General features: G+C 61.7%; 185 protein-coding genes, 4 tRNA genes, 1 other RNA gene and 12 pseudogenes (2 of these 202 running past the window's edge). 71 read left to right on the top strand and 131 right to left on the bottom strand.

Annotated elements, in window-relative coordinates; genetic code table 11:
* The 10 genes from bamA to B0B13_RS06070 all read right to left on the bottom strand — a co-directional run.
* Positions 1-907 carry the 5' portion of an outer membrane protein assembly factor BamA gene (gene bamA / locus B0B13_RS06115; protein ID WP_076797184.1) on the bottom strand. 1,397 nt of this gene lie to the left of the window's left edge, so 907 of the gene's 2,304 nt are visible here — the first part of the coding sequence; the start codon lies at positions 905-907; the stop codon falls past the left edge of the window.
* A gap of 66 nt (positions 908-973) precedes the next feature.
* Positions 974-2,338 carry an RIP metalloprotease RseP gene (rseP, locus tag B0B13_RS06110; protein WP_076795039.1) on the bottom strand — a complete coding sequence of 455 codons (1,365 nt, stop codon included), beginning with the start codon at positions 2,336-2,338 and terminating at the stop codon, positions 974-976.
* Between the two features lie 54 nt (positions 2,339-2,392).
* A complete protein-coding gene (locus tag B0B13_RS06105; protein ID WP_076795037.1) occupies positions 2,393-3,616 on the bottom strand; it encodes a 1-deoxy-D-xylulose-5-phosphate reductoisomerase in 1,224 nt (407 codons plus the stop codon).
* 11 nt (positions 3,617-3,627) lie between these two features.
* Positions 3,628-4,443 (bottom strand): phosphatidate cytidylyltransferase, encoded by an 816-nt coding sequence (locus B0B13_RS06100; RefSeq protein WP_076795034.1) that lies wholly within the window; start codon positions 4,441-4,443, stop codon positions 3,628-3,630.
* The gene (gene uppS, locus B0B13_RS06095) at positions 4,437-5,219 is read right to left on the bottom strand and encodes an undecaprenyl pyrophosphate synthase (RefSeq protein ID WP_076784928.1); all 783 of its coding nucleotides are present in this window, start codon (positions 5,217-5,219) and stop codon (positions 4,437-4,439) included. The genes B0B13_RS06100 and uppS overlap by 7 nt, the downstream gene beginning before the upstream one ends.
* Before the next feature lie 70 nt (positions 5,220-5,289).
* Entirely contained in the window at positions 5,290-5,850 is a 561-nt protein-coding gene (gene frr, locus B0B13_RS06090; RefSeq protein WP_076784929.1) for a ribosome recycling factor, read from the bottom strand.
* 83 nt (positions 5,851-5,933) lie between these two features.
* Complete coding sequence (gene pyrH / locus B0B13_RS06085; protein WP_076784930.1) at positions 5,934-6,647, bottom strand: UMP kinase; 714 nt, start codon at positions 6,645-6,647, stop codon at positions 5,934-5,936.
* 241 nt (positions 6,648-6,888) lie between these two features.
* Positions 6,889-7,770, bottom strand: coding sequence for a translation elongation factor Ts (gene tsf, locus B0B13_RS06080; RefSeq protein WP_076784931.1), 882 nt, complete (start codon positions 7,768-7,770; stop codon positions 6,889-6,891).
* 196 nt (positions 7,771-7,966) lie between these two features.
* Complete coding sequence (gene rpsB, locus B0B13_RS06075) at positions 7,967-8,713, bottom strand: 30S ribosomal protein S2 (RefSeq protein WP_076784932.1); 747 nt, start codon at positions 8,711-8,713, stop codon at positions 7,967-7,969.
* Between the two features lie 233 nt (positions 8,714-8,946).
* A complete protein-coding gene (locus B0B13_RS06070; RefSeq protein ID WP_170872387.1) occupies positions 8,947-9,966 on the bottom strand; it encodes a hypothetical protein in 1,020 nt (339 codons plus the stop codon).
* Positions 9,967-10,629: 663 nt separating this feature from the next.
* Here B0B13_RS06070 and map point away from each other — a divergent pair.
* The 3 genes from map (at position 10,630) to B0B13_RS06055 (ending at position 15,642) form a co-directional block, all read left to right on the top strand.
* Positions 10,630-11,436, top strand: coding sequence for a type I methionyl aminopeptidase (map, locus tag B0B13_RS06065; RefSeq protein WP_076795029.1), 807 nt, complete (start codon positions 10,630-10,632; stop codon positions 11,434-11,436).
* A gap of 163 nt (positions 11,437-11,599) precedes the next feature.
* Positions 11,600-14,173: a [protein-PII] uridylyltransferase gene (locus B0B13_RS06060; RefSeq protein WP_076797183.1), complete on the top strand. Its 2,574-nt coding sequence runs from the start codon at positions 11,600-11,602 to the stop codon at positions 14,171-14,173.
* Between the two features lie 104 nt (positions 14,174-14,277).
* Positions 14,278-15,642, top strand: coding sequence for a pseudouridine synthase (locus B0B13_RS06055; protein ID WP_338909945.1), 1,365 nt, complete (start codon positions 14,278-14,280; stop codon positions 15,640-15,642).
* Between the two features lie 33 nt (positions 15,643-15,675).
* Here B0B13_RS06055 and def read toward each other — a convergent pair whose 3' ends face one another.
* The 4 genes from def to smc all read right to left on the bottom strand — a co-directional run bounded on the left by def (position 15,676) and on the right by smc (position 23,223).
* Positions 15,676-16,209, bottom strand: a complete 534-nt coding sequence (gene def, locus B0B13_RS06050) for a peptide deformylase (RefSeq protein WP_076784936.1) — start codon at positions 16,207-16,209, stop codon at positions 15,676-15,678.
* Complete coding sequence (ligA, locus tag B0B13_RS06045; RefSeq protein ID WP_076795024.1) at positions 16,206-18,251, bottom strand: NAD-dependent DNA ligase LigA; 2,046 nt, start codon at positions 18,249-18,251, stop codon at positions 16,206-16,208. Before ligA ends, def begins: the two co-directional genes overlap by 4 nt.
* Before the next feature lie 190 nt (positions 18,252-18,441).
* Positions 18,442-19,665, bottom strand: a complete 1,224-nt coding sequence (locus B0B13_RS06040; protein ID WP_076795022.1) for a cell division protein ZipA C-terminal FtsZ-binding domain-containing protein — start codon at positions 19,663-19,665, stop codon at positions 18,442-18,444.
* A 39-nt stretch (positions 19,666-19,704) separates the two neighbouring features.
* Positions 19,705-23,223 (bottom strand): chromosome segregation protein SMC, encoded by a 3,519-nt coding sequence (smc, locus tag B0B13_RS06035; protein WP_076795020.1) that lies wholly within the window; start codon positions 23,221-23,223, stop codon positions 19,705-19,707.
* Between the two features lie 254 nt (positions 23,224-23,477).
* On the opposite strand from smc, the gene dapC reads away from it, so the two are divergent.
* From dapC to B0B13_RS05995, 7 genes are all read left to right on the top strand, one after another.
* On the top strand, positions 23,478-24,737 hold the full coding sequence (gene dapC, locus B0B13_RS06030) for a succinyldiaminopimelate transaminase (protein ID WP_076797182.1): 1,260 nt from the start codon (positions 23,478-23,480) through the stop codon (positions 24,735-24,737).
* Between the two features lie 73 nt (positions 24,738-24,810).
* On the top strand, positions 24,811-25,638 hold the full coding sequence (gene dapD / locus B0B13_RS06025; RefSeq protein ID WP_076795018.1) for a 2,3,4,5-tetrahydropyridine-2,6-dicarboxylate N-succinyltransferase: 828 nt from the start codon (positions 24,811-24,813) through the stop codon (positions 25,636-25,638).
* Positions 25,639-26,013: an ArsC family reductase gene (locus B0B13_RS06020; RefSeq protein WP_076784941.1), complete on the top strand. Its 375-nt coding sequence runs from the start codon at positions 25,639-25,641 to the stop codon at positions 26,011-26,013. It begins immediately after the preceding gene.
* Between the two features lie 12 nt (positions 26,014-26,025).
* Entirely contained in the window at positions 26,026-27,165 is a 1,140-nt protein-coding gene (gene dapE, locus B0B13_RS06015) for a succinyl-diaminopimelate desuccinylase (RefSeq protein ID WP_076784942.1), read from the top strand.
* A 112-nt stretch (positions 27,166-27,277) separates the two neighbouring features.
* Positions 27,278-28,171, top strand: coding sequence for a 50S ribosomal protein L3 N(5)-glutamine methyltransferase (gene prmB / locus B0B13_RS06010; protein WP_076797181.1), 894 nt, complete (start codon positions 27,278-27,280; stop codon positions 28,169-28,171).
* Between the two features lie 190 nt (positions 28,172-28,361).
* Positions 28,362-29,807 (top strand): cardiolipin synthase, encoded by a 1,446-nt coding sequence (cls, locus tag B0B13_RS06005; RefSeq protein WP_076795016.1) that lies wholly within the window; start codon positions 28,362-28,364, stop codon positions 29,805-29,807.
* Positions 29,808-30,717: 910 nt separating this feature from the next.
* Positions 30,718-31,929 (top strand): porin, encoded by a 1,212-nt coding sequence (locus B0B13_RS05995; protein ID WP_076795011.1) that lies wholly within the window; start codon positions 30,718-30,720, stop codon positions 31,927-31,929.
* A gap of 264 nt (positions 31,930-32,193) precedes the next feature.
* Here the strand turns inward: B0B13_RS05995 and B0B13_RS05990 are convergent, their stop codons facing one another.
* On the bottom strand, positions 32,194-32,673 hold the full coding sequence (locus B0B13_RS05990) for a glutathione peroxidase (RefSeq protein ID WP_076795008.1): 480 nt from the start codon (positions 32,671-32,673) through the stop codon (positions 32,194-32,196).
* Between the two features lie 142 nt (positions 32,674-32,815).
* On the opposite strand from B0B13_RS05990, the gene B0B13_RS05985 reads away from it, so the two are divergent.
* Positions 32,816-34,804 (top strand): ATP-binding cassette domain-containing protein, encoded by a 1,989-nt coding sequence (locus B0B13_RS05985; RefSeq protein WP_076795006.1) that lies wholly within the window; start codon positions 32,816-32,818, stop codon positions 34,802-34,804.
* A 110-nt stretch (positions 34,805-34,914) separates the two neighbouring features.
* On the opposite strand, the gene rpiA is transcribed toward B0B13_RS05985, so the two are convergent.
* The 6 genes from rpiA to B0B13_RS05955 all read right to left on the bottom strand — a co-directional run bounded on the left by rpiA (position 34,915) and on the right by B0B13_RS05955 (position 41,052).
* Positions 34,915-35,613 (bottom strand): ribose-5-phosphate isomerase RpiA, encoded by a 699-nt coding sequence (gene rpiA, locus B0B13_RS05980; protein ID WP_076795004.1) that lies wholly within the window; start codon positions 35,611-35,613, stop codon positions 34,915-34,917.
* A gap of 63 nt (positions 35,614-35,676) precedes the next feature.
* Positions 35,677-35,952 (bottom strand): hypothetical protein, encoded by a 276-nt coding sequence (locus B0B13_RS05975; RefSeq protein ID WP_139337343.1) that lies wholly within the window; start codon positions 35,950-35,952, stop codon positions 35,677-35,679.
* Positions 35,953-36,008: 56 nt separating this feature from the next.
* Entirely contained in the window at positions 36,009-36,794 is a 786-nt protein-coding gene (locus B0B13_RS05970) for a hypothetical protein (RefSeq protein WP_139337342.1), read from the bottom strand.
* Between the two features lie 505 nt (positions 36,795-37,299).
* Positions 37,300-38,049, bottom strand: coding sequence for a 23S rRNA (guanosine(2251)-2'-O)-methyltransferase RlmB (rlmB, locus tag B0B13_RS05965; protein WP_076794998.1), 750 nt, complete (start codon positions 38,047-38,049; stop codon positions 37,300-37,302).
* A 142-nt stretch (positions 38,050-38,191) separates the two neighbouring features.
* Entirely contained in the window at positions 38,192-40,666 is a 2,475-nt protein-coding gene (gene rnr, locus B0B13_RS05960) for a ribonuclease R (RefSeq protein ID WP_076794996.1), read from the bottom strand.
* Between the two features lie 301 nt (positions 40,667-40,967).
* Positions 40,968-41,052: transfer RNA gene (locus B0B13_RS05955), tRNA-Leu, on the bottom strand.
* A gap of 258 nt (positions 41,053-41,310) precedes the next feature.
* Here B0B13_RS05955 and B0B13_RS19975 point away from each other — a divergent pair.
* Positions 41,311-41,619, top strand: coding sequence for a hypothetical protein (locus tag B0B13_RS19975; RefSeq protein ID WP_139337340.1), 309 nt, complete (start codon positions 41,311-41,313; stop codon positions 41,617-41,619).
* A gap of 70 nt (positions 41,620-41,689) precedes the next feature.
* Here the strand turns inward: B0B13_RS19975 and B0B13_RS05940 are convergent, their stop codons facing one another.
* Positions 41,690-43,132, bottom strand: coding sequence for an oxygen-independent coproporphyrinogen III oxidase (locus B0B13_RS05940; protein WP_076794992.1), 1,443 nt, complete (start codon positions 43,130-43,132; stop codon positions 41,690-41,692).
* Between the two features lie 566 nt (positions 43,133-43,698).
* Between B0B13_RS05940 and B0B13_RS05935 the strand changes: the two genes are divergently transcribed.
* Complete coding sequence (locus tag B0B13_RS05935) at positions 43,699-43,857, top strand: CBS domain-containing protein (RefSeq protein WP_083703654.1); 159 nt, start codon at positions 43,699-43,701, stop codon at positions 43,855-43,857.
* 175 nt (positions 43,858-44,032) lie between these two features.
* On the opposite strand, the gene B0B13_RS05930 is transcribed toward B0B13_RS05935, so the two are convergent.
* Together B0B13_RS05930 and B0B13_RS05925 are read right to left on the bottom strand one after the other, a co-directional pair.
* The gene (locus tag B0B13_RS05930) at positions 44,033-44,290 is read right to left on the bottom strand and encodes a hypothetical protein (protein ID WP_076794990.1); all 258 of its coding nucleotides are present in this window, start codon (positions 44,288-44,290) and stop codon (positions 44,033-44,035) included.
* A gap of 31 nt (positions 44,291-44,321) precedes the next feature.
* Positions 44,322-44,831: a ferritin-like domain-containing protein gene (locus B0B13_RS05925; protein WP_076787150.1), complete on the bottom strand. Its 510-nt coding sequence runs from the start codon at positions 44,829-44,831 to the stop codon at positions 44,322-44,324.
* A 447-nt stretch (positions 44,832-45,278) separates the two neighbouring features.
* On the opposite strand from B0B13_RS05925, the gene B0B13_RS05915 reads away from it, so the two are divergent.
* Positions 45,279-46,145, top strand: a complete 867-nt coding sequence (locus B0B13_RS05915) for a MipA/OmpV family protein (RefSeq protein WP_076794986.1) — start codon at positions 45,279-45,281, stop codon at positions 46,143-46,145.
* A gap of 179 nt (positions 46,146-46,324) precedes the next feature.
* Here B0B13_RS05915 and B0B13_RS05910 read toward each other — a convergent pair whose 3' ends face one another.
* From B0B13_RS05910 to B0B13_RS19145, 3 genes and pseudogenes are all read right to left on the bottom strand, one after another.
* Entirely contained in the window at positions 46,325-46,861 is a 537-nt protein-coding gene (locus B0B13_RS05910; RefSeq protein WP_076784957.1) for a DUF4142 domain-containing protein, read from the bottom strand.
* A gap of 183 nt (positions 46,862-47,044) precedes the next feature.
* The gene (locus B0B13_RS05905; RefSeq protein ID WP_076797180.1) at positions 47,045-47,401 is read right to left on the bottom strand and encodes a chemotaxis protein; all 357 of its coding nucleotides are present in this window, start codon (positions 47,399-47,401) and stop codon (positions 47,045-47,047) included.
* 175 nt (positions 47,402-47,576) lie between these two features.
* Positions 47,577-47,746 (bottom strand): annotated as a pseudogene (locus B0B13_RS19145) (MFS transporter); the annotation flags it as partial.
* A gap of 229 nt (positions 47,747-47,975) precedes the next feature.
* Between B0B13_RS19145 and B0B13_RS05895 the strand changes: the two are divergent.
* Positions 47,976-49,130, top strand: coding sequence for an AI-2E family transporter (locus tag B0B13_RS05895; protein WP_237573865.1), 1,155 nt, complete (start codon positions 47,976-47,978; stop codon positions 49,128-49,130).
* A 111-nt stretch (positions 49,131-49,241) separates the two neighbouring features.
* Here the strand turns inward: B0B13_RS05895 and B0B13_RS05890 are convergent, their stop codons facing one another.
* Both B0B13_RS05890 and B0B13_RS19140 read right to left on the bottom strand, forming a co-directional pair.
* A complete protein-coding gene (locus tag B0B13_RS05890) occupies positions 49,242-49,961 on the bottom strand; it encodes a DUF2968 domain-containing protein (protein WP_076784959.1) in 720 nt (239 codons plus the stop codon).
* 76 nt (positions 49,962-50,037) lie between these two features.
* Positions 50,038-50,215: pseudogene (locus B0B13_RS19140) on the bottom strand (helix-turn-helix domain-containing protein); the annotation flags it as partial.
* 228 nt (positions 50,216-50,443) lie between these two features.
* Between B0B13_RS19140 and B0B13_RS05885 the strand changes: the two are divergent.
* Positions 50,444-50,917: a DUF2147 domain-containing protein gene (locus tag B0B13_RS05885; RefSeq protein WP_076797179.1), complete on the top strand. Its 474-nt coding sequence runs from the start codon at positions 50,444-50,446 to the stop codon at positions 50,915-50,917.
* Positions 50,918-51,038: 121 nt separating this feature from the next.
* Here the strand turns inward: B0B13_RS05885 and zapE are convergent, their stop codons facing one another.
* From zapE to typA, 5 genes are all read right to left on the bottom strand, one after another.
* Positions 51,039-52,136, bottom strand: coding sequence for a cell division protein ZapE (gene zapE / locus B0B13_RS05880; protein WP_076794980.1), 1,098 nt, complete (start codon positions 52,134-52,136; stop codon positions 51,039-51,041).
* Positions 52,137-52,258: 122 nt separating this feature from the next.
* A complete protein-coding gene (lpdA, locus tag B0B13_RS05875; protein WP_076794978.1) occupies positions 52,259-53,689 on the bottom strand; it encodes a dihydrolipoyl dehydrogenase in 1,431 nt (476 codons plus the stop codon).
* Between the two features lie 15 nt (positions 53,690-53,704).
* Positions 53,705-55,009 (bottom strand): 2-oxoglutarate dehydrogenase complex dihydrolipoyllysine-residue succinyltransferase, encoded by a 1,305-nt coding sequence (odhB, locus tag B0B13_RS05870; protein WP_076787154.1) that lies wholly within the window; start codon positions 55,007-55,009, stop codon positions 53,705-53,707.
* Positions 55,010-55,123: 114 nt separating this feature from the next.
* Complete coding sequence (locus B0B13_RS05865; RefSeq protein ID WP_076784962.1) at positions 55,124-57,979, bottom strand: 2-oxoglutarate dehydrogenase E1 component; 2,856 nt, start codon at positions 57,977-57,979, stop codon at positions 55,124-55,126.
* A gap of 336 nt (positions 57,980-58,315) precedes the next feature.
* Complete coding sequence (typA, locus tag B0B13_RS05860) at positions 58,316-60,142, bottom strand: translational GTPase TypA (protein ID WP_076784963.1); 1,827 nt, start codon at positions 60,140-60,142, stop codon at positions 58,316-58,318.
* Positions 60,143-60,586: 444 nt separating this feature from the next.
* Here typA and B0B13_RS05855 point away from each other — a divergent pair, with 444 nt between their 5' ends.
* The 6 genes from B0B13_RS05855 to B0B13_RS05830 all read left to right on the top strand — a co-directional run bounded on the left by B0B13_RS05855 (position 60,587) and on the right by B0B13_RS05830 (position 68,920).
* Positions 60,587-60,898 carry a MarR family winged helix-turn-helix transcriptional regulator gene (locus B0B13_RS05855; protein ID WP_370643207.1) on the top strand — a complete coding sequence of 104 codons (312 nt, stop codon included), beginning with the start codon at positions 60,587-60,589 and terminating at the stop codon, positions 60,896-60,898.
* A 171-nt stretch (positions 60,899-61,069) separates the two neighbouring features.
* The gene (locus B0B13_RS05850) at positions 61,070-62,548 is read left to right on the top strand and encodes an efflux transporter outer membrane subunit (RefSeq protein WP_076797178.1); all 1,479 of its coding nucleotides are present in this window, start codon (positions 61,070-61,072) and stop codon (positions 62,546-62,548) included.
* A 68-nt stretch (positions 62,549-62,616) separates the two neighbouring features.
* Positions 62,617-63,879 carry an HlyD family secretion protein gene (locus B0B13_RS05845; protein ID WP_076784965.1) on the top strand — a complete coding sequence of 421 codons (1,263 nt, stop codon included), beginning with the start codon at positions 62,617-62,619 and terminating at the stop codon, positions 63,877-63,879.
* A 9-nt stretch (positions 63,880-63,888) separates the two neighbouring features.
* Entirely contained in the window at positions 63,889-65,445 is a 1,557-nt protein-coding gene (locus B0B13_RS05840; protein WP_076784966.1) for a DHA2 family efflux MFS transporter permease subunit, read from the top strand.
* Positions 65,446-66,020: 575 nt separating this feature from the next.
* On the top strand, positions 66,021-67,388 hold the full coding sequence (locus B0B13_RS05835) for a hypothetical protein (protein ID WP_212667353.1): 1,368 nt from the start codon (positions 66,021-66,023) through the stop codon (positions 67,386-67,388).
* 338 nt (positions 67,389-67,726) lie between these two features.
* Entirely contained in the window at positions 67,727-68,920 is a 1,194-nt protein-coding gene (locus B0B13_RS05830) for a hypothetical protein (RefSeq protein WP_139337338.1), read from the top strand.
* Positions 68,921-68,930: 10 nt separating this feature from the next.
* Here the strand turns inward: B0B13_RS05830 and truB are convergent, their stop codons facing one another.
* The 8 genes and pseudogenes from truB to B0B13_RS05790 all read right to left on the bottom strand — a co-directional run bounded on the left by truB (position 68,931) and on the right by B0B13_RS05790 (position 79,395).
* Positions 68,931-69,875, bottom strand: a complete 945-nt coding sequence (truB, locus tag B0B13_RS05825) for a tRNA pseudouridine(55) synthase TruB (protein WP_076794970.1) — start codon at positions 69,873-69,875, stop codon at positions 68,931-68,933.
* A 21-nt stretch (positions 69,876-69,896) separates the two neighbouring features.
* A complete protein-coding gene (gene rbfA / locus B0B13_RS05820; RefSeq protein WP_076784971.1) occupies positions 69,897-70,265 on the bottom strand; it encodes a 30S ribosome-binding factor RbfA in 369 nt (122 codons plus the stop codon).
* Positions 70,266-70,330: 65 nt separating this feature from the next.
* On the bottom strand, positions 70,331-73,246 hold the full coding sequence (gene infB, locus B0B13_RS05815) for a translation initiation factor IF-2 (RefSeq protein ID WP_076794968.1): 2,916 nt from the start codon (positions 73,244-73,246) through the stop codon (positions 70,331-70,333).
* A 105-nt stretch (positions 73,247-73,351) separates the two neighbouring features.
* A complete protein-coding gene (gene nusA, locus B0B13_RS05810; RefSeq protein ID WP_076794966.1) occupies positions 73,352-74,827 on the bottom strand; it encodes a transcription termination factor NusA in 1,476 nt (491 codons plus the stop codon).
* Positions 74,824-75,282: a ribosome maturation factor RimP gene (rimP, locus tag B0B13_RS05805; protein ID WP_076787158.1), complete on the bottom strand. Its 459-nt coding sequence runs from the start codon at positions 75,280-75,282 to the stop codon at positions 74,824-74,826. Before rimP ends, nusA begins: the two co-directional genes overlap by 4 nt.
* 394 nt (positions 75,283-75,676) lie before the next feature.
* A complete protein-coding gene (gene rluB / locus B0B13_RS05800) occupies positions 75,677-77,377 on the bottom strand; it encodes a 23S rRNA pseudouridine(2605) synthase RluB (protein ID WP_076794964.1) in 1,701 nt (566 codons plus the stop codon).
* Positions 77,378-77,629: 252 nt separating this feature from the next.
* Positions 77,630-78,203, bottom strand: a pseudogene (scpB, locus tag B0B13_RS05795) (SMC-Scp complex subunit ScpB); the annotation flags it as partial.
* A 289-nt stretch (positions 78,204-78,492) separates the two neighbouring features.
* Positions 78,493-79,395, bottom strand: a complete 903-nt coding sequence (locus B0B13_RS05790; protein ID WP_076794962.1) for a LysR family transcriptional regulator — start codon at positions 79,393-79,395, stop codon at positions 78,493-78,495.
* 461 nt (positions 79,396-79,856) lie between these two features.
* On the opposite strand from B0B13_RS05790, the gene B0B13_RS05785 reads away from it, so the two are divergent.
* Positions 79,857-80,261: an IS5/IS1182 family transposase gene (locus B0B13_RS05785; RefSeq protein ID WP_076797177.1), complete on the top strand. Its 405-nt coding sequence runs from the start codon at positions 79,857-79,859 to the stop codon at positions 80,259-80,261.
* 318 nt (positions 80,262-80,579) lie between these two features.
* A complete protein-coding gene (locus tag B0B13_RS05780; protein ID WP_076794960.1) occupies positions 80,580-80,852 on the top strand; it encodes a hypothetical protein in 273 nt (90 codons plus the stop codon).
* 94 nt (positions 80,853-80,946) lie between these two features.
* Here B0B13_RS05780 and B0B13_RS05775 read toward each other — a convergent pair whose 3' ends face one another.
* Entirely contained in the window at positions 80,947-81,309 is a 363-nt protein-coding gene (locus tag B0B13_RS05775) for a hypothetical protein (RefSeq protein WP_370642937.1), read from the bottom strand.
* 151 nt (positions 81,310-81,460) lie between these two features.
* Between B0B13_RS05775 and B0B13_RS05770 the strand changes: the two genes are divergently transcribed.
* The 3 genes from B0B13_RS05770 (at position 81,461) to B0B13_RS05760 (ending at position 83,061) form a co-directional block, all read left to right on the top strand.
* Entirely contained in the window at positions 81,461-82,180 is a 720-nt protein-coding gene (locus B0B13_RS05770; RefSeq protein ID WP_083703652.1) for a YdcF family protein, read from the top strand.
* 202 nt (positions 82,181-82,382) lie between these two features.
* Positions 82,383-82,655: a hypothetical protein gene (locus B0B13_RS05765; protein ID WP_076784978.1), complete on the top strand. Its 273-nt coding sequence runs from the start codon at positions 82,383-82,385 to the stop codon at positions 82,653-82,655.
* Between the two features lie 145 nt (positions 82,656-82,800).
* The gene (locus B0B13_RS05760; RefSeq protein WP_076787164.1) at positions 82,801-83,061 is read left to right on the top strand and encodes a DNA-binding protein; all 261 of its coding nucleotides are present in this window, start codon (positions 82,801-82,803) and stop codon (positions 83,059-83,061) included.
* 282 nt (positions 83,062-83,343) lie between these two features.
* Here B0B13_RS05760 and bamC read toward each other — a convergent pair whose 3' ends face one another.
* Entirely contained in the window at positions 83,344-84,513 is a 1,170-nt protein-coding gene (gene bamC / locus B0B13_RS05755; RefSeq protein ID WP_139337456.1) for an NlpB/DapX family lipoprotein, read from the bottom strand.
* Between the two features lie 158 nt (positions 84,514-84,671).
* Complete coding sequence (locus B0B13_RS05750; RefSeq protein ID WP_083703651.1) at positions 84,672-85,553, bottom strand: cytochrome c oxidase assembly protein; 882 nt, start codon at positions 85,551-85,553, stop codon at positions 84,672-84,674.
* A gap of 234 nt (positions 85,554-85,787) precedes the next feature.
* Here B0B13_RS05750 and B0B13_RS05745 point away from each other — a divergent pair, with 234 nt between their 5' ends.
* Positions 85,788-88,091 carry a hybrid sensor histidine kinase/response regulator family protein gene (locus B0B13_RS05745; protein WP_170872384.1) on the top strand — a complete coding sequence of 768 codons (2,304 nt, stop codon included), beginning with the start codon at positions 85,788-85,790 and terminating at the stop codon, positions 88,089-88,091.
* A 25-nt stretch (positions 88,092-88,116) separates the two neighbouring features.
* On the opposite strand, the gene pcaD is transcribed toward B0B13_RS05745, so the two are convergent.
* Positions 88,117-88,908 (bottom strand): 3-oxoadipate enol-lactonase, encoded by a 792-nt coding sequence (gene pcaD / locus B0B13_RS05740; protein WP_076794952.1) that lies wholly within the window; start codon positions 88,906-88,908, stop codon positions 88,117-88,119.
* A 287-nt stretch (positions 88,909-89,195) separates the two neighbouring features.
* Here pcaD and zwf point away from each other — a divergent pair, with 287 nt between their 5' ends.
* On the top strand, positions 89,196-90,680 hold the full coding sequence (gene zwf / locus B0B13_RS05735) for a glucose-6-phosphate dehydrogenase (RefSeq protein WP_076797175.1): 1,485 nt from the start codon (positions 89,196-89,198) through the stop codon (positions 90,678-90,680).
* 131 nt (positions 90,681-90,811) lie between these two features.
* On the opposite strand, the gene B0B13_RS05730 is transcribed toward zwf, so the two are convergent.
* From B0B13_RS05730 to B0B13_RS05705, 5 genes and pseudogenes are all read right to left on the bottom strand, one after another.
* Positions 90,812-93,196, bottom strand: a complete 2,385-nt coding sequence (locus B0B13_RS05730; protein WP_076797174.1) for an ATP-dependent DNA helicase — start codon at positions 93,194-93,196, stop codon at positions 90,812-90,814.
* Positions 93,196-95,076: a VRR-NUC domain-containing protein gene (locus B0B13_RS05725; RefSeq protein ID WP_076794950.1), complete on the bottom strand. Its 1,881-nt coding sequence runs from the start codon at positions 95,074-95,076 to the stop codon at positions 93,196-93,198. The genes B0B13_RS05730 and B0B13_RS05725 overlap by 1 nt, the downstream gene beginning before the upstream one ends.
* A 369-nt stretch (positions 95,077-95,445) precedes the next feature.
* Positions 95,446-95,676, bottom strand: a complete 231-nt coding sequence (locus B0B13_RS05720; protein ID WP_076794948.1) for a hypothetical protein — start codon at positions 95,674-95,676, stop codon at positions 95,446-95,448.
* Positions 95,677-96,033: 357 nt separating this feature from the next.
* Positions 96,034-98,628, bottom strand: a complete 2,595-nt coding sequence (clpB, locus tag B0B13_RS05710; protein WP_076794943.1) for an ATP-dependent chaperone ClpB — start codon at positions 98,626-98,628, stop codon at positions 96,034-96,036.
* A 52-nt stretch (positions 98,629-98,680) separates the two neighbouring features.
* Positions 98,681-99,136: pseudogene (locus tag B0B13_RS05705) on the bottom strand (Rrf2 family transcriptional regulator).
* Positions 99,137-99,345: 209 nt separating this feature from the next.
* Here B0B13_RS05705 and B0B13_RS05700 point away from each other — a divergent pair.
* Positions 99,346-99,819, top strand: coding sequence for a group III truncated hemoglobin (locus B0B13_RS05700; RefSeq protein WP_076794941.1), 474 nt, complete (start codon positions 99,346-99,348; stop codon positions 99,817-99,819).
* Here the strand turns inward: B0B13_RS05700 and B0B13_RS05695 are convergent.
* The 6 genes from B0B13_RS05695 to B0B13_RS05670 all read right to left on the bottom strand — a co-directional run bounded on the left by B0B13_RS05695 (position 99,813) and on the right by B0B13_RS05670 (position 106,186).
* Positions 99,813-100,307 carry a molybdenum cofactor biosynthesis protein MoaE gene (locus B0B13_RS05695; RefSeq protein ID WP_076787172.1) on the bottom strand — a complete coding sequence of 165 codons (495 nt, stop codon included), beginning with the start codon at positions 100,305-100,307 and terminating at the stop codon, positions 99,813-99,815. The two genes, B0B13_RS05700 and B0B13_RS05695, sit on opposite strands and share 7 nt — an antisense overlap.
* A 37-nt stretch (positions 100,308-100,344) precedes the next feature.
* Positions 100,345-100,602, bottom strand: a complete 258-nt coding sequence (gene moaD / locus B0B13_RS05690) for a molybdopterin converting factor subunit 1 (protein WP_076794939.1) — start codon at positions 100,600-100,602, stop codon at positions 100,345-100,347.
* 64 nt (positions 100,603-100,666) lie between these two features.
* A complete protein-coding gene (locus B0B13_RS05685; RefSeq protein WP_076797173.1) occupies positions 100,667-101,917 on the bottom strand; it encodes a molybdopterin molybdotransferase MoeA in 1,251 nt (416 codons plus the stop codon).
* A gap of 153 nt (positions 101,918-102,070) precedes the next feature.
* Entirely contained in the window at positions 102,071-103,522 is a 1,452-nt protein-coding gene (gene thrC / locus B0B13_RS05680; protein ID WP_076794937.1) for a threonine synthase, read from the bottom strand.
* Positions 103,523-103,574: 52 nt separating this feature from the next.
* Positions 103,575-104,906, bottom strand: coding sequence for a homoserine dehydrogenase (locus B0B13_RS05675; RefSeq protein ID WP_076797172.1), 1,332 nt, complete (start codon positions 104,904-104,906; stop codon positions 103,575-103,577).
* Between the two features lie 53 nt (positions 104,907-104,959).
* On the bottom strand, positions 104,960-106,186 hold the full coding sequence (locus B0B13_RS05670; protein ID WP_170872383.1) for a pyridoxal phosphate-dependent aminotransferase: 1,227 nt from the start codon (positions 106,184-106,186) through the stop codon (positions 104,960-104,962).
* 325 nt (positions 106,187-106,511) lie between these two features.
* Between B0B13_RS05670 and B0B13_RS05665 the strand changes: the two genes are divergently transcribed.
* The 11 genes from B0B13_RS05665 (at position 106,512) to B0B13_RS05615 (ending at position 118,395) form a co-directional block, all read left to right on the top strand.
* Entirely contained in the window at positions 106,512-106,901 is a 390-nt protein-coding gene (locus B0B13_RS05665; protein WP_076784990.1) for an Mth938-like domain-containing protein, read from the top strand.
* Positions 106,902-107,012: 111 nt separating this feature from the next.
* Positions 107,013-108,794, top strand: a complete 1,782-nt coding sequence (locus B0B13_RS05660) for a glycosyltransferase family 39 protein (protein WP_083703650.1) — start codon at positions 107,013-107,015, stop codon at positions 108,792-108,794.
* 11 nt (positions 108,795-108,805) lie between these two features.
* Entirely contained in the window at positions 108,806-109,177 is a 372-nt protein-coding gene (locus tag B0B13_RS05655) for an SMR family transporter (protein WP_076794933.1), read from the top strand.
* Positions 109,178-109,216: 39 nt separating this feature from the next.
* On the top strand, positions 109,217-110,365 hold the full coding sequence (locus B0B13_RS05650) for a DegT/DnrJ/EryC1/StrS family aminotransferase (protein WP_076784992.1): 1,149 nt from the start codon (positions 109,217-109,219) through the stop codon (positions 110,363-110,365).
* Positions 110,362-111,417: a glycosyltransferase gene (locus B0B13_RS05645; protein ID WP_076794931.1), complete on the top strand. Its 1,056-nt coding sequence runs from the start codon at positions 110,362-110,364 to the stop codon at positions 111,415-111,417. The genes B0B13_RS05650 and B0B13_RS05645 overlap by 4 nt, the downstream gene beginning before the upstream one ends.
* The gene (locus B0B13_RS05640) at positions 111,414-112,367 is read left to right on the top strand and encodes a formyltransferase (protein ID WP_076794928.1); all 954 of its coding nucleotides are present in this window, start codon (positions 111,414-111,416) and stop codon (positions 112,365-112,367) included. Before B0B13_RS05645 ends, B0B13_RS05640 begins: the two co-directional genes overlap by 4 nt.
* Positions 112,364-113,404 carry a bifunctional UDP-4-keto-pentose/UDP-xylose synthase gene (locus tag B0B13_RS05635; protein WP_076784995.1) on the top strand — a complete coding sequence of 347 codons (1,041 nt, stop codon included), beginning with the start codon at positions 112,364-112,366 and terminating at the stop codon, positions 113,402-113,404. Before B0B13_RS05640 ends, B0B13_RS05635 begins: the two co-directional genes overlap by 4 nt.
* A gap of 18 nt (positions 113,405-113,422) precedes the next feature.
* Entirely contained in the window at positions 113,423-114,319 is an 897-nt protein-coding gene (locus B0B13_RS05630) for a polysaccharide deacetylase family protein (RefSeq protein WP_076794925.1), read from the top strand.
* 76 nt (positions 114,320-114,395) lie between these two features.
* Positions 114,396-114,860, top strand: a complete 465-nt coding sequence (locus B0B13_RS05625) for a peroxiredoxin (protein ID WP_076784997.1) — start codon at positions 114,396-114,398, stop codon at positions 114,858-114,860.
* 261 nt (positions 114,861-115,121) lie between these two features.
* The gene (locus B0B13_RS05620) at positions 115,122-117,002 is read left to right on the top strand and encodes a PhoH family protein (protein ID WP_076794923.1); all 1,881 of its coding nucleotides are present in this window, start codon (positions 115,122-115,124) and stop codon (positions 117,000-117,002) included.
* A gap of 331 nt (positions 117,003-117,333) precedes the next feature.
* Positions 117,334-118,395: a C40 family peptidase gene (locus tag B0B13_RS05615; RefSeq protein ID WP_237573863.1), complete on the top strand. Its 1,062-nt coding sequence runs from the start codon at positions 117,334-117,336 to the stop codon at positions 118,393-118,395.
* Between the two features lie 180 nt (positions 118,396-118,575).
* On the opposite strand, the gene B0B13_RS05610 is transcribed toward B0B13_RS05615, so the two are convergent.
* The 8 genes from B0B13_RS05610 to B0B13_RS05575 form a co-directional block, all read right to left on the bottom strand.
* On the bottom strand, positions 118,576-119,586 hold the full coding sequence (locus B0B13_RS05610; protein ID WP_076785000.1) for an inorganic phosphate transporter: 1,011 nt from the start codon (positions 119,584-119,586) through the stop codon (positions 118,576-118,578).
* Between the two features lie 12 nt (positions 119,587-119,598).
* Positions 119,599-120,225, bottom strand: coding sequence for a DUF47 domain-containing protein (locus B0B13_RS05605; RefSeq protein WP_076787181.1), 627 nt, complete (start codon positions 120,223-120,225; stop codon positions 119,599-119,601).
* A 166-nt stretch (positions 120,226-120,391) separates the two neighbouring features.
* On the bottom strand, positions 120,392-121,780 hold the full coding sequence (locus tag B0B13_RS05600; RefSeq protein WP_076785001.1) for a replicative DNA helicase: 1,389 nt from the start codon (positions 121,778-121,780) through the stop codon (positions 120,392-120,394).
* A 113-nt stretch (positions 121,781-121,893) separates the two neighbouring features.
* On the bottom strand, positions 121,894-122,346 hold the full coding sequence (gene rplI, locus B0B13_RS05595) for a 50S ribosomal protein L9 (protein WP_076785002.1): 453 nt from the start codon (positions 122,344-122,346) through the stop codon (positions 121,894-121,896).
* A 26-nt stretch (positions 122,347-122,372) separates the two neighbouring features.
* On the bottom strand, positions 122,373-122,648 hold the full coding sequence (gene rpsR, locus B0B13_RS05590; protein ID WP_076785003.1) for a 30S ribosomal protein S18: 276 nt from the start codon (positions 122,646-122,648) through the stop codon (positions 122,373-122,375).
* A 2-nt stretch (positions 122,649-122,650) separates the two neighbouring features.
* Entirely contained in the window at positions 122,651-122,953 is a 303-nt protein-coding gene (priB, locus tag B0B13_RS05585; protein ID WP_076797170.1) for a primosomal replication protein N, read from the bottom strand.
* A 45-nt stretch (positions 122,954-122,998) separates the two neighbouring features.
* On the bottom strand, positions 122,999-123,376 hold the full coding sequence (gene rpsF, locus B0B13_RS05580; RefSeq protein ID WP_076794918.1) for a 30S ribosomal protein S6: 378 nt from the start codon (positions 123,374-123,376) through the stop codon (positions 122,999-123,001).
* A 364-nt stretch (positions 123,377-123,740) separates the two neighbouring features.
* A complete protein-coding gene (locus B0B13_RS05575; protein WP_237573862.1) occupies positions 123,741-125,012 on the bottom strand; it encodes a leucine-rich repeat domain-containing protein in 1,272 nt (423 codons plus the stop codon).
* Positions 125,013-125,226: 214 nt separating this feature from the next.
* Between B0B13_RS05575 and B0B13_RS18325 the strand changes: the two genes are divergently transcribed.
* Positions 125,227-125,553 carry a hypothetical protein gene (locus tag B0B13_RS18325; protein ID WP_170872381.1) on the top strand — a complete coding sequence of 109 codons (327 nt, stop codon included), beginning with the start codon at positions 125,227-125,229 and terminating at the stop codon, positions 125,551-125,553.
* Positions 125,554-125,925: 372 nt separating this feature from the next.
* On the opposite strand, the gene B0B13_RS05570 is transcribed toward B0B13_RS18325, so the two are convergent.
* From B0B13_RS05570 to B0B13_RS19970, 3 genes are all read right to left on the bottom strand, one after another.
* Positions 125,926-126,954 (bottom strand): asparaginase, encoded by a 1,029-nt coding sequence (locus tag B0B13_RS05570; RefSeq protein ID WP_076794913.1) that lies wholly within the window; start codon positions 126,952-126,954, stop codon positions 125,926-125,928.
* Positions 126,951-128,543, bottom strand: a complete 1,593-nt coding sequence (locus B0B13_RS05565) for an ABC-F family ATPase (protein ID WP_076794911.1) — start codon at positions 128,541-128,543, stop codon at positions 126,951-126,953. Before B0B13_RS05565 ends, B0B13_RS05570 begins: the two co-directional genes overlap by 4 nt.
* Before the next feature lie 161 nt (positions 128,544-128,704).
* Positions 128,705-128,902 carry a hypothetical protein gene (locus B0B13_RS19970; RefSeq protein ID WP_076794908.1) on the bottom strand — a complete coding sequence of 66 codons (198 nt, stop codon included), beginning with the start codon at positions 128,900-128,902 and terminating at the stop codon, positions 128,705-128,707.
* Between the two features lie 11 nt (positions 128,903-128,913).
* Between B0B13_RS19970 and B0B13_RS17770 the strand changes: the two genes are divergently transcribed.
* Complete coding sequence (locus tag B0B13_RS17770; protein WP_139337336.1) at positions 128,914-129,048, top strand: ABC transporter permease; 135 nt, start codon at positions 128,914-128,916, stop codon at positions 129,046-129,048.
* On the opposite strand, the gene B0B13_RS05555 is transcribed toward B0B13_RS17770, so the two are convergent.
* Positions 129,045-129,617, bottom strand: coding sequence for a DUF6013 family protein (locus B0B13_RS05555; protein WP_139337335.1), 573 nt, complete (start codon positions 129,615-129,617; stop codon positions 129,045-129,047). The two genes, B0B13_RS17770 and B0B13_RS05555, sit on opposite strands and share 4 nt — an antisense overlap.
* 359 nt (positions 129,618-129,976) lie before the next feature.
* Between B0B13_RS05555 and B0B13_RS19965 the strand changes: the two genes are divergently transcribed.
* Together B0B13_RS19965 and serB are read left to right on the top strand one after the other, a co-directional pair.
* Entirely contained in the window at positions 129,977-130,984 is a 1,008-nt protein-coding gene (locus B0B13_RS19965; protein ID WP_170872380.1) for a hypothetical protein, read from the top strand.
* Positions 130,985-131,067: 83 nt separating this feature from the next.
* A complete protein-coding gene (serB, locus tag B0B13_RS05540; protein WP_076794901.1) occupies positions 131,068-131,907 on the top strand; it encodes a phosphoserine phosphatase SerB in 840 nt (279 codons plus the stop codon).
* Between the two features lie 46 nt (positions 131,908-131,953).
* On the opposite strand, the gene B0B13_RS05535 is transcribed toward serB, so the two are convergent.
* Both B0B13_RS05535 and B0B13_RS05530 read right to left on the bottom strand, forming a co-directional pair.
* The gene (locus B0B13_RS05535; RefSeq protein WP_235090322.1) at positions 131,954-133,174 is read right to left on the bottom strand and encodes a cystathionine beta-lyase; all 1,221 of its coding nucleotides are present in this window, start codon (positions 133,172-133,174) and stop codon (positions 131,954-131,956) included.
* A gap of 17 nt (positions 133,175-133,191) precedes the next feature.
* Positions 133,192-133,767 carry a hypothetical protein gene (locus tag B0B13_RS05530; RefSeq protein WP_076787190.1) on the bottom strand — a complete coding sequence of 192 codons (576 nt, stop codon included), beginning with the start codon at positions 133,765-133,767 and terminating at the stop codon, positions 133,192-133,194.
* A gap of 108 nt (positions 133,768-133,875) precedes the next feature.
* On the opposite strand from B0B13_RS05530, the gene B0B13_RS05525 reads away from it, so the two are divergent.
* The gene (locus B0B13_RS05525) at positions 133,876-134,274 is read left to right on the top strand and encodes a hypothetical protein (RefSeq protein WP_076794898.1); all 399 of its coding nucleotides are present in this window, start codon (positions 133,876-133,878) and stop codon (positions 134,272-134,274) included.
* A 3-nt stretch (positions 134,275-134,277) separates the two neighbouring features.
* Here B0B13_RS05525 and rimO read toward each other — a convergent pair whose 3' ends face one another.
* Complete coding sequence (rimO, locus tag B0B13_RS05520; protein WP_212667372.1) at positions 134,278-135,615, bottom strand: 30S ribosomal protein S12 methylthiotransferase RimO; 1,338 nt, start codon at positions 135,613-135,615, stop codon at positions 134,278-134,280.
* A 226-nt stretch (positions 135,616-135,841) separates the two neighbouring features.
* Between rimO and B0B13_RS05515 the strand changes: the two are divergent.
* Positions 135,842-136,033, top strand: a pseudogene (locus B0B13_RS05515) (IS3 family transposase); the annotation flags it as partial.
* Positions 136,034-136,284: 251 nt separating this feature from the next.
* Here B0B13_RS05515 and B0B13_RS18320 read toward each other — a convergent pair.
* Genes B0B13_RS18320 through B0B13_RS19130 form a run of 4 tightly spaced genes read right to left on the bottom strand, consistent with a single transcriptional unit; the run spans position 136,285 to position 144,052 of the window.
* On the bottom strand, positions 136,285-136,857 hold the full coding sequence (locus tag B0B13_RS18320) for a hypothetical protein (protein ID WP_170872379.1): 573 nt from the start codon (positions 136,855-136,857) through the stop codon (positions 136,285-136,287).
* Between the two features lie 60 nt (positions 136,858-136,917).
* Positions 136,918-141,669 (bottom strand): non-ribosomal peptide synthetase, encoded by a 4,752-nt coding sequence (locus B0B13_RS05500; protein WP_076794887.1) that lies wholly within the window; start codon positions 141,667-141,669, stop codon positions 136,918-136,920.
* Positions 141,606-142,127 carry an AMP-binding protein gene (locus B0B13_RS19135; RefSeq protein WP_076794885.1) on the bottom strand — a complete coding sequence of 174 codons (522 nt, stop codon included), beginning with the start codon at positions 142,125-142,127 and terminating at the stop codon, positions 141,606-141,608. The genes B0B13_RS05500 and B0B13_RS19135 overlap by 64 nt, the downstream gene beginning before the upstream one ends.
* A 2-nt stretch (positions 142,128-142,129) precedes the next feature.
* Positions 142,130-144,052: a condensation domain-containing protein gene (locus B0B13_RS19130; RefSeq protein ID WP_076794882.1), complete on the bottom strand. Its 1,923-nt coding sequence runs from the start codon at positions 144,050-144,052 to the stop codon at positions 142,130-142,132.
* A 669-nt stretch (positions 144,053-144,721) separates the two neighbouring features.
* On the opposite strand from B0B13_RS19130, the gene B0B13_RS17755 reads away from it, so the two are divergent.
* From B0B13_RS17755 to B0B13_RS05440, 10 genes and pseudogenes are all read left to right on the top strand, one after another.
* A complete protein-coding gene (locus B0B13_RS17755) occupies positions 144,722-145,012 on the top strand; it encodes a hypothetical protein (RefSeq protein ID WP_139337332.1) in 291 nt (96 codons plus the stop codon).
* Positions 145,013-145,482: 470 nt separating this feature from the next.
* Positions 145,483-145,737, top strand: a complete 255-nt coding sequence (locus tag B0B13_RS05485; protein WP_076785016.1) for an acyl carrier protein — start codon at positions 145,483-145,485, stop codon at positions 145,735-145,737.
* Complete coding sequence (locus B0B13_RS05480; protein ID WP_076794879.1) at positions 145,734-147,338, top strand: amino acid adenylation domain-containing protein; 1,605 nt, start codon at positions 145,734-145,736, stop codon at positions 147,336-147,338. Before B0B13_RS05485 ends, B0B13_RS05480 begins: the two co-directional genes overlap by 4 nt.
* Positions 147,322-148,467: an acyl-CoA dehydrogenase family protein gene (locus B0B13_RS05475; protein ID WP_076793960.1), complete on the top strand. Its 1,146-nt coding sequence runs from the start codon at positions 147,322-147,324 to the stop codon at positions 148,465-148,467. Before B0B13_RS05480 ends, B0B13_RS05475 begins: the two co-directional genes overlap by 17 nt.
* Positions 148,468-148,807: 340 nt before the next feature.
* Positions 148,808-149,032: a type II toxin-antitoxin system RelB family antitoxin gene (relB, locus tag B0B13_RS05470; RefSeq protein WP_076787194.1), complete on the top strand. Its 225-nt coding sequence runs from the start codon at positions 148,808-148,810 to the stop codon at positions 149,030-149,032.
* Positions 149,016-149,285, top strand: coding sequence for a type II toxin-antitoxin system RelE family toxin (locus tag B0B13_RS05465; protein ID WP_076794876.1), 270 nt, complete (start codon positions 149,016-149,018; stop codon positions 149,283-149,285). Before relB ends, B0B13_RS05465 begins: the two co-directional genes overlap by 17 nt.
* A 314-nt stretch (positions 149,286-149,599) precedes the next feature.
* Positions 149,600-149,920, top strand: a pseudogene (locus B0B13_RS05460) (IS21 family transposase); the annotation flags it as partial.
* 66 nt (positions 149,921-149,986) lie between these two features.
* Positions 149,987-150,250, top strand: a pseudogene (locus B0B13_RS05455) (transposase); the annotation flags it as partial.
* Between the two features lie 290 nt (positions 150,251-150,540).
* The gene (locus B0B13_RS05445; protein ID WP_076794873.1) at positions 150,541-150,795 is read left to right on the top strand and encodes a type II toxin-antitoxin system Phd/YefM family antitoxin; all 255 of its coding nucleotides are present in this window, start codon (positions 150,541-150,543) and stop codon (positions 150,793-150,795) included.
* Positions 150,796-150,833: 38 nt separating this feature from the next.
* Positions 150,834-151,193: a type II toxin-antitoxin system VapC family toxin gene (locus B0B13_RS05440; protein WP_237573854.1), complete on the top strand. Its 360-nt coding sequence runs from the start codon at positions 150,834-150,836 to the stop codon at positions 151,191-151,193.
* 27 nt (positions 151,194-151,220) lie between these two features.
* On the opposite strand, the pseudogene B0B13_RS17750 reads toward B0B13_RS05440, so the two are convergent.
* From B0B13_RS17750 to B0B13_RS05410, 7 genes and pseudogenes are all read right to left on the bottom strand, one after another.
* Positions 151,221-151,346: pseudogene (locus B0B13_RS17750) on the bottom strand (IS481 family transposase); the annotation flags it as partial.
* A gap of 288 nt (positions 151,347-151,634) precedes the next feature.
* Positions 151,635-152,210 carry a polyhydroxyalkanoate synthesis repressor PhaR gene (gene phaR / locus B0B13_RS05435; RefSeq protein ID WP_076794867.1) on the bottom strand — a complete coding sequence of 192 codons (576 nt, stop codon included), beginning with the start codon at positions 152,208-152,210 and terminating at the stop codon, positions 151,635-151,637.
* Positions 152,211-152,316: 106 nt separating this feature from the next.
* Positions 152,317-153,057: a 3-ketoacyl-ACP reductase gene (locus B0B13_RS05430; protein WP_076785023.1), complete on the bottom strand. Its 741-nt coding sequence runs from the start codon at positions 153,055-153,057 to the stop codon at positions 152,317-152,319.
* 46 nt (positions 153,058-153,103) lie between these two features.
* Entirely contained in the window at positions 153,104-154,285 is a 1,182-nt protein-coding gene (locus tag B0B13_RS05425) for an acetyl-CoA C-acetyltransferase (RefSeq protein WP_076794864.1), read from the bottom strand.
* A 47-nt stretch (positions 154,286-154,332) separates the two neighbouring features.
* Complete coding sequence (gene phaC / locus B0B13_RS05420; RefSeq protein WP_370643200.1) at positions 154,333-156,315, bottom strand: class I poly(R)-hydroxyalkanoic acid synthase; 1,983 nt, start codon at positions 156,313-156,315, stop codon at positions 154,333-154,335.
* A gap of 332 nt (positions 156,316-156,647) precedes the next feature.
* Positions 156,648-157,574, bottom strand: a complete 927-nt coding sequence (pgeF, locus tag B0B13_RS05415) for a peptidoglycan editing factor PgeF (RefSeq protein ID WP_076794862.1) — start codon at positions 157,572-157,574, stop codon at positions 156,648-156,650.
* Positions 157,571-158,683 (bottom strand): RluA family pseudouridine synthase, encoded by a 1,113-nt coding sequence (locus B0B13_RS05410; RefSeq protein ID WP_076797164.1) that lies wholly within the window; start codon positions 158,681-158,683, stop codon positions 157,571-157,573. The genes pgeF and B0B13_RS05410 overlap by 4 nt, the downstream gene beginning before the upstream one ends.
* 16 nt (positions 158,684-158,699) lie before the next feature.
* On the opposite strand from B0B13_RS05410, the gene B0B13_RS05405 reads away from it, so the two are divergent.
* Positions 158,700-159,515, top strand: coding sequence for an outer membrane protein assembly factor BamD (locus B0B13_RS05405; RefSeq protein ID WP_076785026.1), 816 nt, complete (start codon positions 158,700-158,702; stop codon positions 159,513-159,515).
* Positions 159,516-159,637: 122 nt separating this feature from the next.
* On the opposite strand, the gene yoaA is transcribed toward B0B13_RS05405, so the two are convergent.
* The 3 genes from yoaA to B0B13_RS05390 all read right to left on the bottom strand — a co-directional run bounded on the left by yoaA (position 159,638) and on the right by B0B13_RS05390 (position 163,486).
* Entirely contained in the window at positions 159,638-161,863 is a 2,226-nt protein-coding gene (gene yoaA, locus B0B13_RS05400; RefSeq protein ID WP_370643199.1) for a DNA repair helicase YoaA, read from the bottom strand.
* 240 nt (positions 161,864-162,103) lie between these two features.
* A complete protein-coding gene (locus B0B13_RS05395; protein ID WP_076785027.1) occupies positions 162,104-162,319 on the bottom strand; it encodes a DUF465 domain-containing protein in 216 nt (71 codons plus the stop codon).
* Positions 162,320-162,454: 135 nt separating this feature from the next.
* Complete coding sequence (locus B0B13_RS05390; protein ID WP_237573853.1) at positions 162,455-163,486, bottom strand: hypothetical protein; 1,032 nt, start codon at positions 163,484-163,486, stop codon at positions 162,455-162,457.
* A 92-nt stretch (positions 163,487-163,578) separates the two neighbouring features.
* Here B0B13_RS05390 and B0B13_RS05385 point away from each other — a divergent pair, with 92 nt between their 5' ends.
* Positions 163,579-165,915: a Tex family protein gene (locus tag B0B13_RS05385; RefSeq protein ID WP_076794859.1), complete on the top strand. Its 2,337-nt coding sequence runs from the start codon at positions 163,579-163,581 to the stop codon at positions 165,913-165,915.
* 88 nt (positions 165,916-166,003) lie between these two features.
* On the opposite strand, the gene B0B13_RS05380 is transcribed toward B0B13_RS05385, so the two are convergent.
* The 17 genes from B0B13_RS05380 to ndk form a co-directional block, all read right to left on the bottom strand.
* Positions 166,004-167,899 (bottom strand): potassium transporter Kup, encoded by a 1,896-nt coding sequence (locus tag B0B13_RS05380; protein ID WP_076794857.1) that lies wholly within the window; start codon positions 167,897-167,899, stop codon positions 166,004-166,006.
* 226 nt (positions 167,900-168,125) lie between these two features.
* A complete protein-coding gene (locus B0B13_RS05375; RefSeq protein ID WP_076797161.1) occupies positions 168,126-168,698 on the bottom strand; it encodes a phosphoribosyltransferase in 573 nt (190 codons plus the stop codon).
* Positions 168,699-168,724: 26 nt separating this feature from the next.
* The gene (locus B0B13_RS05370; protein WP_076785030.1) at positions 168,725-170,086 is read right to left on the bottom strand and encodes an adenylosuccinate synthase; all 1,362 of its coding nucleotides are present in this window, start codon (positions 170,084-170,086) and stop codon (positions 168,725-168,727) included.
* 89 nt (positions 170,087-170,175) lie between these two features.
* A complete protein-coding gene (locus tag B0B13_RS05365; RefSeq protein ID WP_076785031.1) occupies positions 170,176-171,324 on the bottom strand; it encodes an ATP phosphoribosyltransferase regulatory subunit in 1,149 nt (382 codons plus the stop codon).
* 37 nt (positions 171,325-171,361) lie between these two features.
* Positions 171,362-171,547, bottom strand: a complete 186-nt coding sequence (locus B0B13_RS05360) for a DUF2065 domain-containing protein (RefSeq protein ID WP_076785032.1) — start codon at positions 171,545-171,547, stop codon at positions 171,362-171,364.
* Between the two features lie 61 nt (positions 171,548-171,608).
* Positions 171,609-172,526: a protease modulator HflC gene (gene hflC, locus B0B13_RS05355; RefSeq protein WP_076785033.1), complete on the bottom strand. Its 918-nt coding sequence runs from the start codon at positions 172,524-172,526 to the stop codon at positions 171,609-171,611.
* Between the two features lie 12 nt (positions 172,527-172,538).
* Positions 172,539-173,903, bottom strand: coding sequence for an FtsH protease activity modulator HflK (gene hflK / locus B0B13_RS05350; RefSeq protein ID WP_083703646.1), 1,365 nt, complete (start codon positions 173,901-173,903; stop codon positions 172,539-172,541).
* Positions 173,904-173,933: 30 nt separating this feature from the next.
* Positions 173,934-175,181 carry a GTPase HflX gene (hflX, locus tag B0B13_RS05345; RefSeq protein WP_076785034.1) on the bottom strand — a complete coding sequence of 416 codons (1,248 nt, stop codon included), beginning with the start codon at positions 175,179-175,181 and terminating at the stop codon, positions 173,934-173,936.
* Positions 175,182-175,248: 67 nt separating this feature from the next.
* Positions 175,249-175,485, bottom strand: coding sequence for an RNA chaperone Hfq (gene hfq, locus B0B13_RS05340; protein ID WP_076785035.1), 237 nt, complete (start codon positions 175,483-175,485; stop codon positions 175,249-175,251).
* Positions 175,486-175,611: 126 nt separating this feature from the next.
* Complete coding sequence (gene der / locus B0B13_RS05335; protein WP_076794855.1) at positions 175,612-176,946, bottom strand: ribosome biogenesis GTPase Der; 1,335 nt, start codon at positions 176,944-176,946, stop codon at positions 175,612-175,614.
* Between the two features lie 76 nt (positions 176,947-177,022).
* Positions 177,023-178,165 (bottom strand): outer membrane protein assembly factor BamB, encoded by a 1,143-nt coding sequence (gene bamB / locus B0B13_RS05330; protein WP_076794851.1) that lies wholly within the window; start codon positions 178,163-178,165, stop codon positions 177,023-177,025.
* Between the two features lie 50 nt (positions 178,166-178,215).
* Entirely contained in the window at positions 178,216-178,845 is a 630-nt protein-coding gene (locus tag B0B13_RS05325; protein WP_076785038.1) for a tetratricopeptide repeat protein, read from the bottom strand.
* Positions 178,846-178,864: 19 nt separating this feature from the next.
* Positions 178,865-180,205, bottom strand: a complete 1,341-nt coding sequence (gene hisS / locus B0B13_RS05320) for a histidine--tRNA ligase (RefSeq protein ID WP_076785039.1) — start codon at positions 180,203-180,205, stop codon at positions 178,865-178,867.
* The gene (ispG, locus tag B0B13_RS05315; protein ID WP_076797159.1) at positions 180,202-181,569 is read right to left on the bottom strand and encodes a flavodoxin-dependent (E)-4-hydroxy-3-methylbut-2-enyl-diphosphate synthase; all 1,368 of its coding nucleotides are present in this window, start codon (positions 181,567-181,569) and stop codon (positions 180,202-180,204) included. Before ispG ends, hisS begins: the two co-directional genes overlap by 4 nt.
* Before the next feature lie 126 nt (positions 181,570-181,695).
* Positions 181,696-182,718 (bottom strand): helix-turn-helix domain-containing protein, encoded by a 1,023-nt coding sequence (locus B0B13_RS05310; RefSeq protein WP_076794849.1) that lies wholly within the window; start codon positions 182,716-182,718, stop codon positions 181,696-181,698.
* Between the two features lie 251 nt (positions 182,719-182,969).
* Positions 182,970-184,109 carry a dual-specificity RNA methyltransferase RlmN gene (gene rlmN / locus B0B13_RS05305; protein ID WP_076785041.1) on the bottom strand — a complete coding sequence of 380 codons (1,140 nt, stop codon included), beginning with the start codon at positions 184,107-184,109 and terminating at the stop codon, positions 182,970-182,972.
* 104 nt (positions 184,110-184,213) lie between these two features.
* On the bottom strand, positions 184,214-184,639 hold the full coding sequence (ndk, locus tag B0B13_RS05300) for a nucleoside-diphosphate kinase (RefSeq protein ID WP_076785042.1): 426 nt from the start codon (positions 184,637-184,639) through the stop codon (positions 184,214-184,216).
* Positions 184,640-184,840: 201 nt separating this feature from the next.
* Here ndk and B0B13_RS05295 point away from each other — a divergent pair, with 201 nt between their 5' ends.
* Complete coding sequence (locus tag B0B13_RS05295) at positions 184,841-185,542, top strand: Bax inhibitor-1 family protein (protein WP_076794847.1); 702 nt, start codon at positions 184,841-184,843, stop codon at positions 185,540-185,542.
* 207 nt (positions 185,543-185,749) lie between these two features.
* Here B0B13_RS05295 and rlmD read toward each other — a convergent pair whose 3' ends face one another.
* From rlmD to surE, 6 genes are all read right to left on the bottom strand, one after another.
* On the bottom strand, positions 185,750-187,150 hold the full coding sequence (gene rlmD, locus B0B13_RS05290; RefSeq protein ID WP_370643198.1) for a 23S rRNA (uracil(1939)-C(5))-methyltransferase RlmD: 1,401 nt from the start codon (positions 187,148-187,150) through the stop codon (positions 185,750-185,752).
* A gap of 257 nt (positions 187,151-187,407) precedes the next feature.
* Positions 187,408-188,184, bottom strand: a complete 777-nt coding sequence (locus tag B0B13_RS05285) for a 3'-5' exonuclease (RefSeq protein WP_076794844.1) — start codon at positions 188,182-188,184, stop codon at positions 187,408-187,410.
* Positions 188,181-189,257, bottom strand: coding sequence for an RNA polymerase sigma factor RpoS (gene rpoS / locus B0B13_RS05280; RefSeq protein WP_076785045.1), 1,077 nt, complete (start codon positions 189,255-189,257; stop codon positions 188,181-188,183). Before rpoS ends, B0B13_RS05285 begins: the two co-directional genes overlap by 4 nt.
* An 11-nt stretch (positions 189,258-189,268) precedes the next feature.
* Positions 189,269-190,159 carry a peptidoglycan DD-metalloendopeptidase family protein gene (locus B0B13_RS05275; RefSeq protein WP_139337329.1) on the bottom strand — a complete coding sequence of 297 codons (891 nt, stop codon included), beginning with the start codon at positions 190,157-190,159 and terminating at the stop codon, positions 189,269-189,271.
* An 11-nt stretch (positions 190,160-190,170) separates the two neighbouring features.
* Entirely contained in the window at positions 190,171-191,046 is an 876-nt protein-coding gene (locus tag B0B13_RS05270) for a protein-L-isoaspartate(D-aspartate) O-methyltransferase (RefSeq protein ID WP_076787218.1), read from the bottom strand.
* A complete protein-coding gene (surE, locus tag B0B13_RS05265) occupies positions 191,043-191,810 on the bottom strand; it encodes a 5'/3'-nucleotidase SurE (protein ID WP_076797157.1) in 768 nt (255 codons plus the stop codon). The genes B0B13_RS05270 and surE overlap by 4 nt, the downstream gene beginning before the upstream one ends.
* A 60-nt stretch (positions 191,811-191,870) precedes the next feature.
* Between surE and B0B13_RS19960 the strand changes: the two genes are divergently transcribed.
* Positions 191,871-192,212 (top strand): MDR/zinc-dependent alcohol dehydrogenase-like family protein, encoded by a 342-nt coding sequence (locus B0B13_RS19960; RefSeq protein ID WP_076794839.1) that lies wholly within the window; start codon positions 191,871-191,873, stop codon positions 192,210-192,212.
* Positions 192,213-192,226: 14 nt separating this feature from the next.
* Here the strand turns inward: B0B13_RS19960 and recR are convergent, their stop codons facing one another.
* The 4 genes from recR to ffs form a co-directional block, all read right to left on the bottom strand.
* A complete protein-coding gene (gene recR, locus B0B13_RS05255; protein WP_139336959.1) occupies positions 192,227-192,829 on the bottom strand; it encodes a recombination mediator RecR in 603 nt (200 codons plus the stop codon).
* 69 nt (positions 192,830-192,898) lie between these two features.
* Positions 192,899-193,225 (bottom strand): YbaB/EbfC family nucleoid-associated protein, encoded by a 327-nt coding sequence (locus tag B0B13_RS05250; protein WP_076787222.1) that lies wholly within the window; start codon positions 193,223-193,225, stop codon positions 192,899-192,901.
* Between the two features lie 43 nt (positions 193,226-193,268).
* Positions 193,269-195,815, bottom strand: coding sequence for a DNA polymerase III subunit gamma/tau (gene dnaX, locus B0B13_RS05245; protein WP_076794836.1), 2,547 nt, complete (start codon positions 195,813-195,815; stop codon positions 193,269-193,271).
* Positions 195,816-195,966: 151 nt separating this feature from the next.
* Positions 195,967-196,065: signal recognition particle sRNA small type (gene ffs, locus B0B13_RS05240), an RNA gene on the bottom strand.
* Between the two features lie 232 nt (positions 196,066-196,297).
* Here ffs and trxA point away from each other — a divergent pair.
* The 8 genes and pseudogenes from trxA (at position 196,298) to B0B13_RS05200 (ending at position 205,084) form a co-directional block, all read left to right on the top strand.
* On the top strand, positions 196,298-196,624 hold the full coding sequence (gene trxA / locus B0B13_RS05235; protein WP_076785049.1) for a thioredoxin TrxA: 327 nt from the start codon (positions 196,298-196,300) through the stop codon (positions 196,622-196,624).
* A gap of 213 nt (positions 196,625-196,837) precedes the next feature.
* Positions 196,838-198,100, top strand: a complete 1,263-nt coding sequence (rho, locus tag B0B13_RS05230) for a transcription termination factor Rho (protein ID WP_013435079.1) — start codon at positions 196,838-196,840, stop codon at positions 198,098-198,100.
* 166 nt (positions 198,101-198,266) lie between these two features.
* Positions 198,267-198,764: pseudogene (locus tag B0B13_RS05225) on the top strand (MerR family transcriptional regulator); the annotation flags it as partial.
* A gap of 143 nt (positions 198,765-198,907) precedes the next feature.
* On the top strand, positions 198,908-200,467 hold the full coding sequence (locus B0B13_RS05220) for an MFS transporter (protein ID WP_076794830.1): 1,560 nt from the start codon (positions 198,908-198,910) through the stop codon (positions 200,465-200,467).
* 17 nt (positions 200,468-200,484) lie between these two features.
* Positions 200,485-201,324 (top strand): annotated as a pseudogene (locus B0B13_RS05215) (M90 family metallopeptidase).
* A gap of 115 nt (positions 201,325-201,439) precedes the next feature.
* The gene (locus B0B13_RS05210; RefSeq protein ID WP_076787226.1) at positions 201,440-201,706 is read left to right on the top strand and encodes a type B 50S ribosomal protein L31; all 267 of its coding nucleotides are present in this window, start codon (positions 201,440-201,442) and stop codon (positions 201,704-201,706) included.
* A gap of 188 nt (positions 201,707-201,894) precedes the next feature.
* Entirely contained in the window at positions 201,895-203,652 is a 1,758-nt protein-coding gene (locus B0B13_RS05205) for an ArnT family glycosyltransferase (protein ID WP_076794828.1), read from the top strand.
* Positions 203,653-203,737: 85 nt separating this feature from the next.
* A complete protein-coding gene (locus B0B13_RS05200; protein WP_076794826.1) occupies positions 203,738-205,084 on the top strand; it encodes an MATE family efflux transporter in 1,347 nt (448 codons plus the stop codon).
* 133 nt (positions 205,085-205,217) lie between these two features.
* On the opposite strand, the gene B0B13_RS05195 is transcribed toward B0B13_RS05200, so the two are convergent.
* The 16 genes and pseudogenes from B0B13_RS05195 to B0B13_RS05115 all read right to left on the bottom strand — a co-directional run bounded on the left by B0B13_RS05195 (position 205,218) and on the right by B0B13_RS05115 (position 226,447).
* Positions 205,218-205,294: transfer RNA gene (locus B0B13_RS05195), tRNA-Asp, on the bottom strand.
* Positions 205,295-205,366: 72 nt separating this feature from the next.
* Positions 205,367-205,442: transfer RNA gene (locus B0B13_RS05190), tRNA-Glu, on the bottom strand.
* A gap of 348 nt (positions 205,443-205,790) precedes the next feature.
* On the bottom strand, positions 205,791-206,828 hold the full coding sequence (locus tag B0B13_RS05185; RefSeq protein WP_139337328.1) for a hemagglutinin repeat-containing protein: 1,038 nt from the start codon (positions 206,826-206,828) through the stop codon (positions 205,791-205,793).
* 232 nt (positions 206,829-207,060) lie between these two features.
* The gene (locus B0B13_RS05175; RefSeq protein WP_076794822.1) at positions 207,061-207,321 is read right to left on the bottom strand and encodes a hypothetical protein; all 261 of its coding nucleotides are present in this window, start codon (positions 207,319-207,321) and stop codon (positions 207,061-207,063) included.
* 8 nt (positions 207,322-207,329) lie between these two features.
* Positions 207,330-209,210: a hypothetical protein gene (locus B0B13_RS05170; RefSeq protein WP_076794819.1), complete on the bottom strand. Its 1,881-nt coding sequence runs from the start codon at positions 209,208-209,210 to the stop codon at positions 207,330-207,332.
* Between the two features lie 176 nt (positions 209,211-209,386).
* Positions 209,387-209,638 carry a hypothetical protein gene (locus B0B13_RS05165; protein ID WP_076794817.1) on the bottom strand — a complete coding sequence of 84 codons (252 nt, stop codon included), beginning with the start codon at positions 209,636-209,638 and terminating at the stop codon, positions 209,387-209,389.
* A complete protein-coding gene (locus B0B13_RS05160) occupies positions 209,635-211,011 on the bottom strand; it encodes a hypothetical protein (protein WP_076794814.1) in 1,377 nt (458 codons plus the stop codon). Before B0B13_RS05160 ends, B0B13_RS05165 begins: the two co-directional genes overlap by 4 nt.
* A gap of 205 nt (positions 211,012-211,216) precedes the next feature.
* Entirely contained in the window at positions 211,217-211,432 is a 216-nt protein-coding gene (locus B0B13_RS05155) for a hypothetical protein (protein ID WP_076794811.1), read from the bottom strand.
* Positions 211,433-211,556: 124 nt separating this feature from the next.
* Positions 211,557-212,615 (bottom strand): annotated as a pseudogene (locus B0B13_RS05150) (IS5 family transposase); the annotation flags it as partial.
* 57 nt (positions 212,616-212,672) lie between these two features.
* On the bottom strand, positions 212,673-214,166 hold the full coding sequence (gene ltrA / locus B0B13_RS05145) for a group II intron reverse transcriptase/maturase (protein ID WP_083703643.1): 1,494 nt from the start codon (positions 214,164-214,166) through the stop codon (positions 212,673-212,675).
* 362 nt (positions 214,167-214,528) lie between these two features.
* A pseudogene (locus B0B13_RS05135) lies at positions 214,529-214,792 on the bottom strand (transposase); the annotation flags it as partial.
* A gap of 121 nt (positions 214,793-214,913) precedes the next feature.
* Positions 214,914-215,381, bottom strand: a complete 468-nt coding sequence (locus tag B0B13_RS19120) for a hypothetical protein (RefSeq protein WP_237573803.1) — start codon at positions 215,379-215,381, stop codon at positions 214,914-214,916.
* A 355-nt stretch (positions 215,382-215,736) separates the two neighbouring features.
* On the bottom strand, positions 215,737-216,009 hold the full coding sequence (locus tag B0B13_RS17745) for a hypothetical protein (protein ID WP_139337327.1): 273 nt from the start codon (positions 216,007-216,009) through the stop codon (positions 215,737-215,739).
* 659 nt (positions 216,010-216,668) lie between these two features.
* The gene (locus B0B13_RS19115; protein ID WP_237573802.1) at positions 216,669-216,866 is read right to left on the bottom strand and encodes a hypothetical protein; all 198 of its coding nucleotides are present in this window, start codon (positions 216,864-216,866) and stop codon (positions 216,669-216,671) included.
* 96 nt (positions 216,867-216,962) lie between these two features.
* Positions 216,963-217,223, bottom strand: coding sequence for a hypothetical protein (locus B0B13_RS05120; protein WP_076794805.1), 261 nt, complete (start codon positions 217,221-217,223; stop codon positions 216,963-216,965).
* A gap of 8 nt (positions 217,224-217,231) precedes the next feature.
* The gene (locus B0B13_RS05115; protein WP_076794802.1) at positions 217,232-226,447 is read right to left on the bottom strand and encodes a two-partner secretion domain-containing protein; all 9,216 of its coding nucleotides are present in this window, start codon (positions 226,445-226,447) and stop codon (positions 217,232-217,234) included.
* Positions 226,448-226,753: 306 nt separating this feature from the next.
* On the opposite strand from B0B13_RS05115, the gene B0B13_RS05110 reads away from it, so the two are divergent.
* The gene (locus B0B13_RS05110; RefSeq protein ID WP_237573799.1) at positions 226,754-228,430 is read left to right on the top strand and encodes a ShlB/FhaC/HecB family hemolysin secretion/activation protein; all 1,677 of its coding nucleotides are present in this window, start codon (positions 226,754-226,756) and stop codon (positions 228,428-228,430) included.
* Between the two features lie 160 nt (positions 228,431-228,590).
* On the opposite strand, the gene B0B13_RS05105 is transcribed toward B0B13_RS05110, so the two are convergent.
* Together B0B13_RS05105 and gltX are read right to left on the bottom strand one after the other, a co-directional pair.
* Positions 228,591-228,666, bottom strand: a tRNA-Ala gene (locus tag B0B13_RS05105).
* Between the two features lie 73 nt (positions 228,667-228,739).
* Complete coding sequence (gene gltX / locus B0B13_RS05100) at positions 228,740-230,140, bottom strand: glutamate--tRNA ligase (protein ID WP_076794797.1); 1,401 nt, start codon at positions 230,138-230,140, stop codon at positions 228,740-228,742.
* 214 nt (positions 230,141-230,354) lie between these two features.
* Here gltX and B0B13_RS05095 point away from each other — a divergent pair, with 214 nt between their 5' ends.
* On the top strand, positions 230,355-230,686 hold the 5' portion of the coding sequence (locus tag B0B13_RS05095; protein ID WP_076797155.1) for a patatin-like phospholipase family protein. Its footprint extends 592 nt past the window's final position; only the first 332 of its 924 coding nucleotides appear in the window; it begins with the start codon at positions 230,355-230,357; its stop codon lies beyond the right edge, outside the window.

Here is a 230,686-nt window from a genome sequence, read left to right as displayed (position 1 = left end):
AGAATCGCTCGCCCGGCTTCAACTGCACAAGCTTCGCGAGTTCGGCCTCCTTGTCGAGCAAGTTGCCAGCGAGCTTGATGCTCGATACCTTGTACGGCTCGCCCTCATGCAGCGTGACCGTCAGATACATATCTTTTTTGTCCGGCGAGATCGATACCTGCGTCGAGTCGATATTGAACTCGAGATAACCGCGGTTCAGGTAGTACGAGCGGATGTTCTCCAGGTCACCGGTCAACTTTTCTTTCGAATACAAGTTGGCCTTCGTGTACCACGAAAACCAGTTCGGTGTGGACAACTGCATCTCGTCACGCAATGTGCTGGTCGAGAACGCCTTGTTGCCGATGAAATTGATCTGGCGGATCTTCGCGCTTGGCCCCTCGACAACCGAGAGCAGGATCGACACACGATTGCGGTCGATCGGCGTGACCGTCGTCTTCACCTCCGCTGCGTAGTAGCCGCGCGTCAGGTATTGCCGTTTCAGTTCCTGCTCGGCTTTGTCAACCAGCGCCTTGTCGTAGTAGCGCCCATTGGACAGGCCGACCGCGCGCAGCGCCTTAGTCAGGTTTTCCTTGTCAAACTCGTGGATGCCGGCGAAGTCGACCGAGCCGATGGCCGGACGCTCCTGCACGTTGACCACCACGACGTCGTTTTGCGCCAAAACCTTGACGTCACTGAAGAAGCCGGTCGCATACAATGCACGGATGGCTTCCGAACCCTTGTCGTCGGTGAACGTATCGCCTTGCTTGACCGGCAAGTAGGCAAACACGGTGCCCGGCTCTACCCGCTGCAGTCCTTCGAGGCGGATGTCCTTGACGACAAACGGCACCGTAGCATGCGCAACTATCCCGTATGCCGCGAACAACGCAGCTGCAACCGTCTTAGGAACAAAGCGGTGATGTTTGAACAACTTGCTTCCCCAATGTTTTTGCTGTTGCAATGCATACCGCGCCACCCGCGCGTACATGGCATCGACTTAGAAATGAATCAGACGTGACAAATCGTTAAACAGCGCGATCGCAGACAATGCAACGATGCACACGAGACCTGCCCTTTGTAAAATGAGTTGCCAGCGCTCCGAAACAGCCTTGCCCGTCACGGCTTCAACCGAATAATATAACAGATGCCCCCCGTCCAATACCGGAATTGGCAACAGATTCAGCACGCCGAGGCTGATGCTGACCAGTGCCAGAAACGACGCAAACGAGGCCGCGCCCAGTTGCGCGCTCTTGCTCGCGTAATCAGCGATCGTGACCGGTCCGGATAAGTTCTTCAGCGAAGCTTGGCCACTAAGCATTCGCCAGAACATGCGCACTGAATAGGTCGAGATATCCCACGTGCGCCGTGCCCCCAGCTGCAGGCTTTCCGTTAAGCCGTATTCCACGTCCACGGTCTGCACCTGCGTGGCCATCGCCGCACCGATGCGGCCGACCGTATTGCCGCCCGCCGCATCGAGCCGTTCGTCGGGCACAATGTCGATGTCGCGGCGCGCGCCGTCGCGCTCGACCGTGATCGTCAAATGCTTGAGCGCGTGGGCCTGGATCGTCGCAATGAACGCATGGGCGCCCTGCACAGCTTTACCGTCGAGCGCGACGACCACATCGCCCGTAGCCAGCCCCGCGCGCTGCGCCGCACTGCCCGGCTCCACACTAGCCACCCGCAATTTACCGCCCGGCTCGAAGCCTAGGCGCTCGATAACATCCTCGTCCTGCTCCGGGCGCGCTGCCCGCGATAAATCGACTGAGTAATCGAGCGTATCGTTACCCACCTTAGCCAATAGCACGATGTTGCGCTGGTCGAACTGCGCATCGAGCAGCTTCCAGCGTAAATCGCTCCAGGAGCGCACCGGCTCGGTGGTCCCGTCCGGCGCCCGCACCGCCACCACAGTCTCGCCGCCAACGAAGCCGGCGCGTTGCGCGACCGAACCGGCAGTGGGTGCCGCCAGCATGGCCACCGGCTCATCGACGCCACCCGCGTAGACGCCCGCCAGCAGTACGATAGCCAGCAGGAAATTGGCGAGCGGTCCGCCGGCGACGATGGCAAAGCGCCAGCCGACGGGCTTGCGGTTGAATGCGTGTGGCAGACCCTGCGCAGCGATGGGCGTATCGGTATCGCGCTCGTCGAGCATCTTCACATAGCCACCGAGCGGCAGCGCACAAAGCGTCCACTCGGTGCCGGTGACCGGGCTGGTCCGGCGCAGCAGCGGCCGGCCGAAGCCGACGGAAAAGCGCAACACTTTGACGCCGGCGGCGCGCGCGATCAGGTAATGGCCAAATTCATGTACGACGACCAGAATGCCGATCGCCACCATGAACGAAACCAGTTGAATCAGCAAACTCATGCGATCCTCGCTGCAATATGCCACACGTCACGGCCTACCGAATGAACGCGCGTGTCAGCCAAGCTGGCTGGCCACCGCAACGCCGCGCACGCCAGCCTGGCCATGCGTACGGTAGCGAGCCAGCGCCTTTTGCGCCGCACGGCGCGCCTGCGCATCGACGTCAAGCACTGCGTCCAGCGTCGTGGCGACATCGGCCTGGACTTGTTCGAGCACGTCGCCAACGACTGCCGCGATCGCGGTAAATCCGATGTGTCGCGCAAGAAACGCTTCGACCGCGACCTCGTTCGCCGCGTTCAATACCGTGCTCGCCGAGCCGCCGTCGCGCAATGCCTGCATCGCGAGCGCCAGACACGGAAAGCGCTTATAGTCAGGCGGCTCGAATGTCAGCGTCGCCACCTGCGCCAGATCAAGCTGCTCAACGCCTGACACGATTCGCGTCGGAAACGCCAGCGCATGAGCGATCGGCGTGCGCATATCGGGATTGCCCAGTTGCGCGAGTGTCGAGCCGTCCGCATATGACACCAGCGAATGGATCACGCTTTGCGGATGGATCAACACGTCAATCTGCTCGGGCCGCAGATCGAACAGCCAGCGCGCCTCAATCACCTCGAGGCCCTTGTTCATCATCGTGGCTGAATCGACCGAGATCTTGCGCCCCATGACCCAGTTCGGATGCTTGCACGCCTGCTCCGGCGTTACGTCGACCAGCGTAGCCGGTTCTCGCAGCCGGAATGGACCGCCGGACGCGGTGAGCTGGATGCGGGTCACGGCGCCGTGCAAACTAGGCTCGCGCGGAAAGCACTGGAAAACTGCATTATGCTCACTGTCAACGGGCAGCAGCGCGGCGCCACTGGCATAGACCGCATCCATGAACAATGCGCCGGACATCACCAGCGCCTCCTTGTTCGCGAGCAAGATCCGCTTGCCGGCACGCGCCGCCGCCAGCGTCGGCTCCAGTCCAGCCGCACCGACAATGGCAGCAACCACCGTATTGCAAGCGGCGTCCGACGCGGCGGCGGCCAGCGCGTCGCGGCCGTAGTCCACGCGCGTCGCACAGCCCGCCTCGCGCAGCCTCGCCTGCAACTGCGTGGCTGTTTGCGCATCGCCGACCACCGCGACGTGTGGCGCGAAGCGCAAGCATTGCTCAGCGAGTTTTTCCCAGTTGCGGTACGCGGTCAACGCGTGGATCGAAAATCGATCCGGATGCCGGGCGATCACGTCCAGCGTGCTATCACCGATCGAGCCCGTCGAGCCCAGCAGGGTCACACAATGTTGCATCATCAATGATTTCAGCTCAAAAGCAGCATCGCCAGCGGCAGCACGGGCAGCAGCGCGTCAATCCGGTCCAGCACACCGCCATGGCCGGGCAGCAACTGACTCGAATCCTTCACGCCGGCCTGGCGCTTCAACAGCGACTCGAACAGGTCGCCGACGACGCTGAAGGCGACCAGCACGCTCAGCGCGAACACCGCGACCACAACGCCGAGACGCTCGACCAGCGCGCCGGCCACGCTCAGCACGCCCGGATGCGCGGCAAGCGCAAGCGCCGCGACCACGACGACCGATAGCCATCCGCCGATCACCCCTTCCCACGTCTTACCCGGACTGATCGCCGGCGCCAGCTTGTGCCGGCCAAAGCGCCTGCCCGCAAAGTATGCGCCGATATCGGCAAGCCAGACGATCAACAACAGTGATAGTACGAATATGACGCCAGTCGCGCGCGCAGCCACCAACGCATGCCAGCACGCGACGAACAACACCAGGCCGGCCACCAGCAGGAAACCACGCCACGCGCCAACGGCCAACGTCGGCTTGCGCAGCAGCGCGAATGGCGCCGCGGCAATCCAGAACACCACGGCCGCCCGCGATACCGCGTCACCGCGCGGCGCGCCCGCGAACACGTAGGCGACCAGCACCACGCCGGCTAGCGCCGCATAGACGAACGGCCAGACGCCCGGCAGCTTCAATAACTTGGCCCATTCCCACGCGGCAAACACCAGCACAAAGCCGATCAGCGCACCAAAACCACCCAACGGGGCAAACAGCGTAACTGGCAGTAAAACGGCCAGCAGGGCAATCGCCGTAACGACACGGGTTCTTAGCATGAAAGCGAATCGACGTTTTGCGACTGCCGGATGAGTTGCGCGCTGGTGCGCCCGAAGCGCCGTTCGCGCTCGCGGTACGAAGCGATCGCCTTACTCAATTGCGCATCATTAAAGTCCGGCCAGAACACGTCGGTGAAATAAAATTCGGTATAAGCCAGCTGCCACAGCAGAAAATTGCTGACGCGCTGCTCCCCGCCAGTGCGAATGAACAAGTCCGGCTCCGGCGCATACGCCATCGCCAAGTGTTGCGCGAAGCTCGCCTCATCCACATTCTGCATCGCGCCGGCATCCACGCATTGCTGCGCAATCTTGCGCGTGGCCTGCAAAATATCCCAACGGCCGCCATAATTCGCCGCGATGGTCAGCGTCAATCTGGTATTGGCTGCCGTCTTAGCTTGCGCGCGGCGCACAAGCTCCTGGATCCGGGGCTCGAACATCGACAAGTCGCCGACCACGCGCAGCCGGATGCCATTCGTATGTAGGCGCGCGATTTCACGCTCGAGCGCGCTGATGAACAGCCGCATCAAGAACGAGACCTCGTCAACCGGCCGCCGCCAGTTCTCGGAACTGAACGCAAACAGCGTCAGGAATTCGACGCCACGCGCCACGCACGCCTCGACGATTGTGCGCACCGCATCGAGCCCCTTCGTATGACCCGCAACACGCGGCAGCCGCCTGCGCTGCGCCCAGCGGCCATTGCCATCCATGATGATCGCGATGTGCCGCGGCACGTCCGTGACGGTCGGGGTGCACACAGTGGAACTGGTATAGGTCATTGTCTCGTCGTTCCGCCTCGGCCAGCGACGATGCAAAGCAAGCGGCGGCGCCCAAGGCGCCGCCGTTGCGTCACACCGTCATGATTTCCGTTTCCTTAGTCTGAACCAACTTCTCGATCTCGGAGACGAACTTGTCGGTCAGCTTCTGAACTTCGTCTTGTGCCCGGCGTTCATCATCCTCAGAGATGTCCTTGTCCTTCAGCAACTTTTTCAACTGCTCGTTCGCGTCGCGGCGCAGGTTGCGCACTGCCACCTTCGCGCTTTCGCCTTCCGACTTCACGACCTTGCTCAACTCGCGGCGACGCTCTTCGGTCAGCGCTGGCATCGGCACGCGGATCAAGTCACCTTGCGTCGCTGGGTTCAGACCGAGATCCGACTCACGAATCGCTTTCTCAACGACCGCGACCATCTTCTTTTCCCACGGCTGCACGCCAATCGTGCGAGCGTCGACCAGCGTCAGGTTCGCGACCTGCGAGATCGGTACGTTTGAGCCGTAGTAGTCGACCTGGATATGGTCGAGCAAGCCTGTATGGGCGCGCCCCGTGCGGATCTTCGCCAGATCGCTCTTAAACGCTTCCAACGAGCGCTGCATCTTCTGCTCCGCGCCCTTCTTGATGTCTGCGACAGTCATTCAAACCTCCGAAACGATGTAGTCGGATGCCGGCCGGCCGCGTGAGAATGGGCCACGCCAGGCATTCGTCCCATCCTGCGAGTTTACACGTGTACCAGCGTACCCTCGTCATCGCCTTGCACGATGCGCTTTAGGGCGCCGGGCTTATTAATCGAGAATACCCGGATCGGCAACTTCTGGTCGCGGCACAACGCGAACGCCGTCGCATCCATGACCTGCAGATTGCGGCTGATCGCCTCATCGAAGCTGATCGTCGCATAACGCGTGGCCGTCGGGTCCTTCTTCGGGTCGGCGGAGTAGACGCCATCGACCTTGGTGGCTTTGAGCACGACTTCCGCGCCGATCTCCGAGCCGCGCAGCGCAGCGGCGGTGTCCGTGGTGAAAAACGGATTGCCGGTGCCGGCCGCGAAAATGACGACGCGCCCTTCCTCTAGCTGCCGGATTGCGCGCGGCCGAATATAGGGCTCGACCACTTGGTCCATCCGCAACGCAGACTGCACGCGCGCCTCGATGCCTGCATGGCGCATCGCATCCTGCAGCGCCAAGGCATTCATCATCGTCGCGAGCATCCCCATGTAGTCCGCCGTCGCGCGATCCATGCCCGCCGCGCCGCCCGCTACGCCACGAAAGATATTGCCGCCGCCAATCACGATGGCAAGCTGCGCGCCCAGGTTCACCACGTCGACGATATCCGCGACGATTCGCTCGATCATCGTGCGATTGATGCCGAATGCATCGTCGCCCATCAGGGCTTCGCCGGAGAGTTTGAGCAACAGGCGTTTATAGACAGTTGACATGGAAGATATCCGTTCGCGCCGAAAAGGACTTCAGAACTGTAGGGGGGAAATGCGTTGCGGATCAAGCACTGCAAAAACGCATCGCGCTGCCCGACGCTCACCCAGACGCATGCGACGTGCCGGCGCGGCAGCGGATCGTCTAGCCAGCCGGAGGACGTCCACGTGGGCGGGGCCCCGGCAACACGGCCTCGCTGCGAGAGCGGCGCCACGCCTGGATGGGCGCTGCCGCTGCCGCAACGGCCTACTGCTTCTGCGCTGCAGCGACCTGCGCAGCCACTTCGGCCGCGAAATCGTCCTGGCGCTTCTCGATGCCCTCGCCGACGACGAACAGCACAAAGCGTTGCACCGTCGTATTCGCAGCCTTGAGCATCTGCTCGACGGTCTGCTTATCGTTCTTCACGAACGGCTGGTTCAGCAGCGACACCTCCTTCAGGTACTTTTGCACGCTGCCTTCGACCATCTTCGCGACGATCTCGGCCGGCTTGCCCGACTCGGCCGCCTTCTGCTCAGCGATGCTGCGCTCTTGGGCGATCAGCTCAGCCGGCACATCGGCCGACGACAGCGACACCGGCTTCATCGCGGCGATGTGCATTGCAACGTCCTTGCCGACCTGCTCATCGGCGCCGTCGTATTCGACCAGCACACCGATGCGCGTGCCGTGCAGGTACGACGCCAGCTTGCGCGTGGTTTCAAAGCGCGAAAAGCGGCGAATCGTCATGTTCTCACCGATTTTGCCGACCAGCGCAGCCCGCACTGCATCTACCGTCGAGCCGTCCAGCGACAGCGTGGACAGCGCGGCGACGTCGGCCGGATTCTGCGTGGCAACCAGTTCCGCGACCTTTTTTGAGAAAGCGATAAAATCCTCGTTCTTTGCGACGAAGTCCGTTTCGCAGTTCAATTCGACCAACGCGCCGGCGCCGCCGCCGATGAATGACACGATCACGCCTTCCGCGGTCACGCGCGCTGCCGCCTTGCTCGCCTTGTTGCCGAGCTTCACACGCAGCAGCTCCTCGGCGCGGGCCATGTCGCCATCGGCCTCGGTCAACGCCTTCTTGCATTCCATCATCGGCGCATCGGTCTTCGCGCGCAGTTCTGCCACCATGCTTGCGGTAATTGCCGCCATTGTTCGCTCCTGTCAATCTGTCGGACTATTCCGGTTGTCCACACGCCGCGCGGACACCGCGCGCGGCCACAATCTGTTGTCCCGCTAGTCGCCCACGCACGCCGCGCGCCGCGACGGCACCTGGGCTGGGAGCCGCGCCAGCTAAAAAAAAGGGGCTCAGTGAAGCCCCATTGTCTGGCCGGACGCTGGCGCAGGGTTACGCCTGCTCGTTGACCTCGACGAACTCATCGTCGCCGCGGGCTGCCTGCACGACGTCGTTCAACGCGTTTGCGCGACCTTCGAGAATCGCGTCCGCGACACCTTGCGCATACAGTGCAACGGCTTTGCTCGCATCGTCGTTGCCCGGAATCACGTAGTCGACGCCCTCTGGCGAGTGATTCGTGTCGACGACCGCAATGATCGGCACACCGAGCTTCTTTGCTTCAGTGACGGCGATCTTGTGGTAGCCGACGTCAATCACGAAGATCGCGTCCGGGATGCCCCCCATGTCCTTCACGCCGCCAATCGATTTTTGCAGCTTTGCCATCTCGCGCTCGAACATCAGCGCTTCCTTCTTGCTCATCTTCTCGACTTCGCCGGATTCGATCGCCGCTTCCATGTCTTTGAGCTTCTTGATCGACGTTTTCAGCGTCTTGAAATTCGTCAGCATCCCGCCGAGCCAGCGGTTGTTTACGTACGGCATGCCAGCGCGCGTCGCTTCCTCTGCGATCGTGTCGCGCGACTGACGCTTCGTGCCGACGAATAGAATCGTGCCCCGGTTAGCTGCGAGTTGACGCGCGTACTTCAGCGCGTCGTTATACATCGGCAGCGTCTTTTCGAGGTTGATGATGTGAATCTTGTTGCGGTGACCGAAGATGAATGGCGCCATCTTCGGGTTCCAGAAGCGAGTCTGGTGACCGAAGTGCACACCCGCTTCCAGCATCTGACGCATCGTAACTGCCATGAAATTCTCCACGAAGGGTTGAGTCTGAAACCGGTTGCCGCATCCGCGCCTGTATGGCACGAACACCCTTGGACGCACCGGTTCGTGATTAATCGGTTACAAGCCGACTAGCCCAATATTGTAGCACGTGTACACGACGCCCCTCAAGCGCGCCAGTTGCACGAGCACGGTAATCAGCGCATTCGGATCAATTCATGTGCGGGCTTTGCCGTAGCCCGCTCCGCATACCGATGTCATTCCTCCAGATATTCCAGCAACTCGGCGCGCGCGTCCTCGCTGAGCGGATTGCGTTCAACGAATGCCCGGATCTCGTTTTTTGCGTTTTCCCATTGCTGCGCCGGCAAGAACGGGATAAACCGATCATCCATTTCCTCGAGTACAAGCAGCACGTCCGTTTCATCACCGTCGTCAAGCAGACGCAGTGCACGCTGCCATAACTGACTTGACAGCGCTTCATTCAGCTTCGTCGTACTCTCAAGCAACCCGAGCGCCACCCAGATGCGATGCTCGGGCAACGCGCGTCGAATCGCAGGCTCGAGTAGCAATAATTCATGCTCGTGTTGTTCTATCGGCAATACCGCCAGCGCAGTCGGCAGGTAGCGTAGTGCCTCGCCCAATTGATGATCCGGCAACAATAGCGTTAATTGCCGCAGATCGGCATAGTGCATGACTCTGTGCTCAGCGGGCAACACCCATATCATGTTGGCCAGCATGCCGATCACTGCACCTTGGTGTGACGCGGGTAAGCGTTGCACCCATTGCTGCAATATCCGGTAATACTCGATGGTTTTCGTCTCCGCCTGTGCTTCGCGGCGGAGACCAGGCAGTAGCTTTGTCAATTCCACGAGCAGATCGGCCTGACCAGCCGCGTCCAACGCGGGAAGCCGGCCCAGAAAAGCTTGATATTCATTTTCGTACCGCGACCCACTAATTGACCGACATCTGAGCAGCGATGCCACAGCGGCCCAGGTGCTTCCTTGTTCACGGCTGCGTCGTTCGGCGTCTGCATACGCAAATTCATATAAAGGACGCTGCAGCCGATCAGAAAAGTTAAGTATGGACTGGACCATATCTTTTTGTATTTGCAAGCCTTGCCGCGGCACACGGCCTGCGGCCTCGAAAAATCGTTGGAACGCCGCTAGCTGCTGCTCTTCGGGCAGATCCGATAACCGCGGCCACAGTGCGTCAAGCGGCTCAGCGCGCAACGTCGGCTCCGCGTGAATACGCTCGATTTCGGCAAACAATTGTTGCATTGACGCCAGATCCATGTCACGAGCAGAATTAGCCCGTCGACAGCAAAGCCAACTCAGCCGTCTTTCTTGCAATGCGCGATATGTCCGTCTGTCCACAGTCGACAGGTTGCCAATATTGTCGAAAGGCACGTGGTCAGCCAGCTGCTGAATGATTTCGAGCGGCAGGTCGTGGTACGTCGTCGGACGGCTTGTCCGGTTCGTCGCCCAATGCATCATCGGACGGCTTGCCGAGCCAGCCGCTGCACCTGTCATCGAGCTTGGCCGCTCGCCTGCGCTCGCAGGTACCGTCAGGCCAGGAGGACGAGGCGGCGCGGCAGCGGCGGGACGACCGGCTTGCTGGCTTTCCGTTGCATATAAAGCAGTTTGAACGCTGTTAATCGTGGAGTTTGAATCGTAATCCATTGGCAAGCTCATTCGGTTATGCATCGAGGACGGGCGTGGGCGGGGCTATCAAGACGCTGTAGGCCCACGCCCTAGTCATCACCAAGACATCACGCATACGCTAGCCCATCCATTGGCCGGTCTTAGCGCTGCAGCATGGCTCGACATCCCGCCCCACTTTGCCGATGTCCACGCTCCCCCGTGCGTGCAAGCACCTGTCTGCGTACAGCGAAGATGCGATAATGTGACACAATTTTATGCCTTTTACCCAGCGTGTCCTCTATGACCGTCACGATTAAAACCGAACACGACATCGCAAAGATGCGCGTCGCCTGCCGCCTTGCGAGCGAGGTGCTGGACTACATCACACCTTTCATCAAACCTGGCATCACCACCGGCGAGCTAGACCGGCTCTGCCACGAGTACATGGTCGATGAACAGCACACAGTGCCCGCGCCGCTGAATTACCAGCCGCCCGGCTATCCGCCGTATCCGAAAGCAACCTGCATCTCCGTCAACGATGTGATTTGCCACGGTATCCCCGGCGACAAGCAATTAAAGAACGGCGACACGCTGAACATCGACATCACGGTGATCAAGGACGGTTACTTTGGCGACACGAGCCGAATGTTCATTGTCGGCGAAGGATCGATCCTGGCCAAGCGGCTCGTGCAGGTCACGTACGAATGCATGTGGCTCGGCATCGAGCAGGTGCAGCCCGGCGCGCATCTGGGCAACATCGGGCACGCGATCCAGCGTCACGCCGAAGCACACGGCTACAGTGTCGTGCGCGAATATTGCGGCCATGGCATCGGCACTGTGTTCCACGAGGACCCGCAAATCCTGCACTACGGTCGCCCCGGCACGGGCGTGCAAATCCAGCCGGGCATGATCTTTACGGTCGAGCCGATGATCAACGCGGGGCGCCGCGACATTCGCACGATGCCGGACAAGTGGACCGTCAAGACACGCGATCGTAGCTTGTCCGCGCAATGGGAACACACGGTGCTAGTAACGCAAACCGGCTACGAAGTGCTAACCGTGTCGGCCGGCACGCCAGCCAAGCCGACGATTGCCGGCACCGCGTAAGTTTAGCGTGCCGACCTGCACCGGCTGCCGCACCGATGCACCGTCACACGCCACCTGCCTCACGTCATCATATGGCGTTGGCACGCTCATGTGGCGTTGGCACGCCGGCCACGCGCAGAGCCACCCGCACGCCGTGCCCGTATTCGATAAAACAGGCTTGCCCATGAGCACCGCCGCTATGGCCACCGTGCCCCCCTCGTCGCTGAAAACCGCATTTAAGGCAGCCAAGGCCCAATTGCTTAAACGGTTCGCGCATGCCGGCAAGGTCGACACGCTAATGCGCTCGCTCGCGCGGCTGGTCGATGGCACGCTCGTCGATGCGTGGCAGGCGTGCGCAATGCCGCCAGCATTGACGCTGCTTGCTGTGGGCGGCTACGGGCGCGGCGAGCTCGCGCCGCATTCCGACATCGACATTCTGGTACTGCTCAACGACGAGCCCGACGAAAACTTGCGGGCCAGTATCGAGCGCTTTATTGGACTGGCGTGGGACCTGGGGCTTGAACTAGGCAGCAGCGTGCGCACCGTCGAGCAGTGCATCGACGACGCGCGTCAGGACGTCAGCGTGCAGACGTCGCTGCTCGAAGCTCGTCGGATCGTTGGCAACATCACGCTGCAGCAGGTGTTCCTCGCGCGCTTTGACGACACGCTCGATCCACGTGCGTTCTTTACCGCAAAGATACTCGAGATGCGCCAGCGGCACGCGAAATTCCAAGATTCACCCTACAGCCTCGAGCCGAACTGCAAGGAAAGTCCCGGGGGATTGCGTGATTTGCAGTTGATCCTATGGATTACGTGCGCCGCTGGCTTTGGTAACAGCTGGCAGGAGCTCGAGGCGCGCGGGCTAATCACCGTGCGCGAAAGTCGCGAGCTGCGGCGCAACGAGCAATTTCTGAAAATGCTGCGCGCCCGGCTACATGTGCTCGCCGGACGACGCCAGGACCTTCTCGTATTCGACTTGCAGACCGCGCTGGCCGAGGCATTCGGCTACCGGTGCACGCGCGAGAAGCGCGCCAGCGAGCAATTGATGCGGCGCTACTACTGGGCCGCCAAGGCGGTCACGCAGCTGGCCACGGTCCTGATTCAGAACATCGAGGCGCAGCTTTTCCCGCGTACCAGTGGCGTCACACGCCAGTTGTCCGAGCACTTTGTCGAGAAACAGGGCATGCTGGAAATCGTCGACGATGAGGTGTTCCAGCGCGCGCCCAACGCGATTTTGGAGGCATTCCTACTGTACGAGCAGGTGCGAGGCATCAAAGGTCTGTCTGCCCGGACACTGCGCGCGCTGTACAACGCGCGGGAGATCATGGACCGGAACTGGCGTCGTGACCCGCAAAACCGCCGCTTGTTCATGGAGATCCTAAAGCAGCCGGAAGGTATCACGCACGCATTGCGGCTGATGAACCAGACGAGCGTGCTGGGGTGCTACCTGCTCAATTTCCGCCGCATTGTCGGCCAGATGCAGCATGATCTGTACCATGTGTACACGGTCGACCAGCATATCCTAATGGTGCTGCGCAATCTCCGGCGCTTTGCGATCGCAGAGCATGCGCACGAGTACCCGTTCTGTAGCCAGCTGTTCGCCAACTTCGACCGACCGTGGGTGCTGTATATTGCCGCGCTGTTCCATGACATCGCGAAAGGTCGCGGCGGCGATCATTCGAAGCTGGGCATGGCCGACGCCCAACGCTTTTGCCGCGAGCACGGCGTCAACCCTCAGGATGCCGCGCTGGTCGTGTGGCTCGTCGAACATCACCTGACAATGAGCCAGGTCGCCCAAAAGCAGGACACGTCTGACCCGGCCGTGATCGGCCGTTTCGCCGCCCTCGTGCGTGACGAACGCCGGCTCACCGCACTCTACTTGCTGACCGTGGCAGACATCCGCGGCACCAGTCCGAAGGTCTGGAACGCATGGAAAGGCAAGCTGCTCGAAGACTTGTACCGGATCACGCTAAACGTGCTGGGGGGGGCCCAGCCGGACCAGCACGCCGAGCTGCGCACGCGCAAGGACGAAGCGCGCGCGCTGCTGCGGCTGCAAACGGTCCGGGACGACGCGCCCCAAGCGCTGTGGGACCAACTCGACGTCGGCTACTTTCTGCGCCATGACGCGGCCGACATTGCATGGCAGACCCGCGTGCTTTACCAGTACGTCCACTGCGCTAACCCGATTGTGCGGGCGCGCCCATCGCCGATCGGCGACGGATTACAGGTACTCGTCTACTTGCATGACCGGCCCGACCTGTTCGCCGGCATCTGCGCGTATTTCGAGCGCAGCGGCCTGTCCGTGCTCGATGCGCGGGTGAGCACCACGCGGCATGGCTACGCGCTGGACAACTTCCTGGTGGTCAGCACTGACCAAGGCGTGCACTACCGCGACATCGCCAACCTTGTCGAGCAACAACTTGCAGCACGGCTCACCTCGCCCGACCTGTTGCCCGAGCCGGCCAAGGGCCGCCTGTCACGCCTGTCGCGCACTTTCCCGATCACGCCGCGCGTCGATCTTCGCGCCGACGAACGGGATCAGTACTATTTGTTATCGATCTCTGCCAACGACCGACTCGGGCTGCTGTATGGGATCGCGCGCGTGCTGGCCGACCATCGCGTCGGCGTGCGGGCCGCCCGGATCAACACGCTCGGCGAGCGGGTCGAGGACGTTTTCCTGCTTGATGGCAATGACTTGGCTGACAGCCGCAAGCAGATCCAACTTGAAACCGAACTACTGCGCGCGATCGCAGTTTAAATCTTATGCGCGTAAAACTTACCGCGAAACATCCGCGACCGGACTCGCCATCGCGACAGCCGGTACGACCCGGCGCGAAGCGCGACGCAACTCGGCGCACCGCTGTGCAGGCATCGTTAGAAGGCCGCGACACTGACCCACGTGCGCCGGCTGGACGTCGCCCCGCCGCGCGCCCGGCCACGCCCGTCGGCGGTAACACCCCTACAGCCGGCAAGCGGCACGGGAGCGTGCACGCCGACCAGCCGGGCAACGCCGCCGCGCCGCGCCGAACGGCGGCCGGGGCGCCTGCCCGCGCGGACTCGGGACAACGCACATCGGCGCGCCGTCTTGACACCGCGCCGACGAAAGCGCCTCACGGCGCCAAGCGGCAACGCGAGGTGGCCATCGGTGAGCAGTCCCACGGCACAGATCACGGTGGCCGCGCGCGTGGCGCGGGAGCCGGCAAGCGTACGCGCACGCAAGTGCTGGCATGCCGCGACAAGCCCGGCCATCTTGGTCACAAACCGCACCAGTCACCGGCCCAGGTGCTAGCCGAGCGCATCGGCGCGCGGGACACTGCCGAGCAAGGCCCTGCACGCGGTGTCCGCGAGCAAGGCGGCGGTGCACGACAGGCCGAGCGCGCGCCAACGGACCAAACGCGTCCGTCGCGTCCGCGCGCCGACACGGGCGTACCGCGCCGCGACCTCCGCCGCGGAATCGAGGCCGATGTGTCCGGCCAGATGCGGTTGTCAAAGCGGATGTCTGAACTAGGCCTATGCTCGCGCCGTGAAGCCGACGAATGGATCGAGAAGGGCTGGGTCCGCGTCGACGGACAGATTGTCGACACGCTCGGCGCAAAGGTCACCGCCACGCAGCGCATTGACGTGCTACCCAACGCACGCGCGGCCCAAGCCCGGCAAGTCACGATCGTGCTGCACAAACCGGTCGGATACGTCTCCAGCCAGCCAGAAGACGACTATCTTCCCGCCGTCGCGCTCGTCACACCGGCAAATCGCTGGAGCGAGGATCCCGCACCCACGCGCTTTTCCGCCACCCATCTGCGCTCACTCGCGCCTGCCGGCCGGCTCGACATCGATTCAACCGGCTTACTGGTGCTGACGCAGGACGGCCGTATCGCCAAGCAGTTGATTGGCGAACAGTCCGAGGTTGAAAAGGAATACTTGGTGCGCGTGCGCTACGGCACGCACACGCAACAGGTGGATCGCTATTTCCCCACCGATAAGCTGGCGCAGCTGCGCGAAGGGTTGTCGCTGGACGGCGTGCGGCTCAAGCCGGCGCAGGTCGATTGGCAGAACGGCGAACAGTTACGCTTCGTGCTGCACGAGGGCCGCAAACGCCAGATCCGCCGTATGTGCGACTTAGTCGGCCTGGAGGTCGTCGGTCTGAAACGCGTCAGAATAGGCCAATTGGTGCTTGGCGCGCTGCCGCCCGGTAAATGGCGCTACTTGCGCGCGGACGAGCACTTCTGAGGCAGCTGGTGCCGTCGGCGATGTGGGCCTGTGTCAATCGTCGGACAAAGGATCCAAGTCCGGGAACAGTACTTTGGTAAAACCAAAGTTCGAAAAATCGGTAATCCGCATCGGATACAGCTTGCCGATCAGATGATCGCATTCATGTTGGACTACCCGCGCATGAAACCCCTCGGCGACACGGTCGATCGGCTGGCCGTACTGGTCATGACCTTCATACCGGATCATCGACAGGCGGCTGACAATGCCCCGCAGCCCCGGCACCGACAGGCAGCCTTCCCATCCCTCTTCCATGTCTAGCGAAACGGGGGTGATCATCGGGTTGATCAGCACGGTCTCCGGTACAGCCGGCGCATCCGGATAGCGCGCGTTCTGCCTGAAGCCAAAGATTACGACCTGCAGATCCGCGCCGATCTGCGGCGCGGCCAATCCCGCGCCGTTGGCCGCGCGCATCGTTTCGAACATGTCTTGAATCAGTTGATGCAATTGCGGCGTATCGAACTTGTCCACCGGTTTCGCAATGCGCAACAGACGCGGGTCGCCCATTTTGAGAATTTCGCGGATCATTGCTGTTCACCCCCTAAAAGCCTACGCATCCCTTCTTCGTCCACGATCGAAATGCCCAACTCTTCGGCCTTCGTCAGCTTGTTGCCCGCGTCGGTTCCGGCCACCACGTAATTCGTCTTCTTCGACACCGATCCCGCGACCTTCGCGCCGGCGGCCTCCAGCATCTCCTTCGCTGCCTCGCGAGACAGGGTCGGCAACGTGCCGGTCAGCACCACCGTCATGCCGGCGAGCGGCCCGGCCGGTTTGCGGGGAGCCGGCGGCCCCTCGGACCACTGCACGCCGGCTGCACGCAGTTGCTCGATCACCATCCGGTTATGCGGCTCTGAGAAGAAATGGCGGATCGCCTCCGCGACCACGGGGCCGACGTCGTTGACCTCGAGCAACGCCTCCTCGCTAGCGTCCATCAACGCATCGAGTGAGCCGAAATGCCGGGCCAGGTCCTTTGCGGTTGCCTCGCCCACGTGTCGAATGCCCAGCGCATAGATGAACCGCGGCAACGTCGTATGTCGCGCGCGCTCCAACGAGTCGATCAGGTTCTGCGCGGACTTGTCCGCGAAACGGTCCAGTTGCGCCACCGTCGCAAAGCCGAGGTTAAACAGGTCCGCGGGCGTACGGGTCAGGCCTTGCTCGACCAACTGATCAATGATCTTCTCGCCGAGCCCATCGATATCGAGTGCGCGCCGCTGTGCGAAATGCCACAACGCCTGCTTGCGCTGCGCAGCGCAGACCAATCCGCCCGCACATCGCGCGATTGCCTCATCCGGCAACCGCTCAATTGCGGAGCCACAAACCGGGCAGTGGGTTGGCATCGCGAAAGGCCGCGCATCGGCCGGCCGGCGCTCCTTGATGGCGCCCACCACTTCCGGAATCACGTCACCGGCGCGGCGCACGATGACAGTGTCTCCGATCAGGATATCCTTGCGACGTATCTCGTCCTCATTGTGCAGCGTCGCATTGGTCACCGTAGCGCCGCCGACGAAAACCGGCTCGAGCCGTGCAACGGGCGTGATCGCGCCGGTACGGCCGACCTGTACCTCGATTGCCAGCAATCGGGTCAACGCTTCCTCTGCCGGAAATTTATGCGCCAGCGCAAAGCGCGGCGCACGGGAGACGAAACCGAGCCGGTCCTGCTCATCACGCCGGTTGACCTTGTAGACGACGCCGTCGATGTCATACGGCAGCGACGCGCGGCGAGCGCCCACATCGCGGAAAAACGCGAGCAGGCCCGCCGCGCCACGAACCACCGCTCGCTCTTGATTCACCGGCAAACCCATGCTGACGTACCAATCGAGCAGCGCCGAATGCGTGTCCGGCATCGGCACGCCGTCGAGCACGCCGATACCGTACGCGAAAAACGACAATGGACGCTTCGCGGTGATCCTCGAATCAAGCTGCCGGAGACTGCCAGCCGCCGCATTGCGCGGGTTCGCGAATTCACGCTGGCCCGCCTCGCGCTGCCGCTTGTTGAGTCGCTCAAAATCGCGCTTGAACATCAGCACTTCGCCGCGCACATCGATGACTTTCGGCACTGCGTCGCCGTTGAGCGTCAATGGCAGTGACCGAATGGTCCGCACGTTCGCGGTCACGTCCTCGCCGGTCGTGCCATCGCCACGCGTGGACGCCTGCACGAAACGGCCGTTCTCGTAACGCAGCGAGATCGCTAAGCCATCGAACTTTAGCTCGCACGCGTATTCGACGTCACCGTGCTGCAACCCATCACTGACGCGCTTGTCGAACGCGTCAACGTCGCTGTCCTCGAACCCATTGTTCAGCGACAGCATCGGCACGTCGTGAACGATAGGCGCAAAACCTTCGGCGACCGCGCCACCGACACGTTGCGTAGGCGAGTCGGGCGTGATCAGATCCGGATGGTCCGCCTCGATCTGCTCGAGCTCCTTGAACAATTTGTCATACTCGGCATCCGGGATCTCCGGTCGGTCGAGCACGTAATACGCGTGATTGGCGCGATCAATCTCTGTGCGCAGCCAGGCAGCGCGCTCGGCCGGACGGTCGGCGGATGGCGGAAACATCATGCGTGACATCAAAATCGGTTATTCATGGTGAAATTATCGCAGGAAGCCACACGCGGCGGCATCCGCCGGAAGCGCTATTACAGGAACACGACGGCACCAATAAAAAACCCGGCGCTATGCACCGGGCTCGCGCAAGTGCCACGCCGAGCATCTCCTCACCGACTGGCGGACGCCCACCGCCGCCGGCGCGCCGAGCGGGTCAATTACTGAACAGCCGTCGGGTCGCCGGCGAGCCGGCGGGAATACCCGCCTGCTCCAGCTTCGCGTACAGCGTCATCAGTTGCGTATCGATCGCCGCCAGTGCCGTCTCGGGCAGCGGCCGGCGCTGGTCGTCGACGACCCGAGCGCCGATGCGCTGCGCGAGCGACTTCGCGTAGTCGCACATCAACCGGAACGGCAAGATGTCTTCGTCGGCCACCGGCACGTCCAACAGCAGCGTGATCATCGTGCCGCCCTTGTATGTCAGGTCGTCACGCAGGAAATTGGTGTCGCCGAACTGCAACATGAATACCGGATTTTGCTTGGCATCGAGCTTGACGAACCGCGTGCCGTCACGCGACAGCAACAATCCGTCCTGCGATGCGACGGCCTGCACATAGTTGGCCGACCACGGCGCGCCGTCAGACAGCACGTTGACCGACAGTTGAGCATCGCATTGCGCGGCGAACCCGTCCAGTTCGCGTGCCATCGACACCGTTTCCATCATATCCGGAAACTCGGGCGCGCCATCCAGCGCATCGGCGAAAGCCTGCACGCCGGACACGAACTCCGAAAATTCCAACTCGTTCAGCGGCCCGTTGCGGTTGGCCAGTTGCACCGCCGCACGCAATTCGTGGTATCGACCGCCCGGCTGCAGCAACGCCCAGTGCTCGCCGCCTTCGGCCTTGCCCTCGATGAACACCGGCTTGCCACCGGCACGCCGCAACCGTTGCGCGAGCGGCAGCACCTTCTCTGCGGCGACCGGCGCTGCGATGCGGATCGGCACGACGCAGTCGATACGCCGATCCACGAGCGCCGGCGGTGCGGCGCTGATCGTCGTCGCAGCCGGTATGATCGGTTCCGGCTGCCCATCGTCCGCTGCGCACGGCTTGGCCTGCGCAGCGCCAACCCCATCGCCGCCACCTTCCGCCTGCAGATCGACCGGCGTATCGGGCGCCGCCGACGGTCCGAAACTCGGTTCGCGGCGTGCCTCGGCCTGATCCGCGCCAAAACCGGGCTCGCGGCGCGCGCCCGGGGCCGCTGGCTCGATGAACGGCCGCTCCTCGTTTGCGTCGGGTGCGCGCGCTAGCTCCGCCGCCGCATCGTCTGGCATCGGCCGGGGCATTCTGCGCCGTACCTTGGCTGCCTGCCACGCGTTGTACGCGACCACGCCGGTCACCACCACTGCGCCCGCACCTATCAATCCGAGCGTCAATTCATCCATGCAGACTCCATCAGCAATGCTTGTTCGTGTTGCTGCCCATTACCCGGCGTTCTGCGCGAAGCCCGCGGCCGTTTCCATATCGACCGCGACGATCCGCGACACGCCTTGTTCCTGCATCGTCACGCCGATCAACTGCTGGGCCATTTCCATCGCGATCTTATTGTGCGAGATAAACAGGAACTGCGTCTTGTCCGACATCGCCCGCACCAAATTTGCGAAGCGTTCGGTATTGGCGTCGTCCAGCGGCGCATCGACCTCATCCAGCAAGCAAAACGGCGCTGGATTGAGCTGGAACATCGCAAACACCAACGCCGTCGCGGTCAGCGCCTTCTCGCCGCCGGACAGCAGGTGGATTGTCGAATTCTTTTTGCCCGGCGGCTGCGCCATCACCTGTACGCCGGCATCGAGGATCTCCGCGCCCGTCATGATCAGTTTGGCCTGCCCACCGCCGAACAACCGCGGAAACAGTTCGCCAAAATGCCGGTTAACCTCGTCGAAGGTGCCCTGCAACAGCGCCCGCGTCTCCTCATCGATCTTGCGGATAGCGTCCTCGAGCGTCTCGATCGCGTGCTGCAGGTCGGCCGACTGTGCATCCAGGAACTGCTTGCGTTCGCGGGCTGCGCTCAGTTCGTCCAACGCCGCCATGTTCACCGGGCCAAGCGCGGTGATGGCGTTATTGATCCGCGTCACCTCACCCTGTAAGTACGATGGCTTCATGTCCGCGCCAAGCTTAGCTTGCAGCGCCGTCTCGTCGACGCCGGCTGCCTCCAGTTGCTCGACGAACTGCTCGCGATTGAGTCGTGCGGCCTGCTCCTTGAGTTGCAACTCGGTAATCTTGTCGCGCAGCGGCTGCAGCGAGCGCTCCGCGGCCAGGCGCTGCTCGTCGGCCTGCCGCAATTGGCCGCTCAGCGCATCGAGTTCGGCACGCGCGGCCTGCAGCGCGTGTTCACGCTCGCTGCGCAAAGCCAGCGCTTGTTGCAGCCCGGTATGGGCCGTTTGTTCGTTGATCGTTTCTAGTTCCGCGCGCGCCTCTTGCAGCGCACCAGCGACGCGCTCGTTCTGCTCCAGCGCGACTTGGATACTGCGCGTGAGCGCCTCAATGCGGGCCGCGACATCGCGCTGTGCATAGACCGCCTCTTGAGCTGCGCGCTCCAATTCCCGCGCCCTCTGGCGTGCGTCTGCCAGGGTTTCGTCGAGCGCCTCGAACGCCAACTGCTCTTCTTCGAAGCGCGCCTGCAGTTCAGCCAGCTCGGTGTCGAAACGCTCGAAATTGCTCTCAGACTCGCTGCGCAAGGCCTGCTGCTCGTCGATCTGCGCGGCAATCTCATCGAGTTCCTCGCCGATCTGCACGCTGCGTTGCGTGTAGCGCTCGTGCGCCTGGGTCAGCTTGAGCACGTCCAATTGCAATGCATGCACCCGCTGCGTCGCACGTTCGACCTGTGCCCGTGCGTCGGCCAGCGCCTGCGTCGCCTGCGTATGCGCAGCCTCAGCGCGCACCGCGGCGCCGCGCGCTTCATCCGCCAATAGCGCCTGAGCGCGGACCTCGCGTCCGAGGTTGTCGATTTCTTGTTGCCGTGCAAGCATGCCGGCCTGCTCAGAATCAGCTGCATACAGTTGCACGCCAACACGGGTAACCAGATGGCCGGCCTGGACGACGAAGCATCCGCCCTCTGGCAGCTGGGCGCGCACGGCCAGTGCCTGGCTGAGATCGTCAGCCACAAACGCATTGGCGAGCCAGTCGCCAAGCACCGCGCGCAGTCCCGGGTCATCGATGCGCAGTAGCGCCAGCAACGGCCGCAGTCCAGCCGGCGTCTGCAGCGGCTTGCCGGCCGGCGGGGGCGCATAGAACGCGAGTTTGGCCGGCGGCGCGTCGGTTGCGAACGCGTTGACCCAGTCCAGATTCGAAATCTCGAGCGCGGCCAGTCGCTCGCGCAAGACCGATTCCAGCGCCATTTCCCAGCCAGGCTCGATGTGCAACTTCTTCCACAGGCGCGGCAGCGCGGCCAGTTCGTGCTTATCCAGCCACGGCTGAAGCTTGCCCTGCGTCTGCACGTTTTGCTGCAACTGCTTGAGCGCGGCCAAGCGTGCATCGAGCTGGTGGATCCGTGCGTTTTCCTGCTGCACGCGCTCCTGTGCGGCGCGGCGCGCCTCGTCTAGCTGCGGCGCCTGCTGTTGCGCGTCGGCGAGCCGTTGCTGCGCATCATCCAGAATCTGCTCGTGCTCAGCCAACTGCATGCGCAGTTCTTCGAGTTGCGCCTCGTCCGGCGCACCTAGCCCCTGCCGCTCGCTCCTCAGGCGCTCCAACCGCACCTGCAACTGCTGCAGCTGCTGGTCAGCGTTGCGCTGATGCGCCGCCTCCAGCTTCAACGCTTGTTCCGCTTGCGCGATCGCGCCCCGCTCGTCATTGAGCTTGGCCTGCGCATCGCGCCACCGCGCTTCCAACGCCGGCAGTGCATCGTTTTGCGCAGCTGCGTCGTCCTGCGTGCGCGCCGCTCGCTCCTCGGCTTCGGCTAGCAACGCGTGTGCATCGGCCAGTTCGTCGCGTGCCTTCTCGGCCTGCCGCTGCCACTGATCCCGCTGCGCGGTGAGCGCCGCGATCTGGTTCTGCGCACGATTACGCGACTCGACGATGAATTTGATTTCCGCTTCCAGCCGGCTGACCTCAGCATTGGCCTCGTACAGCGCCCCTTGCGTGCCCTGCATCGCATCGCTGGCCGCGTAGTGCGCGACGCGCATCGTCTCCAGTTGCGCCTCGACTTCGCGCAGCCTCGCCATCTGTGCCTCGAGCTCGACCTGCGCGGCGCCGATCGCCCGCTGCTGGCGCTCCTGCTCAGCCTGCGCCTCGTTCTTGCGCAGCAGCCACAGCAGGCGCTGCTTTTCTTCGCCCTCGGCCTGCAACGCTTTGAACTGCTGCGCGATCATGGCCTGTCCTTCGAGCTTGTCCAGGTTCGTGCCAAGTTCGCGCACGATATCCTCGACGCGAGTCAGGTTTTCGCGCGTGTCATTGAGGCGATTCGCCGTCTCTCGGCGCCGCTCCTTATACTTAGACACGCCGGCCGCCTCTTCCAGGAAGACGCGCAACTCCTCGGGCTTAGCCTCGATAATCCGCGCGATCATCCCTTGACCGATGATCGCGTACGCGCGCGGACCCAGGCCTGTGCCCAGAAAGATGTCCTGGATGTCGCGCCGACGCGCCGGCAGGTTATTGATGTAGTAGCTGGACGTGCCGTCACGCGTGAGCACGCGCTTGACCGCGATTTCCGCGTATTGGCTCCATTGGCCCGCCGCCCGCCCGTCGCCATTGTCGAACACCAACTCGACGCTGGCGCGACTGGCCGGCTTGCGCGCGGTCGAACCGTTGAAGATCACGTCCTGCATCGATTCGCCGCGCAACTCGGACGCGCGTGATTCGCCGAGCACCCAGCGCACCGCGTCGATGATGTTCGACTTGCCACAGCCATTGGGGCCGACGACGCCAACGAGCTGGCCGGGCACCTGGAAATGAGTCAGATCGACAAAGGACTTGAAGCCAGCGAGCTTGATCGAGGTCAGACGCACGGCGATATTCGCTGTTCTAGAGAGATTGCATGGAGTCCGCGCGGCACCTATATGCGGCGCCCGGACGTTCGGAGCCAATCATACCATCGCCGCTTGGCGGCCCAAACCGGCTCGGGCCGTTCGTCACGCGGCATGTCGTGCCGACGGCACGTCCGCGCGCGCAGGCACGTTATAATGATACGTTTGCGAATCAACCCGCGTTCAATGCGGCGGCCGCGTGCACCGACGCGGCGGCACCTGTCCCTTCTGCCGACATGGCAGCTCGACGCCGTGCTCGACGCCGCCACAAAGGCCTGCTAGTGAATCCGCGTCTCGACCTGCTGCAACCGTATCCATTTGAAAAGCTGCGCGCGCTGTTCGACGGCGTAACCCCTTCGCCAGCCCATGCGCCGATTCGTTTTGGCATCGGTGAGCCGAAGCATCCGACGCCGGCGCTGATTCACGAGGCCGTCCGCGCGTCGCTCGATGGATTGGCTTCGTACCCCGCGACCGCCGGCACGCCGCCGTTGCGGCACGCGATCGCGGCGTGGCTGCAACGCCGCTATGGATTGCCGGCGGTGGACCCCGCCACCGACGTGCTGCCAGTGGTCGGCTCACGCGAGGCGCTGTTCGCGTTCGCACAAACGGTCATCGACTCTAGTCGTACAAGCGATGCGGGCCAGCCGCCAGTCGTGCTGTGCCCGAATCCGTTCTATCAGATTTACGAAGGGGCAGCGCTGCTCGCCGGTGCGCAACCCTACTACGTGAACAGCGATCCGGCCCGCCGCTACGCATGCGATTATGGCACGGTGCCGCATGATGTGTGGGCACGCACGCAGCTGCTGTACGTGTGCTCGCCAAGTAATCCGACCGGGGCCGTGTTGGGCCTGGACGACTGGCGGGAGATTTTCGCCCTGTCCGAGCGCTTCGGCTTCACCATCGCGTCCGACGAGTGCTACTCCGAAATCTACTTCGACGAATGCAACCCACCACTCGGCGCGCTACAGGCTGCCCACGCACTGGGTCGAGGCTTCGAGCGCATCGTGATGTTCTCCAGCCTGTCTAAGCGCTCGAACGTGCCGGGAATGCGCTCTGGATTCGTGGCAGGCGACGCCTCGATCCTGAAGCGCTTCCTATTGTTTCGCACTTATCACGGTTCGGCATTGAGCCCTGTCTACCAAGCCGCAAGCATTGCCGCGTGGGGCGACGAGCAGCACGTGCGCGACAACCGCCGAGAGTACGTCAAGAAATTCGGCACCGTCACCCCAATGCTGGCCGACGTGCTGGATGTCGCGATGCCCGACGCGGGATTTTACCTGTGGGCGCGGGTTTCGCGCACCGGATTGGACGATTGCACATTCGCGCGGCGCTTGTACGCCGACTATAATGTCACCGTCCTGCCGGGTTCCTATCTCGCGCGCACCGCGCACGGCGCTAACCCGGGACGCGATTACGTGCGCATTGCGCTGGTCGCAGACACCGCCGAATGCGTCGAAGGCGCGCGGCGCATCGTCCAATTCTGCCAAAGCCTGTAGCGCGTCGCGCCGACGCCCGCCGCGCGGCGCGCACGCATTGCACCGATATCAACCACACTCGAGTTATCAAGCCATGTCGCAACCCTTGCAGCAGATCATCGACACCGCGTGGGAAAACCGCGCTGAGCTGTCACCGAAGTCCGCCCCCACCGATATCCGCGAGGCTGTCGCGCACGTGATCGGCGAGCTGGACCGCGGCACGCTTCGCGTGGCCGAGAAGAAAGACGGCGACTGGGTCGTCAACCAATGGCTGAAAAAGGCGGTACTGCTATCGTTTCGACTTGAGGATAACGTGCCGATGGCTGCCGGCGGCTACTCGCAGTTCTACGACAAAGTGCCGTCCAAGTTCGCAAACTACACGCCCGAGGACTTCGCCGCCGGCGGCTTTCGTGTCGTGCCGCCAGCGATCGCGCGCCGCGGCTCGTATATCGCGAAGAACGTCGTGCTGATGCCGTCGTACACTAACATCGGTGCCTACGTCGATGAGGGCACGATGGTCGACACGTGGGCCACCGTTGGCTCGTGCGCGCAGATCGGCAAAAACGTTCACCTGTCCGGAGGGGTCGGCATTGGCGGCGTGCTCGAGCCGCTGCAGGCCAATCCGGTGATCATCGAGGACAACTGCTTCATTGGCGCGCGCTCCGAAGTCGTCGAGGGCGTGATCGTCGGGGAGAACTCGGTTATCTCGATGGGCGTCTATCTCGGCCAGAGCACGAAGATCTATGATCGCGAGACCGGCGAAGTCATGTACGGCCGCGTGCCGCCGGGCTCCGTCGTCGTGGCCGGCAACCTGCCGTCAGCTGACGGCAAATACAGCCTGTACTGCGCGGTGATCGTCAAGAAAGTCGATGCCAAAACCCGTTCAAAGGTCGGCATCAACGAACTGCTGCGGGGCGATTAAATGGCTACCAGCAAGTCGCGCGGCAACGCGCTGACCGTCTACGGGATCCCGAACTGCGACACCGTGAAGAAGGCGCGTGACTGGCTCGACACGCACGGTGTCGCGTACGCGTTCCACGACGTCAAGAAGGCCGGCGTCAACGCCGCATTGTTGCGCGGCTGGCTCGCCCAAGTGCCACTGGACACACTCGTGAACCGGCGCGGCACGACATGGCGCGCGCTCAGCGACGAGCAAAAGGCGGCGGCCGGCACAACCGACGGCGCCATCGCATTGATGATCGACAAGCCGTCGGTCATCAAGCGTCCCGTGCTCGTGGCCGACGACGGCATCAAGGCGGTCGGCTTCTCGGCCGACCAGTATCAAACGCTGTTCTGACCTTTCCTGCCCATGAGCCGCACGCTTGCCCTGACCGAGGCCCTAATCGGCCGAGCGTCCGTCACGCCTGAGGATGAAGGCTGCCAGGCATTGATGGCCGAGCGCCTCGTGGCGCTCGGCTTCACCTGCGAAACCATCGCCCAGGGCGATGTCACCAACCTGTGGGCGCTCAAGCGCGGCGCTGACGGCCCGGCGGGCAAGCTGCTGGCGTTCGCCGGCCACACCGACGTAGTGCCGACCGGGCCGCTCGAGCAATGGAGCAGCGATCCATTCGTTCCGGTGCAACGCGACGGCCGACTATACGGACGCGGCGCGGCGGACATGAAGGCGTCGCTGGCCGCCTTTGTCGTCGCGGCTGAGGAATTTGTCGCCGCCCATCCACAGCACCGCGGCTCGATCGGCCTGCTGATCACCAGCGATGAGGAAGGACCGGCACGCTATGGCACGGTCAAAGTAGTCGAGCGGCTTGAAGCGCGCGGCGAACGCCTGGACTACTGCGTGGTCGGCGAGCCGACCTCCAGCGAGCGCTTCGGCGACACGGTGAAGAACGGGCGACGCGGCTCACTGTCCGGCAAGTTAACCGTGCGTGGCATACAGGGGCATATCGCGTACCCGCACCTTGCCAAGAATCCGGTGCATCTGCTCGCGCCCGCGCTGGCTGACCTTGTGCGCGTGGCATGGGACCAGGGCAACGAATACTTCCCACCGACCACGTGGCAGATATCGAACCTGCATGCCGGAACGGGTGCGACCAATATCATCCCGGGCAGCGCGAACGTCGACTTCAACTTCCGCTTCTCGACCGCGACGACGCCCGACGAGTTGAAAGCGCGCGTGCACGCGATCCTCGACGGCCACGGGCTGGACTACGAATTAACGTGGAACCTGAGCGGCATGCCGTTCCTGACACCGCGCGGCGAGCTGTCCAACGCGCTCGAGCAGGCGATCGAGGCCGAGACCGGCATACGCCCCGTGCTCTCAACCACCGGTGGTACCTCCGATGGCCGCTTCATTGCACGGATTTGCAAGCAAGTCATCGAGTTTGGCCCGTGTAACGCGTCGATTCACAAAGTCGATGAACATATCGAGTTGGCCCACATTGAGCCGCTGAAAAACGTGTATCGGGGTGTATTGGAGCGTCTCGTCGCATGACGTACGGGGCGGTTGGCGCTGCCGTGGCGGCGCCAGCCCCAACCCGGCCCGACGCCGCCGCGCCCCTTCCTACCCGCCAACGCCCAACCCGGCGCTCATGCCGTCGCTTACCATGAATCATTCATTTTTGACCGTCCGCGACTTGCTGCGCTACGCGGTCACCCGCTTCAACCAGGCTCAATTGGCCTTCGGCCACGGCAACGCAAACGCTTATGATGAAGCCGCGTATCTGGTGCTCCATACGCTGCACCTGCCGCTCGACACGCTGGACCCATTTCTTGATGCACGTCTGCTGGACGACGAAATCGGCGTGGTACTCGACATCATCGAGCGGCGCGTCACGCAGCGGTTACCAGCCGCCTATCTGACACACGAAGCTTGGCTGCACGGCTATCGCTTCCATGTCGACGAGCGCGTGATCGTGCCGCGTTCGCTCATCGGTGAATTGCTACTCGAGCGGCTGTCGCCGTGGATCGACACGCCTGACGAACTAGGCGCGGTGCTCGAGTTGTGCACCGGCTCTGGCTGCCTTGCGATCATGGCGGCCGACGCGTTCCCCTACGCCGAGATCGACGCGGTCGACCTGTCAGCACACGCGCTGCAGGTCGCGCAGCGCAACGTCGATGACTACGACTTGAATGAGCGGATCACGCTATTCGAAGGCGACCTGTTCGCGCCGCTGCCGCCACGCCGATACGATTTAATTTTAGCCAACCCACCTTATGTCAACGAGAGGTCGATGCAAGCATTGCCCGCCGAATATCGCCATGAACCGGCCATGGCGCTGGCGGGAGGCTCCGATGGCATGGACATCGTGCGCCGGATCATCGGCGCTGCGCGCGACTGGCTGACCGACGACGGCCTGTTGGTCGTCGAGATCGGCAACGAGCGGCACCACGTCGAAGCCGCGTTCGGCAGCCTGCCGCTGACGTGGCTGCCGACCCACGCCGGCGACGACAGCGTCTTCTTGCTGCGTGCGGCAGACCTGCCGCATCGCAAATCATGATGCAAGACAGCCCTGTCATGATACAGCACCGCTGAACAAAAGACGCAACCGCACGCTGCGGCGCCACATCGCCCCGAGACACGCGCCGTTGCGGCATGCACACCACATCGGCACTGCCGAAAAAAAGCCATGACAGGTAAGATGCAACGCATGCCGCACTGCGCGAGCCGTCAGCGGCTCGCTTTCCCGCATGCAATTAGATTGGCTCCATCTCGGTACATGGGTCGCTTGTGCGCATATGCTCGGCGTCATCGCCGCCTGCCATGCGATTCTCCACACGCGTACGTCGCAAGGTGCGATCGCATGGGCGGTTTCGCTCATCGCGGTGCCCTACCTGACGCTGGTTCCGTACCTTTTCCTGGGGCGTAGCCGTTTCGAGGGTTATGTCGACGCGCGACGCGTCGAGTACGAAGCGATCCGGGAGCGACGTTCGGACCTGGTCGGCGACATCGGCACGCAATCCGACGCGCTGGACAGCGCGCCGGTCGATCGGCTGGGCGTACAGACGATCACCGCACTGTCGTCGCTCGCGCGCATGCCGTTTTTGGCCGGCAACCACGTGCGCACGCTGGTCAACGGCAAGGCGACGTTTGCGGCGATCCTCGACGCAATCGACGCAGCACGTCACTACGTGCTTGTCCAGTTCTTCATCATTCGGGCCGATACAGTCGGCGACATGCTGCGCGATGCGCTGCTGGCTAAGGCGGCGCAAGGGGTGCAGGTGCATTTGCTGTATGACAGCATCGGCAGTATCGACCTGCCGGTGGCCTACGTCAGCGCGCTGCGTGCCGGTGGCGTGCAGGTGCATGCGTTCGCCACCAACCGCCGCTTCGTCAACCGCTTCCAGCTCAATTTCCGCAATCACCGCAAAATCGTCGTCGTCGATGGCGAACGCGCCTTCGTTGGCGGTCACAACGTCGGTATCGAATACCTGGGCGGCAAACCACCGTTATCGCCGTGGCGTGATACGCACATTGAAGTGCGCGGGCCCGTGGTGAAGCAAATCGAATTCGTGTTCGTCGAGGATTGGTTCTGGGCCACGCAGCGACTGCCCCATACCATGCCACCCGTTCGCCCATGCGGTGGCAACATGCATTGTCAAGTCATCGCCAGCGGTCCGGCCGACCACCAGGAAACCTGCTCGCTGTTCTTCGTCGCAGCGATCCATGCGGCACGTGAGCGCATCTGGATCACCAGCCCTTACTTGATACCCGATGAGGCCGTATTCGCCGCCCTCAGGCTCGCCGTGATGCGCGGCGTCGACGTGCGCGTGCTGATTCCGTCGCGTCGCGATCATATCGTCGTTTTCGAAGCCTCCCGGCTTTACGCCCATGACATGGTGCAGGCGGGCATCCAGGTCTTCCGCTATCGCCCCGGCTTCCTTCACCAAAAGGTCGTGCTAATCGATTGTGTCGCCGCCGCGATCGGCAGCGCAAACCTCGATAATCGGTCATTTCGCCTGAACTTCGAGATCATGCTATTGACTGTCGATTCCACGTTTGCCGCCGAGGTCGCGGCCATGCTCGAGGCCGATTTCGCGTTGTCTGATCCGGTCCAAGCCAGCGAACACGCGCGCACGCCGGCGTGGCGGCGCATGGCGATGCACGTCGCGCGGCTGTTCGCGCCGATTCTATAGCGGCGCGGGCTCGATGCGATGACCGGGTAACCGGTACGCAATCGAAGCCAGCCACCACACGATCGCTCACGGCGGAACCATCGTGTGCTGATTTGAACGCCTCCAGGCCTTTATGGTGACCCTGACCCATCGTCGCATGCGCAGCCGTGAACCGCTTGATCATCGCGCGCATCGCCATCCGGCAAAGTGCGCAACGACGCCGTACATTGCTCGGCGACGACATGTCCCGCTGCTTCAAACACGCACTAGTGCCGGCCCAATGCCTAAAGAGTCTTGCTGCACTGCAACGCATCCTTTTATTTCGGCACCTGGACCTTTATATAAAATAAGTGTTCGACACCTCTCGCTCGTTGAGCACATCGCGCTCCAACACCGTGTCATGTGCATGGATCGACTGGTTCAACGAGCCGATCCATGCACGGCGCTGCTGAACATCAACAGTAGAAACGTGGCGGCCAAGGGCAATTTCAATGCTAGCTTCGTCATGCTCACTGCTCCAAATTAATGGTAACGCCTACGGATTTGATCGCATTGCTCGTACAAATCGACCCATCGGATCTATCTTCGAAATGCCGACGTTACCGTCCTTTGACGGCGTGGTCCCGGATGACTTTAGTGTCAGGCCACAAAGTGTTTGCCAAACCGCAATCTTTTCCTAATAGCTGTACACTGTCCGCCAGATTCCGCTTTGTACAAGCCATCCACGCGAAACACCGTACTTTTTGCCACTTACCATTAAGGTTGCCCGGTCCGTCGAATGACCGGACATAGAGTAGCGTGCAGCCCTGCCGGGTGATCGGGTCCGGAACAGGCTGCCGCCGAGCTTGCGTTTTGACGGCTTTGATCCGTCCAAACCGAACCGCCACACACAGCGCGCCACCAGCGTCAGCTGCACAGGAAAGGAGAACCAATGAAAAAGCGAGCGATGACCATTGTGGCCTTTAGTGGCCTTGCCGCGAATGCCGCTTGGGCACAGAGCAACGTCACGTTATATGGGGCCGTGGACAACGGAATTGGCTATCAAACTAGCCAGACAGCGCCGGGCTCTGTCAATGGCGGACGGTCGGCCATCAAAATGGCCCACGGCGTCTGGTTAGGCAACCGCATTGGCTTTAAGGGCGACGAAGATCTTGGCGGCGGGCTGAAGGCCTTATTCACGCTGGAAGCCGGTTTCAACGGCGCAAACGGTGACGCCCTATTCGAAAAAAACGCTCAGTTCGGTCGGCAAGCATTCGTGGGTATGGCACATCCTGAGTTCGGGACCGTGACAGCGGGCCGCCAGTACACGGCCTATTACACCTTGCTCGCGCCATATAGCCCAACGACGTGGCTCACAGCGTACGGCTCGCACCCGGGTGACATCAGCTCCCTTAATCTAGCGTACCGCACGAACAGTTCGATTGTCTATATGTCCCCCAACCTCAATGGACTGAAGTTCGGAGGATCGTATGCATTCGCGGGCGTGCCCGGCAGTGCGTACCGTGGTTCGACGTGGAGTGCGGGCGTGCAATATATCAACGGACCGTTCGGTATCGCTGCGGGATTCCAACGCGTCAATAACGCCGCTGTCGGCGGCGGCGAGTGGGATGCGCAATCGGCAACCAACTCCAACGGCAAGCCCCCCGTGTCGGCGATCAACTATGGGTATCAAACCGCGCAGGCACAACAACGCGTCGGCGTGACAGGCGGGTGGAAATTTACGCCTGACTTTGATGTTTCGCTATCTTATGCGAACACACAGTACGTGCCCGGTATTCTGTCGCATTTCCGTAACCAGGCCACATTCAATGCGGCGGGTGTAGTGCTGCACTGGAAGCCGAGCCCGATGTGGGATCTCGCTGCCGGCTACAACCATGCGCGCGCAAGTAAGGCCAACGGAATCGAGCACGCAGCACGGTATAATCAGTTCAATTTGTCACAGTACTATAGCCTGTCAAAGCGTACCGGTATCTACATGGTGCAGGCTTACCAACGCGCAAGCGGCAATACGTTTAGCGTTGCACCGGACGGCACCACGGGCGTAGTCAAGGCCACCGCGTCGATCGGCGATGCGATGAACGCTGCGCCCTCGTCATCGCAGAGTCAGTTTGCCGCCGCCGCGGGGATCGTGCACCGGTTCTAAGTTGTCACGGTCTTCATCAAAGCGCTGACAGCTTTTTCGAAGCGCTGATAGCTGTTCGTTAATGGCAGCAGCGGCGCCCACATGGCTGCGTGTCCGCGCGGACACGCAGCCGCGCAGAAAGCTGCGTTACGCGGTCAACCGATGGTCTCGCCATCCGCTAGTCAGTGGGCAGAAGCCTTCGGTCGTCGTCACCCTCCCATCACGTGCGTCGGCCGACAAATGCAAGAAGGCGCACCAACACGTAGGCTGACAAGTTCAGCCGCGTCAAAGCAACTTCTCGATATCCGGCTCGATCGCGTCAGGTTTAGTGACAGGCGCATAGCGCTTGATTAGCCTGCCTTCGCGATCGATTAAGAACTTGGTGAAGTTCCACTTGATCGCCTCGGTCCCGAGCACGCCGGGCGCTTCCTCGGTCAGATAGCGATACAGCGGATGCGCATGGGCGCCGTTCACATCGATCTTGTCAAACATCGGGAACTTGACCTGGTAGTTTTTCTCGCAAAATGCGCCGATCTGCTGCGCGTCGCCCGGCTCCTGCTTGCCAAACTGGTTACACGGAAAGCCCAGTATCTCCAGGCCGCGCGCCGCATATCGCTCATATAAGGCCTGTAACCCCGCGTATTGGGGCGTGAACCCGCATTCGCTGGCGGTGTTGACGATCAGCAGAACCTTGCCGCGGTAGCGCTCCAGGGAAATGTCGTCGCCCTGCAGCGAGCGCGCGGAAAATGAATAGAGCTGGCTCATCTGGATTCCTTGTACGAACACGAGATAACACTCGCAGTGTAGAGCAACTTCGGACTGCCCGGCATCGGCCGGATGCACGACTGTCCGATGCCGGGCCGATCTACAATAATGACTTTCCACGCATTCCCATAATAGTCCTGCCGTGATCCGCTTCAACCAACTCAGTCTGTCGCGCGGCACGAAGTCGCTTTTCGAAGGAGCAACCTTCACGCTGAATCCGGGCGAAAAAGCCGGCCTGATCGGCGCAAATGGCGCGGGCAAGTCAACGCTGTTCGCCCTTTTACGCGGTCAACTGCAGCCGGATGCCGGCGAACTCGCGCTGCCGCCTTCATGGCGCATCGCGCATGTGGCACAGGAAACGCCCGCGGTCGAGCGCAGCGCGCTCGACTACACGTTGGACGGTGACACGCAATTGCGCGACATCGAGGCACGTATCGCCGCAGCGTGCGCCGACGACAATGGCGCCGAGCAAGCGCTCGCGCATGCGGCACTGGCGGATGTCGACGGCTATTCGGCCCCAGCGCGCGCACAAGCGCTATTGCTCGGCTTAGGCTTCACGCTCGAACAGACGCTGGCGTCGGTCGCCAGTTTCTCCGGCGGCTGGCGCATGCGGCTGAACCTCGCGCAGGCGCTGATGTCGCGCTCCGACCTGCTGCTGCTGGACGAGCCCACGAACCACCTGGACCTGGACGCCATCGTATGGCTTGAAGACTGGCTACATCGCTATGCGGGCACGCTGATCGTCATTTCGCACGACCGGGAATTTCTCGACTCGGTATGCAATGTCACGCTGCACCTGGAACAACGCCAGATCAAGCGTTACGGGGGGAACTATAGTCAATTCGAAGTCCAGCGGGCACAACAGCTCGCGTTACAACAAAGCGCATACGAAAAGCAGCAGCGCACGATCACGCATCTGCATAGCTTCATCGACCGATTCAAAGCCAAGGCCACGAAAGCTCGGCAAGCACAAAGCCGGATGAAGGCACTCGAAAAAATGGAGCGCATCGCGCCGGCGCACGCGTCGTCACCGCTCACGTTCGAGTTTCGCGAGCCCGCATCCGCACCGAACCCGATGCTCGTGATGGAGCAGGTTCGCTGCGGTTATCCGTCGGACAGCGGCGGCACGCCGGCTGTGATCGTCGACGACGTCAACATATCGATTCAGAGTGGCCAGCGCATTGGTTTGCTCGGTGCAAACGGCCAAGGCAAGTCGACATTGATCAAAACGCTGGCTGGCACCCTAGCGCCGATCGGGGGTGTCGTACGCAACGCAAAAGGATTGACGATCGGGTACTTCGCACAGCACCAGCTCGAGACGTTGCGAGAGGACGACACCCCCCTGCAGCATCTGGCACGGCTTGCCCCGGACACGCGCGAGCAGGAGTTGCGCGACTTTTTGGGCAGCTTCAACTTCGGCGGTGAAATGGCCACCACGTCGATCCGCCCGTTCTCGGGCGGCGAAAAAGCCCGTCTTGCCCTTGCGTTGATTGTCTGGCAACGCCCGAATCTGCTGTTGCTGGACGAGCCCACCAACCATCTGGACCTTGAGACACGCCATGCGTTGACGATGGCGCTGGCCCAATTCGAAGGTACGCTGATCCTAGTATCACACGACCGGCACCTGCTGCGAGCAACCACCGACCAGTTCATGCTGGTCGCCCAGCATCGAATCCAATCCTTCGACGGCGACCTTGACGACTATCGTGACTGGCTGCTGCAGCACGCGGCCGAGCAGCGCGAAGCGGTCAAGCGGGCCGGCTCGCAGGCCAATGCGCGAACAGCCGACCCCAGCACGGCGCGGCGCGGCGACACGGCCGGCCTCGCCGGTGCCGACACGTTGATCAATCGCAAGGAGCAACGCCGGGCCGATGCCCAAGCCCGCCAAAAGAGCGCACAGCTACGCAAACCGCTGCAGAACCAGATCGGCAAGATCGAGCACCGGATGGACGCGTTAAACGCCGAGAAGGCGTCGCTCGACGCACTCATCGCGGCGCCGACCAGCTACGAGCCGTCGCAAAAGGCGAAGCTGACCGACGCATTGAAACGCCAGGCCGAAGTCGCGGACCAGATTGCCACGCTCGAGGCCGAATGGCTTGAATTGAACGAGGCGCTGGAGCAAATCGGCTGAACGCGACATTGTGCAATCGGCGCGTTGTCGCCTGTCGTGCGCCGCGTGCCCGCTCTCGCATCGCGTTACCGCCCTGCATGGCGCACCGCGTCACTGGTGCGCAACCCAGCTCAACGCCGCGCGTAGTCGATGCGCTGCACCCCCCGCTCGGTGCCAATCAGACATAGGTCGGCGCCGCGCGCGGCAAACAGCCCAACGGTCACGACGCCGGGCCATTGGTTCACGTCGCGCTCAAGTGCCACCGGGCCGTCGATGGCGAGCCCCTTGACGTCAATGATCTCATTGCCATTGTCGGTGATATACGGCGTGCCGTCTTGTTTCACCCGCAACACCGGCACGCCGCCGGTCGCCTGCGCGATCCGGCGGCCGATCGCCACACGCGCCATCGGCACCACTTCGATCGGCAGCGGGAACGCCCCGAGCGTGGGCACCAGCTTGCTGCCGTCCGCGATGCAGACGAATACGTCGGCGACCGACGCGACGATCTTTTCGCGTGTCAACGCACCGCCGCCGCCCTTGATCATCGCGCCATGCGGGTCGATTTCGTCTGCACCGTCGACGTACACCGGCAGCGATTCGACCTCGCCCAGCTCGAATACACGAAACCCGTGCGATAGCAGCCGGTTCGTCGTGGCAACGGAACTCGATACTGCGCCGCGATACCGTTCGCGACTGCCAGCCAATGCATCGATGAAGCAATTCGCGGTCGAGCCGGTCCCGACGCCAATCACCGCGCCCTCGGGCACTTGCTCGTTCACATAGTCAGCGGCCGCCTGGCCGACGAGCCGTTTGAGTTCGTCTTGAGTCATCTAGAAAATACGGCAGAAAAATACAAGGAACGCAACAGTGTAACCGAGCGGCCGCGGCGCGATTCAATGCATATCGTCGCCGGCCGCCGGCAGCGTCATGGCCGGGATCATCACGCGATAGTTATCGAGCGGTGCGCACACAGTCGCCTCGCTTTGCGCATCGGCATCACCGCAGCATAGTTCGATGGCCCGAAGCGCGTTTAGCACCCGCACAGTACACGGTGCGTCGGCAGCACCGAACTGGCCGCTGGGTCGTTTCCGCGAACGTGAACTATCCGCGTTATGCAGCGCCAATAGAAGACGCGCCCAATCAGCGGGATCCGCTGTCATCGGCCGCATGATGTAGTCGGGCGGCAAGTGTGACGCCGCCCGTCGGTTAAGTCCGATTTCGAGTTTTAGCTTCGGACGCTGCTAGGTGCTTTTCCCTCAAACAGCAGCGGATGTGACGTATCCGCTGCACGAGCGACTATGAGTATCCCCTCGTTGACTATCCCCTCGTCATCCGGCGCCGCAACAGCAATACCTGTTAGCGTTTGACTAGAGTATGAGCAAGACGGAGACTCGTCAAACTTCAATGTCAGAGAATACACGTCCCCAAAAGTACGAGGCGCGATCGTTCCTTTCGCCCTGCACGCGCCGCTATTAAACGCTATAGAACCGTCAGTCTCAACGGAAACCTCAGTAGCACTACTCGTATGTAACCCTTGGGTCGTGCCTGTGTAAGCGCCTGCTATCGTGGTAAGTGTGGGCGTCCGCTCATAGTCCGCATTATATCGGGTAGTAAAGGTAAAGCTTGCGTCGCACGCATCCGGATAGACCGATGTACCATTCAACCAATCCTTTGGCGCGTAGGTTGCAGAAATAGCAACTTTCTGTGTTTTCGAACGCGTCAGGTCATAGTCGATCACATCCGACGATGACAACGTGCCGCCCGAGGCTTTCACATTGCCCATGAGTAGCCCGCCGGGCTCCAAGTCGCCCTCGCTCCAGTAAAATGCATAAAATGAACCATCATCAAGAATCAAAGCGGATAGTTTCTGATCCTTGTCGGTTACACCCTCGTATAACCCCTGCACGTCCGTTACAGGACTGGATATATTGCCACTCCCCCCTCCACAACCGTATTGCGTAAAAGCCACAATTAAAGCAGCAATAGCAAGTAATTTATTGCACTTGGTCAATGATTATCTCCGTTGTCCATACTGCGTAAATCCCCTTTCATAGCACACTTCATAGCCTGATTGAAAGGAAAGGTACCAACTTACACCCGGCCCTCAATAAGCTTAACATCGTTCGCAGTTTGCCCAAATGGCTACATCCGTCTTTACATTGTGGTAATCGGCAGAAGCAGTCGGATTGACGTAAAATAGGAGATCTTTAGAAAAAGAAGGATAGGGAACTCGACATAAGCGACACAGCGCAGAAATACTTTGCCCTTCGGCCCCTAGTGTCCGCCGTTATGACTGGCCCCGTCTCTTTTGCTTCACTCGCGCCAGGCGTGCGGCACGCAGACGCGGCTTGCAACACTGTCAGCGAGCCTCCCAGCCGCGAGCGAAGAATGGGGTTGTGTCAACTAGGAACTCGACATTACCTGATAGCGTACACAAGCATAAAACGGCAAACAGATAGTGCACCTATGCGCACGCATTCGCAGCCTCAAAACAAAGCCGCAATACACACTGCAAATCATCGATTTTTAATGGGATTGCGCTGCCTGACCGCCTCAAACAAGCCAATGCCGCTGGCAACCGATACATTTAGGCTGTCGACACTACCCATCATCGGGATGTACACCAAGTCGTCACACGTCTCGCGCGTTAACCTGCGCATGCCCTCCCCTTCGGCGCCCATGACCAGTGCGACTGGACCATCAAGCGCGGTCTCGTACAGGCTGCGCGGAGCGTCGCCAGCCGTGCCGATCACCCAGACGCCGGCGTCCTTCAACTCGCGCAGCGTACGGGCAAGGTTGGTTACCGTGATGTACGGCACGGTCTCGGCCGCGCCGCTGGCTACCTTCGCAGCGGTCGAATTCAGTCCGACCGCGCGATCACGCGGCGCGATCACCGCATGCGCGCCGGCCGCATCGGCCACACGCAAGCATGCGCCGAGATTATGCGGGTCGGTGACCCCGTCGAGCACCAGCAACAGCGCGGGCCCGGGCAGCGCGTCGAGCAGCTCGGCCAAGTTTTGCGCAAGCGGTAGATCCGTCGCGCGCGCGACGACACCCTGGTGCCGATGCGTACCGGCCAAGCCATGCAACCGTGCATCCTCGGCGGCAATCAATCGAACCCCAGATGATTGCACCAGTTGCAGGAAATCCTGCATGCGGCGATCGCGCCGCGTCGGATCGTACAAGATCTCTTCGATACTGGACGAATCATGACGCAAGCGCGCCGTAACCGCATGGAATCCGTATAGAACCTTTAAACGTGCCATAAACGCTGCTTTCAAAAAAAAGTGCGGCGCACGCGATGCCAGTCCACAGCATCGCGCCTCGGAGCCGAGCGCGTAGCCAATGCGCCGACTACGGTGCCTTCATCGATTCGCCGTATTGTGACGGCCTTGCGTCCCGATCTATCTATCGCTTCTTGCTGCGCGTGCGGCCATTGGCGGCCGTGCCGGCCGATGAACGTTTCTTCGCCGCGGCGCGGGCGGCGCGCGCCTCTTTGACGTGGGGACTTGGCGCAGACGCCGCCTGCTTCACATGCGAACCGCCATCGGATGCCACGAGCGAGCGCACGCGCGGCTCCTGCCCGTTAGCGTTGACCGCAGCGCCACCGGTCGCCGGTATGCCGCGTACGCCGGCACGCGCCCCCGGCTTGGCCGACACCTCCCGCACCAGCCGAAAGTGGATCTTGCGCGCGTCCAGATCGACACGGCTCACTTGCACACGCACACGCTCGGACAGACGGAAGCGGATCCCGGTGCGCTCGCCACGCAACTCATTCTTGATTTCGTCGTATTGGAAGTAGTCAGCGCCCAGTTCGGTGACATGGACCAAACCTTCGATGAACAGCGAATCCAATTGCACGAAAATACCAAACGGCGTCACGCTGCTGATCATCCCGCCGTATTCCTCGCCCAGCTTGTCTCGCATGAAATAGCACTTGAGCCACGCTTCGACATCGCGCGAGGCCTCATCCGCGCGCCGCTCGTTGGCCGAACAATGCAGGCTGAGTTCCTCCCAGATAGCATCGTGCGAACGGTCCCCTGTATGCATGCGCTCGCCCTCTCGCTGCAACGCACGTGCTTGAGGCGCCAGCGAAGTGCTGAGCACGACGTCGCCGCAAAGTTGCGGCTGATATTTCTTGCCGGCCAGGATCGCACGAATCGCCCGGTGCGTAAGTAGATCCGGATAGCGACGGATCGGACTGGTGAAATGCGCATAAGCGTCATAGGCGAGGCCGAAGTGCCCGATATTGTCGGGACTGTAGACCGCCTGTTGCATCGAGCGCAACAGCATCGTTTGCAGCATCGATGCGTCCGGACGCTCCCGCACCTGCTTCATCAAGGCCGCGTAGTCACTTGCATGCGGCTTGTCGCCGCCGCCCAACGTCAGCCCGAAACCGCGCAGGAAGGTCCGAAGGTTCGCCAGCTTCTCCTCGGTCGGCCCCGCATGGATCCGATACAGCCCCGGATGCTTGTTGCGCTTGAGAAAATCGGCCGCGCACACATTGGCGGCCAGCATGCACTCTTCAATCAGCTTGTGCGCGTCGTTGCGCTGCCGCGGCAGGATCTGCTCGATCTTGCCCTGGGCGTTGCACACAATATAGGTCTCGGTTGTATCGAACTCGATCGCGCCGCGCTTCTCGCGCGCCTGCAGTAACGTCTTGAACACGCCGTGCAAGTGCTGCAGGTGCGGCAGCAACGCGCCGCGCTGCGCCGCCTCGGGCCCCTTCGTGTTCGATAAGATGGCCGCCACCTCAGTGTACGTGAGCCGTGCGGCCGAATGCATCACAGCCGGATAGAACTGGTATGCCTTGATGTCGCCACGCGAATTGATCACCATGTCGCAGACAAGCGTGCAACGGTCCACGTCCGGGTTCAGCGAACACAGCCCATTTGACAGTTTCTCGGGCAGCATCGGGATCACGCGGCGCGGGAAATACACCGACGTGCTACGCTCAAGCGCGTCATGATCGAGGCCATCGCCATCGGTGACGTAGTGGGACACATCGGCGATCGCGACCAGCAAGCGAAAGCCGTTCTGCCGGCCAATCCGGATTGGCTCGCAATAGACCGCGTCGTCGAAATCGCGCGCGTCCTCGCCGTCGATCGTCACGAGCGGCACATCACGCAAGTCCACGCGCTGGCGCAGATCCGCTGTGCGCACCTCGTCGGGCAGCTTGGCCGCCTGCGCGAGCGCCGCGTCCGAGAACTGGTGGGGCACGCCATACTTGCGCACGGCGATCTCGATTTCCATGCCAGGATCGTCGATGTCGCCCAGCACCTCGACGATCTTGCCGACCGGCTGCGAATGACGGCTCGGGAAGTCTGTTAACTCGATCGAGACGACCTGGCCGGACTTGGGCTTGACCTTGCCCGTCTGCGTCACAAGGATGTCATGGCCGATCCGCTTGTCCTCCGGCGCAACGATCCATGCACCGTTCTCGTTCAGCAACCGGCCGATGATTCGCTTGTTCGCCCGCTCGGTGACTTCAACAATGTGGGCCTCCGGACGGCCGCGCCGGTCATAACCCGTCACGCGCGCAAGCACCCGGTCGTTGTGCATGACCTTCTGCATCTCTGCATTGGACAGGAATAGGTCGACACCGGCGTCATCGCGAATCAGGAAGCCGTAGCCGTCGCGATGGCCCTGAACGCGACCGGCGACAAAGTTCGACGGATGCGTGAGCTGGTAATAGCCACGCTTGTCGAGCTTGATCTGGCCATCGCGCTCCATCGCGCCGAGGCGCTTGAAAAACCCTTCGCGCTCCTGGCGCTTGATCGCGAGTGCTTCGGCAATGTCATTGCCGGCAAGCGGCTGTTCGGTCGTGCGCAATACGCCGAGAATTTCTTCGCGGCTAGGAATCGGATACGGGTATTTGCTCAAAGCCTTGTCGATGAATGGTTATCGTGAATGCGCGCGACGCACGGATTGGCGTGTCACGCATCGTCACTGCCCGACCGATGCACAGTGGCGCCGGCCAACTCACTGGAGAATGATTCTAACACCGGGTTTGGCCGATGCAGGGCTGATGCGCTTGGTGCGCCGGCGCGGCGGACAGCGCGCACGTTGACACGGGTGAACCACCGGCTTACCGCTGGCCGGCTGAAAAGACAAAAAACCCCGTAAAATCTTTATTTTACGGGGTTTTTCGTACCACTTCGTCGTATCACGACAGCGCAACCGTTGGTGCCCAGGAGAGGACTCGAACCTCCACGGAGTTACCCGCTAGTACCTGAAACTAGTGCGTCTACCAATTCCGCCACCTGGGCGGCTTTGCTGCGTAATCAGCGAAGAACGCTATTATGCTGATCTGTCTCCATAGTGTCAACAATTACATAAAAAATTGTCGTGAGCGCATGAATTGTCCGAGTCTATAGCACGTAGTGTGTCCGGTTTTTGGGTGTTGTATGGAGCCACTCGTCAGTGATCGGGTCATTCGCGTGGACGCCGAGCGAAACGGGTGACGCGGGCCGCTCGGCCCGCGCCGGCCACAGCCATCTCTCGGCCAATGGCCGCAGCAAGATAGGATTGCCGTTGATCGCACGTACGCCCGCTCCGGGCTGTGGGCGTATCGGGCATGTCCAGCGGCATACGGGCCACTGCAAGTCAGCCTCGATCTGCGGGCTGCCCATGCGATCGACCTATTCATCTATCAGATCGTGCGAGAGACCGGCTCACTGTACGCAGCGCTAGGCGGACTCGACGCATTGGTCTTCACTGCTGGCATCGACGAACGCGCGCAGCCAGTGTGCGCCCGCGACGCATTTCGCTGGCTCAGCGTCGAAGTGGATGCGCCGACGCCAACCGAGCGGATAGCCCGTGCATCTCCGCACTGAAACCAGCCACCGGCACTGAAACCAGCGCGCGTCGCGTCCAGCCCCCCCTCCCCGACATGAGATGCTGCACTCAACGCACTGCAAGCAATGGCTCAAGCGTGCGGGCCGTGCCGGCCAGTGAACGCAGCCACGTATGGTGCAGGTGTTGATAACGGTCAAAAATGCCGCATAAATTGCCCAAACGCAAGCGCCCTGCCTCGGTCGTCTCGATGAAATTGTCCTCTAATGACAGCAGGCCGGCATTCGCGCAGCGGCACAGCACGCGGATCTCGTTAGCGAAATAGTCGGAAAACTCAATGTTGTGCGCCAGTTCGATCGCCTGCCGGTCAATGAAAAAATTGGTGGCCAGCGACTGGATGACCGTGCGACGGATCGCGTCGTCGGCCGACAAGCGCCATCCGCGCAAGCCGGGCGCGTAGACTTTGCGCCCTGCGATAGAACGCACGGGGACGGACGGGACTTCCTCCAGGTGCTGAAAATAGGCGTCGGCGGTGGCGCCGATCGCCCCCGGCCCGAGCGGCACGACACATTGCGTCGCACGCGAGGACAAACCGAACGGCTTGCACACGAGACGGCCAAACCGCTGCGCCGACACCAACGGATCGTCGCGCTGCGCGTAATCGTCGATACCCAATTGCACGTAGCCGCACGCATGCAGCCGCTCGACCAGCGCCACTCGCTCGGCGAGCACATCGGCGCGTGTGCAACGCGTTTGCAGACGGATCCGCGTGGCACGCGCGGCGATCAATGCATCGAGCGTCTGGAGCGTGCCCGGCGATTGCGGCGCGCCCGGCGCGATGCCGCGCGGGCCGCATGGACCTGCACCGTACTCGAGCACCGCTCCTACGGATGCAAAACCGTGTGTGCGGGCCAGCGCGACGAGCTCGGGCAAACGCCACTGCTCGGCGTCCATTGGCCCCTGCTCGCCCACGTTCGGGGATAGCGCCGACGACCGCATGCCCCCACCAATGCCGTCAAGCCGCTGCATCGGCGCTGCGCCGCCGCGCAGTTCGAGATGCGCGAAGCCGCTCAATATCAACGTGTCGAGTAACGTCTCGTCGTGTGCGGCACGCCAATCGAGCGAGACCGACCAGCGGGCATCGCGCGCGAACGTGAACCGCTGCCGCAGCAACGCAACGAGCCGCGCGGTGCCGCTTGCCCCGAGCAAGCCGAGTTCGCCGCTCCAGTGCAACTCCGCGACGCCGGATCGCGCCGGGTCCCATTGCCGGTGAAACGCGATGTCGTCGTCGATGCGGCGCGCAAACGCCAGATAGGCGGCATTACCGGGGGCAAGCGCCGGTATGACAACCGACAGCGCGATATGCGCCTTGTCCGTCCCCGCCCCGTCGATCAAGCCGGTGCCGCTGATGGGCGACACACTGGCGTAGCAAGCCGCCAGCGCCGCTTCGTCGAACGCGCCGACGAACCACCCGCGCTCCGGATAGGTCGCGTAACGGCGTAGCGTGTGCGGGTCCGCCTCACCAAGCATCGCGTCGCTCGTGCGCCCCTTCAAGATCCTGTTCTCCTTTTCGACTCCTCCGTCGGCGCAATTCGCCCGGGACAGGGGGTGCGCATCGAACCCCGATTCGTCTCGAACCACATCGCACTGGCAAAGCCCGCGCACAGCGCCGCACCCACACCGATCATCCACGTCAAATAACTCATTTTTCCCTCTGGCATACGCCTCGTGAACTGGTTCGCCGCCCGGCAGGCTGGCTCGCCGGATGCCCATCGCACAAAGCCGCAACCTCGACAAGCGCAGCACCGCGTATCGCGTGCCGGTGCGCCATGATGCAAATCAATAAGCATTGCGGTAACCAGCCATCCAAGCACACGACGCAAACACAAGTATTCGTTCCGCGTATCAATGATCGCCTCAATCCGCGCCCGGGCCCTTGACTGAAATCAATCACACGTCGCACACCGACGCGCCGCCTCAAGGCGAGGCTTGATTTCGATCAACTCAACCGCCCGCGCCAGCTGACAAGCTATCCGTGGCAATCTGATTCTTTTGCAATTTGGTTCTTTTTTGAGAGGACACGACCTTTGAGAGGACACGACCTTTGAGAGAACACGACCATGAAAGCCATCGACATGATGACTACGGGCGTCATTACCGTGACGCCTGCCATGACGGTGCGCGATGCCGCCAAGATGTTAGTTGAGCACCCTATCGGCGGCGCGCCGGTGGTTGACGACGCGAGCGTGCTGGTCGGCATACTCAGCGAGGCGGAGTAATGGCATCGCAGCGAACTACGCCCGGATGAACAGCATCGAAAGATACGTCGCCACCGGGCGCATCGGCAAGCGACGCGAAATTGCGCGCGAGGTTGAGGGGTGAGTTGGCGGACCGCAAGTGGACGTTTGCAAAGCACAATACCCTCGTGTGCAACGGGATCGTTCACCTGTGGGGCTAGCAAGGGCGCGATGACGAAATCAGGGCGATGCGCGTCGCCGCGCAGAACATCCCCGGCGTCAACGCCGTCGAGGACCACTGCGTACCGTACCCGCTAGTGCCCGTGGTGCAACACAGCACGCCGCCGTGTTGCGGCGCTGCGCCGAGCGTGCGGCCCGCCGCTGTCGCCAGCGCGCCGGCGGCGGCTGGTGCGCCATAGGAGGCGAGCATCCGGATGAAGCCGCGCCGGCTCGGCGAGCTGCTGGCCCTGTCCATGAGTGGGTTCCTTGGGTGCCCGTAGCAAGCGTCAACGCTTGGCGTCGTCGCGCTCGCCCGCGGAACGAGCCAGGTAGGCGGTCACGACGTCCGGTAAGTTGTCATGCAGCCAGCGTGCCATCTCGACCTCCTGCGGCAGGATTTGCTCGCAGCAACGTTGCGTCTCCGCGTCTCCGGCCACGCGGGCGGCCGCAATCAATGCCGTGTACGCGGCAATTTCAATGTGCTCGAACACATAACTGGCCATGCTGCCCTTGACTACCTCATCGGTGACGGTCATCCCACCGAGCGCCTGCCCAAACGCGGCAGCCCGGGCGGCAAGGTTCTTGATCGTCGATGGGCTGCTGCCCAGCCGGTCCAAGCACTGTTCGAGCAGCTTTTGCTGGGACAGCGTCTCGTCAATGTGCTGCTCGATGCGCTGTTTGAGCTTGGGATAATGTTCTAGCCTCGACGCTTGCGCCTTGAGCATCGACTCCGCATGCTGCTCCATCGCATAGGCATCCTTCAACCAATCAATCATATGTTCGCGTGGGCTCGTCATCATGTTTTCCTCGCCGGTACCGCACCGTATAGCGCGCCGCGCGACATGCGCGGCACATCGGTGTGCGCAACCGTCATACCCGGCAGGACGCAGTGGCCTCTGCGTGGCATCCGATACAGGCCGCCCATCGCGATCGACTCGTTCTGGCAATAATACGGTGCGCAATCAACCAGTGCCGGCCCGAGAAGCCAGGTAAGCGCGCATGTGGCCTGGCGCGAGACAACGCCCCATGACGGCAAATTTTTCACTACACTGCGCTGTCGTTGCCGCATCCAGTCTTCGCCGCAAACTGCACATGGCGGTACCCCAGCGAGGCTGCAACGCAATACAGGGACGGGACGGCCCTGCGTCCAACTGGCACAGTATGTGCTTACCTCGCTCGTCCGCTTAACAATCGGAGATTCAATGGCGCTTGACATCTGCAATGCGAAGCAACAACCCTGCTCAATGCGTTGCGTTCGCGGCTCACTGCGACGGGATGCCATCCTGTTTGCCGCAGCCGCAATGGCCTTGACGATTTACACTGCGCCGACGCAGGCGCAAACCCCGTCGCCGCTGGGCGAATGGCAGTATTCGGCTGGTGTTCCACTACAAAAACTGTACATGTCCTCCATTCCAGAGTGGCAAGCGAGGATCGGCATTGGCTCGACATTTGCGCCGCGCTATGAGGGTGAAAATCGGTATCGCCCGTTAGTCGGCCCCAGCGTGGACGTGCGCTACCGCGACCTTGCGTTCTTATCGACCGGCGAAGGCATCGGCGTCAATGTGCTGCGCGGTCCGAATTGGCGCGTGAGCGTCGCGGCAGCATACGATCTTGGCCGGCGCGCGCACGACGACCCATCGCGGCTGGCTGGTCTGGATAACATCAACCCGGCACCAGACATGAAAATCGCCGCCGAGTACGTGGTCTCAAAAGCGTTTCCGCTGACGCTCCGGGGCGTAGCCACACGCAGCTTTGGCGGCTCGAACGGTTGGACGTTCGATCTGGGCACCTACATGCCCCTACCGGGGAGTTCAGAAAAGTTCTATTGGTTCGCGGGTCCGTCCGCGACGTTTGCAGACTCGAAGTACATGAATAGCTGGTTCGGCGTCACTGCCGATCAGGCCGTGCGCTCCGGATATCGCCGCTATGACGCAAGCGCCGGACTGAAGTCGGCGGGCTTCGGCATCACGATGGTTTACTTCGTAAATAAACATTGGTTCGTCAGCGCCGATGGCGCCTTCAAGCGTATGCTGGGAAGCACAGTGGACAGTCCGCTCACACGATCTCGGCTTAACGGCGTCTGCGACGTGTCGATTAACTACCAGTTCTAACGACGCGGTCTCCTAACGCCTCGATCTCGCCAGATAAGCCGATGCGCGCTTGCAGCGGCGCGCAATAACCATGCAATAACCGACGGTAACGGCTCAGCAGCCGCCGCTACACACACCGAGTCTGTCGCGCCGGGCCTGCGCCCGTTACCGTACGGGCACAGGCTGGCCTGCGTCGCAGCTTACTCGGCAACCCCCAACTTTTGTGCAAGCTTCTGCGACATCAAGTAATGCTCTCTGAGGGTGGGCAGAGCTTTTAGCGCTGCTTCTTTCAACGACGGATTTTCCCCCTCCTTGGCCTCTTTCTCAAATGCGGCGATGGCTTGGCGGTGCGCCTCCAGACCCACTTTACGCACGTACGCATGGTCGAAGTCCGAGCCCGTCAACGGCTTAAGTGACTCGAGTAGCGCAATGTCGGAGTTGTCCTTAGGCACTTCCACACCATGAGGTGCCACCGCTTTCAGCTGCACCGTCAACCTCATATGATCGGCGATCATGTGGCGCGCAAAGGATCTAACGTCTGGGTTACTCGTATTCTTATGCGCCATCTTCCCCGCATCGATCTCGGTTGACGATGACATCGTGGCCGCCTGTATGAAGTCACGGTCCGCGCTTGACAGCGGGTTCGCGGCCGTCGTTGACGCAGCCTGCGTTTGAGCATGAACCACCGGAGTAAGCACCAGCGCACCAATACAAGCGAGTGTAGTTAACTTCATTATGGATTCTCCAATTAAAGTGGCATGAGTGAGCCTGGCCGTAGCCCCACCACGGCTCGGCTACGACAGTAGCAAGTGCCGTGCCGCAACAACGCCTAAAGCCACTGCAACAGCACGCGCCTCATTTGAGACGCTCACGGGTTATTGCGCAGCGTGGCAGCCACCCGCGGCCTCGCGGCCGCCATGTCAACGAACGCGTACACCGACATCTGCAGATTTGTTCACTTCAACGTCAGCCGAATCCTTTGAAGGCACGTGCTCAATACGATCCGGCAGCACGTCTGCATCCGGCTCTATCGTCTCATCGCCATCGGCAGCGGCGCGCTCGCCTGTGCCAGCCCGATCCGTATCGCTGCGTTGCTCCACCATGCCCATTTCAAGCGCATGGTTATCCAACTCCGTGTCGCGATCGAAGTCGTACCGCTTTGCGCCAACCGTGTCGCTGCCGGTGTCCGAAGAATCGCCCGGGCCGAGCGCCTCGATATCATGGCCGGGCACGTGGGGTTGCCGCAAATGGTTGTCGGGATCTAATGTGCTGTTCATCATGCTCTCCGTGCAATGTGTGCATACAACGGTAGCAGACGCCGTGCCCCATTCCATGCCGCGCATCCGAAGTTTGGGCACGTTCAGTACGTGGTTCTAAACGTCCTATAACGGCGGCTCAGGAGCCAATTGCACGGAGCGCCGAACGCCATTAGGCCGCATGTGCCGATCAACATAGCGGCGCGACAAGCGCCGCGTTGAGGAATGTCGCGCCGTAGGCGACGCCGGACCACTGCACGATGGCGGCATGGCCGTGGACCCCGACGCCTCAACATACAATGATGGTAGAAATGGCAGCAACAGCGTCATCGCGACGATCGTCGTGAATGAGCCGAAAACACACACGCATAAGTTACGTTGCCAGTGAGGCGCACCGGCGTCGGGCGCGGGCGGTGGGACGGCGGCACCCGTATCACCGCTACCCGTCGATGGCGTTTACCGCGCTGGTCTTCGCGTCCGCGTCGCGCAATCGCATGACGCGCCGCACGCACCATGTCAAGATTGCGCTGCACAAGCGCTTGACAAGCGTCATTACTCTCTACGCGCGGCCCGTCTGGTACGGCCGATCAGGATGATGAACAAAGACACACGGAATCAAAGAGGCTTTCAAATCCTACTGTTCGCGGTATCGTTCGCGCTCATCTGGATCCTGCTGCCGTTCTTCGGCGCAATTTTTTGGGGCACGATTTTGGCCATCCTATTCCAGCCGTTACAGCGCACGCTGACGATGCGGCTGGGCAACCGCCCAAATCTCGCAGCCCTGGCGACGTTAAGCCTGTGCGTGCTGGTCGTGATCCTGCCTGTGAGCCTGATGATTGGCACGCTCGTGCAGGAAGTCTCATTCGCCTACGAGCAAATTAAAACCGGCCAGTGGAACATCACGCTGTATTTCCAAAAGGCGGTCGGCGCGCTGCCCGCGTTTGCGCAGCACTGGCTGAACGACGTCGGCTTGGCCGACATGCAAAGCCTGCAAGCCAGGCTGACCGAAGGGGCCGCCCGCATCAGTCAATTCGTGGCCGCGCAGGCGGTCGAAATCGGCCAAAATACGCTGCAGTTCGCCGTTGGCTTTGGCATCATGCTGTATATGGTGTTTTTCCTGCTACGCGACGGCGGCGCCATCTCGTTGCGTATCCGTGAAGCGGTGCCGCTGGCCGACTCGCACAAGCAAAAGCTGCTCAGCAAGTTCACTACCGTGGTGCGCGCGACGGTCAAGGGCAATATCGCGGTGGCCGCGGTGCAGGGCCTGCTCGGCGGCCTGATTTTCTTCATCCTCGGCATCAGCGGCTCGCTACTGTGGGGCACGTTGATGGCGTTCCTGTCACTGCTGCCGGCGATCGGCTCGGCGCTGGTCTGGGGACCGGCTGCGATCTATTTCCTGCTGGCCGGTCCGTTGTGGAAGGCGATCGTGCTCGTTTTGTTCTGCTCACTGGTGATCGGTGGCGTGGACAACCTCCTGCGCCCCATCCTGGTGGGCAAGGACACCAAGCTGCCTGACTGGGTCGTGCTGATCTCCACGGTCGGTGGCATGGCCACGTTCGGCATCAACGGCTTTGTCATCGGCCCATTGATTGCCGCGCTGTTCATCGCGTGTTGGGACATTTCAGTGCTCATTGCGCGCGACGAGACCCATCCGCCCTCCGCTGTCGATGGCGCGATGCCGCCGCCGCGCAACGGCGCGCGGCGGCGGCGTCGGACACCGCGGCACAAGGACTTGTCCAGCGATGCGTGAACGACCCAGCGATGCGTATACGCGGCGTTCAACTGCCGCTGCCCGCGGTGTCGAGCGCCGTGCGCTCGATCGCCTGCGCGAAGCTCAGTCACGTAGCGGCAGGCACGCCGCTCAGCGGGGCTTCGAGCGCGGCAAGCCGGCTTCGGTCTGACGTTGCAAGTCACGGATATGCCGCTGCAACTCGCGCAGCTGCGTTTGCGCAGCAGCTTTCTGCTCGCCCAGTGCCTGCGCCTGCGCCGCGGTCTGTTTCTGGCGAGTCGTGACTTCCGCCTCCTGCGCGCGTGCCACGTTCAGGTCTGCCTGCAGCCGCACAGCTCGATCACGCGACAGCGCGATCATGCGGTCGGTGAATGCCTTCTGCGCCTCCAGCCGCGCACGACGAATTTCGATATCGGACAGTTGCACGGTCTGCCGTACTAAATCCGCATAGATGGCTTCGGCTCGGACCGAGTCTTGCGTCTTGATCACACGCCAAAAGTTTTTTTGTTGGAACAATGCAATGTAATAGGTCATCTCCTTGCCGTAGAACAGCAGGCTCGCACCGTAGCTGCCGTTATAGGCCGTGCGGAATTCGGTCAACGCCGAAGCGTGGATCAACCGTTGCAATTCCGCGACATTGCCGCCGGTTGAATTGTGCGCCTCGTCAGCCGTTGGGGCGCTGGGCGCCACCGCGCCGGGCAACACAACGTTGGCAGCCGGTTCCTGCGTGATAGCGACGTTACTGGCCGTCTCCTGTGACGGCGCACCGGCCCACGCGGTCGCTGCTTGACTGACGATGGCCGCGGCAACCGCCGTCAGCACCCTACCCCTTGCTCGTGGTAATTGATTCATTTGTTTTCCGAGTGTGCGCTTTTTCGTGGGGTCAATATTACTTAAATTCGTGGGTTTCGGGTTCCTCGTCCAAGATCTAGTATTGATGCATCTTTTCCCATAGTACCGCGCGGCTAAAGCCCAGATGCTGCGCGGTGTCGTGCCACTTCCAGCTTTGATGACAACGCCGCAATAATTCGCGAGCATTCCGCCATATTCCACTGACTACGATCGACCAACACTTCGGGGATGCTATCGGCCGGCACGGGTTGGGCGCGACGAGCCAATGTCAGCGATCGCATGTGTGCTTAGAAGTCGTTCTACCAAACGGCAGCGCCGCTTTGCCGTATGCTTTTCGTGATCGATGGCACCGTCAACGCCGTGCCATACCGCACTGTCAGTATGTGCCGGTTCGCGCGCCTGCATCATGCGACGCGGCACACCGCCATCGCACCGGGTCCACCATGGCCCGTGACGATAACGCCCCGTATCAGGAGGAAGACGTGATACAAGCGTTGCTCAATCTCCGCGCGGTCTGCGGCGTGCTAGTCGCGATTACGTTGCCCATATCGGATGCCAGCGCCCTCGCCGCCGACAACGCATCGCCGATTGGCGTTTGGCAAACAATCGACGACCACACAGGACAACCGAAGGCATTGGTCCAGATCGCGCAGGAAGCCGACAGCACGCTGGCAGGCAAAATCGTCAAGGGGCTGGCCACAAACGACCAACCCGATTGCCGCTGCACCGCATGCACGGACGCGCGCAAAGACCAGTTGATGCTCGGCATGACGATCATCGACGGCATGAAGCAGGACGGAGACAGCTGGAAGGGTGGACATATCCTTGATCCGGAAAACGGCAAGGTCTACAAGTGCAAGATGCACGTCGAGGACAACGGCCAGAAGCTGGTCGTGCGCGGTTATATCGGCGTGTCGCTGATCGGCCGTTCACAGACATGGAACCGTCAGCAGTAACGCGTTGCACGCCTCGTCAATCAGCATATGTCCCCGCCAGCCAGCAGTCACGCGTGGTACGCGCCCATCGAACTGCGGCACGCCGACGGCGCGCCACGCACGGCCACGGGGCCGCGCACTGTCACGTCAATGACGTATCGACGATGCGCCGCGGCGCTTCGAGATATTCCTTCGATTGCATCTCGACAATGCGCGACACGGTCCGCGCGAATTCATTGGCCATCGGCCCTTCCACGTACAGCTGCTCGGCCGGCACGGCGGCCGACATCAACAGCTTGACCTTATGATCGTAGAGTACGTCGATCAACCACGTGTAGCGACGCGCCTCAGACGCCATACGCGGCGCCATCTGCGGCACGTCCGACAAAATGATCGTGTGAAAGCGTGTCGCCAACTCCAGGTAGTCGTTTTGCGACCGTGGTCCACCGCATAGCGTCGCAAAATCGAACCAGACGACACCATCGGCGCGGCGCAGCGCCTTGATCTCGCGTTTTTCGATATGCAGCACCGGGTTCTCGTCTGGTACCCCAGCCAACCGCGCGAACGCCTCACGCAATGCCCTGTCGGCATGGGCGCCCAGCGGCGTATGGTAAGTCTGCACCTGTGCCAGCGTGCGCTGGCGGTAGTCAGTGCCCGCATCCACGTTCAACACGTCGAGCCTTTCGTTGATTAAGTCGATCGCAGGCAGCAGCCGGTCGCGATGCAACCCCTCGGGGTATAGCGTACTGGGTTCGTAATTGGACGTCATCACGAACTGCACGCCGTTGTCGAACAACTTCAACAACAACCGATAAAGGATCATCGCATCAGCGATGTCCGAAACATGGAACTCGTCGAAGCAAATCAATCGATAACGCTTCGCGACCAATCGTGCCAGTTCGTCCAGCGGATCGGCGCGACCCTTAAGCACCTCAAGCTCACGGTGCACCTCGCGCATGAATTCGTGAAAATGCAGCCGCGTCTTGCGTTGCACCGGCACGACAGCATAGAAACTATCCATCAGGAAGCTCTTGCCGCGCCCAACGCCGCCCCACATGTAGACTCCGCATGGCGGCTCCGGTCGAATGATCCACCTCCTAAGCGCATTGGAACGCCGCGCCTTATAGGCTACCCAGTCGTCATAGCAGCGTTGCAGTCGGCTGATCGCGCGTTGTTGCGCCACATCGGCCTGATAGCCGCGTTCAGCCAGTTCCTTCTCGTAGTATTCGGTGACGTTCATCGGTGCAAGAAAATGGGCGGGTGTTACCCGCCCCATTTCGCCGCCTGTCGCATGGCGGGCTCACGCCAGCCCGGCCGGCAGCCCCGGCATCCACCTCGGCGCGAGGCGGACCCGGCTTCGCGTTACATGTTCAACGCGCGCTTGTCGACGGCGAGCGCCGCCTCTCGCATCACTTCGGAAAGCGACGGATGCGGATGGCAAATCCGCCCGATGTCCTCCGATGCAGCTTTGAACTCCATCGCGACGACCGCCTCGGCGATCAAATCGGACGCATTCGCCGCGATGATATGCACGCCGAGCAGTTCATCGGTATTCGCGTCGGCAATCATCTTCACGAAACCATCGGCGCGATTGAGGCCCAACGCACGTCCGTTGGCCATGAACGGGAACTGTCCGGTCTTGACCTGTCGGCCTTCCGCCTTCAATTGCTCTTCGGTCTTGCCGACCCACGCAATCTCCGGCTCCGTGTAGATGACCCACGGGATGCAGTTGTAATCGATGTGCGGCTTTTGCCCGTCAATCACCTCGGCGACCAGTACACCTTCGTCCTCGGCCTTGTGCGCGAGCATCGGACCGCGCACCACATCGCCGATCGCATAGACACCGGGCAGTTTGGTACGGCAATGGTCGTCAACGTCGATGAATCCGCGCTCGTTGACCGTCAGCCCAATCGCCTCGAGACCGAGGTCGTCGGTATTCGGCACGCGGCCCACGGACACAATCAAGCGGTCAGCCTCGAGCTTCTGCGCGTGACCGTCCTTGTCCGCGTACGAGATCGTTACGCCGTTATCGGTCGCATTCACCTCGCTGATCTGCACGCCCAGGTGAATTTTCAATCCCTGCTTCGCGAACTGCTTCGCGGCTTCCTTCGCCAATCCCTGATCGGCGGCGCCGAGGAACGACGGCAACGCCTCGAGTACTGTCACCTCGGCACCGAGGCGCCGCCACACCGAACCCAGTTCGAGCCCGATGACGCCCGCGCCAATCACCGCCAGCTTCTTAGGCACCGAATCGAATGCCAGCGCCCCTTCGTTGTCCGCGACAATCCGGTTATCTACTTTCGCAAACGGCAGGTGGCGCGCCTTCGAACCGGTTGCAATGATCACGTTGCGCGCGATCACCGACTCCGTGCTGCCTTCACCGACGACATCGATCTGATAACCGGCGTCGGTCTTGCCAGTGAACTTGCCGTGTCCCTTGAGCCACGTAATCTTGTTCTTGCGGAATAGAAACTCGATGCCCTTGGTCATCTTGTTGACGATCGCGTCCTTGCGCGCATGCATCCTCGCGATATCGATCTTCACGTCCGATACCGAAATGCCATGATCGTCGAGGTGATGCGAGGCATTCTCGAACGCCTCGGACGAGGCCAGCAGCGCCTTCGACGGGATGCAGCCGACATTCAGGCAGGTGCCGCCGAGCTTGAGTTCGCCGGCCGGGTTCTTCCACTTCTCGATACAAGCAACGCTCTTGCCGAGCTGCGCGGCGCGGATTGCCGCAATGTAGCCACCGGGGCCCGCACCGATCACGACGACATCAAATTCTTTTGCCATGAAGACATTCCTCGCTTAAAGGTCGAGCAGCAAGCGTGCCGGATCTTCCAGCGCTTCTTTCATCGCGACGAGCGACAGCACCGCCTCACGACCGTCGATGATCCGGTGATCGTACGACAGGGCAAGATAGTTGATCGGACGGATCACGATCTGGCCGTTCTCAACGACCGGCCGCTCCTTCGTCGCATGCACGCCGAGGATCGCCGATTGCGGCGGATTGATGATCGGCGTCGATAGCATCGAGCCAAACACGCCGCCGTTCGAGATAGAGAACGTGCCGCCGGTCATTTCTTCGATCGACAGCTTGCCGTCCCGGGCTTTCGCACCAAACTCGGCAATCTTCTTCTCGATGTCCGCAAGACTCATCTGATCTGCGTTGCGCAAGATCGGCACAACCAGGCCGCGCGGCGAGCCGACCGCGATGCCGATGTCAAAATAGCCGTGGTAGACGATGTCGTTGCCATCGATCGACGCGTTCACGAGCGGGAACTTCTTCAGCGCATGCACGGCCGCCTTCACAAAGAACGACATGAAGCCGAGCTTCACGCCGTGTTCCTTCTCAAAGCGATCCTTGTACTTGCTGCGCAGATCCATGACCGGCGCCATGTTCACTTCGTTGAACGTGGTCAGGATCGCGTTAGTCTGTTGCGACTCGAGCAGGCGCTCGGCGATCCGCGCGCGCAGCCGTGACATGGGCACGCGCTGCTCCGGGCGGTCCGTCAGCCAGGTGTCCGCACCCGGCGCAGCGACCTGCGGCAACGCGGCACGCGACGGCGCCGCCTTCGCGGCGACACTGGCCGGCGCGGCCGGCTTGGCGGCCGGCGACGCGCCAGCTGCTAGCACGTCACCCTTGGTCACCCGACCGTCGCGGCCGGTGCCGCTCAGCTGGCCGGCGCTCAGGTTCTTCTCCGCGAGCAGCTTCGAGGCGGCCGGCGACGCGATTGCGCTGCTGGCGCCGCCGGCCGCGGCCGGTTGCGCTGCGGGAGTCGGCGAGGTTTGCGGCGCCGGCTTCACTTCGGCGCCTGCGGCGGCGGCAGCTGTTTCTGTCGCCGTCGCGCCCGCCGCGGTGCCAGCCTTCGCTTCGGTATCAATCTTGGCGATCACCTCATCGGCAACAACTGTGTCGCCATCGTGCTTGATCACTTGAGCGAGCACGCCCGCAGCCGGCGCCGGCACTTCGAGCACGACCTTATCGGTCTCGATCTCAATCAGTATTTCATCTTGCGCAACCGCTTCCCCCGGTTGCTTCTTCCACTGGAGCATCGTAGCTTCGGACACCGACTCCGAAAGCTGCGGAACTTTAACTTCAACAATAGCCATCGTCATTATCCTGAATACGTATCGTGCCGTATCGGGCGACCAGGCGCTGGAGACGCGGCGCACGGTCCCCCGGGGGGACGAGCATTCGCCCCCCTCGGCTTCATCGTTGCGTAATTACTTGATCAGCGTCGCGCTCTTGAGCCGGCCGAACGCACCCTCGACCAGCGCCTTCTGCTGCTCGTAGTGCTTCGCGTAGTAGCCGACCGCCGGCGACGCGGACGCCGGACGCCCGCTGTACGCGAGTTTCATACCGTCCCGCATCCCTTCGGCGAGGTGGTGCTCGATGTAGAACCAGGGTCCTTGATTCTGTGGTTCATCCTGCACCCAGACGACCTCAGTCGCGTTATCGTACTTCTTCAGCTCGGCTTCGAACTGCTTGTGCGCGAACGGATAAAGTTGCTCGATACGCAAGATCGCGACGTCGGCGTTCTTTGCCTCGCGGCGATGGGCGATCAGATCGTAGTAGACACGCCCTGAGCAAACGAGCACACGCTTGACCTTTTTCGGATCGATCGACGCATCGGTCTCGCTGAGCACCGGATGGAACGCGCCGCTCGCCAACTCGGACAGGTCCGACACCGCTTCCTTGTGGCGCAACAATGACTTCGGCGTCAACACGATCAGCGGCTTTCGGAACAGCCGGATCATCTGGCGGCGCAGCAGGTGGAACATTTGTGCCGGCGTCGTCGGCTGCACGACCTGCATGTTGTGCTCCGCGCACAATTGCAAGTACCGCTCGATGCGCGCCGACGAGTGTTCCGGACCCTGCCCTTCGTAGCCGTGCGGCAGCAGCATCGTCAGCCCGGACACGCGGCCCCACTTAACTTCGCCGGACGAGATGAACTGGTCAACGACGACTTGTGCGCCATTGGCGAAGTCACCGAACTGGGCCTCCCATGCCACCAGCGTATTGGGTTCGGCCGTCGAATATCCATACTCGAAGCCGAGCACCGCTTCCTCGGACAACACCGAATCGATGACAGTGAAGCTCGCCTGCCCGTCCGCGACATTCTGCAGCGGAATATACGTGCCATCATCCCAGCGCTCGCGATTTTGGTCATGCAGCACCGCATGGCGGTGCGTGAACGTGCCACGGCCCGAGTCCTGTCCGGTCAAGCGCACCGCGTAGCCGGAGGCGACCAGCGATGCAAACGCGAGGTGCTCACCCATGCCCCAGTCGAGCGGTTGTTCACCGGCGCCCATCTTGCGACGGTCGTTGACCACGCGCTCAACCAGCGGGTGCAGCTTGAAATTCTCCGGGATCGTCGTGATCCGCTCGGCCAGGCGCTTGAGCTCGGCCAGCGGCACTGCAGTATCTGCCGCATCGGTCCACTTGCGGTTCAGGAACGGCACCCAGTCGACCGCATACTTGCTCTTGTAGTTCGACAGCACCGGGTCGACCGTGTGATGCCCCTCGTCCATCGCCTTACGGTATGTCTTCACATACTGATCGGCTTCGTCGGCACCGATCACGCCCTGCGTTAGCAGTTTCTCCGCATACAGCGCGCGCGTGCCGGGATGCTGCGCGATCTTCTTATACATCAGCGGCTGCGTGACCGCCGGCGTATCCTGTTCGTTGTGACCGAGCTTACGGAAACAGACGATGTCGATCACGACATCCTTGTGAAACTGCATCCGAAAATCGATCGCCAGTTGCGTGGCGAACACGACGGCCTCTGGGTCATCGCCGTTCACATGCAACACCGGCGCCTCGATCATCTTCACGACGTCGGTGCAATACAGCGTCGAGCGCGCATCGCGCGGATCGGACGTGGTAAAGCCGATCTGGTTGTTGATCACGATGTGCAGCGTGCCGTACGTGCCATAGCCACGCGTTTGCGCCAGATTCAGCGTCTCCATCACGACACCCTGGCCGGCAAAGGCCGCATCGCCATGAATCTGCACCGGCAGCACCTGCAGACCGTCCAGGTCGCCACGACGGTCCATGCGCGCTTTCGCGGAGCCTTCCACCACCGGGTTGACGATTTCCAGGTGCGATGGATTGAACGCCAGCGACAGGTGCACCGGGCCGCCAGCCGTCGAGACATCGGACGAAAAGCCCTTGTGGTACTTCACGTCGCCAGCCGGCAGATCGTCGACGTGCTTGCCTTCGAATTCGGCGAACAGGTCCGCCGGCATCTTGCCGAGCGTGTTGACGAGCACGTTCAGGCGCCCACGGTGGGCCATGCCGATCACGATTTCCTGCACGCCTTTGCTGCCTGCATGGTGCACGACCTCATCCATCGCCGCGATGAAGCTCTCGCCGCCTTCGAGCGAGAAACGCTTCTGACCGACGTACTTCGTGTGCAGGTAGCGCTCCAGGCCTTCGGCCGCGGTCAACCGCTGGAGAATGTGCTTCTTTTTGTCGGTGGAGAAATTCGGCGTTGAGCGCGTGGACTCCAGCCGCTCCTTCCACCAGCGCTTCTGCTCTGGATCGCTGATGTACATGAATTCCGCACCGATCGTGCCGCAATACGTGTCGCGCAGCGCCTTCACGATGTCGCGCAACGATGCTTGCTCAAAACCGAAGTACAGGTTCGTCGCATGGAACGTCTGGTCCATGTCGGCTTCGGTGAAATCGTAAAACGCAGGTTCGAGTTCGGGAATATGCGGACGTTCGCGGCGCTTTAGAGGATCGATGTTGGCCCATTGCGAGCCGAGGAAGCGATAGGCGCCGATCAGCGATTGAACGTAGACTTGCTTTCGCGCAGTGGACAGGTCGTTGTTGCCGCCACGTGGAATGAATGCGTTCGCTTTGGCTCGTTGGGCGAAGGACTCGACGATCGGCGCGTGGGCCACGTCATTCACATTCGAGCCGTCCGACGCAGGTACGTTTTGCAAGGCATCGAAGTAGCTGCGCCAGTTCTCGGGCACGGACGCCGGATTATCGAGATATGCTTCGTACAATTCTTCGACGTACGGAGCATTGCCGCCGAACAAATACGAGTTCAGCTGGAATTGCTTCATCATTTTGACGCTCACCTTTCTTCGAGTTTCTCGAGAAATAGCGGGTTACGAAACCTTCCGCGCGACGGCCTGACCGTGTAGCGGATTGCGCGAATCAAGTCTGCTGGGAAGGACCTAAAACATGCATCGGCGAAGCTTATCACGTTTAGCCTATTGCGGCTATTTGCCTCATTTGCAAGCGGGCCGATGCCGGACCTGAACGGAGCGGATCGAGGACGGATCGCCCGCACCACACCACCACCACACCGATACAAAAACGCCACACCGGCTCATGCGGGCATGACGCCGATGCGGCACAATGGACTTCGCCCGCCGGCGGCATCGCTACAGCGACGCACGTCAGTCGGCCGCAGCCTCGCGGCTCGCGCGCCGGCGCTCGTGCTCCTTTAGGTGTCGCTTGCGCAGTCGGATCGACTGCGGCGTGACCTCGACAAGCTCGTCATCGTCGATGAACTCGACCGCGTACTCGAGCGTCAACTGGATCGGCGGAACAAGGCGCACCGCCTCGTCGGTCCCCGATGCGCGCACGTTCGTCAGCTGCTTGCCGCGGATCGGATTGACCACCAGGTCATTGTCGCGGCTGTGAATGCCGATGATCATCCCTTCGTACAGCGCGTCGCCCGGCGACACGAACATGCGACCACGATCCTGCAGCTTCCACAGCGCGTACGCGACCGCGGCGCCGTCATCTTGCGAGATCAACACGCCGTTGCGCCGCTCGCCGATCGTGCCATCTCGCATCGGCTGGTATGCATCGAAGATGTGACTCATCAGGCCCGTGCCGCGCGTCAGCGTGAGAAACTCGCTCTGGAAGCCGATCAGTCCACGCGCCGGAATCCGATATTCCAGCCGTGTACGCCCGCGGCCGTCAGACGCCATGTCAAGCAGCTCGCCCTTGCGGCGACCCAGCTCCTCCATCACGGCGCCCTGATGACCGTCCTCGAGATCCACGGTCAGCAACTCGTACGGCTCGTGCTTAACACCATCGATCTCGCGCACCACCACACGCGGACGCGATACCGCGAGTTCGTAGCCTTCGCGACGCATATTCTCGATCAAGATAGTCAAATGCAGCTCGCCGCGACCGGACACTTCGAACACCGTCTCATCGCCGGTATCCTTGACCCGCAACGCGACATTATGATTCAGCTCCCGGTTCAGTCGCTCGCGGATCTGGCGGCTGGTAATGAACTTGCCTTCCTTGCCCGCCAACGGCGACGTGTTCACACAGAAGTTCATCGTCAGTGTCGGCTCATCGACGGTAATCATCGGTAGCGCGTCCGGCACGTCCGGCGCGCAGATCGTCGCGCCGATGCCGACATCGTCGATGCCGTTGATCAGCACGATGTCGCCAGCCTCGGCACTGTCCACCTGCACGCGCTCCAGCCCCTTGAAGACCTGCACCTGATTAATCTTGCGGTTCAACGGCTCGCCCTGCGGGCCGAAACGCATCACGACTGGCTGGCCGGCCTTGATGCGCCCGCGCGTGATGCGGCCCACGCCGATGCGACCGACATAGGTTGAATAGTCTAGCGACGTGATCTGCAACTGCAGCGGCGCGTCCGGATCGGCCGCGCGCACCGGCACGTATTGCAGTACCGCTTCGAACAACGGGCGCATGTCGCCTTCGCGCACCTGCGCGTCCAAGCTGGCATAGCCGTTCAGCGCCGATGCATAAACCACCGGGAAATCGAGCTGTTCGTCGTTTGCGCCAAGCTTGTCGAACAGATCGAACGTCTGGTTGATCACCCAGTCCGGCCGCGCGCCCGGACGGTCGATCTTGTTGACGACCACGATCGGCTTGAGCCCGAGCGCCAGCGCCTTCTTCGTGACAAAGCGCGTCTGTGGCATCGGCCCTTCGACCGCGTCGACCAACAGCAGCACCGAGTCCACCATTGACAGCACGCGCTCGACTTCGCCGCCGAAGTCAGCGTGCCCCGGCGTGTCAACGATATTGATGTGCGTGCCTTCGTATTCAACAGCACAGTTCTTCGCGAGGATCGTGATGCCACGCTCCTTCTCGATGTCGTTCGAGTCCATCACGCGCTCGGCGACTTGCTGGTTTTCACGGAACGTGCCGGACTGCCGGAGCAGCTGGTCCACGAGCGTGGTCTTGCCATGGTCGACGTGCGCGATGATGGCGATATTGCGGAGCGGGCGTGTCATAGAGGAGTCGTTCTAACGCGGTGCGTGGCGAAGCGGGCCGACGCAAGGCAAAGCGGCTGCACGCAGCCCGAGGATCACGCCACAGCAGCGGGCGATGTAGCACGGGCGCCAAATTGGAAACCAAAGATTCTACCACGCTGTGGCGTCCGCGCCATGCGCACGCGGTGCGCATGGTGAACTGCCCTACGATTTTAAGCAGTTTTGCGGAAAATCCCGTTGCGATGCCTCACGGCGGCTCCTATAATTCATGTCAAGTCAACTATTGCCGGTACACCTTTTATGTCGAGTCCGAACGCCGGATTGCCGCCCGAAATCGCCAATTACCCTTTCGACGAGAGCGTCGGCTATCTGCTCGCGCGGGTCCGCTCGAACATCTGGAACATGGTGTCGCAGCAAACGATGGCCGAACTAGGCATTACCAGTACGCAGGCAAGCATCCTATTCATGCTCGGCAGTGGTCGGTGCCTTGCCGCGGCCGAACTCGCACGCGAATATGGCATCGACGCGAGCGCGGTGACGCGGCTCATCGACCGGCTGGAGAAACGCGGCCTGCTCTGCCGGGTGCGCAGTGAAGAAGATCGTCGTGTCGTGCGCCTCAAGCTGACGGACAAAGGGACCGCGCTGGCCGCGCGGATGCCAGCGATATACAACCGAGTACTGGACAAGCTGCTGACCGGCTTCACCCCCGAGGAAGTTGGTTTCCTCAAAAGCATGCTACGCCGCATCCTGATCAACTGCGACGAAACGCCCAGCTAAACGTCAGGCGACCCCGCTGCCCGAGTCGGCGGCCAGATCGCGCTGACGAATCCGGTTATGCCGTGTGCAATCAGTTGTATTGGCAAGCTTTTTAGTTGACTTTTTGTTGGCTGATAGTAAGGATTTAGTTGCAATGTCCACCAATATATGGGCTATCCGAAGGACCGATCGATGAAAGTCGTTTCATTCTCCGCCCCGCCGGCACGGCTGGCCCGGTGCGCCGCCGCGCTGGTGGCGACCACCCTGGTGCTCGGCGGCTGCGCCAACTCTATCGGGCTGCGCAGCGACAAGCAGCCGGCACGGGCCGACAGCTTCGACAGCGCGCAAAGCCTGCCCACTGAAGGTGGTATCTGGCCCGCGCTGGATTGGGCTGCTCAGTTCGGCGATCCACAATTGCCGCAACTGATCGACGAGGCGCTAGCCGACAGTCCGACCATTGCCCAAGCGCAGGCGCGGTTAGCCAAGGCCGCCTCATATGTGCAGGGCGCCAACGCCAGTACGCTGCCCAAGGCGGACGCGAAATACACGTGGACGCGCGAACTTTACTCGGGCAATGCGCTCTTCCCGCCGCCATATGGCGGCGCGTGGTACAGCGAGAACAATGTGCTAGCAAGCGCGACGTACGAACTGGACCTGTGGGGCAAAAATCGGGAAGCGCTGCGCTCGGCGATTTCCCAGGAAAAAGTCGCCGCGGCCGAGGCGCAGCAGGCGCGGCTGACATTGGCGACGTCGGTGGCACGCGCCTACAACCAGCTCGCGCAACAGTACGCGCTGCGTGAGGTCGCGCAGCGTGAGATCTCGAACCGCGCCAATGTAGGCGCCATCACGCGAGGGCGCCTTGCCGCAGGCTTGGATACCGAGGTTGAGCGTCGCACCGCTGAGGGCAACCTTGCAACAAGCCAGACCGCATTGACTGACCTGGATGGACAAATCACCACGACGCGATACCAACTCGGCGCACTGCTCGGCAAGGGTCCGGACCGCGGGCTGTGTATTGCGATGCCGCGGCTGGGCGGGGGTGGCAGCGTCGCGCTGCCGGCGAACCTGCCAGCGGACCTGCTGGCTCGCCGCCCGGACATTGTCGCCGCACGTTGGCAAGTGGAGGCCGCTACGCACGACATCAAGGTGGCCAAGGCCGAGTTTTTCCCGGACATCAATCTGAGCGCCGGGTTCGGTTTCGATGCTTTCGGCTGGGGCCGATTCCTGCAGTCTGGCAGCCGCCAGATCCAGGCCGGGCCAGCGCTCCACTTGCCGATCTTCGACGGTGGCACGCTGCGCGCAAACCTGAAAGGCAAGCTTGCCGACTACGACAGCGCGGTGGCGAACTACAACCAGACGCTGATCGGCGCACTGAACGATGTCGCGACCCAGGTGGCCGCGATCCGCTCGGTCGACCAGCAACTCGTTGACACGCAAGCCGCATACGACGCGAGCAAACGCGCGTACGAGTTGGCAGTGATCCGCTACAAGGCTGGCTTGGCGCCGCAGTTGCAAGTGCTCTCCGCCGACAGCCTGCAGTTGGCGCAGCAACAGACCCTAGTCAATTTGACCATGCGTCGACGCGACCTGCAACTGGCCCTGATCAAGGCGCTAGGCGGCGGTTTCGACGCGAACGGCACCGTGCTCGGCGCCACCGAGCCGGCCCAATGATGAGCCACCCCCGCACATCCGGCCGCCCGGCCATGCAATGAATCAGACTTGAAGACACGGAGCGATTGATGAGCAGCCCCCAACAACAAGGCGCCACGCCCGACGCAAACGCAAGCAACGGCCAACGCCGGCGCCTGATGACGCTGGTGACGATCGTGATTGTGCTTGCCGCGATCGCCTATGGCGCGTACTACCTACTGATCGCGCGGTTTCACGAAGAAACCGACGACGCGTACGTCAACGGCAATGTAGTGCAGATCACGCCGCAGGTCACCGGCACCGTGATCGCAGTGAAGGCGGACGACACTCAGGTCGTGCAGAAGGGCCAGCCACTGGTGCTGCTTGATCCGGCGGATTCACGCGTCGCGCTACAGCAGGCCGAAGCGGACTTGGCGCAGACCGTGCGCCAGGTCCGTACGCTGTACGTGAACAACAACCAGTACCAGGCCGCGGTCGCGCAGCGCCAATCCGACCTATCGCGCGCGCAAGATGACCTGCGCCGCCGTCTGACGGTTGCCCAGACCGGCGCGGTATCGCAGGAGGAAATCTCTCATGCGCGTGATGCGGTCAAGGCTGCGCAGGCCGCTCTCGACATCGCGCGTCAACAGTTGGCGTCCAACCGCGCGTTAACTGCCAACGTCGCGATTGCACAGCATCCGAACGTACTGGCGGCCGCAGCCAAGGTCAGAGATGCCTACCTGAACTACGCGCGCAACACACTACCTGCACCGGTGACCGGTTACGTCGCCAAGCGCAGCGTGCAGGTGGGCCAGCGCGTCTCGCCCGGCACGCCGCTGATGGCGATCGTGCCGCTGAACGAAGTCTGGGTCGATGCAAACTTCAAGGAAGTCCAACTCAAGCACATGCGCATCGGCCAACCGGTCGAGGTCGTCTCCGACGTCTACGGCTCATCGGTCGTGTACCACGGCAAGATCCAGGGCTTTTCAGCCGGTACCGGCTCGGCCTTTTCGCTGTTGCCCGCGCAAAACGCCACCGGCAACTGGATTAAGGTCGTGCAGCGCCTGCCGGTGCGCGTGCAGCTCGATCCCGAGGAGTTGAGAAAGCATCCGCTGCGCATCGGCCTGTCGATGACCGCCAACGTGTCGATCAAGGACGAGCAAGGCGGCGAACTCGGCAACGCACCGACCACGGTGTATCAGACCGACGTATTCGATGAGTACGGTAAGCAGGCCGACGCTGAAATCCAACGCATCATCAGCCAGAACGACGGCAGCGTTGGCACTGCCGTCGCTGCGGCGGACACGGCTAGGCCGGCGGCGAACACGGCGGCTAGGCTGGCCCCGGTCGCAGCCCGGCACGCCACACGATAGGGCTATACCATGAGCCAGACACAAGCGTCTCACCCGCCGCTGTCGGGCATGCAACTGGTGGTCGGGACCATCGCGGTCTCGCTCGCCGTGTTCATGAATGTACTGGATACGTCGATCGCCAATGTCGCGATCCCGACTATCTCGGGTGACCTTGGCGTGTCGTCGGATCAGGGCACGTGGGTCATCACCTCGTTTGCCGTCGCCAACGCAATCTCCGTGCCTCTGACCGGCTGGCTGACCGAGCGGATTGGCCAGGTCCGGCTATTTCTCACGTCGATCGTGCTGTTCGTGATCTCGTCGTGGTTGTGTGGGCTGGCGCCGTCGCTGCCATTCCTGCTGGCATCGCGCGTGCTGCAGGGCGCGGTGGCCGGTCCGATGATTCCGCTGTCGCAAACGCTGCTGCTGGCGAGCTACCCGCGCTCCAAGTCCGCGATGGCGCTCGCGCTATGGGGCATGACCACGCTCGTCGCACCCGTGCTTGGCCCAATCCTGGGCGGGTGGATCTCCGATAACTATTCGTGGCCGTGGATCTTCTACGTGAACATCCCGGTTGGGATCGGCGCCGCGATCGCGACGTGGGTGATCTTCCGCAAGCGCGACTCCGAGGTCAAGCGCGCGCCAATCGACGGCGTCGGGCTGGTGCTACTCGTGCTGTGGGTCGGCTCATTACAAATCATGCTCGACAAGGGCAAGGACCTCGATTGGTTCAACTCAACAACGATCATCGTGCTGGCACTGATTGCGATCATCACCTTCGCGTTCTTTGTCGTATGGGAGTTGACCGACAAGCATCCGGTCGTCGATCTGTCGTTGTTTCAGCGGCGCAATTTCACCGGCGGCACGGTGGCGCTGTCGGTCGGCTACGGATTGTACTTCGGTAACCTGGTGCTGCTGCCTTTGTGGCTGCAGACGCACATCGGCTATACCGCGACGCAGGCGGGCCTGGTCATGGCGCCGGTCGGCATTTTCGCGATTCTGTTGTCGCCGCTAACCGGCAAATACATGCCCAAGACGGATCCACGCTACATCGCGACCGCAGCGTTCACCGTGTTCGCATTGTGTTTCTACCTGCGCTCGCGGTACACGACCGGCGTCGATACGTTTGCGCTGATGGTGCCCACGTTTATCCAGGGCATCGGCATGGCTGGATTCTTCATCCCGCTGGTGTCGATCACGCTGTCCGGCTTGCCGCCGCATCGGATCGCCGCGGCCTCGGGTCTGTCCAACTTCGTGCGAATCATGTGCGGCGGCATCGGCACCTCGATCTTTCAGACCGCATGGGACCATCGCACGATCCTGCATCATGCGCAATTGGCCGAACAAACCAGTCAATTCAGCCCGGCATTCGGGCAATCGGTCGCGCAGATGCGGGCGCTCGGCATGAGCGAAGCGCAGTCATATGGGTTCGTCAACAACTTGATGACGCAACAGGCTGCGCAACTGGGCGTCAACGACCTGTTCTACCTGTCCGCCGCGATCTTCATCGCGTTGATTACGTTGATTTGGATCACCAAGCCTGAGCGCGGCGGCGGCGATGCGGGGGCCGCGGCATCAGCCGCACATTGAACGCCGAGCGGGGTGCGACGGGTGGCCCGCCTGCAGGCCGCCCGCCGCGCCCCGCTCCAGCACATTGGCAACTTCGCCCTCTGATTAAGCCGAGTCGTGGTTCCCGCAAACGCGCTTGTTGCGGGCAGCCCGTGGCAAATGTCCGTTTTAATAACACTCTCGTCGTCCCAATACTGGCCGCACATAAGCCGTTCGTAATTCAAATGCCCAGTTCGATAATTTGCATAACAAATTAATGGCGACGATTTAACATTTGCGTCCAAAATCGATCTACGGGGGGCAACGTGCCAAACGCATGGTTTAAAAACTGTTCTCGTTACTTGGCGGCCTGCGTCAAACCCGACGTCATGGACCGCAAACCGCAACACTCGTCACCATCGGTCGGTTCCGCATCGAATCAAGCCAACGCATTGGCAAAACTCAAGGCACTCCGGCGACCGCCGTGGCATAAGGGCAACGCGTCGCGCGCTTCTCGCGCCAGTACGCCTAAAACGGATGTCACGGGTGCGAGTACGTTAAAAACGGACGTCACAACCTCGCCACCGCACTTGCTGAAGTTGCCCAAAGAAATTCACATGACCATCGCGAAGATGATCACCGAACCGGATCGGACGGGCCCATACAGATCCCACTTCAACAGTCTGCAACGGTATTCGTCGGTCATACCCGGTTCGTCCAACTGGCTAGCGCCTGAATTTGAGGTCGCCCAGCTAGCGCAGCAGGCCAGTGACCTAAAGCGACTCAAGGAGTCGGAGCGAGTTGGCAAGTTCAACGAAATTTTCGCGAGCGCGACGGCACTGCGACCTCGGCGCCCTCGGGTGGAAGCCTATATCATCAGCCAGATGCGATGCCTGCCGACATACGACGCGTATCGTGCGGCACAAGACGTCGCCGCCAAACTCAAGCAGTCCGATCGTAACCCGTGCCACGCACAATATATTGCGTTATTTGACGAAATACCGCGCATCGTCGGCGACTGGCGGCCCAACGTGGACACTCATGCCAACCTGCACACGTTGCTGCTCCAACTAGTGGACGCCGCATCCCAGCTTCCGCCGCACTCGAATAGTGTCGACGAGAAAATCGCCAAGAAGACAGCGACTGGGGCTATGCTAGCGGCCGTACTGCCCCAGCTGGATGCGCCGGACTTGGCGCCTCGTTTCGATGCGCTAGTGAACACAGCGCGTGTCATTAATTCGAAGTTGGTGGAAACGCTTGCGTCAGTCCTTTCAAAGCTTCCAGCAGAAGAGCGTGCTGCGAAGTTCGATAACTTACTGTCCGTTGTACAGAAGCATGACGGTGCGTCGGCACCAACGCTCGCGACTCACCTCGATGTCCTTTCCAATAACGACAGGCCTGCACGCTGGCACGCGCTGCTGCAAGTGGCAATGCAACACCGCATCGCAGGCATGATCAAGCCTTTACTGAATGCCGCGGTCAACCTTCCCGGCGAAGATGTTGGCGCGGCGTGCGTAGCCGTTCGCCGCCTTGCAGACCAATCGTTGGACCCATCTAGAGACCGGAGCGCAAACACGATATTAGCCGCCGTTGCTAGTCAGCTAAGTGCCATTCCCCAGACAGAGCAACAGCCGATGTACGAGTGGCTACTTCGTAAAGTTAGCGAGTTTCCGACACAAAGTCAGATACTGAAACGATCGCAATTGCGCTCGAGAGTCGAACTCCTTTCCTGCCTCGTTGCACAGATACACCGTTCGCCAGATGAACAAAAGCGCGAAGTTTTCGACATGCTGGCCCGTATGCTAGATTGCGCCACGCCACACAATAGTCGCGACGCGCAGGCAGCGCTTGAAGACCCATTTGGACTCCGAGGCAGCTCCGTCAACTTTTCGCCCTCCTCGCAACCTTGGATAGACCAATGGCGCAAGCGGTGCACGGATCCTACCCAGTCGCGTCTGGCACGCATCGCATTCCCCTTCGCATAGCAGCCGCTGACCCCACCCGCACGGCACTGGCACAACGTAGGCTGCGTCGCGCACGGGTAAATTTCGTTTCCCTGTCGATTACGTCTACCTTACCAGCTCCGGCGCTGGCGTAATGACTATGCTGTGCATCACATGGCAATCCGCCACGATTAGCGGACATTGGCCAATGCGATACAACCCCATCGCATTGGGCGGCATGATCAACGCAGCGTGCGCCGCCAGCCCCTGGATTAAACGGCTTAAAATGAAAATACGCGATGTCAATAAACTTGTTCACCTATTTGCCTTGCATGACGGGCGCATGTTGCGCTCCTGAGGTCCCGGACGCCGAGACCGCATTGGTTGCATCCGATCAGATGCCGACGTCACGCCAGATGCCGGCGACGTTACGCGACTATCGATTGGACACATTGGCGTCACTGCCGCGCAGCGCGGCCTCGGAGGTTCCGCCGACGTGCAATCGCGCGAGCAGAGTGCTAGAGCACACGCCGACGCTGACGAAGCTGCCGCTAGAGGTGCTTGAAATCATCGCCTGTCGAGTCGCTGAACCCACGACGGACATCGAACAAACAACCACTTATCGTCACCTGTGGTCGTTCGCGACCGCGTCGCCCCACACGTGGCAAGCGTCGTGGTTGCCAATCCGTGCAGCGCGGCTCCACGCGCGTGCGATGGACCTGGGCAGCGATGAGCAGCAAGCGCCGCTGCAGGAATTCAAAGACATCTTCGACGCCGCTTGCCGGTTGCCTATGGATAAGACGAAGCTTCAAGCACACGTAATCGAGCAAATCCCATGGATGCAGGACGGGCACCTGGACGCAATTCATTGGACGCTATCCAAGCTCGAGCGGCAACCGGCACAGGCAAGTGCCGCCCCGTACCGGGCATTGATCGACGTGCTGCCCAGGTGCTTTAATCACATGTGTTACAGTCCCGACGGCCCCCACAACGCAATCGTACCAGAGCACTCTGCGCGGCGAGCGGCATTCAATGTAGGACTCGACGCGATTAGGAAGTTGCACGGACCGGACAAAGTGGACGCCATTGAGGTCATGGCATCACTGTTGAACCGTTTGCCCGATGACGAACGCGCAGCCAGTTTCGATGCATTGGTGCATGTCGCGATAGCAGAACCACCCACTCCGATCGCGAAACTCGTGCCATACCTGCAATGGCTGGAAAGCACTGAACAGCAAGGCCGTTTGGATAACTTAATATTGATTGCTACTCAGCATGGCGACGCGGACGCAGTCGAGCCGCTGATCGCCGCCACCGCGGCGGTGCACCACGACGTTGCCAATGCCGACACAGCATGGTCCAATGAGGCCGCGCCGCCATCGGCGGCAGCGCAGCAGAATCGATGGGATCGGGTACAAGCGCTAAGCCACACGCTGTGGCGCTCAGGCAAAATGACGCTCGAACAGTTTAGCGCCGCACTTTCGCTGCTCGAATCGATATCGGAAACGCTGCTCGCCGAACAGCGGCAAAGGACGACGGCGTGGCTCGAGAGTCAATTCAACGAAATCGCGTAACGAACCGGCGTTAACTGCGGGGGGCAATCAGGCGTTCTGGCAACAGCACACCACGCTGCCACCGGCCGAGTCCAAGCAGCCGACGCCCGTCAGCATCATATACCCTGACCCTGACGTCGTCACCCACGTTCGGTTCACTCCCCAACCGCAACCGCTGGCCGTGCGTGAAGCGCCGGGCCATTTCGGCATCCAGCTCGACGGGTGCAAACGTTGATAATAACGCGTCGATCGGTTGCAAACAGGCCAAACGTCGCGGCTCGTCCGCATCGGACAGTTCGTCCAACGTTACAGCGTCGTTTAGCGTTAATGCTCCCACACCGGTGCGGCGCAGCATCGTCAAATGCGCGCCGCAACCCAGCACTTCGCCAATGTCCTCGGCCAGTACGCGAATATAGGTGCCTTTGCTGCACGTAACGCGGATCGTCACGGACGCTGCACCGTCCAATGCGCACGTGATGCATTCCAATGCGTGAATCGTCACCGCACGCGCTTCGCGCTCGAGCGTATGGCCTGCCCGCGCATATGCATAGAGCGGTTTGCCGTCGCGCTTGAGCGCCGAGTACATTGGCGGCACCTGCATGATTGGACCACGGAACGCGATAAGCGCCGCGTCGAGCGCCGCCCGGTCGCACATAACAGGCCGTGTCTGCAGCACGTCACCCTCCGCGTCACCGGTCGTCGTGCGCACGCCAAGTTTCAGTGTCGCGTCATAGGTCTTGTCCGCATCAAGCAGATCCTGCGAAAACTTGGTCGCCTCGCCGAAACACAGCGGCAACAGACCGGACGCAAGCGGGTCCAGCGTTCCGGTGTGCCCGGCCTTTTTCGCGTTGAACAGGCGCTTGGCGCGCATCAGCGCATCATTGCTGGACAGCCCGACCGGCTTGTCCAGCAGTAACACACCGTCCACGGGGCGCCGGACAAGGCGCGGCCGTGCCGGATCACGTCGTTGCGTCATATCGATATCGCGCTCCAGGGGTCAGTCGTCCTTGGCGCGCGTCGCGTTCGCCTCGTCGATCAACCGCGACATGTGTACGGCCTTCTCGATCGACTCATCGAACACAAAGTGCAACGTCGGCACCGTATGGATGTGCAGGCGTTTGAACAACAAGTTATGCAAGTGGCCGGCCGCGTGGTTGAGCGCTTCTTGCGTCTGCCGGGGGTCTCCAGTCAGTGTCGTGAAGAATATCTTTGCATGCGCGTAATCCGGGGTCAGCTCGACCGCCTGGATCGTCACCAGGCCAATTCGCGGATCCTTGACTTCGCGCGCGATCAACTCCGACAAATCGCGCTGAATCTGATCAGCGATCCGCACGTTGCGATCGCCACTGCTGCGTTTTTTCGGCATAGTTCACTCCTGCCAACAAAAAAGGCGGAGCCTGACGGCCCCGCCCCTAGCGCCGGCGCATTAAATTACAGCGTGCGCGCCACCTCGGTAACTTCGAACACCTCGAATTGGTCACCTTCCTGGATGTCGTTGAAGTTCTTCAGCGACAAGCCGCACTCGAAGCCCTGCTTCACTTCCTTCACGTCGTCCTTGAAGCGCTTGAGCGAATCAAGCTCGCCGGTATGGATCACCACGTTATCGCGCAGCACCCGGACCGACGCCGCGCGTTTGACGATGCCGTCGGTCACCATACAGCCGGCAACCACACCGACCTTCGGTACCTTGAACACTTGCCGCACCTCGACCGTGCCGATCACCGCCTCACGTTTTTCCGGCGCCAGCATGCCAGACATCGCAGCCTTCACCTCGTCTACCGCATCATAAATGATGTTGTAGTATCGGAGATCGACGCCGTTCGCCTCGGCCAGCCGGCGCGCCTGGGCGTCGGCACGCGTGTTGAAACCAATGATGACGGCCTTGGACGCGGTCGCCAGGTTGACGTCCGTTTCGCTGATGCTGCCCACCGCGCTGTGCACAATCTGCACGCGCACCTCGTCGGTCGACAGCTTCTGCAGCGCATGCACCAACGCTTCCTGCGAGCCCTGTACATCGGCCTTCACGATCAGCGGCAGGTTCTGCACTTCGCCAGCACCCATCTGCTCCAGCATGCTTTCAAGCTTCGCAGCCTGCTGCTTCGCAAGCTTCACGTCGCGGAACTTGCCTTGCCGGAACAGCGCGATTTCACGCGCCTTGCGCTCATCCGGCAGCACGATCACTTCCTCGCCGGCGTTCGGCACCTCGGACAGCCCTTGGATCTCGGCCGGAATCGATGGCCCTGCCGACTTCGCCGCCTTGCCAAACTCATCGGTCATCGCCCGCACGCGGCCATACGCGGAGCCCGCCAGTACGACGTCGCCACGCGACAGCGTACCGGACTGCACCAGGATCGTCGCGACCGGGCCTTTGCCCTTGTCCAGCTTCGCCTCGATCACAATACCCTTGGCAGGCGCCTCAATGGGCGCCTTCAATTCGAGCACCTCGGCTTGCAACAGCACGTTCTCGAGCAGGTCGTCAATGCCCTGTCCGGTCTTGGCGGACACCTCGAGGAACGGCGCATCACCGCCGTACTCTTCCGGCACCACACCTTCCGCGACCAATTCCTGTTTTACCCGATCCGGATTCGCGTCGGGCTTGTCAATCTTGTTGATCGCCACGACGATCGGCACGCCGCCCGCCTTCGCATGCGCAATCGCCTCCTTCGTCTGTGGCATCACGCCATCGTCGGCCGCGACCACCAGGATCACGATGTCGGTCGACTTCGCGCCCCGCGCACGCATCGCGGTAAACGCCTCGTGGCCCGGCGTATCGAGGAACGTGATCACACCACGCGGCGTCTCGACGTGGTATGCGCCGATGTGCTGAGTGATGCCCCCCGCCTCGCCCGCAGCGACCTTCGCGGTACGGATATAGTCGAGCAGCGACGTCTTGCCGTGGTCGACGTGGCCCATCACCGTGACGACCGGTGGGCGTGGCAGCGCGTCGACATCGGCCACTTCGCCTTCGATCAGCAACGCTTCCGGGTCGTCAAGCTTCGCGGCAACCGCATGATGGCCCAGTTCCTCGACGACAATCATCGCGGTTTCCTGGTCCAGCACCTGGTTAATTGTCACCATCTGGCCGAGCTTCATCATCACCTTGATGACCTCGGAGGCCTTGACGGCCATCTTATGCGCGAGATCGGCTACGGTGATCGTCTCCGGCACATGCACTTCGCGCACGATCGGTTCGGTCGGCACCTGGAAATTCGTATGCGCATCCTGATGCTTGCCACGGCCGCGTGGACCACCCCGCCAACCACGGTCGACACCACCGCTCGAATCACCGCGCGTTTTGATGCCACGGCGCTTGGCCGCATCGTCCTGCCAGCCGCTCTTGCCCGGGACTTTCTTCTTGTCGCCGGAGAGTGCAGCCGTCGGTGCCGACACCGGTTTCTTCGCGCCAGCGGCCGGTCGGGCCGGCGCTGCCGCGCCCGCCGGCCTAGCCGGTTTGTGCAGCGTGCCCTTCGCCTCAGCGGTCTTGGCCGGTTCGACCGGCTTTGGCGGCTCAGGCACCTTGACCATTGCCTTGCGCGGCGTCGCCATCATCTCGCGGATCGCCCGTGCCTCGGCTTCCGCCGCTTCCCGTCGCTTGCGGATGGCCTCCTGCTCCAGGCGTGCCTTATCGGCGGCGGCACGGGCATCGTCGGCGGCCTTCTTCGCCGCCTCCCGCTCGGCAGCGCGCTCGGCCGCCGCACGAGCGTCGTCGGCGGCGGATTGGCCGGCCGGTTGTGGCACATCGTGATTGCGCTGCTGCGCGGCCACCTGCTGGGCAGCAGCGCGTGCCTGAGCCTGAGCCTGAGCCTGAGCCGCCTGCGCCGCGCGCCGCGCCGCTTCCTCTTCAGCGCGACGCCGCTCCGCCTGCGCGGCCTCCTCGCGGGCGCGCCGCTCCGCCTCCTCGCGCTCGAGGCGCTCCTGCCGCTCACGCAATTCGCGCGCCTGCTGAGCCAGTGCCTCGGCTTCGAGGCGCGCTTGCTCCTCGCGACGCGCGAGTTCGGCAGTCGCACTGTCCTGGTCCTCGCCATTCGGCGCTTCGGTACCTGGCTCGTCGCGCTTGACAAACACCCGCTTCTTGCGGACTTCGACCTGGATCGTGCGAGCCTTGCCGGTTGCGTCGGCCTGCTTGATTTCCGACGTCTGCCGACGCGTCAGCGTGATCTTGCGCTTGTCGCCGTCAGCGCTGCCGTGCGACTTGCGCAAGTGATCCAGCAAACGCGCCTTGTCCGCTTCGGACAATACGTCGTCAGCGCTAGCTTTCTGCACACCCGCAGCTTGAAGCTGTTCGAGCAGAAGGCCTGCAGGCATCTTCAGTTCCGCGGCAAATTGGGCTACGTTGTTGCTCGCCATTCATCCCTCTTGAGGCAAGGACAGCGGTCCTTGCAGTTGACATCCCGGTGCGGCCTATCGGGCCGCGTCATTTCAATGCGCCATCATAATCTCGCTTCGCGCCCGTCACTGGAACCAGTGCTCGCGCGCCTTCATGATCAGCGCCTTCGCGGCCTCCTCGTCGATGCCGGTCATCTCGACCAACTCGTCGACGGCCAACTCGGCCAGATCGTCACGCGTGTGTATCTCGTGCTCGGCGAGCTTAGCGAGTAGCTCCCGATCCATCCCATCGAGGCTTTTCAGGTCAAGCGACGCGTTTTCGACCTTTTCCTCATTCGCGATCGCCATCGTCAGCAGCGCATCGCGTGCGCGATTGCGCAACTCGTGCACCGTGTCTTCGTCGAACGCCTCGATCTCGAGCATCTCGTTGAGCGGCACGTACGCGATCTCCTCGAGGCTCGTGAAACCTTCGTCGATCAGGATGTCGGCGACCTCCTCATCAACATCCAGCCGCTCCATGAACAGGTCGCGCAGCACCTTGCGTTCTTGCGACTGTTTCTCGGCGGACTCGTCCGGTGTCATAATATTGATCTGCCAGCCGGTCAGCTCGCTGGCGAGCCGCACGTTCTGGCCGCTTCGGCCGATCGCGACAGCCAGCTCGTTTTCGTCAACGACGACATCCATCGCGTGCTTTTCCTCGTCAACGACGATCGATTGCACGGCAGCCGGCGCAAGGGCGCCGATCACGAACTGGGCAGGATCTTCCGACCATAGCACGATATCGACGTTCTCGCCACCCAACTCGTTGCGCACTGCCTGCACGCGCGAACCGCGAATGCCGACACACGTGCCGATCGGGTCGATGCGCTTGTCATAGGCCACCACTGCGATCTTCGCCCGCACGCCGGGGTCACGCGCCGCCGACTTGATTTCGAGCAAGCCCTGCTCGATCTCCGGCACCTCGAGTTCAAACAGCTTCATCAGGAATTCGGGCGCGGTGCGCGACAGCTCAATCTGCGGCCCCCGCGCCGTGCGGTCGACCTTGGCGATATACGCACGCGCGCGATCGCCAATGCGCAGATTCTCTTTCGGGATCAGTTGATCGCGGCGCAGCAACGCTTCGACCCGCCCCGATTCGACGACCAGGTTGCCCTTGTCGAGCCGCTTTACCGAGCCGGTCATGATCTTCTCGCCACGCTCGAGGAAATCGTTCAGGATCTGCTCCCGCTCCGCATCGCGCACCTTCTGCAAAATCACTTGCTTGGCCGCTTGCGCGCCGATGCGACCGAACTCAATCGACGGGATCGGCTCTTCGATATAACCGTCCAATTGCGCATCCGGATCCTGCTCGCGCGCTTCAAACAGTAGGATTTCCTGGTCCGGCTGCTGCAAGCCCGCCTCGTCCGGCACGATGCGCCAGCGGCGGAAAGTCTCATGCTCGCCAGACTCGCGGTTGATTGACACGCGTATGTCGACATCCTCGTCGAAGAGCTTCTTCGTGGCGGAAGCGAGCGCGGCCTCGAGCGCGGCGAATACCACATCCTTGTTGACGTTTTTCTCGCGCGCCAGCGCATCCACCAGCATCAACACTTCGCGACTCATTGTTTGCGGCTCCTAAAATCGACTTGCGGAACAAGACGAGCACGGTCTATGTCAGCGAGCGTGAAATCGAGCCTCGCCGGGCCGTCTTTTCCTTCAAATTCCAAACCTATCGTGTCGCCATTAGGCGCGTACAGGATGCCGCGGAACGATTTTCGGCCGTCCAGCGGCTGCTTCAGCGTCACCATCGCCTCGCTACCGGCGAAACGTTCAAAATCCGCCCGTTTCTTCAGCGGCCGGTCTAGCCCCGGCGACGAAACTTCGAGACGTTCATAGTCGATATTTTCGACGGTCAGCACGTGCTGAAGTTGGCGCGTCACCTTCTCACAATCGTCTATCGCGATGCCCGCCGGTTGGTCGATAAACACGCGCAGCATGCCGCGGCCGGAGCGCTCCAAATCGACAAGCTCGTATCCGAGCCCGGTAACAGTATTTTCAATCAGTTCCGACAATTGCACGTTGTTTAACCTCATGCAGCACGGACCACGCGCAACACGCGTCCGACCTCCTGTTTCGCGGTACCGGGCACGCTCGCGCAACGCGGCACACGAAAGCGGCAGTACTGCGAAGCAGCGTCATCGGGTCACCTCCGCCACGATAACGACGCACTGCGGCAACGGCAAAAAAAAAATGGGCGCCAACACGCCCATCTTCTTTTTACCGGTGGTCGCGCCTCGAGCCGCACCTTAACTGATAAAACGTGTGCCCAGCGACTGCGAAATTATAGCGTTTTTCGCCGCGACCCGCAATCCACGCGGCATATCGAAACCAAAACGTGACCACGCGGTGGTACGCGCGCGGCGCGTCGGCACACTATGCCACGCACGAGAGACGCCTCCGGCAAGAGCACGCTTAACGACCGCGCGGACGCCCCCGCGGTGCACCGCCCTGCCGCGCACCACCTTGGCGCGGCGCCGTCTGCGCGCCGCGCCCCCCACGCGAATTGCTCTTTTGCGCGCCCTTGCCGGGTGCTCGGTTGCCATTGGCGTCACGGTTATCGCGGTTACCACCCGTCATATTGCCGTGCCCGTGCGCGGCGGCAAAGCCGGTATACCCGGGCACCGGCGGCGTGGACGAAGTCCAGTTCGCGCCGCTGCGCGCACCGCGGCCAAATCGCCGCTGCGGACCCGGCGCATCGTAGCCGATATAGCCGAGCGCCGTCTGCATCGGATCGGGCTGGCGACGCGGCGTCGCCTTACTGCGCTCCGCCTTGTCCTCGCCCGGTCCTTTCAACCCAACGGCTGACATCAACGCGCGCACCTGGTTGTCCTCGAGTTCGTCCCAACGGCCACGCTTGAGACCACGCGGCAGAACGATCGGGCCATGGCGCGTGCGGATCAGCCGGCTGACGGTCAGGCCCACGGCTTCGAACATGCGGCGCACCTCGCGGTTGCGGCCTTCTGCAAGCGCCACGTGGTACCAGCGATTGGTGCCTTCGCCACCGCCATCCTGAATACGCAGGAAGCTCGCCGGACCGTCGTCTAGCTCGACGCCGCTGAGTAGCTTCTGCCGCGCGCTCTCGGCCAATTCGCCGATGACCCGCACCGCATATTCGCGCTCAACCTGGTAGCGCGGATGCATGAAACGGTTCGCGAGGTCACCGGATGTGGTCAGCAACAACAAGCCTTCGGTATTGAAATCCAGCCGACCGACGGCCAGCCATTTCGCCGTCTTCATCGGCGGCAGCTTGTCGAACACCGATGGGCGACCTTCCGGATCCGCATGGCTGACGATCTCGCCTGCCGGCTTGTGATAGATCAGCACGCGCGGCGGCTTGTTCGGCAGCTTGCGCTTGACCGGCTTGCCATTGATGCGCACCTGGTCAGTTGGCATGATCCGCTGGCCAATGTGCGCCGGCTCGCCATTGACCGACACGCGCCCAGCAATGATCAATTCCTCCATTTCGCGACGCGAGCCCATGCCGGCCTCGGCTAGCACCTTGTGCAGCTTTGGCGCGTCGTCGTCGGCCGACAACGCGCGCTTGCTGGCCGGCACGCCGCCCTTGCGGCCGCGCCGCAGCATTGGCGCGCGCACACCACCCGCACCCGTGTTATCGGCATCGAACGCCGGCGACGTAACATAGGCGAATACGTCGTCGTCGCGCCCCCGGCCTTCGTCGCGTCCCCCGCCTCTCTGGAAACCGCCGGCCGGCGCCACGCTGGCGTCACGCCTGGCGCGCGGCTCGCGACGGGGGGCGTCGGCATCGCGGCGCGCCTCAAGGTCACGCTTGGCGCCCTTGCCCTGGCGTTTGTTGGCGGGATCTTTGCGGGGCATGCGCACATGCGCGACCATCGCGCCGTCGGGCGGCGCCTCGGTCACCGCAGCCGGCGCAGCATCGATAACATCGATCGCCTTCGACTTGGCCGCCGCGCGACGGCGAGCGATCAGGCTGCGCGGCCCGCGGCGCAAACCGCGCCGTGGCCGCTCTTGGCCGTCGCTGCCTTCCGCGACCGGCAGCACCGGCAAGGCGCGCTGGCCCGCATCGCGATCGTCCACGGCCGCCACGCGGGCAGGACCGGACTCGGGAGAATCGGGATCGTGGTTCTCGTTCAAAACAACCTCTGAGTGTCAGAATGCCGGCACGCGCCATTCGGCTGCGCCGGGGTCGGTGTACGTGTCAAACGTCGTGCGATATCGGGTCGCTCGGCGCCTGCTCATCAATCTTTTCGACGTCGCCAGGTGCGGCCGCCGCTGCTGGGTGCGCGTGCCCGTCGCCCCCGTCGGTATTGCCATGCGCTACTAACCCATCTACCGGATCGTGCGCGGGCGGAACTTCCTCACCGATCACCGCAGCGCAGTTCGGTTCCTCGTCGCTCTCGGCAAACTCGATGGCGCGCTGCGCCAGCCGATCGGCCTGTCCCGGTGGGCTCGGGTCAGACAGCGGCGGCAACTCGTCCAGCGTGGCCATCCCAAGATCGTCCAGGAACTGCTTAGTCGTCGCGTACAGCGCCGGCCGCCCGGGCACGTCACGATGCCCGATCACCTCGATCCATCCACGGTCCTCCAGCTGCCTGACGACCTGCGTATTAACTGTGACACCGCGAATCTCCTCGATATCGCCACGCGTGACCGGCTGACGATACGCAATGATCGCGAGTGTCTCGAGTACTGCACGCGAATACTTTGGCGGCTTCTCCGGGTTGAGCCGATCCAGGAACGCACGCATTGCCGGACGGCTCTGGAATCGCCATCCCGTTGCTACCGATACCAACTCGACACCCCGATCGTGCCAGTCCATCCGCAGGTCTTCAAGCAGCGCCCGGATCGTATCAGCCGAGATCTCGTCGGCAAATAGTCGGCGCATGTCACTGACCCTGAGCGGCTCCTGTGCGCAAATCAAAGCAGTCTCGAGGACGATTTTCGCCTCTTGGGTATTCATTCAGCTGGACCAGACCTGTTTGGTCAATGAACCGGATCAAAAGCGCCTGAACAGCGCGCATGACGAAAGACCGCGCTCGCCCGCTTCTGATCGATCATATTGATGCGAGCACGCCCGGGGGTTGGCAAGATGACCACGGACCACACCGCGCCGGGAAGCCAGAGGAATTCCATAAGGAATCACGTGACTGAACGTTATAGTACGCAAAAAAACGCAACGCGTAAAGATCAAGGCACGCGCGTGAGCCGCCGTGTGCCGTGTGCCACGCTCAGCGTGTCGCGAGGCCCACTCATGTCAGATCCTCAGCCCGGGCGGGCAGCGTGCGCACCAGTTCCCATACCGCCTGGGCAGCCGGCGACAGTGAACGATCGCGGCGGCGCACGAGTTCCACCGTACGTTGCGCGCGTGGCAGCAACGCACGCGCGACAAGTCCGGAATTGGCCGGCAACGGCAGCGACAGCCACGGCAGCACACTAATGCCCACGCCGGCCTCGACTAATCCGAACACCGTCGCCGAGTGTCCTAACTCTTGCACGACCGGCGAGACGACGCCATGCTCGCGCAGCGCCCGGTCGATGATCGGCCGGCTGCCCGACTCCGGGCCGAGCAGCACGAGCGACTCGCCGGCCAAAGCGCCCCATTGCACCTGGAAGCTGGCAGCCAGCCGGTGATTGGCCGGGCAGACGACGCAAAACGAGTCGGTCATCAATGGCTCACCAACCAGTTCGTCCGCCACCAGACCGCCAACGATCACGCCAAAGTCCACTTCGCCGGACTTCACCTTGCGCACCACATCGCTTTGCACATCGTCGCGCAGGCCAAGCTGGATATACGGAAATTGTTGTTGACAGCGGGCAACGACGCGAGGCATCAGCCGGCATGCAAGGGTCGGACTGGCGGCCACGATCACCCGGCCGCGCCGCTGCTCGCCAATCTCCCGTATCTCCCGCAGCGCTTGGTCTAGATCAGACAGCAGCCGCGACACGCCGCCCAGCAGGTTGGCGCCCGCGTCCGTCAGGCGTACCTCGCGCGTCGTGCGGTCGACCAGCTTCAATCCCAGTTCGATCTCCAACTCGCGCACGCAGCGGCTGACGGCCGATTGCGTCAAGCCGATTTCATCGCCTGCCCGACTGAAACTTTGCCGACGCGCAACTTCGATGAAGACCCGGAGTTGCCTGAGCGTTACATTCATTTACAGAATTCATCAATACGTTTAATGATGCATCATACGCCGAACTTGCACGCTGCTGCGTTGCGCAAGCTGCGTCGCCGCCACGACGGCGGCGCAGCGAGCCCTGTTGCGCGACGCGATATACCGCGGCGGTGCACCATCAGGCATCGATACACACCGACGTAGCACCACGTGCACGCGATTGGTGATTGTCCCGATTTCTTATCAGGCCATTCCGTATTGAGATACACAACTAACCGGACATGCACGCCAGCTGCCGTCGCCACCGGCCACCCTGGCTGGCGCTGCAGCCTCTGCATGCCGGACCAATGGCACGGATCCTGCGTGTGCCATGCGCACAAACCTGGCCAAGGCGGCGACCCAAGCGACGCCTGCTTCCCGGGGACCGGCGACCCGCTGCCAGGGTCGCGATCAAGGTGCGCGGCGCGGTGCGCCGGGGTTTGCTTCGTTGAGGTGAAATGATGATGCTGTTCGACGATTTAAAAGATAACGAGTGGGCACTGGTCGAGGTGCTGTTCTGCGAGGAGCCGGCGCGCGTCGAACGTCGCGGTCGGCCACGCGTGGAGCCGCGCGCCGTGGTCAATGCCGTACTCTGGGTCTTGTCGACCGGAGAAGGATGGTCCAAGCTACCCGGTCGTTATCCGTCACCACCGACCTGTCGCCGGCGCTTTGACGAGTGGCAGGCTGACGGCACACTGGCCGAGGTCGTGCGCCGCCTCGCCGGCACTGGGCGCCAAATCACGTTGCGCGGCCGCATCGGCGCGTCGGCCATCAAGAAGCCCTCCACACCACCAAGCGCCGACCGGCTGCGTGGCGCGTTCTGGACCAATCCCGAGTCGTGGCACGCACCGGTGAAGATGGCCTGACTTGACTGACACTCGCAGATCCGCTCGCGTGCCGGGCGGAGCGCTTTTACCGAGGCAGCGCGCACACGCCTGCTCGGAGCGCGAAGCGGCAGCTTGTTTCAGTGCGTTTCACGTCACTGGTCGCTACTCGCGCAATCATCCCCCGTCACTGGGCGGTCCGAGGTGGCGCCATCGGTACGCCGGCCCGACAGCGCGCCCCATTACCCCGCTGGCACGGGGAAACATTCATTTACTTTTATTTACAGCGGCTTTTCTCCCCCGCGCTTATCGTGGAATCGAAGCAATAGACGTCACCTCGATCGGCCCTAGGGAGCAACAATGAGCGTGAAGGCCCGGATCGTCTGCGGCATAGCGGTATCGTCAATCGGCGCAACCGCGGGCGCAGGATGGTTGGACAGCGGCTACCATAGCGCCGGCGCAGCCGCGCGCGCCAGCCGTGCCGAGCGCGTCGAACGCAGCGCGTATGTACGCGGAGCGTTGACTGCGCCGGTCCCGCGGGGCGATCTGCGCAGCGATATCGAAAGCAACGCGCGGGAACCTGCGCGCACCCATCCTGTCCGACGCTATGCCATGAGCACAGCGTGGCAATGAGTAACATCCGGTATGTTCCCGTATCCGCACGGATACGGGCTTTTTCCGTTGCCCTGCCTCCGCGGCAGGCCGCCCTGCGCGATGCTGCGCACCCTCACGGTTGAGGCTCGGCGCGCGCGAGCAGCGACGCGGCCGCGTCGCACGCATAACGAAGCTCGCGCTCGACAGACCACGCAGGCAGGCGCGCACGGCGCTCCAGTCGACCCAACTCCGTCTTGCCCTGAGCGCTAAGCACCGCAATATCCACGGGCGCATGGTAGCCTGGCACGAGCGGCGAAGGTTGCCGTGCAGTACCAATCAGCCCTTGCTCGCGCAGGAACTCAAACACTCGCGGACGACGCGGCCACGGCACCTGCCGGTATTGCGCGCGCCGCAGGCCCTCCAGCACGGCCTCGTTCGTATAATCCATCTCGCCCTCCACGTTGGCACCGGCCAGGGTGGCCGGTGCATTCGACATGTCCGCTTATAATCGTCGCGCCGCGACCGGCTGGGCACCGTTACCAGCACGGCTCGACCCAGCGGACAGCAAACCTTGACACTCACCGCCTGAACTCGGTCGCCTCAACCGGCACGCAGTCGGCCGGGGCGACGTCTGAAACAATACTTCCATGCTCGTTGCATTCGTTGTGCTCCTCTGGCTCGTCGCCCTCGCCGTATCACGCCGTCACCACCGTATGATCTGCGTCGCGGCGGCGTTGTTCTCCTACCTGCTGTGCGCCGGATGGCTCGGCGAACCGGCGCTGCACGCACTGGAAACCCGTGTGCCAACCGCGAGCTCCCTGCGCTACGCCGGCCACGTCGCGATCGTGATGCTCGGCAGCGGCACGGAATATGACGATGCGCATCGGCTGGTGCCGAAGTTCGACGCGTGGCGACGCATCGACGCGGCAGCCGCGCAATTCGCGCTATGCCGTGCGCAGCGCGCGCAGTGCACGCTGGTGGTGAGCGGCGGCAATCCCCAAAAACACGAGCAAAGCGAGGCGGCCAACTATCAACCGCATCTGGTATCGCGCGGGGTGCCGGCAGCCAACATCGTGCTCGAGCCCGATAGCCTGAACACATACGAAAACGCCCGCAACACCGGTGCGATCCTGCGCCAGCACCACTATGATCAGATCGTGCTGATCACGTCAGCGTACCACCTGCCGCGCGCGCTGCTCGACTTTCACCACTTCGACATCAACGTCGTGCCGTTCGCATCCAACCACAGATGGCGACGCCCAAGCTGGAGGCCTCACCTCGCCCATGTCATCAATACCAGCCTCGCATGGCACGAATGGATCGGCCTTGCGCAGTTTCACGTCTACCGGCAAATCGGATGGTTCTGATACCCCCCAGACCGATCCGACAGTATGCGCGTAAAATGACCGCTGAATAAAATTTGTTGTTTCCGCGATATGCAACAAAATGTCACGTCGCGGCAAGGTCGTTACATTGTCGCTGCGAGTAGCCCATTTACTGGCTAGAATGCGTACTCTGCGGCTCTTCCGGCCGTGGGCCCGAGAACGCTGTCACTCTACGGAGGTAAAAATGAAGAAAGTGTCCCTGGCATTGCTCGTTTCCTTATTTGCCGCAACGGCATATGCGCAGACCGATCGCGGCGTGACGATGAGTACCGACCCGGCCAAGGCGGCCGACATTGAGCAGCGCGCCCAGGCACTGGAAGCTGCCCAATCGGAAGCTCCAGCAACACCCTCGCACGCGCCGGCCAAGCATCACAAGGCTGCCAAGCAGCATAAGGGCGGGCACGCGCAGCACGCCTCCGAGGCCGAGGCTACCGCACTGTCAGCAACAAGCCAGTAACGGCTGCAATCGGCGGGCGGTGCGGCATGCCGCGCGCTAAGGCGCCATCGGGCCGAAGCCTCGCAGGCTTCGGCTTTTTTATGGGCGTCGGTTTCGTGTTACAGTCCCGCGCCCGATGCACGAGCGTAACGACATGGAGGATGGTGTGAGTAATATAGAACTCGAAATCGAATGGACTGAGGCAGCCTCGAAAAAGGTCGAGAAGCTAATGCCGCGCACCGCACGCGGCGACGAACCGTACATCGCGCTGCCACCGATCGAATGCCTGCCCGTCGAGGGTGACGTGTTGTTTCTGGGCCCGCCGGGCAAACAGCAGCCGTTCATCGTCGCGGAGCGACAGTATCACCACGAGGGCGAAGCGGACTGGACAATCATCCTGATTCTGGACGTCGTCGACGCACACTGACGCGTGTGCCGCCGCCCCGGTCAACGCGACCCCGATCAACGCGGAAAAAGCGCCCCTGCTTCACAGCACGAGGCAGGGACCCAACCCATCGCCCTACGAGGATAAGCAACGGAGTCACCGGGCCCGCCTCGGCACGGGCAAGGCGCCGGGCTTGGCAGTCAGCGCGGGCGATCAGCAGCAGCAGGGCCGGCGCAACCGGTCAATCAACAGCGACAAGGCCAGCCGCAACGGGTCGATCGGAGCGACAAGGCCAGCGCAACCAGTCGATCAACAGCCACAGGGTCAGCGCAGCGGGTCAATCAGCAGCGACAGAATCTGGCGTGCCTGTTTCGAATCGTCAATCTGTCCGCTCTCGTCCACAATCGCGACCCTCGTCTGCGTCTCGGTCAACGCGCGCACATTCACACGGTATTGCTTCGCCGCCTTTTCCTTGCGGCCATGGAATACTTGGCTCCAAAAGCCCTGTTTGGCCGAACTTAAGTCGTTCGGATCTACGTAACGAATAAAATACAGGCCACGCGTGCGATCGCGGTCATCGACCGTGAAATTGTTCCGGTCCAACGCCACGCCAACCCGCAGCCACGCGTCGTCATAAGGCTCGGCAAGCGTAATATAGGTCGGCCCGGTCGGTGCCACGGCGACCTCCGACGCCTTGCGCGCTGCCTGCGACGCACTGGCCGTCGCGTCGGTGGCCTTGGGCGCAGATGCGACCACCGGCTCGGCGGCCGTCGCCGCACCGCCCTGCTGATTACGCGCCAACGCTTGCATCAACCGCTTCAGGTACTCGGCCTCCAGCGCCGGATCATTTGGCCGATCTTCCCATCGGCTTTGCTCATTGTTCGAGCCGAACAACTGTTCATGCAATCCGCGCTGGCTGATGAACACATACGTTCCGCCGTCCGGCGCGTTTTCAAGCCGCGTGCGGTACTTGTCGCGCAGGCCAGTCGTATAGCCGGTGCCCAGCGCCTTGGACAATGTATTGCGGATCAGGCCATCCGGCACCTGCGGATGGGTTTCGTACCAGTCCGTCTCCATGATCCCGCGATCGCGCGCGTCCAGCGACAGCACGAAGCCCTGCTCCTGCCAAAAACGCCGCACCTGGGGCCACACTTGTGCGGGCGCCTGCTTGTCGATCACTAGCCAGCGCTGCGTGCCCTCGCGCTGGATATGCATGCCCTGCACCGGCGGCAACACCGCGTCGCCCACCGGCACAGGCGCCGATTGCTGCACCTGATGCAATCCGGACAACGACGCCGAGCCGCCTTGAGGCGGCAGCGAACGCTGGTCGGCGATCTCGTTGGTCATGTCCGGGGGCACGGCCAGCGACGATGCCTTTGCCCGCGTGGCACTCTTGTAATCGATAGCCTGCGGATGGGGCGAACTGCAGGCCGCCACGGCACCGGCAATGAGGGCACCAGCAACAAAGCGCGAGTTGAGACGGGTTTGAATCAGTTTCATGGAATCCTTTCCGCATGCGCCCGGACCAATGCCCGGCAAACAACCGAACATTGTACCGATCTCTTTTTGCAAGGTGCAAAAATGACGCGAGAACCATGACGCGCGAACCGTGCCACCGGCTCGACGCGTCAGTGGTGCACAGCGACCCCGCGCTATGAACGGCCTGCTTGCGATGGAGGAGCAACGCCCGCCGACATGGCGGCCCACGCGCGCTGCGCGGGGGGACGACGCGGCGGCAGCGTTGACAGGCGCATCATGTGCCGCAGCGCCATCAGGCCGCCGATCGTTTCAATGATGGCCGCGGGCACCCACATGATCAGTCCGCCCAGGCTTTGATCCAGCGCCGGCGACAGGTCCATGGCGCGACCGCACAACGTGAAGATCGGGTACAGGTCGCGCGAGGAGAACGTGATGATCGCACCGGCCAAGAGCTGTGGCGTCATCGTGATCACCGGCGACAACACCCGCATGCCCGGCTTTACCCGACTGGGCGGGCTCGGGCGATGATCCAGCAGCATCCACCAATACAGCAGACCACTGATCGTCACCGACCAGTTCATGAACAAGTAGATGCGCCAGTCGAGCATCGAAATAAATTGCACGGACGGAATGAGCCAGAAGAGCACCGAGATCACGAACGCCAACGAGATGAACGCCGGGTTGAGCAGCACGGCGCCGGCCATACGCAACGCACGCCGCCGGGCCGCCCGATGCAGCATGCCGCGCCAGCGTGGCGGCATGCCGGCACGCATCACGCTGCCTGGATAGGCAGACATGACCAGCAGCGGCGCCAAGTGATGCAGTACAAGGTGCTGAAGCCGGTGGACGAAGAATTGATGCTCTGCGTAATAGTCCACTCGCGTGTGCAGCGCGACATACAGCAGCACGAGACCTGTCCAGAACGCCGCCTGGCGCGCGATGCCCACGCGTTGGTGCAGCGTGCCGCGCGCGAACAGCACGGCGGCCGCGACAAAGACGAACACCAGCCCGAATGAGGGCTCCCACGGTTCCAGGAAACGAAGCAACGAGGACATGATAAGGTGGAGCGATGCGGCGCACTCCAGCGGCGCCGGCCGGTAAAAAGCGGCACCATCTTAACAGCAAAGCGAACCAGGGCCGGCCCGAGTTCACGCGATGGTCCTAAAATAGAGGATCTTTCGTCGACAAGGGTGTCCCTATTTGAGATGCGCACGCCTGCGAAAAGACCTGCAGGGCCGAGCGAACCAGCAACCGCCGACAATCGTGCAACCGTCGGGGCGGACTGGCCCTTGCCGCTATCCGGACATGCCGAGCCCAACGCGCCGGTGCGCGACTTCGTCACGTTGCGCCGCGCATTGGTCGTGCTGCTGATCGCCACCGTCGTACTACCGGCGGGGTTCCTGCTGTACTACGGCATAACGAGTTGGCACAAGGCGCTGGGTGACGCCAGTGGATTTGCCACACGTTCGTCCCGGATCACCGAAGAGCAAGCGCTGAAGGTGTTCGAGCTCAATGAAGTGATCCGGGACAGGGTCCTGCAGGCAATCTATGAAGCCGAATCCCATGGCGGTGCGTTGGGTGATTACGCAATGACCACCAAGCTGCGCTCAATTGCCGCACCTTTTGATCACTTGGCCGCGGTCAGCGTGTACGATGCAAGCGGCCGGCTCGTGGTCACCAACGATCCCTATCTGGGCGTGCCGCGCAGTCTTGCGCAGACCGATGCATTCCGCAACGCCGCCCGGTGGAACCAAGGCGACTACGTGACCGAGGCGATCCCTTTACGGGGACACCGTGACCGCATCTTTGATGTCATCACGCCGCGCCATCTCAGCGATGGCTCATTTGCCGGTGTCGTCGCCCTGTCGATCCGCGCATCGTACTTCGAAGACTTTTATCGTGAGCTCGTGACCGGCAGCCACATCGGCCAGCTCGCGCTGATGCGCAATGATGGCACGTTGCTCGCCCGCTATCCGGCGCCGGCGCCCGGCGACATCGAGCCGCCGGTGCCGCGCGGCGTGCTAGCCGCGCAACTGGGCGGCACCGAGCGGGTCCACCTGGCCGATACGCAAGCGATCATCGGCTACCGGCGCGTGGGCTCGCGCGACGTCTACGTCACCGACTATTTACGGCTGGACCAGGTGTTCTCGCGTTGGCTCGCTCGCACCGTAATCGTCACCGGCTTTTCAGTCGTGCCCAGCATCGCGTTGTTTTTGGTGGCGTTCATCGCACTGCGCCGCCTTGATAGCGAGGAAAAAGCATGGCGCCAATGGCAGGCGGAGGCTTCGCTGCGGCGTGCGGCTGAGGAAGACTATCGGCACGCACTGAAAATGGAATCGCTGGGCCGGCTGACCGGCAGCGTCGCGCACGACTTCAACAACCTGCTGATGGTGCTGTCCGCGAATGCGCGGCTGATCCGCCTGAAGATGGGTGAGGGCAACATGGCAAAGCAGTGGCGGGCCATTGAACGGGCCGTGCACACTGGCGAAGCCCTGACCCGTCGTTTGCTCAGCGTCTCGCGCAAGCAGCCTACGCGGGCCGAACGGATCGACCTGCGCAGCCGTTTGGCCGAGTGGAAGGGGTTGATCGAGGCATGCGCCGGCCCGCAGTGCGACGTGCGCATCGCGGTGCCCGACAGCGTATGGCCCGTACTGGCGGACCCCACTGACCTGCAGCTTGCACTAATCAACCTGGTGGCCAACGCGCGCGACGCGCTACCGGCCGGCGGCCGAATCGCCATTTCGGCCAACAACCACCAGGCGACGCACGAGCACGCCGGCGCAGCGTCAATAGCCGAACCGGATCGGGTGCGTATTGCGGTCAGCGACAATGGCTGCGGGATGAGCGCCGACGTGGCGGCGCGCGCGTTCGAGCCATTCTTCACGACCAAGGAACTTGGCAAAGGCACCGGGCTTGGACTGCCGCAGGTCTACGGCTTTTGCCAGCAGGCCGGCGGCGATGCGCAAATCATTAGCCATCCTGGCGTGGGCACGACGGTCGCCTTGTTCCTGCCGGCGGCCGCCGCCGAAGCCCAGGCACCCACCCACGCCGGGCCGCACGCTGCCGAACGCGACGGGGCTGTCCCGCGTCCATTGGCGTCTGACGGCGAGATTCCCGCACCGGCGCCCGGTGAACCATTGTCGCGGCAATCGCCCGCCACGGTGCCGTCGGACGCCAACGTGGTACCCGACGGCCGGCCGAGCCGCGCGGCGCGCGCGCGCCACGCCTTGACCGGCATGACTGGGCTTGAACTCCTGCTGGTAGAGGACGATAACGAGGTCGCCGAAGCAACGGCGGCGGTGCTGAACCTGGACGGTCATCGAGTCACCACCGCGCCGGATGCCCATTCAGCCCTGCAGCTCTACCGTCGGCACGCGCGATACGATGCGGTAATTAGTGATGTGACCATGCCCGGCCCGATGAACGGCATCGACCTGGCCATCGCGCTGCGCGACGCGGACCCCAGTTTGCCCGTCATCCTGATCACCGGGCACACCGACAAGTTGAGTCTGGCGCAACGTGAAGGCCTGCTGGTGCTACCCAAGCCGGTCAATTTTGACGTGCTGCGCTCCGCGCTTCCTCACGCGGCATGACGATGGCTTATGCCAGCAGCCCCTATTATGCGGCGCTCCGCAGGAATGCCACCAACTCGCGGTTGTACGCGTCGCGCTGTTCGATGTTCGAGATATGCGATGCGTCGAGTTCGAGATACTGCGCCCCCTGGATCGCTGCGGCCATCGCCCGGCCCTGCTCCGGGCTCGTCACAACGTCGTGCGTGCCGGCGATGACCAACGTCGGCACAGTAATGCGGCCCAGTGCGTCTCGCAAGTGGGCATCGCGCACCGCCTCGCAGTTTGCGGCATACCCATCGTGGTCGGTGGCCACCAATTGCGCCCGCAACAGCTCAGCCTGTGCGGCTTGCCGCTCGCGGAATCCCGGCGTCAACCAGCGCTCAATGATCGCGTCAGCCAAGCCGGCCATGCCTTCGCCGCGCGCTTTCGCGATGCGCGAGTTCCATACCTGCGGCGAGCCGATCTTGAATGCCGTGTTCGACAACACCAGCCGGATCAGCCGATCGCCATGGCAAGCGCCGAGCGCAATGCCAGTCTGCCCACCCATCGACAAACCGCAAAAGTGCGCACGCTCGATGCCCAACGTGTCAAGCAACGCGACCACGTCATCGGCCAGCCGTCCGATTGTATAGGGCCCCGGTGGCGTATCCGACTGCCCGTGTCCGCGTGTATCGTAACGCAACACGCGAAAATGCGCGCTCAGCGCCACGACTTGGGCATCCCACATCGCGAGCCGCGTGCCCAGCGAATGGGACAGCACGACCCACGGTGCATCGGTATGCTCGGCACCGTCAATACGGTAATGCAGGTGAATTCCGTCGATCGACGCAAATGGCATGATGGATCCCTCGTCAGTCGTTCAGATAATGCGCGGGCGGGCTACACGACCGCTACGGCACATTGAAGCACGCCCACTTCACACGCGCTCGAGCGCAAGTAAGCCGGTTAGTGTCACCAGAACGCAGAATGATCCAATCGTGGCTTGCACCACTGCTCGACGCGGCACAACGCGTCTGCGAGTTGATTGCGCGGCGACGTTAAGCGCGCAATGCGCGGGAGCGTGCAAAAATCCGTATAACCATGCACCATACGGGTTACTCAACCGGCCCGCGACACGCACGCATCATGACGACCACGGCTTCTTCCGCAGCCTTTGCCGCATCCGCCTGCGCACTGGACATGATCATCTTCGGCGGCGGCGGCGACCTGTCGGCCCGCAAGTTGCTCCCGGCGCTGTACATGGCGCATCTGCACGGCAACCTGCCGGCCGACACGCGGATCATCGCGATCGGCCGCAAGGACTTCTCGCGCGACCAGTACCTCGCGTTCATCGACGAGCACTCGCGGCCGTTCGTCGACAGCAGTGCGCTGGACAAACAGGCGTGGGATCGTTTTCTAGCATTGTTCGACTACGTGCGGATCGATGTTGGCTCGTCACCCGACTACGCCAACCTCGTCGCGGCGTCCCGGCCCGAAGCGCAACGCGTGTTTTACTTAGCCACATCACCCGAGCTATTCACGACGATCTGCGACAACCTCGCCGCGTGCGGGCTGGTCAACGAACAATCGCGCGTCGTGCTCGAAAAACCGCTGGGACACGACCTCGCGTCGGCACGTGCGATTAACGCGTCGGTCGGCCAGTACTTTGCCGAATCGCAGATTTACCGAATCGACCATTATCTGGGCAAGGAAACCGTGCAGAACCTGATGGTGCTGCGCTTTGGCAACGCGATTTTCGGTCCGTTGTGGCAAGCACCGTACATCAAGAACGTGCAAATCACAGTCGCCGAGACCGTGGGAGTCGGCAGCCGGGCCGGTTTCTATGACCAAACGGGCGCGCTACGCGACATGGTGCAGAACCACCTGCTGCAATTGCTGTGCATCGTGGCGATGGAACCGCCTGTGTCGCTCGATCCTGACGCGATACGGGACGAAAAGCTTAAGGTGCTGCGCTCGTTGCGTCCGATGACGGTCTCGGACATCGCCCGTGACACGGTGCGCGGCCAGTACACCGCGGGCGCGATCGGCGGGGAGCCAGTCAAGGGCTATCTCGAGGAAGATAACGTGCCGCCAGGCAGCCGCACGGAGACGTTCGTCGCGCTGCGTGCGCACATCAACAACTGGCGCTGGGCCAACGTACCGTTCTTCCTGCGCACCGGCAAGCGGATGCCAAAGCGGCGCTCCGAGATCGTCATCGATTTCGCCGACTTGCCTTTCTCAATCATCCCGAGTGGACCGCGCAACTACGGTAACCGGCTGGTCATTCAACTACAGCCGGAGGAATCGATCCAGTTGCAAATGCTTGCGAAGGAGCCGGGCAGCGGCATGCACATGCTGCCCGTCAATTTGAACCTGGACTTACAGCAGGCGTTCACGGGGCGCCGCGCCGAAGCCTACGAGCGGCTGTTGATCGACGTGATCCGGGGACGCCTGACCCATTTCATGCGCCGCGATGAATTGGAAGCCGCTTGGGCCTGGGTCGAGCCGATCCTGGCAGGCTGGCGCGAACTAGATGAGCGCCCCCGCACCTACACGGCCGGCACCTACGGGCCCACCGCTTCGTCCGCGCTGATGGTACACGAAAATATGTCGTGGGCCGAAGAAATATGACGCAGCGGGCGGCGGCCGGATGTTTCGGACCGGTATTCCGGACGGGTGGTTGGACTGGTGCCCGGCCGGTACGTTGACCCGCTGCGCCGCGAGGGGTCGCCCCGCTGCCCGGCTGGTAGTCGGGCCGCTGCCTAGCGGCGGCTCTCCGGCTCGACCGTCCACCAGCGTGGCAGCAACGCGCGCACGTCGCGTCGCATGAAGCGGTCATCCAGTAGGTGCACGACACCCCGATCCGTCTCGCTACGGATCACGCGGCCTGCGGCCTGCACCACTTTCTGCACCCCCGGGAACAAGTACGTATAGTCGAATCCGGCACTGAACAGCCGCTGCATCCGCTCGCGCAACTGTTCGTTCACCGCATTGATCTGCGGCATTCCGAGTGTGGCGATAAACGTGCCGACCAGCCGCGTGCCGGGCAGATCAATACCCTCGGCAAATGCACCGCCGAGCACAGCGAATCCGATACCGCGGCCGTGCGGCTCGAAGCGGGCAATGAAGGCGCGCTGTGCCGGCTCGTCCATCGCTCTGGCTTGCCGCCACACCGGAATCAATGGATGCGTAGCGCTGAACAGCGCTGCCGCCTGTTCTAGGTATTCAAAGCTACTGAAGAAGCACAGATAGTTGCCAGGCAGCGCCGCATACTGCGAGGCAATCCGCTCAACCAGTGCACCAAGCGACGCCTGGCGGTCACGATAGCGGGTCGAGATCGACGACGTCGCGTACACGGCGAGTTGTTCCTTGCTGAACGGACTGTCGACGTCGACATTAACGGTACTGTCCGGTAGTCCGAGCACGTCGCGGTAGAAGCGCGCGGGCCACAGTGTCGCGGAAAAAAGCGTCATCGAATGAGCGGCCACCACGCGCGCGCGCAATGCCGCCGCCGGCACGACATTGCGGATGCACAACGTCGAGCGTGACGTGGCGCGCGCCGTGGACCCCTCCAGCGTGGTCAGTGTGACATCGAACATCCAATGCTCGTCGAAACGCTCGGCGATGCGCAAGAAGTGAATTGCATCGAGATAGAAGCGCTCCAGGCGCACGTTCGGCACCAGTTGCGGCTCGGCCAGATGCTCGCCGATCGCACCAACGGTGCGCTGCAGCGCGCATAGCCATGCATCGGGTAGCACGTCAAAAGCGCGGTACGGTTCGGCCTGCGCGCGATTCAGCGTATTCCAGCACCGCTGCAAGCGACGCAGTGCGGTGCCCAGCATGCCGCGCGCGCCACGAGTCAGCTGCGCCAGTTCTTCCTGCTCGAGCGTGGCAGAGTACATTGCCCGCGCCCGTTCGGGCAGATTGTGCGCCTCGTCCACCAGTACGGCGACCCGCCACTGGTTTTGCACGGTCAACGCAAACAAGGGGGCACCGGTGTCGAAATAGTAGTTGTAGTCGCCGACGATCACATCAGCCCAGCGCACCAATTCCTGGCCCAGGTAGTATGGACACACGCGATGAGTCAAGCCCACCTCGCGCAGCGCGCCACGATCAAGCCAGTACGTTGCCAACGCCGCCTCGCGTGCAGCCGGCAACCGATCATAGAAACCTTGCGCGAGCGTGCATGCTTGCCCGGCGCACGCATTACCCGGATACTCGCACGCCTTGTCGCGCGCGACCAGTTCAACTACGCGCAGCGGCAGCGCGGGGGGAGACCCCGGCACGCGCATGTCGATGCCTGTGCGCCCGACCATCCCGGATCCGGCCCGCGTGGATTCTGCTACTGATTCTGTTGATCGTGGCGAGCCCGCTGCACCACGCATCAAGGACTGCAGCGAATCCAATGCCAGTTGCCGTCCAGGACTCTTCGCGCTCAAAAAAAACACTTTGTCGATCGAGGCACGCGGACAGGCCTTGAGCAACGGGAACAGCGTCCCGAGCGTCTTGCCGATGCCTGTTGGTGCTTGCGCGAGCAACACACGGGCGCCGCGCGCCGCGCGATAGACTGCCTCAGCAAGCTCGCGCTGGCCAACACGGAACGCTGGAAAGGGCAACTGCAGACCGTGCAGCATCGCATCGCGCGCGGCGCGGTGCGCCCGTTCCTGCACCGCCCACTCGATAAAGCGCGCACATTGCTGTTCGAACGCCGCTTTCAACTCAGCGGCACTCGCCGTCTCGGTCAGCACGGTTTCGTGCCCAGTCGCGATGTCATAGTACACGAGCCCGAGTTCGATCGACGGCACTTGCGCCTGCTGACAGAACAGCCAGCCGTACACCCGCAACTGCGCCCAATGCAGCGCGCGGTGATTGTCTGGCATCGTGTCCAATTCGCCGCGGTACGTCTTGATCTCCTCGAGCCGACCCCGTTGCGGATCGTAGCCGTCCGCGCGACCGCGCACCGTCAGTTCTTGAAACTCGCCCGTGACGCTGATTTCTGTTTGGTAGTCCGCGTGGCGGCGGCTTGCAACGACGCGATGGCCGATCCTGCCCTCCTCGGCGCTGGGAGACGGCGTGAACCGCAGATCCAAGTCGCCTTGCTTCGCCGTGAACTCGCACAATGCGCGCACGGCAATCACATAGCGCATCACACCGTCCATTGCGCCGGCGCGCTGACGCTGTCCGGGATCGCATGGTTGACAGCGGCGGGCGGCGCCGGCCTGCTGCCCCCACCGGCAAGCCATCGCACGTGCGCAACGCTGACCGGCAGCCCTTTTTCGTGTGCGTAAGCTAGCCAGCGCACCTGGTTGTCCTGCAACCGGTCACCGGGCCCTTTCACCTCGATCAATTCATACGAACGCACGGCCGGCACGAATTGGATCAGATCCGGCAATCCGGAGCGGTTTCGCGAGATGTCCCGCAGCAACCGCTCGAACCACAGCTTCAGGTGGGCGGCCGGCATGCAGTCCAGCGCGAGCGTCAACAACGCAGGATCGAGCACGCCCCAAGCCACGAACGGCGACTGAATCCCAGCCTTCGCGGCAAAATTATCCTCGATCGTGCGTCGATAGCGACCATCGTCGAGTTGTTGCAGGCAGGCATCGAACAGCGCCTGACGACGCGCGACGAACATCGGCGTGTCCAGGTCCGCTGGCCCGCGCTGAAACGGATGAAAGAACGCGCCGGGTATCGGCGCGAATATCACCTGCCAGCACAACAGGCCAAACAAAGTGTTGATTAATGCGTTTTCGACATAAAATACCGGCGCCTCCGGACGATGCAGATGAGCGCGCAATACGTGCTCGACCCGCATCGGTGCGGTGGGCATGGGCAAGAGCCAGTCGCTGCGCGAGATCGGCATTGCCGATGCCGATGCCGATGCCGATGCCGATGCCGATGCCGATGCCGATGCCGATGCCGATGCCGATGCCGATAAATCAGATTGCGATGAAGGTGTGCGGTTCCGGCCGGATAGCCGTTCGCCACATGCCGATTGCACCGTCAAAGGTGACTGCTGCCGTGCGGCACGCGGCACGCGCTGTAGCCGCGCAAGGGTACGCGCGGCGCGCTGTGCCTCGCCCTCGCTGACCGGCGTCCGTACGACTTGCGCAGCAAGCGCCAATGCGTCATCGCGGCGACCGAGTGTCTCGAGCACACGCACTCGCCGATAGCGGGCATCCGGATATGTACTCGCCTCGTACGCATGCAGCGCGCGTGGCCAATCGCGCCGCCGTTCGCAGTGCTGGCCGATCCGAAACAACACTTTGGCGCGACGCATGTCGAGCCAAAGATTACCAGTCGGACATGCGCGCGCCTGCGCCAGCAATGTGTCCAACGTCGCGTCATCGGGGGCCGCGTTCAGCGCCTGGCGACAAGCATGCAACGAGAAATAGGCATCGACATCTTCGCGCTGTTGGAATGCGCGAGACGATCCATCCAAGCGCACGGCTTCGTAGCGGAAGACACCCAGATCGGCTAGCACGAACTCCGACCAGTCCTGCCATAGATTCCCAAAAAACATCAATCGAAGGCGATCACACAGGGGTCCCAGCAGGAAGTGGACGACCTTTGCTGGCTCGTCCGGGCACCAGACCGAATACGCATGCTGTACACCGGGATACGCAGCGCGCAGCGCGTCAAGCAACGCCGCCTTCGTGCCGCGCGCCGCCTTTGCCGCCACGAAGCGGCGCTCGAGCTGGGCTTTGGTCGCCACAGTGAACAGTTCGTCGATTGACATCGGCGGATCGAGTTCGACCCAGCCTCGCGTAATCAATGGCTCGCATGCGGCAAGTGGCTCACCGATCTCGGCATACCGCAGCTTGTCCGTGCGAAACAATGGTCCTTTGCGCATCAACATCCGGACCAGCAGCGCGCGCGACGCTTGGGGCAACGACTCGAACGCGTCGATGAAGGCCCGTTCTTGCCCGTCAAGCAGGTCATCGCATCGATCGCTCAACCATGCGATAGCGCGGCGAAAGTTTGCGACATAGTAGAACGGGTCCACGCCGCCGGCGAGAATCGCGTCCATCGTCTAATCCTGTATAGATATACAGTACGAGATGATACCAGCGTCGGCTGCGTTGAGTCACCCGCGTCCCCTTGATGCGACCAATTTAAGGAAGCTGGCGAATGTGGTGTGGTAACGTGGGGTTAAATCGAACAGCCCGCACAGTGGCACAGCGGCAGTACCGCGTCATTACGCCTGGTCCGGCAACGGAGGACTAACGTACGGTGCGCGGATGGCCGCTCAGAATGGGCGGTTGTCGCCGTTCTGCTCGTGCGGCGGATCAGGGCTTTTCTGCATGCTGCGCAGCGCGCCATCGTCATCAAAACCAAATGGAACAGTGAGTACCCTACCCATCTTCCAGGTATCAGTAGCACCAAACCTCTCACTTCATCAACGGACAAGTACGCGGTCTTCCGCAGGTTTGCCAAAATAGACCAGCACGCGCTGCTTTGTCCATTCATCGGGCTGCTGCTCCTGGTAAAACTCGCTGTTCTGCAGCCTCTGCTGCACGGCGATGAACTGGCCCTGAGTATCAACATCGGCCGCAGTCGTGCATTCGGCCATCGTCTGCGTCGGCCATATCAGCCGGTGAGCGCCATTTTCCAGCGCATAGCGCTTCACGTAGCTACCCGAGCCACACAATCGCAACACGGACTCAAGCCGGCCGGCCTGAAAACCTTGCCTTGCCTTGCCTTGCCTTGCCTTGCCTTGCCTTGCCTTGCCTTGCCTTGCCTTGCCTTGCCTAGTCTGGTCTGGTCTGGTCTGGTCTGGTCTGGTCTGGTCTGGTCTGGTCTGGTCTGGTCTGGTCTGGTCTGGTCTGGTCTGGTCTGGTCTGGTCTGGTCTGGTCTGGTCTGGTCTGGTCTGGTCTGGTCTGGTCTGGTCTGGTCTGGTCTGGTCTGGTCTGGTCTGGTCTGGTCTGGTCTGGTCTGGGCGCTGGCGCTGAGCAACAGCGCCAGCGCCCCCGCATCAGCGCCCCATCAGTGCACGACCCGTTCGAACACGAACTTGCCATCCTCGAAGTCGACCGGGATCAGGTCCTTCGGACCGAACCGGCCACCGAGGATCAGCTTGGCAATCGGGTTCTCAATCTCCTGCTGGATCGCGCGCTTGAGCGGCCGCGCACCGAACAACGGATCGTAGCCGACCTTGCCGATGTGCTCGAGTGCCGCATCCGACACGTCCAGTTGCATGTCCATCTTCGCCAGTCGTTCGGTGAGCCGTTGCAACTGGATCTTCGCGATCGAGCGAATATGGCTGCGATCCAGGCCGTGGAAGACGACGACCTCGTCGATCCGATTCAGGAACTCGGGCCGGAAATGTTGCTTGACTTCTTCCCAGACCGCATCGCGCACCGCCGCATGAGGCTCGCCGACCATCGACTGAATCTGCTGCGAGCCGAGATTCGACGTCATCACAATCACGGTGTTCTTAAAATCCACCGTGCGGCCCTGGCCATCGGTCATGCGGCCGTCGTCGAGCACTTGCAGCAGCACGTTAAACACGTCCGGGTGTGCCTTTTCGATCTCATCGAGCAGAATCACGCTGTACGGCTTGCGCCGCACGGCCTCGGTCAAGTAGCCGCCTTCCTCATAGCCCACATAACCGGGCGGCGCGCCGATCAGCCGCGCGACGCTGTGCTTTTCCATGAACTCGCTCATGTCGATGCGGATCAAGTGGTCCTCAGCATCGAACAGGAACGCCGCCAACGCCTTGCACAGCTCGGTCTTGCCAACCCCCGTCGGGCCAAGGAACAGGAACGAACCATACGGTCGGTTCGGGTCGGCCAAGCCTGCCCGCGAACGGCGGATCGCGTCGGCCACCGCACTGATCGCCTCGTCCTGGCCGACCACGCGTTCATGCAGCTTCACCTCGATCTGCAGCAGCTTCTCGCGCTCGCCCTGCATCATCCGCGCGACCGGGATACCGGTGGCGCGCGATACGACCTCGGCAATCTCCTCGGCGCCCACTTGCGTGCGCAGCAACCGCGGCTTGTCGCTTTTGGACGTACCGGCCTCGGCCTGGGTAACGGCCTTCAGTTGCGCCTCCAACTGCGGCAACGTGCCGTATTGCAACTCGGCGACCTTATCCAGCTTACCCTCGCGCTGCAGCCGCACGATTTCCGCGCGGGTCTTGTCGATCTCTTCCTTCAGGTGCGCGCCGCCCTGCACGGCGGATTTCTCCGCCGTCCAAATCTCCTCGAGATCTGCGTATTCGCGCTCGAGCCGCGCGATCTCGTCCTCGATCAACCCGAGCCGCTTCTGCGATGCCTCATCCGTTTCCTTCTTCACCGCCTCGCGCTCAATCTTCAACTGGATCAGCCGACGGTCGAGCCGGTCCATCGCCTCGGGCTTCGAGTCGATCTCCATCTTGATCTTGGACGCCGCCTCGTCGATTAAGTCGATCGCCTTGTCCGGCAGAAAACGGTCGGTGATATAGCGGTGCGACAGCTCGGCGGCCGCGACAATGGCCGGATCCGTGATCTCGACCTTGTGATGCAGCTCGTACTTTTCCTGTAACCCTCGCAGGATCGCAATGGTTGCCTCGACCGACGGCTCATCGACCAGCACCTTCTGAAAGCGCCGCTCAAGCGCCGCGTCTTTTTCGATGTATCGGCGGTATTCATCCAGCGTCGTCGCACCGATGCAATGCAACTCGCCGCGCGCGAGTGCCGGCTTAAGCATGTTGCCCGCGTCGATCGCACCTTCCGCCTTGCCTGCGCCGACCATCGTGTGAATCTCGTCGATGAACACGATCGTGCGCCCCTCATCCTTCGCAATGTCGCTGAGCACCGCCTTGAGCCGCTCCTCGAATTCGCCGCGATACTTGGCGCCGGCCAACAGCGCGGCCATGTCCAACGCCAGCACCCGCTTGTCTTTCAGTGTCTCGGGCACCTCGCCATTGACGATGCGCTGCGCGAGACCTTCGACGATCGCGGTCTTGCCCACCCCCGGCTCGCCGATCAACACCGGGTTGTTCTTCGTGCGGCGCTGCAGAATCTGGATCGCGCGGCGGATCTCGTCATCGCGGCCGATCACCGGATCCAGCTTGCCGGCGCTCGCACGCTCGGTCAGGTCCACTGTGTATTTCTTTAACGCCTCACGCTGGCTCTCGGCATCCTGGCTGTTGACCTGCGCGTTGCCGCGCACCGCCGCGACGGCAGCCTCCAGCGCCTTGCGGGTCAGGCCATGCTCGCGCGCGAGCCGGCCAGCGTCGCCCTTGTCGTCAGCGAGCGCGAGCAGAAACATCTCGCTGGCAATATACGCGTCGCTGTACTTCTGCGCTTCCTTGTCCGCCTGGTTCAACAAGCCGCTTAACTCGCGGCTCACTTGCACATTGCCGTCGGTGCCATGCACCTGCGGCAACCGCTCCAACGCCGCGCCAAGCGCGGCCTGCAGCGCCTGCACATGCACACCGGCGCGCGACAACAGCGAGCGGGCCGCGCCATCGGGCTGCGCGAGCAGCGCCACAAGTACGTGCAGCGGCTCGATATACTGGTTGTCCCGTCCTACAGCAAGGCTTTGTGCGTCCGCGAGCGCCTCCTGGAACTTCGTAGTCAGTTTGTCGATCCTCATGAAGACCTCCAATGCTTGGTTGCCTCATAACTTGAGGTCCGGATGGGGCTTTTCAAGCGCCCGGGGTGAGCGTGATCAAGCCCAGCGCGTGCGCGAGTGGCGCACGCGGCTGACTCAACTCAGCCTCCGTGTGCTTGTCAAGCTCGGCTAGAAACGCCTGAAGCGCTGCGACCATCACGACCTTGAGTTGACAATGCGGCTCAATGGCGCATGCATGACGGACACCGGCCCCCGACAGGCAACCAGCGCAAAATCATTCTCGGTGGCGCGCACAATCTGTGCCGACCGTTAGCGTCCGAGCATGGGGCGCCAGCCGCAAGCCACCGTTGCGCCCGCGCACCATGTCGAACCAGCCTCGCTCGCCGAGCAATTGCACGACCTTCATTAAATGGTTCTTCGACACCTGGTACGCATCGGATATCTGCTGAATCGTGGACAATCCGTCGTCGTGCACCGACAGGTACAGGATCACGCGAAACGCATAGTCGGTGAAATCGGTCAATCGCAAACGAGTATCCTGGCTTATGCTCCATGGTGCAAAATAAGGGCTGGCGCAACAACATGCTGCCGCCCCGGTACCGCCTCCGGTATCTTACTGCCACAGGCACGGGTTTGCGCGCCATGCCATGCCGTGCTGGGCCACGTCGTGCCGGCCGCGTTGCGCCGCTGATCCGCTACGCTGCCACAATGCGATCCCTCTGCTGACAACATGACATCATGGTCAATCCCGAATCCGACGCCGTAGCGAGCCACCTTGCCATCTTGGACGAAGCAGGCATCCATTCGCTAGTCCACCGCTTCTATGCACGCGTGCGGGCGGACGACATGCTGGGACCGATCTTCGCGCAGGCGATCGGCGACGCATGGGACCCGCACCTAGCAAAAATGTGCGACTTTTGGGCCAGCATCGCGCTGGGCGCCAAGCGCTACAAGGGCAATGTGCAACTGGCCCACCTGCCACTGAAAGGTATCGAGCCCGAGCACTTCAACCGCTGGCTGTACCTGTTCCTGGACACGGTCGAGCATCTGTTCGAGCCCGCCGCGGCGCTCAAGCTGATGGAGCCGGCGCTGCGCATCGCGGAAAGCCTGCAGCTGGGCCGCTTCGGCTGGCAATATCAGGTGCCGCCGGAGCAGAAGGCGCTGCTCGAGCGAATCGCGCCGCGCCGCGGCGAGCGTGGCGCCGTTCACTGATCGTCGGCAAGTGGGCCCTTCGCCGCGTTGTGCGACGCAATGCCCCAGCGCGCGAGCGCCGCGTCGTCGTCGGTGCGCGCCTCGACCCAGCGCTCGCCTTGCCCAGTGCACTCCTTTTTCCAAAAAGGTGCGTTAGATTTTAAGTAGTCCATCACGAACTCGCAGGCGGCAAACGCGTCGCCGCGATGCGCAGCCGCGACCGCGACCAGCACGATCTGCTCACCCGCGTCGAGCCGCCCGTGCCGGTGCACCACACGCACGTCAATGCCCGCCCAGCGGCGCTCGGCTTCGGCAACAATGGCCTCCAACGCCCGTTCGGTCATGCCTGGATAGTGCTCGAGTTCCAACGCGCTGATTGACTCGCCGTCGCTCAACTCGCGCACGGTACCCACGAAGCTGACCACCGCGCCGATGCGTGGGTGGCGCGCACGCAGCCGGGCGAGTTCCGTCGTCACGTCGAAATCGTGCGCTTGCACGCTGACTGTCATCCCATCCTCCACGTTACCCCGTCCGGCCGCTGCCATGTCACCCGCCGGTGACAGGTGGAAAAAATGCCACCTCGCAGCCGTCAGTCAGTCGCGTCGACGGATCGGTCATGACGTGGTCACACGCCATGCGCAACGGGCGCGTGCCCGCCAGTGCGCTTGCCCACGCGCCGCCGCGCGAGCATAGCCACGCGCGCACGTCGCCGACCGTGTTGATGTTGTCCGGTACGTCAACCGTTTCCGCGTCCGTGCCGACCGCCTCGCGCACACTTGCAAAAAACCTCAGTTCGATCTTCATTGCCATTGACCGTTGAAAATCCTGTTTCCGCCGCGCGGCCCCTCACCGTCGCTCTGCCACGCCGTCACGCCAGCAGCGTCGAGAAGGGCAGGAAACGCACCATCTCGCCCGCCTGAATCGCGTGCCCGGGCGGATTGTCAATCAATCCGTCCCCCCACACCGTGGATGTCAGCACCGCCGAACTCTGGTTTGGGAACAGGTCGAGTCCCCCAGCGTCGTTGATCCGTGCGCGCAGGAATTCATTGCGGCGATCCGCCTTTTTTTGCGTAAAATCGGCGCGCATATGCAGCACACGAGGCTCGACGCATCCTGTGCCGGCCAGGCATAGGATAAACGGGCGCACGAACAACAGGAATGTCACGAAGCTGGACACCGGATTGCCGGGCAAGCCAATAAAGAACGCTGCGTCGTGCGGCGCATCGGCGCCCAGCGATCCCGCGGCCGCCGGTCGGTGCACCGTGCCGAACGCAAACGGCTTGCCCGGCTTCATCGCAATCTGCCACAGGTGCAGCGAACCTTCAGCTTGAACCGCGGCCCGCACGTGATCCTCTTCGCCCACCGATACGCCGCCGGAGGTGAGGATCAGGTCATGCGCGAGCGCCGCCTCGCGCAGCGCGTCGCGCGTCGCATCGAGCCGGTCCGGCACGATGCCCAGGTCCGTCACGTCGCAGCCGAGTGCGGCCAGCAGCCCACCGAGCGTGAACCGGCTCGAATTGTAGATTGCGCCTTCACGCAATGGCTCGCCAGGCATCGTCAACTCGTCGCCGGTGAAGGCTATCACGACCCTCGGCCGGCGCGCGACCGGCAGCGTCGCATAGCCGACCGACGCGGCCAGGCCCAACGCCTGCGGCGTTAACCGCATGCCGGCAGGCAAAATCACCGCATCCTTGCGGATATCCGAACCACGCCGGTTGATCCAGTCGCCCATTGGCGGCGCTGCATCGAACACGACCGTCTCGCCGTGCGCCTGTGCCTGCTCCTGTATCACGACCGTGTCAGCGCCCGCGGGTAGTTGCGCTCCGGTGAAAACGCGCGCGGCGGTGCCGGCCTCAAGCGCGCCACCGGGCGCATACCCGGCTGGCACGCGTTGCGACACGCGCATCGGCCGGCCAGCCACGACGTCGCCGGCCCGCACTGCGTAGCCGTCCATCGCGCTGATGTCGGCCGGCGGCACATCGAGCGCCGAGTGAATGTCAGTGGCTAACACGCGGTTCAGCGCGTCCTGCGTCGGTACGGTCTCGATTGCGTCGGGCTGCGCGCATAATGGAAATGCCGCGGCCAGCAGTTGCGCAAGTGCGTCCTGCGTGGCCAGCAGTGGCGGGCGAGCAGCGCCCGTAGCCGTGACAGCGCAGGCCGTTTGACTGGCGCCCACCACCGGCGCAGTATCGTTCGGGATCGACATCGGAGTCGGGCCGGATGTTGACGAATAAAAACGTATTGTAGCCCCGGCGCCGCACCGGTACGCCGCCTAGCCGTCGATCTGCGCGCGAATGAAGTCCTTCACGCGCGCAGCGTCGGCCGGCAACACGGTGAAACGCTGCGGCAACGCCTCCAGTCCGTCAAAGGCCGACGGACGCGGAGGATCCCGATCCAGCGCCTCGCGGATCGTAGCGCCGAACTTGATCGGTTGCGCGGTCTCGAGCACGATCATTGGCACCCCCGGCTCCAGGTATTCGCGCGCCACCTTCACGCCGTCCGCCGTATGCGTGTCGATTATCGCCTGGTAGCGACGGTGGACGTCGCGGATCGTCGCGATTCGGTCCGCGTGCGTGCTGCGACCGGACACGAAACCGAACTCGCGCACGCGGGCAAAATCGCCCGACGCAGCCAAGTCGAACCCGCCCTTGGCCTCGACGTCGCGGAACAACTGCAACACGCGCGCCGAATCGCAGTCCAGTAAGTCAAAGACGAAGCGCTCGAAGTTCGACGCCTTCGAGATGTCCATGCTGGGACTGGTCGTATGGTGGGTTTCAGCCGCGGCGCGCACGCGATAATTACCGGTGCGGAAGAACTCATCAAGCACGTCGTTCTCGTTGGTGGCAACCACTAGCTTGTCGATCGACAAGCCCATCATCCGCGCAATGTGGCCGGCGCACACATTACCGAAATTGCCCGACGGGACTGTAAACGACACGCGCTGGTCGTTGCCGCGCGTCGCCTCGAAATAGCCTCGAAAATAGTAGACAACCTGTGCGACGACCCGGGCCCAGTTGATCGAGTTGACCGTACCGATTTGGTAGCGGGCCTTAAACGCGTGGTCGTTTGAGACGGCCTTGACAATGTCCTGGCAATCGTCGAACACCCCTTCGACCGCGATATTGAAAATATTCGGATCCTGCAAGCTGAACATCTGCGCGGTCTGGAACGCGCTCATCTTGCGATGCGGCGACAGCATAAACACGCGCACGCCTTGCTTACCGCGCATCGCGTATTCGGCGGCGCTGCCGGTGTCGCCAGACGTCGCGCCAAGGATGTTCAATTGCTGGCCCTGACGCGCCAACGCGTGCTCGAACAGGTTGCCGAGCAACTGCATCGCCATGTCCTTGAACGCGAGCGTCGGGCCGTTGGACAGCTCGAGCAGCGCCAGCGGCGCGCCACCCTCGATACCCAGCGTCTTAAGCGGCGTGATGCGCTGCGCATCGCTGCCGTCGCGCACATTTGAGTATACGTCGGCACGATAGGTGCGCCGCGTCAGCGCCCGCAAGTCGTCAGCCGGCATGTCATCGCAGAATTTCGCGAGGACCTCAAATGCCAGGTCCGCATAGGACAGCGTACGCCAGCGGGACAACTCGGCGTCGGACACACGCGGATAATGCGCCGGCAAATACAGGCCACCATCCTTCGCAAGACCGCCGAGTAGGATGTCGGAAAACGAATGGCGCTCGCCGAGTCCGGCGCCGCGTGTGGAAATGTAGTTCATTCGGGAAGGCTCCTGGCGCTCCGGCTACCGGCCGAAGCGATTAGCGTCGGCGTCAGTTCAACGCTTCCATGCGCAGCCGGGTCACGCCCGAGCGCACCGTGGACAACGCTTCGATACGAGAAATCGCCGTATTGATGTTCTTCTCCCGCGTCTCGTGCGTGATCAGGATGATATCGGTCTCGCCCGCCCGGTTTGCGTCGACGACCTCCGACTCCTTTTGCAGCAGCGCATCGATCGAGATGCCTAGGGCCGCGAGGATGCGCGTGATGTCAGCAAGCACGCCGGTCTGGTCCGCGACACGCAGCCGCAAGTAGTAGCTGCTGGTGACCTCGTCGATTGGCAAAATCGGCGTGGTCGCCAACCGGTCCGGTTGGAATGCCAGATGCGGCACGCGATTGTTGGGATCCGCCGTGTGCAGCCGCGTGACGTCGACCAGGTCAGCAACCACGGCCGACGCCGTCGGCTCGGCACCCGCCCCCTTGCCATAGTACAGCGTTGCGCCCACCGCATCGCCGTAGACCAGGACCGCGTTCATCGCGCCCTGCACGTTCGCGATCAGCCGCTTGGCCGGAATCAGCGTCGGATGCACGCGCAACTCGATGCCTTGCGTGGTGCGCCGCGCAATGCCGAGCAGCTTGATCCGGTAGCCAAGTTCCTCCGCGTAGCGAATATCCAGCGCGTCCAGCCGGGTGATGCCCTCGACATAGGCACGCTCGAACTGCACCGGCACGCCGAATGCGATCGCCGCCATGATCGTGGCCTTGTGTGCGGCGTCAATCCCCTCGATGTCGAATGTCGGGTCGGCCTCCGCGTAGCCGAGCCGCTGAGCGTCAGCCAGCGCGGTTGTGAAATCCAGGCCGCGCTCGCGCATCTCAGACAGGATGAAGTTAGTGGTGCCGTTGATGATGCCAGCGATATACTGGATGCGATTCGCCGTCAGACCCTCGCGCAACGCCTTGATGATCGGGATGCCGCCGGCTACCGCCGCTTCGAACGCGACCATCACGCCCTTGGCGCGCGCCGCCTCAAAGATTTCGGTTCCATGCACCGCGAGCAACGCCTTGTTGGCCGTCACCACATGCTTGCCGTTGTGGATCGCACGCAGCACGAGTTCGCGGGCGATGTCAGTGCCACCAATCATTTCCGCAATGATGTCCAGCGACGGATCGTCGACCACCGAGGCAAAGTCCGACGTCAGCGCCACCGTGCCGAGCGCATCGCCCAGCACCTGCTGCACCTTGGCCGGATTGCGCACCGCGACGCGCGTGATTTCGATTCCGCGGCCGGCCCGACGGCTGATTTCTTCCTGGTTGCGGCGCAACACGTTGAACGTGCCGCTGCCGACCGTGCCAAAGCCCAACAATCCTACTTTGATCGGTTCCATCATCCCGCGTGTGTCATGGTCATTAAAAGGGGGCGCAACGCGCGCGACGCGCTTCACGCGCCCGTACGCTTGCGGTAGCCGTCGAGAAACCGTGCGACACGACTCAGCGAATCGCTCAGGTCATCGACGCTGGGTAGGAATACGACCCGGAAATGGTCAGGAGCGGGCCAGTTGAATCCGGTGCCCTGCACCAGCAGCACCCGCTCTTGCTGCAACAGTTCCAGAATCAGTTGCTGGTCGTCGCGCACCGGATAGACAGCCGGATCCAGCCTGGGAAACATGTATAAGGCCGCCTTCGGCTTGACGACCGACACGCCTGGAATCGCGCTAAGCATATCGTAGGCAAGCTCGCGCTGCTTATACAGGCGCCCGCCCGGCTGGATCAGCTCGTTGATGCTCTGGTAGCCGCCCAGCGCGGTCTGGATCGCATATTGGCCCGGCACGTTCGCGCACAGCCGCATCGATGCGAGGATGCCAAGCCCTTCCAGATAGTCGCTCGCATGCCGCTTGTCGCCGGACACCACCATCCAACCGGCCCGGTAGCCGCAAGACCGGTAGCTCTTGGACAAGCTGTTGAACGTGACGGTGAGCACGTCCTGCGAGAGCGCGCCGACCGACGTGTGCACACCGCCGTCGTAGACGATCTTGTCGTAGACCTCGTCGGAGAACACGATCAGCTGGTGCTGGCGTGCAAGCTCGAGCATCGCCCGCAAGAGATCGTCCGGGTACAGCGCGCCGGTCGGATTGTTCGGGTTAATGATCACCAGGGCGCGCGTATTCGGCGAGATCTTCGCACGCATATCGTCCAGATCCGGCAGCCAGCCGTTGTACTCGTCGCACCGGTAGTGAACCGGCGTGCCGCCCGACAGACTGACCGCCGCGGTCCACAACGGGTAGTCCGGTGCTGGCAACAGCACCTCGTCGCCATCATTGAGCAAGCCTTGCATCGCCATCACGATCAACTCGGACGCGCCATTGCCAATGAAGACGTCTTCGAGCTTGACGCCGGCGATGCCCTTTTGCTGCGTGTAGTGCATGATGGATTTACGCGCTGCGAACACACCCTTCGAATCCGAATAGCCGGACGACTCCGGCAGGTTGCGGATCATGTCGGTGATAATCTCCTCAGGCGCGTCAAAGCCGAACGCAGCAAGATTGCCGATGTTCAGCTTAATGATCCGGTGCCCCTCTTCCTCGAGGCGCTTGGCCTCGTCGAGCACGGGCCCGCGTATGTCGTAACAGACGTTTGACAACTTATTCGATTTCAGGATGGGCTTCACGGCCAACGCTTCGGTAAGAGAGGAATCGGCGCTCACGCTAGAACTTGGCCATCGCCGGATGGCGGCCGGGGCGCCGGGCCGCACATCGCCCGCTGGCGCGGCGCCGCTCGCGCGATCTAGCGGGCTTAACGGACACAAAGGGTATAATTTAGCGGATTCTGGCGTAGTTCCGCAATGCATCAAAAGATCGCGGGTGACTCGCCCGTGGCGGCCGCACGTGCCGCGCGCGGAACTCGCCGGGCCTGCGCGAGTCGTTGCCATTGTCCCATAACTCGCACCAACCGTCTCGCCTGCCGCATACGGCGGGCGCACATGGAACGTTGCATTGAAATTACACCAGGATTCTGCCGACGCCCTGAATACCGTAACCGGTTATGGCGCTGACTATGTCGACGTCAATCTGCAACGCTACGAGCACAGCATTCTGGTCTTCCCGCAGGCGCCGGTCGCGCCGTGGCCAGTGTCCTCGTTCGATGCACTCACGCCCGAGCATTTTGACTCACTGGTTGAGTCCGCCGGCGAATCCGGTGTCGAGGTCGTGATTTTCGGGACCGGCGCACGGCTGCGCTTCGTGCACCCGCGGCTGACCGTGGCGCTGTCGCGCCGGCGCATCGGTATTGAGGCGATGGATTTCCAGGCCGCGTGCCGCACCTATAACATTCTGATGGCCGAGGGCCGCAAGGTCGCGCTCGTGCTGCTGATCGAAAAACCATGAGCGCGAGCCACCATGCGGCGGCCCGTTAACCCGCACCACGGTCCATGACAAGCGGGCGTGCCCATGCGCGCGTCTACTACGACTCCATACTCTCTGAAAAACGGATAGCTGATGCAAGATTTGCTCGACCCGATGCGGCCGACGGCGCCATCGACCGTCCCGCCCAGCGCCTCCAGCAACACGCCGTCGCGCGCGTTGCCGCTGTCGCCAGCGGCCCTGCTGCCGCTCATGCTGCTGTTCGCGCTCGTATGGTTCCTGCAATTGAACTGGCGCCACCTGATCCCAAGCGACGAGGGACGCTACGCGGAAATGGCGCGCGAGATGCTCGTCACCGGCGACTGGATCACCCCGCGCTACAACGGGTATAAGTATTTCGAGAAGCCGCCGCTGCAAACCTGGTTCAACGCCATCACGTTCGCCTGGTTCGGCCTGGGCGAGTGGCAGGCGCGGCTCTATACGGCGCTATGCGGTTTTGCCGGCATCCTGCTGGTGGGCTACACCGGCGCGCGCGTGTTCAATCCGGCTGCCGGGCTGATGGCGGCACTGGTGCTGGCCGCGTCGCCGTACTGGAATCTGATGGGCCACTTCAACGTGCTAGACACAGGCCTGGCGTTTTGGATGGCACTGACGCTGTGCTCGCTACTGCTGGCCCAACGCGCGCACCTGCCGGCCCGCGCACGACGTGGCTGGATGTGGCTGTGCTGGGCGTCAATGGCGCTGGCGGTCCTGTCCAAGGGACTGGTTGGGTTGATCCTGCCGGGCGCGGCGCTGGTGATCTACACCATGGTGGCGCGTGACTGGGCGGTGTGGAAACGGCTCTACCTGATCAGCGGCGCACTAGTCTTTGCCGGGATCGTGCTGCCATGGTTCGTGCTCGTGCAACGCAACAATCCAGAGTTCTTCCATTATTTTTTCATCGTCCAGCAGTTCGAGCGCTACCTGACACCCGCGCAAAACCGGCCCGGGCCATTCTATTATTTCGCTGGCGTGCTGCTTGCGGGCTTCCTGCCTTGGGTCTCGATCGCCGCACAGAGCGTGCGCCAGGGTTGGCGGATGCCGCGCCAGCAGAACGGCTTCGCGCCAGTCACACTGCTGCTGGTGTGGTCCGCGTTCATCTTCTTGTTCTTTAGCGCGTCGCATTCGAAGCTGATCTCGTACACGCTGCCCGTGGCGCCGGCGCTGGCCCTGGTGATCGGCCTGTACCTGCCGGGGATCACGCGCGCGCAATGGCAGCGGCACCTGCTCGGCTACGCAGCGCTCCTGGCCATAGCGGCCGTGGCGGCGTACTTCGCGCTGATCGGACAGGGCGACGCGAAGACGCCGAACGCGCTGTATCGCGAATTCATCGTCTGGGTTGAGATCGCCATCGGCGTCGGCCTCGTGCTGACGCTGCTTGCCAGCTGGCTCGTGCGGCGGCGCGCGCTGCCGCCCGGCGCCGCACCGCATGCCGCGCCAACGGCAACGGCAACGAGCATCGTTGTGTTCGGCATCGGCTGGTTCCTGCTCGGCGCCATCGGCGGCAATGGCCACGAGGTGTTCGGACGACAAAGCAGCGGCGCCCTGCTCGCACCGGCGGTCCGGGCAGAGCTGGCGAAGCTGCCGGCCGACACGCCGTTCTACTCGGTGGACATGCTCGACCATACGCTGCCGTTCTATGTCCGCCACACGACCATCATGGTCCAGCACGCGGATGAGCTATGGTTCGGTGCAACGATCGAGCCGAGCAAGTGGATTCCGACAATTGACCAGTGGCGCGCCCGGTGGCATGAGCCCGGACCCGCACTGGCGTTGTTGCCGCCATCGCTGTACGGGCAACTGGCCAACGCCGGCGTGCCAATGCAGGTGATTGCGCGCGACACGCGGCGCGTCGTCGTCGCCAAACCTCAACCGTAAGCCGAGCCTAGATGAATCCGATTTCCCTTGCGTGCATTCTTTCCGGCGTGCTGCTCAACACGTGCGCGCAGCTGTTGCTCAAGGCCGGGGTGAATGCGGTCGGTCATTTTGAATTCTCGGCGGCAAACATCGTGCCGATCAGCGTGCGACTAGTCACGCAGTGGCCGATCATTGGCGGGTTGGCATGCTATGTCGTCAGCGTCGTCGTCTGGATCCTCGGGCTGTCGCGCGTAGACGTGTCGATCGCCTACCCGATGTTGTCGCTCGGCTACGCGGTCAATGCGGTAGCGGCCTGGTACCTGTTCGGCGAGGTCATGTCGGCACAGCGCCTCGTCGGCATCGGTATCATTCTGTTCGGCGTGGTCGTGCTGGCGCGCGGTTGAGCCCATCCAGCCTCCTGAGAGAACTAGATCATACATACCATGAGCGAAACCTCCTTGCCCTTTTTGCCGTTCGTGCGGCCGCACGTCGATGAGGAGACGATTGCCGGCGTCGTCGACGTGCTGCGCAGCGGCTGGATCACGACCGGCCCGCAAAACGCCCGTTTCGAAGCAGCGCTGTCCAAGTACTGCGGCCGGCCGGTGCGAACCTTCAATTCGGGCACCTGCACGATGGAAATCGCACTGCGCATCGCCGGCATCGGGACCGGCGACGAAGTGATCACCACGCCGCTGTCATGGGTGTCCACCAGCAACGTGATCTGCGAGGTGGGCGCGACCCCGATATTCGCCGACATCGACCCGATCACCCGAAACCTGGATCTGGACAAGCTCGAGGCCGCCATCACGCCGCGCACGCGCGCGATCATCCCAGTGTATTTGGCCGGGATGCCGATGGACCTGGAGCGGCTCCATGCGATCGCGCGCACGCACCGGTTGCGCGTGGTCGAGGACGCCGCACAGGCACTCGGCTCAAGCTGGAACGGCCGGCGCGTCGGCACGTGCGGCGACTTCGTGTCATTCAGCTTCCATGCGAACAAGAACATCACATCGATCGAGGGCGGTGCGCTGGTGATGAACCACGATGACGAAGCACGGCTCGCCGAAAAGTATCGGCTGCAGGGCATCACGCGCACCGGCTTTGACGGAATGGAATGCGACGTGCTCGGCGGCAAGTACAATCTGACTGATGTCGCTGCGCGTGTCGGGTTGGGCTCGCTGGCCCGCCTGGACGAAATCACCGCGCAGCGCCGCGCGCTGGCGCGCGCGTATTTTGAGCATTTCGCCGGCGGCGCGGCCATGGCCGCCGGCGTGGAGTTGCCGCCCGCAGACTTCACGAACTCAAATTGGCACATGTTTCAGATCGTGCTGCCATTGGAGCGGCTTACGATCGAGCGCGCCGATTTCATGGCGCAGATGAAGGAGCGCGGTATCGGCACTGGCGTGCACTATCCGCCGATCCACCTATTTAAGCTGTACCGGGAACGAGGCTTCGGCCCAGGCATGTTCCCACACGCGGAGCGCGTTGGGCGGGCGATCGTCACGTTGCCGCTGTTTCCGCAAATGACAATGGCTGACGTGTCGCGCGTCGTGCAAGCCGTCAACGAGATTATTCACCGTCATCAACAATGAATAAACCTGAACTGTCCGTCGTAATCCCCGTCTACAACGAGGAGGCGGGCCTGGCCGCACTGTTTGCACGGCTCTATCCGGCGCTGGACGCGCTGGACTTGACCTACGAAGTGATTTTCATCAACGATGGCAGTCGTGATCGCTCGGCCGTGATGCTGGCCGAGCAGTACCACACACGCCCAGACACCACCCGTGTCGTGCTGCTCAACGGTAACTACGGGCAACACATGGCCATCCTCGCCGGGTTCGAGCAAACGCGCGGCGACATCGTGATCACACTCGATGCGGACTTGCAGAATCCACCGGAGGAAATCGGCAAGCTGGTGGCCAAAATGCGCGAGGGCCACGACTACGTCGGCACGGTCCGGCTGCAGCGGCGCGACAGCCTGTTCCGCCGCAAGGCGTCGGCCGCAATGAACCGGTTGCGCGAGCGCATCACGCGGATCCGGATGGCCGACCAAGGTTGCATGCTGCGCGCGTACAGCCGCCGCATCATCGACACGATCAACCTGTGCGGCGAGATCAACACGTTCATCCCGGCGCTCGCCTACACGTTCGCGCAAAACCCGGTCGAGATCGAGGTAGCGCACGAGGAGCGTTTCGCCGGCGAATCGAAGTATTCGCTGTACAGCTTGATCCGGTTGAACTTCGACCTGGTCACCGGCTTCTCGGTGGTGCCGCTGCAATGGCTGTCGTTCGTCGGCGTGATCCTGTCCAGCGGCTCCGCGGCGCTGTTCATGCTGCTGCTGGTGCGGCGCTTCATCATTGGCGCGGAAGTTCAAGGCGTGTTCACGCTGTTCGCGATCACGTTCTTCCTGCTCGGTGTGATCATTTTCGCGCTCGGCCTGCTCGGTGAATACATCGGCCGGATCTACCAGCAAGTGCGCGCGCGGCCACGCTATTTGGTGCAGGCGGTGCTGCAGCAGCGCGACAGCGATGCACCAACGCATGACCTCGCGCCGGCTCCCCCGGTGCAGCACGTCGCGCGCGGCGAGCACGCAGATGGCACGGTGAAGTGCGACGCAGATGGTACGGTGGAGCGCGGCCAATGAACGCGCGCGCCGTCGTCTTCGCGTATCACAATGTTGGCGCGCGCTGCCTGCGCGTGCTGCTCGCGCGCGGCGTGGACGTCGCGCTCGTCGTCACGCACCAAGACAATCCACAAGAGCGCATCTGGTTCGAAAGCGTGGCGGCGGTCGCAGCCGACTACGGACTACCGGCAATCACGCCCGCCGATCCACACGCGCCAGAGCTAGCCGAGGCCGTGCGCGCAGTGCAGCCGGATTTCCTGTTCTCGTTCTACTACCGACACATGCTGCCGGACAGCCTGCTCGCGCTGGCGCCGCGCGGCGCATTCAACCTGCACGGCTCGCTGCTACCGAAGTACCGTGGCCGCGTGCCGACCAACTGGGCCGTGCTCAACGGTGAGACCGAAACAGGCGCCACGCTGCACGAGATGACGGTCAAGCCGGACGCCGGGGCGATCGTCGCGCAGACGCCAGTGCCGATCCTGCCGGACGATACCGCGAGCCAGGTGTTCGATAAGGTGACGGTGGCCGCCGAGCAAACATTGTGGCGGGTGCTGCCGGCCCTGCTGGCCGGCGACGCACCGCGGCTGCCGAACGATCTGGCCGCGGGCAGCTATTTTGGTGGGCGCAGGCCCGAGGATGGCCGCATTGACTGGAGCCTGCCCGCACAACAGGTCTACAACCTGGTGCGCGCGGTCGCACCGCCGTATCCGGGCGCATTTACCGACGTCAGCGGCGAGCGCTTTATCGTCGCTGCGGCCCGGCTCGCGCGTCATAACGCGGCCAGCACCGCGACATTGCTGCCAGGCTTGCAGGTTTGCGATAATGCGCTATTTGGCGTGTGCGGCGATGGCCGTGCGCTGGCGATCCGGGAACTGCGCCATGTTGGCGACGCCTCCGATCCCACACACGACGAGCGCGTCATCGACGCGGCAACGTTCCTGCGCCTTACTCAATCCTCATCGCATTCATGAAAAAAGTCCTGATCCTCGGCATCAACGGCTTCATCGGCCATCACCTGTCCAAGCGCATCCTCGAAACCACCGATTGGGAAGTCTATGGGATGGACATGCAGAAGGATCGTCTGGGCGGTCTGACGCAACATCCGCGAATGCACTTCTTCGAAGGCGACATCACGATCAACAAGGAATGGGTCGAGTATCACATCCGCAAGTGTGACGTGATCCTGCCGTTGGTCGCGATCGCCACGCCAGCCACCTATGTAAAGCAGCCGCTGCGCGTGTTCGAGCTTGATTTTGAGGCCAACATGCCGATTGTGCGCTCAGCGGTCAAATACGGCAAGCATCTGGTCTTTCCGTCCACTTCCGAGGTGTACGGCATGTGCACCGATGGCGAGTTCGACCCAGAAGCCTCGCCGTTGATCTACGGCCCGATCAACAAGCCGCGCTGGATCTACGCATGCTCGAAGCAGTTGATGGACCGCGTGATTTGGGGCTACGGCATGGAGGGCCTGAATTTCACGCTGTTTCGCCCATTCAACTGGATCGGCCCGGGACTGGACACGATCCACACGCCGAAGGAGGGATCATCGCGCGTGGTCACGCAGTTCCTCGGCCATATCGTGCGGGGCGAGAACATTAGCCTGGTCGACGGCGGCGCGCAAAAACGCGCGTTCACCGACATCGACGACGGCATCTCAGCGCTGGTGCGGATTATCGAGAATCCGGCCGGCATCGCGACCGGCAAAATCTATAATATCGGCAATCCACACAACAATTTCTCGGTGCGCGATCTGGCCGACAAAATGCTGGCGCTGGCGGCAGAGTACCCCGAATATGCGCAGTCTGCACAACAGGTGAAGCTGGTAGAAACCTCGTCGAGCGCCTATTACGGCACCGGCTACCAGGACGTGCAAAACCGCGTGCCGAAGATCGACAATACGAAGCAGGATCTGGCTTGGGCGCCAACGCTGTCGATGGACGACGCGCTGCGCAAGATCTTCGAGGCATACCGCTCGCAGGTCGCCGAAGCCCGCGCGCTGGTCGACTGACGGCGCGGGTTGGCGGCAATGGCCCGCATCGTACTGAAGATCGACGTCGACACGCTGCGCGGCACCCGTGAAGGCGTGCCGAACCTCGTGCGGATGCTCCGGCACGCCGGCGCTGGCGCGACGTTCCTGTTTAGCCTAGGCCCCGACCACACGGGTTGGGCATTGCGCCGGGTATTCCGGCCGGGGTTCCTGCGCAAGGTGTCGCGCACGTCGGTGCTCGAGCACTACGGCATTAAAACGCTCGCCTACGGCGTGTTGCTGCCTGGCCCGGACATCGGCGCGCGCGCGGCGGCGCAGATGCGCGCCACACGCGATGCCGGCTTCGAGGTGGGCATTCATACCTGGGATCACGTGTATTGGCAGGATAACGTGCGCACGCGTGAGCGCGCATGGACGATCGCGCAAATGGCGAAAAGCCACGCGCGCTTTGTTGAGGTATTTGGTGAGATGCCGCGTACCCATGGCGCGGCAGGCTGGCAGATGAACGACCATGCATTTCATCAGCTCGACGCGTGGGGCATCCGGTATGCATCCGACGGGCGCGGCCACGGCCCGTACCGGCCGACGGTCAACGGCATGCCGCTTGCGCATGTGCAGCTGCCAACCACCCTGCCGACATTGGACGAAGTGCTCGGGCTGGACGGGTTAAGCGTGGACAACGTCGCCGATTATCTGTTGTCGCTGACGCGGCACGACGGCGTTGACCACGTCTTTACGCTACACGCAGAACTGGAAGGACAGAAGCTTGCCCCCGTGCTCGAACGCCTGCTGGCGGGCTGGCGCGCGCAGGGGCATGCACTGGTGTCGATGGCCGACTATTACGCGACGCTGGACCTGGACTCGCTGCCATCGTACCCTGTCGCGTGGGGCGAGGTGCCGGGCCGCGCCGGCGAGTTGATCATTCAGCCCGATTGAAACAATGGCGCGGCGCGAGCGTCGGTCCGCATCGGTCCTGCTTCGCTGCCGCTGATCATAATAACAGGAGAAATCCGTGCCAAGCATTGCGATCGACCACACCGTTCCCGATTTCACCGCCTCAGCGACGGGTGGCGAATTTACGCTGTCCGCGCTTAGGGGCAACAAGGTCGTTCTCTATTTCTATCCGAAGGACAACACACCAGGCTGCACCACCGAGAGCCTGGCGTTCCGTGACGCGTACCCAGCCTTTAAGCAGGCGGGTGCCGAGATCGTCGGCATCTCGCGCGACAGCGTACGCTCGCATGAGAACTTCCAGCGCAAGCTCGAATTGCCTTTCGTGCTGGTGTCCGATGCCGACGAGACTGTGTGTCAGCTATTCGATGTCGTCAAAATGAAAAAGATGTACGGTAAGCCAGTACGCGGCATCGAGCGCTCGACTTTCCTGCTCGATGCGCAGCGTGTATTGCGCCGCGAGTGGCGCGGCGTGAAGGTGCCCAACCATGTCGATGAGGTGCTAGCCGCCGTGCAAGCGCTGTGACGCAGTGGATGCAGCGCGACATGTGCCCTTTGACGTGAGCGTTTGACGCAGGTTATAGTGGGCCGCAATGAAGGCTAACTCCCTACCTTACCGCCGTGCTCCCCGTCCAAGGGGGTACGGCTTTTTTCTTTGGAGTCACACCGACCTAGGCGAACCGGCACTCATTACATATGACTGACACTGGCGCACGCCACTCGGGGCGCCGCTGCGTCGGCGCCCCGAGTGGCGTGCATCGTTGAACTGATTCCGTCAGAGGAAACCATGCCTTTGCCTACCGCGCCGAGCAAACTCGGAAATCTGCTTTCACCCGACGAATACAAGGCCAAGGTGAAGACGGCCAAGGGCGCCCGCAAGCGCTCGCCCGCCACCGGGCACGACCATGACGACGCTTACGCAAGCCGGGATGACGGTGTCGCATTCGGCGCCGCCGTGCGCGAGCCACTGCCGGCCCTGACATCGCTCGAAGCGGACAATGCAGCATTGCGTGCAGCGTTGCCGGACGAGGAAGTGGTACGCGAGACGCCCACCACGCGCAAGCGTAAGTCGAAGCAGACTGCGGCGCTGCTTCAGCCGTCACGCCCCGTCCCCGACACGATCCCGGCCGAGGTGGCCCGCGACGCGGCCGCGCCGGCGCCCGTCGCGTTGCGCGAGACACCCGCACCGGAACGCGTCACACCACCCACACTTTCCGCCGCGCCGGGCACACGCGGCACGCGGCGACGGGCCAGTGCGCGCGCCGCCGACACGACACGCAAGCTTTTCGTCCTCGACACGAACGTGCTGATGCACGATCCGAGTTGCGTGTTCCGCTTCGAGGAACACGATGTCTACCTGCCGATGATCACGCTCGAGGAACTCGACAACCATAAGAAAGGGATGTCAGAGGTCGCGCGCAATGCCCGACAGGTCAGCCGCACGCTGGACGCGCTGGTGGCCGACGCCGGCGACGCGATGATCACCGGCATTGCGCTGTCGCGGCTGGGCAACCGGGAAGCGGCCGGGCGCCTGTTCTTCCAGACCGAACTCACCGATATTGAACCGGTGGTCGGGCTCCCGCAAGGCAAAGCGGATAACCAGATTCTGGGCGTTGTGCGGGCGCTGCAAGCGCAGATGTCGGAGCGGCAAGTCGTGCTGGTGTCCAAGGACATCAACATGCGCATTAAGGCGCATGCGCTCGGCTTGCCGGCCGAGGACTATTTCAATGACCAGGTCCTCGAAGACAAGGATCTGCTCTACTCGGGCGTGCGTGCGCTACCGCAGGATTTCTGGACGCGGCACGGCAAGGGCATGGAGAGCTGGCAGGATACCAAGACCGGCACCACGTACTACCGGGTCACCGGACCGCTGTGTGCGTCACTGCTGATCAACGAGTTCGTTTATCTCGAGCCCCATAACGGCGAGCCGGCATTCCATGCGGTGGTGCGAGAAATCAACGGCAAGACCGCGTTGCTGCAGACGCTGCGCGACTACGGGCACCACAAGAACAACGTATGGGGCATCACGGCGCGCAACCGCGAGCAGAACTTCGCGCTGAACCTGCTGATGAACCCGGAGGTCGATTTCGTCACGCTGCTCGGCCAGGCCGGTACCGGCAAAACGTTGATGGCATTGGCCGCGGGCCTAGCGCAGGTGCTCGATGAGAAGCGCTACAACGAGATCATCGTCACGCGCGCGACTGTGCCGGTAGGCGAGGACATCGGGTTTCTGCCCGGCACCGAGGAGGAAAAGATGCAGCCTTGGATGGGCGCGTTCGACGACAACCTTGAAGTGTTGCAAAAAACCGACGACACGGCCGGTGAATGGGGGCGCGCCGCCACACAGGAACTGATCCGTTCGCGGCTCAAGGTCAAGAGCATGAACTTCATGCGCGGACGCACCTTTGTCGATAAGTACGTGATCATCGATGAAGCGCAGAATCTGACGCCGAAACAAATGAAGACGTTGGTCACGCGGGCTGGCCCTGGCACGAAGATGATTTGCCTGGGCAACATCGCGCAAATCGACACGCCGTACTTGACAGAAGGCAGTTCGGGCCTGACCTACGTGGTCGATCGCTTCAAGGGGTGGACTCACGGCGGCCACGTCACGCTGGCGCGTGGCGAACGGTCACGCTTGGCAGACTACGCGTCGGACGTGCTGTAGTGTTGTAAAGAACGACGCGGCGATTCCCTCCGCCAACCGACGTCAACTTCCGGCGCCGGATCTAGTGATCCGGCGCTTTTTTAGGATGCTATGCCGGTCGTCGATACGAAACGCGTATCATCCAGGCGACGTGATTCCCCCACAAACTTAAAGTCCTTTCTTAAGTGTATTGGCCAGACCCAGTGCGGCGGCTATGATTCGGGCATTGCCCCGCCGGAAGGCGGGCGCCTGGTCGCCCGCCCGCTTTTTCATGCGCCTTACCTGGATTGCACTCGCACCCTGCTCCATCGCCGTACTGCTTGCCGCTTGCTCCAGCGTGCAGCAGCCAGTCATGCGCGGAGATGAAGCGCCGGCGGGTGGCTACCGCACGCGCCCATCGTCTGGGCTCGGCTTCGTGGATCACAGCGTCGGCCAGGAGGAAGTGTCGATCCAGGCGATGAGCCTAGTCGGCGTGCGGTATCGCTGGGGAGGCAACACACCAAGCAGCGGCTTCGACTGCAGTGGGCTAGTACGCTACGTGTTGGCGCGTTCGGCGGCGGTCGAGTTGCCGCGAACTACGGCCGAAATGAGCCAACGTGGGCGCCCGATCCAGCCGAACGAAATCGCGCCCGGCGACCTGGTCTTCTTCAACACGTCCGGCCGGCCGCATTCGCACGTCGGCATCTACGTGGGAAACATGCGCTTTGTCAACGCGCCGTCGACCGGTGGCACGGTACGCATCGACTACGTGACGAATCCGTACTGGGCGAAGCGATTCGACGGTATTCGCCGTGTCGCCCCGGTACGCAACGCGCCGAAGAGGCCATTTGACGCACCGACGCTGCTGGCGGCGTCAGCACCACCGACACCGCCGGCCGGCACGAGCAGCGCGATGTCCTACCGGGTGGCGGCTGCCACTGTGGGCGCCATGGCTATCACAGCCAACACGACCACCACTGGTACCGCCGGAGCCCCTGGCACCAAGGCAACAATCGATGCCGGAAGCTCGCGCACAGCCGGTGCGGATACGCGGCACGGAATGGCTTATGCCGCAGGCAAAACCGCGAGCGGCCCGGATGCGTTCAAGCCATCGTCGGTATCCTTCGCACGCACGCAGGCGCGCGGCGTTGGTGCCGTCGAGCCGGACCCGATCGGAGCGATGGCGGCCACCGACGATACATCGTTCGATGCGTTCGAACCGCCCCCGCCGACTGCTGCGACCGCGCGCAGCCAAGCGGCTTCCTGGATCGCCGCGCCGGTCATGTCGGCCACCCCCGATCCTGCCGGCGCGACGGCGAGCGCCGCGCCGGCTGCGAGCAGCCAGGACTACGGGGCCGATACGCCGATGGCCACGCCAGCGCAGGCAGCGGCGGCCAACGATCCCATCGCCCGTTTCGCCCACGGCAACTTCTGAGCGCTAAACCACCCGATCAGCACGGCTCGCGCAGCTAGCCACGGCTTGCACTGGGCCACTGCGCGAGGCCGGACGAAATCGCCGACGTTGCGCTGTTGCTTGGCCCGTGCACGCGCCAGTTACGTGACCGGCGCGCTCGTCCTGATGGATGGCGGCAGCGCGGTGGTGACCTGAGCGCGCCTACAGCAGCCGCTGACCGAGCCACCAGCCGGCAGCAGAGAGCGCGGCGGATGCCGGAATCGTCAGGATCCAGGCCCATACGATATTGCCGGCGACCCCCCAGCGTACGGCCGACAGTTTCTGCGTCGCCCCGACGCCGACGATCGCGCCGGTAATCGTGTGCGTCGTCGAGACCGGAATACCGAGCCACGACGCCATGAACAGCGTAATCGCACCACCGGTCTCCGCGCAGAAGCCACCGACCGGCTTGAGCCGCGTGATGCGCTGCCCCATCGTGCGCACGATCCGCCAGCCGCCAAACAACGTGCCCAGGCCCATTGACACGTAGCAGCCGGCGATCACCCATGTCGGCGGCGCGTCGGCGCTCACCGACGCGTAGCCAGTCGCGATCAGCAGCATCCAAATGATGCCGATCGTTTTCTGCGCGTCGTTGCCTCCGTGCCCCAAGCTGTACAGCGACGCGGACACGAGTTGCAGCCGACGGAAACTCCGATCGACGCGGCTTGGCGGCGTGCGGAAGAAGAACCACGACACGAGCAGCATGAACAGCGACCCGAGCACAAAGCCGAGCAACGGCGACACAAAAATAAAGGCGATCGTCTTCGCCAGTCCGTCCACGTTCAGCGCATCCCACCCCGACTTGGCCAACGCCGAGCCGACCAAGCCGCCGATCAGCGCATGCGACGAACTCGACGGGATCCCGTAATACCAAGTCACGATGTTCCAGCCAATCGCCCCGACCAGTGCGCCGAACACCACGTAGTGATCGATGATGCCGGGGTCGATTGTGCCCTTGCCGACCGTGGCCGCCACCTTCAGATGAAAAATGAAGTACGCGACGACGTTGAAGCCGGCTGCGAACGCCACGGCCTGGTGCGGCTTGAGCACACCGGTGGACACTACGGTCGCGATCGAGTTTGCCGCGTCGTGGAAGCCGTTCATGAAATCGAATATCAGCGCGACGGCAACCAACAGCGCGACCGCCCATAGAGCAAGTTGGATCGAATGCATCAGCTGCCCTGTCTATGCGTTCTCGAGCACGATGCCTTCGATGATGTTCGCGACATCCTCGCACTTGTCCGTCACGGCTTCGAGCAACTCGAAGATCGCCTTCAGCTTGATCAGCGTCTTGACGTCGTCCTCCTCGCGAAATAGCTTGGACATCGCCGAGCGCAGCAGACGGTCTGCGTCGGATTCGTAACGATCGATTTCCTCGCAGGCCTTCAGGATCGCACTGGCGCGTTTCATGTCGTGCAGCAGACCCACTGCCGTCTGCACGCGCTCGCACGTCAGCCGGCAGACACGCGCGAGTTCGTTTGCCTCGGAGGTCACCGCACGCACGTCGTACAGCGACACCGCAGTGGCCACATCCTCCATCAAGTCGAGGATGTCGTCCATCGTCGTGATCAGCTTATGGACCTCTTCACGGTCCAACGGCGTGATGAAGGTTTTGTGCAGCAAATCGATACATTCGTGCGTCAGCTTGTCGGCACGTTTCTCATTCGCTTGCACGTTTTGCTTGTGAACCTCCGCATTGGGCAGGTCGTCGATCAACCGCTCGAGTTCGAGACTGGCGTCGACCATACATTTCGCGTGAGCGTTGAAAATTTCGAAAAACTTGCCTTCGGTAGGCATGAAGCGTCCGAACATGAATCCCTCGGAAGTAATGGGCGCTGACACAAAAGTGCAGTATTGTACCTGGGCGTTGCCAGCCTGCGCGACATACAATACGCGTGCTGCTGAGGCACGGCGCAGCAGCAGGGTGACACGCGCGATCGAGCGAGCATAAATGAGCGACGTTAAAGACAAATCCCAGTTATTCGCTGTCGTAGAACGTCGACACGCCAGCAAAATTATCGAATTTCGTGTACGGTCCTAGGAACGTCAGGCGAACGGGCCCAATGGGTCCGTTCCGTTGCTTGCCGATAATGATCTCGGCCGTTCCCTTGTCGGGGCTGTCCGGGTTGTAAACCTCGTCGCGATAAATAAACAGGATTACGTCCGCATCCTGTTCGATCGCGCCAGATTCGCGCAGGTCCGACATGACCGGACGCTTGTTCGGCCGCTGCTCCAGGCCCCGGTTCAACTGAGATAGCGCGATGACCGGCACGTCAAGCTCCTTGGCCAGTCCCTTGAGTGAGCGCGAAATCTCGGAGATCTCTGTCGCGCGGTTCTCGCCCGGCGACGAGCCAGTCATGAGTTGCAGATAATCGACAATAATCAAGCCTAGCTTGCCGCACTGACGCGCTAGCCGCCGTGCCCGCGAGCGCAATTCCATCGGATTGAGCCCGCCCGTCTCGTCGATAAAGATTTGCGCTTCACTCATTTTCTGCACCGCGTGCGTGAGCTTGGGCCAATCCTCGTCGGTCAGCCGCCCGGTACGCATCCGGTGTTGGTCGAGCCGGCCAATCGAGCCGAGCATCCGCATCACAAGTTGCGTGCCCGGCATTTCCATCGAAAACACCGCGACCGGCAAACCATACTCGACTGCGACGTATTCACCGATGTTCATCGAAAATGCAGTTTTGCCCATCGATGGCCGTCCGGCAACAATGATCAACTCGCCGCCGTGCATCCCGGAGGTCATCCGGTCCAGGTCGATAAAGCCGGTCGGCGTGCCGGTCACATCGCTCGGATTCGCCGTGTGGTACAGCGTGTCGATCCGCTCGACTACTTGTGTCAGCAACGGCCCAATTTCGAGAAACCCTTGCGTGCCACGCTGACCTTCCTCCGCGATTGAGAAGACCTTTGCCTCGGCCTCGTCGAGCAGCTGCCGGACCTCCTTGCCCTGCGGATTGAACGCGTCGCCGGCAATCTCGTCGGCAACGGTCACCAGCTTGCGCAACACTGCACGGTCGCGCACGATCTCGGCATACCGGCGGATGTTCGCCGCGCTCGGCGTGTTCTGCGCGAGCGCATTCAGATAGGCAAGGCCGCCGACATCGTCCGCCTTGCCCGCGGTGGACAATGACTCGAACACCGTGATCACATCGGCCGGCCGCGACGTGGCAATCAGCTTGCCGATGTGCTCGTAGATCAGCCGGTGATCAAAGCGATAGAAATCCTGGTGACCCAGGAAGTCCGCAATCCGGTCCCACGCGCCGTTGTCGAGCAGTAAACCGCCAAGCACCGACTGCTCGGCCTCGATCGAATGCGGCGGGACCTTCAGTGACTCAAGTTGCGGATCGTGATTTGAAGCGTTCATGGGCACCGATTATCGGTCATTCAGCCATTCACGCAATGGCATGAAACAAAAAAAAGCAGGAACCGGTTACCCGGATCCTGCTTGCATGCGACACCCGAAGGTGCGCAGCGATCTTACGCGTGCTCGCCGAGCACCGACACCGTAATGTCCGTCACCACGTCGGTGTGCAGCGCCACTTGCACCGGATGATCACCCACGATCTTCAGCGGACCTTGCGACAGGCGCACCTGTGCCTTTTCGACGTCGAAGCCTTGTTGCTTGAGCGCGACGGCGATGTCCTGATTCGTGACCGAGCCGAACAGACGGCCATCGACACCCGACTTCTGCGTAATCTGCAGCGTTAGGCCGGCCAGCTTCTCGCCCTGAGCCTGCGCAGCGGCCAGCTTGTCGGCCGCGATTTTTTCAAGTTCCGCACGGCGCACTTCGAATTCGGCGATCGCGTCCTTCGTCGCACGGCGAGCCTTGCGCAGCGGAATCAGGAAGTTACGTGCGTAGCCGTCCTTGACCTTGATGATGTCGCCCAGATTACCGAGTTTAGCGACTTTTTCCAACAAAATAACTTGCATTCGAATTCTCCTTGATCGACGCCGGCTTAGGCCTTGTGCAGGTCCGTGTACGGCAGCAACGCGAGGAAGCGCGCCCGCTTGATCGCCGTGTCGAGCTGGCGTTGATAGTGAGCCTTCGTGCCAGTCAAGCGCGCCGGCGTGATCTTGCCGTTTTCGCCAATGAAGTCCTTCAGCGTCTCGATATCCTTGTAGTCGATGTACTCGACGCCGGCTGCCGTGAAGCGGCAGAACTTCTTGCGCTTGAACAGCGGGTTCTGTTGCTGGCGACGCTTGTCAAATTTCTTACCAGTGGGACGAGCCATGATCAGTCCTTTTCTATATCTTGCAATGCTGTGATGTGAAATACCAGGGTTTTCGCGTTACGGTGTCGTCGGGCCAGAAAACCGTCGAAATGCACATGAACACCCAACCCGCATGCCGCCACCTTGCTGCTGACGTCGCCGGCGGCCAGCGCCGGGATGGTCAGCTCGACGCGGCGACTGACACCAGCCTCGACGACTTCCGACTCGTGCCGCAACACGCAATTGACGATTGGCACGCCGGCTGGCGTATAACGCACTGGATCGCGCTCAATGACGCTCGCCACGAGCTGCAACCGGTTCGACATGCGCATGCGACGGCTTGCGCCTGTTCCCTGATATTGCCCGCTACGTTATGCCTGCGCTTCGGAAGTCTGCGGCTGTGCAGCCGCCTTCTTCGCTTCCTCACGCTGCACTTCCTTCATCATTGGCGACGGGCCGGTCTCGGCCTTCTTCATCTTGACGATCAGGTGGCGCAGCACCGCGTCGTTGAACTTGAACGCATGTTCCAGTTCGTCGAGCGTGGCTTGATCACATTCGATGTTCATGCAGACGTAGTGCGCCTTCGCGAGCTTTTCGATCATGTAGGCCAACTGGCGGCGGCCCCAATCTTCGATACGGTGGATCTGGCCCCCGTGGCTGGTGATCGTCGACTTGTACTTGTCGATCATCGCGGGCACCTGCTCGCTCTGATCGGGGTGCACGATGAACGTGATTTCATAGTGACGCATAGACACTCCTTATGGATAAAAGCCACCCGAGCGTCGAACCGGTGTGGCAAGCGAGAAACAGATAATTTTATCCTAACTGCCCGGTCTGCGCAATGAGCGTTTGGGTTTCTCACGCAATGTTAATAGGTTATCTACGTTTCTGGCGCGATCTCAACCGGTTACCGTCAAGTCGAGCACGTCCGTGCTTGGCGGCAGCCCACCCCGACGGTCGGGCCGCCGTCGAGCATCCAGCCTGATCACACGCCGGCAGCATGCTGTGCTTGCCTGATAGCCCGGGTTGGAAGTGCTCGCTGGCTCCATCCGCAGAGGCGGGCCGCACTAGGAGGCGGACCGCACCAGGCAATCCACGAACGCGGCTAAAAGCTCAAATGACGACGCGGCGCGTGCCATTATTCAGGGATCGCAACTGGCTTTGCACTTCAGGGCTCACCGACGGGTTGTCTTCCATGTTCAGCAAAGCAAGCCTGTAATCACGCCTGCGCAGTACGTCAATTAACCGTAACGCGCCTTCGTCGTCGATCTCCGTGTCCGTCAGGTCCAACGACCTCAATCTGCAGTTCGCGAGCCCCAATGGGAAGCCGAGGCATTTGGCACCCTGCGCGCCGATAGCGTTGGAAGACAGGTTCAGTGACGTGACCTTGCAATTCGGATTGGCCAGCGCTCGGCTCACCTGCTCAACGCCTCGTTGATCGATTGCATTGAGCGCAAGGTTAAGCGACGCAACCTTGCAATTCACCTCGTTTAGCGCGCGGGCTATATGCGCTGCCCCCTCGTTGCCGATTTTATTACTGCCGAGATCAAGCGACACAAGCTTGCCATTGGGATGGCTCAACGGATCGCTGACATGCTTGGCGCCGTCAGCGCCGATCCTGTTGCCATGCAGATCCAGCGAGGCGAGTTGACAACCCGCGTTGCCCAGCGCACGACCCAAGTGTTCGGCACCTTGCGCACTGATACCATTGAACCCGACATCAAGTGACATCAGTTTGCAATTGGGATCACGCAACGCGCGCGCGATGGACTGCACACCGCCATCCGCGATGCTATTTTGTTTCAGGCTGAGCCCCGTGAGCTTGCAATGTGGGTTGGCGAGCGCCCGTCCAATATGCTCGGCGCCCGCTTCACCAATGCGATTGTTGCCCAAATCCAGCGACGTAAGACTGCAACCGGGATTGGCCAACGCCGCGCACAGAGGCTCAATACTGCGGTCGCTGACGCCGTTGTCGCGTAGACTCAGCGTCGTGAGACCGCAACGCTGGTTGGACAGCATACGGGCCAGGTGCTCGACACCTTCGTCGCTGATGTGATTCCCGTTCAGGTTCAGCGACATAAGCTTGCAAGCGGGATCACCCAATACGCGACTCAGTTGCTCTGCACTGGCTTCCTGCAGCGAGTTACGTCCCAAGTCGAGCGATTCAAGCTTGCAGTGCTCGTTGGCCAACGCTTGGATCATAGGCGCGGCCCCTTCGTCGCCGGTCCGGTTAGCGTACAAGTCCAGCGACGTCAACTTGCAATTCGGGTTGACCAGCGCCCGCCCGAGATGCTGGGCGCCTCGCCTGGAAATGCTACAACCGCTTAGGTTCAACGACGTGAGTTGGCAGTTCGGATCACATAATGCGTCCGCCAGAGACTTCACGCTTTTTGCACTAAGCTGATTTTTGCTTAAATCCAGCGAAGTGATTGTACAATCCGGACTCCGTAGCAAACCAGCCAACCGTTGAACTTTCAGTTCTCTGATACAACCTTTTTCGATGCAACCGTTGCCAAAACTCAACGCCTTGAGCCGCGGATAACGCCGCTGTTGAATGTCTCTCAGCAACGCGTCCAGCTCGGACGCATTCGAGACCGTTATGGAACGCGTCATCGCGTCGGCGATCGCCATCAATCGAGTATTCCCCGACCGCTGGAACGGCTGCAGCGCGTCTTGCCCGCCGACGCTCGCGATGTGGTACAAGATCTCCGTTGGCAATGCAGTCAACGAGCGCGGTTTTAATGGCGCGTTGCGCAGTGGCTTTTGCGCCGACACGCCACACTGCTCGGCCAGCTCGTTAGCGCGCGGCAACCCGTCGAGCAGGGAAGCAACCGGCCGCTCGGTGCCGCTGACTGACCCGCGACGTGTCTGCGACAAGGCAGCAGCATGGCTGCTGCCTTCAACGTTTTGGGCGTTGCTCACGTGACTGACCTTACTAACCATAATAGCCTCCGTCGATATGGCGGCTATGCAAGAAGCGGAAGCGACAACCCATGCGCCACCGATGCGAGCGGCTATTCGTCAGCCGTGGCCGGCGATTCGCTGGGTTCGCTTCGTCTGGCTGCATGCATTGCGCCTGTGCTGGCCGAACCGGTTGAGCCGGGCCCGAACGTATGTCGCACATGCCCGGGCCGGCCTTTGCCAAAGTACCGCAATGGTCGGCCAATCATCGTCAATACGCGAACTTAAAACAGCAGTAGCGACAGCAGCCACGCACCGCGCGCGCCGATAGACGATCAGTAAGACTACACATGGGATCGTGTGCAACAGCCGATCAGCGCAGCACCAGTGCCGGCAATCAGTACTGGTCGAACAGGCTCTGCAGCATCGCAGGCTCGCTCCAGCCATGCGCGAGCGCGAGCATCAGCAGCACGCGTGCTTTGTATGGGTTCAGTGTGCCGGCGCTAACCAAGCCCAGCGCGTCGTCCGGCGCAGCGCCATTGCGCATCACGTGTCCGGAACCGACGCGCGACGCGCGCACTACCGCGACACCGCGCGCACGCGCATCGGCCAACGCCTGCTGCAACGTCGCGTGAATCGAACCATTGCCAGTGCCGGCGACGACGATGCCACGCACGCCGGCGTCGACCAGCGCATCGACGATCACCCGTGATGCGCCGGCATGACTGACGACGACCTGGACCGCGGGCAGCGGGTGCTGCGTCTCGATGACATCGAGCTTGAACACTGATTCAACTGTATGCGCACGCGTCACGCGCCGTTGGAATTCGACGCGGCCGTCCTGCACCCAACCGAGCACACCACTTTCTGGCGACGCGAATGCGTCGATCGCATACGTGCTGACCTTCGTGACGTCGCGCGCGCCGTGGATCCGGTTCGCGAACGCGACGAGCACGCCGCGCGCCGCGGCGTGCGGATTGGCGGCAAGCGTCACCGCGTTGAGCAGGTTCAGCGGACCATCGGCGGACAACGCACTCAACGGCCGCATCGCCGCGGTCACCACGACCGGCTTCGTGCTCGCCACAGTCAGCTGCAACCAATACGCCGTCTCCTCCAGCGTATCGGTGCCATGCGCGATCACCAGCCCGTCGATGTCGTCCTGCGCGAGCAAAGCATTGACGCGGCGGGCTAGCGTGATCCATAGCGCATCGCCAATATCCTTGCTGTCGATGTTCGCGACCTGCTCCGCATGGATCCTCGCGATACTGCCCAGCGCCGGTACAGTGGCAAGCAACCTGTCCACGCCAACCACGCCGGCCTTGTAGCCGGCAGTGCTGGCCGCGTCGGCCGCCTCGCCGGCAATCGTGCCGCCGGTCGCCAGCACCGCGACCGTGGGCAGTGGCCGGTGCGCCGCGTCCACGCTCATTCAAGTCCTTGACTGGCAAGGAACTCGTCGTAGCGGCCACTGAAGTCGACAATCGTGCCGTCCGGGCGGACCTCAATGATCCGGTTCGCCAGGCCGTTGACAAATTCACGGTCGTGCGACACGAAGATCAGCGTGCCTTCGTATTTCTCGAGCGCGATCTGCAGCGACTCGATCGACTCCATGTCCATGTGGTTCGTCGGCTCGTCCATCAGCAACACGTTATGCCGGCCGAGCATCAGCTTGCCCCACAACATCCGCCCTTTCTCGCCGCCCGAGAGCACCTTGACGGACTTCTTCACGTCATCGCCAGAAAACAGCAGACGCCCGAGCGTGCCGCGCACCATCGTCTCGTCGTCGCCCTCCTGGCGAAACTGGTCAATCCAATCGGTTAACGTCACGTCGTCCGGAAAGGCCTCGGACGTGTCCTGCGGCATGTAGCCAACATTCGCGTTCTCGGCCCACTTCACGCGCCCATGATCCAGCGGCAGGTTGCCGAACAATGAACGCAGCAACGTGGTCTTACCGGCACCATTCTCGCCAACGATGGCGATCTTCTCGCCCGGCTGCACGGACAGGTCCAGGCTCTGGAAGATCATCCGGTCATATTGCTTCGTGATCTGTTCGGCGAGCACCGCGATGTTGTGCAGCTTCTTGTCGAACTCGAAGCGGATGAATGGATTCTGCCGCGACGACGGCTTGAATTCCTCGATCTTGATCTTATCGATCTGCTTGAGCCGGCTCGTCGCCTGACGCGCCTTGGACTTGTTCGCGGAAAAGCGACGCACAAAATCCTGCAGGTCCGCAATGCGCTCCTTGGCCTTCGCATTCGCGGCGGCCTGCCGCTCACGCGCCTGCGCCGACGCGAGCATGTAATCATCGTAGTTGCCCGGATAGATTTTCAGCGTGCCATAGTCCATATCCGCCATGTGCGTGCAGACCTGGTTCAGGAAGTGCCGATCGTGCGAGATGATGATCATCGTCGAATCCCGCTCGTTCAGGATGTTCTCGAGCCAGCGGATCGAATTGATGTCCAGGTTATTCGTCGGCTCGTCCAGCAGCAGCACGTCTGGGTCGGAGAACAGCGCCTGCGCCAGCAGCACGCGCAGCTTCCATCCGGGCGCGATGTTGCTCATCGGCCCATTATGGTCCTCGATCGCGATGCCGATGCCAAGCAGCAACTCGCCAGCACGCGCCTCAGCTGTGTAGCCGCCATACTCAGCGAACTTCGCCTCCAACTCCGCCGCGCGCATGTAGTCGTCATCGGTGGCCTCCGAGTTCGCGTAGATCGCGTCGCGCTCGCTCATCGCCTGCCACATCTCGGTGTGGCCCATCATCACGACGTCGAGCACCCGCATGTCCTCATACGCGAACTGGTCCTGGCGCAGCTTGCCCAGACGCACATGCGGCTCGAGCATGACCGTACCGGCACTAGGCTCCAGGTCGCCGCCAAGGATCTTCATGAATGTCGACTTGCCACAGCCGTTCGCGCCAATCAGCCCGTAGCGGTTGCCCTCGCCGAACTTGACGGAGATATTTTCGAACAAGGGCTTAGGCCCGAATTGCATCGTAATGTTCGCGGTAGACAGCACGGGGACGTCCTCAGGGCGGGATTCGGGAGAAGCCGGTCATTTTACCATCCCAGCGCCCGCGGCAGGGACCAGCCAAGGCGCGACCGAGCCGGCGCGCAGCGCGGTGGCCAGTGCAGCATCTCGATCGTCATGCCGCGCCGCGGCGCATCGTCGACGAATGCCTACAATGTGTCGCGCACATCTCGATCGACGAAGTCTGCCCGCTGCGCATCGATGATCAGCGTCGCGTGGTCCGGCACCTGCGCCAGGTAACGCGTGAGCGTGGCGCGCGCTGCAAACGACACGTCCTTGCGAAAGCTCAGCAGATTGGGCCGGCTTATGGGGGTGGCCGCTGTCAGCCTATTTGCAGTAGTTTGCATTTCTCTCTGCTATGAGCCTCTCTCAGAGGCACTGGCACGAGCCTCTATATGCTAGACCGATCGTCAGCATGATCCTGAGTAACACATTGACCGGCGTGTCGCTCCGGCCGGAGCGCATGACCGAGGAGTTGGCCACGCGCCACTAGTACTGGGCGGACAGCGACAACCGCGTGCCGTCCGACAACGTCAACGTCTTGGTCTTGCCATTGATCGGTAACGATAGCCGGGTGACTTGGGTGAACAACACGGTTTTGGGACAGGCCAACGGCTTGCCATCGACCATCACGGTCGATGTGCCCTGCACCGCGCGGCCGTTGAAGTACAGTTGCAGGTTCGCCACATGGTTCTCAACGATCGGGGCGAGCCTGAGTTGGATTTGCCGGATCGGCGTGCCAGTAGCATCGACTGGCACGCCGGACGCACCGGGGCAACGCGGCGGCACCGAGGGTGGCGCTCCGGGAGCGGGCATGCGCCACGTGTAGTCATCGGTCTGTCCGGAGCGGACGATACGCGTTTGCTCCGCATTACCGTACGTTTTCGACGTCACCTTGACGGTGTACTTCACCCGCGGCGCAGACGCCTCGGGCAACGGTTGCAGCTGCGCCATGGCGCTCACCGGCACGACGAGTACCATGGGCAGCACCAACGGTCCCAGCCGCGCCACGACACGGCGGATTGCTGCGCAGTATCGGGTGCGCAAACGGCTTGACATCATGTTATCGCCTCCTTGCTATCTATACATGGAACGGATCTTGTTTGCCAGTGTAGCGCGCATCACGCATGCCGCGACGGGCGACCATGCCGCATTGCCGCTATGGGCTACACGCGCCAGCATGAAAACCCACCACAATCTTGTTTGAATAACGTTAGAGGCGGCACGTCCAGTTGGCATACTGCCATTCTCCCGCGATCTCCACTCCCTATTATCCAGGCAAAGCACGGTATGGCTTCGCGAGCTTTCTTGAGACTTGTTGCGTCGCCCGATGTACTTCCCTGGTTGTAGTGGAGCACCCTGGTATCGAAGAACGCTTCGCACGCGAAACCGACTCCGGATGTTCATCCGCGTTTAAAAAGATGGCAAATATGCAAGCGCGCTTGGAAGCATTGCAGACCATTGTCAACGACCTTCGGCGGCGCGGCTGGATCGATCGTCAGCCCTTTATGATTGTTGCTAGTTCCGAAGGCGTTTCTATAGCAACACGCTTCGCTACATTGTCGAAAAACGTATCCCATTTGCTGCTTATCTCAGGATTTGGGGTAGGACACACGCTAGCCACTCTCCACACCGCGCTGACCGGTTCGGGGGACTACTGGGGCTTCATATCGGCGCCCGAATCGAACAACCCACTTAGCCGATTACAATCGACTTTGGCTCGGTGGGAGCAAGTGCGTCGAGATCAGAGACGCAATTCGAGTGAGACAATCGCTGGGTACCAAGCGGCCTACTGGCGTACTATTGGCTTAGCATCATCGGCCGAAGATGCGCTCGCATCCAACGCACAGCTTTATTTGGTCCAGGGGGGACGTGATCAAACTGCGCCCGCAGTCAACTATGAGGCGGGTATTGCCTACCTCATCACACACAATCGGCCCTTTGTGTCCGAGTATATCCCGTGTGGCGACCATTTCCTGACGTGTCCAGACGACGGTGAAGAACCTAAAAATCTTCAAGGGGGTGATTGTGCGTGGTATCGAATGGTTTCTGACCGCCCAGGTACAACGTTCTTCAGCGGTCTCGTTCGATCCTTTGACAACGTCAAAGTAATCTTTGTAACCGGCGTGGCGAGCCATATCAAACCATTGCCGTTCCGGCAAGCCGCTCAGGCTGTGCAGCGCACACAGACGCTCGCGGACATCGTCCTGGTCCGACCCGTGTCGTTCACGATTCTGACCGCCACCATGGCTACCATGGCATTCGGCGTGGCGCTGCTATTCGCGTTCGGCAGCTATACGCGTCGGAGGATCGCGGGGACAAGGTTGGACGCCACCGTCAAGCCACCCAGTCGATATGACTGCATCGAGCCGGCGCGCAGCCCCGTGGTGACCGCGCCGCACGGCAGGCCCAGCAATGCCGCGCGGTGAGCCGCTACAATAGCCGCTTTTGCCGCGACGCACGCGGCCCGGATCGCCGCCGATCCGCATTGACGACCGACACCTGTAGAACGATGAATCTAGTGATCCAAAGCGCCGCGCCGCTGTCCGACAACCAACTGCGACTGCTAACCGCGTTGGCGAGCGGCACGCATGCCGAACGCCTTGACGCGCACGCGCTGCGCGTGCGCGACGTGAGTCCGTCGCAACGCGCCGATATCGCCGCATACTGTGGCGCGCACCAGCTCGACCATGCGTATGTTCCACCGCGTCGGCTCGCGGATTTTGGCCTCGTCGCAATGGATATGGACTCGACGCTAATCACGATCGAGTGCATCGACGAAATCGCCGACTTCTGCGGTTTGAAGACGCAGGTGGCGGCCATCACCGAGGCGGCGATGCGCGGCGAAATCAAGGATTTCAACGAAAGCCTGGTGCGGCGCGTCAGCCTGCTCACCGGTCTGGACGCCAATGTGCTCGCGAACGTGTACGAGCAGCGCTTGCGCCTGTCGCCCGGCGCGCAGGCCATGCTCGACGGCGCGCGTGCCGCCGGTCTGCGAACCCTGCTGGTGTCGGGCGGTTTCACGTTCTTCACTGAGCGCCTAAAGTCTCAGCTCGGGCTCGATTTCACACGGGCGAACACACTGGAGATTGTCGACGGCAAGCTGACCGGCCGCGTGGTCGGCGAAATTGTCAATGGCGACGTGAAAGCGCGCACGTTGCTCGACACGTGTGCCCAACTCGGCATCGAACCATCACGCGCGATCGCACTCGGCGACGGCTCGAATGACTTGCCGATGATGGCATCGGCCGGCTGGTCAGTCGCGTTCCGCGCCAAGCCACTGGTGCGTGAGCGCGCCAGCTGCGCGTTCGATCACGTCGGGCTCGACGGCCTACTGCGCCTGTTCGACTGACGCAGCAGCATGACCAGCGATCGCAAGGTCGCCGGCGCGCGATACGTCATCGCAAGTGCCGCGTCAGACTGCGTTCGATGTCGGCGCGCAAGTCGGCTTCGTGCTCCAGGCCGATATAGAAACGCACCAGCACGCCACGATGTGGCCACGTACTGACGGTACGCATCGCCGCAATGTCATACGGCATCGCGATACTATGCGCGCCACCCCAACTCCAGCCGAGCGCAAATAGCTCGAGCCCCTCGACGAATGCATCGATCTGCGCGCTCGTATAGCGTGGATCGAACACCACCGAAAACAATCCTCCTGCACCGGTGAAATCCCGCTTCCAATATGCGTGGCCCGGGCAGTCTTCAAATGCCGGATGCAGTACCGCGGCGACCTCCGGGCGGCCCTTCAGCCAACCGGCAATCGCCAACGCGCTGCGCTCGTGCGCGCGGTAGCGCACTTGCATCGACGGCAACCCGCGCAGCACCAGCGAGCAATCGTCGGCCGACACGCCGAGGCCGACGCGCATCCGGGCCCGCTTCATCGCCAGGTACAAATCGTGGTCCGTCGTGATTGTCGCGCCCATCAGCACGTCGCTGCCGCCGGACTGGTACTTCGTCAGGGCTTGCACCGAGATGTCGACCCCATGCTCGAACGGCTTGAACACGAGGCCAGCCGAATAGGTATTGTCGATTGCTGTCACGATGCCGCGCTTGCGCGCGATCGCCGTGATGGCGGGCACGTCCGGCACTTCCATCGTTACAGACCCGGGTGCCTCCAGCCAGATCAGCCTCGTATTTGGCCGCAGCAGCGCGGCAATGCCCGAGCCAACCATCGGATCGTAATAGCGGACCGTGATCCCGAAATCCTGCGCGAGCCAGTCGCCATGCTCGCGATTGGGGGAATAAACGTTGTCTGGGACCAGCACGTCGTCACCCGCTTTCACGAAGGCGAAATAGACATTCGAGATCGAAGATAGGCCGGAAGGCTGCAGCAAGGCATAACGCCCGCCTTCGATCGCTGCGATGCGCTGCTGCAAGGCCACCGACGTCGGCGTCGCATGCAGACCATAGCGCCACTGCGCATCACTGCGCCAATCCAGCGCGCGCATCGACGCTAAGTCCGGGAATATCACGGTCGATGCCCGTGCGGTCGGCACCGAAAACGATTCAAAGCCGGGCTGCACAGGCGCGGCGGGATGAAGCAACTCGGTCTGCGGGTCGCACGCGGCATCAGCGGGTACGGCATTGGCGGGCACGACGGAAAAATCTTTTGTCATCGTTTCACCATCCTGGTTCATTGGCCTGTCGTCAGATTCGACATGCCGCCAACATGGCGCGACGGCGCGCCGATAACGGCCCCATGAATCGGAGAGCGCGCACCGCGGGCGGCCGCGTTGGACGGTTGCAACTCGAACGATTGCGGCGCGGAATCGTCCAAATTCATCCGCTCGCCCTGGATGCTGCCGTCCACGGCCACCTTGCCAACCCAGTTGCCCGTAATGTGCGTGCCGTCGTCCGATTCCTCGATCTGCAACGTGCCGTTGTCCAGCTCACCGGCCACAAGGATGACCCCAGCGGTACCATCGAGGAAACGGTATTCGCCATGCACGCCGGTCGGGTCATCGGACTTCGCACCCAAGCGCATTTCGATCGGCCGTGCGCCGAGCGTGCCGGTGTACAGCGGAAAGTCCGCGTATTGTGGATTGGGCTTGAGCGGCAGCTCAGGCGGCGCCAGCGCGCGTACGGCCGCCCGTGATGGGCCGACATCCGCGTCGGCGGCGCTGCTGCGCGGCTGCGGTGCGCCGCAGGCCGACAACACGAACGGAATCGCGCAGGTAATGGAAATACAAGCAATGGACTTCATCGGCAGGTGTCGAAAAGGTAACGTTATCAGTATATCGGCGCAAGCGAGTATGATCCGAGTCTTGCCGCCACGCACGGCGGCAAAGACCGTACAGGCGTTGTTTGAGGAATCGCAATGGCAGTTTTCAAGCGCGCGGCAAGCATCGCCGCCATCGTTTCGGCGAGCACAGTGCTTGCCGCCTGCAATTCATGGTCGATCCCGTTCGTGCACCGCCAGCCCGCCGCGCCGGACCTCGCGCCGGCGAGCCGCTCGGCGGACAACATGGTGCGGCTGGATGCGTCGATGCGCTCCGGTTGTGACAGCGTGCAGAATATCGAGAAGCCGTCCGACGCGGCGCCAGCGCCCGGTAAGCCGCAGCGCTGGATCGCGCACACGTGCACCGGGGACATTTCATACGATATCGTCGCGACCCAGACCAACCATGGACCTGTTGTCAAGGTGCTGCCGGTCAAGGGGCCGCTGAACAAGCCGATCAATCCCAGCTTCAAGCCGGCGCTGCCCGAGGACGAGTAGTGCTTAGACGTCGCCCCACAGGTCGTGCCCGTCCGCACCAGTGATCCTAACGCTCACAAAATCGCCAACCTTATAGCGCCGCGATGCCTTGCTGGCCGGCGACACGTAGACCACGCCGTCGATTTCTGGCGCGTCCGCCGCCGAGCGCCCGATGCCCCCATCGGCGTTGACCTCGTCGATCAACACCTTCAGCGTCTTGCCGACCTTGCGCTTCAAACGCTCGGCGGAGACCGATTCGGCAACCGCCATGAATCTCGCGCGACGCGCCTCGCGCACGTCGTCCGGCAGCGCGCCATCAAGTTCGTTCGCGCTTGCCCCTTCGACAGGGGAATAGGCGAAACAGCCGACTCGGTCCAGTTGCGCCTCGCGGATAAAATCCAGCAACGTCTCGAACTGCGCTTCGGTTTCTCCCGGAAAGCCGGCGATGAACGTGCTACGTATCGTCAGGTCCGGGCACGCTTCGCGCCATGCCCGCACGCGTTCCAGCGTTTTTTCGGCGTTCGCGGGCCGCTTCATCCGCCGGAGCACCTCCGGATCGGCATGTTGTAGTGGCACGTCCAGGTACGGCAGCAGGTGGCCACGATACGGGCCGTCGGCCATCAGCGGCACGATTTCGTCGACGCTCGGATACGGATACACATAGTGCAACCGCACCCAGGCACCATAGTGGGCCGCCAGTTCGCCGAGCGCCGCGGCAAGCTCGTTCATGCGCGTCTTCAATGGGCGGCCATTCCAGAAGCCGGTGCGGAACTTCACATCGACGCCATACGCGCTCGTGTCCTGCGAGATCACCAGCAGTTCTTTGACGCCGGACTTGAACAGGTTCTCAGCTTCGAGCATAACTTCCGCGACCGGACGCGAGACGAGATCCCCGCGCATCGACGGAATGATGCAAAACGTACAGCGGTGATTACACCCCTCGGAGATCTTCAGGTACGCATAGTGTTTCGGCGTGAGCTTGATGCCGGCCGCCGGCACCAGATCGACAAACGGATCATGCGGCTTGGGCAAATGCGCATGGACGGCCTGCATCACTTCACCGAGCGCATGCGGGCCGGTTACGGCAAGCACCTTCGGATGAACCTGCTCGATCAGGCCAGTGCCGCTCGCGTTCTTTTTCGCCCCCAGGCAGCCGGTGACGATAACCTTGCCATTCTCGGCCAGTGCTTCACCGATCGCGTCAAGACTTTCCTGCACGGCCTCATCGATAAAGCCGCACGTATTGACGACGACCAGATCTGCACCGTCATAGGTACCGCAGATCTGGTAGCCTTCCGCGCGCAGTTGCGTGATGATCTGCTCGGAATCGACAAGCGCCTTTGGGCACCCGAGGCTGACCATGCCGACTTTGGGCACACAATCCGGCCTAACCTTTGCGTTGTGATGGCTTTTCACTAATGTACCGTACTGGTGAAGGTTTCTAGCGCCTTGCGCCGACAAAGCAACATTTTACCGTGTCGGGCGCCGGCCACATGCTCGCCGATCGACAGAGGCCCATACAGATCACATCGAGCGTCGGCTGCGGCGCCGGAAAGCCGTGGCTGACATTAGGAATACCTCTACCGCGTTTGCGCTTAACCGCTGCGACCGCGAGGCGACGAACTGGGCGACGACCGGCGGCCACAGCGGGGACATCGTGCATGATGTGATGCTCGCAGCTGTGAAACATCGCTTTGGCAACGCGCTGAAGGCGCCGGCGGAAACCGAACGGCTCACGAATCACTGCTCGGGCTACACTGCCGAGAAGACCCGCGCGTTCGTTGGACACCACCACGCGACTGCTTGACACAAAGCGACTTAACCATTAGTCGTCTACGCAGAGGTAATTTGCTGCCACCATGTCAAGCTTTAACTCTTGGCCCGACACCCAACCGGAGCCCTTGTTGTTCGATGCAGCGACTGACCGTCGATGGCCGCGCTAGCTGCGACTGCACTCCGATGTGACAAGACGACATAGCAATCGGCAAATCTCCTGCACGCTGAGCGGCATCATACTTTCAAGGAGTTTTCTTACTGCGCTTGCCAAGCATAACCAGAACAGCATGGGCTAGAGCGTGCTAGGCACTTTTGCATCTTGCATAGCGGGCTGCAATAACACGGGCCGTTGGTTAATGCTTCACGCACCCACTCCAGCACGTAACGATATAACAGGATGCATAGCCGCGGCGCAATGACAAGCTCAAAATTTTTCTGACTTTTTATCAATAATACGAAATATTTCGCATTGTCAATACTCAGATTAATCAGCGACGGTAAAAACGACGGCAGCGACGAGGTCATGTGTCCGACGAAGGCCGGCGACGCGACCGGCATGGCGCGGCTAAACACGTCGTCGAACAAATGTGCGGCGTGTGCGTCAGGCAACGCCGCTGTCTCAGGAAGATCGACCATCGAGAACGTCGTTTCGACATCGGCATGCACACCACCCGGCTTGAACCGGTTGCTTGCAAAAAACGCGGCTGGGTGTTGCGCGATCAGCTGCTCAAGCCACACGAATTCGCCGCGGTCCGCGTCGAACCATTGCAACACATCGTTCAGCTCGTGTGCTGCACTGTCATTATCGGGCAGGCTAACTATGACCACTATCGGTTAGCGCGATCGAATTCGCGCTTAAGGGTATTGAGCATTTCTGCACTGTAAAGTTTATCGTACCGCATTCGTCTGTCCTTGAGCTTGTTGATGCTCCAATTCATTTAGCTTGCGGGCTAGGATGGGACCAATGAGGGCCGTCGCTTCCGGCTTGAGCATTGCTCCATGACTGCAGTGAACATTGCAAACTTCGATATTCCCCCGCACATACGGTTTCCACGCATCAGGCGTGACGAGCGTTTCACATCCCGCCTCTGCTACCGTGGCTCGAAACAATAGCGCATCACCGCCGTACTGCGATGGAGAACAATTTCTTACGATACGCCCATTATTCTTTGCAATTTCCTCGGTATTTTCCAATAAATGTTCATCCATCGACGAGACTAACTCATTGCCATAATGGGCGGCAAACACCTCTCTAATCATCGCTTGGTCAAGTTGATTTTCTTTCTCTGCAAAGGCGTTGCTGCTTACAAGAGGGGTACTATCCAGTAACGCCAGCAACGCCACTTTTTCGCCCTGGTGTTCGAGTCGAACAGCCATGCTATGCGCCACATTGCCGCCGAAGCTCCATCCTAATAAGCAGTAAGGCCCTTTGGGCTGAACCCGGCGCATTTGTTCAAGATAGTCTGACACCATCTCGTCAAGGGTCGATGCAAGCGGGCTTATTCCATCTAACCCACGAGCCTGCAGGCCATAAAGGGGCTGGTTCGGGGGAAGGTAATTGGACAGCTCCATATAGCTCCAGCTCAAACCCAATGCGGGATGAATGCAGAAAAGAGCAGGATGACTGCCTGTGGGCCTAAGAGGAAGCAGAACGGAAAACGAGTTTTTCTGGATCCCGTCACGCTTAAGTAAATGGTGTGCTAAGCCTGCGAGGGTGGGTGCCTCAAACAGCGTACGAATAGCAAGGTCAATCCCTAACGCTGTACGTACACGACTGATCAGGCGCATGGCCAGCAGCGAGTGGCCTCCGAGCGCAAAGAAACTGTCGTGCCAACCGACCTGCTTCACACCCAATAGCTCGGCCCAGATCGACGCGAGTGTCGTCTCGAGCTCGCCTTGTGGCGCTTCATACGCTTGGTGCGCCAGCGCCGCGTCATCCGGTGCGGGCAGCGCGCGCCGATCGAGCTTGCCGTTGGGCGGCAGCGGAAACGCGTCCAGCCGCACAAATGCGCTGGGCACCATATACTCGGGCAATGTTGCGGCCACATGCGCACGCAGCGTGCTCGCCAGTGGCTCATCCGCTTCGGACTGCACATACGCCACCAGCCGCTTAGCCGAGCCCTCACCGGTTGCTACCACCACCGCATCACGCACCTGCGGGTGCACCGTTAAGCACGCTTCGATCTCGCCTGGTTCAATCCGAAAGCCGCGGATCTTCACTTGCTCATCGTTGCGCCCCAAATACTCCAGATTGCCGTCTGGTCGGTAACGCGCCACATCCCCGGTCTTATACAGCCGTGCACCCGCGTCCTCTGAGAACGGATCCGGCACAAAGCGTTCAGCGGTCAGCGTCGGGCGGTTCAGGTAACCGCGTGCGACGCCTGCGCCACCGATGTACAGTTCACCGACCGCACCCAGTGGCACTAGCTGCCCATGCGTGTCCAGCAGATAGATCCTTGTGTTCGCTATCGGCCGGCCGATGGATACCGTTGAGCCAGCCGTATTTCGCTGTTCGGAGAGGGATAAAAAGGAAGACCAGATGGTCGTCTCGGTGGGCCCGTACAGATTCCACACGCCTTGCGTCATGCCATCCAGCTGTGCGGATAAACTTACAGGTAGCGCTTCCCCGCCGCATAGTGCTGTCAAGTTAAGGGTTGGCTCGGGCAAATCCAAGAGCGCACGCCAAACCGACGGCACCGCTTGCATCACACTGATTCTTTGCTCGATGATCCGACTCTGAAGCTTGATTGGATCAGTGACATCCTCGCGGCGGGCCAGAACAACTGTCGCACCTTGGCTGATCGGTAGATATAGCTCTAACCCGGCAATATCGAAAGCGATGCTGGTCACAGCGAGTAGACGGTCGTGACTTGCCATACCAGGAGCGGAGGACATGGCCGCCAGGAAATTGACCACATTGCAATGCTCAACCATCACCCCTTTGGGCATACCGGTCGAGCCGGACGTATAGATCACATACGCCAGATGCCGGGTCGTCAGGCCCGCCACCGATGGATTCGTGTCCGGCAATGCTGGTAGGGCAGCCGGATCAAGCACCGTACACTCGGCCAGTGCCGCGTCGCCCAACGCAGCGCGCCCGGCCGCCTCCGCGAGCACGATGTTTGGTGCCGCATCGGCGAGGATGTGCGCTAAGCGCTCACTCGGATACGCAGGATCCAACGGCACATACGCGCCGCCGGCTTTCAAAATCGCCAGCAGCCCCACCACCAGTGCGGGACTACGCTCGACACAGATCGCCACGCGCGTGTCCGGCTTGACGCCTAACTCGATGAGCTGGTGTGCCAAGCGATTGGCCTGTGCGTTCAACTCAGCATAACTGAACGTTTGATCTTCATAGACCAGCGCCGGCACTTCGGGCGTACGCTCGACCTGCGCTTCGAATAACTGGTGCACGCACCGATGTGTCGGATAGTCCCGCTGCGTCGCATTCCATGTCTGCAGCAACAACTGGCGCTCCGCTTCAGGCAGCACCTGCAACTGCTGCACTGCGGTGTCGGACGTCGCCTCCAGCGCGTCAGTCAAGCTGTGTAGCGCCTGCTGCATATACGCGCACACTCGCTCCGGTTCCAGCGACGGCACGCTCTGGGCCGTTAGCCCCAACGCCTGCCCGAAGTCCTCGACCGACAGTGTTAGCGGGTAATTGGTGCGCTCCTGCGCGCTCAAGAGTTCAACACCCGGTAGCCCGCTACGCGCGCTTGAATCCATCGCATTGTGCCGGTAATTGAGCAGCGCACTAAAAAGCGGCGTGCCCGCCGGCACGCCACTGCAGCGCTGCGCGAGCGCCAGCGACGCATGCTCATGTTCCAACAGCTCCGCCAGGCGCGCATTCGTTGCATGCACAGCAGCCTGCACACTGCCGTCCAAATCCACGCGCAGCGGCAGTGTATTGATAAAGAGCCCCATCGCACGATCGGCGCCCTCACCCGCTTGCATGCGCCCGAACAGCACGGTGCCCAATACCACGCGTTGCTGGCCGCTCGCACGGGCGAGCACCTGCGCCCACGCCAAGTGACACAGGCTCGCTAAACTCACGCCTAGGCGCTTTGCCTGCACACGCAGTTGATCGTTCAACGCCGGCGGCAGCATCCGGCGTGACTCGCTCACTTCACTGCCGTCGTGCTGTACCTGCGCGAGCCCAAACGGCAAGGTCGGCTCCACATCCGCGAGCAGCTCGGTAAAAAAGTGTTCGTGTTCGGCTTGGCTCACGCCCAGCCTGGCTTGCGCGACCAGATCGCGGAACGGCTGCGCCGGCGGCAGCATGTCGCCTCGACCTTCGATGAATGCGCGCACTTCCGCATGCATCACTTCCAGCGTCGAGTGATCAATGATCAGATGGTGCAGCCGCTGCATGAGTAGCCAGCGGCCCTCATTGTCTTGTGCGATCGCACCGTGCAGCAGCGGCGCTTGCGTCAGCGCCAAGCGCGTGTGACGCGGATCAAAGCGCCGCGCCAATTGTTCTGCGATCGGCCCGTCAGCGGCGTCCAACGTCAGCTCGGTCACCGGCAGCCGCGCGTGACGCCATACCACTTGCGCGGGCATGGACAGCCCTTCCCACACGAACGCGGTGCGCAAAATATCGTGACGATCGATCACTTGCTGCAGCGCGTGCAGATACTGGTCAAGCCGCGCTCGCGTGTCAAAGGCCAGCTGCTGCATTAGCAAATACGGATCACCTGTGCTGGACAGCAGATGGTGAAACAGCAGCCCGTCTTGCAGCGGCGACAGCGCATAAATGTCTTGGATATTGGCTACGCCCTGCGGCACCTGCTCGACAATCTTGTCAATGTCCGCTTGCGTCAGCTCAATGAGCGGCAGCATCGACGGCGTAATCGCACTCGTGTCGGGTGTGATCACGTTGGGCGGCACCACCACGTCACAATGCTGGCCCAACGACCGGGCCAGCGCGCTAAGCACCGGCATGTCGAACAGCGCGCGCACGGACAACCCGATTCCCCGGCGCCGCAAGCGCTCAATCAACTGCACCGCGAGCAGCGAGTGCCCCCCGAGTGCAAAGAAGCTGTCGTGCCGACCGACCTGCTTCACACCCAATAGCTCGGCCCAGATCGCCGCCAGCGTCGTCTCGAGTTCGCCTTGCGGCGCTTCATACGCTTGGCGCGCCAGCGCCGCGTCATCCGGTGCGGGCAGCGCACGCCGATCGAGCTTGCCGTTCGGTGTCAGCGGAAACGCGTCGAGCCGCACAAATGCGCTAGGCACCATATACTCGGGCAGCCTCGCCGCCACCTTTGCGCGCAGCGTGCTCGCCAGTGGCTCATCCGCTTCGGCCTGCACATACGCCACCAGCCGCTTAGCCGAGCCTTCACCGGTTGCCAGCACCACCGCATCATGCACTTGCGGATGCGCCGTTAAGCACGCTGCGATCTCGCCTGGTTCAATCCGAAAGCCGCGGATCTTCACTTGCTCATCGTTGCGTCCCAAGAATTCTAGGTTGCCGTCCGGTCGATAACGCGCCACATCCCCGGTCTTATACAGCCGCGCATCGGGCTCAATCGAGAACGGATCCGGCACAAAGCGCTCGGCGGTCAACTCCGGGCGGTTCAAATAGCCACGTGCGACGCCTGCGCCGCCAATAGATAACTCGCCGACCGCACCCAGGGGCACCGGCTACCCATGCGCATCGAGCAGATAAACGCGCGTGTTCGCAATCGGCCGGCCGATTGGCACAGTATCTCCCCTGTATAGTTTGCCGGGCAAGTCCAGGCCGTCACGTCAATTGCTGCTTCCGTCGGACCATACAAGTTGTACAGCTGCGCGCCCGGTAACAGCGTTTGGCAAAGCCGTACACTCGCCCCTGGCAGCGCTTCGCCACTGCAAATCAGCCGTTTCACAGACGTACAGTGCTGAACCCCTTCATTGTGCAAAAACAGGCTAAGCATGGACGGCACAAAATGAGCCGTGGTAACGCGCTGCCGAGTGATCAACTCTATCAGGGCAGCCGGATCTTTATGCACATCGGGTGCCGCCACAACCAGAGTAGCGCCATTGAGCAAAGTCCAGAAAAACTCCCAGACAGACACGTCGAAGCTAACGGGTGTTTTCTGAAGCACACAATCGGCCATCGTCAAACCATAAACTTGTTGTGCATCCACACCAGACGATTGACGAGCGCCTGGTGCTCATTTTGTACGCCCTTGGGCGTGCCGGTGGAACCGGATGTGTAGATCACATACGCCAGATGCCGGGCCGTCAGCGCGGCAACCGATGGATTCGTGTCCGGCAACGCCGGCAGGGTGGTCGGATCGAGCACCGTACACTCAGCGAGCGCCGCCTCGCCCAACGCCGCGCGCCCGGCCGCATCCGCGAGCACAATCTTCGGTGCCGCATCGGCGAGGATGTGTGCCAAGCGCTCACCCGGATAGCTTGGATCGAGCGGCACATACGCACCGCCGGCCTTCAAAATCGCCAGCAGCCCCACAACCAGTGCGGCACTGCGCTGCACGCAGATCGCCACGCGCGCATCGGGCTTGACGCCCCACTCGATCAGCTGGTGCGCGAGGCGATTGGCCCGGGCATTCAGCTGCGCATAACTGAACGTTTGATCTTCATACACCAGCGCCTGCGCTTCGGGCGTGCGCTCAACCTGTGCTTCGAACAACTGGTGGATGCATAAGTGCGATGGATAGTCTTGTTTTGTCGCATTCCACTCAATCAGTAGCCGATGCCGCTCGTCAGCGTCGAGCAGATCGATGCTATCAATCGATTGCGTGGCATCGGCAGCAAGCACTTGCATGAACCGGATAAACCGGCGCTGATGCGCGCCAAGCATCTCTGCAGTGTAGCAAGCAGGATTGGCATCCAAGTCGATCCGTAATTGACGGCTATTGGGTGTCCAATAAACACCAATCATCAGATCCTCAACCGGACCCGCGAGCAGATTATGGCTCGTCGATGAATGCCCGCCAAACGACAGCGCATAGTCAAACGGCATCACGTTGACCTTGATGCCCAATAGTGACTGCCCCGGCGCCAGCCCAAGTTGACGCTGCAGCGCTTCGCTCGGGTAGCGTTGATATTGCAGTGCGCTTTGGATTTCCTTCGCCGCCTGCCGCATCAACGACAATAAGTTGATCTCCGGCTCGAATCTGAACCGCAATGGAACCGTATTGGCGACCACGCCAGGAATGTGCCAGTCTGCCCCCAAGCGGGCAGTCACTGGAAAACCGAACACCACGTCCTGCGCGCCAGTCATGCGATGCACATACGCGGCCAGTGCAGCGCTCAGAAACTGCGCCAGCCGGCCCGCATCCAGCACATAGTCGTCTACCCATTGAATGGCCAGGTCAGTCGTCTGACGCAGCCGCTGCTGGAAAGCAGGGGCTGCGCGGCTTGCCAGCGTCGCCGGCTCAGGCCAATGGGCGCAGTGCTTGAGCCAATACGCTTCGTCCTTCTCCCGCTGGTTGGAGGTCTGATATTGCGCATCGCTCTCTAATAGCTGTCGAATTGAACCAAAATCACATGCCGCCGGCGCCGTTCCCGCGCACAGCGCGCTATACACGTGTGCAACGCGTTGCGCGATCAGGTACTGACCATATCCATCCGTCATGATATGGTGATAGCGCTGATACCAAATCCATTGCGCAGGCGCCACTTTCAGCAACGCATAGCAAAAAAGCGGCCCCTGCGTCAGATTGACCGATTGCTGATAATCGGCTTGCATCCACGCGTCGGCCGCTGCCTGAGGATCAGCTTGTGCCGTCAGATCCAGCACCGGCATTGACCATGCGGGTGTACCGATCCTCTGCCGCAGCCCGTCATCGCTATCGACAAATTGCAAGCGTAGGGTGTCGGCCTCATCGATGACTTGACGCAATGCCGCTTCAAAGGCGGCCGCATCAATCGCGCCATCGATCATCGTGTACTGCGCAATGTTGTAGACAGGGTTGTCTGGATACAGTTGCTGCGCGAGCCAGATCTCCGTTTGGGCAGTGGTTAATGCATACGTAACGGGCGTGATGCTAGTACCCGTAACAAAACTCCGATTCAAGCGACCGAGCAGCCTGATATTTAATAGTTGTACAAAACGATACGACGACGCAATCAGAACCTATCGTTGCTCGCCGGGAACCAATACGGCTTTTATGACACGTCGCGTGCAATCCTTAACCATTCACTGCGGCGATCAGGGCCACTCGTCGGCACGCGTCAGTGCGCCACTCGTGCTACTTAGCCAGCCAGTGAGTACGCCACGATCAATTTATGTCAAACTTTAGCGAAAATACTGGACATAACGCGCGTGACGCTGCGCGTGGATTGGCATTACAGTCGGCCAAGCAAGACAGTTAAAAAGAACAGGACCAGCACCTGCACCGTACAGGCGCAGCGTCTTGGGGTTCAGTACTGGGGTACTTCTTCCTTTTTCCCTTCAGACATCGTTTTTATTGTATTTAGCCATACGGCTACGGCAAAGCACCCGTTCCCGGCTCCATCAGCTCGACGCTAACTGCTTCATGTCGCGCAAGCACCGTGCCCAGCTGTCAGGAGCCGCTACAACGATTCAGGTCATCGCAACGTTTAGCGCCTGTTGAAAGACTGTAAAGCGCTCGCCATGATGCACTCAAACCTATTATCTTCGCTTAAGGCGACAGATCTTGAACGAATGAAACGATAAAATTAAATTAAAGTTTGCAATCCAAAGCCACACGATCCCCACGAGATGAATGAAGTACAGCTTAAGGGCGTTTCTCAGGTCACCATTCGTGACCAGAACGGCGCAGCTAAGCAGGCAACTTGGAACTTCGATATCGCCCCGCATGACCGTACTACCGCCAATGGACAAGCAGCGTCGTTATCCCGCCCTGGAATGGACAGTGATGCATGCCTTTGCACGAACGGTTCCCACAGGCAGGAAGCGCATCGAATGGAAGCTGGCCACCCATTTGTCTGCCACTTCTCGCAAGCAGGTTGTCGAAAAATTCAACTGCTATGTCTTGCAATAAAAAATTGAAGTGTTTCACAAAATCCTGAAATCGAGCTGCAAGACACACTACTGCGCACAGTAAAGTGGCTGGCTAGTCTCTTTTCGGTATTCCGCGTCGTCAGTTGGCGTATCTTCTGGCTAACCATGGTGTATCGGGCCGCACTGATCAACCAAAAGTGCCTGCTGGGACATAACAGTATAGGGTTTCTCATGAATAGGCCAAAATTGACTAAACAGGGTCCCAGCGGGTACCGCGCTTGCTCACCTCGTATCAAGGCGCCCCAATGCGTGCGTTAGCGCACCGGCTATGGCGATTGTTCAATATACAAAGCGTTGCGCACCATGCCCCTCTACAGCACTTAACGCTGTCACTGGCAAATCATCCATTGGGTAGAGCGCTACATGACTGCCCAGAGGCTTGGACAAAACCGGGCAAAGCGAGCGTAGGGGCAAAGAGCCAGAACTTTTGTCATCCATGACCATTAAAGGAGAAGCCCATGTCGGATACCTTAGCCAAAATTCGTGCTTTTGTGATCGACACTATCCTAAAAGGAAATCACTCAGATATTGCTGACGATTTCAATCTGAGGGAGTCGGGGCTGCTTTCATCGTTGGCCACCATGCGCCTGGTCTCATTTGTCGAGGACGAATTCGGCCTCATCGTCGGTGTCAGCGACCCGAGGACGCGCTTTACCACCATTCGTGAGATCGCGTGCTATGTGGATGAAAAGTCATCGGAGAGCGAAAAATGACGACCGACATTGTGCCGCGGGGACAACAGTCCGAGCCACCAGCGAACTTAGCCAAATACTTAGACGACACGACAGCGCGACAGCCGAGTGCTCGTGCGCTCGTCGACTCCGACGGATCTGCGTTGAGCTATGCAGAACTGTCCGCAGCAGCCGATAGGATCGCCGCTTTCCTTCACCGCAACGGGATTGTGGCAGGGGAACGTGTCGGGCTTTTTATGCGCAAAAGCGCGCGGACGCTTGCGGCTATCTTTGGCATACTCCGTCTAGGCGCGGCCTATGTGCCCACCGACGTGGGCAGTTCAAGCACGCGTGCCGCCACCTTATTCAGCGATTGTGACGTTCGGATCATCTTCACCGACCCCGAATCAGCGCGGCATTTAATCCAACACACACACCAGCTTAAGCCTCGCGTGGTGGTGATGCAGCCACGTCACGAGGAAACGAACGACACATATGAAAGCTGGCGAACGCTGGACATGCTGCACGGCGAGAAACACGCGTATCCACGCAGCCCGCCGGATGTGAACCGGCTCGCCTACATTCTTTATACCTCCGGTTCCTCCGGGACACCGAAAGGGGTCGCCATCAGCCAGCGCAACGCCGTGAGCTTCGTCGAATGGGCCTCGGCTGCCTTCAAGGTGACAGCGCAAGACCAGGTATCTAGCCACGCCCCATTGCATTTCGACCTGTCGATCTTCGACCTCTATATCTGCGTTAAGAATGGCGCATGCCTTCACCTGATCGACGCCGACCTGGCTGCAAGCCCACGCCATCTCGCTACATTGATCTCCTCCCGGGCGATCACGGTTTGGTATTCAGCACCGGCCATTCTAGGTATGCTGGCCGAACAGCACAACGGGCGCAGCCCTGCTCCGAACCGGCTACGGCTCGTGCTCTTCGCCGGCGAAGTCTTCCCCATCGCGAAGTTGCGCAGGTTGCTGCAGCTGTGGCCCCAACCAGCCTACTACAATCTGTATGGTCCCACTGAGACCAACGTGTGCACTGCCTACCGTGTACCCACGCCCATACCGGCAGAGCGCGTCGAACCGTTGCCGATCGGTCATCCCTGCGACCACTGCAACACGATCGTCGTCGATGAGCATCAGCGACCGGTACCCGACGGTGAACCTGGCCTGTTGTGCGTCGCAGGGCCATCTGTCGTGACCGGCTATTGGCATGCTCCCGAGAAAACGGCTCAGCGATTTTTTCAACTCGACGGCCAACGCTGGTACAACACCGGAGACGTCGTTCGCTCCTCGTGCGAAGGCTACCTCTTGCTGGGGCGGCTTGATCGTATGATTAAGCGTCATGGATACCAGATTGAGTTGGATGAGATTGAATCATGTCTGGCTGCCCATCCTGACCTGACCGCCTGTGCGGTGGTCAGCTCCGGTTCCGACGGGAACACCACCATCACGGCATTTGTCGTGACTCGCGATATCCCGGTCTGCCCCACCGATTTGAGTCGGTTCTGTTACAACCGACTCGCACAGTACATGGTGCCCGACCAATTTCGCTACCTTCCTGATCTGCCCCGCACCTCGACGGGCAAGACCCACTATCAACTTTTGAAGCGTCAGTGCAATGCCAAACCCGCCTGATGAACGACGAGTCGCGCTGCGCGAGCATGCCGCACGTTTTGCCCGCGACCAGCTCAGTATAGACATCGCAGCTTCCGACCGCGCCAGCACTTTTCATCGGGACGGCTGGCGCCGATGCGCAGAATTTGGCCTGTTCAGTATGGCCCTACCCGAGGAGTACGGGGGAGCGGGCGCGCCGCTGTCCGACCTGCTTGCCGTCATGGACGGCCTGGGATACGGCAGCGAAGACTTGGGACTGCTGTTCTCGCTCAACGCGCACCTGTGGACCGTGGCCCTGCCGCTGGCCATCCACGGCACACCGGCACAGCGCTCGCGCTTTCTGCCAGGCTTGATGGATGGCTCGTTGATCGGGGCCAATGCCTCGACGGAAGACGAAGCAGGCTCAGACGTGTTCTCCATGCGCACCCAAGCGGTACGAGACGGCGACAGCTATGTCCTCAACGGTTCGAAAACCTACATCACCAACGCCCCTATCGCGGATCTATGCGTCCTCTACGCCACCCTTGACCCCACGCTCGGTCCACTGGGCGTCACCGCGTTCCTGGTCGAGACGACCAACCCGGGCCTGGAGCTGAGCCCGCCTTTGGAAAAGATGGGACTGCGCACTGCACAGATGGGCCGGATCACACTCAAGGACTGCCGTGTCTCGGCCGATGCCGTACTGGGACGAGAAGGACGAGGCGTCAAGGTCTTTGAAAGTGCCATGGAATATGAACGTGGATGCATTCTTGCCACCACGTTGGGCGCCATGCGCCGCCGCCTTGAAGCATGCATTACCCACACGCGTACCCGCCGCCAGTTCGGTCAACCCATTGGAAAGAATCAAGCCATCTCCCATCGCCTCGCCGACATGAAAGTCAACCTCGATGCCGCGTGTGAACTCGTCTATCGGGTAGGGCGGCTCAAGGATGCGGGCAAAGATGCCACGCTGGAAGCGGCCTGTGCAAAGCTGTTCGTCTCGGAGACGTACACGAAGTTTTCGCTAGACGCACTGCGCATTTACGGCGCACAAGGTTACCTCGCTCAAACCCCTACTGAAAGAGGACTGCGCGACGCCATCGCATCCCTCCTCTATTCGGGAACGTCTGATATTCAACGCAACATCATCGCCACCGAACTGGGATTATGAACTGACCTAGCGATGCGCCAGCGCAGCGTCGCGATCGAATCAGGCATGTGCCGTTCGCACACTGAGCGGCCGCGCGGCACGTCGTGCTCGGGTAAGGCAGGCGGGCGGCGGATATGGCGGTGTCGATACGGTGTCGTGTGGCATGAGGCTGGGGGCAGATGGGGAAATCGAGACTGGCTTTGAGGCAGCTAGCCCTTCAAAATTTTGATGCAACCGGGTGAGAGAGTGAAATCGAGCGCGGCAGGCAAAGCACAAAAAAGCTGGCTTGATGCCCACGCGGGAAACCAAGAATTCTCTGCCTATGCTATACATGTATAGCATAGCTTTTGAGGAGATTTTGATGCTAGCGATCCGACTTCCACAGGGGATCGAGAGCCGTCTAGAAGCTTTGGCGGCTGCTACGGGGCGGACTAAGACCTTTTACGCGCGCGAGGCGATCCTTGAACATATCGACAATTTGGAGGACGTGTATCTTGCCGAACAACGCCTGGCAGATCTTCGTGCTGGCCAAACCGAGGCCATTGCATTGGAAGACCTGATGAAGCAGTATGGCCTGGCAGGTTAAAGTCGAGACGGCAGCGGCGAAAGAGCTCAAGAAGCTTGGCCCGCCGCAGGCCGAGCGCGTGTTGCGATTTCTTTTCGACCGGGTGGCCAAATTGGACGACCCGCGCAGCATGGGGGAAGCGCTCAAGGGAGTAAAACTAGGTGAGTTCTGGGAATATCGTGTGGGCGATTATCGAGTCATCGCCAAGATTCAGGATGACGAGTTGCTCATTTTAGTGGTGCGGATCGGGAATCGCCGCGCGGTTTATAAGTGATGACAGCCGTGACGGCGGGTAACGCAAAGAGGTAGGAAAAGCGCGATGAAAGAGGATGATCGGAACTTGTTCTGCGTATTTCGGTGAACGTGATCAGTGGTTCCGATTGATGGTGATCGGTCGTTTCGCTCGAAGGTGATCGCTGATCACCGGTTCCCGAAACGAGCGATCATCTTGCCGAAACGGGCGATCACGTTCCCGCAATAACAGCTGATCACGCGAGTGAAACGAGATGACCGTTGCGGCTCGGCGGTGGTGTTGCGCATGTGATCAACGACGAGCGTTAGCCTTGTCTCTTTTTAGGGGACAGTTTGATGCTGGCACATCGGATGAGCATGCGCAAACTGAGGGAAGTACTGCGACTGAAGTGGGCGTGCGGCTTGTCGCAACGCCAGATCAGCCGGGCGATCGGCATCAGCGTCGGCGCCATCTCGGCATACGCTGCACGCGCCAGCGCGGCGGGCCTCGACTGGGCTGCCGTCGAAGCGCTCGCCGACGACGAGCTCGAGATCAGGTTGGACCTGCCTGCGCAGACGGCGATTTCGACCCGAAGGGTTGAACCGGACTACGCGGCGATGCACCGTGACCTGCGCCGTAAGGGCGTGACGTTGCAACTACTCTGGGAAGAATACGTCCATGTAGTGGTCTAATGAAACCGGACACTGATCTAGGCGAGAATGCTCGCCATGAAGAGGTGTCTGATGAAGAAGCAGCGACGTACGTTTTCCCCGGAATTCAAACAGCAAGCCGCCTGTCTGGTGCTCGAGCAGGGCTATAGCCATATGGAGGCGAGCCGTTCGGTGGGCGTTGGCGAGACGGTACTGCGTCGCTGGGTGCACCAGCTTCAGCAGGAACGTCAGGGCATCACGCCGCAAGGCAAGGCGATCACGCCAGATCAGCAACGCATTAAAGAACTCGAGGCGCGTATAGAACGCCTCGAACGTGAGAAGGCCATTTTAAAAAAGGCTACGGTAGGTTCAACTGATGTGTGCGATTCAGTCGTGTGCGTAGCGCGCATTTCCGATCCGATTTTCTCCTTTATATTCGAAACCCGGTGACGGCGGCTCATCGTCGGGCCGGTGATCCTCGTGCGGACCGAGCACGTCGAGGTATGCATCGAGAGCACGCTGAACCGACGCAGCGACCAACCGCGTAATGCCGCTGTAATCGTCTGCCACGCGCAATTGTAAAAATGTAATCGACATGAGGTGACAGAATACGTAAAATACGTACTGATCCTTATTAGGAGGTCAACATGCAGGCAATCACTGCCACCGAACTTGCCCGACAAACCCGCCAGGTTTTAGATACCGTCGAGCGTCAAGGCCAAACCATCATCGTCGAGCGTAACCATGTTCCGGTGGCTCGAATTGTGCCCCCCAAACTGACCATGACCGCCACCCAAGCGCTCGCGGGGCTGCCCGTAGCGCTCACGCCGCGGCAGGCCACGGCTTGGCTGGCTGACAGCCGTACTGACTTGGATAACAGCGTGCGAGATCCATGGGCGTAATCCTTGACAGTTGCATTTGGGTTGCATTAGCCGCAAAAATGCTTGATTCGCAAACCGTGATCGAACTCGCTGGCGACGCACCCGTGTTCATCTCAGTCATTTCGTTGGGCGAACTCGGATTTGGCGTGCAAGCTTGCACGGATCCTGTCGAGCGGGCCGTGCGCGCTGCCCATTTACAACAGCTTGAGCGGTGCCCGATTCGTGAGGTGTCGCAGCAGACTGCCGCCGCATTCGGCGTGCTTGCGGCTTTTGTCAAGCAATCTGGTCGGTCACCACGGCCTCGCTACAATGATCTGTGGATCGCTGCACAGGCGATCGAGCACGGCGATGCGCTGATGACACTTAACCGTGCCGACTTTGTCGACTTGCCAGGGTTGCGGCTCGTGACGCCTAGATAGAAGCGGCGCGCTTAGCCATTTAACAATGTAGCGACGTAGCCATTTGCGACGTGTCGGTTGGCAGATGCCACACTGCGCGCACACGAGGCCGGCAACGCCGGCCTCGTGATACATGTACACCCAACGTAATCGCGCGGCAATCTCTCGGTCCATCGCCTCATTTTAGTTGAAACGATGTCTGTGAATCGCACAGGTAAACGACTCAACCGAGCATAGCCTCCCCACGCGGAAATGAGAACGACGCATGCGTGGTTGCCGCACTCCTTAAGCGCAACACGCCCCGCCCAGCGCAGGCTGAGAAACGCTATCCGTTGCTGTTGACTGAAACGCCAGTTAACAAATTCACCGGTTTGTAAAATCCGGCCGGCGACCGTATACGCTGTATTAGCCCGGCGGGCATCGGCTACCGGGCTGGAGCGCTATTCGGCGCACTGGCGCCAACTATTTCTTGTCGCTGCCAGACGATGAGCTGCCACCACCCGGTGCGAACGGAAAGCTGCTAAACAGGGTCCTGGCCTGATTCTGCATTTGTTCTTGCATCTGCACGAACATGTTCTTCGACTGTTCGATGTAGCTGGTCATCATGCCTTGCATCATCGGCGCTTGCATGTTCATGAACTGCGACCAGATTTCCGGGTTCAGCGCATTGTTGTCGTACAGTCCCTTCGACTGCTCGGCAAACTTGTTTTGGATATCGATGAATGCCTGGATATTTTTCTCCAGGTACGTTCCCATCAAGCCTTGCATCGCATGACCATAGAAACGAATGATTTGCGACAGCATCGACGACGAGAACATCGGCACCCCGCCACTTTCCTCTTCCAGGATGATCTGCAGCAGGATGCTGCGGGTCAGGTCCTCGTTGGACTTGGCATCCACCACCTTGAACGCTTCCTGATCGAGCACGAGCTGCTTCACGTCGCTCAACGTGATGTATGTGCTCGTCTCGGTATCGTAGAGCCGACGGTTCGGATATTTCTTGATCAGACGTTCGGCAGGTTTCTTCGTAGTCGTCATGTCATGCCTTCAAGGACGAATGCGGACGTGCCATCCTCGACGGACGGCATGTCCCTTGTTCTGCGATGCATCCGCGGCACGCGTGGGGTGGCGCGCCACACGCGCATCACCCCATGTGCAGACCACCGTTCAGGGAAAAGTCCGCACCTGTCGCAAAGCCCGATTCATCCGAGGCGAGCCACGAGACAATCGATGCAATTTCCTCCGGCGCGCCGAAGCGCTTCACTGGAATGGTTGCAATGATTTTCTCGAGCACGTCTTGACGAATCGTCTTGACCATGTCGGTGCCGATGTAGCCCGGCGACACCGTATTGACGGTCACGCCCTTGGTCGCCACCTCTTGCGCGAGCGCCATCGTGAAACCATGGATGCCGGCCTTGGCCGTCGAGTAGTTTGTCTGCCCGAATTGCCCTTTTTGGCCGTTCACCGACGAGATATTAATCACCCGTCCCCAGCCGCGCTCGACCATGCCGTCGATGACCTGCTTCGTGACGTTGAATAGGCTCGTCAGGTTCGTGTTGATCACCGCGGTCCAGTCCTCGACGGTCATCTTACGAAACACCACGTCACGCGTGATGCCCGCGTTGTTGACCAGCACGTCGATATCACCGACTTCGGCCTTGATTTTGTCGAACGCTGCTTTGGTTGAACTCCAATCGCCGACATTGCCCTCGGACGCGATGAACTCGAAGCCCAATGCCTTCTGATCGTTAAGCCATTTCGTGCGACGGGGCGAGTTCGGGCCGCACCCGGCCACCACACGAAATCCATCGCGGTGCAGCCGTTGGCAGATTGCGGTGCCGATGCCGCCCATCCCTCCCGTTACGTATGCAATGCGTTGTGTCATCTGTCACGTCCTCCGATATCGATTCTGTTGCCTGCGCCGATGCCGCTCAGTCACGTTCGACCGCGAGTGCAACGCCCATGCCGCCACCGATGCACAACGACGCCAGACCGCGCTTCACATCGCGCCGGCGCATTTCATGCAACAGGGTGACCAAGATACGCGCACCGGACGCGCCGATCGGATGACCGATGGCGATCGCGCCGCCATTCACGTTGACCTTCGACACGTCCCAACCCATTTCTTGATGAACCGCCAGCGCTTGCGCGGCAAACGCCTCGTTGATCTCCATCAGGTCCAAGTCGGCCACCGACCAGCCCGCGCGCTCCAGGCAGCGACGCGAGGCGGGCACCGGGCCCATGCCCATCACCTCCGGGTCCACCCCCGCGCTCGCGTACGCCTTGATCCGGGCCAGCGGCTTCAAGCCGAGTGCCTCGGCTTTCTTCGCCGACATCACGACAAGCGCCGCCGCGCCGTCATTGATGCCTGATGCGTTCGCTGCGGTAACCGTGCCCTCCTTTGAAAACGCCGGCTTGAGCCCGGCCAGCGACTCTGCGCTCACGCCGTGGCGCACAAACTCGTCGGTCGCAAAGCGCACCGGCTCGCCCTTCTTCTGCGGAATATCGATCGGCACGATCTCGTCGTCAAAGCGGCCGGCCTTCTGCGCAGCTTCGGCCTTGTTCTGCGACAGCGCGGCGAACTGATCTTGTGCCTCGCGCGTAATACCGTACTCCTGCGCGACGTTCTCGGCGGTGATGCCCATATGGTACTGGTTGTAGACGTCCCATAAGCCGTCGACGATCATGCTGTCGATCAGCTTCGCCTCTCCCATCCGGAAGCCGTCGCGCGAACCGGGCAGCACGTGCGGCGCGGCACTCATGTTCTCCTGGCCGCCGGCGACCACGATCTGCGCGTCGCCGGCGATCACCGCGTTGGCGGCCAGCATCACCGCTTGCAGGCCGGAGCCGCAGACCTTGTTGATTGTCATCGCCGGCACGGCAGTGGGCAGCCCGGCCCTGATCAGCGCCTGGCGCGCCGGATTTTGGCCGGAGCCGGCGGTCAACACCTGCCCGAGAACCACATCGCTGACCTGCTCCGGCTTCACGCCGGCCCGCTCCAGGGCGGCCCGGATCACCGTTGCACCAAGCTCGGGCGCGGGAATGCGCGCCAGCGAACCACCGAATTTACCGACCGCGGTACGGACGGCGGACACGATCACAACGTCAGTCATTCGCTTTCCTTTTTAAAAACCCTTATCCGATTGCGTGCGCGACAGGTTTATACGTCGCGCACGAGGACATAACGGCCCGGCGCGGGTTCAATTGGCGGGTATGTCGCATTGCCGGCCTTCGCTCGCGCCTTGATCCGTTTGCCGCCGTACTGCGCCAGCCACCCCGACCATTCCGGCCACCAGCTCCCGGGCCACTGCGTAGATTGCTGGAGCCATTGCTCGGTGTCATTTGGCAACGCGCGTGTTTCCCCTTCAATCGCCCAATAACTGCGCTTGTTCTTGGCCGGCGGATTGATCACCCCCGCAATGTGACCGGATGCGCCAAGCACGAACTTGAGCGGACCGCTAAGCAGCGACGTCGATGCGTACGCGGTGCGCCACGGCACGATGTGGTCGTCCCTTGATCCATAGATGAACGTGGGCACGTCGATCTGGGTCAGATCCACCGGCTCCCCGCACACCGTCACGCCGCCCGGCACACGCAAGCGGTTCTCTAAGTACGTCTGGCGCAGATAGCGCGCATACATGGGCCCCGGCAAATTCGTTGAATCGCTGTTCCAGTACAGCAGGTCCAATGGTGCCGGCGTGCGTCCCTTCAGGTAATGGTCGACCACGTAGTTCCATACCAGGTCGTTTGGCCGCAGGAACGAGAACGTGTTCGCAAACTCGACGCCGCGCATCAGGCCTGGCGCGCCGCCCCCTTTTGCGCCAATCGTCTGCTCGCGCATCGCGACGTGTGCCTCATCAACGAACACATCGAGCACACCGGTGTCGCCGAAATCCAGCATCGCGGTGAGCAGCGTCATCGACGCCGCCGGGCGCTCGCCACGCGCGGCACACACGGCCAGCGCCGTCGCGAGCAGCGTGCCACCGACGCAGAAGCCGAGCGTATTGAGCTGCTCACGGCCGGTAATGTCGCGCGTAGCATCGATCGCCGCGAGCACGCCGTCGGCGATATAGTCGTCCCACGTTTTGTGTGCAATCGACGCATCCGCATTGCGCCACGATATCAGAAACACGGGGTGGCCCTCGTCGAGCGCGTAGCGCACCAGCGAATTGTCCGGCTGCAAGTCCAGAATGTAGAATTTGTTGATACACGGCGGCACGACCAGCAGCGGCCGCTCGTAGACCGTCGGCGTGCGTGGCGTGTATTGGATCAGCTGGATCAACTCGTTCTCGAACACGACCCAGCCTTCGGTGCTCGCCAGGTTCTTGCCGACCACGAAACGCGATTCGTCGGTCTGCGAGATCTTGCCGCGTTGCAGGTCCGCCAACAAGTTCGCGATGCCCTGCCGCAGGCTTTCCCCCTGGGTGTCGAGCAGCATCTTTTGCGCTTCCGGATTGAGCGCGAGAAAATTGCTTGGCGATGCCGCGGCGATCCACTGCTCGACGACGAAACGGATCCGCTCGCGCGTCTTCGCATCCGCATCCAATGCATCCGCAAGCTTGTTCAGATAGCGCGAGTTGAGCAGGTACCACGCCGCCGCCAGCGCGTAGGTCGGCGTCGCCCTCCATTCGTCGGCGCTGAAACGGCGGTCGCCCGGCTCAAACAGCGCGTCGATGTCCGCCGAGCCCGGCGTGAATTTCAGCGCGCGCTCGATCAATGTCTGGCACTCGTGCAGATAGTCATGCTGCAGCGCTTGCAATCGCTGCGGATCGAATCTCACGCTGGGCACCGCACCGAGCGACGCAAACGGGTTCGTCAACGCGGCCGGCACATTCGACAACCCGCCGGCGGCATGGAGCAGCGCAAACACAAACGGCGACGCAGTCAGCGCGGGACCGAATGCACTGGCCCATGCCGGACCGAACAACGTGGCCAGTCCAGCCATGGGCGCGGCAGTTGCGCCGCCGTGTGGCAGATCGGCGCGGCCCTTGCTGTCCTCTGCGCCACCCGCGCGCTCGTCTGCGCCGCACGCCGCCGGCTGTGCGACCACGGCCTGCTGCATGGCCGTCATTCGTTGCGGCCAAGTGGCCAGGTCCGTGAACTGGCGCCATGCGTTCAGCCAGCCGTCGAACAGAGGTCGGATATCGCCGGCCGAATCCCCGACTGAGGAAGCACCAGTGCTGGATGGCTGCGAGGTTCTGGATGAGTCTGCCATACCCGTATGGAGTGACTGGTGCTCTTATAGCGTGACAAAGGCAGGCTGTGTATCGGTCGCGCAAACGCGCCGCAAGGCCGTCGCCGATCGACTGCCTCCGGGCATTCTTGCTCCCCCGCACGACGCGTGTCAATCACGACGACCGATTTTGCCGCACTGCGCCATTTTTTTAATCGGCATTTTCCCGAGGCCACGGCACGCGACCGCGACCGCAGCCGTGTGGTATGGCGGTGGGGGCCGCCGCCACACCACACATACGGTCAGGCCAACCAGATCAATGCTGCCATGCGGCCCGTCGTGCGGTCCCGTCGATAGGAATAGAAACGCGCAGGATCGCTGAACGTGCACGCGTGGGGCCCGCTCACATGGTGCACGCCGACCCGGGCCAGCCTCAGCCGGGCTAGTGCGCCAAGATTCCCAAAGTACTTGCATCGGCCATCGCCGTGCACATCGGCGGCGTCATCGACACGTGAAACGTCATCGATAGCACGCGAGGGCAGCTCGACGAACGCCGCATCGGTCGCATCACGCTCGTCTGGCAGCGACGCGTCGAGGAACGCGGCGCGCACCTCTTCCCCGACTTCGAACGCACATGGACCGATCGATGGGCCGAGATACGCGTGCAGCACCCCGGGCGCGTGCTCATGGCGCGCGAGCAATGCGCGCACCGCACCGACCGTATGCTCGACCACGCCGCCGACGAGCCCGCGCCATCCGGCATGCGCGGCGCCCACGGCCCGGCCGGCTTCGTCGCAAATCAACACCGGCATGCAGTCGGCCACCAGTATCGCGCAAACCACCCCGGCGCGGTCGGTCACGCTGGCATCGGCCTTCGGCCCCAGCGCATCGGCTGTCAGCAGATCGGTCCCGACCACTTCGTCGGCGCTGACCACGCGCGTGCCATGCACCTGCTCGAGCCAGGCGGCGTGCGCACCCACCAGCGCGAGCACGCGGCGACGGTTCTCGCGCACCGCATCCATGTCATCGCCGGTATGCAGCCCCAGGTTCAGGCCGCCAGGCACGCATTGCTGATTGCGCAGCACGCCATATGCGCCGCAGCTCACGCCGCCGGCGCGCGTGGTCATCAGCGCACACACGCGCTGGCTCACGCGCCAGTCCGGCACGATGCAGTCGGATAGCGTCAACTCGGCAAAGCGTTGGGACGTCGGGGCGCCGATCGGATTCATTCGAACTCGTCCTCTTCATCGTCGGCAACACTGCCGCCGTCGTAGGCGTGTTGCTGTGCGAAGTCGATTGTCGCGGCTTCGTCATCGGGTGTGTCCGCCAGTCCGAGCGCGGCGGCCAATTGCGCCAGGTCCTCCGGCATCGCCGAGCGCCACGCCACCGGCGCGTGGGTAGCCGGGTGCACCAGCGCGAGCCGCCACGCATGCAGCGCCTGGCGTGCGAAGCCGGCGGGCAGCGCGGGCCGTTGCCGCGCGTTGCGCACGCGGCCATACAGCGGGTCGCCAAGCAGCGGGTGGCCGGTATGGGCAAGATGTACGCGGATCTGATGCGTGCGCCCGGTCTCCAAATCACAACGCAGCCTCGATACCGGTTGTCCGGCCCACACGCCGCTGGCCACGGTCTCGAAGTGCGTGCGCGCGGCCTTGCCGGCGGCCCCGGCGATCACCGCCATGCGCGTACGCTCGCGCGGATCCCGTCCGATCGGCGCGTCGATGCATCCGCTCGGCGGCGTCACGCCCCAGGCAAGCGCAATATAGCGACGCTTGACCGTGCGCGCCTGCAACTGCCTGACCAGATCTGTCTGCGCAGCCAACGTCCGCGCGACCACCATGAGGCCTGAGGTGTCCTTGTCCAAACGGTGCACAATGCCCGCACGCGGCAGTCCGGCAGCGTCCGGATAGCGATGCAGCAGGCCGTTGAGCAGCGTGCCACTCCAATTGCCCGCAGCCGGGTGCACGACCAGCCCGGCCGGCTTGTCGATCACAACCAAGGTGTCGTCCTCGTAGACGATTGGCAATGGCACCGGCTCCGGCGCGAACGCCAGCGCTTGCGGTAGCAGGTCCGGCACAAGCCGCACGGTCGCACCCGGCGGCACTGGCTGGCGCAGCCGCGCCGGTGCGCCGTCCAACGTCACGCGCCCCGCGTCGATCCACGTCTGCAGGCGGCTGCGCGAGAAGGCGGGGAACAGTCGCGCAAGGACCTTGTCCAGCCGCTCGCCCGCCAACGCCGGCGGTACCCGCGCAACCTGCTCGTCGAGGCGGGCCGAGCTTTCGCTTGGGCTATAATCGTGCGGATCGACGCCGGCGCTGGACCGGTCATTTGAACGAGTCATCTGGACTTCACTGGACATGCGAGTGCTGAACACATTGAGGATCGCTGCCGTAACCATCGCAGCGGCGATCGTCGCCGGCTGCCACGGGCTACCCGAGAAAACGGACGAAACGGCAGCGTGGACCAATCAGAAATTATACTCGGAGGCCCAGGACGCCTTTACCGCCGGTGACTGGAGCAAGTGCTCAAAGTACTTCGAATTGCTGCAGGGGCGCGATCCGTTCGGTCATTTCGCGCAACAGGCGCAAATCAACGTCGCATACTGCCAATGGAAGGACAATGAAACAGCGGCGGCCGAACAAGCGGTAGACCGCTTCATCCAGTTGCACCCCGACCATCCGGATATCGCATACGCGTACTACTTGAAGGGCCTAATCAGCTTCAACGACGACCTGGGTCTATTCGGCCGCTTCGCCGGTCAGGACATGAGCGAGCGCGACCCGAAGGCGTTGCGTGACTCGTACGATGCGTTTCGCGTCGTCGTCGAGAAGTATCCGAGCAGCAAGTACGCGCCGGACGCCGCACAACGCATGCGTTACATCGTCAACGCATTGGCGTCGCACGAAGTGCACACCGCCGACTATTACTATCGGCGCGGCGCGTACGTTGCCGCGATCAATCGCGCGCAAATGGTGCTGAAGGAATACAAGAATGCGCCGGCCACCGAGGATGCGCTGCATGTGATGATATTGTCGTATCGCGCGCTGAACCAGCCGCAGCTCGCCGACGATACCCAGCGCGTGCTTACATCGACGTTTCCGGACAGCCCATACGTGACCGGTCACGCCCGCACACTGCGCAAGGGTGAAAAGCCGTGGTATCAATTCTGGTGAACCGGGCCGGCCGCACGCGCCGGTTCTGATACCGCGTGGCGCCACGCCACGCCGCGCCATGCCTGTCGTCGCATCGCCTGGCTTACGCTGGGCTTTTCATGTCCGCGCGATGCCCGCGACCGTCACGCCAACTGGGGCACCGGGTGTGAATCGACGGACGGATTCGCTGGCGCCGAGCCGATAAAAAAGGTCCGTACCACATCGATCTCGCGGGTGCGACAGAACGGGGGCAGGCTTTGCCAGATGCGTTTGCCGTACGGCTTGTCGACCAAGCGCGGATCGCAGATCATCAGCACACCGCGATCGGTTTCGGCACGGATCAACCTGCCGGCGCCCTGTTTCAGCGTGATCACTGCCTGCGGCAACTGGTGCACCGCGAACGGGCTCAGCCCCTTGCGCGTCAATGCGTCCAGCCGCGCGGCCAATACCGGGTCGTCGGGCGGCGCAAACGGCAGCTTATCGATGACCACCAGCGACAACGCGTCGCCACGCACGTCCACGCCCTCCCAGAAGCTCTGGCTGCCCACCAGGAGCGCGTTGCCGTATTGACGGAAACGGTCCAGCAACTCGGTGCGGCTGGCCTCGCCTTGCACCAGCAACGGATACGACCATCCCCGCGCGAGGATTGCGTCGCGCAATCGCGCGGCCATCCGGTCGACCGCCCGCAGTGTCGTGCATAGTACGAACACGCCGCCGCCGGACGCCTCGATCGCCGGCAGCACGGCATCACACACCGCGTCCGTAAAATACGGCGATGACGGTTGCGGCAAATTGCGCGGCACGTACAGTAATGCCTGATTAGGATAGTCGAACGGGCTGGACAGCGTCATCGAGCGACGCGCGTTCAGGCCCATTTGCGTGGCGTAGTGGTTAAAATCGCCCCGCACGGACAACGTCGCGGACGTAAAGATCCACGCGCGAGGCGTGCCCGCGCGCTGCTTCGCGAATATCGGAGCGACAGACAGCGGTGTCTGATGCAATTGTACCGTGTGGGAAAATACTTCCACCCAGCGCACCCTCTCGTCGCCGAATTGGCCCGCGTCGTCGGGTGGCACCGATCCCGAAGCGGATCCTGATGCCGATGCAACGTCGCCGCGCTGCCGCGCTGCGCCCAATGGCGTGCCCTGCCGCGAGCCCGCAGATGGCGCGACTTGCGCCGGCGCATTGCCCGGCCCGCACCAGCCATCGAGCATCTGCCGCAGTTCTCGGGCACGCCGCTGGCAATTGGCCAGCGGCTCCGCGCGTTCGGCTTGCTGCGTGAGCGCCGCGATTAATTCGTCGAGCGCCGCTTCGACGCCGACGAGCGCGTCGAACAGCGGATGCTCGTTGCCGAGTTGCGACTGTGAGATGCGTAGCGAATCCTGCTTAAACGCGAGCCTGACGTCGCGCGCCGCGCGCTCCAGCGTCGCGCCAAGCCGCGTCCATTCGACTGCATCGCGCGCGTTGAGCAGGCCTTCGGCGACGCTGTCGCGGGCCAGTTCGAGCAGCTGCGTGGTAGACAGCGTCTCGCCAAAAAACAGTGTCGCGGTCTCGGGCAGTTGGTGCGCCTCGTCGAAGATAATCGTGTTCGCGCTGGGCAGCAACTCCGCCATGCCGGTGTCGCGCAGCATGATGTCGGCAAAAAACAGATGGTGATTGACCACCACGAGATCAGCCTGCTGCGCATCGCGACGCGCCTGCATCACAAAGCAGTCCTTGTAATGCGGGCACTCCTGCGATAGGCAATTGTCGCGTGTGGACGTCACCAGTGACCACACCGGCGCGTTTTCCGGCACGCTAGCCAACTCGGCCTTGTCACCACTGCGCGTGACCTTCGCGAAGCGCACGATTTCCTGTAAATGCGCGGCGTCCTGCCGCGACGGCAACCGGCCGTTGTCGGCGGTGCGCGCCAGGTAATAGTGACACAGATAGTTCGCGCGCCCCTTGAGCATCGCGATCGATACGGGAACCGCGAGCGCGTCGCGCACCGTCGGAATGTCGCGCTGGAACAGCTGGTCCTGCAAATGCTTGGTGCCGGTGGACACAATCACCTTGCCCCCCCACAGCATCGCGGGCACGAGATACGCGAAGGTCTTACCGGTGCCGGTACCGGCCTCGACGATCAGCGTATTGTCGCCCGCTGTAGCCTCCGCGTCGCACGACGCGGCACCGGCAGGCGCGGCGCCCGGCGCAGCGCGCCGCTCGCCGCGCTGCGCGCTGAGCCGCCGCGATGGACGTTCAGTATGGGCCAGCGCAAGCGCACCGGCATCCGGCAGGCGGCCTGTCGCATCGATCGCCGCCGCGACCGCTTGCGCCATGCGCAGTTGCGCTTCACGCGGCCGATAGCCGTCGATATGACGGCCCAACACACCGTCCGCAGCGAAGATCGCGTCGAGTTCGGCGAGCCGGCGCGGAGCAATAGTGAGTCCGTCCGGGGTCAGCGTCGGCGCAGCCGACGCACCATCGATCGAGGGCGAACTATCCGGTTCGCGCGGACGCAATTCAGGCGTGGAGGTCAATGCGGCAATTCCTGCAAAGTCGGTGTGGCGCCGTGCCAGCGCACGCCTACCGGCGTGTCGCGCGAACGCGGCGGGAGCCGCCGCGCTGCATCAATGATGGGTATCTGGCCCCAGCTGTAACTGCAACAGCGTAATCGTGTCTTTGACCTTCAGCTTGCGCTTTTTTAGCCGCTGCAGCTCGAGGTCGCTCATGCCGGGCACACTAGCCACCCGATTGACCAGACAGTCCAGGTCATGATGCTCATCCTGAAGTCGAGCAATCTGGCTCTGGATTGCCACCGTGTCAGCGTCATATGCATGCTGCATGCCCTTTTCCTCCGGATCGATCTGGAGCCGTCACACCTGTGACGTCGGCACCCGAAATAAAGTCGCTTTACCATGATTCTACTGCGGTTGACGCAAAACTTGGGCATTTGTCCGCCAACCGGGCCTGCGGCCCTACTATCCGCCCGTGCCGGAGGCTGCCGACGCGGCGTCCGGCGTGGAAGCGCCCTGCTTGCGCGCGGCGCGGGCCTGGCGCTCGCGTACGTCCTGCGCATGCTGCGCCGCGCGCTGCTGCTTCTGCTGGAACTTGCGCGCATTGTCTGCCCGTTGCTGCGCATCCTGGGCAGCCTGCTGCCGCGCCTGCTCGAGCTTGCGTTGGTAGTCCACCTGCTTCTGATCGTACGCGCGCTGGTTCGCCTCGCGCTGTGGCGCTTGCGCGTTACGTCGCGCCTCATCGATCGCATGCTGGCGCTGCTTCTCTTCGTATGACTGCTCGTTCTCGCGCTCACGCGCCGCGCGTTGAGGCGCCTCGCGCGCGTGCGCCTCGCGCTTGAGTGCAGCCTGCTCGTCGCGTTGTCGCGCATGCGCGGCCCGGCGCTCGTTGTCGAGCGCATTTTGCTCGTCGCGAATCAGCATCTTGTTCGCAATCATTCGGTCGCGCGCCTTCTCCAGACAATGGTTGACCAGGATGGCGCTGTAGCAGTTGTGCTTCGCGACACCATACTCGTACCGGTTGAGCTCGCTGCGGCGATCGAGCTGCGCCTGCCGAGCACCGAACGAGGCATCTTGCGCACGCCCATCGGCACCATCCCGATCCGCGGCCTGCGCGTCGGCGCTGCCAGCAACCGCTGCACGTGCGCCCGCGCGGCCATCATCCGTCGCATGCAAGAGTGCCGAAGGCTCCTGTGGCGCGATAACTGGCATCGCCGACACCCCCGCCTCAACGCCCGTCGTCGCAGCCACGCCATCGCTGGCGTCGGACATCGGCAACATCATGGTCTGCGCATACAATGGCGCAGCCGGCACAATGCTGGCCACCCACGCAAGCAGCCATCCAGCCAGCGGCCACGCCCGCTCGCGTCGCGCAGTATGGGTTACCGCCGCCGCGTGACGGTGCGACTGCGAAGAAGATAGGAACCCGCTGAGCGGCATCGATTCGCGAGCGCGCTGGCGCGGTACAGGGGAGGACGTCGGTAGGCGGTCGTACATGTCGGAATTCTATCATCGCGGTCTGGTGTCACGACCGGCCCGCATCGCGCTTATGGCAAAATGCCCGGCTCGAACCCGCACAAGCCTCATCCATGACGGACAACGTAGCACTGAAAATCGTACAGCGCATCGCCACCGAGTTGAATGTCCAGCCACGGCAGGTCGCCGCCGCCGTACAACTGCTTGACGAAGGATCAACGGTTCCGTTCATCGCGCGCTACCGTAAGGAAGTCACCGGCAACTTGGACGACACGCAACTGCGCTTGCTCGAGGAGCGGCTGCTGTACCTGCGCGAAATGGAGGATCGTCGCGCGGCGATTCTGCAAAGCATTGACGAGCAGGGTAAGCTGACTGATGAATTGCGCACCGCGATTCTAGCTGCTGACGCGAAACAAACGCTCGAGGATCTCTATCTGCCATACAAGCCCAAGCGTCGCACCCGGGCGCAAATCGCGCGCGAAGCGGGGTTGCAGCCTCTGGCAGATGCGTTGCTCGCGGATCCGACGCGCGATCCGCAAGCGCAAGCCGCCCGCTTCGTCGATGCCGACAAAGGCATTGCCAACCTCAAGGCAGCATTGGACGGCGCGCGCGACATCCTGTCCGAACAGTTCGGTGAAACCGCCGAGTTGCTGGGCCGACTGCGCGACTATCTGTGGAACCAGGGCTTAGTGATCTCCACTGTCGTCGAGGGCAAGGAAAAAGAGGAAGGCGAGAAATTCCGCGATTACTACGATTACGCGGAGCCGATCAAGACGGTGCCGTCGCACCGCGCGCTCGCGCTGTTCCGAGGCCGCAATGCCGGCGTGCTGTTCGTCAAGCTTGGCCTAGGCGAGGAACTCGATGCACAAGTGCCGCATCCTGGCGAAGCGATGATTGCGCGCCATTTCGGCATTGCCAACCAAGGGCGGCCGGCCGACAAGTGGCTCGGCGACGTGTGCCGCTGGTGCTGGCGCGTGAAGGTGCAACCGCATTTGGAAAACGACCTGCTGACCCAGTTGCGCGAGCGCGCCGAGCACGAAGCGATCAATGTGTTCGCGCGAAACTTAAAGGACCTATTGCTGGCCGCGCCGGCTGGCCCCAGGGCGGTGATCGGGTTGGACCCGGGGCTACGCACCGGCGTCAAGGTGGCAGTAGTCGACCGCACCGGCAAGCTGCTGGCCACCGATACGATTTATCCACATGAACCGCGCCGCGATTGGGACGGGTCGCTGGCTCGGCTCGCGCGGCTCGCCCAAGCGACGCAGGCTGAGCTGATCAGCATCGGCAACGGCACCGCATCACGCGAAACCGACAAGCTGGCCAGCGAGCTGATCGCACGACACCCTGAACTGAAGCTGCAAAAAATCGTCGTCTCCGAGGCGGGCGCGTCAGTATACTCGGCGTCGGAACTGGCGGCGAAGGAATTCCCCGAACTGGACGTATCGCTGCGCGGTGCGGTCTCGATCGCGCGCCGCCTACAGGATCCGCTCGCCGAGCTGGTGAAGATCGAGCCGAAGGCAATTGGTGTGGGCCAATACCAACATGACGTCAATCAGCGAGAATTGGCACGCACGCTGGATGCGGTCGTCGAGGATTGCGTCAACGCGGTGGGCGTGGACGCGAACACCGCATCGATTGCGCTGCTTGCCCGGGTATCTGGCCTGAACGCAACACTCGCACGTAACATCGTCGAGTATCGCGACACCCATGGCCCCTTCCCATCCCGGGAGCACTTGAAAAAGGTGCCGCGCCTGGGCGACAAGACCTTCGAGCAGGCGGCCGGCTTCCTGCGCATCAATCCTGGTGAGAACCCGCTAGACCGCTCGGCAGTGCACCCAGAGGCCTATCCGGTGGTCGAGCGCATCCTCGCGAAGATCAATAAGTCGGTGTCCGATGTGATGGGCAATCGTGACGTGCTGTCAAAGCTGTCCGCAGCCGAGTTCGTCGACGAACGCTTTGGCTTGCCCACCGTGCGAGACATCCTGGGCGAACTCGAAAAGCCGGGGCGCGACCCACGGCCCGAGTTCAAGACTGCGACGTTCCGCGAAGGCGTCGAGACGCTTGCCGACCTGTCGCCCGGGATGATTCTCGAAGGCGTGGTCACCAACGTCGCGGCATTCGGCGCGTTCATCGATATTGGCGTGCACCAGGATGGGCTCGTGCACGTGTCCGCGATGTCAACGAAGTTCGTGAAGGACCCGCACGAGGTCGTCAAAGCGGGCCAGGTTGTCACCGTTAAGGTCCTCGAGGTAGACCTGAAACGGCAGCGCATCTCGCTGACAATGCGTCTGTCAGACGACGCCACGGCAGGCGGGGCCGGCACGGGCAGCGCAGCATCGCGTGACCAGGATATCGGTGGACGCGGCGGTCAGGGCCGCGGCGGACGCAGCCGGGAGACGGAACCGCAAAGCGCGATGGCAGCCGCGTTCGCCAAGCTCAAACTGCGCTGACGGAGGCGGCGGCTGCGGTAACGTGCGCTGCACTGCGCGGCTGCTGAAGTACAGTGACAGGTGATAGCACGCGGTGGGGGCAGGCCAATCAAATCTCGATCTTTGTGCCGAGCTCGACGACCCGATTGGCCGGGATGCTGAAAAAGTCAGTAGGCTTCGCGGCGTTCTGGTGCATCCAGGCAAAAATCCGCTCGCGCCACACCGACATGCCCGGCAATTGCGTCGGCACGACAGTTTCCCGGGCAAGGAAGAACGACGTATCCATCAAGTCGAACGACATGTTTTCCTGTTGCTCGAGCAGCTTAAGCACACCATTTAAGTCCGGTGTCTCGTTAAAACCGTACGTCGCACGCACCAGGTATAGCCCGCCGCCGAGCTCCTTGATGTCAATGCGCCGATGGTCATCAACATACGGTATATCCAGCGTGATGAACGTCATGAAAATCGTGCGCTCGTGCAATACCTTATTGTGCTTTAGGTTATGCAGCAAGCTGACCGGCACCAGCGTATCGTTGCCGGTCAGGTAAATGGCCGAACCCAACACGCGATGCGGCGGATGGGCAAGCAGCCCCTGCACGAATGGCATCAGTGGAATACCGTCGGCCGCGGTGCGCTCCTTGACGATCTGCCGGCCCTTGTACCAAGTGGTCAACAGGAAGAACAGGAATGCGCCAATCAGCAATGGCAGCCAGCCGCCCTCGCGCAACTTCAGTAGGTTCGCACCGAAGAACGACAGGTCAACCGTGATAAAGCCCAGAATGATCGTCGCCACCCACAGCTTGTTCCAGTTCCAAACGCGCACCATCACGACACACGCGAGTATCGTCGTGATCACCATGGTCGTGGTGACCGCGATCCCGTAGGCCGCCGCAAGATTGTCCGAACTCTTGAAACCCAGCACAATAATGAGGATTACAAACAGCAGCAGCCAGTTCACGATCGGGATGTAGATCTGCCCAATCGCGCTCGCGGACGTGTGCTGGATCTTCATCCGCGGCACGTAGCCAAGCTGGATCGCTTGGCTGGTCAGCGAGAATGCGCCGGAGATCACCGCCTGCGACGCGATCACGGTGGCCGCCGTGGCAAGCACCACCAACGGCAGCAGTGCCCAGTCCGGCGCGAGCAGATAGAACGGATTCTGGATTGCGGTCGGATCACTGAGCAACAACGCGCCCTGTCCGAAATAATTCAGCACCAGCGCAGGCATCACCATCCCATACCACGCGACACGAATCGGTTTTGCGTCGAAATGCCCCATGTCCGCGTACAGCGCCTCGGCGCCGGTGAGCACGAGGAACACCGAGCCGAGCACGTGATACGCCTGCACTGCATGGTCGTGCATGAAGCGTATCGCATACCATGGATTGAGCGCCGCAATCACACGAGGCGCGGTGGCGATATGGTACAGGCCCAGCAGCGCAAGCGTAACGAACCAGACGATCATCACGGGCCCGAACAACCGCCCCACGACCTCAGTGCCATGCTTCTGCAGCATGAACAGCGCGATCAGAATTAGCAGCGTGATCGGCAACACATATTGCGCGAGCGATGGCGCGGCGATTTCCAACCCCTCGACTGCGGACATCACCGAGATCGCCGGCGTGATCACCGCATCGCCATAGAACATGCAGGCGCCAAAGATGCCGAGGGCCATCAGCACGCCGATCCACTTGCCGTCGCGCGGAAACCCGCGCAACGCAAGCGCCATCAGCGCGAGCACGCCGCCCTCGCCATCGTTGTCGGCCCGCATCACGAAAAGTACGTATTTCAACGACACCACGATGACAATCGCCCAGAATAGCAGCGAGATCACGCCGAGGATGCTCTCTGGCGTCAACGCGATACCGTGCTGCGGACTGAAAGCCTCCTTCAACGCATACAGCGGACTGGTGCCGATATCGCCGAACACAACGCCGATTGCGGCCACCGCCAAGGCGGGCAACGGTTGGATACGGATTGGATGACTGTGGAGAGCATTCGTCATGTCGGGCGTCGTGTCGCGAAAACGAGACGATATTCTATCCATGCAGGCTCAAGGAATAAGCCGGGGCATGCGATGTTGTTGTCCCACCACGGAAGCTTGCGGCGCCGTTCCGATTGCGATTGACTACGGGACAGACCGCGCGCCGCGCAACCCGACGATAAAAAAGCGGCTGCCAGAAGCAGCCGCCTTATGTTCGTCCATTGTCGATACCGTCACCTGGCGCGAATCACGCTGCCGGCGCAGTACCGCCGGTGCCGCGCTTGATCCACGCGGCCAGGTTGTGCGGACGCACCGTATCCCATTCCTCGAACGGCTGATGGATCCACGGATTGGTCGGCAAGTGCTGGACGAAGTAATCCGGCTTCACCTTCGAGCATGCCTTGTACCATAGTACCGCCGAGCGCACCGCCGTAATAGCCGGATACCGCTCCTTCAAATGCTCCTGCACGCGCGCCAGCGTGACCCCCGAATCGACGAGATCGTCCACCAGCAACACATTGCCGGACAACTCGCCGCGCGTCATCGTGATGTACCGCGCGATATCGAGATCGCCCTGCTGCGTGCCCGCAGCCTCGCGATACGAACTCGTGGCAAGAATGGCCAGCGGCAAGTCATAGATCCGCGACAACTGGTCGCCGACGCGCAACCCACCACGCGCCAGGCACAAAATCTTGTCGAACTTCCAACCCGACTCGTGCACGCTCAACGCAAGCCGCTCGATCAGCCGATGATAATCGTCCCAGCCGACCCACAGGTGCTGTTCGTCGTTGCGCGGGTCCAAACTTATTTCTTTCATCATAGGAAAATCGGGATCGCGCAGTACCATCAAGCCTTGAACGGATGACGCAGCAGGATCGTCTCGTCGCGATCCGGACCGGTCGATACCATATCGATTGGCACGCCGGCCACTTGCTGCAGTCGCGTCAGATACGCGCGCGCATTGGCAGGCAGCGCATCCCAGGCGTTGATGCCGATCGTGCTCGCCTTCCAGCCGGGGAACGTCTCGTACACAGGTTCACAGCGGCTCACTTGCGTCGCGCCGCGCGGCAGGATGTCCACGTCCCGGCCATCGATCCTGTAGCCGGTGCACAGCCGCACTTCGTCGAGCCCGTCAAGCACGTCCAGCTTCGTGATGCACAAACCCGTCACGCCGTTGATCTGAATCGAGCGCTTGAGCGCGGCTGCATCGAGCCAGCCGGTGCGGCGCGGGCGGCCCGTCACCGAACCGAATTCCTTGCCGACGTTGGCCAGCGTCAAACCGACCGGGTCCTGACGTTGCGGATTGTCCGTGTCGTACAGCTCGCTCGGGAACGGCCCGGCGCCCACGCGCGTGCAATAGGCCTTCGTGATCCCGAGGACGTAGTTAAGCTTGTGCGGGCCAATGCCGGCGCCGGCCGCCGCGGCACCTGCGACGCAATTGCTCGACGTGACGAACGGATACGTACCGTGGTCAATGTCCAGCAACGTGCCTTGCGCGCCTTCGAACAGCAGGTTGCGTCCGGCGTTGTTCTCGTCATACAACCGCCGTGACACATCGGTGATCATCGGCGCGAGCCGGTCCGCGTAGCCGAGCATCGTATCCAGCGTTTGCTGGAAGTCGACCGCCTGCGCGCCCAGGTATTGCGTGAGCACGAAATTATGGAAATCGAGGTTCTCACGCAGCCGGTCCGCGAACGTCGCCGCGTCGAATAGGTCATGCACGCGTAGCGCGCGCCGGCCAAATTTGTCCTCGTACGCCGGCCCGATGCCGCGCCCGGTGGTGCCGATCTTGCCGGCGCCGCGCCGCGCCTCGCGCGCCTGATCGATCGCAATATGATACGGTAGGATCAGCGTGGCCGCTTCGGAGATGAACAACCGGTTGCGCACGTCGACGCCGGCATCCTCGAGCTCGCCAATCTCCTTGAACAGCGCTTGCGGCGACAGCACGACGCCGTTGCCGATGTAGCATGCGACGCCATCGCGCATGATGCCCGATGGGATCAACCGCAGGATGGTTTTCTTGCCGCCGATGATCAGCGTATGGCCCGCGTTGTGCCCGCCTTGAAAGCGCACGACGCCTTGGGAATGATCGGTGAGCCAGTCGACGATCTTGCCCTTTCCTTCGTCACCCCACTGGGTGCCGACCACGACGACATTGCGTCCGGACTGGGCTGCCGCTTGACCTGATTGAGCTACGCTGGCGGACATGGTGTTACTTGAGCTGGTTAAAAACGTATTCTACCTAGGTTCGTGCACACGACTGCCGTTTTTTTAGGCAGCCGGCACGTGCGACGTCTTCAGCGCGGCTCGACGGTCCACGCGTCGCCACGCTGCACAAGCACGCGGTCGCAAGCGAATTCGTCCAGCGTATGTTCGTGGCCGGGCAACGCCTGGATCACCGTCTCGCCGCTGTCGCGCAGGGCCGCCACGGTGGCCCGCAACGCCGCGTCGTGATTCCACGGAGCCAGAATGGCACTGGAGCGAGCCTGCCGCGGCGAAATCCGTGCCACCTCGCGCAAGTCCAGCGAAAAGCCGGTTGCCGCCCGCGCCCGCCCGTACGCAAGGCCGACATGATCATAGCGCCCACCGCGTGCCACGGCGTTCGGCACGCCATCGACATACGCGCAAAACATCACACCGCTGTGATACGCGTAGCCGCGCAGGTCGGCCAAGTCAATCGCCACGTGCGCATCGCCGATCTGTGCGATAAGAAACGCAAGCTCATCGAGCGCGCGCGTGAGCGCCGGCCATGCGGGAAGCCGCTCGCGCGCCTCGTCGATCACCGACGCATCACCGTACAGCATCGGCAACGCGAGCAGCGCGTCGCGCACCGGCTTCGCCAGCTCGCGCGTAAGCTCGTCCAGCCGGGGCACATCCTTGCCGGCCAACGCCGCATACAGCGCAGGGCCCAGCCCGAGTGCGCGCTCGTCGGCGCCCAGCAGCGCAGCCAGCACACCCGCATGGCACAGGTCCAGTCGCACCGGCCCGAGCCCGGCGAGCCGCAGGCTATCGAGCATCAGTTGCTGGATCTCGACATCCGCCTCCAAGCCCGCATGTCCGTAGATTTCGGCCCCGATCTGGATCTGCTCGCGCGTCGCATGCAGGCCGCGGGGGCGCGTGTGCAACACGTGCCCCGCATAGCATAGCCGCGTGACGCCCTGCCGGTTCAGCAAGTGCGCGTCGATACGCGACACCTGCGGCGTGATGTCCGCGCGCAACCCCAGCGTGTGGCCGGACAACTGGTCGACCAGCTTGAACGTGCGCAACGCTAGGTCGCTGCCGCTGCCCGTCAGCAATGACTCAAGGTATTCAAGCAGCGGCGGCATGACCATCTCGTAGCCATACGAACGGAAACGGTCGAGCAGCACGCGACGCAACTCTTCGAGCTTGCGTGCCTCGGAGGGCAACACGTCGGCGATATTCTCAGGCAATAACCAGGTCGGCATCAGCTTAAGTCCAGTGGCGCGACGCAGCGCGGCGCAATTAGCCCGCCAGCATCAGCAGGAGCAACCCAAGACCGATTGCGATCAGCCCGCCGAGCCGCACCTGTGCCGGCGGCAGTTGCGTTATTTTACGAAACGTATCCAGCCACAACGTCGGCGACACGAATGGGAAAATCCCTTCGATGATCAGCATCAGCGCAATGGCGAGCAAGAGTGTGGCGGCCATGGGCCTGCTTCTTTTTTTCGCGCGGGCACACGCGCCGCATGCCCGCGCGGCGCTCGTGCGCCTAGTGCCTGCGACCCGGCGCGGCAGGCGTGGCCGCAGCACCGCCCACCGCCGCGCCGACGGGATTTTTCATGAAGCGGAAGAATTCGCTGTTTGGATCCGCAACCACTATGTCCCCGTTGCCAATGCTGCGCCGATAGGCCTCCAGGCTTTGGTAGAACGCATAGAATTGCGGGTCACGGCCGAATGCATTCGCATAGATCGCCGCAGCCTTGGCATCGCCGTCCCCTTTGATCTCCTGCGCCTGCTTGTACGCCTCGGCGATCACCACTTCGCGCTGCTTGTCTGCATCGGCACGAATGCGTTCGGCCTCGGCGGCACCCGTCGAGCGCTGCTCGTTGGCGACTTGCTGGCGCTCCGCCTTCATCCGCTGGTAGACCGATTCGCTAATGTTCTCGAGCAAATCGACGCGGCGCAGCCGCACGTCGACGATGTCGATGCCCAGGTTCGATGCGTCGCGCTCGACCTTCTTGCGCACCGCCTGCATCACGACCTCGCGCTCGTTGGAGACCACCTCCGAGACCGTGCGTTTCGTGAACTCCTCATTCAGCGCCGCGCGGATGACCTGGGTCAATCGGTCCTGCGCGAGTGATGCGTCGCCGCGGAAACTGATGTAGAACTTGCGCGGATCGACAATCCGCCATTTGACGAATAGGTCGACCAGCAGGTTCTTCTTTTCCGCGGTGATGTAGCGGTCCGCTTCCGGATTGTCGATCGTCTGGATGCGCTTATCCATGTAGATCACGTTCTGGAACGGCGGCGGCGCCTTCAAATGCAGTCCGGGCGCCGAGATGATCTGCTTGACTTCACCGAACGCGAACACGATCGCGTACTTGCGTTGGTCCACGACAAAGATCATCGAGGAGCCGACGAACAATACGACAAGCACGGCAACGACGAGGGTGATGATTCGATTCATGACCTGCCCCTCTTATTGACCGTCGTCGCGGCCGCGACTGCGAAACAGGTCTCGGGAACGGCTCGCGTCATCGCCGACAGACGCACCAGGCATCACTTGCGCTGGCACGGCTGGCCCACCAGCCGAGCTGCCGGCCGGCGACGCCCCGCCCTGCCCGCCGTTGTCCGTAGCCCCCGGGCTCGCGCCAACTTGCGGACGGGCGCGATGCTGTGCCATGACCTTGTCCAGCGGCAGGTACAGCAGGTTGCTACTGGCTTTGCTGTCCACGATCACCTTCGTTGCGTTCGAGTAGATTTGTTGCATCGTGTCCAGATACATTCGTTCACGCGTGACGGCTGGCGCCTTCGCGTACTCGGCTTGCACTTGCTTAAAGCGTGCGGCGTCACCCTCAGCTTGGGCCACCACGCGCGCGCGATAACCGTGCGCGTCCGCCACCATCCGCGCGGCGGTGCCCTGCGCGAGCGGCACCACGTTGTTCGCATAGGCCAGCGCCTCATTCTTCGCCCGCTCGCGATCCTGCCCGGCCTTCACTGCGTCGTCAAACGCCGATTGCACCTGCTGCGGCGGCTGCACGTTCTGCATTGTCACGCTGCTCACGATAATGCCCGTCTTGTACTGGTCCAGGATCCGCTGGATCTGCTGCGACAATTGCAGCGCGACCTGCTCGCGTCCCTCATACAGCACGTAATCCATCGTGTTCTTGCCGACGATTTCGCGCACTGCGGTCTCGGCGGCCTGCGTCACCGTACCTTCCGCATCGACGTTGTGGAACAAGAACGCGGCCGGATCCTTCACGCGATACTGGACCGCGAAACGCACATCGATGATGTTCTCGTCCTTGGTCAGCATTGACATATCCTTCAGATTCGTCGAACGGATCATGTTGTCGCGGCCGATCTCGACCGAGCGCACCTGCGACATGTTGACGATCTCATTGCTCTGGAAGGGATACGGCAACCGCCACTGGATCCCCGAGCCGGTCGTGTACTTGTACTTGCCGAACTGCAGCACGACACCGGCCTGCCCTTCCTGCACGATATAGACGCCGCTGGCTAGGTAGATCGCAACCAGCACGCCGACGACAAGCCCCAGCCCCAGATGCCCGCCGCGGCCGTTACCCAAATTCGCTGGACCTGGGCTGCCGCCGTCGCCGCCGCCCTTGCGACCGAACAGCCGGTTGATCCGGCGATTGAAATCGCGCCACAACTCGTCCAGGTCGGGCGGACCTTCCTGGCCGTCCTTGCCACTATTGCGCTGATCCTGCGGACGCCGGGACGCGTCGTTGCCCCCCTGGCCCCTGCCCCAGCGCGGATCATTGATTGAAAAGACGGCACGCGCGCGCTGCCACGTACTTCGGATATTCTTGTCGTTCACCATGTCACAGCCGGTTATTGCGGAATGCAGTTGTCAGATACGCTGTTGGTGGACGCTGCGGCTCGCCTGGCGAACGCGCTCGTCGTCGGATGCATTGACGCCGGCCGTCGACCCGGCCTCGTCCGAGTGTGAACCATCGGCGTCGCGACGCGGGTCGTGATCGTCGGCGCCCATGCCGTCCGGGTCACGCTTGAACGCCTGCGCACCGAGCGCCACCTCGGCCACCGCGTCACGCAACGCGTCGAGTCCCTGACCGGTTCGCGCACTCAAAAAGACGCGCGTGATATTACCATACTCGTTCCTTTCAACCCGATCGGCCCGGCTTGCCAACTCAGGCACCTGGTCGATCTTGTTAAACACGAGAATCTGCGGAATCGAGGCCGCGCCGATCTCGCGCAACACGTCGTTGACCTGCTCGATCTGATCTGCGCGCACCGCGCTGGACGCATCGACGACATGCAGCAGCAGGTCCGCATGCACGGTTTCCTCTAGCGTTGCGCGAAACGCCGCAACCAATGGGTGCGGCAAGTCTCGGATGAAGCCGACCGTGTCGGAAACCACGACACTGCCCGCTTCGCGCAGATAGACGCGGCGCGACGTCGTATCCAGTGTCGCAAACAACTGGTCAGCCGCATAGGCTTGCGCCTTGGTCAGCGCGTTGAACAGCGTTGACTTGCCGGCGTTCGTGTAGCCGACCAACGACACCGACAGCGTGCGATTGCGCTCACGCTGACGACGCTGCGTGCCGTGCTGACGCTGCAGCTTGCGCAACTTGCCGCGCAACATCTTGATGCGTTCACCGATCAATCGCCGGTCAGTTTCCAGCTGCGTCTCACCTGGGCCACGCAAGCCGATCCCGCCTTTCTGCCGCTCCAAGTGCGTCCACGCTCGAACCAGGCGCGTGGACAGGTATTGTAACTGCGCCAGTTCCACCTGCAGCTTGCCTTCATGGCTGCGCGCGCGTTGCGCGAAGATATCGAGAATCAGGCTAGTGCGATCGACAACACGCCGCTCGATCGCACGCTCCAGGTTGCGCTGCTGCGCAGGTGACAATGCGTGGTTGAAAATGACGATATCGACGTCGTTGGCCTGCGCGCCAAGTCGAAGCTCCTCGACCTTGCCGCTGCCGATGAAATGCGCGGCATCCGGGCTCGAGCGCCGGCCCGTCAGCGTCAACACTGGATGAGCGCCGGCACTAGTGGCGAGCAGGCTCAGTTCTTCAAGACTGGCCTGAAAATCGATCTTTCCGAAATCTATGCTGACAAGCGCTGCGTTGATCAAATCGATGAAACAGTTAGCGTGGAGGACAGGCGTCAAGCCGGCTGGCTGCGCCCGCCGGACAATCGGATTAGGCCCCTTCCGAATCGGGATGGAAGTTCACCGGGCGTGCAGGCACAACGGTCGAGATCGCGTGCTTGTACACCATTTGCGTAACAGTATTGCGGAGCAACACGACATATTGGTCGAACGACTCGATATTGCCTTGCAGCTTGATACCGTTGACGAGATAAATCGACACCGGCACATGCTCCTTGCGCAGTGCGTTCAGAAACGGGTCTTGTAACAGTTGCCCTTTGTTGCTCATAGCAAACTCCGAGTTGTTTTTGCAGGTTAATAATATCGGCGACGAGAAAAAGAAAACGCCGCCAATCGCTACACTATAGCCGAATTTTCAAGGCCGTAAAGTTGCCGGCCAGACCGTCGCGACATATTAGTCTTTATCGGCATAGGGGTTCCGGCTCGAACGAAACTCTATGCGCAATGGAGTGCCGGCGAGGCCAAAAGTTTCGCGAAACCGGCCTTCGAGGTAACGTTTATACGTATCGGTGATCGCATCCAACGCATTGCCGTGGATCACAATGGTCGGCGGATTCTGCCCCCCTTGGTGCGCATAACGCAGCTTTGGTCGGATCGGACCGCGGCGCCGCGGCTGCTGGAATTGCACGGCGTCGATCAGCGCCCGCGTAAGCTTGGGCGTCGGCAGCTTGGCCATCGCGGCCGCGTAGGCGGCATCCACCGAGCGCATCAACGCACCGATCCCCGTTTTTTCCGCCGCCGAAATGTAATGTGACTTCGCGAAGTCGAGGAATTTGAGCTTGCGAGCCAAATCGGCCTTGGTACGCTCGCGTACGTGTTCATCCAGGCCGTCCCATTTGTTCACGCCGATCACGAGCGCGCGGCCCTGTTCGACGACAAAACCGGCAATATGCGCGTCTTGCTCCGAGATATCCTGCCGTGCGTCGAGCAGCAGAATCACTACGTTGGCGTCGGCAATCGATTGCAGCGTCTTGACCACCGAGAACTTCTCGACCGCCTCGAACACCTTGCCACGCTTGCGCAGCCCGGCCGTGTCGATCAGCGTGTACTGGCGGCCCTGACGCTCGAAGTCGATATAGATCGAATCGCGCGTCGTGCCGGGCAGGTCGAACGCAATGACGCGCTCCTCGCCGAGCAACGCATTGACCAATGTCGACTTACCGACATTGGGCCGGCCAACGATGGCGATTTTCACGCCGTGGTCCGCGCGCGCTTCGTCGTGCGGCGCACGATTCGCATAGGCGACGGTGAGCGCCTGTGCGATCATCTCGCTGACGCCGTCGCCGTGTGCGGCGGAGATCGCGCGTGGGTCGCCCAGGCCGAGTTCATAGAAGTCCGCGGCTACCGCGCTGTACTTCATGCCCTCGGCTTTGTTGACGACCAGGAAGATCGGGCGGCCCGTCTTGCGCAAATAGTCGGCAATCGTCTTGTCCTGCGGCGCAAGGCCATTGCGGCCATCGACTACGAACACGACTACGTCGGCCTCCTCGACCGCCTGGCGCGTCTGCCGAGCCATCTCATGCAGGATGCCGTCCTTGGCGACCGGCTCAAAACCACCCGTATCGACGACCAGGTACGGCTGCTCGCCGACGCGGCCCTCGCCATAATGGCGGTCGCGCGTGAGCCCGGGCAGATCCGCGACAAGCGCATCGCGCGAGCGCGTCAACCGGTTAAACAGCGTGGATTTCCCCACATTGGGGCGCCCAACAAGGGCGATTACGGGCTTCATGTTGCTTTTTCCAAAAACGCACGCGCGCCGTCCGGCAGCGGCCGGCGGCGCGCATACGCGAATGCCGGCCGCCGGCCTATTGCGGCCGGAAACCGTACAGGTCGCCGTTGCGAGTCTGCACGACCAACGTATTGCCGGCAACGACCGGTTGCGCGATGATCGCGCCTCCTGTCCTCATCCGTGCGACGAATTCACCGGTGTCACGCGACAGGAAGTGCACAAACCCCTTGTAGTCGCCGACCACCACTGCGCGGCCGACGATCGCCGGCGTACTGACGTCGCGGCCCTTCAGCTGCGTGTTCTGCCACAGGGGCTCGCCGGTCATCGCATCGTACAGCGACACGATCGACCAGTCGTCCGTCGACGCCACGGCACGATCGTCCTGCGCCAATCCACCATAACTGGAGAACGGCTGCTCCCACAGCGCGTGTCCGCTCAACACGTCGAAGCAACCAATCCGGCCCTGGAACGTCACCGCACAGGTCTGCGAGCCGACCAACGTCGGCGCGCCGACTACGTCGTTGATCCGCTCAACTTCGGTGACACCGCGCGGATACGAAACCGGTGTTTGCCAGTACGCATCGCCACTTTGCAAATTGATTGCGGCAAGCGAGCCGCCCGGGAACCCCGCCAGCACCGCACTGTTGCCAGCGAACGTCATGCCGGTCGCAGTCCGCAGGTTCAGCGGCACCGCGCGGTTCACATAGACCCATTTCTGCTCGCCGGTCTGCGCGTTAAATGCCGTGATGCGCCCGTCGATCGTCCGCACCAGCACGAAGCCCTGACCCACTGCCGGCGGCGTGACGATCTCACCGGGCGCATTCGCCTTCCACAGTACCTTGCCATCGCCGCCGAGCACGAACACGTCACCTTTGAGCGTGCCGACCGCGGTCAGCGTGCCGTCGCTGCCAACACCGGCCGACAGATCCGCGCCCACCTTCGTGCGCCAGACCTCCTTGCCATTGGTCGCATCGATCTTGACCACCGAGCCGTTCGCGCCGGCCGCGTACACATAATCGCCGACCGCGGCGGGGGCGAACAGGTAGCGTCCGGACTTACCCGCGCTGGCCTTCCACGCCTCACGCACCTCGAGCACAGTCTTAATCGGGGCCAGCTCGGTCGGCACGCGACGCGCATCCTTCGTGGACGAACACGCGGCCAGCACGGTCAGCAAAAGCAGGCACGCGAGCGGCCGGACGTAGCGGATGACAAAATTCATGGATCAGTGACGCATTGACGGGTCAATCGGAAATCGAACTGCACGGGGCTTCAGCCACCGAGCGCATCGAGCTTGAACTGGATCAGCTGACGCACGGACGAATCACCGTGCTCGAGCGCCGCCAGCGCGGTCTGGTACGCGGCGCGCGCATCGTCACGCTTACCCTGCGCGGCCAGCAGGTCACCGCGGCGATCCGCGTACAGACCGCTAAATGCCTGCGGCGGCGGGTCGGACAACAGCTTCAAGCCTGCGTCATAAGCCTTTTCGTCGATCAACAGCGCGGCGAGCCGCAACCTCGCGATCGCCTTGAACTCGTCGCCGCGCGCCTGATCGACGACCCACTGCAACTGCCCTTTTGCGCCGGCCACATCCCCTGCCGTATACAACGCCTTGGCGGCCGCCAGCGCGCTGAGCGGTGCATAGGCGGTGCCGCCGAAGCGCGCTTCCATGTCCGCCGCAACCCGCGCAATCTGTGTTTTGTCCCCTGAGGCCACCGCTTGCTGGATCGTGTCATAGAACACCGCGGCCTGCGCCGCCTGGCGCCGCTGCCACCCGTTCCAACCGTTATAGGCGGCCCCCGCCAGCAGCGCAGCAAGCACGACCCAGGTCAGCGCATTGCCCCACTTCGCCCACCAGGCCTTCAGGTCGTCGAGGGTTTCTTGTTCGTGGTGGTAACTCATTTAATGGATACTCGCCTGGTCATTCATTCGTCGCCTTGTCAGCGGGTGCAACCATCGCATCGATCAGGAATTCGGTCAAGCGTTCGGCCGGCACCCGTTGCTGCACGCCATCTGAGCCCGCCGGATCGCCACGCAACGCCTTGATCGACACCTCGTCGCACTGAACCTCGTCGTCACCGAGGATTACCGCATACGCGGCACCGCTCGCATCGGCGCGCTTCATCTGCGACTTGAAACTCGCCGGTGCGCCGTCGGCACTGCAGTGCAGGATCACATCCAGCCCCGTGTCACGCAACCGCTCGGCGATCACGAACGCACGCTCGCGCGCCGCGTCACCCTGGTGCACGATGTACACGTCGCAGCCTTCATCGGGCGGCACCAGTTGATCCTCGCGCAGCAGTTCCAGAATGCGCTCGACGCCCAGGGCCCAGCCGCACGCCGGCGCCGGTTTGCCGCCGAGTTGTTCGATCAGCGGGTCATATCGGCCGCCGCCGGCGACAGTACCTTGCGCGCCAAGCTTGTCAGTCACCCACTCGAATACCGTTAGGTTGTAGTAGTCCAGCCCCCGCACGAGCCGGGGGTTGATCGTAAATGGAATGTTGTTCGCACTCAGCAACCGTTGCACGCCTTCGAAATGCGCAAGCGACGCGTCCCCCAGAAAGTCGATCAGCTTCGGCGCATTCGCTACAACGTCCTGCATCGCGGGGTTCTTCGTGTCGAGCACGCGCAACGGGTTCGTATACAGCCGACGCTTCGCATCATCGTCGAGCAACTCGACGTGCCGCTCCAGGTACGCGATCAACTCATTGCGGTGAGCGGCGCGTTCCTGCGCCTGTCCGAGCGAATTAAGCTCCAGCCGGATGCCCGTGAGGCCCAGATCGTCCCAAAGCCGTTGACACATCAGGATGATCTCCGCATCGGCATCCGGGCCAGCGAAACCGAGCGCCTCGACGCCGACCTGGTGAAACTGCCGGTAGCGACCGCGCTGTGGCCGCTCGTGGCGGAACATCGGTCCGATATACCAGAGCCGCTTCGGGCCGTCGTACAGTAGGTTGTGCTCGATCGCCGCACGCACCACGGCAGCGGTGTTCTCAGGACGCATCGTCAATTGCTCGCCGTTCAGCGAATCGACGAAGCTGTACATTTCCTTTTCGACAATATCGGTCACTTCGCCGATACCACGGGTGAACAATGGCGTATGCTCGACGATCGGCGTACGGATGTTTTGGTATCCGTAGGCGCGCAGCATCGATTTGACCGTGCTCTCAAAAAACTCCCACAGCCCGGCGTCGCGCGGCAGGATGTCGTTCATTCCCTTGACGCCGGTCAGCTTCTCTAGTTTACGTTTCTGTTCTGTCATGTCGATTCAATGATGACCCGGGCTGGAGACCGTGCTTCGCACGCCACTTCACTCGCTGGCGTCGTGCCATAGGTGCGCTGGACATAGTCGTTGACGATATCCTGAAATTCCTCCGCAATGCGCGCGCCGCGCAGCGTGGTCGTTTTCACGCCGTCGATGAACACGGGCGCGGCTGGATTTTCGCCGGTTCCCGGCAGGCTGATGCCGATATTCGCGTGCTTGGACTCGCCCGGACCATTGACGATACAGCCCATCACCGCGACATTCATCGTCTCCACGCCCGGATACTGCTTGCGCCACACCGGCATCTGCGTGCGCAGATAGTCCTGAATTCGTGACGCCAGCTCCTGGAACACGGTGCTCGTCGTGCGGCCGCAACCCGGACACGCGATCACCATCGGCGTGAACGAGCGTAGCCCCATCGTCTGCAAAATCTCCTGGGCGACGACAACCTCACCGGTACGCGAAGCGCCCGGCTCCGGCGTCAGCGAGACCCGAATCGTGTCGCCGATGCCCTGCTGCAGCAGCACCGACAGCGCAGCGGCCGACGCGACCATGCCCTTTGAACCCATGCCCGCCTCGGTCAGCCCCAAATGCAGCGCAAAGCCACAGCGCAGCGACAGCGCCTGATAGACCGCGATCAGGTCCTGCACGCCACTGACCTTGCATGAAAGCACGATGCGCTCGCGCCCCAAGCCCAGCTCGACAGCCCGTTCGGCCGAGCCGATCGCGGACTGGATCAGTGCCTCGTACATCACGCTTTGCGCGTCCCAGGGCGTCGCACGCCGCGCATTCTCGTCCATCATCTGCGCAAGCAGGTCCTGGTCCAGGCTTCCCCAATTCACGCCGATGCGCACCGGCTTGTCATGGCGGATCGCCGCCTCAATCATCTGCGCGAATTGCGTGCCGCGCTTGGCGCCCTGACCGACGTTGCCCGGGTTGATTCGGTACTTCGATAACGCCTGCGCGCAATCCGGATAGTCGCGCAGCAGCAGATGACCGTTGTAGTGGAAGTCGCCGACCAGCGGCACGTTCACGCCCATGCGGTCAAGTTGCTCACGGATCGCCGGCACCGCGGTCGCGGCCTCGGGCGTGTTAACCGTGATGCGCACCAACTCGGAGCCGGCCTGCGCAAGCTCCTTGATCTGGATCGCGGTACCGATCGGATCGGCAGTATCGGTGTTCGTCATCGACTGTACGCGCACCGGCGCGCCACCGCCAATCGTCACCGTATGGTCCTGCCAACGCACCGTAACCACATGCGTGCGACGCCTTAGCGCAGGGCCACCGAACACCGGTTCGTCCGACGCGACCCGGCTTGCTACCGGCGCACCGCCGGATTCAAACAGAATATTGGACTGCATCGAATTACCCGATTGCATGACACACTCATCCTATTGAGCACCGTGCGACCGCGTTGCGACAGACGCACGGCTGCACGGGGCTGATCGCCACTGACCTTGACCTTGCCGCGCTCGCCCTATCCTTCGTTACGGCAGACTGAAACGCGCGACGTTGCCCTGCGCGCCATCGTATTTTGCAGACGGAACCGGCTTGCCGTCGAGCGACATCGCCTCGATACCCGCCTTGTTGCCCACTGTCACGCGAAACGGCGCAATGCCTTGTACACGCTTCTCGTCTCCCGCGCGCAGCAAACCGGAAAATAACGGCTCGCCATCGCGCTGCCGCACGCTGAACCAACTGTCCTGCGACACCTTGATGGTTACCGCCGCCTCGCCGTCGGCCAGCACCGGTGCGGCCTCCGACGTTGGCGACGCGTCGCCCGTCCGGGCATTGGCCGCAATCGCAGGCGACACCGGCGCTGACGCGAGCGCCGCGGCCGTCGATGCTGCGGACAACGCGTCCGCGCCCGACGACGCATCAAGCGCCGCGGGCCGCGGCAATTCAGTCAGCGTGCTCGTCGCCGACGCCAGCTGCACACCCACCGGCGCGGCGCCCGGCGATGCAGCGCCGTCGTGCTCAACTGCGTCCGCACCGCCGATCTTCAGGCGGGCGATCCAGCCTCCGCCCGCCTCGCCGCCAGTGCGCCATACTGCGATGACCGCCACCAGCGCAATCACGAACGCGACGATCCACACCCATGGCCGGCGCCTAGGGGCGCCCCCCAAATTCATCACGACACGCCCCCGCGGCAGCCCCGCGCCACTGTTCGATGGCAGCGATAGGTCGGGCTCGATCGGCCCGCTGGTGCGTCGCAGCGTATCGGTCAGCGGCGTCGGATCGGCCCCGAGCATCTTCGCATAGCTGCGCACTACGCCAATCGCAAACGTCGTATCCGGCAGGTGACTGTAATCGCCTGATTCCAACTCACGCAACTTGTACGGCGCGACTTTCAGCCGCGCGGACACATCCTCGATCGACCATCTTTTGGCCTCGCGCAGCTTTTCGAGCTGCGCACCGACCTGCCGCGCGGACTCCGCCGCGGCGCCCGGATCCGGCCGTCTGGCCGTGGCGCTCGAGTCGTGCGGTGTCAGATGCTGCTGGTCACTCATCCCTAATTCCTCACTGGAATTCTTTTCGTTGCTCGCGGCGCCGCGAGCTGATTTCGCCTAAACGATGAGCCCAAATGGAGCAAGGCCGGCAAACCGTCGTTCACCGGCACCGGAATGACTCAAATCATGGGTACGACCGCGGTACACGGCACAAAATCCCGCGACGCACACATCGGGACCTGATCGTCGCGATCCCGGCCCTGCCGGGGCAAGTCCCCATTTTTGCCCCGTCCTGCCTCCGCCGCCATACGTCATACCGCGCGCACCCCGATCGCCGCGAGACCGGTACGCGCGTCGCGCCGCCTGCGTTCCGCCACGCGGGTACGGTCGCGGACCTCGCCGGCCAACTGCCCGCAGGCCGCATCGATATCATCGCCGCGCGTCCTGCGCACAGTCGTCACGACACCCGCATCGATCAGGATCTGCGCGAACTGCTTGATCCGCTCCGGATGGGAGCGCAACAGCCCGGACTCAGGAAATGGATTGAACGGTATCAGATTGAATTTGCACGGCACGTCGCGCGTCAGCGCGAGCAATTGCCGCGCGTGCTCATCACTGTCATTGATACCGTCCAGCATGCAATACTCGAACGTGATGAAATCGCGTGGTGCAACACGCAAATACCGGTGACATGCCGCCATCAATTCCGCAAGCGGGTACTTTCGGTTCAGTGGCACCAATTCGTCGCGCAACGCGTCGTTAGGGGCGTGCAGTGACACAGCCAGCGCCACCGGCAATTCGGCCGCCAGCCGGTCAATCATCGGCACGACGCCCGACGTGGACAGCGTCACGCGGCGACGCGACAATCCGTACGCGTGGTCGTCAAGCATCAGCCGCATGGCCGGCACCACCGCATCGAAATTCAGCAGCGGCTCGCCCATGCCCATCATCACGACGTTCGTAATCACCCGTTCACCGGGAGCAAGGCCACCGAGTGCAGCGCGCAGCGCGAACTCGGCCATCCACAACTGGCCAATGATCTCGCCGACGCCAAGGTTACGCGAAAAGCCCTGCTTGCCCGTCGAGCAGAAGCGACAGTTCACCGCGCAGCCAGCCTGCGACGACACGCATAGCGTGCCACGTCCCTGCTCCGGGATATACACGGTCTCCACCGCGTTGCCTTCGCCCACGTCGAGCAGCCACTTGCGCGTGCCGTCCGCGGACGTGTGGTCTTGCAGCACCGCGGGATGATGAATCGATGCGCAGGTCTTCAGCTTGTCGCGCAGCGATTTTGCGAGATCGGTCATCGCGTCAAAATCGCTGACGCCACCGTGATGGATCCACCGCTGCAATTGGCGCGCGCGAAACGGCTTCTCGCCAAGGCTCGCGCAGTACGCAACGAGGCCCGCAGCATCGAAATCCAAAAGATTGACCGTGTCAGTCATTGTCATGCCTGCCGTCTCAGATGGCGCCCGCAGCGGCGGCACACCGCGCCGCCCATCCAACCCGTGCTCGCAGGGCGCGGGCTTAGCCGGCGCAGCCGGCTTACCGTCGCTCAGCGCGAGTAGACGTTCACTTCCGGAAAGAAAAAGGCGACCTCGATAGCTGCCGTTTCCGGCGCGTCGGAGCCGTGCACCGCATTGGCATCAATGCTGTCCGCGAAATCCGCCCGAATGGTACCCTTTTCCGCCTTCTTCGGATCGGTCGCACCCATCAGCTCACGATTCTTCGCGATCGCACCTTCGCCCTCGAGCACCTGAATCATGACCGGGCCCGACACCATGAACTCGACCAAATCTTTGAAGAAAGGCCGCTCCCTGTGCACCGCGTAAAACTTTTCCGCATCCGCGCGCGACAAATGGACCATGCGGGCCGCGATGATTTTCAGCCCGGCCTGCTCGAACCGGCTGTAGATTTGACCGATCACATTCTTTGCGACAGCATCGGGTTTGATAATCGACAGGGTGCGCTCGATCGCCATGAAAAAAACTCCGGGAAAATGAGGAAGTTACGAAGTCCACCGAATCCGCCATTCTAACACGAGCCGGTGTATCATTGGCAGGGAACCCTTACAGCACTGTAAGGTTCTAATGTCACGTGTGGTTCGGCCGTCGGACTGCCGCGAAGAAGCGGCGGGTGATGCCGGCACCGTTTGCAAGTCAAGATAACGCAAGGAGAAACCATGGCTGACTCTCGTACCTACGGGTTTGGGCGTACTGGCACCGTCGTCTCAACCGAAACGCGAAATAGGGTACTGCGCAACACGTACTGGCTACTGGCACTGTCGATGGTTCCGACCGTGTTCGGCGCGTGGCTCGGAGTCGCAACCGGCTTTTCGCTATTTGCCGCCACCTCGCCAATGATGAGCGTGCTGGCTTTCCTCGCGATCGCGTTCGGCTTCATGTTCGCGATCGAGCGGACCAAGCACAGCGCAGTGGGCGTGTTTGTGCTGCTCGGCTTTACGTTCTTCATGGGCCTGATGCTGTCGCGTCTGCTGAGCTTTATTCTCGGCTTCACGAACGGCCCGTCGCTGATCATGCTTGCCTTCAGTGGCACCAGTCTGATCTTCGCGGCGATGGCAACGGTCGCCACGGTCAGCAAGCGCGACTTTTCTGGCTTGGGCAAGTGGTTGTTCGTCGGCGTGCTCGTACTGCTGCTGGCCTCGGTCGCGAATGTGTTCCTGCACCTGCCGGCATTGATGCTGACGGTGTCGGTTTTGGCGATCGTCATCTTCTCGGCCTACATGCTGTTCGACGTGCAACGCGTGGTCAACGGTGGCGAAACGAACTATATCAGCGCGACGCTGATGATCTATCTAGACGTGTACAATGTGTTCACGAATCTGCTAGCGCTGCTCGGCATTTTTGGCGGCAACCGCAACTAAGCCGTCACGCCCCAGCGCTGTGACGGCGCATGGGGCACGGGGCGCGGGGCACGTCTAAACTAGCAAGCGCGGGGGCGAGCCTCCGCGCTTTTTTCATCGGCGCATCCCAGCGCTGCCCTGTCGCGCGCACGCTGCCTGCACAGCACGCACCCCTACCACCGCCCTTACCGCCACCCCCCACCTTTTCTGGCCGTCAACCGCTGCGGGTCATGCACGCTCGAAACAGGCGATCGACTCGACGTGCGACGTGTGCGGAAACATATTCACGACGCCCGCGCCAACCAGCCGATAGCCAGCCTCGTGCACCAGCAACCCAGCATCGCGCGCCAGCGTAGCCGGATTACATGACACATAGACGATCCGCCCTGGCAAGCACGCCGCGTCGCCGGTCTGTGCCAGCTCGCTCAGCGCTTTTGCCACGGCCAGCGCGCCTTCGCGCGGCGGATCGATGAGGAACTTGTCAAACCGGCCGAGCGCGTGCAAATCGGCGGCGCCCACCTCGAACAAATTGCGCGTGGCAAACGATGTGCGTGCCTCGAGACCATTGACACGGGCATTGGCCTGCGCGCGCTGCGTCAGTGCCTCACTGCCTTCAATGCCGACCACCTCGCGCGCGCGCCGTGCCAGCGGCAACGTGAAATTGCCCAGCCCGCAGAACAAATCTAGCACGCGGTCGGTACGCGCTGGCGCAAGCAGCCGCACCGCCCTGCCAACCAGCGCCCGGTTGATCTGGTGATTGACCTGCGTGAAGTCGGTCGGCTTGAACGGCATCCGGATGTCGAACTCCGGCAGCGTGTAGGCCAGTTCGACATTGACCGGGTAGAACGGCATGACGCTGTCGGGCCCCTTAGGCTGCAGCCAGAATTGCACGCCGTGCTGGTCAGCAAACGCGCGCAGCAGTGCCTCGTCCTGTTCGGTCAGCGGCTCAAGCACCCGCAATACCAGCGCGGTGAGCGCGTCACCGATCGCCAACTCGATCTGCGGCAGCCGGTCCCGAATCGATAGCGACCCGACCAGCCGGCGCAACGGCACGAGCAGCGCCGATACGTGCGGCGGCAGCACCTCGCACCGCGTCATGTCAGCCACGTAGCTGCTTTTCTTTTCATGGAACCCGACCAACACGCCGCCCTTTCTCACGACGTTGCGCACGGTGAGTCGGGCACGATAGCGGTATCCCCATGACGGACCGCCTATCGGCCGATAGATTTGTTCCGCGCGCAGCTTAGCCAAGTGCGATAGATTGTCTTCCAGCACCCGCTGCTTGACCGCGACCTGCGCGCGCGCGTCCAAATGCTGCATCGAGCATCCGCCACAGGTGCCAAAAAACTGGCATTGCGGCGTGGTGCGCATACTGCTGGCGCGCAATATCTTGACGATTTGCGCCTGCTCGTAGCTCGGCTTCTTGCGAAAGCTCGAGTACGACACAGTTTCGCCCGGCAACGCACCCTCGACGAAGATGACCTTACCGGGCACACCCTGCTCATCGATCTGCCGCCCCACACCGCGCGCTTCCATATCGAGCGACTCGATGTCGACCACGGGCGCAACGCGCGGTGCAGTCGCCACGCTCGACAACGTCGCGCGGGCAGGGCTCGCGCTAATCGACACAACATCGGCCGATGCGGCGTCAGCCAACGTGGTGGCCTTCGGCTGTACGGTGTGAACCACCTTGAAACTTCCTGGTTTGTGACGAAAATTGAAATTGTAGACTAGCGATGCTGGGCCCGGCAGCTTTATTCTTCACCGCCAAAGCCCCCGATGCGGATCATGGATTAGCATATCCAATGGGGATGCGGTATTGACGCTCGTATTCGAGTTTAATTGAAGCGTGACCACGGCGCGCCTGCCGCCGCGCGCCTGCCCCGTCAGTCAGCAAAGCCCGCCAGATAGTCCCGCCAATGGGGTGCGCTTTCGCGGGCCAATGCGTCGCGCACCAATGTGACTTCGTCCTCATAGTCCGCCGCACTCAACACGCCGCGCATCAGCTGGAAGCGGCAATACAGCAGATACGTGTTTACAACGTCTGTCTCGCAATAGTGGCGGATCTCGGCGATGCGGCCCTGCTGGAACGCGTCCCATACCTGTGAGCCATCCATGCCCATCTTGCCCGGAAACCCGCACAGCTTGGCCAATGCGTCCAGCGGCGCGTTCGCGCGGGCGTTGTACATCGCCAACACGTCCATTAGATCAGTATGACGGGCATGATACCGGCTGATGTAGTTATTCCATTTGAAGTCCCGATCACAGTCACCGAGGTCCCAATATTTCGGTGCAACGATACCATTGATTAGCGCACGATAGTGCAGGACCGGCAAATCAAAGCCGCACCCGTTCCACGACACCAATTGCGGCGTGTACTTCTCGATCACCCGATAAAATAACTGGATCAGCACGGCTTCCGGATCCTGTGGCGTGCCCAGCGAGCGTACGCGAAACCCGTCCCGGTCACGGAACACGCACGAGATCGCGGCCACCCGCTGCAAATGCAGTGGCAGGAAATCAGAACCTGTTTTTTCGCGGCGCGCGGCAAACGCGCACTCAGCGACGTCGGCATCGGACATCGTCGTGGGCCATGACTCCAGCTTGCGAATGCCGGCCACGTCGGGAATGGTCTCGATATCGAAGACGAGTACCGGGATCACAGCACGGCGTCCTTGGGCACGCCGTTGGAGGCGAAATAGCGCTTCAGGCGCGCCAGCGCCTCTTGCTGAATCTGCCGCACACGTTCACGCGTGAGCCCCATCTCATCGGCCAATTCCTCGAGCGTGGCCGGCTCGATACTGTTCAGCCCGAAACGCCGCTCAATCACGTGACGATGCTTATCAGGCAGACGCGAGAGCCATACCCGTGTGAGCGTCTCCAGTTCGCGGTGCTGCACCTCGGCGTCCGGCGGCTGGCTTTGCTCGTCCGACAGCAGATCCAGCAGGCTGCTAGCCGGGTCCAACTCCAGCGGCGCGTCCAGCGAGGCAGTGTGCTCATTTAGCGCGAGAATGTCCGCTACCTCCTCGGGTGTCTTGCCAATCAGGTAGGCAATATCCTCGACGCTCGCGTCACAGCGCTCGCCGGCGCCGCTCGCCGGTGCACTAGCGGTCCGCTCCAGATGGCGCTTGGCGCGCAGCACCTGGTTCAACTCGCGGATCACGTGAACCGGCAGGCGCACGGTGCGCGCCTGATTCATGATCGCGCGCTCGATACTCTGGCGGATCCACCACGTTGCATAGGTCGAGAAGCGAAAACCACGCGTCGGATCGAATTTCTCAATTGCGTGCATCAGCCCCAGATTGCCTTCCTCGATGAGGTCCAGTAAAGGCACGCCGCGATTCAGGTAGGCCTTCGCAATGCTGACGACCAGCCGCAGATTATGCTCGATCATCATCTGCCGAGCGTCGAACTCCCCCGCTTTGGCCAACCGCGAATAGCGCTGCTCCTCCTCGAGCGTCAGCAACGGTTTCACGCTGATGCAGTTTAGGTAGTGCTGGATCGTATCAGCGGTCAGTTCAGCCTGCAGCAGTGTGCGAAAATCGTCCGGATCGGGCTCCGCGACCGCCGCCTCTTCCGCAGCACCTTGCTTCGACACCGGCTCATCGTCCACTCCTTGTTCGACAGATGGCTCGTCAGCGTGTTGCGCGAAGCGCTCGCCGTCGTCCAACTCACCGGAGGTATCGCCAACGGGATCCGACATGTCGGTCGAAGGACGGCGCTTCGTTTTGGCCATGGTAATTCGCTCTATTGTGGCGGAAGATACTTCATAGGATCGACGGGCTTGCCCTGCTTGCGGACCTCGAAATGCAGCATCACCTTATCCGAATCGGTACTACCCATCTCGGCAATCGTCTGGCCCTTGTTCACCGGGTCGCCTTCCTTGACTAGCAAAGTACGGTTGTGCGCGTACGCGGTCAGGTACGTCGCATCATGCTTGATGATAATGAGATTGCCGTATCCGCGCAGCCCATTTCCCGCATAAACGACGCGCCCATCCGCCGACGCCTTCACCGGCGCACCAAGCGCGCCGCCGAGGTTCACCCCTTTGTTCTTCGCTTCGTCGAATGCATTGAGCACTGGCCCGCGCACTGGCCACGCGAAGTTGACATTGCCGGCCACCGCATCCGGCTGGGGCGGAATCGATGCGATCGCTGGCGCCGAGCCGTAAGGCGGTGCGGCCGAAGGAGTCGACGCGGCACCGGGCGCAGCCGGGCCGCCGAGCGGGCGCGACTGCACTGCCGCGCCACCGAGCGGCGCAGCCGCGACACCCGGTGGCGATGCGGCGACGCTGGCTCCCGGCGGCACGACCCGCAGTAACTGATCGACTTCGATCTGGTTCGGGTTCGTCAGGTTGTTCCACGCCGCGATGTCGCGGTAGTTCTGCCCATTCTCGAGCGCGACCCGATACAGCGTATCACCTGGCTTCACACGGTAGTATCCGGGCGGCGGTGGGCCCAATGGCACGGCCTGCGCTGATCCCACACCGGTGGTAGAAAGCGGCGCGCCGCTGCGGTCGATGACGGGAGCGGGCTCCAGCCGGGTCGAACACGCCGTCAGCATGGCTAGCGCGGCAGCCACACAAACCGTTCGCTGGATCGTCACCAGACTCGCATTCACGCTCTCACTCCGCAACATGCTGTTCAACGTCAAATCACTCCCGATTTTAAGGGGACAAAGAAAACACGATCAAGCTGTGACTCACGCCACTGCGCGCTGGACACGCGCTCGACCAACGTGAGCACCTGTTCGTTGCCGCTGCTGCGTGAGCCCACCGGCGCCACCAGGCGGCCGCCAATGGCCAATTGCTCGAGTAGCGCGGCCGGCACATCGAAACCCGCAGCAGCGATCACGATGGCGTCGAACGGCGCGGCGCTTGGCAAGCCGAGCCGTCCATCACCGTAATGCAGCCGGATGTTCGGCACGCGCAACGGACGCAGGTTCGTTTTCGCCCGCTCGTACAATGGCTTTACCCGTTCAATCGAATACACGTCGCGCGCAAGGTGGCTCAGCACGGCCGCCTGATATCCGCAACCTGTGCCGATCTCCAATACTTTCTCCAGCGCACGCCCGGCTGTCGCCAACTCCAGCATGCGCGCGACCACCGACGGCTTGGAGATCGTTTGCTGATGCCCGATGGGCAGTGCGGCATCCTCATAAGCCTGCGCGGCAAGCCCAGGATCGACGAACTGGTGCCGGGGTATCGCCGCGAGTGCGTCAAGCACGCGTGCGTCAGCGACGCCGCTCGCGCGCACGCGTTCGACCATCCGTTGCCGAACACGTTCCGAAGTTAGCGCCAATTGTGGCGACAAGGACTCGTGCGCGGGTGCGGCCGACACCCCCCTGTCGGAAAACGGCCGCATCCGCTCAAGGCCTTCGCGCGTGCGCGCGCCGCCTGGCATGGGCTTGGCCGCGGCGCTGGCGGACGTGGATCCGGCCACGCCGGGCCGGGCTGGCGCACCGCGCGGCTCACGCATCACGTCGGACAACCCGAGCGGGAACCGCTTAGCGCGCCCGGCGCTCATGCAGGCTGCCCCGGCTGCCGCCCACCGCGCGTCCATTCGCATAGCGCCGGAAGCAATCGCGTATCGGTTAAATCCAATTGCAGCGGCGTAAGCGAGACATCGCCGGCCGCCACCGCGTGAAAGTCCGTGCCTTCACTCGCATCGAGCGCGGCCCCGGCCGCCCCGATCCAGTAGACCGGCTCACCGTGCGGATTGCTCGCGCAAATCACCGGCTGCGATGGGTGCCGCTTACCGAGCCGTGTGACGCGCCAGGTCCCCATTTCAGCATACGGCCGGTTTGGGATATTCACATTCAGTAGCGTATGCGCAGGCAATGGCACGCGTAACCAATGCTGCACGATATCCGCGGCCACGCGCGCGGCCGCATCCAGATGCGCCCAATCCTTGTCGACCAGCGAGAACGCGATCGACGGCACGCCGAACAGGAACCCCTCGGTAGCTGCCGCGACGGTACCCGAATAGAGCGTGTCCTCGCCCATGTTCTGCCCATTGTTGATACCGGACACCATCAGGTCTGGCTTGCCGTCGAGCAGCCCGGTCAACGCCACGTGCACGCAATCAGTCGGTGTGCCGTTCACGTAGCGAAAGCCGTTTGCGGCGGTAAAGACGGACAGTGGCCGCCACAGCGTCAGCGAGTTGGATGCGCCACTGCAGTTGTGCTCCGGCGCGACCACGACCACCTCGCCCAATGGCGCAAGTGCGTGGTAGAGCACCGCGAGCCCGGGCGCCAGATAACCGTCGTCGTTGCTAAGCAGGATCTTCATCAGGCGATTGTAACCGAGGATGTTTTGCCAACGGAGAGCAATCGAGCGCACCACTCGATCATGCGACGCACAGCAGCAGTCATCCCGGCCGCCGAGTCGTACCGAATAAAAGGCACGAGCGTTCGCAATAGTCTACCCTGGACGCGCTTCAAGCCCGGGGATCGCGTCGTCGCATACATCGGCATGGGCGCCTTCGCCGAACAGGTGGCCGCGCCCGCGGCCGCGTGCTTGCCGCTGCCACCGGAAATCGGCTTTGACGTTGCCGCTGCATTCACGCTGACCTACTGCACATCGCACCCTGCGCTAGCGAACCGCGCCGCGCTTCAGCCGGACGAAACGATGCCGGTGCTGAGCGCCGCCGGCATCGCGGCCATTGTGCCTCCTACAACGCGTTCGACTTGATCGACGATACGCGTTCAGACCGAGCGCCGATCCAGCACCGCGCGGGCGATCGTGCCAGCGTCGACATATTCGAGTTCACCGCCGACGGGCACGCCGCGGGCCAGCCGCGTGACCGTCAGGCCGCGCGCCTTGAGCATCTGGCCCAGGTAATGGGCAGTCGCCTCGCCTTCATTCGTGAAGTTGGTAGCCAGCACGACCTCACTGACCATGCCGTCGGTCGCCCGGCGCATCAGCCGGTCGAAATGGATCTCGCGCGGCCCAATGCCGTCAAGCGGGCTCAAGCGTCCCATCAGCACAAAATACAGCCCGCAATAAGCAAGCGTCTGCTCGAGCATGATTTGGTCGGCGGGTGTCTCGACCACGCACAGCAGCGTCGGATCACGCTGCTCGTCGCTGCACAGCTCGCATACGTCGCGCTCGGTAAACGTGTTACACCGCTCGCAATGCTTGAGCACCTGCGTCGCGTGCAGCAGCGACCGCCCGAGCCGCTGCGCCCCGTCCCGGTCATGCTGCATCAGGTGATAGGCGATGCGCTGCGCGGACTTCGGTCCGACACCGGGCAACGTGCGCAGCGCTTCGATCAGCGCGGCCAGCGCGGACGGCGGCTTCACGTTCATGTGCGTCGCGCGCCAACGCACGCCGGGAGTCGAAACACGACACGTTCGTTCATCAACGGCCCACGCAAATCAGAATGGCAGCTTGAAGCCCGGTGGCAGCGGCAACCCCGCGGTCATGCCGGACATTTTCTCCTGCGCCGTCGCCTCCGCCTTGCGCACCGCATCATTGAACGCGGCGGCGACCAGGTCCTCGAGCATGTCCTTGTCATCATCCAACAGGCTCGGATCGATCGTAACGCGACGCACTTCGTTTTTGCAGGTCATCGTCACCTTCACGAGACCGGCGCCAGACTGGCCCTCGATCTCGATCTGCGCAAGCTGCTCCTGCATCTTCTTCATGTTTTCCTGCATTTGCTGCGCCTGCTTCATCAAGCCGGCGAGTTGACCCTTCATCATCATGAAACTCCTTCGAATAGCGGGGGAATGCTGCGTTGGCCGGTCATGCGCTGGATGCGCGGTGGTCAACGCCAAGCGGGCGAATGGAACCCGGCACGATCGTCGCGCCGAACTCGCGGATCAGCGTCTGCACGAACGGGTCCGCGTTGATCTCGCGCTCGGCTTGCTGCTGTTGCTGCGCGCGCCGCGCGGCCTCCACGGCTGCGGCCGTGCGGCGTGCTGGGCCAACCGATACGGTCACGCGCACCAGCCTGCCTAGGGCCGCTTCGAGCGCGGCCTTCAGCTTGCCGGCATGTGCCGCGTCCGCATATTGCGGCACCGGCACACGCAATGTCAGTTCGTCACCGTCACACGCCATAAGCTCACTGTGAAACGCAAGCTGGTACGCAATGCCGCGCAGCGACAGTGATGCGGCCAATGTCGGCCACTCGCCGTCGTAGCCGAGCGGTGCAAGCGACACAGCCGGCGGCAACGGCGTGTCATCGACTGGTGCCGGCGGCTGCACGGCAGCCGGCACGTCGGGCGCCGAGTCATCCGCCAGCGCGGCGAAACTGGGCTCGCCGACATCGAAGGCGCCGTCATACGCAGACAGCGGCACGAACTCGTCGTCGGGCGGCGTGTCATCCCAGGGCGCCACCGCCGGCGCCGAGGCGCGAGTAGGGTCCTGTGCGTCGCCCGCGCCGGGGGCCGCACCCGACGCGCGCGTCGCGCCACCTGACGCGGCAGCGACCCGCTGTTGGCCCTTGCTGCGCGGCACCGGGCGCCGGGTGCCGGCGGCAGCGCTGGCCGCCAGCCGTTCGGCGAGCTGTGCTGCCGCGGACGCCGCTTTCGCGCGAGGCGGCGCGGCGGTGCCGTCGCCGTCCGCACCCGGCGCCGTCGTCGCCTCAGATCGGATGGCGCCCGACGCAGCCGCCGGCGCACGGCCGCGCTCGCTTGAAACGCGGATTCCCTTGCCCCGCAGCATGCCAAGCGCCGCGCTGGCCGGACTGCCGGCGCGCGATGGGTCCGGGTGCGAAGAAACCGGTTGTGGCGACGATGGAGCGGCAACGTCCTCCTGCAATGCGGGTTGGCTCGGATTGGCCTCGACCGCGTCCGTCGGACCATCATCCGTGTGGGGCACGCTGGTCCCCTCCAGCTGCGTCTGGGCCGCGCCCATGCCGGTCGCATCAGTGCTGGCGGTGCTCGTCTGCGTCGCGTTCGTGCACGCCACCGCCATGCGGACCCTTTCCTGCATTGCCTCATCCGCGTCAGCCCCGCCGCGCGCAGCCGCAGGTACGCCAGGCGAACGTGCAGCCGTCTGCACCGCCTCGGCGGCATGGGTGGGCATGGCGAAAGCCTGAGCCTGCGTCGCTGCACGGGCGTGCAAGCGCTGTGCAGGTTCGCGTTGCGTGGCGCCGACGGCGCGCGCGTCACTGGCTGTCGGGCCGCCGCCGGCGCCCGGCGCGCCTGCCTCTGGCGTGCCGGCTGCCGGCGGCATATCCGCCGGTACACGCCCGCTTATCACGTCGACAGTACCGAACGCAAGCATGCGCAACAGCGCCATCGTGAAACCGGCATACTCATCTGGGGCCAGCCCCAGTTCAGCGCGACCAATCGTCGCGATCTGGTAATAGAGCTGCACGGCTTCGGGCGTCAGCTGCTGCGCAAAACGCCGGACGTCCGCTGCTTCCGGCCATTCGTCCAGCACCGAGTCGGGCACCACCTGCGCCCACGCAATCCGATGCAGCAGGCTGGACAAATCCTGCAGCGCGGTCGAGAACGACAGGCTGCGCGCTGCCATCTCGTCAGCCACCGAGCGCACCGCGGCGCCGTCGCGCACGGCAACCGCATCCAGCAAGCGCACCAGGTAGCTTTGGTCCAGTGCGCCGAGCATGCCCCGCACGGCCTGTTCGGTTACCGCGCCTGCCGCGTACGCAATTGCCTGGTCGGTCAACGACAGCGCATCGCGCATGCTACCGTCCGCGGCGCGCGACAACAGGCGCAGCGCTTGCGTTTCGAAACCGATACCCTCGTCGGCCAGGATACGTTCCAGGTGCGACACGATATGGCCTGCCGGCATCTGTTTGAGATTGAACTGCAAACAGCGCGATAACACGGTGACAGGAATCTTCTGCGGATCCGTCGTCGCGAGAATGAACTTTACATGCGCCGGTGGCTCCTCGAGCGTCTTGAGCATCGAGTTGAACGCGTGATGGGTCAACATGTGGACTTCGTCAATCATGTAGACCTTGAAACGCGCATCGACCGGCGCGTAGACGGCGCGCTCGAGCAGCGCTGCCATCTCGTCGACGCCCCGGTTGCTGGCTGCATCCATTTCAACGTAGTCGACGAAGCGCCCTTCGTCGATTTCGCGACACGCCTTGCATACGCCGCATGGCGTGGCGGTAATGCCGGCCTCGCAATTAAGCGCCTTGGCCAAGATCCGCGACAGCGTGGTCTTGCCAACGCCGCGCGTGCCGGTGAACAAATAAGCGTGATGCAGCCGCTGCGCTTGAAGCGCATGGGTGAGCGCGCGCACCACGTGCTCCTGGCCGACGAGCGATGCGAAATCCCTGGGCCGCCACTTGCGTGCGAGAACTTGATAGATCATCACGAAATTGTATCAGCAACGCTCGCGCGTACCACGCGCGGAGTCGGCCGCGCACCACCGGAGCGCATGACACGACTGCACGTTGCGTTGACACTGGCAATGATGGGAGCGGAAGCAGAACAGCCCAATCGGGCAATCGGAGAAAGAGGAAGGTGACGAGCCCAACCCTCGGCACTGGCAGAAAACGGCTGTGGCTGCTTCGTTCCCGACCTGACCCGGTTGACCGCGCCACCATGCGAGGAGGCCCGTCACCGCGTATTCTAGCACTGGATCGCATCGTGACGCCACTGTGCACGATGGGAAGCGAATTACGTTAAGATGACGGCTGAATGACCTGCGAATGGGCGGGCGGATCCCGCCGTTGCGCTTCGCGAGGGCCGCCGCGCGGCAGCAGCATGCCGCCGGACGGGTTTTTGGAGATTGGGCATATCGGGGGGCCATCATGAGGCCGCACCTCAGGTGCCTTTAGAGGTAACGCGATAATGAGCGAACAAATCAAGCACATCACCGATGCTTCTTTCGAACAGGACGTCCTCAAGTCGGACAAGCCCGTCCTTCTCGACTTCTGGGCGGAATGGTGCGGCCCGTGCAAGATGATTGCGCCGCTACTGGACGAAGTAGCACGCGACTACAGCGACCGCCTGCAGGTCGCCAAGATTGATGTCGATCAGAATCCGTCGACGCCGGCCAAGTTTAGCGTGCGGGGCATTCCGACGTTGATCCTATTCAAGAACGGCGTGGTGGCCCAGACGAAGGTCGGCGCATTGTCGAAGGCCCAAATCACGGCGCTGATCGACAGCCATATCTGAGCCCCGCGGCGGCGCCCGCATCGGGACGGCGCTTGTTGCAAGGATGCAACGGGCGCCGCATCGCGACTATGCTCGAATTAGCATCGCTATGCTATGCTAAGATTAGAAAAGTTGAATACGTTTCAAATCGTATAACATCCTAACCGGGCCCGTCGCCCGACGACCCCCCTCCCCTTTCTGTCGCTTCTCCTCTTTCCCTGGCGGGATTCCTGTATGCATTTATCCGAGCTCAAGTCGCAACACGTATCTGCTTTGATCGAAATGGCCAATGGCCTGGAGATCGAAAACGCGAACCGCCTGCGTAAACAGGAGTTGATGTTCGCAATTCTGAAAAAGCGCGCCAAGACGGGTGAAACCATCTTCGGCGACGGCACCCTCGAAGTGCTGCCGGACGGTTTTGGCTTTTTACGCTCGCCCGAGACATCGTATCTGGCAAGCACCGACGACATCTACATCAGTCCGTCGCAAATCCGCCGTTTCAACCTGCACACCGGCGACACGATCGAAGGCGAGGTACGTACGCCGAAAGACGGCGAGCGGTATTTCGCGCTGGTCAAGGTCGACAAAGTCAACGGACAGCCGCCCGAGGCCTCGAAACACAAGATCATGTTCGAGAACCTCACGCCGCTGCATCCGAACAAGCCGCTGTCGCTCGAGCGCGACGTGCGCGGCGAGGAAAATATCACCAGCCGCATCATCGACATGATTGCACCGATCGGCAAAGGCCAGCGCGGACTGCTGGTCGCGTCGCCGAAGTCGGGCAAGACCGTGATGCTGCAGCACATCGCGCATGCGATTAAGTCAAACCATCCGGACGTCACATTGTTCGTGCTGCTGATTGACGAGCGCCCGGAAGAAGTCACTGAAATGCAGCGCTCGGTGGCCGGCGAGGTGATTGCGTCCACGTTTGACGAACCCGCATCGCGCCACGTGCAGGTCGCCGAAATGGTAATCGAGAAGGCCAAGCGGCTGGTCGAGATGAAGCACGACGTGGTGATCCTGCTGGACTCGATCACGCGGCTCGCACGCGCCTACAACACCGTGGTGCCGGCCTCGGGCAAGGTCTTGACCGGGGGCGTCGACGCCAATGCGCTGCAACGCCCGAAACGCTTCTTCGGTGCGGCGCGCAATGTGGAAGAAGGTGGTTCGCTGACGATCATCGGCACTGCGCTGATTGAAACCGGCAGCCGCATGGACGACGTGATCTATGAGGAGTTTAAGGGCACCGGCAACATGGAGGTGCATCTGGAACGGCGCCTCGCGGAAAAGCGGGTCTATCCGTCGATCAACCTGAACAAATCGGGCACCCGTCGCGAGGAATTGCTGATCAAGCCAGAAATCCTGCAAAAGATTTGGGTGCTGCGTAAGTTCATCCATGACATGGATGAAATCGAAGCCATGGAATTCTTGCTCGACAAGCTGAAGCAGACCAAGAGCAATTCGGAGTTCTTCGACATGATGCGCCGCGGCGGTTAAGCGCAGCACGCGCGTCGCCGATCCGCCTGGCCGCCGGCGTGGCACTCAGGCGGCTGACGAACCCCATGTTTTTCGGAACATGGGGTTCATTTTTTCATGCGGCTGCGCTGTTGGCACGGTATGGCACATATAATCGGTTTTCCCCCTCGTCGAACCGAACTGCGCGATGCGCCCTGCCGATCCCCCTTACGCACTGGTGACCGTCAGCGAAGCCGCCACCCGGCTCGGCGTGACACCGCGCACGCTGAAGTACTATGAGGAACTGGGACTGGCCACGCCCACCCGCAGCAAGGGACGTTACCGGCTGTACGAGCAAACCGATCTCGATCGCTTCGCGCGCATTTTGCGGATGCGCTCATTGGTTTTTTCACTCACGGCGATCACTGCGCTGCTAAAGCAACCGTTCGAGGCGCCGGCCAGCGAGAACCACCCGCGTCTGTCGCCTGCCGCGCTCGCCGCATGGCGCGCCTCACTGGCCACGCAGTTGGACATCCTGGATCGACGTGTCGCCCAGATGCGCAATGAACTGAAAGCCGCACAAGCGCTACGGACGCAGTTACAGCACGACCTGGACTATGTCGACCAGCGACTTGCTGGCGTCCCAGTGGACGTTGCGCTACAGCGGCGCAAGGCGCGTGGCGGCGCCCGTGGGCGGGGCGGCACGAAGACGGTACCGGCAAGCGGAACCGCCAGACCAGTCAACACTAGCCACGAAAGCCAAGCCATTCGCGATGCCGATGCGGCGCTGGCCCGTCAGCGTCCAGTATCCTACCCCGCGCCGCGCGGGCCGGGCCACGGCAGCAACCGATGAACACCGCGCCGGCAACCAGCACCGCAGCCGCACACGCATCCCGCCACGGCAACGCGGTGATGTCATGGGTGCTCGCGGCGGTCATCGGGCTAGACTATTTCGACAATGCCATTTTCTCGTTCTTTGCTACCTACATCGCCGGCGGCATCAACGCATCCCCCGACGAACTGGTGTGGGCCTCGAGCGCCTATGCGCTGGGCGCTGTGCTGGGCATCCTGCAACAGCATTGGTGGGTCGAGCGAATCGGCTATCGCCGCTACATCGCCGGATGCATGGGCTTCTACAGTGCCGGCGCGTTGCTGGCGGCGCTCTGCGACAGCTCCGCAGAACTGCTGTTCGCGCGAGGCATACAGGGCTACTTCGTGGGTCCGATGCTCGGCGCATGCCGGATCCTGATCCAAATCAGCTTCACCGCGCAGCGCCGAGCCGACGCGCTGCGGGTGTTTCTTACGCTGATTGTCTTGGGCAGTGCGCTCGCCCCGATCGCTGGCGCATGGCTGGTGTCGCATTTCGACTGGCGGGCACTCTTCGCCTGCACTGCGCCCGCGGGCTTCGTGCTCGGCGTGCTCGCGCTGTTGTCGCTGCCCGATACCGGGGACGTCGATCCGGCGCACCGCACCGAGCCGCACTATTGGGCCTATCTGGTGTTCGCATTCGCGCAGGCCGCGTTGCAGATTGTCATGACGCAGCTGCGCTTCCAGCTGTTCACCGGCTCGCCTGGCTTGATCGTATTGACCGTATGCGGCATTGCCGGACTCGCCTGGTTTGTCCATCACCAATGGCACCACCCGGCGCCGCTGGTACGCATGCACGCGCTGCGCGAGCCTACGTTTCAGGTCGGGCTGGTGCTCTATGTATTCTACTACTACCTATCGACGGGGTTCAGCTACCTGCTGCCCCGGCTGATGGAACGCGGACTGAGTTTTACGATCGAGAGCACAGGATATTTTAACGGCGTCACATCGTTGCTATCCGGCATGCTGCTCTTTGTCTACCTGCATTATTCGAAGCACGTGCCGCGCAAGAAATGGATCATCGTGCCCGGATTCGCGCTCGCGGCATTGGCCGCGCTGTGGACAGCGCAGATGTCGCCCCAGGCCGGCCACGACGCACTCGCCGCTCCGCTGCTGCTGCGCGGCCTGTTGCTGTTGTTCATCGTGCTGCCGGTCGCGAACCTGACCTTCCGCGTCTTCGAGATCGAGGCGTTCGCCCACGGCTACCGGTTGAAGAATCTGGTGCGGCAACTCGCCATCTCATTCGCCACCGCGTCGATCATCATGCTCGAGCAGCATCGGCTCGCGCTGCACGAAACCCGCCTCGCCGAAGCCGCCAACCCGTACAATCCGATTTTTTCCGCGGCACTGGACACGCTAAGCCGCGGCGTACTGGCTACCGGCAATCCGTCCGGTGATTCGCACGGCGTCGCCATCGCGCTGCTCGCCCGCAGTGTCGCGCAACAGGCGAATTTCCTCGCTTCGCTGGATGGCTTTTACTTTCTTGCCGCAATAGCGCTCGTCGGCGGGTTGTTCGCTGCATGGCAGCGTGCATTGGACTGAATTGCGGACAGGACCTGATGTTCAGCAAAGTCTCCGACTGGCTCGAGCGACGGCGCCGCGAGCGCGCGTTACGCGAGTTCGCGATTTCTGACGCGCTATGGGCACACACCTGCGCGCGGTTGCCATTCCTATGCTATTTGACCGACGACGATCAGGCGCGGCTGCGCGAGCTGGTCAGCCTGTTCCTGGCACAAAAGACGTTCACGACCACACACGCGCTCGAGTTGACCGACGAGATCTGCGTGGACATTGCCACGCAGGCCTGTCTACCGGTGCTGAACCTGGGCTTGGAGCTGTATCGCGGATGGGTCGGCATCATCGTCTACCCAGGCGAGTTTGTGATCCGCAAGACCGTCGAGGACGAAGCCGGTGTGGTCCATGAGATCACGCAGGATGCCAGCGGCGAAGCGTGGGAAGGCGGCCCGGTGATCCTGTCCTGGGAAGACGTGCAGATGACCGATGGTCGCGATGCGTACAACGTCGTGATCCACGAGTTCGCGCACAAGATCGACATGCTGGACGGCGATGCCGACGGCCATCCGCCACTGATTCGCCGCTAGCATGCGGCGCTGGAGCGCACTGAATGGGGCGACATCTTCGATAACGCGTACGATCAGTTCTGCGCGCGCGTGGACGCGGTTCCACCGCGCCTTTGGGCACGCCTGGAGCGCGATTCGCTGATCGACCCGTATGCCGCCGAACACCCGTCGGAATTCTTCGCGGTCTGCAGCGAGGCGCTGTTCGTACGGCCACACGCCTTCGCTGAGCAGTATCCGCAGCTGTACCGGCTGCTCGCGCGCTATTATCGACAGGACCCGGCCGGCACCGGGATCCTGAAAAATTCGCCAACCGACTGATTTTCAGGCATAATTCTACCTTTTCCACCTTCGGAAAGTGGCTCGCGCACCGGCAGCGGACTGTCGACAGGGTGACGCGGCGGGCTGGCTACCGCTTGAAACCAAGGAACGTATCATGAAGACAGGCATTCACCCCGATATCCGCGAGGTCGTGTTCCAGGACATGTCCAACGGCAAGACGTTCATCATCAGTTCAACGATCCAGACGCGTGAGACGATCGAGCTTGACGGCAAAACCTATCCGCTCGCTAAGGTTGAAGTGTCTTCCGAATCGCACCCTTTCTACACGGGCGAGCAGAACAAGTTCATGGATACGACCGGCCGCGTCGAGAAGTTCCGCCAAAAGTTTGGCAACCGTGCCGGCGCGAAGGTCGCGAAGTAAGCCCGGCCGCGAAGCGGCCGCCCGCGCTGGCGGCCACCCGGTACCTGGCAACGCCGCTTGCGGCGCGCCGCGCAGGCCGGGACAATTTCCATCAAGGGCAGCCTCGGCTGCCCTTTTCTGTCAACGGCACCCGCAGCACGACTACACTGCTGGATCGCCGATCACAAGAATAGGTCCAATCGCTACGCATGAGACCCGTTGTCCGACTCACGGCCGCGGCCACCAGCGCCCTGCCACGCTGGGCCTTGCTGACGATTTGCGTCGTCTATGCAGCATTCGGCCTGTTCGGCCGTGATCCTTGGAAGAACGAGGATGCCGCCGGCTTCGGCGTCATGTGGACGATGGCAAGCGGTACCTGGCGCGATTGGCTGCTGCCGAACCTGGTCGGCAAGCCCGTGACGACAGATGGGCCACTTGCCTATTGGGTCGGTGCTTCCTTTATCCGATGGCTAGATCCGCTGGTCGATCCGAGCAACGCATCACGCCTCTACACCGGCGTGTTTTTCTGCATGACATGCGCGTTCGTCTGGTATGGTGCGTACCTGCTTGGCCGGCGCCCAGAAGTGCAGCCGTTCAAATATGCGTTTGGCGGCGAACCGTTGCCGCGAGACTACGGGCGCACGTTGGCCGATGGCGCGCTGCTGATCGTGCTGGGTTGCTTTGGGCTGGCCGAGCGCGGCCACGAGACGACGCCGCAAATCGCTGAAATGACTGCGGTCGCCATGCTGCTGTACGGGCTAGTGCGCAGCCTCGACAAGCCCTTGCAAGGTGCGGCATGGACTGGCGTTGCACTAGGTGGCATCGCATTGGCGGGCAATCCGGTGCTGGCAACCGCATTGCTCGTGGCGATCGTTGCCACGGTCGGTCTGGTCCACGGCGTCCAGACCAAGCCGTTTGCCGTGGTCACGATGCCGTTGGCCCTCGCGCTGGGGCTGGCGTGGCCACTGGTCGCGCTATGGGTGTTCCCAGCGCATGCACCGGATTTCTTACGCACGTGGTTCCACGGCAACTTCGATGAGTATGCTGGGCCGCCGTCCAAGGCGCTGTTCTACGCGATTAAGAACTTGCCCCTGTTCACATGGCCCGCATGGCCACTTGCGATCTGGTCCTGGTACAGCTGGGGCGGCCTGCGCCGCGCACCGCATGTGGCAATTCCGATGTTCGTGTTCTGGCCCCTGCTGGTGCTGGTCGTACTGCAAAGCCATCAAACCAACCGGTTTTTCATGCTGCTGATTCCGCCGCTCGCGGTACTCGCCGCGTTCGGCCTGCCCACGCTGAAGCGCGGCGCGATCAACGCAATCGACTGGTTCGCGGTGCTCAGCTTTACGATCCTCGGCTCGTTCGTCTGGCTGGTCTGGCTCGCGAGCTTGACCGGCTTCCCGCATCCGCTAGCCCGCAACCTCGCGCGGCTGGTGCCCGGATTCCAGCCCGAATTCGCGCCCTTGTCGTTCCTGTGCGCGCTTGTCGTCACGCTCGGCTGGATCGCATTGGTACGCTGGCGCATCTCGCGGCAACCGAGGGTAATCTGGCGCAGTGTCGTGCTGACCAGCGGCGGCACGACACTGATGTGGGTGCTGCTGATGACGCTATGGTTGCCCGTGGTGAACTACAGCCGGACCTACCGTGACGTCGCCACGCAAATTGCCACGCATTTGCCATCTGACTATGCGTGTATCCAGCCGGTGCGTCTAGGCAACGCTCAATTGGCGACCTTCGCGTACTTCGGCAATATGCGCTTTGCATTTGGCGATGAGGATTGCGACGTACTGCTGCGACAGGACACGCACGATTTCAGCGCGCCGGGTGCCCTGCCGCCATACGCATGGCACCTCGCATGGGAAGGACGCCGGGCCGCGGATCGCGACGAGTTGTTCCGGTTGTATGTCAGGGTTGAGCGAACGAAGGCGCCACCGCACCGTGGTATGAGGCATCGCACGGTCCAATAGCCAATCCTCAAGACCATAGGCTGCCGGGTGCCGCCGGCCGATAGCCGCGCTGTCCGCTCAACCCACCGTCCAACCCACGCCCGACATGCTGACCGACGCCCGTCAAATTCTCTCCCTCGCCTGGCCCGTGCTGGTCGGCCAGTTGGCGATCATTGCGTTCGGCGTCATCGATACTGCCATGGTCGGACGGTATTGTGCCACGGACCTGGCCGCTCTTGGACTCGGCTCGTCGATCTACATCTCGGTCTATATCGGTCTGACGGGCATCCTGGTCGCGCTGCAGCCCATCGCGGCACAATTATTCGGCGCGCACCGCCACGCGCAAATCGGCGAGGAAGTACGGCAATCGGCCTGGCTCGCCATCATACTGGCGCTGCCCGGCTGTCTGCTGTTGTACTTCCCGACGCCGTTGCTGCGCATTGCCGACGCACCGCCGGAACTCAATGAGCGCGCGCTCGCCTACCTGCGCATCCTGTCGCTCGGGCTGCCGGCCAGCCTGCTGTTCCGTCTCTTTAGCTCGCTATCGAATGCAGTCGCGAAGCCGCGGCCGGTCATGCTGATCCAGCTTGGCGGACTGATATTGAAGGTACCGCTCAATGCGCTGCTGATCCACGGCGCGTTCGGCCTGCCGGCGCTGGGTGGTCCAGGCGCCGCCCTCGCCAGCTCGATCATCAATTGGCTATCGGCCCTCGTCGGCATCGTGCTACTGCTGCGCGTCGATTTCTATCGCCAGTTTGCAGTGTTCGCGCAATGCTCGTGGCCTCACTGGCGGCAACAACTGGCGTTGCTCAAGCTTGGTGTCCCAATGGGCCTGTCCTACCTGATTGAAGTCACATCCTACACATTCATGGCGCTGTTCATCGCGCGTTTCGGCACCACGACGCTTGCCGGGCACCAGATTACCGGCAATGTCAGCGCAGTCCTGTATATGACACCATTGTCGATTGGCATCGCGACATCCACGCTGGTCGCCCAACGGCTCGGTGCGCGCGAATTCGCCGCTGCACGCATCCTATCCGCGCATGGGATCGGATTAGCCTCAGGCATCGCGCTGCTGTACGCAACGGTTATCATCGTGATGAGGCCGTGGCTGATCGCCGCCTATACGCCCGACCCGAATGTGGTTGCCGCCGCCATGCCGCTGTTGACGATCGTCGCTGTCTACCACCTGTGCGACGCGCTGCAGATCACTACTGCGTTCGCGCTGCGTGCGTACCAGGTCGCCGTGGTCCCGACGATAATCTACGCCATCGCGCTATGGGGCGTCGGCCTGGGCGGCGGATACCTCGCCGGCTTCGACCCACTACATTGGATGCCCGCGGCACTGACTGGCGCGCGCGGCTTTTGGTACGCCAATACGCTAAGCCTCGCGCTGGCAGCGGCTGGGCTGCTGGTCTATTGGTCAAGCGTCAGCAAAAGGATACACGCATAGGCGGCGTCGCTCGGTCCAGAAGCGGGCCACCGCTGGATGCGGTGGGCACGAATGCGCATGATTCGCCGCATCATGCCAGCGGCGCCTGGCAGTATGAAATAAAAAAGCCCGCATAAGCGGGCTTTTTTAACTTTGGCGGAGTGGACGGGACTCGAACCCGCGACCCCCGGCGTGACAGGCCGGTATTCTAACCAACTGAACTACCACTCCAATTCGACATCTTAGCGTGCAAGCGTTGGTTACTCTTGCATACTGCGCGCACTTTTTGGTGCACCTGATATCTGGCGTCCCCTAGGGGATTCGAACCCCTGTACTCACCGTGAAAGGGTGATGTCCTAGGCCTCTAGACGAAGGGGACATAATTTTTTCAGGTTCTGTCTCGCTGTTTTGTTTAACAGCTCAGAAAAAACAACATTATAACGACGTTTTTTCCGTTTGTCAAGTCTTTTTTGATCCATTTCCTTCGTTTCAACGAAGACTTCACTTATTTCCGCCAAAACTTCACAACGTGCCCGACTCGGAACAACGCTGCTTTCGTCATCAGCAGAGACCAAGATTATACGCAGACTGGTCCGGGGTCGGCAAGCACTTTTCCGTTTTTGTCAGCGAATGCGATATGGTCACTCCTGCGTCGCAGCACGCCGACAACTGCCGACTGCCCAGTCAGTCCACTGCACTGCGCATCGCGCCACAAGCTCGTGGCCCTTCACGGCAATGTCAAAACCGCCTTCGCCAGCCTCGATCCCTGCCTGCTCGCGGTAACGCTTGCATAGGTGCCACGCGCGTTGCCGTTCTGCACGTTGAAACTGGCACTGCCCCCGCCCTGGCTCACGTTCAGCCCGACGCCCGCGCTATGCTGGTGCGCCGCACTCACGCTGGTGTCCTGGACGCTCGCCACATTCAGGTCGCCTTGCACGTCGGCGACCACCCGATTGCCCTTCACGTTCGCGCCCACAACGTTCGTATCGCCACCGCTCTTAATCGTCACGCTCTCGCGTGCGCGAACGTGCGTGTTGTTCTGCATCGCCCCGTCCGAGTTGCCGTCGCCGTTGGCACGCGCGGCCGACGCCGACACGCCGAGCCCCTTCGTGCCGATCGATACGCCAACGCTGCCGCTTGTCGAGCCATTGTCGTGACGCACACGCTCAGTGTCGGTGCTGTTGCGCAGATCCACCCGATCGGTGGCCGCAAGGTGGACGTTTTGCGCATCAATCTGCGAGCCGTGAATGATCACGTTCCCTTGGCCTGGGTCCTTCTCGCCCGTCGCCTGGAATTTTGCGAGCCCGCCTGCCTGCACGCGATTGCCGTGCGCCTGCGTACTGTCCTCGCTGAACACTGAGCGGCTGCCGGACGAGCCGATACTCACCGTCAGCTTCGCTTCGGGCATCTCGCCCTTAGCCAGCGTGCCTAATTCGCCCGGCACTGACTGGTACGCATCGTACAGGCCACTGGCCCCGGCTAGCCCGCGCAGCGCCCGTACCCGATCGTCTTGACTGTGGGCACCCGCGCTGGCCTGCTGTACCACATTATTCACCGCTGCGATGCCCGGCGTTTGGATCCCGAGCGTCACGCCGCTTTGCCGCATCGCCTGTTGTCCGCTATGGTGCTGTTCATCAGTCGCAGTCTGCAGCGTCACCGTCTTCGCCGTGCCCACCACGTCCTTCGCGGCGATGAGGTCGCTGCCTTTCACGTGCAACTCGTTGCCCGCCTCGATCGTCACGCTGTCCTTGACCGAACCGACCACGCTGCCGTGATTTCAGAAATTCAAGAGCTCGCTGATTCCATTCGCCTGGCGAGCCATTCTGTACTTGCAGGTTTGCCTGTATTGTCAATTCTTCACGCGCCTGTTCAGCGGTCAAACCGTAGCGCTTCGCATACATCGCTTCACGATCACTGATTCACTTCCTCTCCTGCGGATGCAACTGCCGGTTGAAGCGAAGCGCTGCGCGAATGAAAACATCCGTGTAAAGCCACATCTACCAATCTTCTAAAGCATGAGAATATTGAGCATGTGCCTCGCCTAGATCAGTATATTTGAACAATGAGCTCTCGGTATTTGCGAAATACCATCTATATTTGTTCTGCACTGGAGGCACCACCTTACCCTGTTCAATCTCTTCAAATAAGCCGCTCATAAATCTCAGCACCATTTCCGCATCGTCATCTACTTTTGCATAGCGAGCCAATAGTTCGTGCAATGCACGCGCCTTCTCTTGCAAATTCTTGACTTTATCCACACTTCACCTCAGCGCAACGTAAATGGATTAATCTTGAAAGGCTCAATCCACTGACCTCGGTTCGGCACAATGACTTGCTGCGCTCCGCCAGGCATCGTTACCATTCCCTGCGAAGTTCCCGCAACTTCCGATACAAACACATTCGGCGCAATGCCCGCTTTGGGCGTAATAGCGTAGTAATCCACGCCCTTACCCATCATGTTAGCCGCTTGGGTTGCCGGTAAACCCAAAATCTGGCCCGCTTGTTCAGGTGTCATCGTTGCGATTGCGCGTGCTTGCTCGGGACTCAACCAGTAACCACTGTACGGTGAGATACTATCGCCCTTTGGCACCACCTTCACCAACATCGCACCAGGTGCTGCCGTCCCCATTTGAGGCAAATTCGCGCCCGATCTCATGTAACGTTGAGCAATTGTCTCAATATCCACCTTGGGCATATTCGGATTTCCCATCCGAATCTCCTGCATCAATGCTTGCGCTTGGGGTGATTGCATCATCTCCGGCGGCATTTTAACGCCATCGGTCACGAACTCTTTATAGCTAGCCGCGCTCAGCTTGTTCAACGCCGCCGCCCGGTCAGTAATGGCGTTCGCCACCGCTCCCGCCGTCACTGCACTGCCCAATCCCAATCCCGCTTCAAGCAGACTTGCCGCACCCGGCGACAATCCAAGCCCCGTCAACGCCTGGTTCAAATAGGTCGATTCCGGTTGCCCTGACACCGTCTGCTTCGCGCCCGCTATCAGTACATCCGCACTCGTACCCGCCACAAATGCATTCGCCACGCAGCCAAGGCCTGTCGTACACGTTATCGGCGCACTCGCTACTGCTCCGGCAACACCCATCGCACCCAATGTCGCTTGCGCTGCCCCCGCACCCCGAGACGTGAACTGATACGTGTTGTTCCACTGTTTCGCAGCATCGATATTCGCGTCACTGAATAAGCCCGACGTCGTATAACCGAACAGGCCGTCTTGTTGCGAAAGTATCCGACGTTCATCGGCCAACGCATCGCTCGCACCGAATTCCGCGATTTGCTTGAAATGCTGATAGGCCGCACTGTCCTCTGGGTATTCCGCATAGCATTTCGCCATCGCACAGGCTGCTGCCGCCAGCCGAGCTTCTTTAACTTCGTCTTTTCCTGCGAGTTCTCTGATACGCTGCTTCTCTTCTAGATGCAACTGCCGATTGAACCGATCGACGTTGTACGCCGCCTGCGCGCCCTGCGTTCCCCCAATCACGCCCCCCGCCACGCTCGACATCACATTCGCCACAATGTTGCCCAGCGTCTTGTCCAAGTCCGCGTTGCCGGTCGGCTTCTGGTCCGCAATCTGCCGGCTCACCGCATCAAGCTTATTCGCCAGCAACGCCGACACCAACGACCCCGCGCCGCTTTGCGCCGCCCCCAACAGCCCTCCGCCAATGCCCCCCACCAGCGAGCCACCCGCGCTCTGCAGGCCAACACGGTAGCGCCCGCTCTCACCCCATTGCTCCGCTTCAGCTAGATACTGCTGTTTCTGTTGCGGATCGTCGCTCTCGCTAGCCGCCTGGAGCAAGGCTTCGCGCTTGGCATCCGCCACGTCCCCGATCCGCCGCGCAACCGCCTCGCCGGCGTCACGCATCGCGCTCATCAGCTCACCCTGATTCTGCAAGCTCTTCTGGACGTCCGGCGTCTTGTCCACCCGACCGTTCAGATTCGTCGCATCGCGGTTCAGCCCCGCGATAGCCTGCTTTTGTTGATCAGGGTTCGTGATCTCGATCTCAGCATCGCTGATCGCGCTCTGCGTTCTTGCCCGCCGACTTGCGAAACGCAAGAGCGTAAACAGCACGCTCACCCAGGCCCGACGCATCGTTTCCCGTGGATGCAGATCACCAATGACCTGCTTGCTCACACCGGATTCCTATCCGGTCAGCATGTCCTCTTAGCGTCAGTTATCGGCACCCGCGCATTACCACCACATCAGACATCACTACATGATCGCCGGCGTGCCCATTATCCCCTGACACCGCAGCAGGCAAACGCCGCAGACGATGAACTCAGCATATGCTGGTTGTTCACCATTTCAGACTATCGACCCGATGACTTTTTTTCACTGAACCACGTCACTGTTCCTGCGAAAAAACTGAACAGAACAACAAACACTGCCATTCGGCCAGCCCGATTCCACGTTGGCAATTGATACGGAATGTCGTACAGCAGCCATAGCACCGCAGGGCCGGCAATCAGTTCACTTATTGCCACAATTAGGGTTGCCCCGATAAACCAGAGCAACACATTGTATACCCAACGAAACCATTCAAAGGCAGTCTTCGATTTCATCTCTTGCCGGCTCCATTCACCTTGTTTTGCACTGCCGCGCCAGCTTTTTCTTGTATAACGCCACCTCCGAAACTGCCCATCCATGATGGAATTGAGCTCGGCGGTACATACTTCGACATCCCCATCCCAACATCCATCCACTCCTGCCGATACCAAGGATTCAGCACGTCATTGAGCTTGCCCTCAATTTTGGCTCCAATCGGATACCCAATCACCGTCCCCACCGCCGCGCCCCCCATCGCCGCATTCGGGTTCTGACCTTGCAGTGCTGAGCCGGTCAACGCACCGCCGACTCCCGTCATGAACACCGGAGCAAATTTCATCCCCGTCGATACCGCGCTCGTCACTCCCGACAACGCAAAGCTCGTCCAGTCAAACGGCTGATCACCCATGAGTTGGACACCTCCATTAGCTCCCAGCCCCAAAAGCGCACCCGCGCCCATCATGCCCGCCGGAGCCAACGAACCGCCCGCGGCCAAACCTAGACCAATCATCCCCGTGCCCGCCACCGTTGCACCAACCGGATCCTTATTGATGTTCGACGTCACTAGCTCGTTATACGTCTGTCCCCGCCCAAGCTGGCTCTGCCCTGCGTCATATGCCCCTTGGTTCGGCTTGATGTACTGACTGTTGTAATCATGATCCGCATACTGCGCATCCTTTTTATCACCGTAGCAATTCAGATTTTGGCAACCTACAATACTGCGAATCTCGTAATCATGCTTGCTGCCTGTCGCTTCCGCCGCCTGCTGATCCGAATTGCGCAGTATTTCCGCTACGATCCGGCCTTCCGCTTCCTGCTCACTAATCTTGAGCTGCTGCGCCACCAGCTTCGCATGCCGCTTCGCTAAATCGTATTCGCCCTGATGCAACTGCCGATTAAACCGATCGACGTTGTACGCCGCCTGCGCACCCTGCGCCCCGCCGACCACGCCCCCCGCCACGCTCGACGTCACATTCGCCACCAAGTTGCCCAGCGTCTTGTCCAGGTCCGCGTTGCCGGTCGGCTTCTGATCCGCAATCTGTTGGCTCACCGCATCAAGCTTATGCGCCAGCAACGCCGATACCAACGACCCCGCGCCACTTTGCGCCGCCCCCAACAGCCCTCCGCCAATGCCTCCCACCAGCGAGCCGCCCGCGCTCTGCAGGCCAACACGGTAGCGCCCGCTCTCATCCCATTGCTCCGCTTCAGCCAAATACTGTTGCTTCTGTTGCGGATCGTCGCTCTCGCTAGCCGCCTGGAGCAAAGCGTCTCGCTTGGCATCCGCCACGTCCCCGATCCGCCGCGCAACCGCCTCGCCGGCGTCACGCATCGCGCTCATCAGCTCGCCCTGATTTTGCAAGCTCTGCTGGACGTCCGGCGTCTTATCCACCCGGCCGCTCAGATTCGTCGCATCGCGGTTCAGCCCCGCGATAGCCTGCTTCTGCTGCCCAAATTTTCACCTGAACCACGGACCGAATTTCTCCGGATCGTCGCTCAGCATCCCCGACTTGCGCAACGGTTTTGGCAAGTAATTCGCAAACACGACGAACAGAACAATAAATAACGGTAACCCGATCGAAAGCAACGCCACAGCTTCATCCAATTTGAATACCAAACGGCATATCCCTGCAATAAGAAATGACCAGCATCCAGCGCCAATTACGGAGGCCAAGCAAACAGTAGAGCAGATTTGGAATGTCGCATACAATCTGCGCCAGTTCATTTTTCATCTCCTGTTTGCCGAACATCGTTGACGACGGCAGCTCCCTTCGCTCCAACACCGTAAAGCAAGACGCCTTGCGTCGTGCCATATGGCCAAGGCTGCTTAATAAATGGCAGCAAGTTCACATTATCGATACGTGGAACCGTCACGCCAAACATCGAAACAGGCCTATTTAGTCTGTCCTGAACAATTCGCTTTGCTCTGCGGCGAATTCATGCTGCTGACACCATGTGAGCCTCACGATTGAGCAGAGCAAGCCCGATCAGGGCGCAAAAAAGCCGCAGCTTGCGCAGGATCATGCGCAGGTTGTGGCCGGCGCCGCACAGCACCGCATGAATCGCATCGCCCAGCGTACCCTTGAGCCAATTTCGATCGAGCTTGCCGTCTGACTTCATGTGTCCGATGGCCGGCTCGATTGCACTGCGACGCCGAATCATTGCTCGCAGGCCGCGCGTAATGCCGCGTCGCAAGCCGGGATAATAGAGCTTCACGCCATCGACCGCGACGCCCTTGTAGCCGCGGTCCACGACAGCCATTTGCGGCTGAACGTCGCTCAGGATCGCCGCCTGTTCCAACGCTTCGGCCAGCGTGTGTCCATCGTAGGGATTGCCGGGCATCGAACGAGCTCCGATTACCAGACCCTCCTTGTGCGTCGTCGTGATCGACACCTTCACGCCGAATTCGTACGGCTTGCGTGGTTTGCCTTTCGCCAAGCACTCGACTTCCGGCGCATGCAGCGCATACAGCTTGTTTTTGTCCTTGTGCTTTTGCGTGAGAATTCGCTTCGTGCGGCCAATCAGCGCTTCCAACGCCGCGCGACTTTGCTCAGCGACGCCGTCCAGCTGCCTCTGGACATCACGCATCACGCGTCCTACTCGAGAACGCAAAGTGCGCAGCGCTTTGTTCATCCGCTTGTACTGCTTTGCATGCGCATAGCGGCCTACCTGGCTTGCCAGACGCGGCGCCTCGCGATTGTAATTTTGCCGCAGCTTCAGCCTGTGCCGGGCGGCCGCTTTTACCAGATGTTCCCGGCAACGTTCGAGCAAACGCGAGTCGGTAGGATGCGCAATCGCCTGTTCCATCACCGTTGTATCGACAATCAAGCGCTTCAGGCTCGAAGTCTTGATGACGTTCGCGCGTTTGGCCGCTTCGATCGTCTCGGCCAACAGTTCTTCAACGCCGGCTTCGCCTAGCCGCTTGCGCCAGCGCGTCAGGCTCGACGGATCAATCGGCGGCTTCGTCTGCAAGTACGTCTGGCCGGTGAACACCTGATTGCGGTAGGAATACCCGTTACCCGATACCCCCGCTTAGATCCGAACGTGCCCAATTCAGGCATTCGGCTCCCACCTCGGGTGATTGACGGCAAATCGGCGATCTGGCCAAGCATGAAGAATTTGCGGTTGAGGCAGCCACTCGTCTGCCAGACGCTCAATACGCTGCCACGTCATCGTGTCCTTCTGACTGCGCCGCCGGAGCGTGCGCCGCCAGATGTTCATTATGCCGTGCCGGAACGCACGCAACGCCCGGATATTGGTCGGAACGGCATGGTATGCAAAGTAGCCCCGAACGATCTGCGCCAGCCAAAGCCCTTGTGAGGCGATCGGCTCATGCATTCGCAAGCGCATTTGCTCCTTGACCTGCTTAAGCTTGGCGCGCAGCCGGTCCTTACGGCTTTTGCGCTTGAGTTGGAAGCTGCCGTTGCGTGACGTCCCACTGATGTGAGTGAAACCCAGATAAGCAAACGTCTGCGGCTTGCCCATGCCCTTACGCCTTCGCCGCTCGGCGGCATACCGACCAAACTCCAGCACACGGGTCTTCTCCGGATGCAGCGTGAGGTCGAACTCCTCCATGCGTTGCCGCAGCTCCTTCATCAGCCGCAGCGCATCTGCTTCGTGCTGGAAGCCCACCACCGTATCGTCCGCATATCGCGACACCACCACCGTGCCACGGGCTCGCTGACGCCGCCAACGTTCTATCCACAAATCAAAGACATAGTGCAGATAGATATTGGCCAGTAATGGGGAGATCACCGAACCCTGGGGCGTACCGGCCTGTACCGACATCAACCGGCCATTGTCCAGCACCCCAGCATCGAGCCATTTGCCGATCAGGCGAATGACTCTCGGGTCCGCCACCCGGTGCTTCACGAAACGGATCAACCATTGCCTGTTGACGGTGTCGAAAAAACTTCGAATGTCGGCATCCAGAATCCAGTTTACCGGTCGCCACTGAATCGCTGCAGCCAATGCATCGAGTGCATCATGCTGGTTACAACCCGAACGAAATCCATACGAGAAGCCGAGGAAGTCTTCCTCATAAATGGCGTTTAGAACCTCAACCATTACGCTCTGCACAAGCTTGTCTTCCAGCGCGGCGACACCCAAGGGCCTGAGACCTGCGTCTGCCTTGGGTATATAACGTCGCAGCACTGGCAGGGCACGGTAGCTCCCTGTATGAACCCGCCTGTGCAGGTCCCGGAGATTGCTCCCCAGTCCCACTTCATAACTTTGCCACGTCACACCATCGACTCCCGGTGTTGCCTTACGTTTGAGCGCATAGAATGCAACGCTCAGCCGCTCGACGGTGACGTGGTGCAGCAACGTCGTGAAACGCATCTTCTTATGCTGTCTCGCCAACTGCCGTACGCGATCCAGTCCCTGTGACACGCTTGCCCGGTTCTGTGCCCGGCACGTGTGATTCTGGTTCGCGTTCCCCTCGGTCCCCGCCTTTGGCTCCACCCACTCCGCGGCCGGTTTCCCGACCTTGTTCGCAGGTTTCTTCGCTACTATGGCGGAGTCTGACTTCTCACGTCCGTGCATCATCGGCTTCGGCTCCTCGCCTTCCCGACGCGGGCCTGGCCAGTACCGCTACAACGCCAGGTCAGACGTGAGATCTCCCGCCTCCCGTGCAAGGCGCTTGCGTGCATGCCAGGTTCTACGACCACGCCGGATCGGCAGGCACTCGCGATGTCGCGCCCGCTCATATTGCCTTCCACGTACTGGAGCGCGTCAGCATCCGGGATATCAACCCTTTCGTGGCTCCATGGCTGGCCTGCACGTTCCCCTGCCGACGCTTCGCTGACCTTCTCACGGATGCCCGCGCACGGCTCGGGGGCGATGTCGCTCGCTATGCCTTCATCGTAGTGGACTCTCACCACCTACACCTTGCCGGTCTCCCGGCGCACCCAGTATGGGTTCTCCAGCCATTGCCAGACCAAGTCCTCATCCGACAAGTCGAACGCATGCTGCAAGTACAGCAGCCCCGCGATCAAACGCGGCGACGTTGCCGGCCGGCCGCGCTGCGACACGAAGCTCGTGCTCATCGCCGTGCTCAATCGGTCCCAATCAATCAGATCGGCCAGACGAACCAATGGATGCTTTAAGTTGATCTGCTCGCGCAGCGGCTGGCGGAACAAATCTCCCTCTGGCGCCGGCGTCTTCGGACCCATTCAACCCTCGTCGAAATTTGCAGGAAATTCACGCCAATATGCCTGCCTCTTGCAATTCCCACAATACCTTTTCAGCTTCCCAGCCTTGCTGCATAAGCCTGGACGGATTGTTCAGGTCCGACTAATTAATACCGTTTATTGTGGTTGGTACATTAGTGACAGGCTCAACTTTCATCGGGCTTTCGCTTATGCCAACAGGTATATCAGTTGGACGGTTTGCGACGTGTTTCTCCTCATGTGACGCAGCATTATTATCCACAATTGGGGTGATTTTGCCCTTGACCGCTGCAACCGCTTTCCCTGCTCCAACACCTGCCACTGTACCTACAACCGCCTCGCCTACCTGCTGCCCTATCTGCCGACCCGCCGGTGCATAGTTCCCGTCACCCGCCTGCGTCACCACATGACGCGTCGCCTCCTGCATCTGCTGCGCCGTGCCTTGAGGATCCGTAATGAGCCCATACGCGCCTTTAACCCCGCCCCACAGCGTATCTAACGGATGCCCGATCGTGTCAGCCAACCCTTGCCCCATCCCGGCCAAGTATCCTCCTACCGTCCCCAATGCCAATTGAGGCGGCGGGTTCGTCATCTGCGGCGCCGCGCTGAAGATCGTACTGTCGTTACGCTAATATCCAGCCGCCGCGCCAAACAACGGCACCGTATCGTCCCACAGGGCTTCCCCGATCGTCTCACCGGGATGAGCCGCCGCATACGCATTCAAATAGTTCGATGCGTCCTGGTCTCAACCACCCTGACTCGCCGCCGTCGTATCTACTTGCCGCAGCAACTGGGCCGCGAGCCTATCGGTGGCTTCCTCCACCGTCATTCCGACGTGTGCCACCGCGTACGCCGGTGCGATGTTTCGTTTAATGCGCTTTCTCTCGTCCTTGCGCGAATTCGCAACCTGATGCAGCAGCCTGTTGAAGCGGAAAATCAGATCGTTACTAGCATCGCGTTTTAACAGCAATCAAAAGCATGCGTATTACTTCAATCGCGATCACCAGGACGACAACTATTTTAATGACGTACAAAATCGCTCCATGCTTCCTCAACTGTGCTTCTGACATGCCAACTATATTTAAAATAGCAGATGCCCAAGCAACAACCACAGGAAGATACACAAATCCCAAATAAACAAGAACAATTCCTAATACACGCGTACATGTTCCTTTCCATCCATCGTCGCAAATTAACACGTCAATTTTCGATATTCTCATTTCTGTGGCTCCTTGCTCGGCACGAATGACGACGTGCCTTGAACTATAGAACCCGCAGTGGCACCGCCAAATCCAGGGAAGGGATTTCTAACACCTTGTAACAAGGCAGGAATCTTAGGATTCAGATTTGGGTAAATGAATGGCCGTGTCACTTGTGTGAGTCCTCGGGTTGTGGCTGAGCCAACGAGATAGCCGCCCACTCCAGACAAAACACCGACTCCACCAGCGTACAGGGTGCTGTTCGATTCACCGTAGTAGGTATTGTTGAAAAATGTATTGGTAACGCTACTAGCACCGCCCAACAATATGTTTCCCACGAATCCAGTGTTCGCACCAATGGATCCTGCGATTGCACCAGTCGCCCCCGCTAGTGCCGACTGTGCTGGCCGGACCGTACCGGATTGCGCATACTGACCAGCAGCATCCATACCTGCACCAGTCGAGGCTCCTATCGTGGCAAACCCGATATTTCCAACAGCTACCGCAACTGGAGCACCAACGGCCAACGCACCACCTGCCACTGCCGCAATTGTTGCCCCGCCTATTAGGTTCCTATCCGCTTGCTCCTTACTTACACTGCTGTTGATTTGCTCTGCCGATGGATAATTTAAATCCACTCCATCCGGATAATGTCCCGCATACATGCTCGGATTGGCCTTCTAATCTGGCGTCGCATAGAACATATAGCCTAGCCCGCTTTCACCGTCTGCCGGCAGCATCCCATGTGCCCACTTCAAGAATTCGTGGGGGCGCTGATTCCATTCGCCTGGCGAGCCATTCTGTACTTGCAGGTTTGCCTGTATTGTCAACTCTTCACGCACCTGTTCAGCGGTCAAACCGTAACGCTTCGCATACATCGCTTCACGATCACTGATTCACTTCCTCTCCTGCGGATGCAACTGCCGGTTGGAGAGAAGCGCTGCGCGAATGGAAACATTCATGTGAATTCATATCTACCAATCTTCTAAAGCATGAGAATATTGAGCAAATACATGAAGTAAGTCAGCATATTTGAACAACGGCCCGTCGGTATCTGCAAAATACCATTGATATTTGTCCTCCACCGGGGGCACTACCTTACCCTGTTCAATCTCCTCAAATAAGCCGCTCATAAATCTCAGCACCATTTCCGCATCGTCATCTACTTTTGCATAGCGAGCCAATAGTTCGTGCAATGCACGCGCCTTCTCTTGCAAATTCTTGACTTTATCCACACTTCACCTCAGCGCAACGTAAATGGATTAATCTTGAAAGGCTCAATCCACTGACCTCGGTTCGGCACAATGACTTGCTGCGCTCCGCCAGGCATCGTTACCATTCCCTGCGAAGTTCCCGCAACTTCCGATACAAACACATTCGGCGCAATGCCCGCTTTGGGCGTAATAGCGTAGTAATCCACGCCCTTACCCATCATGTTAGCCGCTTGGGTTGCCGGTAAACCCAAAATCTGGCCCGCTTGTTCAGGTGTCATCGTTGCGATTGCGCGTGCTTGCTCGGGACTCAACCAGTAACCACTGTACGGTGAGATACTATCGCCCTTTGGCACCACCTTCACCAACGTCGTACCTGGCGATGCCGTTCCTATTCGTGGCAAACTCGTGCCTGATTCAATGTAGCTTTGAGCAATTTCCTCAATGTATTTTTGGGACATACCCGGATTTCCCATCCGAATCTCCCGCATCAGTGCTTGCGCCTGGGGTGATTGCATCATCTCTGGCGGCACTTTAACGCCATCGGTCATGAAATCTTTATAACTAGCCGCGCTCAGCTTGTTCAACGCCGCCGCCCGGTCAGTAATGGCGTTCGCCACCGCTCCCGCCGTCACTGCACTGCCCAATCCCAATCCCGCTTCAAGCAGACTTGCCGCACCCGGCGACAATCCAAGCCCCGTCAACGCCTGGTTCAAATAGGTCGATTCCGGCTGCCCTGACACCGTCTGCTTCGCGCCCGCTATCAGTACATCTGCACTCGTACCCGCCACAAATGCATTCGCCACGCAGCCAAGGCCTGTCGTACACGTTATCGGCGCACTCGCTACTGCTCCGGCAACACCCATCGCACCCAATGTCGCTTGCGCTGCCCCCGCACCCCGAGACGTGAACTGATACGTGTTGTTCCACTGTTTCGCAGCATCGATATTCGCGTCACTGAATAAGCCCGACGTCGTATAACCGAACAGGCCGTCTTGTTGCGAAAGTATCCGGCGTTCATCGGCCAACGCATCGCTCGCACCGAATTCCGCGATTTGCTTGAAATGCTGATAGGCCGCACTGTCCTCTGGGTATTCCGCATAGCATTTCGCCATCGCACAGGCTGCTGCCGCCAGCCGAGCTTCTTTAACTTCGTCTTTTCCTGCGAGTTCTCTGATACGCTGCTTCTCTTCTAGATGCAACTGCCGATTAAACCGATCGACGTTGTACGCCGCCTGCGCACCCTGCGCCCCGCCGACCACGCCCCCCGCCACGCTCGACATCACATTCGCCACCAAGTTGCCCAGCGTCTTGTCCAAGTCCGCGTTGCCGGTCGGCTTCTGATCCGCAATCTGCCGGCTCACCGCATCAAGCTTATTCGCCAGCAACGCCGATACCAACGACCCCGCGCCGCTTTGCGCCGCCCCCAACAGCCCTCCGCCAATGCCTCCCACCAGCGAGCCACCCGCGCTCTGCAGACCAACACGGTAGCGCCCGCTCTCACCCCATTGCTCCGCTTCAGCCAAATACTGCTGCTTCTGTTGCGGATCGTCGCTCTCGCTAGCCGCCTGGAGCAAGGCGTCGCGCTTGGCATCCGCCACGTCCCCGATCCGACGCGCAACCGCCTCGCCGGCATCACGCATCGCGCTCATCAGCTCGCCCTGATTCTGCAAACTCTGCTGGACGTCCGGCGTCTTGTCCACCCGACCGTTCAGATTCGTCGCATCGCGGTTCAGCCCCGCGATAGCCTGCTTTTGTTGATCAGGGTTCGTGATCTCGATCTCAGCAGCGCTGATCGCGCTTTGCGTACGGGCACGGCTACTGCCGCTTTCACTCAGATACAGCGGCGACGCCCCCCCGGCATTCTTGCCCGAGCTCGATCCGGTCGGCTGATACACATTGCCGCCGTCGCCTGTCGTCGCGCCACCACTGATGCCCAAGGTGCTTGCCTGGTAATCCGAGTGGTTCTCAATCGCCGAGTAGCTCAGCGTGCCAGTCTTCAGACGATTCTGCGCTTTCACCGCCTCACTCGCAATAAACGCCCCCTTCAGATCGGTGTTGCCCTTCACGGCAATGTCAAAACCGCCTTCGCCAGCCTCGATCCCCGCCTGCTCGGTAACGCTCGCGTAATTGCCACGCGCGTTGCCGTTCTGCACGTTGAAACTGGCACTGCCCCCGCCCTGGCTCACGTTCAGCCCGACGCCCGCGCTATGCTGGCGCGCCGCACTTACGCTGGTGTCCTGGACGCTCGCCACATTCAGGTCGCCCTGCACGTCGGCGACCACCCGATTGCCCTTCACGTTCGCGCCCACAACGTTCGTATCGCCACCGCTCTTAATCGTCACGCTCTCGCGTGCGCGAACGTGCGTGTTGTTCTGCATCGCCCCGTCCGAGTTGCCGTCGCCGTTGGCACGCGCGGCCGACGCCGACACGCCAAGCCCCTTCGTGCCAATCGATACGCCGACGCTGCCGCTTGTCGAGCCATGGTCGTGACGCACACGCTCAGTGTCGGTGCTGTTGAGCAGATCGACCCGATCGGTGGCCGCAAGGTGGACGTTTTGCGCATCAATCTGCGAGCCGCGAATGATTACGTTCCCTTGGCCTGGGTCCTTCTCGCCCGTCGCCTGGAATTTTGTGAGCCCGCCTGCCTGCACGCGATTGCCGCGCGCCTGCGTACTGTCCTCGCTGAACACTGAGCGGCTGCCGGACGAGCCGATGCTCACCGTCAGCTTCGCTTCGGGCATCTCGCCCTTGGCCAGCGTGCCTAATTCGCCCGGCACTGACTGGTACGCATCGTACAGGCCACTGGCCCCGGCTAGCCCGCGCAGCGCCCGTACCCGATCGTCTTGACTGTGGGCACCCGCGCTGGCCTGCTGTACCACATTATTCACCGCTGCGATGCCCGGCGTTTGGATCCCGAGCGTCACGCCGCTTTGCCGCATCGCCTGTTGTCCGCTATGGTGCTGTTCATCAGTCGCAGTCTGCAGCGTCACCGTCTTCGCCGTGCCCACCACGTCCTTCGCGGCGATGAGGTCGCTGCCTTTCACGTGCAACTCGTTGCCCGCCTCGATCGTCACGCTGTCCTTGACCGAACCGACCACGCTGCCGTGATGCGTGAGCGACGAGGATTGCGCCTGGTCCGATTGCGCGCGCGAGCCAATCGTCACGGCCAGTCCGTCTCCGGCTAGCAGGCCCGATTGACGGTGGCGGTAGTCATTCGATTCCTGCGCCGTGCTTTGCGCGGTACCGATATTCACGTTGTTTGCCGCCGCCAATGCCGTGCCATGCGTGCTCACCACGGCACTGCCCCGCACGTTCAGGTCATGACCCGCTGATACGCTCACCGTCTCACCTGACACCAGTGAGCCGTGCGCGTTGCTGCCCGCATAACTGCGCGCAGTATCCGTTGATGAACTTGACAAAAATTTGTCCGCTTCGGAATGGCTGGCTGCATCGCCGCGGGTACGCGTACGCGTCTGGGCGATCGTTACGTCGCCCGACGCAGCTAGGTTCACCGCGCCATTACCCTGTCCTTTCGTGCCGGCCACAATATTTGAACCCAGCACTTCAAGCCGTTTGCCGGACGCAGCTTGACCCGCCACCACCGTGGCACTACCGCCTGTTGACAGCTGGCTAGCTACGTTCGTCTCCACCATATGATTGTCATACGCCCAATCACGACCATGCGCACCGGTCAAATTCACAGCGGCGCGATTTGTCGCGCCCCGGATGGTGACATGACCAGCGCCGACAAGCGCCATATCCGCGTCCGATGTCAGCGTGCTACCCGTCACACCAATATCGCCACCGCTCGCTACGCCCAGGCTGCCGCCCGTGTGCAGCGCACTGCCCACCTGTGTCGTATTCTGATATGCGCTGGTATTGCGCGCATCGCTGTGCGTCTGAATGGTCGAGCCCGTCTCCACTGTACCGATGTTCACCGCGTGGCCTGCCATCACGCCAAGGTTGCCCCCCGTTGTCACCCGCGCGCCTTTCACCGTCAGGTCATGACCGGCCTGCATCAGCATCTCACCGCTCGCGTTCAGCGTACCGAGCGCGCCGATCGACGTATGCGTCGACGTGCCGGTCGTGAAATGCTGGGCCTCAGTACGAGTGAGCGACTGATTGATGATGTCGCGGCCGGCCATCAAGGCGAGGTTGTCGGCATGGATGGCTCCCCCCAAATTCTGGATGTCGTTGCTCGCAGCCAGTGCCGCATCGCCCTTTGCAGCGATCGTCCCGCCTTGATTCACGATGTCTGTGCCCTTGATCTGAACGGTATTGCCCGAGATCAGTGCGCCGCTCGGCGTCACATCGACGTGGTTCGATTTCGCGAGGTAGACTTGTGGCGCAAGTACCGTCTGCTGGCTACCATCCGCTAGCGTGATCGTTTGATTCACCAACCAGACGATGTCCGTCGTCAGTGCCTCCATCTGGGCGTCCGTTAGCGCTATGCCGGGTTTTAGGCTGAACTGTTTGCCAAACACCGCGCCATGAGTCATCAGCTGCTTGTATTCGTCCTCGTTGCTGGTAAAGCCCTCCAGATAGCGTTTGCCCGTCAGCTGAGTCACCTGTGCCATGACCAGCTGCGACTCGTAATAGCCGTCACCGATCCGTTTTTGAACGGTTTGCGGGTTCAAATCGAGCTGGCCAAGCATGTAATCACTCGAGACGAACTGGGTATAGCTTGTGAAACGCGGATCAGTGACCACCAGATACGGATGATTGGGTGCCGATTGGATGGTAAACAAACCACTCGTGGGCAACTTCAGTTGAGGCCGGCTAGTGCGCACGCCCGCGACCGTCTTAATTACACCGGGCGTACCTGAGCGCTGTTTTGCGCCCCTCGGGGCGCCCACGCCTTGGCCCTTAAGATCGATATCCGGCAGGCCCAGTGCAGCTGCGTCCGCGCCCACCGGTACGGGCGTCGCCTGCACACTGATATTGCGAGTCTCGCCTGCATCAATGGTGACAGCCTGGTTGCTCGTGACCGTGCCGCCGGCGATGCCAGTCGTGAAGGTGATGGAGGGATTCGTCCACGTAACCCACTGTGCCGGGGTGCCGGGATAGGGATCTTTCACGTGGTTATACCCGGATTGGTTGGTGAATGAATACGTTTTGGTCAACTGGGTTGACGTATTCTTAATCACCGCGGCGCCATGACCATTCGGCACCTTTTGGCCATTGACGTTCAAGTCGCCACCCGCGGCGATCGTGCCATTGTCGTTGTTCACCAGCTCACCGATCGTCAAGTTCATCGCCGCGCCTGAGGTCAACAGCGCGGGCGCACCGCTGTTGGGCGACAATTCGGTCTCGGTCACCGTTTGGTGAGCGATCCGCTGGGTCTCGACCGGCCAATGGCCTTCACGGCGCCTCTCTGTTTCTTTCATAAACTGCGTGTTCGGGTCGGTATAGCCCGGGTAAGTTTCGATTCGCACACAGTCTGTTGTGCAATTACCGTAATGGTTCGAGTAGGCCGTATTGCTAAAACTTCTCAAATAGGTATTTTTTGAAAACTTTTCATCCCACGCGGTACCGCCCTGCTGATCCGGATTCGATTGTCCGTGTTTTACATCATACGCATAGAGTGTCACTTGACCGGCCGGGAGCGTAACACGCCAATCTTGCTGATACTGGGTTTGATACAGGCCACTATTCTTCCACTCGAACACCGATGCATTCCACGGCAGGTTCACAACAAGCTGAGTCACCCAATAGCCGTCCGGCGTCAGGATCGGTGTCGATGAGATGATATCGGCTGGATTGACATAGTACGCGTGGTGCATGTGCACATTCGCATCTTGGAACGCGGGTGAACTACCCGGCGGAGAGGGCCTCCACCACGGCAACTGGCGCATGGTGTGCGTCGAACTTGACGAACGGGTCTCTGTCTGTACATTTTGACGGATATTGTTGAGCTGACGGGCCGCGATGTTCATCAGACCATGCGCTTCCATCGTCGACGACAAATTGTTCACCGTGTCAATTAGATTAATCAGTCTGCCGCTTGCATCCTTCTGGTCATCTTTCGCGATGTTTAAGTCGCCGAGACTAACAAGCGTTGCGCCGTTCCGGTTCGTGACAGTGTTGGCTCCATAGAGGTTGACCTGCTGCGTGCCCGCCATGACCGCCCGCGCACCATCGTTGACGATCGTGTTCGCCGTGTGCGTGAGTGTGCCGCCGATGATCGAACCCGTGTTCGTCAGATGCTGGCTGGTCGTCGTAACCGCATGGCCGTCAATTTTCCCTTCGTTGATTAGCTCGCCGCTGCCGGCCTCAAGCGTAGTTATCCCCGTGCCAGTCACCCCTTGTATGCCCGACCTGATCTCGCCTCGATTGATTAAACCGTTCGAGCGGGTGGTCAGATTACCGACTGCCGACAGCTTGCCAGTGTTCGTCAGCTGACCCGTCGTTGAGAAGGTCAGGTTGCGGTTTGCAGTGATCTGGTTGTTCGCACCGTGCGTGTAGTCGTCTTGCAGTGAAATGGCCGCATCGCGACCGCCGATGAGCTGACCATCGCCGATGAGCGAGACCGCGCTGAGCTTCAGGTCCCGTGCGCTCGCGATGGTGCCGGCATGCTGAGTCAGCACGCCGGTCTGAATCGTAATGTCGCCACTTGAGCCTTTCGGATTCGCGATCTGGCCGCTCGTGTTGTCAAGGCTCGCGACAGTCAGCTTGACCTTCGTCGCGCTGATCTGGCCGTCCACATTCGATAAGACGGCGTGCGGCTGCTCGACGGTCAGCATACCATCCGCCGTGAGTTGGCCCGCATTGGTAAGCTGGTCCGTATTCTTAAAAGTCAGGTCCCGATCGGCGACAATTTGGCCATTCGCGCCGTTTTGCACGGCGGCGCTGTCGATCGTCACGTTCCCTTTGCCGCGAATAACACCCCTATGGGTCTGGCCGTTCGTATTGGCATTATGGAGCGACGCGGCCTTAATCAACGTGTGAACCGTACCGGTGTCGGCGATTTGGCCATTCGTATTGTCGAGCTCTTGGGCGGATACGGCGAGCGTGCCGGTGGAACTCCGGTTGACGAGCTTGCCCTCTTGATTGAAAAGCGTGTCGGCGGACGATACTTCGAGCCCATTCCCGCCTTGCACGACACCTTGATTGTTTTTAAACGTCGACGCAGAGGTAAGTGTGACGGAGCCGGTCTTCGTACGGATGACACCGCCGGTATTGTCAATCGATTGACCGTCCACATTGAGCACACTGGCCGAGTCAATCAAACCACTAAGGTTTGTCAGCGTGCTGGCGCCAGTCACTTTCAGTGTGCCGCTGCCGCCGTGATAAAGCGTGCCGCTATTGTTCGTCAAGCTGCCTGCTTCAGACTTGAGCGTTAGATTTTCGCCGTTGCTTCGAATCGTGCCCAATGTATTATCGAACTTGTGGGTTATGCGAACCACTGTGTCGCCTTTGCCCGTTTGTGCAATCACCCCTTTCTCATTCGTGAGCGAATCGGCCGTCACATCCAACCGTTTCGCGCTCAGCGTACCGTCATTGTTATTGATGGACTGGCCGCTGACCTTCAGCATTCCTTTCGCCGTGACGCGACCTCTGTTGGTGAGCGTGCCGGCCTGCACTTTGACGTTGCCATTGCCGCCAATCACGCCGCCTTGATCACCCATCACCGTATGACCCGCCGCGTTCGTCAGTGGGCCCACCGTCGTCACCGACAGCTCATCATCGCTTTTCGATGTGACGCGCCCAGCCGTATTATCCAGTGAGCCGGCCTTCACGAGGACGCGCCCGGCTGCTCGCGCGAGCCCGCGCAGATTGTCCATCTTCCCCGCTACGTCGATATCCAATGTCGATTCTGAAAAAATCTGCCCGTCCTGATTCAACAATGCCGCGGCGCGGATCGTCTGCGTGTCGCCTGACGACAGCTTGCCTTGGTTATGGTTCACTACGCCATCGTCCGCGATGATGCGCGCAGTGCCTTGTGACACCACTTCCGCGCCGGTCAAGTCGATATCGCCAGACTTCGCGTAGAGTTCCAAATGACCGTCGGTAAGTGTGTTGCTGTGCTTCAGGTCAACGGCGGCACCTTCAAGCGTCATGTTGCCGCCCGCCAATTGATGGCCTGTGGCGACCAGTGAACCGGTGGCCTTGACCTCGAGCTCGCCTGCGCTGTCGATCACGCCGTCGGCATCGGCTCCGGCGCCCAACCCACCGCTTGAGTTCACCCTGTGCGCTTCGACCTTCAAGTTGCGTTGGGCTGCGAGCGTACCGACATTACTCAGCAAACTCGCGCTTGAAACCGACACGTCTTGTTTGCCGTAAAGCTTGCCATCATTTTGAATGTCAGCCTGCGCGCGCACGCTTAATAGACCGCTTGCATTGGTTTGACTCGTTGGCGTGAGCGTGAGCTTGCCGTTTGCGCACAGCGTCAAATCACCGGCCTGCGCGCTAATCGTACCCGCGCTGTGCACTCCCACACCGTGTTCGGTGCCAACCATCACAATCCGATCGGCGTACATACCGCCGAGTTGGCCAACGTCAATCGATACGCTTGGCGCCGGCCCGTCGCCTTGAATGGTCGTGGCCGCTAGCGTAGCGTAAGGCACTTGGTTCGCGCCGCTCACCACGTTCAAGTTTTTGGCGCGAATTTCGGTGTTCACCTGCACCGCGCGTGCGATCAGGTCCACTTGATCGATGTTCAACGCATTAAACTTTGCACCATGCACAGTCACCAGCCCACGCGACACATTGAAGCCGGCTAGCGAGCCGTCTGCGCCATAGTACGGTTGTCCGGTCGTCAGCGTCGCCCGGCTCGTGTTGATAAAGCCCCCGCCGTTCACGATAATGCCCGACGGATTAGCGACCACCACCTCAGCGCGCGGACCGGCCACCTCTACAGGGCCACGCAGCTGGCTTGCTTCTAGACTATGAACCTCGTTGACGATGAGGCGCGCCGACTGATTCGGGCCGAAGTGCGGATTGCCGTTGATATAGCCTGCTCGACCCGTTTTAACAATCGCCGAAGCATTGTTTAGGATCGCGCCGGGCGCTTGGACGTCGAACTGATGGTAGTGATTGACCGACACGCCTGCCCCGGACGGCCGGGCAATATCGACCTGCGGCAAACCATTTTGCGTTTGGATGACTCGCGTCTCGCCCCCAGGAGCCGGCACGATTTGCGCAAGACCCCACGCTGGCCACGCGCTCAGCCAGAGCGCCACGAAGCGGGCGCGGCCCACACGCCACACCGGCTCAACACCCACTAGAATCCAACGCGTTGCCATAGAGATTCGCCTCGTTGGGCAATTGAACTACCTTAGTATAAGATTCGCCATTGGCCAACCGCCTGTGCCGTGCCCCGGACACCGCCCCCATTCAATCGGAAAAAATACTGCGCGGGACGGACCCGCCCACCCCAGTGGGCCGCCCCGCCATGCCAATATCAGGGCCCCGCTGGCCGCGCCAGCCCTATTTGTCAAGGAGCGCCTGCTTTGCCAACCTCGACAGCACGGCTACCCCTTCGCTACGCTGGCCCGCTTGTGGGATGCACGGCCCTACTGCTCGGTGGCATAGGCACCAGCCCCGGGGCGCTGGCGCAAAACCCACCTGAACCGACGCGGCAAACCACCTATCCGGAACAGCGGCTTGAGCAACAGCGCCAGGCACAAGAGCGCGAACAGGCCATCAACACGCCTGCTGTACGCTCCAGCGCACCGCCCGCCGCGGCCTACCCGGTGTTGCCCATCGAGCAGCCGTGCTTTCGCCTTGACCGCCTCGCGCTTAAGGTGCCTGAGCTTCTACCGGCATCCGTGCGCGCGCAAGGCGCCTCGGCGCTGCCCCAGGACCGCTTCGCATTTGCACGTCAATGGCTGGCACACTACGCGGGTCAATGCGTCGGCAAGCAGGGTTTGGACCGGATTGTCAGTGGGCTAACACAGGAGATTTTAAGCCGCGGCTACATCACAACACGGGTTATGCTGGCCGAGCAGGATCTGTCGCACGGCGAGTTGACCGTCACGCTAGTGCCAGGCGTGATTCATGCCGTGCGTTTCTCGGAGCCGACGATACGCGGCACATGGAAGTCCGCGTTTCCAGCTAGAGCCGGCGACGCGCTGAATCTGCGCGATCTTGAACAAGGCCTGGAGCAGCTCAAGCGCGTACCGAGTCAGGACGTCGACATGCGGATTGAACCCGCCCAGACGCCAGGCCAGAGTGACGTGGTGATCCAGCTGAGGCGCGCCAAGCCGTGGACGATCGTCGCAGCAGTGGACAACTCGGGGGCACGGGCGACCGGCAAGCTGCAAGGCCACGTGAGCGTCGGCGTCGATAACCCACTGGGCTTGAACGACATACTGAACGTGGGCGCCAACCATGATCTCAGTTTCGGCGACAAGCGGCTCGGCTCGCACGGCTGGAACGCTGCCTATTCGATCCCGTATGGGTACTGGACCGCATCGCTGTCCGCCAGTACCAACACCTACTACCAACAGATTGTCGGCGCGAACCACACCTTTGTCGCGAGCGGCAACAGCCAGTTCGTCGACGCGCGCGTGCATCGCACACTGGCGCGCAGCCAGGCCGGTGTGTTCGGGGTGCAGCTACGCGGCATTAAGCGCTTTGGCGCGAGCTTTATCGAAGACACCGAAATCAAACCACAACGACGTAATAATACGTTTATCGAGTTGGGCTTGACCCATCGGCATTATGTCGGCGGCGCACAGTTTGACGGCCTGCTCGCGTACCGGCATGGTTTGGGTTGGCTCGGTGCAACGCCGGCGTTGCCACGCGGCTATCCGACGTATCGACTGCGCATGGCATCGCTCGATGCGAATCTGTCCGTGCCGTTCACGCTCGCGAACCAGCCGTTGCGCTACGTCAGTGCCGCACACGGGCAGTTCACCAACGACCGGCTGTTTTATCTGGATAGCTTGACCATCGGCAGCCGCTACACGGTGCGTGGTTTCGATGGCGAGACAATGCTCGCCGGCGAGCGCGGCTTTTACTGGCGCAATGAACTGCAAGCGCCCATCGCGCACACCGGGCAGCACGCTTATGCGGCGCTCGATTATGGCCAAGTCTTCGGTCCACTGACACGAGGCCAAGACGGCACGCGGCTCGTTGGCACGGCCCTTGGGCTGCGTGGCACGGTGCCTACGCGCTTGGCCACTTACACGTACGAGTTGTTCGCTGGCACGCCCCTGTATCGTCCAACGGCGTTATCGACGGCCCGCGTCACAGTCGGCTTTCGACTGAGCGCGCAGCTGTGAGCAGGCACACGTCACGCTGCTCGATCCAACCCTCGACTTAGGGAAGGCCCAAACGCGGGCGCGCCGCGGAATACAGGGGAATGTAGGAGCCGTAAAATTAGAAAAAGCCTTGATTTTCCAAGGCTTTCCGGACTACTTCGGCTTTCTGTTGACTATGTCTTGGTGGAGGTAAGCGGGATCGAACCGCTGACCTCTTGCATGCCATGCAAGCGCTCTCCCAGCTGAGCTATACCCCCCGACAGAGAACGAGATTCTAGGGACAAACCGACCATTTGTAAAGCCCCTTGACGCAAAATTCTGTCACCGTGCTCAAGACAGCACCGCCCTCAACCGCTCGAGTACCGTCTCGCGACCGAACAAATACAGCACCGCATCGATCGACGGCGTATGCGTCGTCCCGGCCACCAGCAGACGTACTGGCATCGCCAGCTGCGGCATCTTAAGCTTGTGGGCTGCCAGCACCGCCTTCAACGCCGTCCCGATCGCCTCCTTCGTCCAGTCGATCCCCGCAAGGGCTTCGATAAACTCGGCAAGCGCGGGGCGCACGGCATCCGTCAGATGTCGCTCAAGCTCCTGCGCTGCCGGCGCTGGCGTCCGGTAAAATATCACCGCGCTCTCGGCGATCTCCTTGACGGTGTTCGCGCGATCCTTAAACAGCGCGACAATGCCGTCCAATGGCGCCCCCCGTGTCACATCGACACCAAGCGCGGTCAGCATCGGCAACGCGAGCGACGCCAGGCGCGCGTTGTCGGCTTCCTTCAGATAATGGTTATTCAACCACTTCAGCTTATTGGCGTCGTACTGTGCCGGCGACTTGCCCAGGTGCTCGAGGTCGAACCATTCGACAAACTGCTCGCGCGAGAAGATTTCCGCATCGCCGTGCGCCCAACCAAGCCGAGCAAGATAATTCAACACCGCCTCGGGCAGGTAGCCCTCATCGCGATACCCCGTCACGCTCATCGCACCATTGCGCTTACTCATCTTCTCGCCTTGCTCGTTGAGCACTGTGGGCAAATGCGCATACACGGGGGGCGTGCCACCCAGCGCACGCAGGATATTGATCTGGCGTGGCGTGTTGTTCACATGGTCGTCGCCACGGATCACATGTGTGATTGCCATGTCCAGGTCGTCAACGACCACGCAAAAGTTATACGTGGGCGTACCGTCGGGCCGCGCGATGACCAGGTCGTCAAGCTCATCGTTCGAGATCTCAATGTGCCCCTTGACCGCATCGTCCCATGCCACCGTGCCGCTCAGCGGATTCTTAAATCGCACAACAGGCTGCACGCCGGCGGGCGGCGTCGGCAACACTTTGCCTGGTTCGGGCCGCCAGGTGCCGTCATAGCGTGGCTTTAAGCCCGCCTCGCGCTGCCGTTCGCGCAGTGCATCCAGTTCCTCGGGCGACATGTAGCACGGATACGCGAGACCCTGATCGAGCAGTTGCTTGATCACGTCGCGATAGCGGTCCATCCGCTGCATCTGGTAGTACGGCCCTTCGTCAAAATCAAGCCCGAGCCACTGCATGCCATCGAGGATCGCCTGCGTGGCTGCCTCGGTCGATCGCTCGATGTCAGTATCTTCAATGCGCAGAATAAACGTGCCGTGATGTTTGCGGGCAAACGCCCACGGATAAAGCGCGGAGCGAATGTTGCCAAGATGGATGAAGCCGGTCGGGCTCGGCGCAAAGCGGGTACGTACGGAGGTGGTCATTGCAGATCAGGTGGTTCGAGGCATGGCCCGCGGTTCGAGGCAAGACTCGCGGGACCGGGCAAGCCATCATTATACCGGTGCGGCCGCGACGCCCCGGGCAATGTCAGAGCAATGCGCCTAGTCAAGGCAATACGCCTATAATGCGCGCGGGGCACCGTCGTTGCCGTGTCGCGGCAACATCGACCTGTGCGCCCACTTCAAGCTGGAGATTTCGTTGAAGCTGTTTGCTGTTTCGCCCACCCGCCGCCGCTTGCTCGGCGCCGCGACGGCCACGCTGCTTGCCGCATGCACCGGCGCTAAGACCCGCTCCAATATAGCCGCCCCCTCGCTGCCGCCCGCCACACCGCCCCGCCCGCTAAAGATCGGGTTGGCGCTCGGCGGAGGCGCGGCGCGTGGTTTCGCCCACATCGGTGTCATTAAGGCGCTCGAGGCGCGCGGCGTCGAGGCCGATATGGTTGTCGGCACCAGCGCCGGCTCAGTCATCGCGGCCTTGTATGCGTCCGGTATGACCGGCCTGCAGATGAACAAGCTTGCGTTGACGATGAA

The organism is Burkholderia sp. b14, assembly GCF_900156195.1.
Classification (GTDB): Bacteria; Pseudomonadota; Gammaproteobacteria; order Burkholderiales; family Burkholderiaceae; genus Mycetohabitans.
This window is presented reverse-complemented; position numbering and strand designations above follow the sequence as displayed.

Coding starts and splice junctions, on each gene's coding strand:
- rseP (WP_076795039.1), bottom strand. CDS start 2,338: ATGAGTTTGCTGATTCAACTGGTTTCGTTCATGGTGGCGATCGGCATT.
- B0B13_RS06105 (WP_076795037.1), bottom strand. CDS start 3,616: ATGCAACATTGTGTGACCCTGCTGGGCTCGACGGGCTCGATCGGTGAT.
- B0B13_RS06100 (WP_076795034.1), bottom strand. CDS start 4,443: ATGCTAAGAACCCGTGTCGTTACGGCGATTGCCCTGCTGGCCGTTTTA.
- uppS (WP_076784928.1), bottom strand. CDS start 5,219: ATGACCTATACCAGTTCCACTGTGTGCACCCCGACCGTCACGGACGTG.
- frr (WP_076784929.1), bottom strand. CDS start 5,850: ATGACTGTCGCAGACATCAAGAAGGGCGCGGAGCAGAAGATGCAGCGC.
- pyrH (WP_076784930.1), bottom strand. CDS start 6,647: ATGTCAACTGTCTATAAACGCCTGTTGCTCAAACTCTCCGGCGAAGCC.
- tsf (WP_076784931.1), bottom strand. CDS start 7,770: ATGGCGGCAATTACCGCAAGCATGGTGGCAGAACTGCGCGCGAAGACC.
- rpsB (WP_076784932.1), bottom strand. CDS start 8,713: ATGGCAGTTACGATGCGTCAGATGCTGGAAGCGGGTGTGCACTTCGGT.
- B0B13_RS06070 (WP_170872387.1), bottom strand. CDS start 9,966: ATGCAACAATTGTTTGCCGAAATCGAGCGTATTCACGCGGAGCCGACG.
- map (WP_076795029.1), top strand. CDS start 10,630: ATGACCGTCACGATTAAAACCGAACACGACATCGCAAAGATGCGCGTC.
- B0B13_RS06060 (WP_076797183.1), top strand. CDS start 11,600: ATGAGCACCGCCGCTATGGCCACCGTGCCCCCCTCGTCGCTGAAAACC.
- def (WP_076784936.1), bottom strand. CDS start 16,209: ATGATCCGCGAAATTCTCAAAATGGGCGACCCGCGTCTGTTGCGCATT.
- ligA (WP_076795024.1), bottom strand. CDS start 18,251: ATGTCACGCATGATGTTTCCGCCATCCGCCGACCGTCCGGCCGAGCGC.
- B0B13_RS06040 (WP_076795022.1), bottom strand. CDS start 19,665: ATGGATGAATTGACGCTCGGATTGATAGGTGCGGGCGCAGTGGTGGTG.
- dapC (WP_076797182.1), top strand. CDS start 23,478: ATGGCAGCTCGACGCCGTGCTCGACGCCGCCACAAAGGCCTGCTAGTG.
- dapD (WP_076795018.1), top strand. CDS start 24,811: ATGTCGCAACCCTTGCAGCAGATCATCGACACCGCGTGGGAAAACCGC.
- B0B13_RS06020 (WP_076784941.1), top strand. CDS start 25,639: ATGGCTACCAGCAAGTCGCGCGGCAACGCGCTGACCGTCTACGGGATC.
- dapE (WP_076784942.1), top strand. CDS start 26,026: ATGAGCCGCACGCTTGCCCTGACCGAGGCCCTAATCGGCCGAGCGTCC.
- prmB (WP_076797181.1), top strand. CDS start 27,278: ATGAATCATTCATTTTTGACCGTCCGCGACTTGCTGCGCTACGCGGTC.
- cls (WP_076795016.1), top strand. CDS start 28,362: ATGCAATTAGATTGGCTCCATCTCGGTACATGGGTCGCTTGTGCGCAT.
- B0B13_RS05995 (WP_076795011.1), top strand. CDS start 30,718: ATGAAAAAGCGAGCGATGACCATTGTGGCCTTTAGTGGCCTTGCCGCG.
- B0B13_RS05990 (WP_076795008.1), bottom strand. CDS start 32,673: ATGAGCCAGCTCTATTCATTTTCCGCGCGCTCGCTGCAGGGCGACGAC.
- rpiA (WP_076795004.1), bottom strand. CDS start 35,613: ATGACTCAAGACGAACTCAAACGGCTCGTCGGCCAGGCGGCCGCTGAC.
- B0B13_RS05975 (WP_139337343.1), bottom strand. CDS start 35,952: ATGCGGCCGATGACAGCGGATCCCGCTGATTGGGCGCGTCTTCTATTG.
- rlmB (WP_076794998.1), bottom strand. CDS start 38,049: ATGGCACGTTTAAAGGTTCTATACGGATTCCATGCGGTTACGGCGCGC.
- B0B13_RS05935 (WP_083703654.1), top strand. CDS start 43,699: ATGAAAGCCATCGACATGATGACTACGGGCGTCATTACCGTGACGCCT.
- B0B13_RS05930 (WP_076794990.1), bottom strand. CDS start 44,290: ATGGACAGGGCCAGCAGCTCGCCGAGCCGGCGCGGCTTCATCCGGATG.
- B0B13_RS05925 (WP_076787150.1), bottom strand. CDS start 44,831: ATGACGAGCCCACGCGAACATATGATTGATTGGTTGAAGGATGCCTAT.
- B0B13_RS05915 (WP_076794986.1), top strand. CDS start 45,279: ATGCGTTGCGTTCGCGGCTCACTGCGACGGGATGCCATCCTGTTTGCC.
- B0B13_RS05905 (WP_076797180.1), bottom strand. CDS start 47,401: ATGAACAGCACATTAGATCCCGACAACCATTTGCGGCAACCCCACGTG.
- B0B13_RS05895 (WP_237573865.1), top strand. CDS start 47,976: ATGAACAAAGACACACGGAATCAAAGAGGCTTTCAAATCCTACTGTTC.
- B0B13_RS05890 (WP_076784959.1), bottom strand. CDS start 49,961: ATGAATCAATTACCACGAGCAAGGGGTAGGGTGCTGACGGCGGTTGCC.
- zapE (WP_076794980.1), bottom strand. CDS start 52,136: ATGAACGTCACCGAATACTACGAGAAGGAACTGGCTGAACGCGGCTAT.
- lpdA (WP_076794978.1), bottom strand. CDS start 53,689: ATGGCAAAAGAATTTGATGTCGTCGTGATCGGTGCGGGCCCCGGTGGC.
- odhB (WP_076787154.1), bottom strand. CDS start 55,009: ATGGCTATTGTTGAAGTTAAAGTTCCGCAGCTTTCGGAGTCGGTGTCC.
- B0B13_RS05865 (WP_076784962.1), bottom strand. CDS start 57,979: ATGATGAAGCAATTCCAGCTGAACTCGTATTTGTTCGGCGGCAATGCT.
- typA (WP_076784963.1), bottom strand. CDS start 60,142: ATGACACGCCCGCTCCGCAATATCGCCATCATCGCGCACGTCGACCAT.
- B0B13_RS05855 (WP_370643207.1), top strand. CDS start 60,587: ATGCTCGGCAGTGGTCGGTGCCTTGCCGCGGCCGAACTCGCACGCGAA.
- B0B13_RS05850 (WP_076797178.1), top strand. CDS start 61,070: ATGAAAGTCGTTTCATTCTCCGCCCCGCCGGCACGGCTGGCCCGGTGC.
- B0B13_RS05845 (WP_076784965.1), top strand. CDS start 62,617: ATGAGCAGCCCCCAACAACAAGGCGCCACGCCCGACGCAAACGCAAGC.
- B0B13_RS05840 (WP_076784966.1), top strand. CDS start 63,889: ATGAGCCAGACACAAGCGTCTCACCCGCCGCTGTCGGGCATGCAACTG.
- B0B13_RS05835 (WP_212667353.1), top strand. CDS start 66,021: ATGACCATCGCGAAGATGATCACCGAACCGGATCGGACGGGCCCATAC.
- truB (WP_076794970.1), bottom strand. CDS start 69,875: ATGACGCAACGACGTGATCCGGCACGGCCGCGCCTTGTCCGGCGCCCC.
- rbfA (WP_076784971.1), bottom strand. CDS start 70,265: ATGCCGAAAAAACGCAGCAGTGGCGATCGCAACGTGCGGATCGCTGAT.
- infB (WP_076794968.1), bottom strand. CDS start 73,246: ATGGCGAGCAACAACGTAGCCCAATTTGCCGCGGAACTGAAGATGCCT.
- nusA (WP_076794966.1), bottom strand. CDS start 74,827: ATGAGTCGCGAAGTGTTGATGCTGGTGGATGCGCTGGCGCGCGAGAAA.
- B0B13_RS05790 (WP_076794962.1), bottom strand. CDS start 79,395: ATGAATGTAACGCTCAGGCAACTCCGGGTCTTCATCGAAGTTGCGCGT.
- B0B13_RS05785 (WP_076797177.1), top strand. CDS start 79,857: ATGATGCTGTTCGACGATTTAAAAGATAACGAGTGGGCACTGGTCGAG.
- B0B13_RS05780 (WP_076794960.1), top strand. CDS start 80,580: ATGAGCGTGAAGGCCCGGATCGTCTGCGGCATAGCGGTATCGTCAATC.
- B0B13_RS05775 (WP_370642937.1), bottom strand. CDS start 81,309: ATGTCGAATGCACCGGCCACCCTGGCCGGTGCCAACGTGGAGGGCGAG.
- B0B13_RS05770 (WP_083703652.1), top strand. CDS start 81,461: ATGCTCGTTGCATTCGTTGTGCTCCTCTGGCTCGTCGCCCTCGCCGTA.
- B0B13_RS05765 (WP_076784978.1), top strand. CDS start 82,383: ATGAAGAAAGTGTCCCTGGCATTGCTCGTTTCCTTATTTGCCGCAACG.
- B0B13_RS05750 (WP_083703651.1), bottom strand. CDS start 85,553: ATGTCCTCGTTGCTTCGTTTCCTGGAACCGTGGGAGCCCTCATTCGGG.
- pcaD (WP_076794952.1), bottom strand. CDS start 88,908: ATGCCATTTGCGTCGATCGACGGAATTCACCTGCATTACCGTATTGAC.
- zwf (WP_076797175.1), top strand. CDS start 89,196: ATGACGACCACGGCTTCTTCCGCAGCCTTTGCCGCATCCGCCTGCGCA.
- B0B13_RS05730 (WP_076797174.1), bottom strand. CDS start 93,196: ATGCGCTATGTGATTGCCGTGCGCGCATTGTGCGAGTTCACGGCGAAG.
- B0B13_RS05725 (WP_076794950.1), bottom strand. CDS start 95,076: ATGGACGCGATTCTCGCCGGCGGCGTGGACCCGTTCTACTATGTCGCA.
- clpB (WP_076794943.1), bottom strand. CDS start 98,628: ATGAGGATCGACAAACTGACTACGAAGTTCCAGGAGGCGCTCGCGGAC.
- B0B13_RS05700 (WP_076794941.1), top strand. CDS start 99,346: ATGGTCAATCCCGAATCCGACGCCGTAGCGAGCCACCTTGCCATCTTG.
- B0B13_RS05695 (WP_076787172.1), bottom strand. CDS start 100,307: ATGACAGTCAGCGTGCAAGCGCACGATTTCGACGTGACGACGGAACTC.
- moaD (WP_076794939.1), bottom strand. CDS start 100,602: ATGAAGATCGAACTGAGGTTTTTTGCAAGTGTGCGCGAGGCGGTCGGC.
- thrC (WP_076794937.1), bottom strand. CDS start 103,522: ATGAACTACATTTCCACACGCGGCGCCGGACTCGGCGAGCGCCATTCG.
- B0B13_RS05675 (WP_076797172.1), bottom strand. CDS start 104,906: ATGGAACCGATCAAAGTAGGATTGTTGGGCTTTGGCACGGTCGGCAGC.
- B0B13_RS05660 (WP_083703650.1), top strand. CDS start 107,013: ATGCAAGATTTGCTCGACCCGATGCGGCCGACGGCGCCATCGACCGTC.
- B0B13_RS05655 (WP_076794933.1), top strand. CDS start 108,806: ATGAATCCGATTTCCCTTGCGTGCATTCTTTCCGGCGTGCTGCTCAAC.
- B0B13_RS05650 (WP_076784992.1), top strand. CDS start 109,217: ATGAGCGAAACCTCCTTGCCCTTTTTGCCGTTCGTGCGGCCGCACGTC.
- B0B13_RS05645 (WP_076794931.1), top strand. CDS start 110,362: ATGAATAAACCTGAACTGTCCGTCGTAATCCCCGTCTACAACGAGGAG.
- B0B13_RS05640 (WP_076794928.1), top strand. CDS start 111,414: ATGAACGCGCGCGCCGTCGTCTTCGCGTATCACAATGTTGGCGCGCGC.
- B0B13_RS05635 (WP_076784995.1), top strand. CDS start 112,364: ATGAAAAAAGTCCTGATCCTCGGCATCAACGGCTTCATCGGCCATCAC.
- B0B13_RS05630 (WP_076794925.1), top strand. CDS start 113,423: ATGGCCCGCATCGTACTGAAGATCGACGTCGACACGCTGCGCGGCACC.
- B0B13_RS05620 (WP_076794923.1), top strand. CDS start 115,122: ATGCCTTTGCCTACCGCGCCGAGCAAACTCGGAAATCTGCTTTCACCC.
- B0B13_RS05615 (WP_237573863.1), top strand. CDS start 117,334: ATGCGCGGAGATGAAGCGCCGGCGGGTGGCTACCGCACGCGCCCATCG.
- B0B13_RS05610 (WP_076785000.1), bottom strand. CDS start 119,586: ATGCATTCGATCCAACTTGCTCTATGGGCGGTCGCGCTGTTGGTTGCC.
- B0B13_RS05605 (WP_076787181.1), bottom strand. CDS start 120,225: ATGTTCGGACGCTTCATGCCTACCGAAGGCAAGTTTTTCGAAATTTTC.
- B0B13_RS05600 (WP_076785001.1), bottom strand. CDS start 121,780: ATGAACGCTTCAAATCACGATCCGCAACTTGAGTCACTGAAGGTCCCG.
- rplI (WP_076785002.1), bottom strand. CDS start 122,346: ATGCAAGTTATTTTGTTGGAAAAAGTCGCTAAACTCGGTAATCTGGGC.
- rpsR (WP_076785003.1), bottom strand. CDS start 122,648: ATGGCTCGTCCCACTGGTAAGAAATTTGACAAGCGTCGCCAGCAACAG.
- priB (WP_076797170.1), bottom strand. CDS start 122,953: ATGTCGAACCGGTTGCAGCTCGTGGCGAGCGTCATTGAGCGCGATCCA.
- rpsF (WP_076794918.1), bottom strand. CDS start 123,376: ATGCGTCACTATGAAATCACGTTCATCGTGCACCCCGATCAGAGCGAG.
- B0B13_RS18325 (WP_170872381.1), top strand. CDS start 125,227: ATGGAACGCGTCATCGCGTCGGCGATCGCCATCAATCGAGTATTCCCC.
- B0B13_RS05570 (WP_076794913.1), bottom strand. CDS start 126,954: ATGAGCGTGGACGCGGCGCACCGGCCACTGCCCACGGTCGCGGTGCTG.
- B0B13_RS19970 (WP_076794908.1), bottom strand. CDS start 128,902: ATGCAAACTACTGCAAATAGGCTGACAGCGGCCACCCCCATAAGCCGG.
- B0B13_RS17770 (WP_139337336.1), top strand. CDS start 128,914: ATGAGCCTCTCTCAGAGGCACTGGCACGAGCCTCTATATGCTAGACCG.
- B0B13_RS05555 (WP_139337335.1), bottom strand. CDS start 129,617: ATGATGTCAAGCCGTTTGCGCACCCGATACTGCGCAGCAATCCGCCGT.
- B0B13_RS19965 (WP_170872380.1), top strand. CDS start 129,977: ATGGCAAATATGCAAGCGCGCTTGGAAGCATTGCAGACCATTGTCAAC.
- serB (WP_076794901.1), top strand. CDS start 131,068: ATGAATCTAGTGATCCAAAGCGCCGCGCCGCTGTCCGACAACCAACTG.
- B0B13_RS05535 (WP_235090322.1), bottom strand. CDS start 133,174: ATGACAAAAGATTTTTCCGTCGTGCCCGCCAATGCCGTACCCGCTGAT.
- B0B13_RS05525 (WP_076794898.1), top strand. CDS start 133,876: ATGGCAGTTTTCAAGCGCGCGGCAAGCATCGCCGCCATCGTTTCGGCG.
- rimO (WP_212667372.1), bottom strand. CDS start 135,615: ATGGTCAGCCTCGGGTGCCCAAAGGCGCTTGTCGATTCCGAGCAGATC.
- B0B13_RS19135 (WP_076794885.1), bottom strand. CDS start 142,127: ATGGCCGATTGTGTGCTTCAGAAAACACCCGTTAGCTTCGACGTGTCT.
- B0B13_RS17755 (WP_139337332.1), top strand. CDS start 144,722: ATGAATGAAGTACAGCTTAAGGGCGTTTCTCAGGTCACCATTCGTGAC.
- B0B13_RS05485 (WP_076785016.1), top strand. CDS start 145,483: ATGTCGGATACCTTAGCCAAAATTCGTGCTTTTGTGATCGACACTATC.
- B0B13_RS05480 (WP_076794879.1), top strand. CDS start 145,734: ATGACGACCGACATTGTGCCGCGGGGACAACAGTCCGAGCCACCAGCG.
- B0B13_RS05475 (WP_076793960.1), top strand. CDS start 147,322: ATGCCAAACCCGCCTGATGAACGACGAGTCGCGCTGCGCGAGCATGCC.
- relB (WP_076787194.1), top strand. CDS start 148,808: ATGCTAGCGATCCGACTTCCACAGGGGATCGAGAGCCGTCTAGAAGCT.
- B0B13_RS05465 (WP_076794876.1), top strand. CDS start 149,016: ATGGCCTGGCAGGTTAAAGTCGAGACGGCAGCGGCGAAAGAGCTCAAG.
- B0B13_RS05445 (WP_076794873.1), top strand. CDS start 150,541: ATGCAGGCAATCACTGCCACCGAACTTGCCCGACAAACCCGCCAGGTT.
- B0B13_RS05440 (WP_237573854.1), top strand. CDS start 150,834: ATGCTTGATTCGCAAACCGTGATCGAACTCGCTGGCGACGCACCCGTG.
- phaR (WP_076794867.1), bottom strand. CDS start 152,210: ATGACGACTACGAAGAAACCTGCCGAACGTCTGATCAAGAAATATCCG.
- B0B13_RS05430 (WP_076785023.1), bottom strand. CDS start 153,057: ATGACACAACGCATTGCATACGTAACGGGAGGGATGGGCGGCATCGGC.
- B0B13_RS05425 (WP_076794864.1), bottom strand. CDS start 154,285: ATGACTGACGTTGTGATCGTGTCCGCCGTCCGTACCGCGGTCGGTAAA.
- pgeF (WP_076794862.1), bottom strand. CDS start 157,574: ATGAATCCGATCGGCGCCCCGACGTCCCAACGCTTTGCCGAGTTGACG.
- B0B13_RS05410 (WP_076797164.1), bottom strand. CDS start 158,683: ATGACTCGTTCAAATGACCGGTCCAGCGCCGGCGTCGATCCGCACGAT.
- B0B13_RS05405 (WP_076785026.1), top strand. CDS start 158,700: ATGCGAGTGCTGAACACATTGAGGATCGCTGCCGTAACCATCGCAGCG.
- B0B13_RS05395 (WP_076785027.1), bottom strand. CDS start 162,319: ATGCAGCATGCATATGACGCTGACACGGTGGCAATCCAGAGCCAGATT.
- B0B13_RS05390 (WP_237573853.1), bottom strand. CDS start 163,486: ATGTACGACCGCCTACCGACGTCCTCCCCTGTACCGCGCCAGCGCGCT.
- B0B13_RS05385 (WP_076794859.1), top strand. CDS start 163,579: ATGACGGACAACGTAGCACTGAAAATCGTACAGCGCATCGCCACCGAG.
- B0B13_RS05380 (WP_076794857.1), bottom strand. CDS start 167,899: ATGACGAATGCTCTCCACAGTCATCCAATCCGTATCCAACCGTTGCCC.
- B0B13_RS05375 (WP_076797161.1), bottom strand. CDS start 168,698: ATGATGAAAGAAATAAGTTTGGACCCGCGCAACGACGAACAGCACCTG.
- B0B13_RS05370 (WP_076785030.1), bottom strand. CDS start 170,086: ATGTCCGCCAGCGTAGCTCAATCAGGTCAAGCGGCAGCCCAGTCCGGA.
- B0B13_RS05365 (WP_076785031.1), bottom strand. CDS start 171,324: ATGCCGACCTGGTTATTGCCTGAGAATATCGCCGACGTGTTGCCCTCC.
- B0B13_RS05360 (WP_076785032.1), bottom strand. CDS start 171,547: ATGGCCGCCACACTCTTGCTCGCCATTGCGCTGATGCTGATCATCGAA.
- hflC (WP_076785033.1), bottom strand. CDS start 172,526: ATGAATCGAATCATCACCCTCGTCGTTGCCGTGCTTGTCGTATTGTTC.
- hflK (WP_083703646.1), bottom strand. CDS start 173,903: ATGGTGAACGACAAGAATATCCGAAGTACGTGGCAGCGCGCGCGTGCC.
- hfq (WP_076785035.1), bottom strand. CDS start 175,485: ATGAGCAACAAAGGGCAACTGTTACAAGACCCGTTTCTGAACGCACTG.
- der (WP_076794855.1), bottom strand. CDS start 176,946: ATGAAGCCCGTAATCGCCCTTGTTGGGCGCCCCAATGTGGGGAAATCC.
- bamB (WP_076794851.1), bottom strand. CDS start 178,165: ATGAATTTTGTCATCCGCTACGTCCGGCCGCTCGCGTGCCTGCTTTTG.
- B0B13_RS05325 (WP_076785038.1), bottom strand. CDS start 178,845: ATGAGTTACCACCACGAACAAGAAACCCTCGACGACCTGAAGGCCTGG.
- hisS (WP_076785039.1), bottom strand. CDS start 180,205: ATGACAGAACAGAAACGTAAACTAGAGAAGCTGACCGGCGTCAAGGGA.
- ispG (WP_076797159.1), bottom strand. CDS start 181,569: ATGCAGTCCAATATTCTGTTTGAATCCGGCGGTGCGCCGGTAGCAAGC.
- B0B13_RS05310 (WP_076794849.1), bottom strand. CDS start 182,718: ATGAGTGACCAGCAGCATCTGACACCGCACGACTCGAGCGCCACGGCC.
- rlmN (WP_076785041.1), bottom strand. CDS start 184,109: ATGACAATGACTGACACGGTCAATCTTTTGGATTTCGATGCTGCGGGC.
- ndk (WP_076785042.1), bottom strand. CDS start 184,639: ATGGCGATCGAGCGCACCCTGTCGATTATCAAACCCGATGCTGTCGCA.
- B0B13_RS05295 (WP_076794847.1), top strand. CDS start 184,841: ATGGCTGACTCTCGTACCTACGGGTTTGGGCGTACTGGCACCGTCGTC.
- rpoS (WP_076785045.1), bottom strand. CDS start 189,257: ATGGCCAAAACGAAGCGCCGTCCTTCGACCGACATGTCGGATCCCGTT.
- B0B13_RS05275 (WP_139337329.1), bottom strand. CDS start 190,159: ATGTTGCGGAGTGAGAGCGTGAATGCGAGTCTGGTGACGATCCAGCGA.
- B0B13_RS05270 (WP_076787218.1), bottom strand. CDS start 191,046: ATGAGCGCCGGGCGCGCTAAGCGGTTCCCGCTCGGGTTGTCCGACGTG.
- surE (WP_076797157.1), bottom strand. CDS start 191,810: ATGAAGATCCTGCTTAGCAACGACGACGGTTATCTGGCGCCCGGGCTC.
- B0B13_RS19960 (WP_076794839.1), top strand. CDS start 191,871: ATGCGACGCACAGCAGCAGTCATCCCGGCCGCCGAGTCGTACCGAATA.
- recR (WP_139336959.1), bottom strand. CDS start 192,829: ATGAACGTGAAGCCGCCGTCCGCGCTGGCCGCGCTGATCGAAGCGCTG.
- B0B13_RS05250 (WP_076787222.1), bottom strand. CDS start 193,225: ATGATGAAGGGTCAACTCGCCGGCTTGATGAAGCAGGCGCAGCAAATG.
- dnaX (WP_076794836.1), bottom strand. CDS start 195,815: ATGATCTATCAAGTTCTCGCACGCAAGTGGCGGCCCAGGGATTTCGCA.
- trxA (WP_076785049.1), top strand. CDS start 196,298: ATGAGCGAACAAATCAAGCACATCACCGATGCTTCTTTCGAACAGGAC.
- rho (WP_013435079.1), top strand. CDS start 196,838: ATGCATTTATCCGAGCTCAAGTCGCAACACGTATCTGCTTTGATCGAA.
- B0B13_RS05220 (WP_076794830.1), top strand. CDS start 198,908: ATGAACACCGCGCCGGCAACCAGCACCGCAGCCGCACACGCATCCCGC.
- B0B13_RS05210 (WP_076787226.1), top strand. CDS start 201,440: ATGAAGACAGGCATTCACCCCGATATCCGCGAGGTCGTGTTCCAGGAC.
- B0B13_RS05205 (WP_076794828.1), top strand. CDS start 201,895: ATGAGACCCGTTGTCCGACTCACGGCCGCGGCCACCAGCGCCCTGCCA.
- B0B13_RS05200 (WP_076794826.1), top strand. CDS start 203,738: ATGCTGACCGACGCCCGTCAAATTCTCTCCCTCGCCTGGCCCGTGCTG.
- B0B13_RS05165 (WP_076794817.1), bottom strand. CDS start 209,638: ATGAAATCGAAGACTGCCTTTGAATGGTTTCGTTGGGTATACAATGTG.
- B0B13_RS05155 (WP_076794811.1), bottom strand. CDS start 211,432: ATGGCACGACGCAAGGCGTCTTGCTTTACGGTGTTGGAGCGAAGGGAG.
- ltrA (WP_083703643.1), bottom strand. CDS start 214,166: ATGATGCACGGACGTGAGAAGTCAGACTCCGCCATAGTAGCGAAGAAA.
- B0B13_RS19120 (WP_237573803.1), bottom strand. CDS start 215,381: ATGACGAACCCGCCGCCTCAATTGGCATTGGGGACGGTAGGAGGATAC.
- B0B13_RS17745 (WP_139337327.1), bottom strand. CDS start 216,009: ATGAGAATATCGAAAATTGACGTGTTAATTTGCGACGATGGATGGAAA.
- B0B13_RS19115 (WP_237573802.1), bottom strand. CDS start 216,866: ATGTATGCGAAGCGTTACGGTTTGACCGCTGAACAGGTGCGTGAAGAG.
- B0B13_RS05115 (WP_076794802.1), bottom strand. CDS start 226,447: ATGGCAACGCGTTGGATTCTAGTGGGTGTTGAGCCGGTGTGGCGTGTG.
- gltX (WP_076794797.1), bottom strand. CDS start 230,140: ATGACCACCTCCGTACGTACCCGCTTTGCGCCGAGCCCGACCGGCTTC.